General features: G+C 68.3%; 198 protein-coding genes, 6 tRNA genes and 2 pseudogenes (1 of these 206 only partly in view). 64 read left to right on the top strand and 142 right to left on the bottom strand.

What is annotated here, in order from left to right:
• Positions 1-201: 201 nt before the first annotated feature.
• Complete coding sequence (locus ASD38_RS17755; RefSeq protein WP_056437145.1) at positions 202-726, top strand: GNAT family N-acetyltransferase; 525 nt, start codon at positions 202-204, stop codon at positions 724-726.
• Between the two features lie 655 nt (positions 727-1,381).
• Here ASD38_RS17755 and ASD38_RS17760 read toward each other — a convergent pair.
• The gene (locus ASD38_RS17760; RefSeq protein WP_200946019.1) at positions 1,382-3,007 is read right to left on the bottom strand and encodes an alpha-glucosidase; all 1,626 of its coding nucleotides are present in this window, start codon (positions 3,005-3,007) and stop codon (positions 1,382-1,384) included.
• Complete coding sequence (locus tag ASD38_RS17765; protein WP_056462074.1) at positions 3,004-4,842, bottom strand: alpha-amylase family glycosyl hydrolase; 1,839 nt, start codon at positions 4,840-4,842, stop codon at positions 3,004-3,006. The genes ASD38_RS17760 and ASD38_RS17765 overlap by 4 nt, the downstream gene beginning before the upstream one ends.
• A 314-nt stretch (positions 4,843-5,156) precedes the next feature.
• Between ASD38_RS17765 and ASD38_RS17770 the strand changes: the two genes are divergently transcribed.
• From ASD38_RS17770 to ASD38_RS17785, 4 genes are all read left to right on the top strand, one after another.
• On the top strand, positions 5,157-7,916 hold the full coding sequence (locus tag ASD38_RS17770; RefSeq protein ID WP_056462077.1) for a TonB-dependent receptor: 2,760 nt from the start codon (positions 5,157-5,159) through the stop codon (positions 7,914-7,916).
• Between the two features lie 115 nt (positions 7,917-8,031).
• Positions 8,032-9,531 carry a tryptophan halogenase family protein gene (locus ASD38_RS17775; RefSeq protein ID WP_056462079.1) on the top strand — a complete coding sequence of 500 codons (1,500 nt, stop codon included), beginning with the start codon at positions 8,032-8,034 and terminating at the stop codon, positions 9,529-9,531.
• A gap of 37 nt (positions 9,532-9,568) precedes the next feature.
• Positions 9,569-10,774 (top strand): winged helix-turn-helix domain-containing protein, encoded by a 1,206-nt coding sequence (locus ASD38_RS17780; protein WP_056462082.1) that lies wholly within the window; start codon positions 9,569-9,571, stop codon positions 10,772-10,774.
• Positions 10,775-10,882: 108 nt separating this feature from the next.
• Positions 10,883-12,763: a DEAD/DEAH box helicase gene (locus ASD38_RS17785; RefSeq protein ID WP_056462085.1), complete on the top strand. Its 1,881-nt coding sequence runs from the start codon at positions 10,883-10,885 to the stop codon at positions 12,761-12,763.
• A gap of 1,197 nt (positions 12,764-13,960) precedes the next feature.
• Here ASD38_RS17785 and ASD38_RS17790 read toward each other — a convergent pair.
• Positions 13,961-15,418: a coniferyl aldehyde dehydrogenase gene (locus tag ASD38_RS17790; protein ID WP_056462088.1), complete on the bottom strand. Its 1,458-nt coding sequence runs from the start codon at positions 15,416-15,418 to the stop codon at positions 13,961-13,963.
• Positions 15,419-15,593: 175 nt separating this feature from the next.
• Between ASD38_RS17790 and ASD38_RS17795 the strand changes: the two genes are divergently transcribed.
• Both ASD38_RS17795 and ASD38_RS17800 read left to right on the top strand, forming a co-directional pair.
• Complete coding sequence (locus ASD38_RS17795) at positions 15,594-16,655, top strand: GGDEF domain-containing protein (protein WP_056439905.1); 1,062 nt, start codon at positions 15,594-15,596, stop codon at positions 16,653-16,655.
• Between the two features lie 101 nt (positions 16,656-16,756).
• Positions 16,757-17,560, top strand: a complete 804-nt coding sequence (locus tag ASD38_RS17800; RefSeq protein ID WP_056439907.1) for an enoyl-CoA hydratase/isomerase — start codon at positions 16,757-16,759, stop codon at positions 17,558-17,560.
• Positions 17,561-17,571: 11 nt separating this feature from the next.
• On the opposite strand, the gene ASD38_RS17805 is transcribed toward ASD38_RS17800, so the two are convergent.
• Both ASD38_RS17805 and lipA read right to left on the bottom strand, forming a co-directional pair.
• A complete protein-coding gene (locus ASD38_RS17805; RefSeq protein ID WP_056439909.1) occupies positions 17,572-18,024 on the bottom strand; it encodes a type II toxin-antitoxin system RatA family toxin in 453 nt (150 codons plus the stop codon).
• 2 nt (positions 18,025-18,026) lie between these two features.
• On the bottom strand, positions 18,027-19,019 hold the full coding sequence (gene lipA, locus ASD38_RS17810) for a lipoyl synthase (protein WP_056439910.1): 993 nt from the start codon (positions 19,017-19,019) through the stop codon (positions 18,027-18,029).
• Between the two features lie 83 nt (positions 19,020-19,102).
• Between lipA and ASD38_RS17815 the strand changes: the two genes are divergently transcribed.
• The 3 genes from ASD38_RS17815 to ASD38_RS17825 all read left to right on the top strand — a co-directional run bounded on the left by ASD38_RS17815 (position 19,103) and on the right by ASD38_RS17825 (position 22,382).
• Positions 19,103-20,173: a serine aminopeptidase domain-containing protein gene (locus ASD38_RS17815; protein WP_056439912.1), complete on the top strand. Its 1,071-nt coding sequence runs from the start codon at positions 19,103-19,105 to the stop codon at positions 20,171-20,173.
• Between the two features lie 143 nt (positions 20,174-20,316).
• On the top strand, positions 20,317-21,870 hold the full coding sequence (locus tag ASD38_RS17820; protein WP_056462091.1) for an AMP-binding protein: 1,554 nt from the start codon (positions 20,317-20,319) through the stop codon (positions 21,868-21,870).
• A gap of 116 nt (positions 21,871-21,986) precedes the next feature.
• A complete protein-coding gene (locus tag ASD38_RS17825; protein WP_056439916.1) occupies positions 21,987-22,382 on the top strand; it encodes a DoxX family protein in 396 nt (131 codons plus the stop codon).
• A gap of 74 nt (positions 22,383-22,456) precedes the next feature.
• Here ASD38_RS17825 and lpdA read toward each other — a convergent pair whose 3' ends face one another.
• From lpdA to secG, 13 genes and pseudogenes are all read right to left on the bottom strand, one after another.
• Complete coding sequence (gene lpdA, locus ASD38_RS17830) at positions 22,457-23,857, bottom strand: dihydrolipoyl dehydrogenase (protein WP_056439918.1); 1,401 nt, start codon at positions 23,855-23,857, stop codon at positions 22,457-22,459.
• Between the two features lie 82 nt (positions 23,858-23,939).
• A complete protein-coding gene (locus ASD38_RS17835) occupies positions 23,940-24,416 on the bottom strand; it encodes a glutathione peroxidase (protein WP_056439920.1) in 477 nt (158 codons plus the stop codon).
• 18 nt (positions 24,417-24,434) lie between these two features.
• Complete coding sequence (locus ASD38_RS17840; protein WP_056462094.1) at positions 24,435-25,754, bottom strand: pyruvate dehydrogenase complex dihydrolipoamide acetyltransferase; 1,320 nt, start codon at positions 25,752-25,754, stop codon at positions 24,435-24,437.
• 12 nt (positions 25,755-25,766) lie between these two features.
• Positions 25,767-25,850 (bottom strand): annotated as a pseudogene (locus tag ASD38_RS24205) (aldehyde-activating protein); the annotation flags it as partial.
• A gap of 69 nt (positions 25,851-25,919) precedes the next feature.
• Positions 25,920-26,339 (bottom strand): annotated as a pseudogene (locus ASD38_RS25160) (GFA family protein); the annotation flags it as partial.
• Positions 26,260-27,642: a pyruvate dehydrogenase complex E1 component subunit beta gene (locus ASD38_RS17850; protein ID WP_056462097.1), complete on the bottom strand. Its 1,383-nt coding sequence runs from the start codon at positions 27,640-27,642 to the stop codon at positions 26,260-26,262. The pseudogene ASD38_RS25160 and the gene ASD38_RS17850, both read right to left, overlap by 80 nt.
• Positions 27,639-28,670: a pyruvate dehydrogenase (acetyl-transferring) E1 component subunit alpha gene (pdhA, locus tag ASD38_RS17855; RefSeq protein ID WP_056462099.1), complete on the bottom strand. Its 1,032-nt coding sequence runs from the start codon at positions 28,668-28,670 to the stop codon at positions 27,639-27,641. Before pdhA ends, ASD38_RS17850 begins: the two co-directional genes overlap by 4 nt.
• A gap of 162 nt (positions 28,671-28,832) precedes the next feature.
• Entirely contained in the window at positions 28,833-29,129 is a 297-nt protein-coding gene (locus tag ASD38_RS17860) for an FtsB family cell division protein (protein ID WP_028041682.1), read from the bottom strand.
• Positions 29,130-29,483: 354 nt separating this feature from the next.
• Entirely contained in the window at positions 29,484-30,764 is a 1,281-nt protein-coding gene (gene eno, locus ASD38_RS17865; RefSeq protein ID WP_056462102.1) for a phosphopyruvate hydratase, read from the bottom strand.
• Between the two features lie 105 nt (positions 30,765-30,869).
• Positions 30,870-31,898 (bottom strand): retroviral-like aspartic protease family protein, encoded by a 1,029-nt coding sequence (locus tag ASD38_RS17870; RefSeq protein ID WP_056439932.1) that lies wholly within the window; start codon positions 31,896-31,898, stop codon positions 30,870-30,872.
• A 184-nt stretch (positions 31,899-32,082) separates the two neighbouring features.
• Positions 32,083-32,265 (bottom strand): 50S ribosomal protein L32, encoded by a 183-nt coding sequence (gene rpmF / locus ASD38_RS17875; RefSeq protein ID WP_007671126.1) that lies wholly within the window; start codon positions 32,263-32,265, stop codon positions 32,083-32,085.
• 116 nt (positions 32,266-32,381) lie between these two features.
• Positions 32,382-34,034, bottom strand: a complete 1,653-nt coding sequence (locus tag ASD38_RS17880) for a CTP synthase (RefSeq protein ID WP_056462105.1) — start codon at positions 34,032-34,034, stop codon at positions 32,382-32,384.
• A 77-nt stretch (positions 34,035-34,111) separates the two neighbouring features.
• Entirely contained in the window at positions 34,112-34,648 is a 537-nt protein-coding gene (gene secG, locus ASD38_RS17885; RefSeq protein WP_056462108.1) for a preprotein translocase subunit SecG, read from the bottom strand.
• A gap of 153 nt (positions 34,649-34,801) precedes the next feature.
• Between secG and ASD38_RS17890 the strand changes: the two genes are divergently transcribed.
• Positions 34,802-35,320, top strand: a complete 519-nt coding sequence (locus tag ASD38_RS17890; RefSeq protein ID WP_056439939.1) for a GNAT family N-acetyltransferase — start codon at positions 34,802-34,804, stop codon at positions 35,318-35,320.
• Positions 35,321-36,069: 749 nt separating this feature from the next.
• Here ASD38_RS17890 and tpiA read toward each other — a convergent pair.
• Positions 36,070-36,831 carry a triose-phosphate isomerase gene (tpiA, locus tag ASD38_RS17895; protein ID WP_056446793.1) on the bottom strand — a complete coding sequence of 254 codons (762 nt, stop codon included), beginning with the start codon at positions 36,829-36,831 and terminating at the stop codon, positions 36,070-36,072.
• Between the two features lie 159 nt (positions 36,832-36,990).
• Between tpiA and ASD38_RS17900 the strand changes: the two genes are divergently transcribed.
• Positions 36,991-38,952, top strand: coding sequence for a peptidylprolyl isomerase (locus ASD38_RS17900; RefSeq protein WP_056446789.1), 1,962 nt, complete (start codon positions 36,991-36,993; stop codon positions 38,950-38,952).
• Complete coding sequence (gene trpE / locus ASD38_RS17905; RefSeq protein WP_056446786.1) at positions 38,949-40,484, top strand: anthranilate synthase component I; 1,536 nt, start codon at positions 38,949-38,951, stop codon at positions 40,482-40,484. The genes ASD38_RS17900 and trpE overlap by 4 nt, the downstream gene beginning before the upstream one ends.
• Before the next feature lie 15 nt (positions 40,485-40,499).
• Here trpE and ASD38_RS24210 read toward each other — a convergent pair whose 3' ends face one another.
• Positions 40,500-40,715 (bottom strand): hypothetical protein, encoded by a 216-nt coding sequence (locus tag ASD38_RS24210; RefSeq protein ID WP_056446782.1) that lies wholly within the window; start codon positions 40,713-40,715, stop codon positions 40,500-40,502.
• 149 nt (positions 40,716-40,864) lie between these two features.
• Here ASD38_RS24210 and ASD38_RS17915 point away from each other — a divergent pair, with 149 nt between their 5' ends.
• The 3 genes from ASD38_RS17915 to trpC are packed head-to-tail and all read left to right on the top strand — an operon-like array spanning position 40,865 to position 43,278.
• Entirely contained in the window at positions 40,865-41,461 is a 597-nt protein-coding gene (locus ASD38_RS17915) for an anthranilate synthase component II (RefSeq protein WP_056446779.1), read from the top strand.
• Between the two features lie 3 nt (positions 41,462-41,464).
• Entirely contained in the window at positions 41,465-42,493 is a 1,029-nt protein-coding gene (trpD, locus tag ASD38_RS17920; RefSeq protein ID WP_056462111.1) for an anthranilate phosphoribosyltransferase, read from the top strand.
• Positions 42,490-43,278: an indole-3-glycerol phosphate synthase TrpC gene (gene trpC, locus ASD38_RS17925; protein ID WP_056462113.1), complete on the top strand. Its 789-nt coding sequence runs from the start codon at positions 42,490-42,492 to the stop codon at positions 43,276-43,278. The genes trpD and trpC overlap by 4 nt, the downstream gene beginning before the upstream one ends.
• 60 nt (positions 43,279-43,338) lie before the next feature.
• Here trpC and ASD38_RS17930 read toward each other — a convergent pair whose 3' ends face one another.
• On the bottom strand, positions 43,339-45,831 hold the full coding sequence (locus tag ASD38_RS17930) for a glycoside hydrolase family 3 protein (protein ID WP_056462116.1): 2,493 nt from the start codon (positions 45,829-45,831) through the stop codon (positions 43,339-43,341).
• A 278-nt stretch (positions 45,832-46,109) separates the two neighbouring features.
• Between ASD38_RS17930 and lexA the strand changes: the two genes are divergently transcribed.
• Positions 46,110-46,814: a transcriptional repressor LexA gene (lexA, locus tag ASD38_RS17935; protein ID WP_056446767.1), complete on the top strand. Its 705-nt coding sequence runs from the start codon at positions 46,110-46,112 to the stop codon at positions 46,812-46,814.
• Positions 46,815-46,985: 171 nt separating this feature from the next.
• Here the strand turns inward: lexA and ASD38_RS17940 are convergent, their stop codons facing one another.
• The 3 genes from ASD38_RS17940 to ASD38_RS17950 are packed head-to-tail and all read right to left on the bottom strand — an operon-like array spanning position 46,986 to position 50,149.
• The gene (locus tag ASD38_RS17940) at positions 46,986-47,393 is read right to left on the bottom strand and encodes a GFA family protein (RefSeq protein WP_056462119.1); all 408 of its coding nucleotides are present in this window, start codon (positions 47,391-47,393) and stop codon (positions 46,986-46,988) included.
• A 51-nt stretch (positions 47,394-47,444) separates the two neighbouring features.
• A complete protein-coding gene (locus ASD38_RS17945) occupies positions 47,445-48,092 on the bottom strand; it encodes a glutathione S-transferase family protein (protein ID WP_056462120.1) in 648 nt (215 codons plus the stop codon).
• Between the two features lie 2 nt (positions 48,093-48,094).
• Positions 48,095-50,149 carry a ComEC/Rec2 family competence protein gene (locus ASD38_RS17950; RefSeq protein WP_200946020.1) on the bottom strand — a complete coding sequence of 685 codons (2,055 nt, stop codon included), beginning with the start codon at positions 50,147-50,149 and terminating at the stop codon, positions 48,095-48,097.
• 172 nt (positions 50,150-50,321) lie between these two features.
• On the opposite strand from ASD38_RS17950, the gene gltX reads away from it, so the two are divergent.
• The 3 genes from gltX (at position 50,322) to ASD38_RS24005 (ending at position 53,945) form a co-directional block, all read left to right on the top strand.
• A complete protein-coding gene (gene gltX, locus ASD38_RS17955; RefSeq protein WP_056462123.1) occupies positions 50,322-51,770 on the top strand; it encodes a glutamate--tRNA ligase in 1,449 nt (482 codons plus the stop codon).
• Between the two features lie 57 nt (positions 51,771-51,827).
• Complete coding sequence (gene gltA / locus ASD38_RS17960; RefSeq protein ID WP_056446756.1) at positions 51,828-53,108, top strand: citrate synthase; 1,281 nt, start codon at positions 51,828-51,830, stop codon at positions 53,106-53,108.
• Positions 53,109-53,402: 294 nt separating this feature from the next.
• Complete coding sequence (locus tag ASD38_RS24005) at positions 53,403-53,945, top strand: hypothetical protein (RefSeq protein WP_156390765.1); 543 nt, start codon at positions 53,403-53,405, stop codon at positions 53,943-53,945.
• 5 nt (positions 53,946-53,950) lie between these two features.
• On the opposite strand, the gene ASD38_RS17965 is transcribed toward ASD38_RS24005, so the two are convergent.
• Complete coding sequence (locus tag ASD38_RS17965) at positions 53,951-54,220, bottom strand: EscU/YscU/HrcU family type III secretion system export apparatus switch protein (RefSeq protein WP_056462126.1); 270 nt, start codon at positions 54,218-54,220, stop codon at positions 53,951-53,953.
• A gap of 10 nt (positions 54,221-54,230) precedes the next feature.
• Entirely contained in the window at positions 54,231-55,928 is a 1,698-nt protein-coding gene (fliK, locus tag ASD38_RS17970; protein ID WP_056462129.1) for a flagellar hook-length control protein FliK, read from the bottom strand.
• Positions 55,929-56,135: 207 nt separating this feature from the next.
• Between fliK and ASD38_RS17975 the strand changes: the two genes are divergently transcribed.
• The gene (locus tag ASD38_RS17975) at positions 56,136-57,806 is read left to right on the top strand and encodes an ATP-binding protein (RefSeq protein WP_235523877.1); all 1,671 of its coding nucleotides are present in this window, start codon (positions 56,136-56,138) and stop codon (positions 57,804-57,806) included.
• Here the strand turns inward: ASD38_RS17975 and lpxB are convergent.
• From lpxB to rpsB, 15 genes are all read right to left on the bottom strand, one after another.
• The gene (lpxB, locus tag ASD38_RS17980; RefSeq protein ID WP_056462132.1) at positions 57,803-59,002 is read right to left on the bottom strand and encodes a lipid-A-disaccharide synthase; all 1,200 of its coding nucleotides are present in this window, start codon (positions 59,000-59,002) and stop codon (positions 57,803-57,805) included. The genes ASD38_RS17975 and lpxB overlap by 4 nt on opposite strands.
• Complete coding sequence (lpxI, locus tag ASD38_RS17985; protein WP_056462135.1) at positions 58,999-59,841, bottom strand: UDP-2,3-diacylglucosamine diphosphatase; 843 nt, start codon at positions 59,839-59,841, stop codon at positions 58,999-59,001. Before lpxI ends, lpxB begins: the two co-directional genes overlap by 4 nt.
• 9 nt (positions 59,842-59,850) lie before the next feature.
• Complete coding sequence (gene lpxA / locus ASD38_RS17990; protein ID WP_056446738.1) at positions 59,851-60,645, bottom strand: acyl-ACP--UDP-N-acetylglucosamine O-acyltransferase; 795 nt, start codon at positions 60,643-60,645, stop codon at positions 59,851-59,853.
• Complete coding sequence (fabZ, locus tag ASD38_RS17995) at positions 60,642-61,118, bottom strand: 3-hydroxyacyl-ACP dehydratase FabZ (RefSeq protein ID WP_056446736.1); 477 nt, start codon at positions 61,116-61,118, stop codon at positions 60,642-60,644. Before fabZ ends, lpxA begins: the two co-directional genes overlap by 4 nt.
• Positions 61,115-62,140: a UDP-3-O-(3-hydroxymyristoyl)glucosamine N-acyltransferase gene (lpxD, locus tag ASD38_RS18000; RefSeq protein WP_056462138.1), complete on the bottom strand. Its 1,026-nt coding sequence runs from the start codon at positions 62,138-62,140 to the stop codon at positions 61,115-61,117. Before lpxD ends, fabZ begins: the two co-directional genes overlap by 4 nt.
• A 46-nt stretch (positions 62,141-62,186) precedes the next feature.
• The gene (locus tag ASD38_RS18005) at positions 62,187-62,828 is read right to left on the bottom strand and encodes an OmpH family outer membrane protein (protein ID WP_056446727.1); all 642 of its coding nucleotides are present in this window, start codon (positions 62,826-62,828) and stop codon (positions 62,187-62,189) included.
• A 5-nt stretch (positions 62,829-62,833) separates the two neighbouring features.
• Positions 62,834-65,191: an outer membrane protein assembly factor BamA gene (gene bamA / locus ASD38_RS18010; RefSeq protein ID WP_056446721.1), complete on the bottom strand. Its 2,358-nt coding sequence runs from the start codon at positions 65,189-65,191 to the stop codon at positions 62,834-62,836.
• Positions 65,192-65,207: 16 nt separating this feature from the next.
• Positions 65,208-66,392 (bottom strand): M50 family metallopeptidase, encoded by a 1,185-nt coding sequence (locus ASD38_RS18015; RefSeq protein WP_235523878.1) that lies wholly within the window; start codon positions 66,390-66,392, stop codon positions 65,208-65,210.
• Positions 66,393-66,433: 41 nt separating this feature from the next.
• On the bottom strand, positions 66,434-67,642 hold the full coding sequence (locus ASD38_RS18020; RefSeq protein ID WP_056446717.1) for a 1-deoxy-D-xylulose-5-phosphate reductoisomerase: 1,209 nt from the start codon (positions 67,640-67,642) through the stop codon (positions 66,434-66,436).
• 17 nt (positions 67,643-67,659) lie between these two features.
• Positions 67,660-68,508: a phosphatidate cytidylyltransferase gene (locus tag ASD38_RS18025; protein WP_056446713.1), complete on the bottom strand. Its 849-nt coding sequence runs from the start codon at positions 68,506-68,508 to the stop codon at positions 67,660-67,662.
• The gene (gene uppS, locus ASD38_RS18030) at positions 68,486-69,265 is read right to left on the bottom strand and encodes a polyprenyl diphosphate synthase (RefSeq protein ID WP_056462144.1); all 780 of its coding nucleotides are present in this window, start codon (positions 69,263-69,265) and stop codon (positions 68,486-68,488) included. The genes ASD38_RS18025 and uppS overlap by 23 nt, the downstream gene beginning before the upstream one ends.
• Positions 69,266-69,309: 44 nt before the next feature.
• Positions 69,310-69,876 (bottom strand): ribosome recycling factor, encoded by a 567-nt coding sequence (gene frr, locus ASD38_RS18035; protein WP_056446706.1) that lies wholly within the window; start codon positions 69,874-69,876, stop codon positions 69,310-69,312.
• A gap of 25 nt (positions 69,877-69,901) precedes the next feature.
• A complete protein-coding gene (gene pyrH / locus ASD38_RS18040; protein ID WP_056446703.1) occupies positions 69,902-70,639 on the bottom strand; it encodes a UMP kinase in 738 nt (245 codons plus the stop codon).
• A 210-nt stretch (positions 70,640-70,849) separates the two neighbouring features.
• The gene (gene tsf / locus ASD38_RS18045; RefSeq protein WP_056446700.1) at positions 70,850-71,788 is read right to left on the bottom strand and encodes a translation elongation factor Ts; all 939 of its coding nucleotides are present in this window, start codon (positions 71,786-71,788) and stop codon (positions 70,850-70,852) included.
• A 157-nt stretch (positions 71,789-71,945) separates the two neighbouring features.
• A complete protein-coding gene (gene rpsB / locus ASD38_RS18050) occupies positions 71,946-72,833 on the bottom strand; it encodes a 30S ribosomal protein S2 (protein ID WP_056446697.1) in 888 nt (295 codons plus the stop codon).
• 333 nt (positions 72,834-73,166) lie between these two features.
• Here rpsB and ASD38_RS18055 point away from each other — a divergent pair, with 333 nt between their 5' ends.
• On the top strand, positions 73,167-73,817 hold the full coding sequence (locus tag ASD38_RS18055) for a haloacid dehalogenase-like hydrolase (RefSeq protein ID WP_056462148.1): 651 nt from the start codon (positions 73,167-73,169) through the stop codon (positions 73,815-73,817).
• 229 nt (positions 73,818-74,046) lie between these two features.
• Positions 74,047-75,837, top strand: coding sequence for a methyl-accepting chemotaxis protein (locus ASD38_RS18060; RefSeq protein WP_056462151.1), 1,791 nt, complete (start codon positions 74,047-74,049; stop codon positions 75,835-75,837).
• Positions 75,838-76,120: 283 nt separating this feature from the next.
• Here ASD38_RS18060 and ASD38_RS18065 read toward each other — a convergent pair whose 3' ends face one another.
• Positions 76,121-76,471: a GFA family protein gene (locus tag ASD38_RS18065; protein WP_056462154.1), complete on the bottom strand. Its 351-nt coding sequence runs from the start codon at positions 76,469-76,471 to the stop codon at positions 76,121-76,123.
• Positions 76,472-76,769: 298 nt separating this feature from the next.
• On the opposite strand from ASD38_RS18065, the gene ASD38_RS18070 reads away from it, so the two are divergent.
• Positions 76,770-77,264 carry an AAA family ATPase gene (locus tag ASD38_RS18070; RefSeq protein WP_056446685.1) on the top strand — a complete coding sequence of 165 codons (495 nt, stop codon included), beginning with the start codon at positions 76,770-76,772 and terminating at the stop codon, positions 77,262-77,264.
• 98 nt (positions 77,265-77,362) lie between these two features.
• Here the strand turns inward: ASD38_RS18070 and dnaE are convergent, their stop codons facing one another.
• Together dnaE and sidA are read right to left on the bottom strand one after the other, a co-directional pair.
• A complete protein-coding gene (gene dnaE / locus ASD38_RS18075) occupies positions 77,363-80,797 on the bottom strand; it encodes a DNA polymerase III subunit alpha (RefSeq protein ID WP_056446682.1) in 3,435 nt (1,144 codons plus the stop codon).
• A 24-nt stretch (positions 80,798-80,821) separates the two neighbouring features.
• Positions 80,822-80,911, bottom strand: coding sequence for a cell division inhibitor SidA (sidA, locus tag ASD38_RS24945; RefSeq protein WP_035018457.1), 90 nt, complete (start codon positions 80,909-80,911; stop codon positions 80,822-80,824).
• Positions 80,912-81,076: 165 nt separating this feature from the next.
• Here sidA and ASD38_RS18085 point away from each other — a divergent pair, with 165 nt between their 5' ends.
• Together ASD38_RS18085 and ASD38_RS18090 are read left to right on the top strand one after the other, a co-directional pair.
• Positions 81,077-82,036 (top strand): nucleoside hydrolase, encoded by a 960-nt coding sequence (locus ASD38_RS18085; RefSeq protein WP_056446679.1) that lies wholly within the window; start codon positions 81,077-81,079, stop codon positions 82,034-82,036.
• 67 nt (positions 82,037-82,103) lie between these two features.
• Positions 82,104-83,336 (top strand): hypothetical protein, encoded by a 1,233-nt coding sequence (locus ASD38_RS18090; protein ID WP_156390766.1) that lies wholly within the window; start codon positions 82,104-82,106, stop codon positions 83,334-83,336.
• A 3-nt stretch (positions 83,337-83,339) separates the two neighbouring features.
• Here the strand turns inward: ASD38_RS18090 and ASD38_RS18095 are convergent, their stop codons facing one another.
• From ASD38_RS18095 to nuoE, 23 genes are all read right to left on the bottom strand, one after another.
• A complete protein-coding gene (locus tag ASD38_RS18095; RefSeq protein ID WP_056446839.1) occupies positions 83,340-84,026 on the bottom strand; it encodes an ABC transporter ATP-binding protein in 687 nt (228 codons plus the stop codon).
• Between the two features lie 13 nt (positions 84,027-84,039).
• Positions 84,040-85,314 (bottom strand): lipoprotein-releasing ABC transporter permease subunit, encoded by a 1,275-nt coding sequence (locus ASD38_RS18100; protein WP_056446673.1) that lies wholly within the window; start codon positions 85,312-85,314, stop codon positions 84,040-84,042.
• Positions 85,314-86,651, bottom strand: coding sequence for a proline--tRNA ligase (gene proS, locus ASD38_RS18105; protein WP_056462159.1), 1,338 nt, complete (start codon positions 86,649-86,651; stop codon positions 85,314-85,316). The genes ASD38_RS18100 and proS overlap by 1 nt, the downstream gene beginning before the upstream one ends.
• A 388-nt stretch (positions 86,652-87,039) precedes the next feature.
• Entirely contained in the window at positions 87,040-87,300 is a 261-nt protein-coding gene (locus tag ASD38_RS18110) for a DUF1467 family protein (RefSeq protein WP_056446667.1), read from the bottom strand.
• The gene (mce, locus tag ASD38_RS18115; RefSeq protein WP_029913333.1) at positions 87,300-87,716 is read right to left on the bottom strand and encodes a methylmalonyl-CoA epimerase; all 417 of its coding nucleotides are present in this window, start codon (positions 87,714-87,716) and stop codon (positions 87,300-87,302) included. Before mce ends, ASD38_RS18110 begins: the two co-directional genes overlap by 1 nt.
• A gap of 72 nt (positions 87,717-87,788) precedes the next feature.
• Positions 87,789-88,463 (bottom strand): rhomboid family intramembrane serine protease, encoded by a 675-nt coding sequence (locus ASD38_RS18120; protein ID WP_235523879.1) that lies wholly within the window; start codon positions 88,461-88,463, stop codon positions 87,789-87,791.
• A gap of 76 nt (positions 88,464-88,539) precedes the next feature.
• Positions 88,540-90,234: a ribonuclease J gene (locus ASD38_RS18125; protein WP_056446662.1), complete on the bottom strand. Its 1,695-nt coding sequence runs from the start codon at positions 90,232-90,234 to the stop codon at positions 88,540-88,542.
• A complete protein-coding gene (locus ASD38_RS18130) occupies positions 90,234-91,019 on the bottom strand; it encodes a type III pantothenate kinase (protein ID WP_056446836.1) in 786 nt (261 codons plus the stop codon). The genes ASD38_RS18125 and ASD38_RS18130 overlap by 1 nt, the downstream gene beginning before the upstream one ends.
• The gene (locus tag ASD38_RS18135) at positions 91,016-91,768 is read right to left on the bottom strand and encodes a biotin--[acetyl-CoA-carboxylase] ligase (RefSeq protein WP_056446833.1); all 753 of its coding nucleotides are present in this window, start codon (positions 91,766-91,768) and stop codon (positions 91,016-91,018) included. The genes ASD38_RS18130 and ASD38_RS18135 overlap by 4 nt, the downstream gene beginning before the upstream one ends.
• A gap of 1 nt (position 91,769) precedes the next feature.
• Positions 91,770-93,221 (bottom strand): NADH-quinone oxidoreductase subunit NuoN, encoded by a 1,452-nt coding sequence (gene nuoN / locus ASD38_RS18140; protein ID WP_056462171.1) that lies wholly within the window; start codon positions 93,219-93,221, stop codon positions 91,770-91,772.
• Positions 93,222-93,229: 8 nt separating this feature from the next.
• Positions 93,230-94,714: an NADH-quinone oxidoreductase subunit M gene (locus ASD38_RS18145; RefSeq protein ID WP_056446658.1), complete on the bottom strand. Its 1,485-nt coding sequence runs from the start codon at positions 94,712-94,714 to the stop codon at positions 93,230-93,232.
• 9 nt (positions 94,715-94,723) lie between these two features.
• Positions 94,724-96,796 carry an NADH-quinone oxidoreductase subunit L gene (gene nuoL / locus ASD38_RS18150; RefSeq protein ID WP_056462174.1) on the bottom strand — a complete coding sequence of 691 codons (2,073 nt, stop codon included), beginning with the start codon at positions 96,794-96,796 and terminating at the stop codon, positions 94,724-94,726.
• A 5-nt stretch (positions 96,797-96,801) separates the two neighbouring features.
• Positions 96,802-97,107 (bottom strand): NADH-quinone oxidoreductase subunit NuoK, encoded by a 306-nt coding sequence (gene nuoK / locus ASD38_RS18155; RefSeq protein ID WP_056446651.1) that lies wholly within the window; start codon positions 97,105-97,107, stop codon positions 96,802-96,804.
• Positions 97,104-97,739 (bottom strand): NADH-quinone oxidoreductase subunit J, encoded by a 636-nt coding sequence (locus tag ASD38_RS18160; RefSeq protein ID WP_056446648.1) that lies wholly within the window; start codon positions 97,737-97,739, stop codon positions 97,104-97,106. The genes nuoK and ASD38_RS18160 overlap by 4 nt, the downstream gene beginning before the upstream one ends.
• 55 nt (positions 97,740-97,794) lie before the next feature.
• Positions 97,795-98,286: an NADH-quinone oxidoreductase subunit NuoI gene (nuoI, locus tag ASD38_RS18165; RefSeq protein ID WP_035074824.1), complete on the bottom strand. Its 492-nt coding sequence runs from the start codon at positions 98,284-98,286 to the stop codon at positions 97,795-97,797.
• A 10-nt stretch (positions 98,287-98,296) separates the two neighbouring features.
• Positions 98,297-98,536, bottom strand: coding sequence for a hypothetical protein (locus ASD38_RS18170; protein WP_235523880.1), 240 nt, complete (start codon positions 98,534-98,536; stop codon positions 98,297-98,299).
• Entirely contained in the window at positions 98,533-98,781 is a 249-nt protein-coding gene (locus tag ASD38_RS18175; RefSeq protein WP_156390767.1) for a hypothetical protein, read from the bottom strand. Before ASD38_RS18175 ends, ASD38_RS18170 begins: the two co-directional genes overlap by 4 nt.
• Positions 98,778-99,851, bottom strand: coding sequence for an NADH-quinone oxidoreductase subunit NuoH (nuoH, locus tag ASD38_RS18180; RefSeq protein ID WP_056462177.1), 1,074 nt, complete (start codon positions 99,849-99,851; stop codon positions 98,778-98,780). The genes ASD38_RS18175 and nuoH overlap by 4 nt, the downstream gene beginning before the upstream one ends.
• Positions 99,852-99,855: 4 nt before the next feature.
• Positions 99,856-101,916: an NADH-quinone oxidoreductase subunit NuoG gene (gene nuoG, locus ASD38_RS18185; RefSeq protein ID WP_056462180.1), complete on the bottom strand. Its 2,061-nt coding sequence runs from the start codon at positions 101,914-101,916 to the stop codon at positions 99,856-99,858.
• A gap of 6 nt (positions 101,917-101,922) precedes the next feature.
• Positions 101,923-103,242: an NADH-quinone oxidoreductase subunit NuoF gene (nuoF, locus tag ASD38_RS18190; RefSeq protein WP_056446639.1), complete on the bottom strand. Its 1,320-nt coding sequence runs from the start codon at positions 103,240-103,242 to the stop codon at positions 101,923-101,925.
• A gap of 3 nt (positions 103,243-103,245) precedes the next feature.
• Positions 103,246-103,512 (bottom strand): hypothetical protein, encoded by a 267-nt coding sequence (locus ASD38_RS18195; RefSeq protein ID WP_056446636.1) that lies wholly within the window; start codon positions 103,510-103,512, stop codon positions 103,246-103,248.
• Positions 103,509-103,646, bottom strand: coding sequence for a hypothetical protein (locus tag ASD38_RS24010; protein ID WP_156390768.1), 138 nt, complete (start codon positions 103,644-103,646; stop codon positions 103,509-103,511). Before ASD38_RS24010 ends, ASD38_RS18195 begins: the two co-directional genes overlap by 4 nt.
• Positions 103,646-104,332 (bottom strand): NADH-quinone oxidoreductase subunit NuoE, encoded by a 687-nt coding sequence (gene nuoE, locus ASD38_RS18200; protein ID WP_056446633.1) that lies wholly within the window; start codon positions 104,330-104,332, stop codon positions 103,646-103,648. The genes ASD38_RS24010 and nuoE overlap by 1 nt, the downstream gene beginning before the upstream one ends.
• Positions 104,333-104,609: 277 nt before the next feature.
• Here nuoE and ASD38_RS18205 point away from each other — a divergent pair, with 277 nt between their 5' ends.
• Positions 104,610-105,035, top strand: coding sequence for a hypothetical protein (locus ASD38_RS18205; protein WP_056462182.1), 426 nt, complete (start codon positions 104,610-104,612; stop codon positions 105,033-105,035).
• Positions 105,036-105,090: 55 nt separating this feature from the next.
• On the opposite strand, the gene ASD38_RS18210 is transcribed toward ASD38_RS18205, so the two are convergent.
• The 5 genes from ASD38_RS18210 to ASD38_RS18230 are packed head-to-tail and all read right to left on the bottom strand — an operon-like array spanning position 105,091 to position 108,269.
• On the bottom strand, positions 105,091-105,426 hold the full coding sequence (locus ASD38_RS18210) for a nuclear transport factor 2 family protein (RefSeq protein WP_056446627.1): 336 nt from the start codon (positions 105,424-105,426) through the stop codon (positions 105,091-105,093).
• A complete protein-coding gene (locus ASD38_RS18215; protein ID WP_056462185.1) occupies positions 105,423-106,673 on the bottom strand; it encodes an NADH-quinone oxidoreductase subunit D in 1,251 nt (416 codons plus the stop codon). The genes ASD38_RS18210 and ASD38_RS18215 overlap by 4 nt, the downstream gene beginning before the upstream one ends.
• A gap of 5 nt (positions 106,674-106,678) precedes the next feature.
• Entirely contained in the window at positions 106,679-107,320 is a 642-nt protein-coding gene (locus ASD38_RS18220; RefSeq protein ID WP_056462188.1) for an NADH-quinone oxidoreductase subunit C, read from the bottom strand.
• Positions 107,317-107,922 carry a NuoB/complex I 20 kDa subunit family protein gene (locus ASD38_RS18225; RefSeq protein ID WP_156390769.1) on the bottom strand — a complete coding sequence of 202 codons (606 nt, stop codon included), beginning with the start codon at positions 107,920-107,922 and terminating at the stop codon, positions 107,317-107,319. The genes ASD38_RS18220 and ASD38_RS18225 overlap by 4 nt, the downstream gene beginning before the upstream one ends.
• Positions 107,892-108,269, bottom strand: a complete 378-nt coding sequence (locus ASD38_RS18230; RefSeq protein ID WP_035074791.1) for an NADH-quinone oxidoreductase subunit A — start codon at positions 108,267-108,269, stop codon at positions 107,892-107,894. The genes ASD38_RS18225 and ASD38_RS18230 overlap by 31 nt, the downstream gene beginning before the upstream one ends.
• A 198-nt stretch (positions 108,270-108,467) precedes the next feature.
• Here ASD38_RS18230 and ASD38_RS18235 point away from each other — a divergent pair.
• Both ASD38_RS18235 and ASD38_RS18240 read left to right on the top strand, forming a co-directional pair.
• A tRNA-Asp gene (locus tag ASD38_RS18235) sits at positions 108,468-108,544 on the top strand.
• 78 nt (positions 108,545-108,622) lie between these two features.
• Positions 108,623-108,699 (top strand) — tRNA-Asp (locus tag ASD38_RS18240).
• Positions 108,700-108,761: 62 nt separating this feature from the next.
• Here the strand turns inward: ASD38_RS18240 and ASD38_RS18245 are convergent.
• Entirely contained in the window at positions 108,762-109,067 is a 306-nt protein-coding gene (locus ASD38_RS18245; RefSeq protein ID WP_200941468.1) for a UBP-type zinc finger domain-containing protein, read from the bottom strand.
• Positions 109,068-109,193: 126 nt separating this feature from the next.
• On the opposite strand from ASD38_RS18245, the gene ASD38_RS18250 reads away from it, so the two are divergent.
• Positions 109,194-110,210 (top strand): LLM class flavin-dependent oxidoreductase, encoded by a 1,017-nt coding sequence (locus ASD38_RS18250; protein ID WP_056462191.1) that lies wholly within the window; start codon positions 109,194-109,196, stop codon positions 110,208-110,210.
• Between the two features lie 100 nt (positions 110,211-110,310).
• Here ASD38_RS18250 and ASD38_RS18255 read toward each other — a convergent pair whose 3' ends face one another.
• From ASD38_RS18255 to ASD38_RS18260, 3 genes are read right to left on the bottom strand one after another with little or no spacing between them, the layout of a single operon-like run.
• Positions 110,311-111,543 (bottom strand): glycosyltransferase family 4 protein, encoded by a 1,233-nt coding sequence (locus ASD38_RS18255; RefSeq protein WP_056446614.1) that lies wholly within the window; start codon positions 111,541-111,543, stop codon positions 110,311-110,313.
• Positions 111,544-111,603: 60 nt separating this feature from the next.
• Positions 111,604-111,771: a hypothetical protein gene (locus ASD38_RS24330; protein WP_235523881.1), complete on the bottom strand. Its 168-nt coding sequence runs from the start codon at positions 111,769-111,771 to the stop codon at positions 111,604-111,606.
• A 55-nt stretch (positions 111,772-111,826) separates the two neighbouring features.
• Positions 111,827-112,708, bottom strand: coding sequence for an SPFH domain-containing protein (locus ASD38_RS18260; RefSeq protein WP_056446611.1), 882 nt, complete (start codon positions 112,706-112,708; stop codon positions 111,827-111,829).
• Between the two features lie 103 nt (positions 112,709-112,811).
• Here ASD38_RS18260 and ASD38_RS18265 point away from each other — a divergent pair, with 103 nt between their 5' ends.
• Positions 112,812-114,065 (top strand): glycosyltransferase, encoded by a 1,254-nt coding sequence (locus tag ASD38_RS18265; protein WP_056462194.1) that lies wholly within the window; start codon positions 112,812-112,814, stop codon positions 114,063-114,065.
• Here the strand turns inward: ASD38_RS18265 and ASD38_RS18270 are convergent.
• Together ASD38_RS18270 and ASD38_RS18275 are read right to left on the bottom strand one after the other, a co-directional pair.
• Entirely contained in the window at positions 114,062-115,168 is a 1,107-nt protein-coding gene (locus ASD38_RS18270) for a winged helix DNA-binding domain-containing protein (protein WP_056462197.1), read from the bottom strand. The two genes, ASD38_RS18265 and ASD38_RS18270, sit on opposite strands and share 4 nt — an antisense overlap.
• A gap of 20 nt (positions 115,169-115,188) precedes the next feature.
• Complete coding sequence (locus tag ASD38_RS18275; RefSeq protein ID WP_056462200.1) at positions 115,189-116,385, bottom strand: esterase-like activity of phytase family protein; 1,197 nt, start codon at positions 116,383-116,385, stop codon at positions 115,189-115,191.
• 124 nt (positions 116,386-116,509) lie between these two features.
• Between ASD38_RS18275 and ASD38_RS18280 the strand changes: the two genes are divergently transcribed.
• Entirely contained in the window at positions 116,510-116,878 is a 369-nt protein-coding gene (locus ASD38_RS18280; RefSeq protein ID WP_156390770.1) for a hypothetical protein, read from the top strand.
• A 30-nt stretch (positions 116,879-116,908) separates the two neighbouring features.
• Here ASD38_RS18280 and ASD38_RS18285 read toward each other — a convergent pair.
• The 4 genes from ASD38_RS18285 to clpX all read right to left on the bottom strand — a co-directional run bounded on the left by ASD38_RS18285 (position 116,909) and on the right by clpX (position 121,632).
• Positions 116,909-116,983 (bottom strand) — tRNA-Val (locus ASD38_RS18285).
• Positions 116,984-117,142: 159 nt separating this feature from the next.
• Positions 117,143-117,421 (bottom strand): HU family DNA-binding protein, encoded by a 279-nt coding sequence (locus tag ASD38_RS18290; RefSeq protein ID WP_056446599.1) that lies wholly within the window; start codon positions 117,419-117,421, stop codon positions 117,143-117,145.
• Between the two features lie 147 nt (positions 117,422-117,568).
• On the bottom strand, positions 117,569-119,968 hold the full coding sequence (gene lon / locus ASD38_RS18295) for an endopeptidase La (RefSeq protein ID WP_056446596.1): 2,400 nt from the start codon (positions 119,966-119,968) through the stop codon (positions 117,569-117,571).
• A 401-nt stretch (positions 119,969-120,369) separates the two neighbouring features.
• A complete protein-coding gene (clpX, locus tag ASD38_RS18300) occupies positions 120,370-121,632 on the bottom strand; it encodes an ATP-dependent Clp protease ATP-binding subunit ClpX (RefSeq protein ID WP_007676468.1) in 1,263 nt (420 codons plus the stop codon).
• Positions 121,633-121,995: 363 nt separating this feature from the next.
• Between clpX and ASD38_RS18305 the strand changes: the two genes are divergently transcribed.
• Together ASD38_RS18305 and ASD38_RS24015 are read left to right on the top strand one after the other, a co-directional pair.
• Positions 121,996-122,667, top strand: a complete 672-nt coding sequence (locus ASD38_RS18305; protein ID WP_056446593.1) for an HAD-IB family hydrolase — start codon at positions 121,996-121,998, stop codon at positions 122,665-122,667.
• 131 nt (positions 122,668-122,798) lie between these two features.
• Positions 122,799-123,434, top strand: coding sequence for a hypothetical protein (locus ASD38_RS24015; protein WP_162252146.1), 636 nt, complete (start codon positions 122,799-122,801; stop codon positions 123,432-123,434).
• A 93-nt stretch (positions 123,435-123,527) separates the two neighbouring features.
• Here the strand turns inward: ASD38_RS24015 and ASD38_RS18310 are convergent, their stop codons facing one another.
• From ASD38_RS18310 to ASD38_RS18320, 3 genes are all read right to left on the bottom strand, one after another.
• Positions 123,528-124,154: an ATP-dependent Clp protease proteolytic subunit gene (locus ASD38_RS18310; RefSeq protein ID WP_056446590.1), complete on the bottom strand. Its 627-nt coding sequence runs from the start codon at positions 124,152-124,154 to the stop codon at positions 123,528-123,530.
• Between the two features lie 180 nt (positions 124,155-124,334).
• Positions 124,335-125,693: a trigger factor gene (gene tig, locus ASD38_RS18315; protein WP_268761029.1), complete on the bottom strand. Its 1,359-nt coding sequence runs from the start codon at positions 125,691-125,693 to the stop codon at positions 124,335-124,337.
• A gap of 204 nt (positions 125,694-125,897) precedes the next feature.
• Positions 125,898-125,982 (bottom strand) — tRNA-Leu (locus tag ASD38_RS18320).
• 309 nt (positions 125,983-126,291) lie between these two features.
• On the opposite strand from ASD38_RS18320, the gene ASD38_RS18325 reads away from it, so the two are divergent.
• Positions 126,292-126,474, top strand: a complete 183-nt coding sequence (locus ASD38_RS18325; RefSeq protein ID WP_056446584.1) for a hypothetical protein — start codon at positions 126,292-126,294, stop codon at positions 126,472-126,474.
• A gap of 9 nt (positions 126,475-126,483) precedes the next feature.
• Here the strand turns inward: ASD38_RS18325 and ASD38_RS18330 are convergent, their stop codons facing one another.
• A complete protein-coding gene (locus ASD38_RS18330) occupies positions 126,484-127,935 on the bottom strand; it encodes a bifunctional ADP-dependent NAD(P)H-hydrate dehydratase/NAD(P)H-hydrate epimerase (protein WP_056462207.1) in 1,452 nt (483 codons plus the stop codon).
• A 27-nt stretch (positions 127,936-127,962) separates the two neighbouring features.
• Positions 127,963-128,532 carry a histidine phosphatase family protein gene (locus ASD38_RS18335; RefSeq protein WP_056462210.1) on the bottom strand — a complete coding sequence of 190 codons (570 nt, stop codon included), beginning with the start codon at positions 128,530-128,532 and terminating at the stop codon, positions 127,963-127,965.
• Positions 128,533-129,051: 519 nt separating this feature from the next.
• Here ASD38_RS18335 and ASD38_RS18340 point away from each other — a divergent pair.
• Together ASD38_RS18340 and glnA are read left to right on the top strand one after the other, a co-directional pair.
• On the top strand, positions 129,052-129,390 hold the full coding sequence (locus ASD38_RS18340) for a P-II family nitrogen regulator (protein WP_012286880.1): 339 nt from the start codon (positions 129,052-129,054) through the stop codon (positions 129,388-129,390).
• Positions 129,391-129,429: 39 nt separating this feature from the next.
• Positions 129,430-130,839: a type I glutamate--ammonia ligase gene (gene glnA, locus ASD38_RS18345; protein WP_056446578.1), complete on the top strand. Its 1,410-nt coding sequence runs from the start codon at positions 129,430-129,432 to the stop codon at positions 130,837-130,839.
• 73 nt (positions 130,840-130,912) lie between these two features.
• Here glnA and ASD38_RS18350 read toward each other — a convergent pair whose 3' ends face one another.
• Positions 130,913-131,317, bottom strand: a complete 405-nt coding sequence (locus ASD38_RS18350) for a putative quinol monooxygenase (RefSeq protein ID WP_056462213.1) — start codon at positions 131,315-131,317, stop codon at positions 130,913-130,915.
• Complete coding sequence (locus tag ASD38_RS18355) at positions 131,314-132,204, bottom strand: LysR family transcriptional regulator (protein WP_056462215.1); 891 nt, start codon at positions 132,202-132,204, stop codon at positions 131,314-131,316. Before ASD38_RS18355 ends, ASD38_RS18350 begins: the two co-directional genes overlap by 4 nt.
• Positions 132,205-132,296: 92 nt before the next feature.
• Between ASD38_RS18355 and ASD38_RS18360 the strand changes: the two genes are divergently transcribed.
• Positions 132,297-133,055, top strand: a complete 759-nt coding sequence (locus ASD38_RS18360) for a hypothetical protein (RefSeq protein WP_156390772.1) — start codon at positions 132,297-132,299, stop codon at positions 133,053-133,055.
• Here ASD38_RS18360 and ASD38_RS18365 read toward each other — a convergent pair.
• Complete coding sequence (locus ASD38_RS18365) at positions 133,052-133,408, bottom strand: Kazal-type serine protease inhibitor family protein (protein WP_056446564.1); 357 nt, start codon at positions 133,406-133,408, stop codon at positions 133,052-133,054. The genes ASD38_RS18360 and ASD38_RS18365 overlap by 4 nt on opposite strands.
• Before the next feature lie 172 nt (positions 133,409-133,580).
• Here ASD38_RS18365 and parE point away from each other — a divergent pair, with 172 nt between their 5' ends.
• Entirely contained in the window at positions 133,581-135,692 is a 2,112-nt protein-coding gene (gene parE / locus ASD38_RS18370) for a DNA topoisomerase IV subunit B (RefSeq protein WP_056462221.1), read from the top strand.
• A gap of 850 nt (positions 135,693-136,542) precedes the next feature.
• Here the strand turns inward: parE and ASD38_RS24020 are convergent.
• A complete protein-coding gene (locus ASD38_RS24020; RefSeq protein WP_156390773.1) occupies positions 136,543-137,412 on the bottom strand; it encodes a hypothetical protein in 870 nt (289 codons plus the stop codon).
• A gap of 303 nt (positions 137,413-137,715) precedes the next feature.
• Between ASD38_RS24020 and ASD38_RS18380 the strand changes: the two genes are divergently transcribed.
• Entirely contained in the window at positions 137,716-140,058 is a 2,343-nt protein-coding gene (locus ASD38_RS18380) for a DEAD/DEAH box helicase (RefSeq protein WP_056462226.1), read from the top strand.
• A gap of 157 nt (positions 140,059-140,215) precedes the next feature.
• Here the strand turns inward: ASD38_RS18380 and ASD38_RS18385 are convergent, their stop codons facing one another.
• Complete coding sequence (locus tag ASD38_RS18385; protein ID WP_056446554.1) at positions 140,216-141,394, bottom strand: NAD(P)/FAD-dependent oxidoreductase; 1,179 nt, start codon at positions 141,392-141,394, stop codon at positions 140,216-140,218.
• Between the two features lie 101 nt (positions 141,395-141,495).
• Here ASD38_RS18385 and ASD38_RS18390 point away from each other — a divergent pair, with 101 nt between their 5' ends.
• Both ASD38_RS18390 and ASD38_RS25165 read left to right on the top strand, forming a co-directional pair.
• Complete coding sequence (locus ASD38_RS18390; RefSeq protein ID WP_056462229.1) at positions 141,496-141,744, top strand: hypothetical protein; 249 nt, start codon at positions 141,496-141,498, stop codon at positions 141,742-141,744.
• A gap of 62 nt (positions 141,745-141,806) precedes the next feature.
• Positions 141,807-142,025 (top strand): type II toxin-antitoxin system RelE/ParE family toxin, encoded by a 219-nt coding sequence (locus ASD38_RS25165; protein WP_442857059.1) that lies wholly within the window; start codon positions 141,807-141,809, stop codon positions 142,023-142,025.
• Here ASD38_RS25165 and ASD38_RS18395 read toward each other — a convergent pair.
• Entirely contained in the window at positions 142,022-143,845 is a 1,824-nt protein-coding gene (locus ASD38_RS18395) for a methyl-accepting chemotaxis protein (RefSeq protein WP_056462232.1), read from the bottom strand. The genes ASD38_RS25165 and ASD38_RS18395 overlap by 4 nt on opposite strands.
• Before the next feature lie 88 nt (positions 143,846-143,933).
• Positions 143,934-144,740, bottom strand: a complete 807-nt coding sequence (locus ASD38_RS18400; protein ID WP_056462235.1) for an alpha/beta hydrolase — start codon at positions 144,738-144,740, stop codon at positions 143,934-143,936.
• A 121-nt stretch (positions 144,741-144,861) separates the two neighbouring features.
• On the opposite strand from ASD38_RS18400, the gene ASD38_RS18405 reads away from it, so the two are divergent.
• Entirely contained in the window at positions 144,862-146,196 is a 1,335-nt protein-coding gene (locus ASD38_RS18405; RefSeq protein ID WP_056462239.1) for an Hsp70 family protein, read from the top strand.
• Positions 146,197-146,201: 5 nt separating this feature from the next.
• Here the strand turns inward: ASD38_RS18405 and ASD38_RS18410 are convergent, their stop codons facing one another.
• Entirely contained in the window at positions 146,202-146,678 is a 477-nt protein-coding gene (locus ASD38_RS18410) for a GlcG/HbpS family heme-binding protein (RefSeq protein WP_056462242.1), read from the bottom strand.
• Between the two features lie 154 nt (positions 146,679-146,832).
• On the bottom strand, positions 146,833-149,520 hold the full coding sequence (gene ppdK / locus ASD38_RS18415; protein WP_056462245.1) for a pyruvate, phosphate dikinase: 2,688 nt from the start codon (positions 149,518-149,520) through the stop codon (positions 146,833-146,835).
• Between the two features lie 424 nt (positions 149,521-149,944).
• On the opposite strand from ppdK, the gene ASD38_RS18420 reads away from it, so the two are divergent.
• Positions 149,945-151,588 (top strand): flavin-containing monooxygenase, encoded by a 1,644-nt coding sequence (locus tag ASD38_RS18420; protein ID WP_082560810.1) that lies wholly within the window; start codon positions 149,945-149,947, stop codon positions 151,586-151,588.
• Positions 151,589-151,678: 90 nt separating this feature from the next.
• A complete protein-coding gene (locus tag ASD38_RS18425; RefSeq protein ID WP_056462248.1) occupies positions 151,679-153,655 on the top strand; it encodes an ATP-binding protein in 1,977 nt (658 codons plus the stop codon).
• A gap of 52 nt (positions 153,656-153,707) precedes the next feature.
• Here ASD38_RS18425 and glyS read toward each other — a convergent pair whose 3' ends face one another.
• The 4 genes from glyS to ASD38_RS18445 form a co-directional block, all read right to left on the bottom strand.
• Positions 153,708-156,002, bottom strand: coding sequence for a glycine--tRNA ligase subunit beta (gene glyS, locus ASD38_RS18430; RefSeq protein ID WP_056446533.1), 2,295 nt, complete (start codon positions 156,000-156,002; stop codon positions 153,708-153,710).
• 5 nt (positions 156,003-156,007) lie between these two features.
• Positions 156,008-156,907, bottom strand: a complete 900-nt coding sequence (locus tag ASD38_RS18435; protein WP_056446530.1) for a glycine--tRNA ligase subunit alpha — start codon at positions 156,905-156,907, stop codon at positions 156,008-156,010.
• Between the two features lie 97 nt (positions 156,908-157,004).
• Positions 157,005-157,391 (bottom strand): hypothetical protein, encoded by a 387-nt coding sequence (locus ASD38_RS18440; protein ID WP_056462250.1) that lies wholly within the window; start codon positions 157,389-157,391, stop codon positions 157,005-157,007.
• An 85-nt stretch (positions 157,392-157,476) separates the two neighbouring features.
• Positions 157,477-157,827 carry a DMT family protein gene (locus tag ASD38_RS18445; protein WP_056462253.1) on the bottom strand — a complete coding sequence of 117 codons (351 nt, stop codon included), beginning with the start codon at positions 157,825-157,827 and terminating at the stop codon, positions 157,477-157,479.
• A 323-nt stretch (positions 157,828-158,150) separates the two neighbouring features.
• Between ASD38_RS18445 and ASD38_RS18450 the strand changes: the two genes are divergently transcribed.
• Both ASD38_RS18450 and ASD38_RS18455 read left to right on the top strand, forming a co-directional pair.
• Positions 158,151-158,489: a P-II family nitrogen regulator gene (locus ASD38_RS18450; RefSeq protein WP_007665036.1), complete on the top strand. Its 339-nt coding sequence runs from the start codon at positions 158,151-158,153 to the stop codon at positions 158,487-158,489.
• Positions 158,490-158,517: 28 nt separating this feature from the next.
• Complete coding sequence (locus tag ASD38_RS18455) at positions 158,518-160,053, top strand: ammonium transporter (RefSeq protein WP_056462256.1); 1,536 nt, start codon at positions 158,518-158,520, stop codon at positions 160,051-160,053.
• Between the two features lie 75 nt (positions 160,054-160,128).
• Here ASD38_RS18455 and ASD38_RS18460 read toward each other — a convergent pair whose 3' ends face one another.
• From ASD38_RS18460 to ASD38_RS18470, 3 genes are all read right to left on the bottom strand, one after another.
• Positions 160,129-161,016: a 4-(cytidine 5'-diphospho)-2-C-methyl-D-erythritol kinase gene (locus ASD38_RS18460; RefSeq protein ID WP_056446520.1), complete on the bottom strand. Its 888-nt coding sequence runs from the start codon at positions 161,014-161,016 to the stop codon at positions 160,129-160,131.
• Between the two features lie 42 nt (positions 161,017-161,058).
• A complete protein-coding gene (locus ASD38_RS18465) occupies positions 161,059-162,780 on the bottom strand; it encodes a tetratricopeptide repeat protein (protein ID WP_056446517.1) in 1,722 nt (573 codons plus the stop codon).
• Between the two features lie 105 nt (positions 162,781-162,885).
• Positions 162,886-164,559, bottom strand: coding sequence for an electron transfer flavoprotein-ubiquinone oxidoreductase (locus tag ASD38_RS18470; RefSeq protein ID WP_056462257.1), 1,674 nt, complete (start codon positions 164,557-164,559; stop codon positions 162,886-162,888).
• Positions 164,560-164,722: 163 nt separating this feature from the next.
• On the opposite strand from ASD38_RS18470, the gene ASD38_RS18475 reads away from it, so the two are divergent.
• Both ASD38_RS18475 and ASD38_RS18480 read left to right on the top strand, forming a co-directional pair.
• Positions 164,723-165,556, top strand: a complete 834-nt coding sequence (locus ASD38_RS18475) for a uracil-DNA glycosylase (RefSeq protein ID WP_442857054.1) — start codon at positions 164,723-164,725, stop codon at positions 165,554-165,556.
• 110 nt (positions 165,557-165,666) lie between these two features.
• Entirely contained in the window at positions 165,667-167,190 is a 1,524-nt protein-coding gene (locus ASD38_RS18480) for a lytic transglycosylase domain-containing protein (protein ID WP_235523882.1), read from the top strand.
• Positions 167,191-167,277: 87 nt separating this feature from the next.
• Here the strand turns inward: ASD38_RS18480 and ASD38_RS18485 are convergent, their stop codons facing one another.
• Together ASD38_RS18485 and ASD38_RS18490 are read right to left on the bottom strand one after the other, a co-directional pair.
• Positions 167,278-167,754, bottom strand: coding sequence for a glycosyltransferase (locus ASD38_RS18485; protein ID WP_056462264.1), 477 nt, complete (start codon positions 167,752-167,754; stop codon positions 167,278-167,280).
• Between the two features lie 38 nt (positions 167,755-167,792).
• A complete protein-coding gene (locus ASD38_RS18490) occupies positions 167,793-168,896 on the bottom strand; it encodes a PA0069 family radical SAM protein (RefSeq protein WP_056462266.1) in 1,104 nt (367 codons plus the stop codon).
• A gap of 199 nt (positions 168,897-169,095) precedes the next feature.
• On the opposite strand from ASD38_RS18490, the gene ASD38_RS24335 reads away from it, so the two are divergent.
• On the top strand, positions 169,096-169,248 hold the full coding sequence (locus ASD38_RS24335) for a hypothetical protein (RefSeq protein WP_200941466.1): 153 nt from the start codon (positions 169,096-169,098) through the stop codon (positions 169,246-169,248).
• Between the two features lie 134 nt (positions 169,249-169,382).
• The gene (locus tag ASD38_RS18495; RefSeq protein ID WP_056462268.1) at positions 169,383-170,360 is read left to right on the top strand and encodes a S1C family serine protease; all 978 of its coding nucleotides are present in this window, start codon (positions 169,383-169,385) and stop codon (positions 170,358-170,360) included.
• A gap of 43 nt (positions 170,361-170,403) precedes the next feature.
• Here the strand turns inward: ASD38_RS18495 and rsgA are convergent, their stop codons facing one another.
• Complete coding sequence (rsgA, locus tag ASD38_RS18500) at positions 170,404-171,471, bottom strand: ribosome small subunit-dependent GTPase A (protein ID WP_156390774.1); 1,068 nt, start codon at positions 171,469-171,471, stop codon at positions 170,404-170,406.
• Between the two features lie 438 nt (positions 171,472-171,909).
• On the opposite strand from rsgA, the gene ASD38_RS18505 reads away from it, so the two are divergent.
• The 4 genes from ASD38_RS18505 to ASD38_RS18520 are packed head-to-tail and all read left to right on the top strand — an operon-like array spanning position 171,910 to position 176,335.
• The gene (locus tag ASD38_RS18505; protein ID WP_156390775.1) at positions 171,910-173,307 is read left to right on the top strand and encodes an alginate export family protein; all 1,398 of its coding nucleotides are present in this window, start codon (positions 171,910-171,912) and stop codon (positions 173,305-173,307) included.
• A 21-nt stretch (positions 173,308-173,328) separates the two neighbouring features.
• Complete coding sequence (locus ASD38_RS18510; RefSeq protein WP_056462273.1) at positions 173,329-174,630, top strand: CmpA/NrtA family ABC transporter substrate-binding protein; 1,302 nt, start codon at positions 173,329-173,331, stop codon at positions 174,628-174,630.
• Positions 174,631-174,642: 12 nt separating this feature from the next.
• On the top strand, positions 174,643-175,536 hold the full coding sequence (ntrB, locus tag ASD38_RS18515; RefSeq protein ID WP_056462275.1) for a nitrate ABC transporter permease: 894 nt from the start codon (positions 174,643-174,645) through the stop codon (positions 175,534-175,536).
• Between the two features lie 13 nt (positions 175,537-175,549).
• Positions 175,550-176,335 carry an ABC transporter ATP-binding protein gene (locus ASD38_RS18520; protein WP_056462278.1) on the top strand — a complete coding sequence of 262 codons (786 nt, stop codon included), beginning with the start codon at positions 175,550-175,552 and terminating at the stop codon, positions 176,333-176,335.
• Between the two features lie 76 nt (positions 176,336-176,411).
• Here ASD38_RS18520 and ASD38_RS18525 read toward each other — a convergent pair.
• The 3 genes from ASD38_RS18525 to ASD38_RS18535 all read right to left on the bottom strand — a co-directional run bounded on the left by ASD38_RS18525 (position 176,412) and on the right by ASD38_RS18535 (position 178,947).
• Positions 176,412-176,485, bottom strand: a tRNA-Cys gene (locus ASD38_RS18525).
• Between the two features lie 100 nt (positions 176,486-176,585).
• Entirely contained in the window at positions 176,586-177,677 is a 1,092-nt protein-coding gene (locus ASD38_RS18530) for a class I SAM-dependent methyltransferase (RefSeq protein ID WP_056462281.1), read from the bottom strand.
• Positions 177,678-177,720: 43 nt separating this feature from the next.
• Positions 177,721-178,947 carry a class I SAM-dependent RNA methyltransferase gene (locus tag ASD38_RS18535; protein ID WP_056462285.1) on the bottom strand — a complete coding sequence of 409 codons (1,227 nt, stop codon included), beginning with the start codon at positions 178,945-178,947 and terminating at the stop codon, positions 177,721-177,723.
• 268 nt (positions 178,948-179,215) lie between these two features.
• Here ASD38_RS18535 and ASD38_RS18540 point away from each other — a divergent pair, with 268 nt between their 5' ends.
• The gene (locus ASD38_RS18540; protein WP_056462288.1) at positions 179,216-179,902 is read left to right on the top strand and encodes a hypothetical protein; all 687 of its coding nucleotides are present in this window, start codon (positions 179,216-179,218) and stop codon (positions 179,900-179,902) included.
• Positions 179,903-180,109: 207 nt separating this feature from the next.
• Here the strand turns inward: ASD38_RS18540 and ASD38_RS18545 are convergent, their stop codons facing one another.
• Entirely contained in the window at positions 180,110-180,841 is a 732-nt protein-coding gene (locus ASD38_RS18545) for a TlyA family RNA methyltransferase (protein ID WP_056462291.1), read from the bottom strand.
• Between the two features lie 100 nt (positions 180,842-180,941).
• On the opposite strand from ASD38_RS18545, the gene ASD38_RS18550 reads away from it, so the two are divergent.
• On the top strand, positions 180,942-182,447 hold the full coding sequence (locus tag ASD38_RS18550) for an amidase (protein WP_056462293.1): 1,506 nt from the start codon (positions 180,942-180,944) through the stop codon (positions 182,445-182,447).
• 135 nt (positions 182,448-182,582) lie between these two features.
• Here ASD38_RS18550 and ASD38_RS18555 read toward each other — a convergent pair whose 3' ends face one another.
• A complete protein-coding gene (locus ASD38_RS18555; protein WP_056462295.1) occupies positions 182,583-184,370 on the bottom strand; it encodes a class I adenylate-forming enzyme family protein in 1,788 nt (595 codons plus the stop codon).
• Between the two features lie 351 nt (positions 184,371-184,721).
• Here ASD38_RS18555 and ASD38_RS18560 point away from each other — a divergent pair, with 351 nt between their 5' ends.
• The 3 genes from ASD38_RS18560 to ASD38_RS18570 all read left to right on the top strand — a co-directional run bounded on the left by ASD38_RS18560 (position 184,722) and on the right by ASD38_RS18570 (position 187,231).
• Positions 184,722-185,951, top strand: coding sequence for a serine hydrolase domain-containing protein (locus ASD38_RS18560; protein WP_056462298.1), 1,230 nt, complete (start codon positions 184,722-184,724; stop codon positions 185,949-185,951).
• A gap of 156 nt (positions 185,952-186,107) precedes the next feature.
• Positions 186,108-186,752, top strand: coding sequence for a hypothetical protein (locus tag ASD38_RS24950; protein WP_056462301.1), 645 nt, complete (start codon positions 186,108-186,110; stop codon positions 186,750-186,752).
• Between the two features lie 113 nt (positions 186,753-186,865).
• Positions 186,866-187,231: a hypothetical protein gene (locus ASD38_RS18570; protein ID WP_056462304.1), complete on the top strand. Its 366-nt coding sequence runs from the start codon at positions 186,866-186,868 to the stop codon at positions 187,229-187,231.
• 137 nt (positions 187,232-187,368) lie between these two features.
• Here the strand turns inward: ASD38_RS18570 and ASD38_RS18575 are convergent, their stop codons facing one another.
• From ASD38_RS18575 to ASD38_RS18595, 5 genes are all read right to left on the bottom strand, one after another.
• Positions 187,369-190,092, bottom strand: a complete 2,724-nt coding sequence (locus ASD38_RS18575; protein WP_056462307.1) for a valine--tRNA ligase — start codon at positions 190,090-190,092, stop codon at positions 187,369-187,371.
• Positions 190,093-190,239: 147 nt separating this feature from the next.
• A complete protein-coding gene (gene popZ, locus ASD38_RS18580) occupies positions 190,240-190,767 on the bottom strand; it encodes a pole-organizing protein PopZ (RefSeq protein WP_056446456.1) in 528 nt (175 codons plus the stop codon).
• Positions 190,768-190,884: 117 nt separating this feature from the next.
• The gene (locus ASD38_RS18585; RefSeq protein WP_056462508.1) at positions 190,885-192,375 is read right to left on the bottom strand and encodes a TolC family outer membrane protein; all 1,491 of its coding nucleotides are present in this window, start codon (positions 192,373-192,375) and stop codon (positions 190,885-190,887) included.
• A 159-nt stretch (positions 192,376-192,534) separates the two neighbouring features.
• On the bottom strand, positions 192,535-193,107 hold the full coding sequence (locus ASD38_RS18590) for a protein-L-isoaspartate O-methyltransferase family protein (RefSeq protein ID WP_056446452.1): 573 nt from the start codon (positions 193,105-193,107) through the stop codon (positions 192,535-192,537).
• Positions 193,108-193,197: 90 nt separating this feature from the next.
• Positions 193,198-194,577 (bottom strand): DUF6880 family protein, encoded by a 1,380-nt coding sequence (locus ASD38_RS18595; protein ID WP_056462310.1) that lies wholly within the window; start codon positions 194,575-194,577, stop codon positions 193,198-193,200.
• Positions 194,578-194,789: 212 nt separating this feature from the next.
• Between ASD38_RS18595 and ASD38_RS18600 the strand changes: the two genes are divergently transcribed.
• A complete protein-coding gene (locus tag ASD38_RS18600; protein WP_156390776.1) occupies positions 194,790-195,200 on the top strand; it encodes a hypothetical protein in 411 nt (136 codons plus the stop codon).
• 18 nt (positions 195,201-195,218) lie between these two features.
• Here ASD38_RS18600 and ASD38_RS18605 read toward each other — a convergent pair whose 3' ends face one another.
• From ASD38_RS18605 to ASD38_RS18615, 3 genes are all read right to left on the bottom strand, one after another.
• On the bottom strand, positions 195,219-196,733 hold the full coding sequence (locus tag ASD38_RS18605) for a tryptophan halogenase family protein (protein ID WP_056446445.1): 1,515 nt from the start codon (positions 196,731-196,733) through the stop codon (positions 195,219-195,221).
• Between the two features lie 10 nt (positions 196,734-196,743).
• Positions 196,744-198,282 carry a tryptophan halogenase family protein gene (locus ASD38_RS18610; protein WP_056462312.1) on the bottom strand — a complete coding sequence of 513 codons (1,539 nt, stop codon included), beginning with the start codon at positions 198,280-198,282 and terminating at the stop codon, positions 196,744-196,746.
• Between the two features lie 151 nt (positions 198,283-198,433).
• Positions 198,434-201,499: a TonB-dependent receptor gene (locus tag ASD38_RS18615; RefSeq protein WP_056446439.1), complete on the bottom strand. Its 3,066-nt coding sequence runs from the start codon at positions 201,497-201,499 to the stop codon at positions 198,434-198,436.
• A 680-nt stretch (positions 201,500-202,179) separates the two neighbouring features.
• On the opposite strand from ASD38_RS18615, the gene ASD38_RS18620 reads away from it, so the two are divergent.
• The 3 genes from ASD38_RS18620 to ASD38_RS18630 all read left to right on the top strand — a co-directional run bounded on the left by ASD38_RS18620 (position 202,180) and on the right by ASD38_RS18630 (position 205,810).
• Positions 202,180-203,202, top strand: coding sequence for a LacI family DNA-binding transcriptional regulator (locus tag ASD38_RS18620; RefSeq protein ID WP_056446436.1), 1,023 nt, complete (start codon positions 202,180-202,182; stop codon positions 203,200-203,202).
• Positions 203,203-203,264: 62 nt separating this feature from the next.
• Positions 203,265-205,517 (top strand): beta-glucosidase, encoded by a 2,253-nt coding sequence (locus ASD38_RS18625; RefSeq protein ID WP_056462315.1) that lies wholly within the window; start codon positions 203,265-203,267, stop codon positions 205,515-205,517.
• Positions 205,518-205,735: 218 nt separating this feature from the next.
• Positions 205,736-205,810 (top strand) — tRNA-Asn (locus ASD38_RS18630).
• Here the strand turns inward: ASD38_RS18630 and ASD38_RS23465 are convergent.
• The 23 genes from ASD38_RS23465 to ASD38_RS18745 form a co-directional block, all read right to left on the bottom strand.
• Entirely contained in the window at positions 205,796-207,358 is a 1,563-nt protein-coding gene (locus ASD38_RS23465; RefSeq protein ID WP_235523883.1) for a recombinase family protein, read from the bottom strand. The two genes, ASD38_RS18630 and ASD38_RS23465, sit on opposite strands and share 15 nt — an antisense overlap.
• 450 nt (positions 207,359-207,808) lie before the next feature.
• Entirely contained in the window at positions 207,809-208,219 is a 411-nt protein-coding gene (locus tag ASD38_RS18645) for a DUF736 domain-containing protein (protein WP_082560790.1), read from the bottom strand.
• Positions 208,216-208,494 carry a DUF2274 domain-containing protein gene (locus tag ASD38_RS18650; RefSeq protein WP_056446424.1) on the bottom strand — a complete coding sequence of 93 codons (279 nt, stop codon included), beginning with the start codon at positions 208,492-208,494 and terminating at the stop codon, positions 208,216-208,218. The genes ASD38_RS18645 and ASD38_RS18650 overlap by 4 nt, the downstream gene beginning before the upstream one ends.
• Positions 208,495-208,498: 4 nt before the next feature.
• Complete coding sequence (locus ASD38_RS18655; protein ID WP_082560791.1) at positions 208,499-209,761, bottom strand: TrbI/VirB10 family protein; 1,263 nt, start codon at positions 209,759-209,761, stop codon at positions 208,499-208,501.
• On the bottom strand, positions 209,758-210,741 hold the full coding sequence (trbG, locus tag ASD38_RS18660; protein WP_056462321.1) for a P-type conjugative transfer protein TrbG: 984 nt from the start codon (positions 210,739-210,741) through the stop codon (positions 209,758-209,760). The genes ASD38_RS18655 and trbG overlap by 4 nt, the downstream gene beginning before the upstream one ends.
• Positions 210,738-211,547: a conjugal transfer protein TrbF gene (trbF, locus tag ASD38_RS18665; protein ID WP_056462323.1), complete on the bottom strand. Its 810-nt coding sequence runs from the start codon at positions 211,545-211,547 to the stop codon at positions 210,738-210,740. Before trbF ends, trbG begins: the two co-directional genes overlap by 4 nt.
• Before the next feature lie 3 nt (positions 211,548-211,550).
• A complete protein-coding gene (gene trbL, locus ASD38_RS18670) occupies positions 211,551-212,894 on the bottom strand; it encodes a P-type conjugative transfer protein TrbL (protein WP_082560792.1) in 1,344 nt (447 codons plus the stop codon).
• A 34-nt stretch (positions 212,895-212,928) separates the two neighbouring features.
• On the bottom strand, positions 212,929-213,657 hold the full coding sequence (gene trbJ / locus ASD38_RS18675; RefSeq protein WP_056462324.1) for a P-type conjugative transfer protein TrbJ: 729 nt from the start codon (positions 213,655-213,657) through the stop codon (positions 212,929-212,931).
• Positions 213,654-216,095: a conjugal transfer protein TrbE gene (gene trbE, locus ASD38_RS18680; RefSeq protein WP_056462326.1), complete on the bottom strand. Its 2,442-nt coding sequence runs from the start codon at positions 216,093-216,095 to the stop codon at positions 213,654-213,656. Before trbE ends, trbJ begins: the two co-directional genes overlap by 4 nt.
• A complete protein-coding gene (locus ASD38_RS18685) occupies positions 216,089-216,388 on the bottom strand; it encodes a VirB3 family type IV secretion system protein (protein WP_056462329.1) in 300 nt (99 codons plus the stop codon). Before ASD38_RS18685 ends, trbE begins: the two co-directional genes overlap by 7 nt.
• Positions 216,385-216,723, bottom strand: a complete 339-nt coding sequence (locus ASD38_RS18690) for a TrbC/VirB2 family protein (RefSeq protein WP_082554896.1) — start codon at positions 216,721-216,723, stop codon at positions 216,385-216,387. The genes ASD38_RS18685 and ASD38_RS18690 overlap by 4 nt, the downstream gene beginning before the upstream one ends.
• Positions 216,720-217,727, bottom strand: a complete 1,008-nt coding sequence (trbB, locus tag ASD38_RS18695; RefSeq protein WP_056462332.1) for a P-type conjugative transfer ATPase TrbB — start codon at positions 217,725-217,727, stop codon at positions 216,720-216,722. Before trbB ends, ASD38_RS18690 begins: the two co-directional genes overlap by 4 nt.
• Positions 217,724-218,128 (bottom strand): CopG family transcriptional regulator, encoded by a 405-nt coding sequence (locus ASD38_RS18700; RefSeq protein WP_056446404.1) that lies wholly within the window; start codon positions 218,126-218,128, stop codon positions 217,724-217,726. Before ASD38_RS18700 ends, trbB begins: the two co-directional genes overlap by 4 nt.
• Positions 218,129-218,140: 12 nt before the next feature.
• A complete protein-coding gene (locus ASD38_RS18705; protein ID WP_056462335.1) occupies positions 218,141-220,174 on the bottom strand; it encodes a conjugal transfer protein TraG in 2,034 nt (677 codons plus the stop codon).
• A gap of 171 nt (positions 220,175-220,345) precedes the next feature.
• A complete protein-coding gene (locus ASD38_RS18710) occupies positions 220,346-220,630 on the bottom strand; it encodes a type II toxin-antitoxin system RelE/ParE family toxin (RefSeq protein WP_056462338.1) in 285 nt (94 codons plus the stop codon).
• Positions 220,627-220,920 carry a hypothetical protein gene (locus tag ASD38_RS18715; protein WP_056462341.1) on the bottom strand — a complete coding sequence of 98 codons (294 nt, stop codon included), beginning with the start codon at positions 220,918-220,920 and terminating at the stop codon, positions 220,627-220,629. Before ASD38_RS18715 ends, ASD38_RS18710 begins: the two co-directional genes overlap by 4 nt.
• Before the next feature lie 267 nt (positions 220,921-221,187).
• Entirely contained in the window at positions 221,188-223,176 is a 1,989-nt protein-coding gene (gene rlxS, locus ASD38_RS18720; RefSeq protein ID WP_056462344.1) for a relaxase/mobilization nuclease RlxS, read from the bottom strand.
• A gap of 238 nt (positions 223,177-223,414) precedes the next feature.
• A complete protein-coding gene (locus ASD38_RS18725; protein ID WP_056462346.1) occupies positions 223,415-224,038 on the bottom strand; it encodes a lytic transglycosylase domain-containing protein in 624 nt (207 codons plus the stop codon).
• A complete protein-coding gene (locus ASD38_RS18730) occupies positions 224,026-224,547 on the bottom strand; it encodes a S26 family signal peptidase (RefSeq protein WP_056446387.1) in 522 nt (173 codons plus the stop codon). Before ASD38_RS18730 ends, ASD38_RS18725 begins: the two co-directional genes overlap by 13 nt.
• Complete coding sequence (locus tag ASD38_RS18735) at positions 224,540-224,773, bottom strand: helix-turn-helix domain-containing protein (RefSeq protein WP_200941465.1); 234 nt, start codon at positions 224,771-224,773, stop codon at positions 224,540-224,542. Before ASD38_RS18735 ends, ASD38_RS18730 begins: the two co-directional genes overlap by 8 nt.
• A 196-nt stretch (positions 224,774-224,969) precedes the next feature.
• Positions 224,970-225,296 (bottom strand): DUF736 domain-containing protein, encoded by a 327-nt coding sequence (locus ASD38_RS18740; protein WP_056462349.1) that lies wholly within the window; start codon positions 225,294-225,296, stop codon positions 224,970-224,972.
• 313 nt (positions 225,297-225,609) lie between these two features.
• Positions 225,610-225,783, bottom strand: a complete 174-nt coding sequence (locus ASD38_RS24025) for a hypothetical protein (RefSeq protein WP_156390777.1) — start codon at positions 225,781-225,783, stop codon at positions 225,610-225,612.
• Positions 225,784-226,068: 285 nt separating this feature from the next.
• Positions 226,069-226,810, bottom strand: the final stretch of a protein-coding gene (locus ASD38_RS18745; RefSeq protein ID WP_056462353.1) for a ParB N-terminal domain-containing protein. It continues 1,097 nt past the right edge of the window; 742 of the gene's 1,839 nt are visible here — the last part of the coding sequence; the start codon falls outside the window, past its right edge; its stop codon occupies positions 226,069-226,071.

Below are 226,810 nucleotides of genomic sequence, written 5' to 3' on the forward strand. Positions count from 1 at the left end.
ATGTCGATGTGGCCTGGAAAGCTGGCGATGCGGGGATGATCACAAGCATCGGTGGGCGATATTTCCCAACCTGCCCATAGGTCCGCTAGCCACCCATAGGCGACGCCTAAGAGGTCCGCTACTAAGCAGCTCGGGTTGCCGCCAACGGTTTGCGCGCTGCGCGTCGGACCCGCTTTGATCTCGCTAGGTGAGTGAACTGGAATGGATTGGCAGCCAAAACTGAGCGGCAGGCTCCTCAACTTGCGTCCGGTGGTGGCAAGCGACTGGGAAGGCCTGTTTTCAGTGGGCTCCGATCCGCAGGTGTGGGCGGGCCATCCGGATCGCGACCGGTACTTGCTCGACAAGTTTCGGGCCTATTTCGAAGATGGCCTGAGCTCCGGCGGCGCCTTGGTCGCGGTCGAGGCGGCGTCGGGAAGGATCATGGGCTGGTCGCGCTATTCCCCCCAATTCGTCGAGCCGAACGAAGTCGAGATCGGCTGGACCTTCCTGGGGCGGGAATGGTGGGGCGGGGTGTTCAACGCGGAGATGAAGCAGCTGATGCTCCAACACGCATTCGGCGTCGTGGACCGGGTGCTGTTTCGCATCGCGGAATCAAACCTGAGGTCTCGCCGCGCCGCGGAAAAAATCGGCGCGACGCTGCTGGCGGAACGCCCCGCTCCCGTGGAGCCCGGATCCGAGAAACATCTCTTCTATGGGATTGAGCGGCGCGGCTTCACGCCGGCCTGAGATGAGACGCGCACGCTCCCTGTCCGAAGAAAAGTTAGCGTGTTGCGTTCACCGGTTGAGCCCACCACCCTTCTCGGACCTTCGAAGAGGCGGCTTGGAGTGATCGGCCGCGTCCGCCGCCTGGCCGCGGGCTTGAAGAAACTTATCCCCATCGCTCCCGGCGTGTTTCTCCAACGAATTCAACGCCTAAAATCCACTTATCCTCCCTCTCTCCCGCCGCCGCATAATCAGCTCATCTCAAGGCGATGGGGAGGGCGCTAAGGCCTGCGACCTTCGCGGCCTTGGGGTGCGGTCGAGCGGGCGCGCTCGTCGGCGGCGGTCGGCGTCTCTTCGGGGGCGGCGGTCGCCAACTTCATCCATCTGGGGCCGGCCGGGCATGGAACACTAAAACGGCGTTGGATTGAGGGCTGGCGGCGCGACAGGCCTGCGGTGACGCAGGCGTTCCGGGACCGGGCGACGCGAGCCCGGCCCGCCCGTCGGGGGCCACGATCGCGCGGAGCGTCGGTCCTGGTCGAAACGGTATTTCTTCACAAAGCTTCCGGGCCTGGCCCGGCGCTCCGCGTCCCTCCCCGAACTTCAGCGGCTTTCCGCGTGAGGCGGCCAAGTCGTGTCCAGAGGCCGGGGACAGGCCCATGGGCCTGTCCCCGTCCGCGCTTCAGGCCTTCCGCGCCACCAGCCCGGCCATCGGCGGCAGAGCGCCCTCGCCGGCCAGGTTGACGCTGTCGACGATCCGCCAGCCGGCCGGCAGGTCCCAGGCGGTCGTTTCGAAACCCAGGTTGAAGGCGCACAGCACCTGATCCGCGCCCTCGCCGCGCAGGAAGACCAGCAGCGGCTCGGGGGCGTCGACCAGGGTCATGCCGCCCGTCCGCAGGCCCGGCAGCTGGCGGCGCAGGGCGACGACGCGGCGGGTCACGTTCAGGGTCGAATCGCCGTCGCGCTCCTGGCGGTCGACGGCCAGGTCGATGTGCGAAGGGTCGATCGGCAGCCAGGGCTCGACCTTGGAGAAGCCGGTGTGGGCGGCCACGGCCACCCAGGGCATCGGCGTGCGGGCGCCGTCGCGGCCCAGGGTCTCGGGCCAGTTGGCGATCGCCTCGGGATCACGCAGCCGGTCGTAGGGCACCTCGGCCTGGGGCAGGCCCAGCTCCTCGCCCTGGTAGATGAAGACGTTGCCGCGCAAGGACACCAGCAGCAGCAGCGACATTTCGGCGAAGGCCTTCGGATCGCGTCCCCGGGCCCAGCGTGACACCGCCCTCGGCGCGTCGTGGTTCGAGAACGTCCAGGACGGCCAGCCCTGCCCTTCCTCGCCCGGCCACATGGCCGCGCCCTGTCGGATCAGGTCCGCCGCCAGGGTGTCGGCATAGAGGTAGAGGAAGCCGTAGGCGCTGTGCAGGCGGTCGGGGCCCTGGGTGTACAGCTTCATCTCGCTGTCGGCCCGCTCGCCCCCGACCTCGGCGACCATGAAGCGACCGCCGTACGACTCGCCCAGCTGGCGCAGCCGGGTCAGGAAGGCCGGGATGTCGTCGTGCGACTGGTTGTACAGGTGGTGCTGGAAATCGAACGGCCGGGTGCGCTTGCCCTCGCCGGTCAGGATCGGCGGATTGTCGGTCAGGGCCTTGTCGTGCATCGCGAAATTGATCGCGTCGAAGCGGAAGCCGTCGACCCCGCGGTCCAGCCAGAACCGCGCCGTGGCGACCAGGGCGTCCTGCACCCGCGGGTTGTGGACGTTGAGGTCGGGCTGGGCCGACAGGAAGTTGTGCAGATAGTACTGGCGACGGCGCGCGTCCCAGGTCCAGGACGGGCCGCCGAACACCGACTGCCAGTTGCTGGGCGGCGAACCGTCCGGCTTGGCGTCGGCCCAGACGTACCAGTCGGCCTTGGGGTTGGCGCGGTCCTGGCGGCTGGCCTTGAACCAGGGGTGCTCGTCGGAGGTGTGCGAGAACACCTGGTCGATGATCACCTTCAGGCCCAGGGCGTGGGCCTTCTCGATCAGCCGGTCGAAGTCGGCCAGGGTCCCGAAGATGGGATCCACGTCCTCGTAATTCGAAACGTCGTAGCCGAAGTCCTTCATTGGAGAGGTGAAGAACGGCGACAGCCAGATGGCGTCCACGCCCAGCGAGGCGACGTGCTCCAGGTGCGCGGTGACGCCCGGCAGGTCGCCCACGCCGTCGCCGTTGGTGTCGGCGAAGCTGCGCGGATAGACTTGGTAGATCACCGCGCCGCGCCACCAGTCGCGGTCGTGGGCCAGATCGGTAGACGGCTTTGAAAGGGTCTCGACCGTCACTGGCCAACCTCCGAAACGCAAATCATGTAATCGAGCGGGCCGATCTCGACCGGATAGCTGCCCGGCGCCGTCGCGGCGGCCGCGCAGGAACCGTGGGCCGAACGCCAGGTCCGCGAGGTCGCGTCGACCTCGACCTGGACGGTGATCGGCGTCAGCCCGGTATTGAACGCCACCAGGGTCTCGCCGGCCGGCGTCATCCGCGACACCGCGAACAGGCCCGGCTTGTCGCCGGCGGCCCGCACGACCTGGCGGCCGCCACGCAGGGCCGGCTCGGCGGCGCGCAGCCGCGCCATGGCCGAGATCGTCTTGTAGAGCGCCCCGTCGGTCTTGAAGTGATCGCCCGCCGCCGAAGCGCCGTCGACCAGCCGGGCGGAGGCGTATTCGTCGACCCGGGTCGCGAACATGTCCTGGCGGGCGTCCTTGTCGCCGCCCGTCCCGACCAGCCCCTGCTCGTCGCCATAATAGAGGACCGGCGCGCCGCGGGTGAACATCAGGAAGGCGTGGGCCAGGACCACCCGCCGGGCGATCTCCGCGTCCGAGGCCTCGGGATGGGCGGCGCGCACGAAGTGGCCGATCCGGCCCATGTCGTGATTGCCCAGGAAGGTCGGCAGCTGCAGCGCCGCCTGGGCGCCGCCCTCGTAGAGCGCGTCCTGCGCGAACAGGTGCGCCAGGACGTCGGTCCCGGTCTTGCCGTTGACGACGTCGGCCACCGCGCCCTGGAAGGCGAAGTCGAGCACGGCGGGATAGCCGTCCACCCGCGTGAACCTGGCCAGCATTCCCGGCTCGGTTTCAGCGACCTCGCCGAAGATGTGGAAGTTCGGGATGCCTCGCGCCCTGGCCCGAGCCAGCATGGCCGGCACGAAGGCCTGCCAGAATTCCGGGTTCACGTGGCGGGCGGTGTCGATCCGGTAGCCGTCGATCCCGAAGTCGTCGATCCACTGGCCGTAGATGTCGATGAAGCCCTGCACGACGCGCGGGTTCTCGGTGGCCAGGTCGTCCAGGCCCGAGAAGTCGCCATAGGTCGAGCTCTCGCCCACGAACCGGCTGTTGCCGCGGTTGTGGTACCAGATCGGGTCGTTCAGCCAGGCCGGCGCCTTGACCGTCGCCTCGCCCTTCGGAACGTAGGGCTCGTAGGCGAAATCGGGCCGGGTCAGCCGCGCGAAGTTCTCGGCCGTCCGCCGCCCATCGCCCAAGAAGGCGTCGCCCAGGAAGCCGTCGTTGATCGCGGGGCCTCGCGGCCCGCCCTTCCGCACGAACGGATAGTCGGCCTTGGACCGGTAGTCGCAACCGGTGGCCGGGCAGTCGCGGTACTGGATCACGTCGGCGGTGTGGTTGGCGACGATGTCCAGATAGACCTTGAGGCCGCGCGCATGGGCGGCGTCGACGAAGGTCTTCAGCTCGGCCCGCGTGCCGAGGTGAGGATCCACGTCCGTGAAGTCGGTGATCCAGTAGCCATGATAGCCGGCGGACTCCTGGCCGGGCGGCCCCTGCACCACCTTGTTCCTGAAGATCGGCCCCAGCCAGATCGTCGTCGCGCCAAGGCCCTGGATATAGTCGAGCCTGGCGGTCAGGCCGGCGATGTCGCCGCCGTGATAGAAGCCCTTGTCGGCGGGATCGAAGCCCGTCTTCAGCCGATCGCCGACCAGATCTCCAGCGGGGCCGCCGCGATCATTGGTCGCGTCGCCGTTGGCGAAGCGGTCGGGCAAGACGAAATAGATCACCTCGTCCTGCGGCGCGCGATCCAGATAGGCCTGGCGAACGGGCGTCGCGGCCTGCGCGAAACCGACGGTCGTGATCGCGGCGGCGGCGAACGCGAAGAGCGCCGATCGACTCACCCATGCCCCCGGGATTCCCACGCCTCTAGCCCCCTTCCCTCTTCACGCGGATCGGTCGGTAAAGCGCCGATCCATTGTTTGCAATCTTTTGCAGAAACCACGCAACCCTGTCAATCGACCTCTCATCACCCCAAAAGCGAGAATTTCTCCCGTATTTCGGCAAATGCGGCGCGACGACCTCGACCAAAAAGCCACACATGACATTTTGTCCATTTTTCCAGTTGCAATCGAATGTGTTTATTTGCAGTAATTTTCACAACGAAGCTTGGATCATCGCGGCGGAACCGCGAGAACCGATTGGGAGGGAGCATCAGATGACGACCAATTCCATGCCGCGCCGAACGCGGCTGATGAGCGGAGCCGCCACCGGCCTCGCGCTGCTTTTGACGGCCACCGGCGCCGCGCACGCTCAACAAGCATCCACGCCGAGCACCGACACCGTCGAGGAGATCACCGTCACCGGGATCCGCGCCGGCATCGAAAACGCCATCGCGCTGAAAAAGTCCTCCAGCTCGATCGTCGAGGCCGTGTCGGCCGAAGACATCGGCAAGCTGCCCGACATCTCGATCGCCGAATCCCTGGCCCGCCTGCCCGGCCTGACCGCCCAACGCCTGGACGGACGCGCCCAGTCGATCTCGATCCGCGGCCTGGGCCCCGACTACAACACCGTGCTGCTGAACGGCCGCGAGCAGGTCTCGACCGGCGACAACCGCGGCGTGGAGTTCGACCAGTATCCGTCGGAAATCCTCAGCGGCGTGCTGGTCTACAAGACCCCTGACGCGGCCCTGATCGGCCAAGGCCTGGCCGGCACCGCCGACCTGCAGACCATCCGCCCGCTGAAGTACGGCAAGCGCGTCCTGTCGGCCAACGCCCGCTACGAGTTCAACAGCGAAGACAAGCTGAACCCGGACGCCAAGGACAGCGGCCACCGCCTCAGCGCCACCTTCGTCGACCAGTTCCTGAACGACACGCTGGGCGTCGCCGTCGCGGTCTCGGACATCTCGACCCCGACCCAGAGCCGCCGCTTCAACGCCTGGGGCTATCCGACCACCGCCTCCGGCGATCTGGTTATCGGCGGCGCCAAGCCGTACGTGCAATCCAACAATCTCAAGCGCACCGGCGTGATCGGCGTGCTGGAATACGCTCCGACCGACAAGTTCCGCACCTCGCTCGACCTCTACTATTCGGAGTTCCGCGAGAAGCAGGTCCTGCGCGGCATCGAGCTGCCGCTGTTCTGGAGCTCCGCCATGCTCCAGCCCGGCTACACCGCCGAGGGCGGCCTGATCACCCAAGGGACCTACACCGGCGTGAAGGGGGTCATGCGCAACGACCTCAACACCCGCGACACCACCCTGAAGTCGGTCGGCTGGAACACCGCCTACGACACCGACAACGGCTGGACGCTGATGGCGGACCTCAGCCACTCGGAAGCCAAGCGCACCGACGTGATCTTCGAGTCCTATTCGGGCACAGGTCCCGCCGGCGTCGGCGCCACCGACACCATGACCTTCAACACCACGCCGGGCGCGGGCACCACCTTCGGCTCGACGCTGGACTACACCGACTCGACCCTGTTCGTGCTGACCGACCCCCAAGGCTGGGGCGGCGGGGCGGCCGGCGGGGCCTTGACCCAGGCGGGCTTCTACAACACCCCCTCGATCAACGACGAGCTCAACGCCATCCGCCTGAGCGCCAAGCGCGACCTGACCTGGGGCCCGATCAACAAGGTCGAGTTCGGCTACAACGCCAGCCGCCGCGAGAAGTCCAAGGAAGTGCACGAAAGCTTCCTGACCTTCGGCGGCCGCATCGCCGACGGCGCGCCGCTCAGCCGTCCGATCCCCAAGGAAGCGCTGCTGGGCACGGTCAGCCTGGAGCTGATCGGCATCAAGGCCATGCTGGCCTATGATCCGACCTATCTGCTCGACCACGGCTACTACACGCTGATCGCCGACCAGAACCCGGCCGTCCAGACCCGCAACTGGGCGGTGAAGGAAGACGTCCAGGTCGCCTACGCCAAGTTCAACATCGACAGCACGGTCGGTTCGATCCCGGTCACCGGCAACACCGGCCTGCAGGTGGTCTATACCGACCAGTTCTCGACCGGCACGAAGGTCAATCCGGCCGACACCGCCCACCCGACCAGCAACGATGGCGGCGACAAGTACACCTATGTGCTACCCAGCCTGAACCTGACGTTCGACCTGAGCAACGAGACCTTCCTGCGGTTCGGCGCGGCCCGCACCCTGGCCCGAGCCCGCATGGACGAGATGCGCGCCAGCCAGTCGTTCAACATGAACAACGGCAACCTCACGTCGACCGACCCGAACAACTCGTTCTTCAGCACCGACGGCGGCAATCCCGAGCTGCGGCCCTACATCGCCGACGGCGTCGACATCGCGCTCGAGAAGTACTTCGGCCGCTCGGCCTACATCTCGGCCGCCGGCTTCTATAAGCACCTGTCGAATTTCGTGAATTCCAGCTCGTCGCACATCGAGGACTTCTCGGCCTTCGTGCCGCTGCTCAGCCCGGCGCAACAAGCGGCTTTGGGCACGACCCAGGGCCTGGCCAAGGGTCCCGAGAACGGCAAGGGCGGCTTCATCCGCGGGATCGAACTGTCGGCCTCGATCCAGGGCGACATCTTTTATGAACCCCTGCGCAACTTCGGCCTGATCGTCAGCGGCTCGTACACCGACAGCGAGGTCAAGCTGGACGAGAACTCGGCCCCGATCTCGATGCCCGGCCTCTCGGAAAAGGTGGTCAACACCACCTTCTATTACGAGAACAACGGCTTCAACGCCCGGATCAGCAACCGCTATCGCAGCAAGTTCCTGGGCGAAGTGGCCGGCCTCAGCGCCGCGCGGATCTACCGGACCGTCGACAGCGAGTCCGTGCTCGACGCCCAGATCGGCTACGAGTTCCGCCAAGGCCCGCTGGATGGTCTGTCGCTGCTGCTGCAGGCCAACAACATCACCGACGAGCCGTTCAAGACCTACGAGAACGGCGATCCTCGCCGGACCATCGACTACCAGAAGTACGGCACCACCTACATGGTCGGCGTTTCGTACCGGTTCTAATCAGACATCTCCCCTGCGACCTCCCCGCCGGCTCCGTCCGGCGGGGATTTTCTTTTAGGGGTGGGTGCGTCAGGACTCTTCCAAAGAGAAGAGCTCAAAGGGAAGAGGCGCGGGAATGACCGACAACAGGATCGGGTCGGTGGTCGTGGTCGGCGGCGGTACGGCGGGCTGGATGAGCGCGGCGTTGTTGGCCCGGGCCCTGGGCGACACGGTCCGCATCCGCCTGGTGGAGTCCGAGGAGATCGGAGCCGTCGGGGTCGGCGAGGCCACGATCCCGCAGATCCGCCACTTCAACGCCTTCCTGGGCCTGGACGAGAACACCTTCCTGGCGGCCACCCAGGGCACGATCAAGCTGGGCATCGAATTCGTCGACTGGCGCTCGCCCGGCCAAAGCTACCTCCACGCCTTCGGCGACATCGGACGTCCGCTGGGCGCCGTGCCGTTCCACCACTACTGGCTGGCGGGCCGACCGAAGGGCGACGACCATTCGCTCTGGGACTATTCGCTCAATGCGCGGGCCGCCTTCGCCGGGCGCTTCGACCGGACGGTCCGCAAGGCCGGCGGCGCGGCCGAACCGCTGACCCACGCCTTCCAATTCGACGCCGCCCTCTATGCCCGCTTCCTGCGCGCCCACGCCGAGCGCCTGGGCGTGGTCCGCACCGAGGGCAAGATCCTGAGCACGGCGCTGCGCGAGCCCGACGGCTTCGTGCGCTCGGTGACGCTGGAGAGCGGCGAGGTCGTCGAGGGCGACTTCTTCATCGACTGCTCGGGCTTTCGCGGCGTGCTGATCGAGCAGGCTCTGAAGACCGGCTACGAAGACTGGTCCGACCTGCTGCCCTGCGACCGCGCCATCGCCGTCCCCACGGCCAATGTCGAGCCGCCGCGCCCCTACACCCAGGCCATCGCCCGCCCCGCCGGCTGGCAGTGGCGCATTCCGCTGCAGCACCGCACGGGCAACGGCCACGTGTTCTGCAGCCGGTTCATCAGCGAGGACGAAGCCGTCGCCCAACTGACGGCCAATCTCGAAGGCGAAATGCTGGCCGAGCCTCGGACGCTGAAATTCGTCACCGGCCGCCGCAACAAGTTCTGGAACAAGAACGTCCTGGCCCTGGGCCTGGCCAGCGGTTTCATGGAGCCGCTGGAGTCGACCAGCATCCACCTGATCCAGTCGGGCCTGTCACGCCTGCTCAACCTGTTCCCGGACAAGGGTTTCGCCCAGCGCGACATCGACGAGTACAACCGCCAGACCGGACTGGAGTACGAGCGCATCCGCGACTTCCTGGTGCTGCACTACTGGGCCAACCAGCGCCAGGAGCCGTTCTGGAAAGCCTGTCGCGAGACGGCGGTCCCCGCGGATCTGATCCGCAAGGTCGAGCTCTTCCGCGCCCATGGCCGGCTGTTCAAGGAGCCCGACGACCTTTTCCTCGAGGCCAGCTGGCTGCAGGTGCTGGTGGGCCAAGGCATAATGCCGGACGGCTGTCACCCGATGACCGGCCAGCTCACCGACGACCAACTGCTGGGCTTCCTGGCCGACCTGCGCAAGATCACCGCCGACGGCGCGGCCGCCCTGCCCGCCCATGGTGACTTCATCCGTCAGCAGTGCGCGGCCCGCTAGCTTGTCATCGGGCGTCCGGCCATGCTCACTCGGAGCCATGGTCGAGACCCTGTCGCACAAGCAAGCCCGCCGCATCGCCCTGGCCGCCCAGGGGTTCGCCGACGGCCGCCCCGCCCAGCCGACCCGCCGCCACCTGACCGCCGTCATCGAGCGGCTGGCCCTGTTGCAGATCGACAGCGTCAACGTCGTTTCGCGTTCACACTACCTGCCGCTGTTCTCGCGTCTGGGCGCCTATCCACGCGCCCTGCTGGAAGACCTGGCCTGGGGCAAGAAGCCGACGCTGTTCGAGTATTGGGGTCACGAGGCCTCGCTGATGCCGTTGGACCTGCAGCCTCTGCTGCGCTGGCGGATGGAGGACGCCCGCAACGGGGTCGGGGTCTGGAAGGGCGTCGCCGGGTTCCTGGCCGGACACCGGCCGTTCATCGACAAGGCCCTGGCGGCGATCCACGAGCGCGGCCCCCTGTCGGCCGGCGAACTGGGCCTGGGCGAGCGCGGTCAAAGCGGCTGGTGGGGCTGGAGCGAGGCCAAGCGCGCGACCGAATGCCTGTTCTGGGCCGGGGAGCTGACCACCGCCACCCGGCGCGGGACGTTCGAGCGCGTCTACGATCTTCCTGAAAACGTGCTGCCCAAGGCGATCTGGTCGGCGCCGACGCCCTCTCGCGAGGAGGCGCACCGGGTCCTGCTGCGGCGCGCGGCCCGCGCCCTCGGCGTCGCCACCGAGCGCGACCTGCGCGACTATTTCCGCATGGGGGTCGCCGACGCCCGGCGCGGCGTCGCGCAACTGGTCCAGAGCGGTGATCTCGTCCCGGTCGAGGTGGAGGGCTGGAGCCAGCCGGCCTATCTGGCGCCCGACGCCCGCAGGCCGCGCAAGATCACCGCCAACGCCCTGCTCTCCCCGTTCGACAATCTGATCTGGTTCCGCGACCGGGCCGAGCAATTGTTCGATGTCCGCATACGGTTGGAAATCTACACCCCCGCCCACAAGCGCACCCACGGCTATTACGTGCTGCCCTTTCTGCAAGGCGAGGCGATCACCGCGCGCGTCGATCTCAAGGCGGACCGCAAGGCGGGCCTGCTGCGGGTCCTCTCGGCCCATCGCGAGCCGACGGCCGACGCCGCCACGCCTTCGGCGCTGGCCGCCGAGCTGCGGCTCATGGCCGGGTGGCTGGGCCTCGCCGGCGTCGCGATCGCGGCCAGCGGCGACTTGAGCTCCGCTCTGGCGGCGGAAATCGGCGGACATTGACTTTGGCCCGCCAAAGCCTATTTATCGCCACCTTCGGAGCAGGCTTGGCGAATCCGCGCCGCCCGTTCGCCCAAACACGGGCGGCTCCGGACTTCAGACCAGCGTGATATGACAGAATTTTCCGAACTCGGGCTTTCGCCCACGACCCTCCAAGCGGTCGCCGACACCGGCTATACGACAGCCACCCCCATCCAGGCCGCCGCCATTCCCGTGGCCCTGGCCGGCCAGGACGTGCTGGGCATCGCCCAGACCGGCACCGGCAAGACCGCCGCCTTCACCCTGCCCCTGATCGACAAGCTGATGAACGGCCGCGCCAAGGCGCGCATGCCGCGCGCCCTGGTCATCGCCCCGACCCGCGAGTTGGCCGACCAGGTCGCCTCCAGCTTCGAGAAGTACGCCAAGGGCACCAAGCTGTCCTGGGCGCTGCTGATCGGCGGCGTGTCGTTCGGCGACCAGGAGAAGAAGCTGGATCGCGGCGTCGACGTGCTGATCGCCACCCCGGGCCGCCTGCTCGACCACTTCGAGCGCGGCAAGCTGCTGATGACCGGCGTGCAGTTCCTGGTCGTCGACGAAGCCGACCGCATGCTGGATATGGGCTTCATTCCGGACATCGAGCGCATCTTCAAGATGACGCCGCCCAAGAAGCAGACCCTGTTCTTCTCGGCGACCATGCCGCCGGAAATCACCCGCCTGACCAAACAGTTCCTCAAGGATCCGGTGCGGATCGAGGCGGCGCGTCCGGCCACCACCAACGAGAACATCACCCAGCTGATGGTCAAGGTGCCGTCGTCCGATCCGAAGGCCAAGCGTCTGGCGCTGCGGGCCCTGATCGAGAAGGCCCAGATCGAGACCGGCATCGTGTTCTGCAATCGCAAGACCGAAGTCGATGTCGTCGCCAAGTCGCTGAAGAGCCATGGCTTCGACGCCGCCGCCATCCACGGCGACCTGGACCAGAGCCAGCGCATGAAGACCCTGGCGGCCTTCCGCGACGGTTCGCTGAAGATCCTGGTGGCCTCCGACGTCGCCGCGCGCGGCCTGGACATCCCGGCCGTCAGCCACGTGTTCAACTACGACGTCCCGCACCACGCCGACGACTACGTCCACCGCATCGGCCGCACCGGCCGGGCCGGACGTTCGGGCATCACCTACATGCTGGTGACCCCGGGCGACGACAAGGGCTTCGACAAGGTCGTCAAGCTGATCGGCTCGACCCCGACCGAAGAGAAGCTGGACCTCGACTATTCCAACGCCGTGACCGTGCGCCGCGAAGGCGACAGCAAGCGCGGCGGCGGGCGTGATCGCGACCGCTCGCGCGGCGGCGAACGGGGCCGTGACCGCGACCGCAACCGCGCGCCGACCGAGCCTTCGGCCGTCGCCGCCGCCAATCTCGAAGCCGCCATCGCCGGCGAGCCGATCCCCTCGATCCCTGGGGCGGCTCCGGGCGAAGCGCCTTCCAAGCGCCCTGCCCGTGTCCGCAAGCCGCGCGGCGAGCAGGCCGTGACCGCCACGGTCGAAGCCGAAGCGCCGGTCGTCGCCGAAGCGGCCCCGGCCGCCGCCGAGCGCGGTCGTCGCGACCGTGGCGGCTCGTCGCGTGATCGCGGCCGTCAGCCGCGCGTCGAGCAGGACGCCGTCGCCGAGCAACCGGCCGTCGAAGCCGCCCCGATCGCCGAGCGCGCCCCGCGTCCGGAACGCGCCGAAGGCGACCGCCCAGCCCGCCGCGAGCGTGGCCGCGATCGCGATCGTCGTCCCGAGCGCGGCGAACAGCCCCGCGTCGAGGCCGAGCGCGCCCCCGCGTCTCGCGCCGAGCCTGCCCGCGCTGAACAAGAACGTCCCGTCCGGGGCGCGCCGCTGCCCGTGCGCGGCGTCCAGCCAGTCCGCGGCCGCGAGGACGACGACGACCGCCGCGTCGTGGGCTTCGGCAACGAAACCCCGGCCTTCCTGATGCGCGCCCCGCCGCGCCTGGCCCCGGCCAGCGACAGCGAAGACTAGGCGTCAAGCCACCGCTCAAGATTGCGCCCGCCCTTCCGGATCGGAGGAGCGGGCGTTTTCGTGCCTGGCTGGCGGATCAATCGCAGGGCCCCGACGGGGACATGCTCTCACACCGCTGCGTCGACCGGGTTGCAAAGGGCTTGCCGTGAGTGCGTGTCCCCAACGGATCCGCTGAGCTCACCGCTCTCGAAACGGGGACGGCCTGGAAGCGTCCTGGATGACGTTGGGGACACGCACTCACGGCAAGGCCTGTGCGAGCTTGGCGAAGGTCGTGGTGTGAGTGCGCGTCCCCGTCGGCGGGCGTCTACGCCCGGCGGATAGCGGACGAAGTTAAGCGATTTCAACGTCCTGAACTTTCTCGACCCGATTTGGTCCTCACCCCTTTCGGCCACCCGCATAATGCTCCCACCTGAAGGCATGGGGAGGGCGCACGTACGGCGACCGCTGCGGCTTTCGGGGGTGGTCGAGCGGGAAGCGCTCGTCGGTGGTCTTCAGTGACAGCCTTCGCGACGGTCCTGGGCAGGTTCCTTGCAACACAGGACGAAACCCAGGCGGCGGGGGATCGACGGACGCGGCAGGGCCGGGNGTCGGTGGTCTTCAGTGACAGCCTTCGCGACGGTCCTGGGCAGGTTCCTTGCAACACAGGACGAAACCCAGGCGGCGGGGGATCGACGGACGCGGCAGGCCTGGGCTGAAATCGCCCAGGCGGTCCGGAGAGCGCCAACTCTCCGCCCGTCGGGGGCCTCCATCGGAGCGGGTTAAAAATCCGCGATCCGAAGGCTTCCGGATAACGGTTCCACGCGAAGCGCCTGACTTCGTCGAAACGGTATTCAAAACTGCAAATNTCCGCCCGTCGGGGGCCTCCATCGGAGCGGGTTAAAAATCCGCGATCCGAAGGCTTCCGGATAACGGTTCCACGCGAAGCGCCTGACTTCGTCGAAACGGTATTCAAAACTGCAAATCATCCGGGCGAGGCCCGGGCGCTTCGCACCCTTCCCATCAGCTCAGCGGTGATCCGCGTGAGGCGGCGAAGCCGTGCATCCAAGGTCCTCCCCCCGTGGGGGAGGTGTCGGCGAAGCCGACGGAGGGGGGAGTGATCGGCCGATGGCCAAATCTACGATCAGCCGCCCTAATCCTCCCCCCACCGATCGCTGCGCGATCGCCTCCCCCACTGGGGGAGGGCCTGTGCCTCCCACCCTACTTCTTGATCTGCCCCGCCAGATACTTGCGGATCGCCGCGCCATAGGGCGGACGCAGGGCCAGCATCGGGGCGATGTCCTTCTTCAGCTGATGGAACACCGCCTTCCTGTGGCTGAACTCCATGAAGCCGTCGCGGCCGTGGTAGCTGCCCATCCCCGCCGGGCCGACGCCGCCGAACGGCAGGTCCTCCTGGGCGACATGGAAGATCACGTCATTGACCGTCACCCCGCCGCTGGTCGTGCGGTCCAGCACCATGTCGCGCTCGACGGCGTCGGTCCCGAACCAGTAGAGCCCCAGCGGCCGGTCGTGGGCGTTGATGTAGTCCACCGCCTCCTCGACCTTGCCGTAGGTCTTCACCGGCAGAACCGGACCGAAGATCTCATCCTGCATCACCGTCATGTCGTCGGTCGGATTGAGGATCAGGGTCGGGGCGATCTTGCGATGCTCCTGCTGGCTGAGATCCTCGCCGGCCGGATTGATCTCGACGATCGTCGCGCCCTTGGCCCGGGCGTCGTCCACATGCCCCTTGATCCGGTCATAGTGCCGCTGGGCGACCACGGCGGTGTAGTCGGGATTGTCCTTGAGGGTCGGGAAGGTCCGGGCCACGGCCGCCTTGGCCTCGGCCACGAAATTGTCGATCTGGTCGGCCGGCGCCAGCACATAGTCGGGGGCCAGGCAGATCTGGCCGGCGTTCAACGTCTTGCCGTTCATGATCCGCGCCGCGGCCGTGGCCATGTCGGCGCCGCGCGACAGGATCACCGGGCTCTTGCCGCCCAGCTCCAGGGTCACCGGAACCAGGTTCTCGGCCGCAGCCCGCATCACATGGCGCGCCACCGACGTCGCCCCGGTGAAGACCAGGTGGTCGAACGGCAGGCTGGTGAAGGCCTGCCCGACCTCGGGCCCGCCGGTGATCACCGCGATTTCCTCCTCGGAGAAGACCTTGGCGAACATCGTCTTCATCAGTTCGGAGGTGATCGGCGTGAATTCGGACGGCTTGATCATCGCCCGATTGCCGGCTGCCAGCACGCCGGCCAGCGGCGCGAAGGTCAGGTTGACCGGGAAGTTCCACGGGCTGATCACCCCGACCACGCCCTTGGGTTGGTACTGAACCTCGGCCCTGGCGCCGAACAGGCCCAGGATCGCCGGCGTGGTCTTGCGTTTTTCGGGACGCATCCACTTGGCGAGGTTTTCCTTGGCGTATTTCAGCGGACCGATCGAGCCGGCGATGTCGGTCAGGCCGGTGGCGTCCTTCGAACGCGCCCCGAAATCGGCGTTCAGCGCCTCGGCGATCTCGACCTGGTGATCGACCAGCAGGCCGATGCAGCGATCGAGCCAGTCGATGCGGCGTTCAGCGGTCGGGGCCCCCTGTCGCAGGTGCGCGGCCTTCTGCGCTTCGAGGATTTTCAGAAGCGAGGCCTTGGACGATTCCAGGTTGAGGTTGGCGGGCGCGTTCACGGTCAGGTTCCTCCCAGCGGCCTACGGGCTCATCTTATCGCTGTTCACAATGCTGCTGGCGGGAGAAACACGCAAGTGAACGTCGTTCGTTCTTAACGGCTCGTTTGAACTCTTCAGCCTAGATTACCTCTCCAAGCGCGCGTCCGAGTGATGCGGCGCTGTTGGGGGACTAGAGATGTCGGACGTCGAGACCACGCTGCGCGGCCCTGAAGCCTACAAGATCGCCGGCCGCGCGCTGAGCCTGATGGAGCGCCACCAGGTCTGGCCGACCGCGCTGAACTTCGAGCTGTGGACCCACTTCGTCGCCGATCCCGACGGCGCGCTGGCCCGCGAACTCACCCGCCTGATCTCGCTGGGCGAACCGCTCACCGAGCTGCTCAGCGAAGAACTGGCCGCGACCTATCTGCCCAAGGCCAAGCTGAACGAACAGATCCGCGACGCCGGCGACTTGCTGAGCAAGGAACTGGAATCGGTCTCCAAGGCCATTCAGGACGCCCAGAAGAGCAACTCCGCCTACGGCAAGACGTTGACTGGCGCGGCCAAGGAATTGGACGCTTCGCAGGACGTCGGCAAGCTCAAGGCCGTCGTCAGCGGCCTGGCCGACGCCACCCGCCGCGTCCAGAAAGAAAACAAGTCGTTGGAGACCCGCCTGGCGGAATCCACCGCCGAGGTCGACCGTCTGCGCGAACACCTGGAACAGGTGCGCCGCGACGCCACCACCGACGGCCTGACCAACCTGGCCAACCGAAAGGCCTTCGACGAAGAGCTCGACCGCGCCTGTTCCGAGGCCGACGAAGCCGGCACCACCATCTGCCTGGCCGTGCTCGACATCGACCACTTCAAGGGCTTCAACGACACCTGGGGCCACCAGACGGGCGACCAGGTCATCCGTTACGTCGCCAGCGTCATCGGCCGCGTGGCCGCCCCGCCCCGCTTCGCCGCCCGCTACGGCGGCGAGGAGTTCGCGATGATCTTCCCGCGGGAGTCGGCCGCCATCGTCGCCGGCACGCTCGAGGAAATCCGGGTCGAAGTGTCCTCGCGCATGCTCAAGCGCCGCTCGACCAACGAGGACCTGGGCGCGATCACCATCTCGTCGGGCTTCGCCGAGCGTCGCCCGGGCGAGACCGGCCACTCGGTCATGGAACGCGCCGATGCGGCGCTCTACACCTCCAAGCGCGGCGGCCGCAATCGCGTCACCGCCGCCGAGAGCAAGCCGAACTCGGCCAACGCGGCCTGATTTGAGCGCCCTCAACGAGGGCGTCTCAGATTTTTCTGGTCTTCCCCAAGGTTAGTCGCGCCTAGACTCCGGCAAGAGCGACAAAGCCTTGGGAGGACGTCATGACCTACGAGAAGATCCGGCTCGAGGCCGCCGACGGCCTGGCCGTCATCACCCTCGCCGATCCCGCCACCCTCAACGCCGCCAGCCTGGAGATGGCCCGCGAGCTGGCCCACGCCTTCAGCTCGGTGGCGGCCGGCAAGGTCGCGGCGCGCGCCGTGATCCTGACCGGCGAAGGCCGCGGCTTCTGCTCGGGCGCGAATCTGTCGGGGGGCGGCGCGGCCGGCCGCGAGGCCGATGTCGACGGCAAGCCGGACGCCGGCTCGGCCCTGGAAAGCACCTACAACCCGCTGGTCAGCCTGCTGCGCGACTTCCCCCTGCCGATCGTCACGGCGATCAACGGGCCGGCCGCCGGGGTCGGCTGCTCGATCGCCCTGCTGGGCGACATCGTCGTGGCGGCCGAGAGCGCCTATTTCCTGCAGGCCTTCCGACGCATCGGCCTGGTGCCGGACGGCGGCTCGACCTACCTGCTGCCCCGCCTGATCGGCAAGGCGCGGGCCATGGAGATGATGCTGCTGGGCGACAAGATCCCGGCCGCCACCGCTCTGTCCTGGGGCCTGATCAATCGCTGCGTGCCCGACGCCGAACTGATGGCGACCGCCACGACCATCGCCAAGGAGCTGGCCGCCGGTCCTGCCGCCCTGTCGGCGATCCGCAAGCTGGTCTGGAACAGCCTCGACGCCGACTGGGTGGGTCAACTGCATGCCGAGCGCCATGCCCAGAAGGCGGCCGGCAAGACCGACGACTTCATCGAGGGCGTCAGCGCCTTCCTGCAGAAACGCCCCGCGGCCTTCAAGGGGCGCTAGACTAGGAGCCGCTAGGCTTTCACGCCGTAGATCGTCCGGGCGCGGTCCTCGAAACAGCCGATCAGCGTGTTGGCCGCCCGATCAAGATTGGCGGCCAGCATGGCGTCGAGGATCTTCGACTTGAACGCGAAGTCGATGACGAATTCCACGGTCGTTCCAGCCTCGTGCGGCGAGAAGCGCCACTGGTTCGAGAGCCGCTTGAACGGGCCGTAGAGCAGGCTGACGTCCACCGTCAGGGCGGCCGCGTCGCGCCGCACCCGGGTGGCGAACTTCTCGCGCAGGAACGAGAACCCCACCTGGGCCTCGGCGTCCACGGTCGAGACCTGGGCGTCGGCGCGGCCGTTCCAGGTGCGCATGGCCGTGATCCACGGCACGAACTGCGGATAGGCCTCCACATCCCCGACCAGCGTGAACAGCTGCTCGGGCGCATAGGGCAGCACCCGGGTGACGACGTGACGGTGCAAGACTAGGCGCTCTTGGCGTCCAGCGCCCGGCGCGCGGCCTGCAGCTTGGCGAAGTCCTCGCCGGCGTGGTGCGACGAGCGGGTCAGCGGGCTGGCCGAGACCATCAGGAAGCCCTTGGCCCGGGCGATGGCCTCATAGGCCTTGAACTCGTCGGGGGGCACGAAGCGATCGATGGCGGCGTGCTTGCGGGTCGGCTGCAGGTACTGGCCGATGGTGATGAAGTCGACGCCGGCCGAACGCATGTCGTCCATCACCTGCATGACCTCCTCCTTGGTTTCGCCCAGGCCGACCATCAGGCCGGACTTGGTGAACTGGGAGGGATCGCGCTCCTTGACCCGCTCCAGCAGGCGCAGGGAGTGATAGTAGCGGGCGCCGGGGCGGATCTTCAGATAGAGCCGCGGCACGGTCTCGAGATTATGGTTGAAGACGTCCGGACGGGCGTCGATGACCACGTTCTCGGCCCGGTCCTTGCGCAGGAAGTCCGGGGTCAGGATCTCGATCGTCGTGCCCGGCGCGGCGGCGCGGATGGCCAGGACCACCTGGGCGAAGTGCTGGGCGCCGCCGTCGGCCAGGTCGTCGCGATCGACCGAGGTGATGACCACGTGCTTGAGGCCCATCTTGGCGACGGCCTCGGCCACGCGGCGGGGTTCATCGGCGTCCAGGGCGTTGGGCAGACCGGTCGTGACGTTGCAGAAGGCGCAGGCCCGCGTGCAGATTTCGCCCATGATCATCATGGTCGCGTGCTTCTGGCTCCAGCACTCGCCGATGTTCGGACAAGCGGCCTCTTCGCAGACCGTGGTCAGCTTGTGATCGCGGACGATGCTCCGGGTCTCGTTATAGCCGGGCGAGCCGGGCGCGCGGACACGCAGCCATTCGGGCTTGCGCAGGACCGGCGTATCGGGGCGGTTCTGCTTTTCGGGGTGACGGACGGCGCGCTCTTCAGAAGGGGGGGCCTCGGAAGCGCGGGCGTTCAGCGTGTCGATCAAGGTGACCATAACGGCCTAGATCGGCCTTCTTGGCCTCCGGATCAAGCTTGTGTTCTTGCATGTGACGCAAAGGCGCGAAAAGAGTGCCTGGAATGCGTCGCCGTCTCCCTGTTGCAGCCTGGGCTTGCCTGCTGGCCTTGCCGCTCGTCTCCTGTGGCGACGAGGGCGCCCGCGCGCCGTTCGCGGAGAGCCGGACGCCCCCGTCCCTGGACGTTCGGTTCCAGCCGCCGGCGGGCTGGGCCTGGGGCTATGTGAAGGTCGGAGACGACCTCGTGCAGCGCTACGGCGTCTCCGCGCCCCATGGCGCGCCGAGGGGGCAGATCCTGATCCTGCCGGCCTATGGCGAGTCGGCCGAGGGCTGGTTCGAGACAGCCCGCGATCTCAACGACAGAGGCTACGTCGTCTGGATCCTGGAGCGGCAGGGCCAGGGCGGGTCCGAACGCGCCGCCCCATGGCGCGACCTGGGCCACGCCATCAGCTTCGCGCCCGACGTCACGGCGACCAAGGCGATGGTCAAGGCGGTGATCCGGCCGCCTCAAGGGGGCGTGGGGGGCCGCGACCCGTTCGTGATCCTGGGCGCCGGCGACGGTGGGCTGGTCGCGTTGCGAGCTCTTGAGGAAGGTCTGCAGGCCGATGTCGCGATCCTCTCCGCGCCGACCTTCGATCTGGCTGATCCGCCGCGCGCCAAGAACGACCTGATCCACCTCGCCCGCTGGGCGCGGGGCCTGAAGCTGGGCTTCGTGCGCTACCCTGGGCAAGCCGGCTGGAAGCGCGACGGCCAGGACAGCTTCGGCGCCAAGCTCACCCACGATCGGGCGCGCGGCGCGGTGCAGCAGGCCTGGCAACTGGCCAATCCCGACCTGCGGATGGGCGCGCCGAGCCTGGCCTGGTACGCGGCCTTCTACGACGCGGTGGACGCCACGGGACGCGACCTGAAGCGGGTTGACACCCCCGTCGTGATGCTGGACGCGGGAAAGGACGTCAAAGCCCTGCCGCGCCCCCAGAGCACGACCTGCGCCGCCCTGCCCCGCTGCGTCGAGATTCGCTATCCCGCGGCGCGCCACGCCCTGCATCTGGAGACAGATTCGGTGCGCGATCCATGGCTGAAGGCGATCGACCAGACCCTGCGCCCTCGCAAGGCTTCTCCGTCCGCCAGGCCTTGAACGACAAGGGGTCGAGCGCATTTTAGAAGGACCGGTGCGCTTCCGCGCACGGAACGGGTGTTTGCAAAGCGACACGCCGTCGCTAGGGTCCCGCTTCAATTAGACGAGCGCGCGACGTCGCGCTTCCGGGAGGTTTCGCCGGCATGCCGGTAGTTTTCAATACGCAGGACGGCCAGAAGGCCCTCTTCGACGCCCTGCTCGACGCTCGCGACAAGTACGGCGCCAAAAAGCTGATCCTGGAGGACCAGGACCGCAATCCACTCAGCTACACCGACCTGGTGCGCGCGAGCTTCGCGCTTGGCCGCAAGATCGCGGCCATGACCAAGCCGGGCGAGCATGTCGGCGTGCTGCTGCCGTCGGGTTCGGGGGCGGTGGTGACCTTCTTCGCCCTGCACGCCTTCGGCCGGGTGCCGACCATGCTCAACTTCACCGCCGGCCTGCGCAACCTGCGCGCCGCCTGCGAGCTGGCTGGGGTCAAGCGCGTGCTGACGGCCCACAAGTTCATCGAACTGGGCAAGCTGCACGACATCGTCGACGCCCTCGAGGCGAAGGCGACGATCACCTATCTGGAAGACGTGCGCGGCACGATCGGCATTGGCGACAAGCTGTTCGCCGCCGTGGCCGGGGCCTTCCCACGCAGACTCCGCGCCCACGCCAAGCCGTCGGACCCGGGCGTGGTGCTGTTCACCTCGGGCAGCTTCGGCGCGCCGCGCGGCGTGGTGCTGAGCCAGGCTAACCTGGTCTCCAACGCGATGCAGATCGCCGCCCATATCGAACTGGATCCGGACTGGGTGTTCTTCAACCCGCTGCCGGTGTTCCACTGTTTCGGGCTGACCGGTGGAGTGATCCTGCCGCTGCTGACCGGCATGAAGGCCTTCCAGTATCCCTCGCCGCTGCACACCAAGCAGATCCCCTCGTTGCTGAAGGACGCCAAGGCCTCGGTGCTGCTGGCCACCGACACCTTCGTCAACCAGTACGCCCGGGCTTCGGAAAGCGATGAACTTTCTGGCCTGAAGTTCATCGTCTGCGGCGCTGAAAAGGTTCGGGAAGAGACCCACAACCTCATCAACGAGAAATTCGGCCCGGTGCCGGTTCTCGAAGGCTACGGCGCCACCGAGGCTTCGCCGGTGATCGCGGTCAACAAGCCCGACGACAATCGCCGGGGGACCGTCGGCGGCCTGCTGCCCGGCCAGGAATGGAAGATCGAACCGGTCGAAGGCATCGCCGGGGGCGGCCGCCTGCTGGTGCGCGGTCCCAACATCATGTCGGGCTATCTGCGCGAGGACGGCGGGGTCGACGCCCCCGAGGGCGGCTGGCACGACACCGGCGACGTGGTCACCGTCACCGACGATCTGTGGATCACCATCAAGGGCCGGGTGAAGCGCTTCGCCAAGATCGGCGGCGAGATGGTCTCGCTGACCGCCGCCGAGGATCTGGCCAGCGCCGTGTGGCCCGACGGCCGCCATGCCGTCATCTCGATGCCCGACAAGAAGAAGGGCGAGAAGCTGGTCCTGGTCACCGATCGGCAGGACGCCGCGGTCACCTCGCTGGTGGCCCACGCCCAGAGCATTGGCGCGCCCGAGCTGGCGGTGCCCCGCAAGATCCTCAAGGTCACCCAGGTGCCGGTGCTGGGCAGCGGCAAGACCGACTATGTCGCCATCCAGCGGATGGCCGATCAGGACGCCAAGGCCGCTTGATCGTGATTGGGGACGCGCGTCCCCGGCCGTTCCGATGGCCCGACCTCAGTACAGTGCGCGTCCCGGGACGACAGCTTTCCTTGTCGCCGCGTCGATAACACCAGAGGGGAAATCACATGGAACGACTGATCGTATGGACGCCGCGCGTCCTCAGCCTGTTGCGGATCATCGCCGCCCTGCTCTTCATGGAACACGGCCTGATGAAGGTGTTCCATTTCCCGGCCGCCCAGCCCGGCGCGCCGGACCCGCTGCCGCCCATGCTGCTGGCCGCCGCCTGGCTGGAGATCGTCGGCGGCGCCTTGCTTGTGCTGGGCTTGTTCGCCCGCCCCGTGGCCTTCGTGCTGTCCGGACAGATGGCGGTCGCCTATTTCCTGGCCCACTTCTCGCAAGGCTTCTGGCCGGGGCTGAACGGCGGCGAGCCGGCGATCCTGTTCTGCTTCGTCTTCCTGTACCTGGCCTTCGCCGGCCCAGGCGAATGGAGCGTCGACGCCCAGGTGCGCAAGCGGCCGTAGACGCCCGCGTCGATCAGCAAAAAGGGCGGCGCTCGGATCGAGCGCCGCCCTTTCCTTTTGCCCCTAGGTCAAGCCTAGATGTGCAGGACGCGGCCGTAGGCGTCGAGCGCGGCTTCGTGCATGGCTTCCGACATGGTCGGGTGGGCGTAGACGATGCCGTGCAGGTCTTCCTCGGTGGCTTCCAGCGTGATGGCCGTGACGAAGCCCTGGATCATCTCGGTGACCTCGTGGCCGATCATGTGGGCGCCGATCAGGGCGCCGGTCTTGCCGTCGAACACCGTCTTGACGAAGCCCTCGATCTCGCCCGCCGCCACGGCCTTGCCGTTGACGCGGAACGGGAAGCGGCCGGCCTTGACGTCGATGCCGGCGGCCTTGGCCGCGGCTTCGGTCATGCCCACCGAGGCGACCTGCGGATTGGCGTAGGTGCAGCCCGGGATCGGCGAGTTGACGGCGGGCGTCTTGTAGCCGGCGATGTGCTCGGCTGCGTGAATGCCCTCGTGGCTGGCCTTGTGCGCCAGCCACGGCGGGCCGGCGGCGTCGCCGATGGCGTAGAGGCCAGGCACGTTGGTCTCGCCATGCTTGCCGGTGACGACGTGGCCGCGATCCATGTTCAGGCCGATGGCGTCCAGGCCCTCGGTGTTCGGCGCGATGCCGACCGCGACGATGCAGACGGCGGCGGTCAGGGTCTCGGCCTTGCCGCCGACCTCGATGGCCACCGAGACGCCGTCCTTGGTCTTCTCGACCTTGGTCACCTTGGCGCCGATGCGGAAGGTGATGCCGCGCTTCTCGAAGGCCTTCTGGGCGGCCTTGGAGACTTCGGCGTCCTCGACCGGCATGATGCGGTCCACGGCCTCGACCACGGTCACCTCCGCGCCCAGGGCGCGGTAGAAGCTGGCGAACTCGATGCCGATGGCGCCTGAGCCGATGACGACCAGAGACTTGGGCATGGTCTTGGGGGCCAGGGCGTCGCGATAGGTCCAGATCTTGTCGCCGTCCGAGACCGCGCCGATGGCGGCGATCTCGCGGGCCCGGGCGCCGCTGGCCAGGATCACGCTCTTGGCCTGGATCGTGCGGCTGCCGCCGGCCTTCAGGGCCACGACGACCTTGGGCGACGGGCTGCCCTTCTCGAGCTTGGCCTCGCCCTCGACGACCTCGATCTTGTGCTTCTTCATCAGGAAGGCGATGCCCGAGGACATGGTCTTGGCCACGCCGCGCGAGCGGTCGATGATCTTGGCGAAGTCGAACGAGGCCTTCTCGACCGACAGGCCGTAGCCGCCCAGGTGCGACAGCTGCTCGTAGATCTCGCCGGACTTCAGCAGCGCCTTGGTCGGGATGCAGCCCCAGTTGAGGCAGATGCCGCCCAGGGCCTCGCGCTCGATGATCGCCGTCTTCAGACCCAGCTGGCTGGCGCGGATCGCGGCCACATAACCGCCGGGGCCGGCCCCGATGACGACGACGTCGAATTCCGTGGACATGTCTTTCGTATCCTAGCTTTTGACGCCGTCGGGGGGAGCCGTCAGCGTCGGTCGATCGGCCTAGGGCCGGTCCAGGAGAATCTTAAAGCAGCGCCTCGACGGCGAGCTTGAGGTCTTCAGGCTTGGTGGTGGGGGCGAAACGCTCGACGACCTCGCCGTCGCGGCCGACTAGGAACTTGGTGAAGTTCCACTTGATCGCCTCGGTGCCCAGCAGGCCCTTCTGCTCATGCTTGAGATAGGCATAGAGCGGATGGGCCGAAGGGCCGTTGACGTCGATCTTGGCCAGGACCGGGAACGTCACGTCGTAGGTCAGCGAACAGAAGTTCGCGATCTCCTCGGCGTTCCCGGGCTCCTGCGCCCCGAACTGGTTGCAGGGGAAGGCCAGGACCGCGAAGCCCTTGTCCTTGTACTCCCGGTACAGCGTCTCCAGCCCCTCGTACTGCGGGGTGAAGCCGCACTTGCTGGCCGTGTTGACGATCAGCAGCACCCGGCCGCGATAGTCGGCCAGGCTCGCGTCCTGGCCGTCCAGCGTCTTGGCGGAGTAGTCGTAGACGGACATCCCTGCCCTCCCCTTCGATTAGACGATCAGGGTCAGCGGCTCTTCGATCAGCGGCTTGAAGGCGGCCAGGAACTTGGCCCCGATGGCGCCGTCGACCACGCGGTGGTCGCAGGTCAGGGTGACGGTCATCACCGTGGCCACGGCCAGCTGGCCGTCCTTGACCACCGCACGCTGCTCGCCGGCCCCGACGCTCATGATCGCGCCCTGCGGCTCGTTGATGATCGAGGCGAAGGCCTTGATGCCGAACATGCCGAGGTTGGAGACTGAGAAGGTGCCGCCCTGGAATTCCTCGGGCTTCAGCTTCTTGGACTTGGCGCGGGCCGCCAGGTCCTTCACCTCGGCCGAGATCTGGGCCAGGCCCTTGGTCTCGGCGGCGCGGACGATCGGGGTGATCAGGCCGCCGTCGATGGCCACGGCCACCGCGATGTCGGCGTGATGGTGCATGGCGATGCCCTCGGGCGTGTAGGAGGCGTTGGCCTCCGGCACGCGCTTGAGGGCCACGGCCACGGCCTTGATGATGATGTCGTTGACCGACACCTTCACGCCCTGGTCGGCCAGCAGGCTGTTGATCTTGCCGCGCGCGGCCAGCAGGGCGTCGATCTCCAGATCGATCGTCAGCGGGAAGTGCGGCACGTCGCGGAAGCTGTCGGTCAGGCGGCGCGCGATGGTCTTGCGCATGCCGTCCAGCGGGACGAGGTCGTAGGAGCCGGCGGGGATGCCCTGCTGCTCGAGCGACAGGTGGGCGCGGGGCGCGGCGGCGGCGGTCGAGCCGGCCGCGGGCGCCGAGGCCGGAGCGGCCTTGGCGGTCGCGCCGCCCTTCTGGGCGGCCTCGACGTCGGCCTTGACCACGCGGCCGTGCGGGCCCGTGCCGGCGATCGCCTTCAGGTCCAGGTTCGCGGCCGAGGCCAGGCGGCGGGCCAGCGGCGAGGCGAACACGCGGTCGCCGGCCTGAGCCGTGCTTTGGGCGGCGGCGGGAGCCGGCTTGGCGGGCGCGGCGGTCTCGCCGGCGACCTGGACCGGCGCGGCGGGAGCCGGAGCGGCCTTCGGGGCCTCGGCGGCCGGGGCGGCCTTGGCGGGCGGCGGCGCGGGGCTCTCGCCCTCGCCGGCCAGCTTGGCGATCAGGGCGTTGACCTTGACGTTCTCGGTCCCGGCGTCGACCAGGATGGCCTCGATCACGCCTTCGTCGACGGCTTCGACTTCCATCGTCGCCTTGTCGGTCTCGATCTCGGCGATCACGTCGCCGGCCTTGACGGTGTCGCCGACCTTGACGTGCCACTTGGCGAGGGTCCCCTCCTCCATGGTGGGCGACAGGGCGGGCATCAGGATGTCGATCGACATTGAGCTTCTTCCTCAAGCGTTCGGGACGGCTTCGACCAAAGTGGTCGGCGTCCATTTGGCCTTGCGACGGGCAAGGCGTTGTTCGTCCGTTTCGTCGTGATAGTCCAGCCGTTCAGGCTCGCGATCGGCGAAACCCGGCAGGTCGGTCCCCACGACGTTGAGGGTGGCGTAGGCCTGGCCCTCGTCCTCGATCATCGCCGCCACGTAGACGGCGCATTCCCGGCAGATCAGGAAATCCACCGCCCGCCGCCCGAACCGGTAGCGCATCAGCGATCCCGGAGCGGCGGTGATGTGCAGGCGGCTGCCCGGATCGCTTGTCGTCCGCGAGCCCTGCCGACGGCAGAACGAGCACTGGCAAGCCCGAAAGGCCAGCTCGGCCACCGGCTTGCCGGGGTCGAGCTGCACGTGCACCGCGCCGCAGTGGCAGGAGCCGTTGAGGGTCTGACTCATGAGGGCCTCCCTGCCCGCTCGCACAGGCCTGGGCCTAGAGGAGCGGACCGGACGATCACCGGTAGCAGACCGCCTTGGCCGCCTTGACGATCTTGGGGACCGACGGCAGCGACAGGGCTTCCAGGTTCGCCGCATAGGGCAGCGGCACGTCTTCCTGGTGAACCCGCAGCGGCGGGGCGTCCAGGTAGTCGAAGCCGAACTCGGTGATGCGGGCGACGATCTCGGCGCCGACGCCCATCGGGCCCCAGCCTTCCTCGACCGTCACGAGACGGTTGGTTCGCTTGACGCTTTCCAGGATCGTGGCGTGGTCCATCGGACGGATCGTGCGCAGGTCGACGACCTCGGCCTCGATGCCTTCCTTGGCCAGCTCTTCGGCGGCTTGGAGGGCGAAGCCGACCATCCGCGAATAGGTGGCGATGGTGACGCTCGGACCGGTGTGGCCCTCGGCGACGAAGCGGCGGATCTTGGCCTTGCCGATCGGCACGACCCAGTCCTCGACGTCCGGGATGTCGAACTCGTGGCCGTACATCATCTCGTGTTCGAGGAAGACGATCGGGTTCGGATCGCGGATGGCCGCCTTCATCAGGCCCTTGGCGTCGGCCGCGTCGTAGGGCGCGACGACCTTCAGGCCGGGAACGTTGCCGTACCAGGCCGCGTAGTCCTGGCTGTGCTGGGCGCCGACCCGCGAGGCCGCGCCGTTGGGGCCGCGGAACACGATCGACGACTTGATCTGACCGCCCGACATGTACAGCGTCTTGGCGGCCGAGTTGACGATCTGGTCGATCGCCTGCATGGCGAAGTTCCAGGTCATGAACTCGACGATCGGCTTCAGCCCGGCCATGGCCGCGCCGACGCCCAGGCCGGCGAAGCCATGCTCGGTGATCGGGGTGTCGATGACGCGCTTGTCGCCGAACTCCTGCAGCAGGTCGCGGCTGACCTTGTAGGCGCCCTGGTACTGGGCGACTTCCTCGCCCATCAGGAAGACCTTGTCGTCGCGGCGCATCTCTTCGGCCATGGCGTCGCGCAGGGCGTCGCGGACCGTGATCTTCTTCAGTGGCGTGCCTTCCGGGATTTCCGGATCGGCGAAGGTCGAGGCGGCCGAGATCGGCGCCGCGGCGGGCGCGACGACCGGAGTCGGAGCGGCTTCGGCGACGGGCGCGGCGGCCTGAGCGGCGGCCGGGGCCGGCGAAGCGGCTTCACCCTCGCCCTTCAGCTTGGCGATCAGGGTGTTGACCTTCACGTTCTCGGACCCGGCGGGCACGATAATGGCTTCGATCACGCCTTCATCTACGGCTTCGACTTCCATCGTCGCCTTGTCGGTCTCGATCTCGGCGATCACGTCGCCGGCCTTGACGGTGTCGCCTTCCTTGACCAGCCACTTGGCCAGGGTCCCCTCTTCCATCGTCGGGGACAGGGCGGGCATCAGGATGTCCGTCACTGGGCGGCCTCCAGGTATACGTCGGTGTAGAGTTCGGAAGGATCGGGCTCGGGGCTGGTGCGGGCGAACTCGGCCGCCTCGGCCACAATGCGCTTCACCTCGGCGTCGACGACCTTCAGATCGTCCTCGGTGACGCCGGCCTTGGCCAGGCGCTCCTTCAGGTGGTCGATCGGGTCGCGCGTCTGCTTGACGTTGTCGACCTCGTCCTTGGTCCGGTACTTGGCCGGGTCGGACATCGAGTGGCCGCGATAGCGATAGGTCTTCATCTCGAGGATGAACGGGCCCTGGCCGCTGCGGGCGTGCTCGGCGGCGCGGGCGCCGGCCTCGGCCACGGCGATCACGTCCATGCCGTCGACTTCCTCGCCCGGGATCCGGAACGAGGTGCCGCGCTTGTGGAAGGCGGTCTCCGACGCCGAGCGCTCGACGCTGGTGCCCATGGCGTACTGGTTGTTCTCGATCACGTACACGACCGGCAGCTTCCACAGCTGGGCCATGTTGAAGCTCTCGTAGACCTGGCCCTGGTTGGCCGCACCGTCGCCGAAATAGGCGAAGGCGACGTTGCCGTTGCCGCGATAGTGGTTGTTCAGCGCCAGGCCGGTGCCAAGCGAAACCTGGGCGCCGACGATGCCGTGACCGCCGTAGAAGCCGGTTTCGATGTCGAACATGTGCATCGAGCCGCCCTTGCCGCGCGACGAACCGCCCGCGCGGCCGGTCAGCTCGGCCATGACTTCGTTCGGGTCCATGCCCGCGGCCAGCATGTGGCCGTGGTCACGGTAGCCGGTGATGATCTGATCGCCCTTGACCTTGATCGACTGCATGCCGACCGCGATGGCTTCTTGGCCGATGTAGAGGTGGCAGAACCCGCCGATCAGGCCCATGCCGTACAGCTGGCCGGCTCGCTCCTCGAAGCGGCGGATCAGCAGCATGTCCTGGTAGAATTTCAGAAGCTCGTCCTTGCCGACGAAGGCGTTGACACCGGTGGCATCAGCCTTCCCCGCGGGGGCTTCACCCTTGCGCGTACGCGCCATTCAACTCTCCCTGGCCAATCTTCATCGCGGCCTACTCCTGGACGCCCACCGGCCGAATGAACCTTCGGTTCCGCGTAGGTGGAGGTCCTTTGTCAAACCCGAAACGGGCCAGGCTCGCCTGATCCGCCGGCAGAGCCGAGGACCGGGTCTCCCACCAAACGCTCAGCGCGGGGTGCGGATCACATAGTCCTTGGGGTCGGCATATCCCAGGAGCGAACGCGCGCGTTCTTCCAGGAGGTCCGCCGACAAACTGCCGCTGCGTAATAGACGAGCACGGGCCTCCAGGTCCATCCTTTCGGCGCGGATCTTCTTCAACTCCAGCGTCTTGGCGGCGAGATCTGCGTTGCGCTGCGACGTCGACAACAGTCCGCGTTCGCCCGTCAGGGCGTGAAACACGAAGTAGGTGATCAGCAGAAGGAGCGCCGCGGTCGGCAGAAGAGGTTGCAGTCGGGCGAACATCAGCGATTCCCAGGAGGGTAGGTTTACCCTGCCCGATCAGGCTTAACGCCTTACTAAACGGGGGGTTTGAGCGAGTGGAGGCAAGACCTCGAAAGCAGCTCTCCAACACTTTCATTTGAGATGGTTTCAAGGGCATCTAGATACCGCGTCGCAGCATCTGAACAGCGGTTCGGCGGCGTTTTCTGCGGCGGTGCGGTGCGCGACGGCTTTTGCTTTTAGAAAAATTGTTGGTGAATTTTGGCGCCCGGCGCCTCGAAAGCGGGCGATCGAGGTCTCCAGCCTGAGAATCGTAGCGTTTGAAACGAAAAAGGCGGCGCTGGAAGCGCCGCCTTTCATCGTCGTGGACGCTGGATCTTAGCGGCCCTTGAGCACCGCGCGACCGGCATAGACAGCCTGATCGTCGAGAGCTTCCTCGATACGCAGCAGTTGATTGTACTTGGCCAGCCGGTCCGAGCGGGCCAGCGAACCCGTTTTGATCTGACCGCAGTTCAGGGCGACCGCCAGGTCGGCGATGGTGCTGTCCTCGGTCTCGCCCGAGCGGTGGCTCATCACGCTGGTGTAGGCGTTGCGGTGGGCCAGATCGACGGCGTCGATGGTTTCTGACAGGGTGCCGATCTGGTTGACCTTGATCAGGATCGAGTTGGCCAGGCCCTTGTCCAGGCCCAGCTGCAGGCGCTTGGGGTTGGTGACGAACAGGTCGTCGCCGACCAGCTGAACCTTCTTGCCCAGCTTGTCGGTCAGCAGCTTCCAGCCTTCGAAGTCGTCCTCCGACATGCCGTCCTCGATCGACAGGATCGGGAACTTGTCGGCCAGGTTGGCCAGGTAGTCGACCATCTGGGCCGGATCCAGGCTCTTGCCTTCGCCTTCCAGCTCGTATTTGCCGTTCTTGAAGAACTCGGTGGCGGCGACGTCCAGGCCCAGGACGAAGTCCTCGCCAGACTTGTAGCCGGCCGCTTCGCCCGCCTTGACGATGAAGGCCAGCGCGTCCTCGGCCGAGCCGAGGTTGGGGGCGAAGCCGCCTTCGTCGCCGACGTTGGTGTTATGGCCGGCGTCCTTCAGGGCCTTCTTCAGGCCGTGGAAGATCTCCGCGCCCATCCGCAGGGCCTCGGCGAAGGTCGGGGCGCCGGTCGGCAGGATCATGAATTCCTGGATGTCGATCGGGTTGTCGGCATGGGCGCCGCCGTTGATGATGTTCATCATCGGCACCGGCAGGACGCGAGCCGAGACGCCGCCGACGTATTTGTAGAGCGGCAGGCCGGCCGACTCGGCCGCGGCCTTGGCGGTGGCCAGCGAGACGCCGAGGATGGCGTTGGCGCCCAGGCGGCTCTTGTTGGGCGTGCCGTCCAGTTCGATCATCAGGTTGTCGATGCGGCGCTGGTCTTCGGCGTCGACGCCCGACAGCGCGTCGAACAGCTCGCCGTTGACCGCGTCCACAGCCGCCTTGACGCCCTTGCCGCCGTAGCGGCCCTTGTCGCCGTCGCGCTTTTCGACCGCTTCGTGGGCGCCGGTCGAGGCGCCCGACGGCACGGCGGCGCGGCCAAAGGCCCCGTCTTCCAGGACGACGTCGACCTCGACCGTCGGATTGCCGCGGCTGTCCAGGATTTCGCGGGCGATGATGTCGACGATCTCGGTCATGGGAGCTCCCCTTTCAAAAGGCGCTTCCCCTTAGCGGCGCGGACCCCGAACCGCAACCGGCGCTCGCTGGATCGTCGGAACGAACGTTCGGCCCGCGCCCTCTTCTCAAGCCTCCAGGATGGGCGGGGTCCAGCCCTTGCCGAGACGGAACTTCACTCGGTCCGATCCGAAGTCGAGCTCGACCCGGGCGAACATCTTCAGCACGTCGACGCCGAGCAGCACGGCGGGCCGGCTGTTGAGGTTCCAGACGTCGAAGATGTGCAGATCGGCCAGCACCAGCGGCAGGTTGGTCATTCGCAAGGCGCCCAGTTCTATCGAGCGGACGACGCGCATCTCGCCCATCGTCTCCTCCCCCGCCGCGCCGATCAGCCGAATGGCCATGGAGGGCTCGGGATGGCGGCGCACACGCAGCTTGATCGCCTCGGCCAGGGCCATGTTGCCCATGCTGGCGCCGGAACCGGAGTCGATGAAAGCCACGCAGCGCACGCCGCTGACCCGGGCGTTGGCGACCGCCAGCCGGCCGAAACGAGCGTCCGCGAGCACCGAGACCTCGCGCACGCCGGGGAAGGCGCCGGACAGGGCGGTGCTGCGACGGACCTCCAGCCGCTTGCGGCGAAAATCCATGATGACATTGCGGTTCTCGAGCATGTCGACGCCCAGCAGGCCGTCCACGCCCAGGCGCTCGGGCGGGAGCACCGGCAATTCGGAGTCCTTCATGCGCGAATCGCCGGCCACCATCAGCCCCACCTTGGCCGTGGGGGTCAGGGCGGAGCCGCCGACCCCGTGCAGCATCACGGTGCGGCCTGGTTCCAGGCCCAGCCGGGCCACCAGCGTCGTCGACAACGCGCTGCGGTCGGCGCCGGTGTCGACCACGAAGTTGAACGGCCCCTGCTCGTTGATGAACACCTCGACCGTCATGCGGTCGGTCGCGTCCAGCGCCGTGTCGAGCAGGAAGGGCGGAGCCTCGGCCTCGGCCGGTGGAAGCACGCCGGCCGGCGCCGGCGGGGCCGGCGTGGGCGAGGTTTGCAGCGACGTCTTCTGCAGCAGCGGCGCGGGCGTCGAGGATCGAGCCCAGGCCTGCTCGGCCATCAGCGACAATCCCAGTCCCGCCGCGAGGTTTCGGCGTGTGAGCATGGGTGAATCTCCCTGCCGCCAAGATAACACGGTTTTTCGACAGCGTTGTCGAAATAGCCGCCGTTTGACGCGCGGGAAAAGCAGTTCATCGAAGGCGGGAAAAAGCGAAAAGGCGGCGGTCCGGAGACCGCCGCCTTTCAAGCTTTCGTCTTGTCGTTCCGCCGGGGCGGAAACGGACCGAAGGCTAGTCTTCCTTCGGCGTCAGGATCTGCTTGCCGTTGTACAGACCGGTCTTCAGGTCGACGTGGTGCGGACGGCGCAGTTCGCCCGAGTCCTTGTCTTCCACGAAGGAATTGGCGCCCAGGGCGTGGTGCGACCGGCGCATGTTCCGGCGAGAAGGCGAAGTTTTTCTTTTGGGAACGGCCATCGAAGTGACTCTGCTCGCTGAGCTTGAAAATTAGAGACGGCGACTCGGGGAAGACCCAGGCCGCCGTGTGAGGGCGCGCTTATGCCTGAAACTCTCCGGAGATGCAACCGGGCTTGTTAGACGAGTCGTCCCTGCTCTTTCGCCGCCGCGATAAAGCTGGCGAACAGGGGGTGCGGGGCGAACGGACGGCTCTTCAGTTCGGGGTGATATTGCACCCCGATGAACCACGGATGGTCCTCGCGTTCGACGATCTCGGGCAGCACGCCGTTGGGCGAGCGGCCGGTCAGCTTCAGACCGGCGTCCTCCATCAGGTGGGCGTAGCCGATGTTGACCTCGTAGCGGTGGCGGTGGCGCTCGCTGATGTCGGTGGTCCCGTAGATCTCGGCGACCTTCGAACCGGCCGTCAGGACGGCCTCGTAGGCCCCCAGGCGCATGGTGCCGCCCAGATCGTCGTTGCTGCGCCGCTGGACGGTCTCGTTGCCCTTGATCCACTCGGTCATGATCCCGACCACGGGACGCTCGGTGGGGCCGAACTCGCTGGACGAGGCGTCCTTGATCCCGGCCACGTTGCGCAGGGTCTCGATGACCGCCATCTGCATGCCGAAGCAGATGCCGAAGTACGGCACCTTGCGTTCGCGGGCGAACTGGGCGGCGCGGATCTTGCCTTCCGCGCCCCGCTCGCCGAAGCCGCCGGGCACCATGATGGCGTGGGCGTTCTCCAGGCGGGCCGCGGCCGCGCCCTCGTCGCCCTCGAAGGTCTCGCTCTCGACCCAGTCCAGGTTGACCTTGACCTTGTTGGCCAGGCCCCCGTGGTGCAGGGCCTCGATCAGCGACTTGTAGGCGTCCTTCAGGACCGTGTACTTGCCGACCACCGCGATGGTCACTTCGCCGTCCGGGTGGTTGACCGTCTGGTCGATCGCCTCCCAGCGCGAGAGGTCCGGCTTGGGCGCGTCGCCCATGCCGAACACGTCCAGCACCTCGGCGTCCAGGCCTTCCTTGTGGTAGTCGATCGGCACCGCGTAGATCGACGATGAGTCCATCGCCTGGATCACGGCGCTGGGACGCACGTTGCAGAACTGGGCGATCTTGCGCTTTTCCTCGACTGGGATCTCCTGCTCGCAGCGGCACAGCAGGATGTCGGGCTGGATGCCGATCGAGCGCAGTTCCTTGACCGAGTGCTGGGTCGGCTTGGTCTTCATCTCGCCGGCCGTCTTGATGAACGGCAGCAAGGTCAGGTGCACGTAGCAGCTCTGGTTGCGCGGCAGATCCTGGCGCAGCTGGCGGATGGCCTCGAAGAACGGCAGGCCCTCGATGTCGCCCACCGTGCCGCCGATCTCGACCAGCACGAAGTCGACCGGCTTCTCGCCCGTCTCGTCGAGCGCCGGCGACAGGACGAAGTCCTTGATCTCGTTGGTGACGTGCGGAATCACCTGGACGGTCGCGCCCAGATAGTCGCCGCGACGCTCCTTCTCGATGATCGTCTTGTAGATCTGGCCGGTGGTGATGTTGTCGGCCTTGGTCGCCGAGACGCCGGTGAAACGCTCGTAGTGGCCGAGGTCCAGGTCGGTCTCGGCGCCGTCGTCGGTGACGAACACCTCGCCGTGCTGATACGGGCTCATCGTGCCCGGATCGACGTTGAGATAAGGGTCGAGCTTACGAAGGCGAACCTTGTAGCCGCGAGCCTGCAGGAGCGCTCCGAGCGCTGCGGAGGCGAGGCCTTTTCCCAATGAGGAAACCACGCCGCCGGTGATGAAGATGTACCGGGTCATGGGCGATCAGATTAGCCGCGATTCGGGGCAAGCGGCGAAAAGACCGCCGTTCATCAACAGTAAAATGCCGCCGACCCTTACTGGGCCGGCTTTTGGTCGGTCGGAGCCGGAGCGTTGATCACCGGAACCGGCGCGGCGACGGGAGCCTTGGCCGGGGCCTTGGCGGCCGGCGCGGCGGGCTTGGGCGCCGAGACGGTCGGGGTCGGTGCGCTGATCTGCGGAGTCGGGGCTTCGATCGCGGCCGGACCGGCGGCCGCCGGCGCGGACGGGACCGGAACGGTCGTCGTCGGGGCCGGAGCGGTCGGACCCGCCGGCAGCGGGGCGGCGTTCAGGGTCTTGCTGTCCAGGCCGTCGAGCTTCAGGCGATCGACCACCGAATTGCTGGAGCCCATGCGGCCCGTCAGGATGGTCAGGGCCAGGCTGATGATCAGGAAGATCGAGAACAGGATCCAGGTCGTGCGCGTCAAAAGGTCGCCCGCGCCCCGCGCGGTCATGAAACCGCCGCCGCCGCCGCCCATGCCTAGAGCGCCCCCTTCGGAGCGCTGCATCAGCACCACGCCGATCAGGGCGATGCAAACGATGATGTTGATGGTCAGCAGAACGCCGATGAGCATGTCTAAATCGATCTCGATCCGGGCGACGGACGTTTCCGCCGTGAAAAACGAAGCGGCCCCTCTATCACTTGCAAAGGGCACGCGCCATAGCTGGGGACGAACCGGCTTCACTCAAGACCATTCCTCCAGTCCGCATCGGGTCCATTCTCGCGCATGATCCTCGAGACCGAACGCCTTAGCCTGACGCCGCTGACCCTTGAGGACGCCCCCCTCGTCTACCCGTTCATGAGTGATCCGGAGGTGATGGCCCACTGGGACCGGGCCGCCATCGAGGATCCCGACGAGGTCGCGGCCGCGGTCGCCTCCCAGGTGGCCGAGATGGAGGAGCGCCGGGCGATGTACTGGGGGATCCGCCTGACCAAGACCGGCCGCTTCCTGGGCTATTGCGAGCTGCTCGACCTGGATTGGCGGCATCATCGCTGCGAACTGGGCTTCATCGTCGCCCGCGAGGGCTGGGGCCGGGGCTACGCCACCGAGGCCGCCGCCGCCCTGCTGGCCTATTGCGCCTCGACCCTGGGCCTCAAGCGGATGATCGCCCGCACCCACGTCGGCGACGGCCGGGCCGAGAAGGTGCTGCAGAAGCTGGGCTTCGAGCAGGAGGGCTATCTGAAGGGCCACGTCGACCGCGACGGCGAACGCCGCGACTGCCGAATCTTCGGGTTGTTGTTCTAGGGACAGGGGTCTCTCCGAAGGGCTCCGTGTGGCGACCGCTTGCCCCCACCTGACCGCTTCGCGGTCGTCTTCCCCCACAGGGGGAAGAGGGACTGTGCGCGCGTCCTCCGCCCCCTGTGGGGGCGGACAGACCGCGAAGCGGTCAGGTGGGGGCAAGTGTTCGCGGGCACGGCGTCACAGACACGGCGTCTCGCCCTCGAGCTTTCGCGACGAGTGGGTGGGGAGGCGCGGAGCGGTCCGGGCCCAGCCCGGATGACCGTGAGTTTGAGTGTGCGTTTCGGCTAGACCTGACCGCTCCGCCGAACCGTTTTGACCGAGGGACGTCGATTGAGGGCCTGTTTCATCCCGATCGACGTTTCCCCTCGGACGGGCAGGATCAGGTCGCCCGGAAGGGGCCGTCAGCGACTCCGACTGATCCTGGAACAGGCCGGTTTGAACGTTCCGGCCCCGTCGACCCCGGCTGTCCGGCGTTCGTCCGTCCCGGGCCTTGGATCCTTCTGAGACCCGCTTCCCGACACGCCCGCCCGCCAGGCCAGCCCGGCCCCGCTCGGTTCGATCCCCATCGCCTGCTTGGGCCGGTACCAAGAGCCCTCCCCCGCGATGGGGACCTGTTCAGTATGGCGAGGTTCTCGATACGCCAGGGTTGGTGACGCTGATTTTTCGCAGGGCGTTGGGATCGTTGGGGTTCTTCGCGGCGCTGACGGGGATGGACGGCGCTGGATCCCCGCGCCGTGTCTGTTCCGCCCCCTCTAAGCCGCCGCGATGATCGCCAGGAAGTCCGCTGCCTTCAGCGAGGCGCCGCCGACCAGGGCGCCGCCGACCTCGGGGGTCGCCAGGATCTCGCGGGCGTTGTCGGGCTTCACCGAGCCGCCGTAGAGGATGGGCACGGTCGCGCCGTGATCGCCGAAGCGCTCGACCAGCACCGCGCGCAGCGCCTGGTGGACGTGCTCGATGTCGGCCGGGGTCGGCGTGCGGCCGGTTCCGATGGCCCAGACCGGCTCGTAGGCCACCGAGAAGGCCTGACCGGCCAGGCTGGAGGGCAGCGAACCGCGGGCCATGCCGGTGACCACCGCCTCGGCCTGGCCCGCGTCGCGCTGGGCCAGGGTCTCGCCAAAGCAGATGATCGGCTCCAGGCCGGCGGCCAGGGCGGCCTCGACCTTGGCCGACACCAGGGCGTCGCTCTCGCCATGGGCGGCGCGCCGCTCGGAGTGGCCGAGAATCACCAGCTGGGCGCCGGCGTCGACCAGCATCGCGGCCGAGATGTCGCCGGTGTGCGGCCCCGAGGCGGCCGGGTGGCAGTCCTGGCCGCCGACGATCACCGCTTCGCCGGCCATGGCCTGGGCCATCCGGTGCAGCAGGGTTGCCCCCGGACAGATGGCGACGCGGGCGGCGGGCGGCTTCTCCGACAGCGCCGCCGCCACCGCGCGGGCCTCGTCGAGCGAGGCTTCAAGGCCGAACATCTTCCAATTTCCGGCGATCAGCGGCCGGGGCGTGGTCAGCGAAAGGGTCATGCGCCCGGTTTGGGAACCCAGGCGGGTTGGAAGTCAAGACCGCTTCAGCCCCCTCCGCCGCTTGCCCGGCCCCCCGTGGCTCTACTATACCCGCAGCTCGCGTCCGTTCCGCGTCCTGCGTGGAATCCGCGCGAATTTCGAGGAAGGTTTCTCCCAGTCATGCTCGCCGGCTTCCGCTCCTTCGCCAAATCGCCGTTCGCGGTGGTCCTGTTTGGTCTGCTCATCGTCAGCTTCGCGGTGTTCGGCATCAGCGACGTGTTCCGCCATCCCCCCGGCAAGTGGGTGATCGCGGCCGGTTCGCGGAACATGACGCCGGAGGACTTCAAGGCGCAGTTCGAGAACTACCGCAAGCGCGAGCAGGCCCAGGGCCAGACGATCACGCCGGACCTCGCCGTCCAGCAGGGCATCGACCGCAAGATGCTGACCCAGCTGGCGCTGCAGGAATCCCTGGCCGAGCTGGTCCGCAAGCTCGGCGTGCGCCCGTCCGACAAGCTGGTGGGCGACACCCTGCGCGAGCAGCTGGCCGGCCTGCCTCCGGGCCAGCGCCCGTTCGATCCGATCACCGGCAAGTTCGACGCGACGATGTACCAGCGTCTGCTGGCCCAAAACGACCTGACCCCGGCCCGCTACGAGGCCTCGCTGCGCGACGACATCGCCCAGACCCATCTGTTCAGCGCCGTCGCCGCCGGTCTGCGCGCCCCGCGCATCTATTCGGCCCTGCAGGCCGCCTACGGCCTGGAAGGCCGCGACCTGGCCGCCTTCGCGATCAATCCCGCGACCGTCGAAAAGCCGGGCCTCCCGACCGACGCCCAGCTCCAGGCCTACATGAAGGAGCACGCCGCCCAGCTGACCCTGCCCGAGACCCGGATCCTGTCGGTGGCCCGCTTCAGCGCCAAGGCCTTGGAAAACACGGTGACCGTGCCCGAGGCCGACATCGTCAAGACCTACAATTTCCGCAAGGACACCCTGGGCACGGCCGAGACCCGCTCGTTCGTCCAGATCGTCGCCCCCGACGCCAAGACCGCCGCGGTGATCGCCCAGCGCCTGGCCAAGGGCGACCAGCCGGCCATCGTCGCCAGCGCCTATGGCAAGCAGCCGGTGATGATCAACGCCAAGCCGAAGTCCGCCCTGCCCGACCGCAAGGTGGCCGACGCGGTGTTCGCCCTGGCGGCGGGCCAGGTCAGCGCGCCGATCAACGGCGACCTCGGCGTCTCGGTGGTCAAGCTCCTCGGGATCAACCCGGCCGCCATGCCCAGCCTGGAATCCCAGCGCCCGGCCATCGAGGCCGAGCTGAAGGCCCAGGCCGCCCAGGCCAAGGCCTACGAACAGACCCAGACCTACCAGGACGCCCATGACGGCGGCGCCAGCCTGATCGACGCGGCGACCAAGGCCGGCGCTCCGGTGTGGACCAGCTCGCCGATCGCCGCCTCGGGCGTCGACCGCAACGGCCAGCCGATCCCCGGCCTGACCCCCGACGCCCTGAAGACCGCCTTCGAACTGCCCGCGGGCGGCGAGAGCGAACTGATCGAGGCCGGCAAGGGCGAATATTTCGCCGTCCGCGTCGAGAAGGTCATTCCGTCGGCCATGCCGCCGCTGGCCGAGATCCGCGAGCCCCTGGCCCAGCGCTGGATGCTGGAGACTCTGCTCGAGCGCATGAAGACCAAGGCCGACGCGCTGGCCGCGCGGGTCAAGAAGGGCGAGTCGCTGGAGGCGGTCGCCGCCTCGGCCCAGACCCAGGTGCAGCGCGTTCCCAACATCAGCCGTCAGAACGCCCGCCAGTTCCAGGGCCTGGGCCGCGACCTGCTGACGGGCACGTTCGGCGCCAAGCCGGGCGCGCCGTTCGTGTCGCGCGGTCCGCAGGGCGGCTACCTAGTGGCCGTGGTCGAGAAGGTCCACCCCGGTTCGCCCGACCAGATGGCCCAGATCACCGAGGCGATGCGTCCGCAGACCTCGCAGGGCCTGTTCCGCGACGTCGGTCAGGCCGCCCAGGACGCCGCCAAGATCCAGCTGAAAACCAAGGTCAACCTGACCCTGGCCCGCCAGGCGATCGGCGTCGACACCAGCACGCTGCCCGCCGAGGACGGCAAGGCGCCGGCCAAGGGCAAGGGCAAGGCTCAATGAGCCTGGAGCCCGGTCTCGACGCCTTCGCCGCCGTCTACGAGTCCGGCCGCCCGCAGGTGGTCTGGACCCGGCTGATCGACGATCTGGAGACCCCGGTCTCGGCCTATCTGAAGATCGGCCATGGCCGGCCCTACGCCTTCCTGTTCGAAAGCGTCGAGGGCGGCGCCTGGCGCGGGCGCTATTCGATCGTGGCGATGAAGCCCGATCTGGTCTGGCGCTGTCGCGGCGACCAGGCCGAGATCGCCGAGGGCGACGACATCGCCGCCGGCCGCTTCACGCCCCAGGCGGGCGGCGCGCTGGACAGCCTGCGCGACCTGATCGCCCGCTCGCGGATCGAGATGCCCGCCGGCCTGCCGCCGCCCTCGGCCGGCGTGTTCGGGGCCCTGGGCTACGACATGGTCCGCCTGGCCGAGCGCCTGCCGGACATCAACACCGACACGCTGGGCCTGCCGGACGGGATCATGACCCGGCCGTCGATCGTGGCGGTCTTCGACGCCATCGCCCAGGAGATCATCCTGGTCACCACCGCCCGCCCGCAAGCGGGGGTGTCGGCCGCCGACGCCTACGCCGCCGCCCAGGGCCGGATCGAGACGGTGATGGCCGACCTGCGCGCCCCGCTGACCCAGTCGGCTCCGCGCCAGAGCCATGGCCAGGCCGAGTTCACCACCCCGGTCAGCCGCGAGGACTACGCGGTCGTGGTCGAGAAGGCCAAGGAGTACATCCGGGCCGGCGACATCTTCCAGGTGGTGCCCAGCCACCGCTTCCGCGCGCCGTTCCCGCTGGAGCCGTTCGCCCTCTACCGCTCGCTGCGGCGGACCAACCCGTCGCCGTTCCTGTATTTCCTGGACCTGGACGGCTTCAACCTGGTCGGCTCCAGCCCCGAGATCCTGGTTCGCCTGCGCGACGGCAAGATCACCATCCGCCCGATCGCCGGCACCCGGCCGCGCGGCGCCACGCCCGAGCAGGACCTGGCGTTGGAGAAGGAGCTGCTGGCCGATCCCAAGGAGCGGTCCGAGCACCTGATGCTGCTGGATCTGGGCCGCAACGACGTGGGCCGCGTGGCGATGCTCAAGCACGCCGGCAGCAACGATCCGGCCACCAAGGGCAAGCACGCCAACGTCCGCGTCACCGACAGCTTCAAGATCGAGCGCTACAGCCACGTGATGCACATCGTCTCCAACGTCGAGGGCGACGCGCCCGAGGGCGTGGACCCGGTCGACGTGCTGATGGCCGCCCTGCCCGCCGGCACGCTGTCCGGCGCGCCCAAGGTGCGGGCCATGGAGATCATCGACGAGCTGGAGATCGAGAAGCGCGGCGTCGGCTACGCCGGGGCGGTCGGCTATATCGGCGCCGACGGCTCGGTCGACACCTGCATCGTGCTGCGCACGGCCCTGGTCAAGGACGGCATGATGTACGTCCAGGCCGGCGGCGGGATCGTCGCCGACAGCGATCCCGACGCGGAATACGACGAGACCCTGCACAAGTCCCGCGCCCTGAAGCGCGCGGCCGAAGAGGCTTGGCGGTTCGCCTAAGGGGGGGCGGTTCGCCTAGGGCTGGGCCCCGTCCAGGCGGTCGGACGGCAGGTGCTGCACGACCGCCGGCGGGGCGATGACCATCACGACGGCGAAGGTCACCGCGCTGACCGCGGCGAAGGCGGCGGCCGCCAGGACCGGCCCCATCCTCTGCCGGCGCATCGGCTTGCGCAGCAGGGCCCGGGCATAGGCGATCGCGGCGGAATCGAGGGCGGAATCAGCGGGGTTCATGGCGCGAGCATGCCCCAGCCCCGGGCTTAAGCAATGCGACGCTTTCGCGCTGCCCGGCCCGCTAAGCCCCTCGCCAGAAAAACTTGGCGCGAAAGCGCTCACCTTTTTGATGAAACCGGCTAGAAGGCTGAACCTGGAAAGGCGGCGTCATGATCCTGGTCATCGATAACTACGACAGCTTCACCTACAACCTCGTCCACTATCTGAACGAGCTGGGGGCCGACACCGTCGTGCATCGCAACGACGACCTGTCGGTGCAGGAAGCCCTGGGCCTTCGCCCGCAGGCGGTGCTGCTGTCGCCGGGCCCCAAGGCTCCCGACCAGGCCGGCATCTGCCTGCCGCTGCTGCGCGGCGCGCCCGACGACCTGGCGATCCTGGGCGTGTGCCTGGGCCACCAGGCCATCGGCCAGGCCTATGGCGGCGACGTGATCCGCGCCAAGGAAGTGATGCACGGCAAGACCAGCAAGATCTTCCACAACGACCAGGGCGTGTTCAAAGGCCTGCCCAACCCGTTCATCGCCACGCGCTATCACAGCCTGGCGGTCGACAAGGCCACCCTGCCCGACGACCTGGAGATCACCGCCTGGACCGAGGACGGCGAGATCATGGGCGTGCAGCACAAGACCCGTCCGGTCTACGGCGTGCAGTTCCACCCCGAGTCCATCGCCACCGAGGGCGGCCACCAGCTGCTGGCCAATTTCCTGGACCTGGCCAAGGTCCAGCGCGACGCGGCGATCTGGGTCTAGGCGATGTCGGACGCCTTCAAACCCCTGCTGGCCAAGCTGGCCGACGGCCAGACCCTCGACGAGGACGACGCCGAGATCTTCTTCGCCGCCTGCCTGCGCGGCGAGCCCACCCCGGCCCAGGTGGCCGCGGCGGTCACCGCCATGCGCCTGCGCGGCGAGACGGTGGGCGAGATCACCGCCTGCGCCCGGGCCATGCGGCGCGCCGCCATCCACCTGGACCATCCCTATGACGTCATCGACGTCTGCGGCACCGGCGGCGACGGCCTGCACACCCTGAACATCTCCACCGCCGTGGGCTTCGTCGCGGCTGGGGGCGGCCTCAAGGTGGCCAAGCACGGCAACCGGGCGATCACCAGCAAGTCGGGCACCGCCGACGTCCTGGCCGCCCTGGGCGTCAATATCGACGCCAGCCTGGCCCAGCAGCGTCACGCGCTGGACACCGCCGGCATCTGCTTCCTGTTCGCCCAGGCGCACCACGGGGCGATGAAGCACGTCTCGCCGATCCGCCAGCAGCTGGGCTTCCGCACCATCTTCAACCTGCTGGGCCCGCTGACCAATCCGGCCGGCGCCAAGCGCCAGGTCGTGGGCGTCTCGGCCCACCGCTTCGTCGAGCCCGTTGCCAAGGCCCTGGGCGCTCTGGGCGCCGAGCGCGCCTGGTCGGTGCACGGGGCCGGCATGGACGAGCTGACCACCACCGGCGAGACCGAGGTCGCGGAGTGGCGCGACGGGGCCCTGCGCCTGTTCACGATCACCCCGGAGGCCGTGGGCCTGCCGCGCGCCGCCCTGGCCGACATCACCGGCGGCGACCCCGCCTTCAACGCCGCCGCCCTGACCGCCCTGCTGGACGGCCGGAAGAGCGCCTATCGCGACATCGTCATGCTCAACGCCGCCGCCGCCTTCCTGGTGGCCGACAAGGTCGAGACCCTGCGCGAAGGCGTCGAGCTGGCCGGCGCGGTGCTGGACGACGGCCGCGCCCGGGCCGCCCTCGCCGGGCTGGTGGCCGCCACCAATTCGGAAGCCGTGCCCGCATGACCGACATCCTCGCCAAGATCGCCGCCTACAAGCGCGAGGACGTGGCCGATCGCAAGCGCCGGCGGTCCTTCGCCCAGGTCGACGCCGCGGCCAAGTCGGCCAACGGCCCGCGCGGCTTCAAGGCCGCCCTGGAGGCCGCCCATGGCCCCGGCAGGCTGGCCCTGATCGCCGAGATCAAGAAGGCCTCGCCGTCCAAGGGTCTGATCCGCGCCGACTTCGACCCGCCGGCCCTGGCCCGCGCCTATGCCGCCGGCGGCGCGGCCTGCCTGTCGGTGCTCACCGACGGCCCCAGCTTCCAGGGCGCCGACGGCTACCTGATCGACGCCCGCGCGGCGGTCGCCCTGCCCTGCATCCGCAAGGATTTCCTGGTCGATCCCTGGCAGGTGGCCGAGAGCCGCGCCCTGGGCGCCGACGCCATCCTGGTGATCCTGGCGATGATCGACGACGCCCTGGCCGCCGACCTGATGGCCGAGGCCGCCCGCCTGGGCATGGACGCCCTGGTCGAGGTGCACGACGAGGCCGAGATGGCCCGGGCCGGCGCGCTGGGCGCGACCCTGGTCGGCATCAACAACCGCGACCTCAAGAGCTTCGTGGTCGACCTGGCCGTCACCGAACGCCTGGCCGCCCAGGCCCCCAAGGACGCCCTGCTGGTCACCGAAAGCGGCCTGTTCGTCGCCGTCGACGCGGTGCGGATGGAGGCGGCCGGCGCCAAGGCCATGCTGGTCGGCGAAAGCCTGATGCGCCAGGTCGACGTGGCGGCGGCGACGCGGGCGCTGCTGGGCTAGGGCGCTCGAAACGCCCGAGGCGCGGCGGTCGAAACGCGCGGATCGAAACGGGCGCGGCGCCTACCCTGCTGGACAGGCGTCGTCGGCCCGCGCTTCGGTCAGCGCCACGTCCGACACCGTGATCGCCAGGGCCGAGGCGGTCTCCAGCCTCACGACCTTGACCGCCTCCGCCGCCGCGCCGAAGCAGCGCAACGGCACGCGCAGGGTTCGCCAGCCCCCGACCGGGCCGCTCAGGGCCGCCCCGACCGGCAGCGTCACCGGCTTGTCGCCGCCCACGCCCAGCCAGACCGGACCGGCCGGCGGCGTATCGATCCGCAGCTCGAAGGTCAGGGCCATGGCGCCGTTGGCTTCGCGCGACAGGTCCAGGGGGGTCGGCCGGGTCAAGGACAGCCAGGCCTTCTCGCCGCCCGACCAGCGCGCCGACCAGGCGTCCTCCTGCCGGCGGCGGTCGACCTTGCGCAGGACGAGGCCCTCGCCGCCGTAGGTCGCCACCCGCGCCGCCACGGCCGCGATCGTCGGAGCCTGGGCGTCGCCGATGCTGACCGCGAAGCCGTTGGCTCCGGCGCCGTCGCGGAAGAACACCCCGCGCGGGCCGGTCTCTATCGCGACGGCGGCCTCGGGCAACGGGCCGACCGCGTGGGGCGCGGCGTAGGTCAGGCCGTAGCCGAAGGCAAACTGCGGATCATAGGCCTTCTGGCCGACGTTCAAGGGCGTCTGGTCCGGCCGCTTGGGCCACGAGAACGACAACTTGCCGGTGAAGTCGTGGCGCGGCTTGCCGTCCGGGCCGGCGATCAGCACGTCGGCCACGCCCTGCCCCTCCGAGCCCGGCAGCCAGGCGGCGACGAAGGCGTCGGCGGCGTTGATCTGAGGGTTCAGATAGAGCGGCCGGCCGGAAATCAACACCGCCACGGTCGGCACCCCCGCCGCCTTCAGCCGCTTGAGCAAGGCCAGGCTTTCGGCCGATCCGGCGTGCAGGGCGACGTCGGCCTGGTCGCCCTGGAACTCGGCATAGGGGTTCTCGCCGAACACCACGATCGCCGCGTCGGGCTTGGCGTCATAGGCGCCGTCGGGACTGAGCAAGGCCGTCCCGCCGCCCGCCTTCACCGCCGCTTCGATCCCGCCCCAGATCGAGGTCGCGCCCGGGAAGTCCGCGTTGACGTTGTCGTTGCCCTGCCACGACAGCGTCCAGCCGCCGGTCTGCTTCATGATGCTGTCGGCCCCGTCGCCGGCCACCAGGATGCGCTTGCGCGGATCGAGCGGCAGCACGCCGCCGTCGTTCTTCAGCAGCACCAGCGACTTACGCACCGCCTCGCGGGCCACGGCCCGATGTTCGGGCGCGCCCAGCAGGGCCTCGTCGCCGGCATGGGGCCGGGCCGACGGCTTGGGCTGGTCGAACACCCCGGCCCGCAGCTTGACCCGCAGCACCCGCCGCACGGCGTCATCCAGCCGCGCCATCGGGATGGTCCCGTCGTTCACCTCGCGGACCATCGCGGCGTAGAGCGCCTTCCAGTCCTCGGGCACGTTGAAGACGTCGATCCCCGCGTTGAAGGCCGTCGGGCAATCGCCCTTGGTGCAGCCGGGGATCTGGCCGTGGGCGTTCCAGTCGCCGATGATCAGGCCGTCGAAGCCGATGCGGTCCTTCAGAACCCCGGTCATCAGGTCCTTGTTGGCGTGCATCTTGACGCCATGCCAGCTGGAGAACGAGGCCATCACCGCCTGGACGCCGCCGTCCACCGCCGCCGGATAGCCTGCCCCGTGCACGTCGCGCAGCGTCGCCTCGTCGGCCAGGTTGTCGCCCTGGTCGCGCCCGCCGTCAGTGCCGCCGTCGCCCAGGAAATGCTTGGCGGTCGAGATCACGTGGTCCTTGTCGAGAAAGCTTGCCCCCTCCCCCTGCAGTCCGCGGACCATGGCGGCGGCGTAGGCGGCGACGATCTTCGGGTCTTCCGAGTAGCTCTCATAGGTGCGGCCCCAGCGGTCGTCCTGCACCACGGCCAGGGTCGGGGCGAACGACCAGTCCATGCCCAGCGCCCGCACCTCCTGCGCCGTGGCCGCGCCGATCCGGCGGACGAGGTCGGGATCGCGCGCCGCGCCCAGGCCGATATTGTGCGGGAAGAGCGTGGCCCGATAGACGTTGTTGTGGCCGTGCACGGCGTCGGACGCCCACATCATCGGGATGCGCACGCCGCCGTTGGCCGGATCGACCGACGCGTCGTAGTAGCCGTCGATCATCTTCAGCCAGTCGCCGACCGAGGCGTGCTTGTTCCCGCCAGGCACCGAGCCGCCGCCGTTCTCGATGCTGCCGATATGGTAGCGGCGCACGTCGTCGGGGACGATCGACTTCATCTCCGGCTGCAGGGTCTGGCCGACCTTCTCCTCGACGCTCATCTTCGCGAGCATCGCGTCGATCCGCGCCTCCATGGCCGGATCCCGGCGGACCGGACTGTGAGCCTGGGGCCAGAGGTCGGGATGGACGACCGGCGCCGGGGCGGCGGCGAACGCCGGCGCGGCCAGAGATCCGGCCAGGGCCAGGCTTAGAATGGCGGTCTTCAGCATCGCGTTTCGTCCCCGCCCGACCTCTGCGGGTCCCGGCGAGACGAGCCTAGCGCAATGACGACAACGCTGTCATTTCAAATTCGGCAAAGTCGAGGATCACCACCTCGATTCGAAAGGGTCGCCGGAATCCGATCGCGGCCGTCTGGGACGAGCCTGTATTTCCTGAGGAATTAAGCCGCCCGTCCGACGAACACCGTTAACTTGACATCAACGAAGAACACCTAGAGAACATTCACAGAGGTTTGCGGTTTGTTCCGCGACGACTGGCGAGGCCGGACATGCTTACGCGCAAGCAGCACGAGCTGCTGATGTTCATCCACGAGCGGATTAAGGAGAGCGGCGTCTCTCCCTCCTTCGACGAGATGAAGGAGGCGCTGGACCTGGCGTCCAAGTCGGGCATCCACCGGCTGATCACGGCGCTGGAAGAGCGCGGCTTCATCCGCCGCCTGGCCCACCGGGCCCGGGCGCTGGAGGTGGTCAAGCTGCCGCAGCAGGCCACGGCGGCCGCGCCGCCCAAGGGTCGAGGAACCTTCAAGCCCCAGGTGCTGGAAGGCGGCGGCCAGCCGCCGTCGTCGCCTCAGCCCCAGATCGCCGCCGACAACACCCGCGAGCTGCCGATCCTGGGCCGCATCGCCGCCGGCACCCCGATCGACGCCATCCAGCACGAACGCGAGCGCCTGCCGGTGCCCGAGACCATGCTGGGGGCCGGCGAGCATTATGTGCTGGAGGTGCAGGGCGACTCGATGATCGAGGCCGGCATTCTCGACGGCGACTATGTGATCATCAAGAAGGGCGACACGGCCAACAGCGGCGAGATCGTCGTGGCCCTGGTCGGCGAGGAAGCCACCCTCAAGCGCCTGCGCAAGAAGGGCGGCTCGATCGCCCTGGAGGCCGCCAACCCCAAGTACGAGACCCGCATCTTCGGTCCCGACCAGGTCGAGGTGCAGGGCAAGCTGGTGGGGCTGATCCGGCGGTATCACTAACCGCCCTCCTTCTGTCATCCCGGAAACGGCGCAGCCGTTATCCGGGACCGACCTGGAACGCGGCGTTCGGGCGTCGGTCCCGGATCTTCGCGCTCCGCGCTCGTCCGGGATGACAAGCGTTTCGTGCGTCAAGGCTGGGGACAGGCACATGTGCCTGTCCCCATCTTGTATCTAGGTCGGCATCCCCGCCGGCCGGTTCTCGGCATATTGCGGCACGTTCAGAGGCGGCAGCCAGGGCTCGCGCCGCCTCACCCAGACCTCGTACTGCGGCGTGAACTGGCCGACCTCGTCCAGCCCGCCCAGGTGGATCTCGATCTCGCCGTCGCCCTCGCCTTCCGCCGTCCAGAACAGCGGCGAGCCGCAGACCGCGCAGCCGTGGATCAGGCCGTGCTCGGCGCCGGTCCAGACCGTCGGCTGGCCCTCGATCCGCACCTTGTCGCTCCGGAACGCCGCGAAGGCGTTGAACGGCGCGCCGTGGCGCTTGCGGCAGGTCAGGCAGTGGCACAGCCCCACCCGCAGCGGCCCGCCCTCCGCCACGTATCGCACCGCCCCGCAGGCGCAGCCGCCTTGCCGTTCCATGGTCGTCTCCATCCGTCGCCTGGCCCTTAACGTCCGACCGCGCTTTGGGCCTCAGAAAGCCAGCCGGCCCTTCAGTTCGCCGAACGGGACCATCACGTGCTGGCGATAGGCCGGACGGTCCCGCAGTCGATCGTACCAGGCCTCCAGGCGCGGCAAGGCCGGACGGTCAATCTCGAGCTCGAAGTAGCGATAGAGATGGGTCCCGATGGCGATGTCGGCCAGGGACAGGGTTTCGCCGACGACGAACGGGCGATCGGCCAGCCGGGCGTCGACCCGGGTCAGGCAGCGGGCGGTCTGGTCCAGGGCCCTGGCCACGGCGGCCTCGTCGCGCTGGGCCGCCGGCGTGCGGTAACCGCCCCAGAACACGCCGCCCAGAAAGGCCGGCTGCAGCGCCGTCTGCGCCCAGTCCATCCAGCCGTCGACCGGCGCGCGGGCGGCCGGGTCGGCGGGCCAGAACCGGTCCGCCCCACGGGTCGCCGCCAGATAGCGCAGGATGGCGTGCGACTCCCAGACCACGGTCCCGCCGTCCGCGATCACCGGAACCTTGCCGTGCGGGTTCATCGCCCGGAACGCCGGATCGTCCAGCCCGCCGAAATCGCCGCCGGCCGGGACATGCTCGTGCGGAAGGCCCAGCTCGCCGACCAGCCACAACACCTTCTGGACATTGGCCGAACTACGCCGGCCCCAGATCTTCAGCATGCCTATCGCCCCGGAACGCCGGTCCAGGGCCGGACGCCCCGCAGCGGTTGGGCCCAGACGATCCACCACTCGCCGCCCCGGCGATAGAGCTCGGCCGCCCCGCCCACGGCGAAATCGTCGGCGTCGAGCACGACGCGGTCGCGGCAGGCCGGCGGGACGGGCGGCGCGGCGCCGCGCAGCACGACGATCTCGGCCTGGGCGCACATGGCCGCCAGGTCGGCCGCGTCCGGCGCGGTCTTGCTCCACGACAGGGCCAGGGCGACGGGCGCCTCGGCGGTCGGGGCGCAGGACCGCCGGCCGCAAGCGTAGAGCGGGCTGGGCGCGGCGCTCTCGGGCACGGCCAGACCCCGGCGGCGGCCCCAAAGCTCGGCCCCGAAGCGGCGGGCGTCCGGACGCAGCAGCACCGCCGCGCGGCCCTGGCGCACCGCCGCCGTGGCGCCGTCGGGGGCGATCCAGACGTCGGGCGGGGCCGGGCGCGGCCACAAGGCCACCGCCAGGGCCAGGGGCGCGCCCAGCCAGCGCAGGCGGCCGCGCCACAGGCACAGCAGCATCAGGCCGACGAAGGCCAGGGCCAGGGTGAACGGCGGGCCGCTGGCCACCACCCGCTGGGCGCCGCCGGCCCCGGCGAAGCCGTCGGCGATCCACATCATCGCCCCGATGCCCCAGCCGGCCACGGTCAGGAAGGGGCCGCCCAGGCCGAAAGGCTCCAGGGCCGCGCCGATCGCCAGGAACGGCATGATCACGAACGACGACAGCGGCGCGACCGCCAGGTTGGCCGGCAAGCCCCAGACGGCCACGCGGTTGAAGTGCTGCATGGCGAACGGCCCGGTGGCCATGCCCGCCACGAAACTGGCCCCGATGCTGACCGCCAGCCAGCCGCTGACCGCCTGGAAGGTCCGGATCGGCCAGGGCACGGAGATCTCGCGCACCGGACGCGGCCAGGCCTCGGCCAGGGCCACCAGGGCGGCGGTGGCGGCGAACGACATCTGGAAGCCTGGCGCGCCCGCCGATTCCGGCTGGACCGCGAGGATGATCAGCGCCGCCACGGCCAGGCCGTGCAGGGTGATGGCCTGGCGGTCGAACAGGATGGCGGCGAAGGCCACGGTGGCGGTGATCGCCGCCCGCAGGGCCGGCGGCGGCGCGCCCGAGATCACCAGATAGGTCCCGATCGCGGCCAGGCCCGCCAGGGCCGCGACCTTCTTGCCCGGGACCCGCAGCGCCGCCCACGGCCAGGCGGCGATCAGCAGGCGCACCAGGCCGAACGCGAACCCGCCGACGATGGCCATGTGCAGGCCCGAGATCGACAGGATGTGCGCCAGTCCCGAGGCGCGCATGGCGTCGGTCTGTTCCTGGGTGATCCAGGCCTCGTGGCCGGTGACCATGGCCGCGGCGATCCCGCCGCGTTCGACGCCCATGTCGTCGACGATGCGGCTGGCCAGCCGCCAGCGGAAGGCGTTGACGGCCATGGCCGCGCGCAGCCGCCAGGGCGGCGGGTCCAGCGTCGCGGGCGCCGACTCGCCGATCGCGAAACCCACCGCGCCCACGCCGTGGAACCAGGCGTCGCGGGCGAAGTCGTAGGCGCCCGGGGCGGCCGGCGGCGGCGGCGGCCCCAGCATCGCCCGCAGGCGGACCGCCTGGCCGGGCGCGGGAATGTCGTCCGCCTCGACGGTCACCCGCACCCGCTTGGGCGTGTCCTCCGGCGCCAGCCGGCTGATCTGGACCGGCGCGATCAGCAGGCGCGGCCCGCCCGCGCCGGGGCTGACCACGTCGACCACGAAGCCGTCGATCGTCATCACCGTTCGCTCGCCCGCCAGGATCGGCGCGGCGACCGCGTGTGAGCGGACCTTTCCCGCCAGGGCGCCCGCCGCCAGGAACGCCGCCAGCACCAGGAAAACCGACAGACCCGCGCCCGAGCCTTGGGTCGATCGCCGCCCGGCCAGGCTCGCCAGGATCGCCAGTCCGGCCGCCAGCCCGACCAGCAGCGCCCAGGACGGTTCGGCCTTCAGTTCCAGATAACCGGCCGCGCCCAGGCCGAACGCCACGGGCGACCACAGCATCCAGCGCTCGCGATTGGCGTCGATCTCGCCGATCAGCGAAGCTGTTACCGCTCCCAGGCTAGGAACCGCGCGAAGACGCGTGCTAAGACGCCCCGCCCAGCCGCCAACGGAATTATCCGGTGTCGCGGTCCTAGCCGCTCCAGCGGCCTCCAGTCCGTCAGCCTTGATCTCGATGACCCAATCCCCCGCCTCGACGACGCCCCAAAACCCGAAGGGCGGCGTCGTCACCCGCTTCGCCCCGTCGCCGACCGGCTTCCTGCACATCGGCGGCGCGCGCACGGCGCTGTTCAATTGGTTATATGCACGCCATACGGGTGGGAAGTTCCTTGTTCGCGTCGAGGACACCGATCGCGAGCGCTCGACCGAGGCGGCCGTCGCCGCGATCTTCGAGGGCCTGGACTGGCTGGGCATGAAGTCCGACGCCGAGGTGGTCTTCCAGTACAGCCGCGCCGACCGCCACCGCGCCGCCGTCCAGGATCTGCTGGAGGCCGGCCGCGCCTATCGCTGCTGGATGACCGTCGAGGAACTGGACGCCGCCCGCGAGAAGGCCCGCGCCGAGGGCAAGGCCATCCGCTCGCCCTGGCGCGACGCCCCGCCGCCGAGCGATCCCGCCCTGCCCCACGTGATCCGCTTCAAGGGTCCGCTGGAAGGCGAGACCGTGGTCGACGACATGGTCAAGGGCCCGGTGACCTTCCGCAACATCGAACTGGACGATCTGGTCCTGCTGCGCAACGACGGCGCGCCGACCTACAACCTGGCCGTGGTGGTCGACGACCACGACATGGGCGTGACCAACATCATCCGCGGCGACGACCACCTGAACAACGCCGCCCGCCAGACCCTGATCTATCAGGCGTTCGGCTGGGAAGTGCCGGCCATGGCCCACATCCCGCTGATCCACGGCCCCGACGGCGCCAAGCTGTCCAAGCGCCACGGCGCCCAGGCCGTCGGCGAGTTCGCCGACATGGGCTACCTGCCCGAGGGCCTGCGCAACTACCTGGCCCGCCTGGGCTGGGGCCACGGCGACGACGAGGTGTTCAGCGACGCCCAGGCGATCGAATGGTTCGACGTCCGCGACGTCGTCAAGGCCCCCGCGCGCCTGGACTGGGCCAAGCTGAACTTCATCAACAGCCAGCACCTGCACGTGGCCGAGGACGGCCGCCTGGCCGACCTGACCCTCAAGGCGCTGCAGGCCCAGGGCGCGTCCCTGCCGGACGACGCCGCCGCGCGCCTGCTGGCCACCGTCCCGCAGGTCAAGGTCGGCGCCAAGACTATCCTGGAGCTGGCCGAACACTGTGCTTTCGCCCTAAAGGCGCGGCCGCTGACCCTGGAGGAGAAGACCCTTAAGCAACTGACCGGCGAGACCGTGGAACGGTTGACCCGCCTGCGCGCTCAGCTGGGCGCGGCCCCGGCCTGGGGCGTGTCGGAGCTGGAGATCCTGTTGAAATCCTTCGCGGAATCCGAAGGCGTGGGCTTCGGCAAGTTCGGTCCGTCGCTGCGCGGAATCCTGACCGGCGGCTCCCAGGCGCCGGACCTGAACAAGATCATGGCCGCGCTCGGCCGCGAGGAGTCTCTGGGGCGACTTGACGACGCCCTGGCGTCCGCGCATGAGGCGCTATAACGCAACCGCGAAATCGAAAACTGGACCGACCGTTCCACTATTGAAGGGGTCTCTCGCATGACCGACAAAGCCACGCTGACGATCGGCGACAAGAACTACGACCTGCCTATCCTCAAGGGCAGCACCGGTCCGGACGTGCTCGACGTGCGGAAGCTCTATGCCGACTCCGACCACTTCACCTTCGATCCGGGCTTCACCTCGACGGCGTCGTGCGAAAGCAAGATCACCTATATCGACGGCGACGCCGGCATTTTGCTGCACCGCGGCTATCCGATCGACCAGCTGGCCGAGAAGTCCTCGTTCCTGGAAGTCTGCCACCTGCTGCTGAACGGCGAACTGCCGACGGCCGACGAATTCGCCAAGTTCGAACGCAACATCACCTATCACACGATGCTGCACGCCCAGTTCGACAGCTTCTTCCAGGGCTTCCGCCGCGACGCCCACCCGATGGCCGTGATGACGGGCGCGGTCGGCGCCCTGTCGGCCTTCTACGCCGACAGCCTGAACGTCGATGATCCCAAGCAACGCGAGATCAGCGCCCATCGCCTGATCGCCAAGATGCCGACCATCGCCGCGCGCGCCTTCCAGTACTCGCAAGGCCGTCCGTTCGTGACGCCTCGCAACGAGCTCAGCTATTCGGAAAACTTCCTGCGCATGTGCTTCTCGGTGCCGGCCGAGGACTGGACTCCCAACCCCGTCCTGACCCGCGCCATGGACCGCATCTTCATCCTGCACGCCGACCACGAGCAGAACGCCTCGACCTCGACCGTCCGTCTGGCCGGTTCGTCGGGCGCCCACCCGTTCGCCTGCATCGCCGCTGGCATCGCCTGCCTCTGGGGTCCGTCGCACGGCGGCGCCAACCAGGAAGCCCTGGAGATGCTGGAAGAGATCGGCACGGTCGAGAACATCCCCGCCTTCGTGCAGGGCGTGAAGGACAAGAAGTACAAGCTAATGGGCTTCGGCCACCGCGTGTACAAGAACTTCGACCCGCGCGCCAAGGTCATGCAGAAGACCTGCTACGAGGTGCTGGAGCAGCTGGGCATCAACGACCCGCTGCTGCACGTGGCCATGGAGCTGGAGAAGGTCGCCCTCAGCGATCCCTACTTCATCGATCGCAAGCTCTATCCGAACATCGACTTCTATTCGGGCATCACCCTGCGGGCGATGGGCTTCCCGACCAACATGTTCACCGTGCTGTTCGCCCTGGCCCGCACCGTCGGCTGGATCAGCCAGTGGAAGGAAATGTTCGAGGACCCCTCGCGCAAGATCGGCCGCCCGCGCCAGCTCTATACGGGCGCCACGCAGCGCGACTACACGCCGGTCGACAAGCGCGGCTAAGCGCCGCGAGATCGCAGGAACTGGAAAAGGCCTCGCGAAAGCGGGGCCTTTTTCTTTACGAGTATTCCCTTGGGGCGTCCTGATGTGGAACAATTCAATTTCATGCCCACAACCGCCGTTTTATCAACGCGGTAAATTTGCAGGCATACATGAGCGCACCCTTTTCAGAAATCGCTACGAAAAATCATCACCGCATCATTGCCTTCTACAAAGCTCTTATGCAGGAAGTTCGTGAAAGGATTCATTGGTTACAGCACGCTCTCAATGGAAAAATGGGTATCCCAAAAACTCTAGTTGAAGAGTATATTTTTTCTTCAGATTCGACTTATATGCGAAATAATAACAATTGGATGCGTAATAGCACATGGTGAAATAGAAAAAGCGAACTCGAAGCGACTTCAAAAACGCTGGTCAGCCGCAGATATTATTGTAGAGCTGGAAAAAATAACGCCAGATTTTTATCCATCACCGTTTATTCAACTTCGAACGACCCACATACTCGACGGAAAACCCGTCGAAGGGTGGCATTTCGAAGAAAGAAAGCCCGATTTTCTAACGAAGGAGGAATTACTGGCGCTCTATGGAAGATGCGGAGACCGCCTACATCGCGGGTCTGTCAAAAGTATCGTAGCCAACAAACCGTACAAGACCAGTGAGTTATCAGACCTTGTTGACATAATACAGAAGTTGGTCAATCTTGTATGTATTCATAGAATACAAATTCTGAATGGTGATGCTCAATTATTATGCATTATGTATCCAGATAATTCTGATGAGGTATCAGTGATGGTAGGATACGCTGAGGATGGAAAAATATCGGAACAAGATCTAAAATAGCGCCCTTACGATTGAGCTGATCTAAGGATGAAGCCCAGGATCTCGGCGACGGCGACGTACAGCGCCTCGGGGATCTCCTCGTCGAGCTCGATGGTCGACAGGGCCTGGGCCAGGGCCGGATTCTCCTCGATCGGCACGCCGTGCTCGCGGGCGGTCTCGATGATCTTGTCGCCCACCCAGCCGCGCCCGGTGGCGACCACGCGCGGCGCGTTGGGCTCGTCGTAGCGCAGGGCCACGGCGATGCGGGGGCCGGCGGAGCGGACCGGGCCGGTCATGTCGCCCCTCTCATGTGGCTTGATCCAGGAACTGGCCGGGCGCGGCGGCCGGGGCGCGCGGCTGGCCGGTGTGGAAGGCGATCTCGGGCTCCAGCGCCGCCTCGCGCAGGGCGCTGCCCAGCCGGTCCTCTCCCGTCCGCAGGCGGGCCATGGCGGCCGGGCGCTCGGCCCACAACGAGACGCGGGCCCGGTCGCCGGTCAGGGCCACCTGGGCGTGAACGGGCCCCATGGGCTCGACGTCCAGCGAGAAGCGGGCGCGCCAGGTGCGGCCCATCGCGCGGCCGCCCTCCCCGCCCGAACCGCCGCCGTCGCGGCTGATCTCGAACTGGGCGGCGGCGGGACCCTGAGGCGTCATGAACGGCATGTCGAACACCCAACGCTGACCGTGATCCTCCACGGGGCGGCCAGCGGCCGACGGCTCTGGGAGCGAAGCGATCTGCAGCAGCTCGGTGCGGGCCAGGGCCGCGCCGGTCTCGGCCAGCAGGCGCTGGGCGACGGCGTGAGGCCCCGCCCCGGTCGGCAGGCCCGGCTGGGCGGCGGCCTGGGCGTGGGTCGGCGCGCCGGCATAGGGCGGCGGGGTCTGGGACGCCGGCGCGGGCGGGGCCTCGGATCCGCCATAGGCCATGACGGCCGCCGAGGCCGCGCGCGGCATGGCCAGAAGCGTCGGTGGAAAGTCCTCGGCCACGATCGCGCCGAAGGCCGGCAGAGGCGGCGGCTGCGGCGGGGCCGGGGCGGGACGGACGGCCTGCCAAGGCGCGTTGACGTTCGGCCAGCCGGTCGCCGGCTTGGCGAACGGGGGCGCGGGCGCGCCCTCGTCGCTCGGCGGCGGGGCCTGGGCTGGCGTCTCCGGATCGGAGGCCTGGCCGACGGAGGGGGGCGACGCGGTCGCGCCGGTCGGGGCCCGAGGCGCGCCGCGATCGGCCGGCTGGGCCGAAAAGGCCGCCGCCGTGGCGGCCGCGCTTGGCGCGGCGCCCGGCACGATATCAGGCGCGGTTTTGAACGCGGTGTTGGGCGCCGCGTTGGGCGTCCCGCCGGGCGTGGGGCCGACCTGGGCCGAGGTCAGCGGCATGGTGTCGACCCAGGTCTTGACCACCTCGCGGAACACCAGCAGGGCCGCCTTCATGTCGCTGTTGGGCGTCGGGGTCGGGACCGCCCGGGGCGGCGCGGTCAGGGTGCCCGTCTGCTGACGCTGGGTCTGGACGCCGGACGCCAGGCGGGCCTCCAGGAACAGGCCGGAGCGCTGCAGGGCCTGGCGGATCTCCGAACCCTTGATCTGGCCGTCCATGCGCGTGCTCAGCGCCATCACCTGGGCGATGGCCGCCTTGACCTGGGTCGGGGTGTCGGGCTCGGCGGCCGCCTGGGCCATGTCCGCCATCAGCGGCGCCAGGCCGGCCTGGCGACCGGCGGCACGACCGGCCGCCGCCGCGACGGCGCGGGCGGAGGTCTCGGCCGGGGTTTCGGGACCGGCCGCGAGGGCCTTGGCCTCGGCGGCCTTGGCCCGGCTGACCTCGCCCTCGCCCACGGCGTCCTTGGCCAGATTGGCCAGGTCTCCCTGGGACTGGGAATGGGACTGGTCGATCATCGCGCCCAGGGTCTCGACCGTCTGGATGACGGCGATCCGGGCAAGCGCGTCGGCCGCCTGGTCGGCCCGGTTCACGGGAGCGGACGGCGTCAGGGACGACAAAGGGGCGATCGAGAAGATCGGCACGCCAGGTCTCCAGCCGGCGACGAGAGGATCGCCGAGGACTCCAACCTAGCGGAGAGCCGTGAAGCGGGTCTTAAAGGCTTGCTTAACGCCCCGGGCCTGACAGTGCGGAGGTTGATTTGGAGTTCAGGCTTGACGCGCGCCGCCCCTTCCTTGGCCTGGACGGACATCACGGCGCATCGGCGCCGTGACCTGAAGACCATTTTTCCGATGTCGCTCCTGGCCGCCGCCGGCTCGGTCCTCTGGCTGGATCCGCGCCTGGTCCTGGGCTGGTTGGCGATCGTCGGGCTGTTCATGCTGCTGAACCAGGCCCTGGGCCTGTGGATCGACCGCACGGCCGCTCCGAGCGCGGGCCAGGAATGGATCTATGCCGGGGTCACCTTCGTCTACACCTGCGTCTACGGCCTGCTGCCGCTGGCCATGGCCGTCGAGGGCGGCCGAGCCGCCGCCGTGGCCGGCGCGGCCATGCTGGGCGCGATCGCGCTGAGCAGCACCGCGGAGTTTCCGATCTCGCGCCGCATCGGCGCGGCCTCGTTGATGGCCGTTCTTCTGACCGCCTGCCTGGCCCTGGCGCGCCCGGCCGGCGCCGAGAGCGGCGGCCAGTCCGTGGTCGCCTTCATCGCCGCGGCCGCCTTCCTGGCCTATGTCCTGCTGGCCGCCTTGCATCGCGCCGCCACAGAGCGGGACCTGGTCCAGGCCCTGGCCGCCGCTCGCGAGAAGGAAGCCGAGGCCGCCGCCGCCAACGCCGCCAAGAGCACCTTCCTGGCCACCATGAGTCACGAGATCCGCACGCCCCTGAACGGCGTCCTGGGCATGCTCCAGGTGATGCAGGCCGAAGAGATGAGCGACGCCCAACGCGAGCGGCTCGCGCTCGTCCGCAAGTCCGGTGAGGGCCTGACGGCGATCCTCAACGACGTGCTGGACCTGTCGAAGATCGAGGCGGGCCGCCTTGAGATCGACACCGTGGCTTTCGACCTGCCGGAGCTGTTGATCGGCTGCCACCACGCCTTTTCGGTGCTGGCCGTGCAGAAGGGCCTTCGCTACACCCTGACCCTCGCGCCCGAGGTGCGGGGGCTCTATCACGGCGATCCCCTCCGGCTGCGGCAAGTGGTCGGCAACCTGCTGTCCAACGCCGCCAAGTTCACCAACACCGGCGCGATCGATCTTTCGGCCCGCATCGACGGCGAGACACTGGAGATCGCGGTCGCCGACACCGGCGTCGGCGTGGCGCCGGGCGACCTGGACCGGCTGTTCGGCAAGTTCAGCCAACTGGACGCCTCCAGCACCCGCCGCCATGGCGGAACGGGCCTTGGCCTGGCGATCTGCCGGGACCTCTGCGCGCTGATGGGCGGCGAGATCACCGTGTCCAGCGCCGTCGACCATGGTTCGACCTTCGCCATCCGCCTGCCCGCCGACCGACTGAGCCCCGCGCCCGAGGTCGAGGCGAAGGCCCAGGCCGCGCCCGCCGCGCTGATCCGCGCAACGCTGAGGGTGCTGGCCGCCGAGGACAACCAGGTCAACCAGTTGGTGCTCAAGGCGATCCTCGGCCAGGCGGGGATCAGCCCGCGTCTGGTCGCCAACGGGGCCGAGGCCGTGGAGGCCTGGCGCGAAGGCGGCTGGGACTTGGTGCTGATGGACGTGCACATGCCGGTGATGGACGGCGTGGCCGCCATGCAGGAGATCCGCCGCCAGGAAGCCGGAGCACGGACCCGAACCCCGATCATCGCCCTGACCGCCAACGCCATGAGCCATCAGGTCGAGGCGCTGCTGGCCGAGGGCTTCGACGACCATGTCGCCAAGCCGATCGACGTGGCGATGTTGTTCCTGGCCATCGAGCGGGCCGCGGCCCCGGCGGCCGACCCGACCCTGGCGGACGCCTAGCTCCCCCCGCCGCGCGCCCTCAGGAAGTCCAGCAGGGCCGAAGCCGCCGCTTCCGAAGGGTCGGGCATGCCCCGCCCCATCCGGTCCAGGGCGGCGCTCTGGGCGGCGATCTGGGCCCCGCGCAGGGACGGGTCGTCCAGCCGCTTGGCGACCTCGGCGGCCAGGGCCTGGCCGGTGCAGGCGTCCTGCAGCAGCTCGGGCGCGACCGTGTCATGGGCGGCGATGTTGAACAGGGTCACCCAGCGCGGTTTGAACATCATCTTCAGCAGGGCGTAGGTGGACGCGCCGGTCACATAGCCGACCACCACCGGGCAACCGGCCAGGGCCAGTTCGGTGGTCACCGTGCCGCTGCAGGCCAGGGCGACCGTTCCGGCCACCATGGCGTCGTCCTTCAGCGCCTCGTCCTCGACGACATGGGCCCGGAACGGCCAGGCCGCGACCCGCGCCTTGACGGCCTGGGCCACCGTCGAGGCGGCGGGCACGACCACGTGCAGGCCCGGCCGTTCGGCCTTCAGGCGGCGCACGGCGTCCTCGAACCTCGGCATGACCCGCTCGATCTCGGACGGGCGGCTGCCGGGCAGCACAAGCAGGATCGGCTCGTCCGGCCCCGCGCCGATCGCGGCGCGCAGCCTGGCCGGGTCGGCGTGGCTGAAATCGTGGGCCAGGGCGGAATTGCCGACGAAGACGCTGGGCAGGCCGACGGCGTCGAAGAACGGCTTGTCCATCGGCTGGATCGACAGCAGCAGGTCCACCGCCCCGGCCAGGTCCTTGGCGCGGCTGGCGTGGTAGGCCCAGACCTGAGGGGCGACGTACTTGACCAGCGGCAGGCGCGGGTCCTGCTTGCGCAGCGCCTTGGCCAGCCGGATGTTGAAGCCCCAGCTGTCGATCAGCACGGCCACGTCGGGCTTTTCGCGGGCCGCCAGGGCCAGGGTGTCCTTCAGCCGGGCCATGGCGCGCGGATAGGCCTTCAGGCTCTCCACGATGCCCAGGATGGACAGCTGGGCGATGTCGAACGGGCTCTGGACGCCCTCGGCCGCCATCTTGGCGCCGCCGACGCCGACGAAGCGCACCTTGTCGCCGCCCAGTCGATCGCGCAGCACGTGGGCCAGCTTCGCGCCCAGGGCGTCGCCCGAGGCCTCGGCCGCCACCAGCATCACGGTCAGCGGCCCGGGCTTCGAGAGACTTTCGGGACTCATGCGTCGGCCCGTGGTTCGACTCCGTACACGAACAGGCCCAGGTCGTCGGCGCAGGCGATGACCTGCTCGCGGTCGACGATCAGCAGGCGTCCGGCCTCGCCGACCACGCCGGCCAGACCAGCGCGGGCCGCGCGCTGCACGGTGGCCACGCCGATCGTGGGCAGATCGACCTTGGTCTCCTGGATCGGCTTGGGCGCCTTGGCCAGCACGCCGCGCGGGGCCTCGGCGTTGCCGCGAATAGCCTGCGGCAGGTCGGCCACCCGCCGCAGCATGGCGTCCGTGCCCTCCTGGGCCTCGACGGCCAGCACCAGGCCGTCGCAGACCACGGCGCCCTGCCCCACGTCCAGCGCGCCGATGGCCCGCGCCACGTACAGGGCGCGGTCCATGTCGGCGATGTGGCTGTCCTTCGGCGCATGCTTGCCCAGGGCGCCGCGTGGCAGGGTCATCTCGCCCCGCACTTCATGGGCGCCCTCGATCGCGAAGCCTTCCTTCTCGAACTCGGCCAGCAGGCGGCGCAGCAGGGCGTCGTCGCCCTTGCGGGCGGCGTTGACCAGGCCCGGGATGACCGTCAGGCCGCGCAGGTCCGGCTTGATGGCCGCGAAGTCGGGCCGATCGACGACGCCGGCGAAGCACACCGCCTCGCAGCCCTCGGCCCGCAGCGCCTTGAACACCTTGCCGAACTCGCCCAGTCCGACCTCGATCCCCGGATAGCGGGCCAGGACCGGCTGGGCGAACGAGCGCAGGCGCATCACCGCGAACGGCCGACCGGCCGCCTCGCAGTGTTGCGCCAGCTCCACCGGCAGGGATCCGCCTCCGGCGATCAGACCAAGCTTGCGCATGGCCCTCCCCTAGACCTCGCGCTCGGGCAGGCACAGCGGCCTGTTGCCCTCGGCGCGAATGAAGTCGACGATCTCCATCACCTCGGGCGTGTCGGCATGGGCCTCGGTCACGTCGTCCAGGCGCTCCTGGAAGGTGCCTTCGTCGGCGAACAGCAGACGGTAGGCGGCGCGCAGGGCGTTGATCGCCTCGCGGCTGAAGCCGCGGCGCTTGAGGCCCACCAGGTTCAGCCCCTCCAGGTGGGCGTGGTTGCCCCACACCGAGCCGTAGGGAATGATGTCCTTGGTCACCACTCCGCCGCCGCCGACGAACGCATAGCGGCCGATGCGGGTGAACTGGTGGACGGCGCACAGCCCGCCCATGAACACGAAATCGCCGACCTGCACGTGTCCGCCCAGGGTGGCGCTGTTGGCGAAGGTCACGCGGTCGCCGATCACGCAGTCATGGGCGACGTGGGCCCCGACCATGTAGAGGCTGTCGGAGCCGACCGTGGTGACCCCGCCGCCACCCGTCGTGCCGGTGTGCATGGTGACGTGCTCGCGAATGATGTTGCGCTCGCCGATCACCAGCCGGGTGTCCTCGCCCTTGTGAGCCAGGTGCTGCGGCGCGCCGCCCAGCACCGCGAACGGATGGACGATGGTGCCGGCCCCGATCTGGGTCGCGCCCTCGATCACCACGTGCGAGACCAGCCGCACGCCGTCGCCCAGCCGAACCTTGGGGCCCACGGTGCAGAACGCGCCGATCTCGACGTCCTGGCCCAATTGCGCGCCGGGCGAAACGATGGCGGTCGGATGGATCTGGGTCATGCCTTGGGCGTCTCCACCACCATGGCCGCGAACTCGGCCTCGGCCGCGACCTTGTCGCCGACCTTGGCCACGCCCTTGAACTTGAAGATGCTCGATCGGGCGCGGACCACCTCGACTTCCATGCGGATCACGTCGCCCGGCCGCACGGGATTGCGGAAGCGGACGTTGTCGACCGACATGAAGAAGATGGTCTTGCCGTCGGTGTCGACCTCGAGCGACTTGCTCATCAGCACCGCGCCGGTCTGGGCCAGGGCCTCGATGATCAGCACGCCGGGCATCACCGGATTGCCCGGGAAGTGGCCCTGGAAGAACGGCTCGTTGATCGTCACGCACTTGATGCCGACGATCGACTGGTGGGCGCGATAGGCCTCGGCCCGGTCGACCAGCAGGAACGGATAGCGGTGCGGGATGCGGTTCAGAATCTCGGCGATGTCGATATTGGCCAGAGGCTCTTCGGTCTTGGATTGGCTCATTCTGGCCCCTTGGTTCCCCGGCCGCCCGCCTTGCGCGACAGCCATGCGGTCTCGCGGAGCCACCGCTTGAGCGGTCGCGCCGGAAACCCAGTCCATGTTTCGCCGGCCGGCACGTCCTTGAACACCGACGCCGAGGCGCCGATCTGGGCGCCCGCGCCGACCGTCAGGTGGTCGGCCACGCCGGCCTTGCCGCCGAACGCGACCCCGTCGCCCACCACCGTGCTGCCGGAAACGCCCGTGAAGGCGGCGGCGACGCAGTTGCGGCCGAGCCGGACGTTGTGGGCGACATGGACGAGATTGTCGATCTTGGTGTTCTCGCCGATCATCGTATCGCCAAAGGCGCCTCGATCCACGCAGCTGTTGGCGCCGATCGTCACCCCGTCCTGCAGGATCACCCGCCCCAGCTGCGGCAGGTCGACGACGCCCCTGGGCCCGCCGGCCGCGCCGAAGCCCGGTTCGCCGATCACCGCCCCGGCGTGGATCGACACGCGGTCGCCGATCAGGGCGAAGCCGATTACCGCGTTGGCGCCGATCCGGCAGTCGCGGCCGACGGCCACGCCGGGTCCGATCACCACGCCGGGCGCCAGATAGGTCCCGCGGCCGATTCGGGCTCCCGGCCCGATGACCACGCTGGGAGACAGCCTGACGCCCTCCTCCAGCGTGCTGTCGGGATGGACGGGCTGCACCGAGCCGTCATGCCGGCGCGGCGCGTGCAGGCGCTCGGCGGCCGCGGCCCATGAGACCTGCGGATGGCTCGTCAGCAGCAGGATGCAGCCGGCCGGAGCCTGGGCCGCGTGTTCGGGCCGCAGAAAGCAGGCCGCGCCCTTCAGGCCGGCCAGATCGGCCAGGCGCTTGGGATCGGAAAGGAAGGTGACGGCGCCCGCCCCGGCGCTCTCGAGGGGAGCGACGTGCGAGATCAGGTGATGGCCCTCGGCCGGATCGGCCAGCCGAGCATCGCTCAGACTGGCCAATTCCGTGAGGGTCGCCGGACCCAGGTCTTCGAAAAAGCGCGGGTCCGGCATCGGTCCTCTCGGGAGCAGCCCGGGCGTCATGCCCGAGCCGGCTCGATTACGGCTTCTTGGGAGTCGGTTGGAGAGCTTGAGCCCCCGGAGCCGCTTGGTCCAGACGTTCGCGATCGAAGGTCAGGGTCTTGATGCGGGCGTCCACGGCGGTCACGACGGCGTCGGTGATGTCCATGGCCGGATTGCCCAGCAGAACCGACTCGCGCTCGATCAGGATCGAGCAGGTCTTGGCCTGATAGGCCTGACGGATCGCCGGGTCCAGCTCTTGGTAGACGCGGGCCAGTTGCTTCTGCTCGGTGGCCTCGACTTCGCGCTGGCGCTGCTGGCCCTTACGCTGCCAGGCGTTGGCGCGCACTTGCAGGGCGGCGGCCTGTTGTTCCAGGGCGCTTTGGTCGAGGGTGGCCTTCTTGGCGTCCAGGGCCTTGGCGTCGTTGTCCAGGCTGGTGCGCTCGGCGGTCAGCTCGGCGTTGACCTGGGCGATGATGGCCTTCAGGCGGGCGTCGACGGCCTTGCCGACCTGCGAGGTCGCCACGGCGCGCTGGCTCGAGAAGATGCAGACGCCGGCGATCGGGGCGCCGTGAGAGATCGGCGGCGCGGCGGCGGGCGGCGCGGCCTGGGCGAAGGCGCCCGACGCCGTGGCGAGGGCGGCCAGACCCGAAACGGTCGCGGCGAGGAACTTGGAAGTCATGTTCGTTAAAACCTTGTGGAGGTGGAGAACCGGAAGGTTTCGGTCCTGTCGTAGTCTTCTTTAGCGAGAATGTGGCTGAAATCGAACCGGATGGGACCCATGGGGGACTTCCAGTCGATGCTCAGACCGGCCGTGGCCCGCAGGCCCAGGCCGTCCTTGATGTTCGGGTTGATAGTGCCGTCCGAGTTCAGACGATCGACGTCGTCCAGCTGGCCGGCCGTACCAAAGTCGGTGAACACCGCGGCCTTGATGCCGTACTGTTCGGGCAGGAAGGTCGGAACCGTCAGCTCGAACGTGCCGATCGCGTAAAGCTTGGCGCCCAGGGCGCTGCTCTGCGTCGTCGTGTCGCGCGGACCGATGCCTGCGATCTCGAAGCCGCGGAACGTCGAACCGCCCTTGTAGAAGCGGTCGTTGATGCGGATGTTGTCGCCGCCCCAACCTTCGATATAGCCCGCCGAACCGGTGGCGCTGAAGATGAAGTCCTTGTTGAAGCCCCAGTACCAACCGCCGTCGGTCTCGGTCCTCAGATACTTCACGTCGCCGCCGAAGCCGGCCAGGTCCTGGTTCAGGTCGGCGAACCAGCCGCGGGTCGGCTGCAGCGGGTCGTTGCGCTTGTCGATCCGCATGCCGTAGCCGAACAGCGAGGTGACGTAGGACCCGCGCTGCAGGCAGAGAATGTCGGACACCGAACCGCTGGCGCAGAGGCTGTCCTCGACGCTCACCTTGTCCTGGCGGAGCTGGTAGCGAAGGCTCATCGAAGCGTTCTGGGTCAGCGGGAAGCCCAGGCGCAGCGTGCCGCCGGTCGACTGGGTGTCATAGGCGGCGTAGTCGCTCAGGTCGTAGCGGTAGGAGTACAGATCCAGGCCCGCGCGCAGGTCGCGGCCCAGGAAGCGCGGCTCGGTGAAGCCGAAGTCGATCTGCTGGCGCAGCGAACCGACCGAGACGCGGGCCCGCAGGTTCTGGCCGCGGCCGCGGAAGTTGCGTTCGGTGATGCCGACATCCAGAACCAGCTTGTCGACCGAGCTGTAGCCGGCGCTGAACGACAGTTCGCCGGTCGGCTGTTCCTCGGTCTTGACCCGCAGGGTCGTGCGGTCGGGCCGGTCGCTCGGCACTTCCTCGATGTCGACGTCCTTGAAGAAGCCGAGCGAACGGACGCGGTTCTTGGAGCGGTCAACCAGAACGCGGTTGTAGGCGTCGCCTTCGGCCACTTCGAGTTCGCGACGCACGACGTAGTCGAGCGTGCGGGTGTTGCCGACGATGTCGATCCGATCGACATAGACCCGCGGCCCTTCACGCACCGAGAACACGACGTCGACGGTGTTGTTCTCGTGGTTGGGCACGTAGCGCGGACGCACGTCCACGAAGGCGAAGCCGGCCGCGCCCGCCGCGAAGGTCAGGGCGTCGGTGGCCTGCTCGATCTTCTCGTCTTCGTACAGCTGGCCGGCGCGGATCGGCAGGATCTGGGCCAGCAGGTCGCCGTTCAGCTTCTTCAGCTCGGTTTCGACGGTGATCTTGCCGAACTTGTACTTGGGGCCTTCGTCGATCGTGTAGGTGACCGCGAAGCCGTTCTTGTCGGTGGCCAGCTCGGCGACCGAGGCCACGACGCGGAAGTCGAAATAGCCGCGGTTGCGATAGAACTTGCGCAGCTGCTCGCGGTCGTACTCGATCCGGTCAGGGTCGTAGTTGTCGTTGCTGGTCAGGAATTTGTACCAGTGCGACTCCTTGGTGACGATGACGTCCTTCAGGTCGTTGTCCGAGAATTCCTTGTTGCCCAGGAAGGTGACGCCCAGCACGCCGCTCTTGGGGCCTTCGCTGATCTCGAACACCAGGTCGACGCGCTTTTGCGGCAGTTCGACCACCTTCGGCGTCACGGTCGCCGAGATGCGGCCCGAACGGCGATAGAGCTCGATGATGCGCTGGACGTCGGCCTGGACCTTGGAGCGGGTGAAGATGCCGCGCGGACGGATCTGCACCTCGTCCTTCAGCTTGTCTTCCTTCAGCGCCGAGTTCCCCTCGAAGACCACCTGGTTGATGATCGGGTTCTCGACGACCTTGATGATCAGGTCGCCGCCTTGCAGCTCGATCTTCACGTCGGCGAACAGCTCGGTGCGCGCCAGGGTCTTCAGCGCCAGGTCGAGGCGCTGGGGATCGACCGTCTCGCCCGGCTGGATCGGCAGGTAGGACAGCACGGTCCCCTGCTCGATCCGCTCGTTGCCCTGCACCACGATGCGCTGGACCACGCCCGTCTGGGCCTGGGCGAAGGCGATCTGCGGCGCGGTCAGCGCCGTGGAACCGAGGAGGAGCGCAACGCCGGTGGCGAACGCGGCGCTATGGGCGCGAATTTTGTTCATGGGACCAATCATGGACGGACGGCGCGGTTCACGAGAACAGGCCGCCAATGAATTTGAACACGTCGTAGCGGTGAAGGTCGTTCCAGGCCGCGAACAGCATGAAACCAAGGATCAAGGCAAGCCCCGCTCTGAAGCCAGCCGCCTGAAACTCGGCCTTCAGCGGCCGCTTGGCGATCGCCTCGTAGGCGTACATCACCAGGTGACCGCCATCGAGAACCGGGATGGGCAGAAGATTCATGAAGCCGATGCTGACCGACAAGGTCGCCACCATGATCATCTGGCCGACGAAGAAACGCAGCAGCAGGGTCTCGAAATTGGGCGCGTCGACCGTCGTGGCGTTGGCCATGGCGCCGACCGCGTGGCCGATGCCGATCACGCCGCTGATCTGGTCGGCCGAGATCTGCCCGGTGACCAGACGTCCCAGATAGAAGCCGATGGTGCCGATCTGGTCCCAGACCTCGACCGTGGCGTCGGGAATGGCGCGCCAGACGCTCGAGCGATAGTGATAGGACGGACTGCGGTTCTCGATGCTCAGCCGGCCGACCTTCATCCGGCCGTTGATCTTGTCGACGATCTCGACCTGAACCGGGGTCGCGACAAGATGCAGGGTCTGATCGCCGCGCTTGACCGTGAAATCGATCGGCAAGCCCGACCGCAGGATGACGTAGCGGCCCACGTCCTCGAAATTCTTGATTCTACGGCCGTCGGCCTTGGTGATCAGATCACCGGGCTTGAAGCCCGCGGCGGCGGCGGCGCCGTCGGCGGGCACCCGATCGACCGTCGCGGGATGGCGGTATTCGCCCAGCGTCATCATCAGCGCGGCGAACAGGACGATCGCCAGCACGAAATTGGCCATCGGCCCGGCCACGGCGATGAACGCGCGCTGCCAGACAGGCTTGAAATGGTAGTAGCGGGAAACGGCCGCCTCGCCCTCGCGCGCGGCGATCTCGCTCTTGAGGATCGCCAGGTCGCCGCCGTCCGGCACGCTGGCGGCGTTGTCGTCGCCGGAGAACCGGACGTAGCCGCCCAGGGGAATCGAGGCGATCCGCCATTCGACGCCGGTCTTGTCCCGCCACGACACGATCTTGGGGCCAAAGCCGATCGAGAAGCAGTCGATGGCCACGCCGCAGGCTCGCGCGGCCAGGAAATGGCCGAGTTCATGCACTGTCACCACGATGGACAGCACGAACACGAACGCGATGAGGCCCGTCAAAAACCCGATCATAAGGTGGCGCCTAACTCCCCGGTCAGTCTCTAGATACGCTTCTGGCCGACAACCTCGGCCGCAATACGGCGGGCCGAAGCGTCAGTCATCATCGCGCTGTCGAGGGCGTCGCCGGCGCTGTCGGCGAGCTCGCCTAGGCCGTTCATGCGCTCAAGAGTCCCCGCCACCGCGCCGGCAATATCCAGAAAGCCGATCTGGCGGTCAAGGAAGGCCGCGACAGCCACCTCGTTGGCGGCGTTCATCGCCGCCGGCGCGCCCCCGCCCAGGCGCAGCGCTTCACGGGCGATGGCGATCGACGGGAAGCGTTCCAGGTCCGGCGCTTCGAAGGTCAATTGGGCGTAGGCGGCCAGATCCAGGGGCTTGGCGGGCCACGAAAGCCGCTGGGGCCAGGAGAAGGCGCAGGAGATCGGGCTGCGCATGTCCGGCGGGCCCAGCTGGGCCAGGGTCGAGCCGTCGGCGTATTCGACCAGGCTGTGGATCACGGACTGCGGGTGGATCACCACCTCGATGCGGTCCTGCGGGGTCTCGAACAGGTAGGACGCCTCGATCATCTCGAGGCCCTTGTTCATCATCGTCGCGGAATCGACCGAAATCTTGGCGCCCATCGACCAATTCGGGTGGGCCACCGCCTGTTCCGGCGTGGCCTTGGCCATGGCGGCCTTGTCCCAGGTGCGGAAAGGTCCGCCCGACGCCGTCAGGATCAGGCGCGATACCTGGTCGAGACAATCGCGCTGCAACACCTGAAAGATCGCCGAGTGCTCGGAATCGACGGGAATCACCGAACCGCCGGCCGCGCGGGCGATGGCCAGCAGGGCCGGACCGGCGCAGACCAGGCTTTCCTTGTTGGCCAGGGCGATGACCGCGCCCGAGCGGGCCGCGGCCAGCGTCGGGGCCAGGCCCGCCGCGCCGACGATGGCCGACATCACCCAGTCCGCGCCCATGGCGGCGGCTTCGGAAACCGCGGCGGGACCGGCGGCGGCCCGCACGCCCGAGCCGGCCAGGCGTTCGCGCAGCTCCGGCAGGCAGGTCTCGTCGTCGATCACCGCGACCTGGGGCTTCCACCGCAGGGCCTGCTCGGCCAGTTTCTCGACATTGCGGCCGGCCGTCAGGGCCAGGATTTCGACCGCGACGCCGGCCTGTTCGAACAGGTCCAGCGTCGAAACGCCGATGGACCCCGTCGACCCCAGCACCACGACCTTGCGGGCCCCGGCCTTGGGGGCCCCGACCTTGGGACGCATGGCCTCGCGAACAGGGGTCAAGGCAACAGTCCCCGTTGGTCGAGGAGCCGCGCGGCGGCGACCACGATCGCCGCGAACATCAGGCCGTCGACACGGTCCAGCATGCCGCCGTGGCCTGGGATCAGGTCGCCCGAATCCTTCACGCCGAACCGGCGCTTGAGCATCGATTCCCAGAGGTCGCCGGTCATGGTGGCCAGGCCGCCCAGCAGGCCGATCGCCGCGGCGACGGGCCAGGCCAGGTGCAGGTCGGGCAAGGCGGGCAGCGCCCGTGACAGGGCCACGATGCCGATCGCGCCCAGCGAGGCGGCGACCAGGCCGCCGAAAAAGCCCGACCAGGTCTTGTTGGGCGAATAGCGCGGCCACAGCTTCGGGCCCTTCAGGAGACTGCCGACCGCGAAGGCGAAGATGTCGGCGAACCAGGTCGCCGTGAACAGCAGCAGGGTCCAGCTGAGGCCCGCGTCCATGCGGCGCAGCCAGATCATCGCGATGACGGCCGGGGCGATGTAGATCACGCCATAGGCGGCGTCGGCCCGGCGCTCCACCGCGCCGCGCGCCATCAGGGCCGCGGTCAGGGCGCCGGCGATCACCACGGGCCAGGTAATGTAGTAGTGGCCGAGATAGGCGACGATCACCGAGATCGCCACGGCCGCGCCGATCGCCACCGCCACGCCGAGCGCCGAACGGCGGGCGCTCATCTCGGCCCACTCGCGGGCGAGGAGCGCGACGCCGACCAGGATCAATCCCAGGTACCAGACGTCGCCGAACCAGACGGCGGCCACGACCGTGGGCACCAGCACCGTGGCCGAGGCGACACGGATCCGCAGGTTGCTCCAGTTGAAACGTTTAGCCGGCGACGGCGACGTCATCGACGGCGATACCTCCATAGCGACGGTCGCGGCTGCGATATTCCGTCAACGCGGCGGCCAGGTGTTCGGGCCCGTAGTCCGGCCACAGAACGTCCTGATACACGAGTTCGGCGTAGGCGCATTCCCAAAGCAGAAAATTCGAGATCCGATGCTCGCCGCTGGTGCGCACGATAAGGTCCGGGGCAGGCGCGCCGGCGGTGGACAGATGCTGTTCGAACAACGCCTCGTCCAGATCGGCGGCCCGGGCCTCGCCGCGCTCCACCGCCAGGGCGAAGGCGCGCGCGGCGTCGGCGATGTCGGCGCGGCCGCCGTAGTTGAAGGCCACCTGCAGCAGGAAGGCGCTGTTCTTGCTGGTCCGACGCTCGGCCCGGTCGATGACGTCCAGCACGTCGGGCGCCAGACCCGTACGGCGGCCGATGATCCGCACCTTCACGCGTTCGCGGGCCAGGCGCTCGAGGTCGGATTCCAGATAGGCCTTCAGCAGGCCCATCAGTTCCGACACCTCCTGCGGCGGCCGGCTCCAGTTCTCGGTGGAAAAGCCGAACACCGTCATCACGCCCACGCCCAGCGCGGCGGCGCCTTCGACGGTCCGCTTCAGGGCGTTGACCCCGGCGCGATGGCCCAGGACGCGCGGCAGGTTTCGCCGCTTCGCCCAACGGCCGTTGCCGTCCATGATGATGGCCACATGCAGGGACTGGCCCGACTTGGCGCCCCCGGCGCGAGTCGAGACATCCTGCAGGCCGGTCGTCGGCGCCATGCGCTTCAGCCTTCCCTCATCGCCCCCCACAACGCAGGTCGATGCTAAACCTGCATGATCTCTTGTTCTTTGGTTTTCAAGGCCTCGTCGACGCGCTTGATGGCTTCGTCGGTCATCTTCTGGACCTCGGTCTCCATCTTCTTCAGCTCGTCTTCGCTGATGACGGAAGCCTTTTCGGCCTTCTTGAGGTCGTCGTTGGCGTCGCGACGGATGTTGCGGACCGCGACCTTTTGCTGCTCGGCGTACTTGCCGGCCACCTTGACCAGATCCTTGCGGCGCTCTTCGGTCAGCGGCGGGATCGGGATCCGCAGGTTCTGGCCCTCGACCACCGGGTTCAGGCCCAGGCCCGCGTTGCGGATCGCCTTCTCGACCGCGACGACGACGCCCTTGTCCCAGACGTTGACGTTGATCTGGCGCGGTTCCGGCACGCTGATCGAGGCCACCGCGTTCAGCGGGGTCGACGAACCGTAGGCCTCGACCATCACCTGATCGAGCAGGCTGGCGGAGGCGCGGCCCGTGCGGAGGGAGGCGAACTCCTCCTTCAGGGCGACGACGGACTTGTCCATGCGCTCCTTGTAGCGGGACAGGACGGGTTTTTCGGCGGTGGCCATGGCTTGGGCTCTCTTCGCTGGGAATTTAAGCGGCGCGGTCGCCGGAAACGACGGTGTGCGTTCCCCGGCCCTTCAGGACGTTGAGCAGATTGCCGCGCCCCTTGATGGAGAAGACCACGATGGGAATGTTGTTGTCGCGCATCAGGGCCACGGCCGAGGCGTCCATGACCCGCAGGTCCTTGGCCAGCACGTCCATGTAGCTGAGCTTGTCGTAGCGCTTGGCGGCCGGGTCCTTCTTGGGATCGGCGCTGTAGATGCCGTCGACGCTGGTGCCCTTGAACAGGGCGTCGCACTGCATCTCGGCGGCGCGCAGGGCCGCGGCGGTGTCGGTGGTGAAGAACGGGTTGCCGGTGCCGGCCGCGAAGATCACCACCCGGCCCTTTTCCAGGTGACGCTGGGCGCGGCGGCGGATGTAGGGCTCGCAGACCGTGGCCATCGGAATGGCCGACTGCACGCGGGTGGAGACGCCGATGCGCTCCAGGGCGTCCTGCATGGCCAGGGCGTTCATCACCGTGGCCAGCATGCCCATGTAGTCGGCGCTGGAGCGCTCCATGCCCTTGGCCGCGCCGGCCATGCCGCGGAAGATGTTGCCGCCGCCGATCACCAGGCACAGCTCGACGCCCGACTGGACGATCTCCCGGATGTCCTCGGCCACCGATTCGACGGTCTTGGTGTCGATGCCATAGGGCGTGTCGCCCATCAGCACTTCGCCCGAAACCTTCAGAAGCACGCGGCGATAGGGTCTGTGCTGAGGTTCGGACATGCGGAGGCTCTTCCTGAGTCGTCGGGACGCAACATAGAGCGCGTTCCGAAAAAGTGGGATCGGTTTTCCGGGCTGAAACCGGCCAGATCGCGTGCAGACGCGCGACCCGGGCGCAAAAAAGGCGCGGCGCGCGCTCGATGCGCGCCGCGCCTTCGATAGGCGGTCCTGTCCGCCGCCCCGCCCAGTGAGGGATGGGACGGCGAAAAAGACTTAGGCTTGGCCGGCCATGGCGGCGACTTCGGCGGCGAAATCGCCTTCCGGAGCCTTCTCCACGCCTTCACCCAGGGCCAGGCGAACGAAGCCCTTCACGGTGAGCGGCGAGCCCAGTTCCTTGCCGGCCTCGGCGACCAGTTGTTCGACGGTCTGGTCCGGGTTCATGACGAAGGCCTGCTTCAGCAGCACGACTTCTTCCAGGAACTTGCGGATGCGGCCTTCGACCATCTTCTCGACGACGGCCGGGGGCTTGCCCGACTCGAGCGCCTGCGCGGTGAAGATCTGGCGCTCTTTCTCGATGGCGGCCTGGTCCAGGTCGTCCGGCGACAGCGACAGCGGGGCGGTCGCGGCCACGTGCATGGCGATCTTGCGGCCCAGTTCAACGATCTTGGCCTGGTCGCCAGCGCCTTCAATGGCGACGAGCACGGCGATGCGGCCCAGATCCGGGGCCGTCGCGTTGTGGATGTAGGTCGCCACGGCGCCATGAGCCACGGCGAACCTGGCCGAGCGGCGCAGCACCATGTTTTCGCCGATGGTGGCGATCAGATGGGTCAGCAAATCCGACACGACTTCACCGTCGGGCGTGGTGGCCGCGCCGATGGCGTCCACGCCTTCGTTGTCCAGACCGGCCCTGGCGATCTTCCGCACGGCGTTCTGGAACAGTTCGTTGCGCGACAAGAAGTCGGTTTCGGCGTTCACCTCGACGGCGGCGGCGGTCATCCCCGCCCCCTCGGCGCGGACCACGATGCCCACGAGGCCTTCGGCGGCGACGCGGTCGGCCTTCTTGGCGGCCTTGGACAGACCCTTCTCGCGCAGCCAGTCGATGGACGCGTCGATGTCGCCGTTGTTTTCGACCAGCGCCTTCTTGCAGTCCATCATGCCGACGCCCGACTTTTCGCGCAGTTCTTTCACCAGCGCAGCGGTCACTTCAGCCATGAGTTCCTCCATTGAATATCGGAGCGTTGCCCTCCGCGACCGGGTCGCCTTCAGGAAACGCGTGAAACAAAATTACGACCGGGCTTGATAGCCCGGTCGCATGTCAGGTTCACGAAGACCGGATCGGGACCGAAATCCCGATCCGATGATCGGAAAATCAGCTCGCGGCCGGCTCTTCGGCGACGGCTTCGATCGCTTCGGCGGTCGCTTCCTGAGCGGCTTCCGGAGCGGCTTCGACGGCCGGGGCGGCTTCCGGAGCGGCGGCTTCTTCAGCCACCGGTTCCGGGGTCAGTTCGCGAGCCAGGGTCGGCTCGATCGGAGCGACCGAGGCGCCCAGGTCGACGCCCGAGGCGGCTTGGCCGGCGGCCAGGCCGTCCAGGACGGCGTCGGCGATCAGGTCGCAGTACAGCTGCAGGGCGCGAGCGGCGTCGTCGTTGCCCGGGATCGGATAGGTGATGCCGTCCGGATCGCAGTTGGTGTCGAGGATGGCCACGACCGGGATGTTCAGCTTGCGGGCTTCCAGGATCGCGATCGCTTCCTTGTTGGTGTCGATCACGAACATGATGTCGGGGATGCCGCCCATGTCCTTGATGCCGCCCAGCGACAGCTCCAGCTTGTCGCGCTCGCGGGTCAGCTGCAGCAGTTCCTTCTTGGAACGGCCCGAGCCGTCGCCGCCCAGCACGCCTTCGAGTTCGCGCAGACGCGCGATCGAACCCGAGACGGTGCGCCAGTTGGTCAGGGTGCCGCCGAGCCAGCGGTGGTTGACATAGTACTGGGCGCAGCGCTTGGCCGCGGTGGCGACCGGGTCGCTGGCCTGGCGCTTGGTGCCGACGAACAGCACGCGGCCGCCGGCGGCGGCGACTTCACGCACCTTCACCAGGGCCTGGTGCAGGAGCGGAATCGACTGCGACAGGTCGATGATGTGGATGTTCGAACGCGAACCAAAGATGTAGCGGTCCATCTTCGGGTTCCAGCGGTGCGTCTGGTGGCCGAAGTGGGCGCCAGCTTCCAAGAGCTGACGCATGGAGAATTCGGGAAGCGCCATGATAGGTCTCCTTCTTCCGGTTGAACCTCCGTGGACACCCCCGCTCCGACGATTCGGACCGGGACCGGAACGGTAACGACGGGATGTCTCCCCGGCGTCGCCGCACGTCCACGTGTGGAATGGCCGCGCAAATAGGCGGGAACGGACCAAAAAGCAAGCCCTCAGACGCGGGATGGCGCGGGATCGCGCCCTTGACCGGACGCTCTGGAGGCGATTTCGCGCCCTCCCCGCCCTAGAGCCAAAATCGATCTCCGCCGCGTTCTATCCACAGACTGACACATCCTGCCCACAGGCCTGACACAGGACTGACAGGTTCGGACGCTAGGAGAGGCCATGCTCGCGGTCTTCGATCTGGACGGCACTCTGTTGGATGGCGATTCCACGGCGCTCTGGCTGTGGGGCCGGGTTCGCCGCTCCGTTCCCCGACTTCTGGCCGCCCTCCTGGTCGCCCCGGTCGCCATCCCGATGGTGATCGCGCCTCCCACCCGCCGGGCCGGGGCCTCGATCCTGCTGTGGATCGCCACGGCGGGCCTCTCCGAACCCAAGCTGCGCGAGTCCTGCGCCGAGTTCGCCGCGGGCTTCCAGGCCAAGGCCCTGCCCCTGCGCTGGCGCGGACCGGGCATGGCGACGCTCGACGAGCATCTGGCTCATGGCGACGAGGTGGTGGTGGTCACCGCCGCCCCGACCGTCCTGGCCCAGGCCCTGATCGCCCCGCTGGACCGGCCCATCGTCGTGCTGGGCACCTCGCTCAAGCGCCGGGCCGCCGGCTGGGTCGCCGACGTCCACTGCCGCAATCAGCGCAAGTGCCAAGCCCTGGCCGAGGCGGGCCACGGCAAGCGCTGGGCCTATGCCTATACCGACAGCCTCGACGACCTGCCGCTGCTGCGCGCAGCCGACGCGCCGATGATCGTCGGCTGCGGCAAGGCCGCCTCTCGCCGCCTCAGCCGCGCCCGCCTGCCCAACGGACGGGCCATGGCCTGGTAGGGGGCGCTTCGCCGTCATTTCCGTCGTGAGGCGACCGTGATTCACCGTTCGCGACAGGACGGCGCCGAAAGCGGACCAAGCCATGATCAGCGTCGCCACGAAGCAGACATAGGGATTGGCCCGGATACGGACCTTCCAGATACGCGGCTAACTGACGCGGACAACCCAAGCCGAGGTCTCCGTTAAGGCCGTCCATGAGCATCATCGCCGGCAATCAGCGAGGCTCGACATGTTTGGCTCCCTAAAGATAGCCCACAAGCTCCTGGCGGCCTTCGCCGTGCTGGTGACCTTGGTAGCCTTAGTGTGCATCCTGGTCCTGACCGGCGAGCAAACCATCAAGGCCAGGGCGGCCGAGGATCACCGCGACCTGACGCGTGACAGCCTGATGGCCAAAGCCAACGACGCCCTTGTCGAACAACAGAACGCCGTCCGTGGTTATCTGGCGACCAACGATCCGTCATTCCTCAAGCGCTACAACGGCTTCAAGGCCGACTATGCGGCGGCTCTCGATGTCCTTCTCGCCGAGCCTACCGACGGCGGCGACAAGGACCGTTTGACGCGCTTCGCCTCGGCCGTTCGAGCCTTTTCGGACCAGACCGATCTCCAGATCGCCGAGGGCGGCGATCCGACCAAGCTAGAGGCCGCCCGCGCGTCGCTGTTGACCGTAGGACGTCTCACCGCTGTCCGCGAGGTTGGCAAGGAGATCGCCGAACAGTCCAAGGCCGCGCGGCACGAGCGCGAGGCCTCGCTGGCGGCGCTTTATCATTGGGCTGAAATCGGCCTGGGCATTGTCGGCGTGCTGACGATCAGTCTTGCCTGCGCCATGGGCTGGCTTCTGACCCGGGCGATCGCTAACCCTGTCCGCGATATGACCGCCACGATGCGGAGCTTGGCGGCGGGCGACAACTCCGTCGAGGTGCCTGCGGTGGGACGGAGCGATGAGATCGGGCAAATGGCCGATGCAGTGCTGGCCTTCAAGCAATCGGCGATCGACAAGCTGAAGGTGGAGCACAGGGCGGAGGATCAGCGCCAGGCGGCCGAACGCGATCGCGTGATCCATGACGCCGAGCGCGCCGCTCACGCCCGCGAACAGGCCATCGTGGTGGAACATTTGGGTGTGGCGCTAGATCGTCTGGCGGCCGGCGACCTCACCTATCAGATCCAGACCGGATTTCCCGCCACCGCGGCCAAATTGAAGGAAGATTTCAACGCCGCCATCCAGCACCTCAACATCGCGATGGCGGCGATCGACGGCGGCGCGCGCAGCATCCTGGGCGGCTCGTCGGAGATCAGCAAGGCCGCGGATCAGCTTGCCCAACGCACCGAGCGCCAGGCCGCAAGTATCGAACAGACCGCCGCCGCGCTTGAAGAACTCCTGGCGACGGTCCGCCGCTCGGCCGACGGCGCCGCCTCGGCCAAGACCCAGGTTCAGGCCGCGCGCGACGACGCCGAGCGCGGCGGCGCGATCGTCAGCGAGGCGGTGGTCGCCATGAGCGCCATAGAAAAGTCGTCGCACGAAATCGAGCAAATCCTCAGCGCCATCGACGAGATCGCGTTCCAGACCAATCTCCTAGCCCTGAACGCTGGGGTGGAGGCGGCCCGGGCCGGCGACGCTGGACGGGGCTTCGCCGTGGTCGCGCAGGAAGTGCGGGCCCTGGCCCAGCGCTCCGCAGAAGCGGCTAGAGCGATCAAGGGTCTGATGCTGGCTAGTTCCGGCCATGTGGAGAACGGCGTCCTGCTCGTCAACCAGACGGGTGAGGCGCTGCAGCGGATCGTCGGGGGCGTCCGGCAGTCGGCCCAGGTAATGGAGCAGATCGCCGCTTCGGCTCAGGAGCAGTCGCAGGGTCTGGGCGAGGTCAATATCGCCGTCAACCAGATGGATCAGGTCACGCAACAGAACGCTGCGATGGTTGAGGAATCAACTGCCGCCAGTCGCTCGCTAGCCGACGAGGCGCATGAGCTGGCACGCCGCGTGGGGCACTTCACAATCGACGCCGCCGCCGCGCGCTTAGCGGCCTAGAACACCACCTCGGTGCGGTAGTCTAGCCCTAGGATGAAAGGCGGCGGTGAACGCCGCCTAGACGTGGCGCCAGCGGACGGATTTTCGCAAGGTCGCCTTTGGGCCAAGAAGCGACCCGATCATTAGCGACGCCAAGATCCGACATGGGTCGGGAACGGCTATCGGCGCCCCTCCCAAAACCTGAACCGCGGATCATGGCGCGAACCGTCTGTCGGTCGCGGCCGACAGACGTGCTCGTGGCGGGACGGCGGACTTGGGGAACAGGTTTGAAGGTCGATCGGCCCTAGAGCGACTTGCCGTCGAACTGGTGCGGCTCCAGCGCGAAGACGTCGAGGCCGTCCAGGCAGCGGACATTGATCGCCGCCATCTCCGCCCCGTCCGGCCCGACGCCGCGGCCGAAGGATTCGATGCCGCAGATCTGGCAGAACAGGTGCGCGATCTTGTGGGTGTTGAAGCGGTATTCGGTCAGGGCGTCCTGGCCCCGCTTGAGCTCGAAGGCCGACGCCGGCGCGAAGGCCAGCACCGAGCCCAGCTTGCCGCATCGCGAGCAGTTGCAGGTGATCAGCTTGTCCAGCTCGACCTCGACCGTGTAACGCACCGCGCCGCACTGACAGCCGCCTTCGTGTCTGGCCATGGCGTTTGTTCCCTTTCTCGTTTCAACGCGCCCGACGGCGCGTCGCCCTTCAAGTTCAAGACGTCCGCCCCGCGCCGAATCCGACAAGCCCCGTAGCGGCGTCTTCGGCCCGGCGATTGGAGCCCCGCGATCTCGGTGCTAGACACGTCGCCATGACCTTCGCGATCTCCATCGTGGCGCGCCCTTCCCGGCGAATTAAGCGCCCGGCCTGACCCGTCAGGCCGGGTCCAAACCCGATCGCGATCCCCCCTCGAATTCCACGCCAACGACGTCCGCCAGACGTCCGGAAGGTCACATCATGTCCCCGCGGGACGCCACGCTTCACATGCTTTGCGGCAAGATCGCCGCCGGGAAGTCCACCCTGACGGCGCGCCTCGCCGCCGCGCCGCGCACCGTCGCGCTCAGCGAGGATCACTGGCTGGCGCGTCTCTATCCGGGCCAGATCAACAGCGTCGCCGACTATGTCCGCCACGCCGCCCTGCTGCGCGAGGCGATCGCCCCCCACGTCGAGGCCCTGCTGCGCGCGGGCCTGTCGGTGGTTCTGGATTTTCCCGCCAACACCCCGGCCAGCCGGGCCTGGATGCGCGGGATCATCGAACGGTCGGGCGCGCGGCACGTGCTCCATGTCCTCGATGTTCCCGACGACGTCTGCCGGGCCAGGCTGCGGGCGCGCAACGCGGCGGGCCAACACGACTTCGCGGCCAGCGACGCCGAGTTCGACGCCATCACCGCCTATTTCACGCCCCCGGCACAGGACGAGGGTTTCAACATCGTGGTGCTGAAGCCGGAATGACCCCACGCACCGACGGCGCGCGGTCCGCGCCGGGTCGCCTCGCCGAGGACGACCGTCGCCATGCCTCCGGGGCGGACGCGGCGCACGCCCGGCGCGCCCTAGACGTCTTCCAGCAGCGCCACCCCCGGCGCGGTCTTCAGGGCGCCGCGCAGGGCGGCGTCGAGGGTGTAGCGGCCAGGCAGCTTCATCTCGATCTCGCGGCCGCCGCCCAGGGCGGCGATCAGGCTGATCTCGCCGCCGCGCGGCGAGGCGGCCGGCTCCAGCCGCTTCTTCAGGGCCGCGATCTCGGTGGCCGAGGGCGACAGGTGCAGGCGCAGGCCGGCCACCATGTTCTCGATGGCCTTCTCGATCGGCTCGGCGTCGTCGCCGAAGAACCGCACTTCGCCGTCGCGGGCCTTGGCGCGGACCTTGATCGACACCGCCTTGCCCGGCTCCAGCACCTCGCGGCACTTGCGCAGCGCCTCGGGCGGGAACAGCACCTCGTACTCGCCGCTGGGGTCCGACAGCGAGACGAAGGCGAAGCGCTCGCCGCTCTGCGAGGCGCGCTCCTGGCGGCGGCGGACCACGCCGCACATCCGGAAGGCCTCCATGCCGGCCTCGGCGCGCGGGATCACCTCGGTCAGCATGTGGGTGCGCCGGCGGCGCAGCACCCCGACCATGTCGTCCAGCGGGTGGCCGGTCAGGTAGAAGCCGACGGCGGCCAGCTCCTCGTCCAGCAGGTCGACCTGGCTCCAGGGCTCGGTCTTCTTCAGGCGCGGGCGGCCGGCGGCCGGGTCGCCGCCGAACAGGGCGTGCTGGCCGCCCTGGCGATCGGCCGCGATGCTCTGGCCGTGGGCGATCAGCACGTCGGCCGAGGCGAAGATCTGGGCGCGGTTCTTGGACAGGGAGTCAAAGGCCCCGGCCCGGGCCAGGTTCTCGATCGCCCGCTTGTTGACCAGCTTGGGATCGACGCGCTCGACGAAGTCGAAGATGTCGCGGAACGGCCCACCCTCCTCGCGGATGGCGACCAGGTGCTTCATGGCCTCCAGCCCGACGTTGCGCACCGCGCCGAGCGCATAGAGCACCTCGCCGTTCTCGACCTCGAAGTCGGCGCCCGAGCGATTGACGTCCGGCGGCCGCACGACGATGTCGAAGCGCCGGGCGTCCTGGTGGAAGACCGCCAGCTTGTCGGTGTTCGACAGGTCCAGGCTCATCGACGCGGCCAGGAACTCGACCGGCGTATTGGCCTTCAGCCAGGCCGTCTGGTAGGCGATCAGGGCGTAGGCGGCGGCGTGCGACTTGTTGAAGCCGTAGCCGGCGAACTTGGCCACCAGTTCGAAGATCGAGCCGGACTGCTCCTCGGGGACGTTCTTGTCCTTGGCCCCGGCGACGAAACGGATCTTCTGGAGATCCATTTCCTCCTTCTTCTTCTTGCCCATGGCGCGGCGCAGAAGGTCGGCTTCGCCCAGGCTGTAGCCGGCCAGGATCTGGGCGATCTGCATCACCTGTTCCTGGTAGACGATGACGCCGTAGGTCTCCTTCAGCACCACCTCCAGCGAGGGGTGCAGGTTGTCGACGGGCTTTCGTCCGAACTTGCAGTCCACGAAGGTGTCGATGTTGTCCATCGGCCCCGGGCGGTACAGCGAGATCAGCGCGGTGATCTCCTCGATCGAGCCGCAGCGCATCTTGCGCAGGGTGTCGCGCATGCCCTGGCTTTCCAGCTGGAACACGCCGACCGTCTGGCCGGAGGCGAGCAGTTCGTAGGTCTTGGCGTCGTCGAACGGCAGACGGCTGAGGTCGATGATCTCGCCGCGCTTCTTCAGATGCTTCACCGCCCGGTCCAGCACGGTCAGGGTCTTCAGACCCAAGAAGTCGAACTTCACCAGACCGGCGCTCTCGACCCATTTCATGTTGAACTGGGTGGCCGGCAGGTCCGAGCGCGGATCCTTGTAGAGCGGGGTCAGCTGGGTCAGGGGCCGGTCGCCGATCACCACGCCGGCGGCGTGGGTCGAGGCGTTGCGGAACAGGCCTTCCAGCTGCAGGGCAACGTCCAGGCAGGCCTTGACGTTGCCGTCCTCGTCGCGGGCCTGCTTGAGGCGTGGCTCGATGTCGATGGCCTGGGCCAGGGTCACCGGCGCGGCCGGGTTGTTGGGCACCATTTTACAGAGCCGGTCGACCAGGCCCAGCGGCAGCTGCATCACCCGGCCGACGTCGCGCAGCACGGCGCGGGCCTGCAGGGAGCCGAAGGTGATGATCTGGGCCACGCGGTCGCGGCCGTACTTCTCCTGCACGTAGGAGATCACCTCTTCGCGGCGCTCCTGGCAGAAGTCGATGTCGAAGTCGGGCATCGAGACCCGCTCCGGATTGAGGAAGCGCTCGAACAGCAGGCCGAAGCGCAGCGGGTCCAGGTCGGTGATGGTCAGCACCCAGGCGACCAGCGATCCGGCGCCCGACCCCCGCCCGGGGCCCACGGGGATGCCGTGCTCCTTGGCCCACTTGATGAAGTCCGACACGATCAGGAAGTAGCCGGGGAAGCCCATCTTGATGATGATCGACAGCTCGAAGTCGAGGCGGTCCCAATAGACCTGCTCGTCGACCGCCAGCTTATCCAGGGCCGCCAGACGCACCTTCAGGCCTTCCTTGGCCTGGTGGGTCAGCTCCTCGGGCTCGCTGCGGCCGTCGCCGGTGGGAAAGCTGGGCAGGATCGGGTCGCGCTTGTGCACCATGAAGGCGCAGCGGCGGGCGATGTCGAGGGTGTTGTCGCAGGCCTCCGGCAGGTCGGCGAACAGCTTGCGCATGTCCTCGGCCGGCTTGAACCAGTGCTCGGGCGTCACCCGCCGGCGCTCGTCCTGGCCCACGAAGGCGCCGTCGGAGATGCACAGCAGGGCGTCGTGGGCGTCGTACATCGCCGGCTTGGCGTAGTAGACGTCGTTGGTGGCGACCAGCGGCGCGTCGTTCTCATAGGCCCAGTGGACCAGGCCCGGCTCGGCGGCGGCCTGGCGCGGCAGGCCATGGCGTTGCAGCTCGACATAGAACCGGTCGCCGAACACCCGCTGCATCTCGGCCAGGGCCGCCTCGCCTTCGGCGGTCTTGCCGGCGGCCAGCAGGGCGTCGACCGGGCCGTCGGTGCCGCCCGACAGCAGGATCAGCCCCTCGGCGTGCTCGACCACCTTGGCCCAGGGCACGACCGGCTCGGCCATCTCGCCGCTTTCCAGATAGGCCAGCGACGACAGTTCCGAGAGGTTCAGATAGCCCCGCTCGTTCTGGACCAGCAGGGTGATGGTCGGCGTGCGGGCCCAGCGTTCGGTCGGCCCTGCCCCTACGCCCGACACCGCCAGGGCGCAGCCGATGATCGGCTGGACCCCGTAGTCCTTGGAATAGACGGAATATTCCAGGGCCCCGAACAGGTTGTTGCGATCGACCAGCCCCGCGGCCGGCATGCCCGCCGCCACGGCCAGGCCCGGGATCTTGTCGGCCTTGATGGCGCCTTCGAGCAGCGAATAGGCCGAGCGCACGCGAAGGTGGACGAACCCCTGCCCTTCATTGCCCGACATCACCGCACCTCATGGCTACACGACTCAGGCCACCAACTGGGCGACCTGACACATCATCCAGACGAAGCTGGCGACAGATACAAGCGCCAAAGACTCACGCGCGATACGGACCATGGGAACCCTCCTGCGATCGTTGCTCGTTTGTTCTATATTCCACTTTTGTTCTCCTCCGCAAGAGACCCGTGTTCGATTGCGAGCTTTTTTGTCGCGGTCCCGCCGGACCCGGCCAAGGCGGCGATTTCCGGTGGATTTGGCGGGCGGATCGGCGCAGATCGCCCCATGCGCCTGATCATCGACACCGACACCGCTGGAGACGACGTGTTCTCCCTGATGCTCGCCCTGCGCCGCCCCGGCGTGAGCGTCGAGGCCATCACCATCGCCCACGGCAATGTCGGTTTCGAGCAGCACGCCGAGAACGCCCTGGCCACCCTGGAGGCCTGTGAGCGCGGCGGCGAGGTTCCGGTCTATCTGGGCGCCCAGCGGCCGCTGACCCGCGCGCCGCTGGACGCGGCCTACGTGTTCGGGGCCGACGGCATGAGCGACAGCGGCTTTCCCAAGGCCGCCCAGCGCCCCTCCCCCGGCCACGCCGCCGACGAGATCGTGCGTCGGGTGATGGCGGCGCCCGGCGAGATCACCCTGATCGCCCAGGCGGCGCTGACCAACATCGCCCTGGCCTATCAGCGCGAGCCGCGCATCGCCCAGGCCGTCAAGCATCTGTGGATCATGGGCGGGACCGACAACGGAGTCGGCAACGTCACCCCGGCGGCCGAGTACAACCTCTATGTCGATCCGGAAGCCGCCAAGATCGTCGTCAACGCCGGCTTCCCGATGAGCATCGTCACCTGGACGGAGACCCTGCGGGACGGGCTTCTGTCCCTGGAGCAGTTGGCGGCTCTGGACGCGATCGGCACGCCGCGCGCGGCGTTCTTCACCCAGGTCAACCGAGCCTCCTTGGCCTTCGCCCAGCAGACGCAAGCCCTGGACGGCAGCCTGCACCCCGACGCCCTGACCTGCGCCGCGGCCCTGGACGAAAGCCTGATCCTGGAGTCGGCGATGGCCGTGGTCGACGTCGAGACGATGGGCGAGCTGACGCGCGGCTATCTGAGCGTCTCGCACCCCATCCTGCCGGACATCGAGGTGGCCGACCCGGCCCTGAGACGCCGACCGCCGAACGCGCGGGTGATCAAGAAGATCGACCAGGCGGGGTTCCATGCGGCATTGCGCCGCGCGCTCCTCTGAAGGCCCGGACTTAACTCAATCTCAGCACGCGCTGGACTAGCCTCTCCCGTCGTCGGGGGAGAAATCATTGCACAAAGCCGTCGCGCTCATGGCCGCGGTCGCGGGCCTGTCGGTCGCGGCTCAGGCCCACGCCGAGGTCGACCTGTTCTCCCGCCAGACCGTTTCCGGTCTGATCGACCTGCGCCTGGGCGCCGCCGACGGCGAGACGGCCTGGATCGACGGCGGCCTGGGCAAGGGGCGGTTCGGGGACGGCGGCAAGGCCGCGCTCGGCGAAGCCTCCATCGTCTGGGCCCCGCGCTTCTCCTCCCGGCTCGGCGCGGTGATCATCGCCCAGAGCCAACAGGCCCAGGACCGCGTGGTCGACGCCGGCGAGGCCTATCTGACCTATCGCGGCGACCTGACCGGCGGCGTGCGGCTGAGCGCCCGCGCCGGCCTGATGTACCCGCCGATCTCGCTGGAGCACGACGGCCTGGAATGGTCCGTGCCCGACACCATCACCCCCTCGGCGATCAACAGCTGGGTGGCGGAGGAGACCAAGGTCGTCGGACTGGAGGCCACGGCGCGCGGCGCGCTCGCCGGCCAGAAACTGAGCGCGACGGTCGGCGTCTTCACCCATGGCGACACCGCGGGCACGTTGCTGACCTTTCGCGGCTGGGCGCTGCACGACCTGAAGTCCAGCGCCACCGGCGACTTCCCGCTGCCGCGCCTCAGCCCGTTCATGATCAAGCGCCAGGCGCCGTTCACGACCTCGCTGCGCGAGCTGGACGGCCGCGCCGGCGTCTACGCGCGCCTCGAGTGGCGGCCCCGCGCGAACCTGATTCTGGACCTGTTCGCCTATGACAACGACGGCAACCGCACGGCCGTCGACAATCACGAATGGTCCTGGGAGACCCGGTTCTTCAACCTGGGCGCCCGCTGGGACATCGACGACGCCACTCACCTGCGCGCCCAGGCGATGCAGGGCGAGACCCTGATGGGCAAGTCCAACGCCAACGGAATTTGGACCGATGTCGGCTTCCAGGCGACCTATGTCTCGGTGACGCGCGACCTGGGGCCCGGCTCGCTGACCGGCCGGTTCGACCAGTTCTCGACCACCGACCGCACCAACAAGGCGGTCGACAACAACGCCGAGCACGGCTGGGCCGCGCTGGTCGCCTATCGCTGGGACCTGCGGCCGGACATGCACCTGGTGTTCGAGGGCCTGCGGATCGACAGCGACCGGCCCGAACGGGTCCGCCTGGGCGAGACGCCGCGGCAGACCCAGACGGTCGTGCAGACCGCGCTGCGGTATCTGTTCTAGGGCCTAGAAGCTCTGAGGAACCAGGTGGCCGTCCTTCAAGGCGAACACCCGGTCCATGTAGCGAGCCAGCTCCATGTTGTGGGTGGCGATCAGCGCCGCGACGCCGCGCTGGCGGGCCTGCTCGTACAGCGCCTCGAACACCGCCGCCGAATTGGCCGGATCCAGATTGCCGGTCGGCTCGTCGGCCAGCAGCAGCTTGGGGTGGTTGGCCAGGGCCCGGGCGATGGCCACGCGCTGCTGCTCGCCGCCGGACAGCTGGCCCGGCTGGTGATTGAGCCGTTCGGCCAGGCCCAACTGGTTCAGCATCTCGGTGGCGGCGGCGCGCGCCTCGCCCCGGCTTCTGCCGGCGATCATGGCCGGCATGGCCACGTTCTCGACGGCGCTGAACTCGGGCAGCAGGTGATGGAACTGGTAGACGAAGCCGACGGTCGAGAGCCGCACCTTGGTGCGCTGGCGTTCCGACAGCTTGGAGCAGTCGCGGCCGTCCAGGGCGATCAGGCCGGCGTTGGGTTTTTCCAACAGGCCCGCCGCGTGCAGCAGCGACGACTTGCCCGAACCGGACGGACCGATCAGCCCGACCACCTCGCCGGGATAGACGTCCAGGTCGACGCCGCGCAGCACGTTCAGCGCCCCGGCCTCGGTGACGTAGGTGCGCTCAACGCCGCGCAGGGCCAGGACGGGGCTGGCCACGGGCTGGGTGGGATCACTCATAGCGAAGGGCCTCGACCGGATCGAGCCGCGAGGCGCGGATGGCGGGCGGCAGGGTGGCCAGGATGCTCATGGCCGTCGAGATGCCGACGATGCTGGCCACCTCGGCCCAATCGATCTTGGCCGGGATGTGGGCCAGGAAATAGATGTCGGCGCTGAACACCGCCGTGCCGGTCACCCACTCCACGAAATTCTGGATGGTGCTGATGTTGGCGCAGAACAGGGTGCCGAGCAGCAGGCCCGCCAGGGTGCCCGACAGGCCGATCGAGGCGCCGGCCATGATGAAGATCCGCAGGATCGAGGCCTGGCTGGCCCCCATGGTCCGCAGGATGGCGATGTCGCGGCCCTTGTTCTTCACCAGCATGACCAGGGCCGAGATGATGTTCAGGGTGGCGATGGCGACGATGAAGAACAGGATCAGCCGCATCACCTTGCGTTCGACCTGCAGGGCGTTGAAGTAGCTGGAGTTCTTGTCCATCCAGTCCTGGACGAAGGCGCCCGGGCCGCTGGCCTGTTCGATGATCGGCTTGATCTCCTTGGCCCGGTCGGGGTCGGCGATCTTGATCTCGACATAGTCGATCGAGGTGTCGCGGCCGAAGAACAGCTGGGCCTGGGGCAGCGCCATGTAGACGAAGCTCTCGTCGAACTGGCTCATGCCGACGCTGAAGATGCCGCCGACCGTGTAGTCCTTTTCGCGCGTCGAGGTCCCGAACGCCGTGGCCGGGCCGGAGGGCGAGATCAGGGTGATGGCGTCGCCGGCCGACAGGCCCAGATTGCGGGCCATGCGGTCGCCGATCAGCACGATGTCGCCGCCGTACTCACCCTCGCCGAACCCGGCCAGCGAGCCGCGCTTGATGTTGGACGAGATCATCTTCATGCCGCGCAGATCGGCCGGGGTGACCCCGCGCACGATGGCGCCGGACACCTGGCTGGGACCGATGACCATGGCCTGGGCCTCGACCATCGGCGCGGCCTGGGTCACGCCGCGCACGGCCTTGATGCGGTTGATGACGCCGTCGCGGTCCGGTCCGTTCAGCAGCGGACCCTGAGCGTAGACGTGGCCGTTGAAACCCAGCAGCCGGCCCAGCAGCTCGGCGCGGAAGCCGTTCATCACGCTCATCACGGTGATCAGGGCGAAGACCGCCAGCATCACCGCCGCGAACGAGATGATGGCGATCAGCGCCACGCCGCCGTTCTTGCGCTTGTTGCGCAGGTACCGCCAGGCGACGGTGCGCTCCCAGGTTCCGAACGGACCGGCGCCGAGGGCCATCAGGCGGCCTTGCCCGATTGGGGGCCGGTGAGTTGGGCGATCACGTCGGCCAGCGGGGCGCTGTGGCGCTCGCCGGTCTTGCGGTTCTTGATCTCGACCACGCCCTCGGCGACGCCCTTGGGGCCGACGATCAGCTGCCAGGGCACGCCGATCAGGTCCATGGTGGCGAACTTGGTGCCGCCTCGGGTGTCGGTGTCGTCATAGAGCGGGTCGCGGCCGGCGGCCTTGAGCGCCTGGTAGGCGGTCTCGCAGGCTTCGTCGCAGGCGGCGTCGCCCTGGCGCATGTTGATGATCCCGACGCCGAACGGGGCGACGGACTCGGGCCAGATGATGCCGCCCTCGTCGTGGCTGGCCTCGATGATCGCGCCCAGCAGGCGTGAGACGCCGACGCCGTAGCTGCCCATCTGCACCGGCACGTCCTTGCCGTCCGGCCCGGTGACCAGGGCCTTCATCGGCTCGGAATATTTGGTCCCGAACGAGAAGATGTGGCCCACCTCGATGCCGCGCGCCGACAGGCGGTCGCCCTCGGGGATGGCGTCGAAGGCCGCCGCGTCGTGCATTTCCTCGGTGGCGGCGTAGAGCGCGGTGCGCTGGTTCACCAGCGGCTGCAGGTCGCCGAACCAGTCGACGTCCGGACCGGGCGCGGCCATCTCGACCAGGTCCTTGTGGCAGAAGACGGCGCTTTCGCCGGTGTCGGCCAGGACGATGAACTCGTGGCTGAGGTCGCCGCCGATCGGGCCGGTGTCGGCGCGCATCGGCACGGCCTTCAGGCCCATGCGCGAGAACAGGTTCAGATAGGCCACGAACATGCGGTTATAGGCCTTGCGCGCGCCCTCGGCGTCGAGGTCGAAGCTGTAGGCGTCCTTCATCAGGAACTCGCGGCCGCGCATCACGCCGAAGCGCGGACGCGTCTCGTCGCGGAACTTCCACTGGATGTTGTAGAGGTTCTTCGGCAGCTCCTTGTAGCTCCGCACATGGGCCCGGAAGATGTCGGTGACGACTTCCTCGGCGGTGGGGCCGTAGAGCAGATCGCGCTTGTTGCGGTCGGTGATGCGCAGCATCTCGTCGCCATAGGCCTCGTAGCGGCCGCTCTCGCGCCACAGGTCGGCCAACTGGATCGTCGGCATCAGCAGTTCGATCGCGCCGGCCCGATCCATTTCTTCACGGACGATCTGCTCGACCTTCTTGAGCACCTTCAGGCCCAGCGGCAGCCAGGCGTAGATGCCCGCCGCCTCCTGGCGGATCATGCCCGCGCGCAGCATCAGCTGGTGCGAGACGATCTGGGCGTCGGAGGGAGCTTCTTTCAGAACGGGCAGGAAATAGCGCGACAGGCGCATGGACGAGACGTCTCCGGGGAATTCGAGGCGTTGAGATAGCCGCTTGGGCGTCAGCTTGGCAACGCGCGCGGCGAAAAGATGACGTTCCGAGGTGTTGGATCAACCGGTCACCGGTCGGCGTAAGAAAGCGTGACCGTGAAAAAGGGTCCATCGCCGGCGAAAAGAAGGCCGCGCGGTCCTCGCGCGGCCTTTCAAGTCATCGTCGGGGAAGACGCCACAGAGCAAGGTCGGAAAAGCCGGCCTCGTGACTCCGAGATTAGGCTCCGAACGGTTGTTCGAGGCGCCCGATTGCGTCTGGTCTGGCCAGTTGGCGAAGTTCGCCCACGGATTGGGCGAATGCCGGCAAATATGACGTCGCGCGCCCAAGGCTTGGGCGCCATTCCTGTGATCAATAGCTGGCGGGCAGGGCCGGCAGGGTGATCAGGTGGAAGCGGATGACCAGCAGCAGCGCCGCCATCACCAGCGCCGACACCCAGGTCGTCGTGAAGAACTTGCGCTTCAGGTTCGGATTGACCGGCGCGCCGGGGTCGGCGCCCGGCGGCGGCTCGATCCCCAGCTCCTTGAAGGTGCGGTTGCCCAGCGGCAGCACGGCGAACAGCGTGGTCCACCAGATGGTCAGATAGACGGCGATGCAGGTGACGGGACCCATCAGTGAGCCTCTTTCGGCGTTTCCATGAGCTCGACCAGCATGCCGCCCATGTCCTTGGGGTGAACGAAGATGATCAAGGTGCCGTGGGCGCCGATGCGCGGCTCGCCCAGCACGGTGGCGCCCTTGGCGACCAGGCTGTCGCGAGCCTCGTAGATGTTTTCCACCTCGAAGCAGATGTGATGCTGGCCGCCCTTGGGGTTCTTGGCCAGGAAGCCGTGGATCGGCGAGGCCTCGCCATAGGGCTCGATCAGCTCGATCTGGCTGTTGGGCAGGTTGACGAAGCAGACCCACACGCCCTGCTCGGGCATGGCCCACTTTTCGGTGTGCGAGGTCGCGCCCAGCAGGTCGCGGTACATCTTCACCGACTCGTCGATGGAGGGCGTGGCGACGCCGACGTGGTTGAGCTTGCCGATCATGGTCCGTTCCCGCGTATTCTTGTGATTGCGGTTGGCCTAGCACCGATGCCGCACTGCGAAAAGAGCGACCAGTCAGCGCGCCGGCGCGGGCTCGCGCAGCCAGTGGAAGCGGACCGGCATGACCTGGATCAGCAGGATCCCGGCGAGGAACCCGCCCAGGTGGGCCTGCCAGGCGATGCCCATCACGCCCGAACCGGACGCGGCGCCGTAGGCCGCGCCCATGCCGACCACCAGCAGGTTGGAGAACAGCGCCGAGCCGACCTGCTGGGCGACGCCGCGCGAGAACAGCGGCGCCAGCCTGGCCTGTCCGGGCGCGGCCAGTCGGGCGACGGCGCCCCACAGGCCGAAGATCGCGCCCGACGCGCCGACCGCCCCGCTTTGCTCCGGCGCCAGCAGGATGAACGCCCCGGCTCCGGCCAGTCCGCAGACGACGAAGAAGAACAGGAACAGCAGTCCGCCGATCCAGTCGCGGCCCAGACGCTGGGCGATCGCCGGCCCCAGGGCGATCAGGGCGCCGCTGTTCATCGTGATGTGCAGCCAACCCAGGGTCTGCCCCCAACTGGCGTGCAGGAACATGTGGGTCAGCGGCGTCCACCACAGGCCCTGGAACACGCCCGGCTTCCACAGCGCGCCGTAGAAGAAGATCGCGTCGCCGTAGCCGAGGCTCTCGCCGACCGCCTGGAGGGCGCAAATCAGCCAGAGCACGCCGGTGATCACCAGGACCGGCCAGGCCTCGAACCAGAGCATGGACGGCCCCCTGCCCCACAACGCTTCGCGTTGGGGGGTCTCGGCGACGGGCGTCCGCTCGTCGGTCATCGCGCGGCTAGACCCGCAGGACCGTGGTCTCGACCACGGGCTTGCGTTCCCAGATGCGGAAGGCGGCCTTCTTCACGGCCTTGGACAGGGCGCTCTCGATGGCCTCGTCGATCTCGCACTGCTCGCCGCTCAGGCGCTTGAAGGCGGTCTCGGCCTCCTCGGCCAGGTCGTCCAGCGCGTCGTCCAGCGGATATTCGGCGTCGCCGGCCAGGCCCAGGCCGCGGACCTGCGGGCCCGAGACGATGCGGTTGCGGCCGTCCAGCACGACCGACACGGCCAGCATGCCGTTGAACGCCGCGTGACGCCGCTCGCGCAGGGCCTCGCCGTTCTCGGGCGTCACCACCCCGCCGTCGACATAGAGGCGGCCCGACGGGACCTCGTCGATGATCTGCGGATGGCCGGGGGCCAGCAGCACCATGTCGCCGTTGCGCGGGCTGACCGCGTGCGGCACCTGCAGGTCCTTGGCGAAGGCGGCGTGCTCGATCAGGTGGCGGCGCTCGCCGTGGGTCGGCACTGCGATATGCGGCCGGGCCCACTGGTACATCTGCTTGAGCTCGTCGCGGCACGGGTGGCCGCTGACGTGGATGCCGGGGGTGTCGCGTTCGGTGTGCAGGCGCACGCCGCGGTCGGCCAGCTTGTTCTGCAGATTGCGGATCGGGATCTCGTTGCCCGGGATCACCCGCGAACTGAAGATCACGTGGTCGCCCTGCGAGAGCTTGACGTGCGGGTGGGTGCCTTCGGCGATCCGGGCCAGGGCCGCGCGGGCCTCGCCCTGGCTGCCGGTGCACAGGAACAACACCTCGTTCTCGGGCAGGTACTTGGCCTGGTCGTCGGTGATGAAGGGCTCCAGCCCCTCCAGCAGGCCGACGTGGCGGGCCGCCGCGCTCATCCGGTGCATCGAGCGGCCGGCCAGGCAGACCTTGCGGCCGGCCGCCTGGGCGGCGCGGATCACGGTGTCCATCCGGGCCACGTTCGAGGCGAAGCAGGCCACGGCGATCTTGCCGGTCAGGCCCTTGATCAGCCGGTTCATCGCCACGCGGACGTCGGCTTCCGAGCCGGCCACGCCGTCGACGAAGACGTTGGTGCTGTCGCAGACCATGGCCAGCACGCCCTCGTCGCCGAGACGCTGGATGGCCGCGATGTCGGTGGGGCCGCCCAACTGCGGGTCCGGATCGATCTTCCAGTCGCCGGTGTGCAGGATCGTGCCCAGCGGGGTCTTGATCGCCAGGCCGTTCGGCTCGGGGATCGAGTGGGTCAGGGTGATCATTTCCAGATGGAACGGACCCAGGTCGAAGCTGCCGCTCAGCGGGATCTCGGTGATCGGCACCTCGTCCAGCAGGCGGGCGTCGCGCAGCTTCTCGCGCAGCAGGAAGGCGGTGAACGGCGTGGCGTAGACGGGCGCCTTCAGGCGCGGCCACAGCCAGTGCACGGCGCCCAGGTGGTCTTCGTGGGCGTGGGTCAGGACGATCCCGATGATGTCGTCCTTGTAGGCCTCGATGAATTCGGGGTCGGGCAGGATGATTTCGACGCCGGGCGTCGTCTGGTCGCCGAAGGTCACGCCCAGGTCGACGACGATCCACTTGCGGTCGTCGGCCGGGCCATAGCCGTACAGATTGAAGTTCATGCCGATCTCGTTCGACCCGCCTAGCGGCAGGAAGACGAGTTCGTCCTTGGGGGAAGGCTTGTCGGTATATTTGGTCATTAGGTCTCTAGATGGGTGTTGCGACGATGAATTTCGAGGAGACCACGAATGGTCAGATCTGAATCGAAGTGGTCGATGCTGTCGGTGGCGCCCTCGAACAGCGAGGCGACGCCGCCGGTGGCGACCACGGTCATGGGTTCGGCCCGTTCGGCCTTGATGCGGGCCACCAGGCCCTCGATCAGCGATATATAGCCCCAGAACACGCCCGATTGCATGGCGCTGACGGTGTCCGTGCCGACGATGCGGCCGCTCGACGGGCGCTGGATGGCGATGCGCGGCAGCTTGGCGGCGGCCTCGTGCAGGGCCTGCATGGAAAGATTGATGCCGGGGGCGATGATGCCGCCCTCGAACGCGCCGTCGGCCGCGACGATGTCGAAGGTGGTGGCGGTTCCGCTGTCGATGACGATCAGCGGGCCCGGATAGATCATGTGCGCGCCCACGGCGTTGACCAGGCGGTCGGCCCCGGCCTCGGACGGCTTGTCGATGCGCACGTCGACGCCCAGCTTGGCGTTCTCGCCGATCACCAGCGGTTCGACGTTGAAATAGCGGCGGCTGAGATTGCGCAGGTTGAAGATCGACTGCGGCACGACGCTGGAGATGATGCAGGCGTCGATGGCCCGGAAGCCCAGGCCCTGCATCGACAGCAGCTGCGACAGCCAGACCACGTATTCGTCGGCCGTGCGCGTGCTCTCGGTGGCGGCGCGCCACTGCGCGATCCACTCATTGCCATCATGGATGGCGAACATGGTGTTGGTGTTGCCCTGTTCGATGGCCAGCAGCATCAGGAGGCCCCTCCGAAAAAGACGTCGCCGGCGGTGATCCGCCGCAATTGGCCGTTCGCCAGACGAAGACGCAGCGCGCCGTCGCCGTCCAGCCCTTCGGCGATCCCCTCCAGGGTTTCGGTCCCCAGGCGGGCCACGCAGGGCTCGCCCAGGCCGTGGGCGCGGGCGGTCCAGGCGTCGGCGATGGCGGGGAAGCCCAGGCGCAGCCAGACGTCCTGCCAGCGCGCGAAGGCGGCGGCCAGGACCTCGATCGCCTCGATCGGCGACGGCGGCGGGGCGTCCCTGTAGGTGGTCAGGGCCGTGGCGGGGCGTTCGCTGTCGATCGGCTTGCGGGCCAGGTTCACGCCCACCCCGACGGCGATCCACAGGCCGCCGGTCGGCCGGGCCCCGGACTCCACCAGGACGCCGCTGACCTTCAGCCCGCCCAGCAGCGGGTCATTGGGCCATTTGAGGCTGACCAGGCCGGCGGGCGCATAGGCCGCCAGCAGGTCGGCGACCGCCAGGGCGGCGACGAACGACACCTGGGCGGCCTCGGCCGGCGGCTTGTCGGTGCGGAACAGCAGGGTGGCGGCCAGATTGCCTTCGCCCGTCTCCCAGGCGCGGCCGCGCCGGCCGCGGCCGGCCGTCTGGCGCAGGCCAACGATCCAGACCGGGCCCGCCTCCCCCGCTTCCGCGCGGCGACGGGCCTCGGCGTTGGTCGAGTCGATCTCGTCCAGAATGACGACGGGCGCGGGCGGAAGAGCGCCCGTCACGTCACGCGTGGCCAAAGGCCGCCGCGGCGGCCCTGGCGGCGGGGTCGAGCCAGATCAGCGCGACCAGCACGATCGGGAACGAGAAGGCGGCGGCGACGAAACCGACCGCGCGGGCGATCGGCTGCGGCTTGTCCACCGCGCCGGCCGGCGCGTCGAACCACATCGCCTTGATCAGGCGCAGATAGTAGAACGCCGCCACCACGCTGCCGACCAGCCCCAGCACCGCCGCCCATTGCAGCAGCACGTCGCCCGAACCCATGGCCGCGCCGAAGACGTAGAACTTGGCCCAGAAGCCCGAGAACGGCGGCATGCCCAGGGCCGACAGCGAGAACGCGGTCATGGCCACGGCGATGCCCGGACGGTGCTTCACCAGCCCGGCCATGTCCTCGATCGTCTCCATGGGCTTGCCGTCGCGCGACAGGGCCTGGAGGCAGGCGAAGAAGCCGGTGACGTCGACCATGTACAGGGTCATGAACAGCAGCATCGAATGCAGGCCGGTCTCGCCGCCGGTCGCCACGCCCAGCAGGGCGTAGCCGACATTGGCGATGGAGCTGTAGGCCCACAGGCGCTTGAGGTTGCTCTGGGCCAGGCCCGCGAAGGCGCCGACGAACACCGAGGCCAGCGCCGTGATGACCAGGATCTGACGCCACTGGGCCACCGAATCCGGGAAGGCGTCGCCCAGCACGCGGGCGAACATCATCATGGCGGCCAGCTTGGGCGCGGCGGCGAAGAAGCCGACGACCGGGGTCGGGGCGCCTTCGTAGACGTCCGGCGTCCACATGTGGAACGGCGCGGCCGAGACCTTGAACGCCAGGCCGCAGAGCAGGAACACCAGGCCGAACAGCAGGCCCGTGCCGTGCGCGCCATGGGCCATGGTGGCCCCGACGGCGGCGATGTCGGCGAAGCGGGTGGAACCCGCAAAACCGTAAATGAGCGAAGCGCCGTACAGCAGCAGGCCCGACGACAGGGCGCCCAGCACGAAGTACTTCAGGCCCGCTTCCGACGACTTGGCGTCGTCGCGGCGGAAGGCGGCCAGGACGTACAGCGCCAGCGACTGCAGCTCGACGCCGATATAGAGGCTGATCAGGTCGCCGGCCGAGGCGGTGACGCCCATGCCCAGCGCCGACAGGATCACCAGCACGGCGAACTCGAACTTCTGGTCGCCGCGGACGGCCAGCCAGCGGTCGCCCAGCACGACGGCCACGGCGCTGAAGCCGTAGATCGCGACCTTGGCGTAGGTGGCGGCCGCGTCGGCGGAATAGACGCCGTTGAAGGCGTGTCCATGCGGCCCGACCACGGCGGCCACGGCCGCGCCCAGCAGGGCCAGGACGGCCGCGCCGGTGAACAGCGGGGTGACCTTGCCGTGGAACGCGCCCCAGACCAGCAACAACAGGGCCGAGGCCCCGAGGATCACTTCGGGAAGAACGAGGGAGAAGTTGGCGGCGAACGTCATGGGGTCCCTCACCCGCCCACGGCGGCGCGCCAGGCGCCGACGAGCCCGTCGACGGACGACGCGGTCAGGTTGAAGATGAGATTGGGATAAACACCGAGCACCAGGGTGCCGATGATCAGCGGAGCGAAGATCAGGATCTCGCGCTTGTCGAGGTCGGTGATGGTCTTGAGCTCGGGATTGACGATCTCGCCGAACATCACGCGACGGTACAGGTTCAGCGCGTAGACCGCCGAGAGGATCACGCCGCTGGTGGCCACCAGCGCCGTCCAGGTCGAGGCCTTGTAGACGCCGACCATGGTCAGGATCTCGCCGACGAAGCCCGAAGTGCCCGGCAGGCCGACATTGCCCATGGTGAACAGCATGAACGTCGCCGCGTACCAGGGCATGCGGTTGGTCAGGCCGCCGTAGAAGGCGATCTCGCGGGTGTGCATGCGGTCATAGACCACGCCGACGCAGAGGAAGAGCGCGCCCGAGATCAGGCCGTGGCTCAGCATCTGGAACAGCGCGCCCTGCTCGCCCTGAACATTGCCCGAGAAGATGCCCATGGTCACGAAGCCCATGTGGGCCACCGACGAGTAGGCGATCAGCTTCTTGATGTCGGTCTGACGGAAGGCGACCAGCGAGGTGTAGACGATGGCGATGGCCGACATCGCGAACACCAGCGGCTGGAACAGTTCCGAGGCGTTGGGAAACATCGGCAGGCTGAAGCGCATGAAGCCGTAGCCCCCCAGCTTCAGCAGAATGCCCGCCAGGATCACCGAACCGGCCGTCGGGGCCTCGACGTGGGCGTCGGGCAGCCAGGTATGGACCGGCCACATCGGCATCTTGACCGCGAAGCTGGCGAAGAAGGCCAGCCACAGCCAGGTCTGCAGCCACGGGGCGAACTTGAAGCTCATCAACACCGGGATCGACGAGGTGTGGGCGACGGCGATCATCGACAGGATGGCCGCCAGCATCAGCACCGAGCCGAGCAGCGTGTAGAGGAAGAACTTGTAGGCCGCGTAGACCCGGCGCTTGCCGCCCCAGATGCCGATGATCAGGAACATCGGAACCAGGCCGCCCTCGAAGAAGAGGTAGAACAGGATCAGGTCCAGGGCGCAGAACACGCCGATCACCAGGGTTTCGAGCACCAGGAAGCAGATCAGGTACTCGACGACGCGCTTATCGACCGATTTCCAGCCGGCGATGATGCAGATCGGCAGCAGGAAGGTGGTCAGCAGCACGAATAGGATCGAGATCCCGTCGACGCCCATGCGGTAATGCAGGCCCGCGAACCAGTTGAGGTCCTCCACGAACTGGAAGCCCGGGTTCTTGGCGTCGAACTGGGCGACCAGCACGACCGACAGGGCGAAGGTGACCAGGGTGGTCGCCAGGGCGATCCACTTGGCCAGGTTGTCCGTCTTGGCGTTGTCGCCGTGCAGGGCGCGCGCGCCCAGCAACAGGACCACGCCGATCAGCGGAGCGAAGGTGGTGAGGCTGAGAAGGCCGGTCATCGATCTTCCCTAGTGGAAGCGGAACAGGGCGAAGGCCAGCAGACCGGCGACACCGAGCAGCATGACGAACGCGTAGTGATAGAGGTAGCCGGACTGCAGCTTGCCGGTCCGACGGCCGACGTCGTAGCTGACGGCGCTGACGCCGTCGGGCCCGAAACCGTCGATCAGCTTCTGGTCGCCGCCCTTCCAGAACAGGTCGCCGAGGAACTTGGCCGCGCGCACGAAGGTGGCTTGGTACAGCTCGTCGAAGAACCACTTGTTGTAGAAGAACACGTACAGCGGGCCGTTGCGGGCCGCGAGCTTGGCGCCCAGGCCTTCGCGCAGGATGTAGACGTAGAAGGCGATGGCCAGGCCGACGATCGAGGCGATCAGCGGGCTGTACTTCACCCACTCGGCCACTTCGTGGGCCTCGTGCAGCACGTGGTTGGTCGGGGCGTTGTAGATCGCGCCGCGCCAGAACTCCTGCTGGTCGTGACCGACGAAGTAGTCGGTGAACAGGAAGCCGGCGAAGACCGCGCCGATCGACAGCACGATCAGTGGAACCAGCATCACCCACGGGCTTTCGTGCGGCTTGTGGTCATGGCCATGGCCATGGTCGTCATGCGCGTCCGGCAGCGGCTCGTCGTGAGTCTCGGCATGGGCGTGATCATCATGGCCATGGGCGGCGTGCGCGTCATGAACATGGTGATCGTCGTGACCCCAGCGGGCGTGGCCGTTGAAGGTGAAGAACGCCACGCGCCAGGAGTAGAACGAGGTCAGGCCGGCCACCAGCACGCCGATCACCCAGGCGAACAGGGCGATGCCGTTCTCGCCGCCCGCGGCGAAGGCCGCCTCGATGATGGTGTCCTTCGAGTAGAAGCCGGCGAAGCCCAGGTGCAGCGGCGGGAAGCCGAGGCCCGTGATGGCGATCGTGCCGATGGTCATGGCGCCGAACGTCCAGGGCAGCAGCTTCCAGAGCGCGCCGTACTTCCGCATGTCCTGCTCGTGGTGCATGCCGTGGATCACCGAACCGGCGCCCAGGAACAGCAGCGCCTTGAAGAAGGCGTGGGTGAACAGGTGGAACATCGCCGCCTGGTAGGCGCCGACGCCGGCCGCGAAGAACATGTAGCCCAGCTGCGAACAGGTCGAATAGGCGATGACCCGCTTGATGTCGTTCTGGGTCAGGCCGACCGTGGCCGCGAACAGGGCCGTGATCGCGCCGATCACCGTGACGATGTTCTTGGCGACGGGCGCGTATTCGAACATCGGCGACAGCAGGCACAGCATGTAGACGCCGGCGGTGACCATGGTCGCCGCGTGGATCAGGGCCGAGACCGGGGTCGGGCCTTCCATGGCGTCCGGCAGCCAAGTGTGCAGGAAGAACTGCGCCGACTTGCCCATCGCGCCGATGAACAGCAGGAAGCAGGCGATGTCGACCAGCGGGAAGGTGTGGCCGGCGAACACCCAGGTGCGCGCCACGCCCGAGGCGATCTGCGGGAAGATCTCGGCGAACTGGATCGACCCGAACGCCCAGTAGGTGGTCATGATGCCCAGGGCGAAACCGAAGTCGCCCACGCGGTTGACGACGAAGGCCTTGATGGCCGCGGCGCTGGCGGTCGGCTTCTTGTACCAGAAGCCGATCAGCAGGTACGAGGCCAGGCCCACCCCTTCCCAGCCGAAGAACAGCTGCATGAAGTCGGCGGCGGTGACCAGGGCCAGCATGGCGAAGGTGAACAGCGACAGGTACGCGAAGAACCGCGGCTTGCTGTCGTCCTCGGCCATGTAGCCCCAGGAGTAGACGTGCACGAGGGCCGAGACCGTCGTCACCACGATCAGCATCACGCACGACAGGGCGTCGATGCGGACCGACCAGTTGGAGACGAAGTTCCCCACGTGGATGAAGGGCAGCAGGTTGACCGTGAAGGCCTCCATGTGCCCCCAGGTCCACTGGCTGAACGTGTACCAGCCCAGGGCGCAGCTGAGAATGAGCGCGCCCGTGGTGACCGCCTGCGAGGCGACGTCGCCGATGCGGCGGCCGAACAGGCCGGCGATGATCGCGGCGACCAGCGGCGCGAGAACGAGGATGGTGACGAGAGTCTGCACTGCGATCAGCCCTTCATCACGCTGGCGTCGTCGACGGCGATGTCACCGCGGTTGCGGAAGAACGTCACCAGGATGGCCAGGCCGACGGCCGCTTCGGCCGCGGCCACGGTCAGCACGAACATGGCGAAGACCTGCCCCACCACGTCATGCAGATAGACCGAGAAGGCCACCAGGTTGATGTTCACCGCCAGCAGGATCAGCTCGATCGACATCAGGATGACGATGATGTTCTTGCGGTTCACGAAGATGCCGAAGACGCCGATCGTGAACAGGATCGCGGCGACGACGAGATAGTGCGACAGGCCGATCATTCGCTGATCCCCTCGCCCGGCTTGATCTGCACGAGTTCCATTCCGGTCTTTGGCGTACGGGCGTTCTGCTTGCCGATGTTCTGGCGCTTGACGCCCGGCTTGTGGCGCAGGGTCAGGACGATGGCGCCGATCATGGCCACCAGCAGCACCAGACCCGCCAGTTGGAAGAAGAAGACGTAGTCGGTGTAGAGCACCCGGCCGATCGCCTCGGTGTTCGGCACGCCGACCGGCGAGGCCAGGGGCTCGGCGTTCTTGCCGGCCGCGCCGCCGCTGACCACCGAGGCGGCGACCATGATCATCTCGATCGTCAGAACCCCGCCGACCAGCCCGCCGACCGGCAGGTACTGGGCGAAGCCCTGGCGCAGCTCGGCGAAGTCCACGTCGAGCATCATCACGACGAACAGGAACAGCACCGCGACCGCGCCCACGTAGACGACGATCAGCAGCATCGCCAGGAACTCCGCGCCCATCAGGACGAAGAGGCCGGCGGCCGAGAAGAAGGCGGTGATCAGGAAGAGCACCGAGTGCACGGGGTTCTTGGCCGAGACGACGAGAAGACCCGCCGCCACGGTCGCTACCGCGAGCAAATAGAAAGCTATCGCCTGCAAGGCAGGTGCTCCCCTTAAAACCATAAAACAACGACGGGCCGGATGGCTCGCCGTCTACCTCGGAATCGCGCCCCGTCCTTTAGCGGTAGGGCGCGTCCAACTCCAGATTCTTCGCGATCAGCCGTTCCCAACGGTCGCCGTTGTCGAGCAACTTTTCCTTGTCGTAGTAAAGTTCCTCGCGCGTCTCGACGGCGAACTCGATGTTCGGCCCCTCGACGATGGCGTCCACCGGGCAGGCCTCCTGGCACAGGCCGCAGTAGATGCACTTGACCATGTCGATGTCGTAGCGGGTCGTGCGGCGGCTGCCGTCGTCGCGCGGCTCGGCCTCGATGGTGATGGCCTGGGCCGGGCAGATGGCTTCGCACAGCTTGCAGGCGATGCAGCGCTCTTCACCCGACGGATAGCGACGCAGGGCGTGCTCGCCGCGGAAACGGGGCGACTGCGGGCCGCGCTCGTTCGGATAGATCACGGTCTTCTTCGGCGCGAGCATGTACTTCATGCCCAGGCCGAAGGCGCCCGCGAAGTCGAGCAGGGCCACGCCCTTGATCGCCTGTGTGATGCGCTGGAACACCAGAGCTCTCCTAACACTTCTCTTTGGGGAAGGGTTTTGCGTCCCTCCCCGCTTCGATCTGTCCCCGGCGGGTAGCCTGCCGGATGACGCATTCCCTGGCCTTGGCGTCCGCCTGACGGCGCGCTTCGACCTGTTCGTCCATCGACCTGGTCTCCTCCGGCGGCCGAACGCCGCGCGGATGCTCCCAGGCGGCGCAGCCGGACAGAGCGATCATCGCGATCATTCCGGTCCAGCGCGCCTTGTGCGTCATTTTCCGCCCTTCGGAATGACGCAGGTGTAGTTCGAAAGCTGGGTGGGGTCGCCCCCATCCTGCTTGGCTTCGATCTTGCCGCCGTCGGCGGTGCATTGCTCGCTGTCCCGGCGCAGCTGGTCGTAGCTGGCCGTGCCGCGCCCCAGCGAATAGGACGTCTTGGCCGGCGCGGCGCCGTCGGTCGCGCAACCGGCCAGGATCAGGCCGAGGGCGGCGACCGCCAGGTATGTCGTCTTGCCGATCACCCCTGGATCCCGAACACGCGCCAGGCCGACACCAGCATCACCAGCACCAGCGACATCGGCAGGAACACCTTCCAGCCCAGGCGCATCAGTTGGTCGTAGCGGTAGCGGGGCACGATGGCCTTGGCCATGGCGATCATGAAGAACGCCACGACGATCTTGAAGTAGAACACCAGGGCCAGCAGGAAGTTGACCAGGAACGGCGGCCAGCCGGCCGTGAAGCCGATCGGGAAACCAGGGTTCCAGCCGCCGAAGAACAGCACGCTGATCATCGCGCACATCAGGACGATGTTCGAATATTCGGCGACCATGAACAGCAGGTACGGGGTCGAGCTGTATTCAACCTGATAGCCGGCCACGAGTTCGGATTCGGCTTCGGGCAGGTCGAACGGCGGGCGGTTGGTCTCGGCCAGGGCCGAGATGAAGAACATGCCCATGGCGATGACCATCACCGGCAGCAGGATGATGTTCTTCAGGCCGTGGCCGCCGAACACGTTCCAGTTCCAGATCCAGCCCGCTTGCTGCTCGACGATCGAGCTGAGGTTCATGGTGCCGGCCAGCAGGATCACCGTGATGATGATCAGGCCGATCGACACTTCGTACGAAACCATCTGCGCCGCCGAGCGCAGGGCGCCCAGGAACGGGTACTTCGAGTTCGAAGCCCAGCCGCCCATGATGATGCCGTAGACGCCCAGCGAGCTCATCGCCAGCAGGTACAGGATGCCGACATTGAGGTTGGAGACCACCCAGCCCGGCGCGAACGGCACCACGGCCCAGCCGACGAAGGCCAGGACCAGGCTGAGCAGCGGGGCCAGCAGGAAGATCACCTTGTCGGCGCCGGCCGGGATGATGATCTCCTTCAGCACGAACTTGAAGAAGTCGGCGAAGGACTGCAGCAGGCCGAACGGACCCACCACGTTGGGGCCCTTGCGCATCTGCACGCCGGCCCAGATCTTGCGGTCGGCCAGCAGCAGGAAGGCCAGGCTCAGCAGGACCCAGATCACGACCAGCAGGATTCCGCCGGTGGTCAGCAGGGTCCAGGTCACGGCGGGGTTGGAGAAGAATTCGCTCACCGGCCTACTCCGCCGCGATCTTGGCGGCGCCGGAAACCGTGGCCGCGCATTCGGCCATGGTCACGCTGGCGCGCGCGATGGGATTGGTCAGGTGGAAGGCCTTGATCGGGCTTTCGAACGGGGCGTCCGACAGCTCGCCGGCCCCGCCCAAGCCCGACAGGTCGAACGCGGTCGGGATCGAGCCCGGCGCGAAGTCGATCTGGCCGAAGGTCGGATGCTCGGCGAACAGCTTGGCCCGCAGCTGGTCCAGGCTGTTGTACGGCAGCGTGGCGCCCAGGTGCTCGGAGAGAGCCCGCAGGATCGACCAGTCTTCCTTGGCGTCGCCCTTGGGGAACACCGCCCGCTCGCCCATCTGGACGCGGCCTTCGGTGTTCACATAGAGGCCGTTCTTCTCGGTGTAGGCCGCGCCCGGCAGGATGACGTCGGCCTTGTGGGCGCCGGCGTCGCCGTGGGTGCCCAGATAGATCTTGAAGGCGTCCGAGGCGGCGGTCTCGCACTCGTCGGCGCCCAGCAGGAACAGCACGTCCAGCGCGCCCGGCTTCAGCATCTCCGACGTCGACAGACCGCCCTCGCCCGGGACGAAGCCCAGGTCCAGGCCGGCCACGCGGGCGGCGGCGGTGTGCAGCACGTTCCAGCCGTTCCAGCCGTCACGCACGACGCCGAAGGTCTTGGCGACAGCGGCGGCGGCCTTCAGCACGGCGGCCCCGTCGGCGCGGCTGAGCGCGCCCTGGCCGATGATGATCGCCGGACGCTCGGCGTTCTTCAGGGCCGTGACGAAGTCGTTCTTGGCCTTGGCCAGGCCCGACAGGGTCTTGGTCCCGGCGCCGAGATAGTCGTAGTCGAACGTCAGGTCGGCCTGCTCGCCGATCACGCCGAAGCGGGTCTTGCCGGCGATCCACTGCTTGCGGAAGCGGGTGTTCAGGACCGGGGCCTCGAGGCGCGGATTGGCGCCGACGAACAGCACCACGTCGGCGTTCTCGATGCCGGCGATCGTGGAGTTGAACAGCCAGCTCGCGCGCGGACCTTGGCCCAGGGCCGAGCCGTCCTGGCGGGCGTCGAGGTTCTTCACGCCCAGGGCGGTGAACAGGTCCTTGGTCGCCTTCAGGCTCTCGGCGTCCTGCAGGTCGCCGGCGATCACGCCGATGCGCTCCGGCTTGGCGGCCTTGATCTTGGCGGCGACGGCGGCGAACGCCTGAGCCCAGCTGGCCGGCTGCAGCTTGCCGCCGACGCGGACGTACGGGCGGTCAAGGCGCTGACGCTGCAAGCCGTCGACGGCGTAGCGCGTCTTGTCGCTGATCCACTCCTCGTTGACGTCCTCGTTGACGCGCGGCAGCACGCGCAGCACCGCTGAGCCGCGGGCGTCGACCCGGATGGCCGAGCCCAGGGCGTCCATGACGTCGACGCTCTCGGTCTTCTTCAGCTCCCAGGGCCGCGCCTCGAAGGCGTAGGGCTTGGAGGTCAGGGCGCCGACCGGGCACAGGTCGATCACGTTGGCGCTGAGCTCCGACGTCACCGCCGCGCCGAGATAGGTCGTGATTTCAACGTCTTCGCCGCGCGAGATCAGGCCGATCTCCGGCGAGCCGGCGACTTCGGTGACGAAGCGGACGCAGCGCGTGCACTGGATGCAGCGGGTCATCACGGTCTTGATGAGCGGGCCCATGGCCTTTTCTTCGACCGCGCGCTTGTTCTCTTCATAGCGGCTGTCGTCGCGGCCATAGCCCATGGCCTGGTCCTGCAGGTCGCACTCGCCGCCCTGGTCGCAGATCGGGCAATCCAGCGGGTGGTTGATGAGCAGGAACTCCATCACCCCTTCGCGGGCCTTCTTGACCATCGGGGTCTTGGTGAAGATCTCCTGGCCCTCGGCGGCCGGCAGGGCGCACGACGCCTGCGGCTTCGGCGGGCCGGGCTTCACCTCGACCAGGCACATGCGGCAGTTGCCGGCGATGCTCAGGCGCTCGTGATAGCAGAAGCGCGGGATCTCTTCCCCGGCCAGTTCCGCGACCTGCAGAACCGTCATGCCGGGCTCGAACTCGACCTCGACGCCGTTGACCTTGGCGATTGCCATAATCGTTTACTCCGCCGCGATCAGCTTGGCGCCCTGCACGTGCAGGCGACCGCTACGATAGGATGCGATCCGCTCCTCCACCTCGTGGCGGAAGTGACGGAACAGGCCCTGGATCGGCCAGGCGGCCGCGTCGCCCAGGGCGCAGATGGTGTGACCCTCGACCTGGGTCGTGACGTCCAGCAGGGTGTCGATCTCTTTCGGATCGGCCTCGCCGGTGGCCATGCGCTCCATGACCCGCCACATCCAGCCGGTGCCTTCGCGGCACGGCGTGCACTGGCCGCAGCTCTCGTGCTTGTAGAAGTACGACAGGCGGGCGATGGCGCGGACCAGGTCGGTGTCCTTGTCCATGACGATGACGGCGGCGGTGCCCAGGCCCGATTTCAGGTTGCGCAGGGCGTCGAAGTCCATTGGCAGGTCTTCGCACTGCTCGGCGGGGATCATCGGCACGGACGAGCCGCCCGGGATCACGGCCTTCAGATTGCCCCAGCCGCCGCGGATGCCGCCGCAGTGGTCTTCCATCAGCTGACGGAAGGGGATGCTCATGGCCTCTTCGACGTTGCACGGCAGGTTCACGTGGCCGCTGACGCAGAACAGCTTGGTGCCGCTGTTGTTCGGACGGCCGAAGCCGGCGAACCAGGCCGCGCCGCGACGCAGGATCGTGCCGGCGACGGCGATGCTCTCGACGTTGTTGACCGTGGTCGGCATGCCGTAGAGGCCCGCGCCGGCCGGGAACGGCGGCTTCAGGCGCGGCTGGCCCTTCTTGCCTTCCAGGCTTTCCAGCAGGGCCGTCTCTTCGCCGCAGATATAGGCGCCGGCGCCGTGGTGGACGTAGAGGTCGAAGTCCCAGCCGTGGACGTTGTTCTTGCCGATCAGCTTGGCCTCGTAGGCCTGCTTGATGGCGGCTTCCAGCACTTCGCGCTCGCGGACGTACTCGCCGCGAATATAGATGTAGCAGGCGTGGGCCAGCATGGCGCGCGAGGCGATCAGGCAGCCTTCGATCAGGAGGTGCGGGTCATGCCGCATGATCTCCCGGTCCTTGCAGGTGCCCGGCTCGGACTCGTCGGCGTTGACCACCAGATAGTGCGGACGGCCGTCCCTCACTTCCTTGGGCATGAACGACCACTTCAGGCCGGTGCCGAAGCCCGCCCCGCCCCGGCCGCGCAGGCCGGAGTTCTTCATGTTCTCGATGATCCAGTCGCGCCCGGCGTCCAGGATGTCCTTGGTGCCATTCCAGCAGCCGCGCTTCTTCGCGCCCTCGAGCCCCCAATCGTGGAGACCGTAGAGGTTCGTGAAAATGCGGTCCTTGTCTTCGAGGATACCGACCATGACTCAGCTTTGCGGATCGAATGGATGGGCGCGCACATAGCGCGTCCGACGAATGATGACATAGGCGAAAAGCGACCAGGCGGCGCCTATCACCAGGAAACCGACGGGAACGGCCCAGGCGGGGGCTCCCGCGACCTGCCGCCCCCAGATCAGGAGCATCGCCCCGATCAGGCAGCCGACCAGGCCGGCGATGCGCTCGTTGCGGTAAAGAGCGCGGATGGTCTTCACGTAAGCCACGCGCCTGGAGAGGAGTTCGGAATCATCGGTCACGACGCCCCGCCCCCCTCGTCGCGCCTGGCGGCGGCGTAGCCGATGACGGCCGCGCCGGCCAGCACGAAGCAGACCGAATCGATGGCGAACATCGTGGTCGGGCGCTTCTTCTGGATGGCGTCGGCGTGTCCCATCAGGCCGCCGGCTCCGTCTTCGGAGCCTTCTTCGGCTTTTCGGGCAGGTTGGGGATCTTGATCTTCTTGGCCAGCGAGCCGTCGAACAGCTTCGGGTCCGTCAGGGTCTGGATCTTGCCCTTGGGCTCCGACGCGCCGCGGCCTTCATAGCTGCCCGGCTTGGGCGACTTGCCGGCGGCGAAGTCGTCGAGGATCGCGGCCAGGCTCTCCGGCGTCAGGTCCTCGTAGTAGTAGTCGTTGATGGCGGCCATCGGCGCGTTGCAGCAGGCGCCCAGGCACTCGACCTCTTCCCAGCTGAACTTGCCGTCGGCCGACACCGAATGGGCCTCGCCGATCTTGGCCTTCAGCACGGCCTTCAGGTCCAGCGCGCCGCGCAGCTGGCACGGCGTCGTGCCGCACAGTTGGACGAAGGCGACCTTGCCGACCGGCTGCAGCTGGAACATCACGTAGAAGGTGGCGACCTCCAGCACGCGGATGACCGGCATCGCCAGTTGCTTGGCGATCTCCTGGATGGCGGGTTCGGAAATCCAGCCTTCCTGCTTCTGGGCCAGCCACAGCATCGGGATCACCGCCGACTGCTTGCGCTCGGCGGGATATTTGGCTTTCCACCAGTCGGCCTTGGCCTGGCTCTCGAGCGAGAACGCGAAGCTGGCGGGCTGGTCCTTGGCAAGGCGACGAACGGACATGTTGGAAAGAGGACTCGCATGAAAACGGGCGCCATCGAAGCGCGCCTCTCTCTAGCCCCTCCACAAGGGCCGCCGCAAGATGTCCACGCCTGTCTTTAGGGCACCGAATGGCCTGCGCCGCATGCGTTCGCGCGACCGCCCGGACGCCAGGCCGAATATCAAGCTTCACCGATTGGCGGTTGACGCTACTCCTTAGAGTGTGTTGACAATCAACACCCGCCATGGCTGCGCAAAGCCTTCCGTCACCGACGGAACTCCGGCGGAGGGGGAATTCGCCATGACCAGAATTCTGTCCGTCTTGATCGCCTCCACCGCCCTGATCGGCGCGGCCGCGCCGGCCTGGGCCGGTCCGTGCGAGCGGCTCGCCGGGGGCCGCTACGTGATGTACCTGGAAGGGGGACGTCCGTCGCAACTCGGGACAGGCATCGTCGATTTCCGCGGCAGGGCGGTCGACGGGCCGGTGTTCAGCACCATCGGTCCGACGCCGCTTCCCAGCGGAGCGGCCCCGGGGGTCGTCTACGGCACGTCCTACGTGCAGACGGCCACTTGCACGCTGCTGCAGGGCGAGGTCGCCCGCGTGCAATACAGCTCGCAATCCTCGGTGGATTGGACCGTGGCCGCCGACGGCAAGTCAGCCACCCTGATCGGCGCCCAAAACACCGTGGGCATGAAGGGCTGGGCGGCGCGCGTCCCGGCGCCCTGAGCCTGCCGGCCAAAGCTCCAAGACCCGATCGATTTCAGCCTGAAGCGATCGGGTCCTAGGCTTTCGCGAAATCCACGCGGGCGATCTTGTCGCCCCGGAAGGTGTAGATGGCGGCGACCTCGAAGGCCGGATCGCCGTTGCCGCGGTCGACGCGCTCATGATCGATCACGTTCGCGCCCACCACGATGCGGTTGAGAAGCTGGGCCTTGTTGTTCGGGAACTGCGCGAACGCGGCCTCGTACCACGCGCGATAGGCCTCGATGCCGGTGCGCGCCACATCGCCGTTCAGGCCGCCGACGATAACGTCATCGGCGAAGTGGGCGCAGTGAGCGTCCAGGTCCTGGGCGTTGTAGGCGTCGAGCTGAGCCTGGGCGATGGCCTCCAGGCTCACCGGTCGACCTCGCCGAACACGATGTCCAGCGAGCCCAGGATGGCGGAGACGTCCGCCAGCTGGTGGCCGCGGTTCATCCAGTCCATCGCCGCCAGGTGCGAGAAGCCCGGCGCCTTGATCTTGCAGCGGTACGGCTTGTTGGTGCCGTTCGACACCAGGAACACGCCGAACTCGCCCTTGGGCGCTTCCACCGCCGAATAGACCTCGCCTTCCGGCGTGCGGAAGCCTTCGGTGTAGAGCTTGAAGTGGTGGATCAGGGCTTCCATCGAGCGCTTCATCTCGGCGCGGCGCGGCGGGCTGACCTTGTTGTCCTGCGTCATCACCGGGCCGGGCGTGACGCGCAGCTTGGCGATGGCCTGCAGGATGATCTTGGTCGACTCGCGCATCTCCTGCATGCGGCACAGATAGCGATCGTAGCAGTCGCCGTTCTTGCCCAGCGGGATGTCGAACTCGAAGTCGTTGTAGCACTCGTAGGGCTGGTTGCGGCGCAGGTCCCAGGCGATGCCCGAACCGCGCACCATCACGCCCGAGAAGCCCCAGGCCAGCGCGTCTTCCTTGGTCACCACGCCGATGTCGACGTTGCGCTGCTTGAAGATGCGGTTGTCGGTGATCAGGCCCTCGATGTCGTCGCAGATCTTCGGGAAGGCCTTGGCCCACCGTTCGATGTCGTCGATCAGCGCCGGGGTCAGGTCCTGGTGGACGCCGCCCGGACGGAAGTAGTTGGCGTGCAGGCGAGCGCCGCAGGCGCGCTCGTAGAACACCATCAGCTTCTCGCGCTCCTCGAAGCCCCAGAGCGGCGGCGTCAGGGCGCCGACGTCCATGGCCTGGGTCGTCACGTTCAGCAGGTGGTTCAGCACCCGGCCGATCTCGCAGAACAGCACGCGGATCAGGCTGCCGCGCATCGGCACGTCCACGCCCAGCAGCTTCTCGATGGCCAGGCAGAACGCATGTTCCTGGTTCATCGGCGCCACGTAGTCGAGGCGGTCGAAGTACGGGATGTTCTGGAGGTAGGTGCGCGCCTCCATCAGCTTCTCGGTGCCGCGGTGCAGCAGGCCGATGTGCGGATCGACGCGCTCGACGATCTCGCCGTCCAGCTCCAGCACCAGGCGCAGCACGCCGTGCGCGGCCGGGTGTTGCGGGCCGAAGTTGATGTTGAACTTGCGCACCGGCGTTTCCGGCACGGCCGGCAGCGACGGCGCGTCGTGGAAGAAGTCGGTCGCGGCGGCGGGGGAATTGGAACCAGTCATGACTCTTACGCGTCCCCCGCCCGCTTCTCGGCCTTCTCGTCGCCCGGCAGAGCGTACTTGGCGCCCTCCCACGGAGACATGAAGTCGAAGGCGCGGAACTCGGTGATCTTCACGGGCTCGTAGACCACGCGCTTCAGCTCGTCGTCGTAGCGGACCTCGACATAGCCCGTCATCGGGAAATCCTTCCGCAGCGGATGGCCGTGGAAGCCGTAGTCGGTGAGGATCCGGCGCAGGTCGGGGTGACCGTCGAAGAAGATCCCGTACATGTCGAAGGCTTCGCGCTCGAACCAGTCTGCGACCGGGAACACCGGCGTGGCGCTGGGGACGGCGGTGTCCTCGTCGGTCTGGACCTTGAAGCGCACGCGATGGTTCTTCACCAGCGACAGCAGGTGATAGACCACGTCGAACCGGCGCTCGCGCTCCGGATAGTCGACGCCCGTCAGGTCCACCAGCTGGTGGAAGCGATAGTCGGGATGGTCGCGCAGATAGGTCAGCGCCTGGACGACCCGGTTGGACGGGCCCAGCAGGTTCAGCTCGCCGAACGCCACGTGATAGGCGGTGATCGCGCCGGCCGAGTTGGCGACGATCGCCTGGCCCAGGGCTTCCAGCGGCGACAGGGCCGCTTCGGTGGTCACAACGTCGGTCATCGCTCGATCGTCCCCGTGCGACGGATCTTCTTCTGCAGCTGCAGCACGCCGTAGACCAGGGCCTCGGCGGTGGGCGGGCAGCCGGGCACATAGATGTCGATCGGCACGATCCGGTCGCAGCCGCGCACGACGCTGTAGCTGTAATAATAGTAGCCGCCGCCGTTGGCGCAGCTGCCCATCGAGATCACGTAGCGCGGCTCGGGCATCTGGTCGTAGACCTTGCGCAGAGCCGGAGCCATCTTGTTGGTCAGGGTGCCGGCGACGATCATCACGTCCGACTGGCGCGGGCTGGCGCGCGGCGCGAAGCCGTAGCGCTCCAGGTCGTAGCGCGGCATGGCCGAGTGCATCATCTCGACGGCGCAGCAGGCCAGGCCGAACGTCATCCACATCAGGCTGCCGGTGCGCGCCCAGGTGATCAGGTCGTCGGCGGCCGCCATGACGAAGCCCTTGTCGGCCAGCTGGCCCGACAGACCGTCGAAATAGGGGTCGTGCAGCTTGGGGTCATAGCCCTGCACCGTCGACCGCGCGGCCGAACCGGCGGGAACCAGGGGCGAGCTAGCGGGGGGAACGATCACTCCCATTCGAGGGCGCCCTTCTTCCATTCGTAGATGAAGCCGACGGTCAGAACGCCCAGGAAGACCATCATCGACCAGAAGGCGAAGGCGGCCACGTCATGGGGCAGCTTCATCAGCGAAACGGCCCACGGAAACAGGAAGGCCACTTCCAGGTCGAAGATGATGAACAGGATCGAGACCAGGTAGAACCGGACGTCGAACTTCATGCGCGCGTCGTCGAAAGCGTTGAAGCCGCATTCGTAGGCGGACAGCTTTTCCGGGTCCGGCGCCTTGGGGGCGAGCACCGCGGCGGCAAGGATGAAGGCGATGCCGATGACCGCCGCGATCCCGAGAAAGATCACGATCGGCAGATACTGGAGAAGGAAGGCGTTCATGACAGCCCTTGGCTTGAATCGAGCGGGTTGTAGCCCAGCGTCGCCGGCGGTTCAAACGCCTGTGACACATTGAGAAACGGTCGCAACTGGCATTCCCTTACAGCTTCCGTGACATGGCCGTTGACACGCCCATCGGCCCGACATATCAGACGCCCCTCGCCGCACGGCGGGTCGCACTTCGCTTCGGCGGAGCCTGATGCGGATGTAGCTCAGTTGGTTAGAGCGCCGGCCTGTCACGCCGGAGGTCGCGGGTTCAAGTCCCGTCATTCGCGCCACTTCCCTGAAGTTGGCTGCTTCCCACCGCCAGGCTAGTCTATGGAACGACCGCGCCGGACTTTTTGTTCGCGCCCGACGCGGATGTAGCTCAGTTGGTTAGAGCGCCGGCCTGTCACGCCGGAGGTCGCGGGTTCAAGTCCCGTCATTCGCGCCACTTCCGCCTTTTCTTCCACCCCCAAAATCCAGATCCCGTCCAGGGCGCGGATTTGTCGCGCCTCAATAGAATCGCGGAATCGGTCCGGGATGCGGGGTCGGCGCGTCGAATTCGAAGAACTCCTCGTCGACATAGCACCAGCCCCACCCCTCCGGCGGGTCGTAGCCCTCGATGATCGGGTGGCCGGTGGCGTTGAAATGCCGGGTGGCGTGCTTGTTTTTCGACTGGTCGCAGCAGCCGACATGTCCGCAGGTCCGACAAAGCCGCAGGTGCAGCCAGGAATCACCTGTCTTCAGACATTCCTCGCAGCCGGCTGTTCCGGGCGTCACGTCCTGGATCTGCTCCAGATGGGTGCATCTCAACGCCATGACCGCCTCCGTTCGCCGCTCCAGCAGAGCTGGTTATCCACAGCAATTCCTGCGCCGATCGCGGCGATACCGCTAGTCCGAACCTGTCGTCTTGAGGTTCGCGGCCTTCGTTCCGATCTAGCGTGCATGTCGCACGCCCATCCCCTGCCCTTTTCCGTCCTCGACCTGGCCCCCGTTCCGCAAGGAACCAGCATCGGCCAGGCCCTTCACAACAGCCTGGACCTGGCCCGCCACGTCGAACGGCTGGGCTATCACCGCTACTGGCTGGCCGAGCACCACAACATGCCGGGGATCGCCAGCGCCGCGACCGCCGTGGTCATCGGCCACGTCGCGGCCGGCACCTCGACGATCCGGGTCGGTTCGGGCGGCGTCATGCTGCCCAACCACGCGCCGCTGATGGTGGCCGAGGCGTTCGGCACGCTGGCCGCCCTCTATCCCGGCCGGATCGACCTGGGCCTGGGCCGCGCGCCGGGCACGGATCAGGCCACCATGCGGGCCCTGCGCCGCTACATGGGCGCGGTCGACAATTTCGCCCAGGACGTGGTGGAACTGCAGGCCTGGTTCCAACCGGCCCAGCCGGGCCAGGCCGTGCGGGCCGTGCCGGGCGAAGGCCAGGACGTGCCGCTCTGGCTGCTGGGCTCCAGCACCTACAGCGCCCAGCTGGCCGCCGCCCTGGGTCTGCCGTTCGCCTTCGCCGCCCACTTCGCGCCGGACCAGCTGATGGAGGCGATCGCGATCTACCGGCGGACCTTCAAGCCGTCGCAGGCCCTGGCCCAGCCCTATGTCCTGGTCTGCATCGGGGTCTGCGCGGCCGACACCGACCAGGAGGCGCGCCGCCTGTCCACCTCCAGCCAGCAGCAGTTCGTGGCCCTGCGGCGCGGCAGTCCGGGCCTGTTGCCGCCGCCGGTCGACGATATCCGGGAGGTGGCCTCGGACGCCGAGATCGCGGGGCTGGAGCACACGTTCCGCTATTCGGCGATCGGCTCGCCCAACACGGTGCGCGCGAAGATCCAGACGATCCTGGACGCCACCGGCGCCGATGAGCTGATGGCCGCCTCGCAGATCCACGACCACGCCGCTCGGAAACGGTCCTACGAAATCCTGGCGCAGGTGCGCGGCCAGCTGACCGAGACGGCCGCCTAGAGCCCGCCCGTTTCCGTTGGAATCGGACAAGCAGGCTCTAGTTCGAACATCTAGAGCGTGACAGGCGCCGAAACCGGCATCCACTTTCGGCGGTCGCGCTCTAGTTCCAGCCGACCGGTTCGGGGACCGGCGCGGCCACGTCGTCGAACGCGGCGCAGCCGGTGAGCCGGCCGTAGATCGCCGACAGCTTGCGGAACACCGGGTCCCAACCGTGCCGCAGCTCGGCCCGCTGGCGAGCGGCTTGGCCCAAGGCCGGCACGTCGCGCGCGAACACCGACTCCACCGCCTCGGCGAAGGCGCGAGCCTCGGAGGCCGTGGCCAGGGCCCCGACGGCTTCGTCCACCGACTCGGCCACGCCGCCGGCCGCCACGCCGATCACCGGCAGGCCGCAGGCCATGGCCTCCAGCACGATCAGACCGAACGGCTCGTTGTCGTTGGCGTGGACGAAGGCGTCGCAGCTGGCCAGAACCGCCGCCAGACTCTGCGGGTCGCGCTGGTAGTCCATGCAGATCACCCGGTCGCTGGACGGCGCTCCCGCGCCCGCCCCGACGAACAGCAGCACATAGGGATCGCCCAGGCGCTCGACCGCCTCGACCAGCACGTCCAGCTTCTTCTCCCTGGCCGGACGCCCGGCGAACACCAGAATCCGATGCCGGCTGGTCAGGCCCAGCCGGCGGCGCAGGGCCTCGCGGTCGCCCCGGCCGGGATTGAAGATCTCGGTGTCGACGCCCAGCGGCAGGCCGATGGCGCTCTTGACCCCGGCCTCGATCAGCCGTCCGGCGATGAACTGGCTGGGGGCCACGGCCTGGTCGAACTGGCTGTAGATGGCCGCCCAGCGCTTTTGCACCGGCTTCTCCGCCCATTCGCCGATATGCAGCGCCGCCAGGGCGCCTAGGTCGGTGTGGCAGAAACCGACGACGGGCACGCCCAGGGCGTCGCCGGCCTTCAGGGCCGCCAGACCTGGCGTGTACGGATCACCGGCCTCGATGATGTCGGGTCGCTGGCGGATGAGCCGCTCCATCCAGGCGTTCTTGACCACGGGCCAGCGATAGCCGTCGCCAAACGGCAGGGGGGCCGCATAGATCGAAACTCGACCGTGGCCGTCGTGCGCGTCGCGCGGACCGGGCACCACCAGGGTGTGCCGGACATGCGGCCGATTCGCCGCGATCCACGTCCGCTTGGAGTTCAGATAGCGCCGCACTCCACCGCTGCGAGGCGCGTAGAGCATGGTGGTGTCAACCAGCCTGACCGGCTTTCCGCCCGGCCTGACCGCCCTGAACAGGGGTTCTTCTGCCTCGTTGAACGCCGAGAGCGGATCAAACCTCAAATCCATCACGCCGGAACCTCGCTTGTCAGCCGCGCCCGCCGAGACGGCCGCAGAGCCTTAAGACACTCACGGGGACGGAGGTTCCTCCGAAGCTGAACCGCTGTCCAGCGCTCGCAGCACGCCGCGGCGCAAGAGCGCCTCGCGCAGCAGCATTTCGACCTGGGCGTTGACGCTGCGCAGTTCGGCCGCCGCCAGGTGTTCGACGGCGGCCAGCACCTCGGGACGCACGCGCATCAGGAACGCGCGGCGCCCGCCTTTCGCCGACTCTGGAGGGGTCGCGGCCAACGGATCAGCCGTACAACGTGCCGGCGTTGACCACCGGCTGGGCCTCGCGATCGGCGCACAGCACCACCAGCAGGTTCGACACCATCGCCGCCCTGCGCTCGTCGTCCAGGACGACGACCTCCCGTTCGCTGAGCTGCTGCAGGGCGTTCTCGACCATGCCGACCGCGCCGGCGACGATCGTCCGGCGGGCGGCCAGCACCGCCTCGGCCTGCTGGCGCCTGAGCATGGCGCCGGCGATTTCCGGGGCATAGGCCAGGTGCATCAGATGAGTTTCATCGATCGCCACCCCGGCCACGGCCGTGCGCCCTCGCAGATCGGTCCGCAGGCGCTCGCCGACATGATCGGCGTCGGCCCGCAGGGTCGGCTCGCCGCTTTCGTCGTGGTCGTAGGCGTAGTGCGAAGCGGTTTCGCGCAGCGCGGTCTCGATCTGGATGTTCATGAAGACGACGTAGTCATCGACGTCGAACAGGGCCTGGGCGGTGTCCGACACGCGCCAGACGATGTTGGCGGCGATCTCGATCGGGTTGCCGCGCTTGTCGTTGACCTTCAGCCTCTCGCTGGTGACGTTGCGCACCCGCAGGCTGATCTTCTTGCGGCCGTACCAAGGCAGCACCCAGCGCAGACCGGTCCGGCGATCGGTGCCCATATAGGTCCCGAACAGGGTGACGACATAGGCCTCGTTCGGTTGCAGCGAATAGAAGCCGCAGGCGGTCAGCAGGAACAGGACGACCAGCACGGCGCCGATCACCGCCATCATCGCCTGCTGGGTCGAGAAGGCCCAGACGGCGGCGGCCAGCATGACGGGAAGCGACAGCAGCGGCAGCCCGCCGCCCATCCCGCCAAAGGCGCGTTCGGTCGATCGGTTGATATTCGGCGCGTCGGACATGGAGCCCTCCAAGGTTGATGTCAAAGTGATATCACTTCGATCGCTTCTGGCAAGGCGCGTTCGGACCGCGTAGGCAGGCGGGCGGATGCGGTCGAGGGCTCTGATGGCGCGGTATCTCTTCACCACCTGGGAAGGCGGCGGCCATGTGCAGCCCATGCTGCTGGTCGCCCGCGACCTGGCGGCGCGCGGCCACGCCGTGCTGGCCGTGAGCGATCCTTGCAACGCGCCCGACGCCGCGGCCTTGAACGTGCCGTTCCGCGCCTGGACGACCGCCCCCTTCCAGACGGGCAAGACCCGCGACGACGATCGGCTGAAGGATCACGAGGCCGATAATCCGCTGGAAGTGATCCAGCGCCTGCTCGATCGGGTGATGGCCGGTCCCGCCCTCGCCTACGCCGAGGACACCCTGGCGGCGATCGACGCCTTCGCGCCGGACGTCGTGGTCTCGCAGGAACTCTTGCTGGGCTCGATGGCGGCGGCGCAGGCGCGAGGCCTGCCGCTGGCGCTGCTGGCCGCCAATGTCTGGTCGCTGCCGACCCTGGCCGGCGCGCCGCCGCTCGGGGCCGGCATGCTTCCGGCGACCACCGACGAGGAACGGGCCATGCACGCCATGGTCGGCCAGATGAGCCGGACCTTCTTCCAGGCCGGTCTGCCCGACCTGAACGCCGCGCGCGCCGCCCTCGGCCTGCCCCCGCTGGTCGACCTGTTCGAGCAGTTGGACGCCGCCAAGGCCATCCTGCTGGCCACCAGCCGGGCCTTTGACTTCGCGCCCGATCCCCTGCCCGTCCCCTTCGCCCATGTCGGTCCCTATCTGGCCGATCCCGCCTGGGTCGAGCCGTTCGCGCCGCCGCCCGGCGACACGCCGCTGGTCGTGGTGTCGTTCTCCAGCCTCTACCAGGCCCAGGAACCGGCCCTGCGCGCGATCATCGCCGCCCTGGGCCAACTGCCTGTGCGCGGCGTGGTGACCACCGGCCCGACCCTCGATCCGGCGCGATTCGAAGCGCCGGCCAACGTCGCGGTCGTCCGCGGCGCGTCGCACGGCGACCTGCTGAAGGACGCGGCCCTGTTCGTCACCCACGCCGGCCACGGCTCTACCCTGCGGCCGCTGATGGCCGGCGTCCCGCTGCTGTGCCTGCCGATGGGCCGCGACCAGAACGACAACGCCGCCCGCGTCGTTCATCGCGGCGCCGGCCTGACCCTGCCGGCCGACGCGGACGCCGAGACCGTCGCCGCCGCCGTACGACGCCTGCTGGACGAGCCGACGTTCAGGGCCGCCGCCGACGTCCTGGGCGCGGCGATCCGCGCCGATGAGGCCGCGCGCGACGCGGCGGCCGCGCTCGAGGCCTTGGCGACCTAGTCCTCGACGACCTCGATGCGGATATCGTGGACAGCGCGCTTGCCGGCGAAGGCCAGCAAGCGCTCGCCCTCCTCCGTCAAAGCCCTGGCGACGGCCTTGGCGACCTTGCCAAACAGCTCGATCCGCAGGACCGACTCCGCCTTGCTGTCCTCGATGCGCCAGCGTCCCGCCGTGAAGCCGTCGACCAACACGGCTGCGCGCAGGACGCCGTTGGCGGTGTAGAGCCGGCTTTTGTGCTCGGCCGACATGATCCGCGTCCGATCCTCGTGGGCCAGCAGCACGTTGTCGAATTCGCCAAGGAAGCGGACGGGCGCTTCGACTTCGCCCGACGGCCTTTCCGCATCCGACAGATCGAAAAGCTCCTGGCCGTCTTCGTCGTGAAAAGCCATCAGGGACGACCGAAGCGCCTCGAACGTGGTCGCCAGACGCGTGAGGCCCAGCCAGGTCTGGGCGTCGGCGACGCTGGCGGGCCCGAACGCCGTCAGATAGCGCAGCACCAGATCGGCGAGCGTCAGGCCCGGTTCTGGCGTTTCGAGCCGATCAGCCATCGCCGCCAGGGTCGGCTGGCCGCCGCGTCTCCACAGGCCGCGCGGCGGCAATTGCAGCATCGGCAGTTGGATGCGCGCCGCCATCGCCAAGGCCTGCGGATCACGATCGGGCCAGCGCGCCGCCAAGGCCTCGCGCAGTTGCGTCGCGGTGAGCGGTCCCCCGCGCAATAGTTCCCGCGCGACCGCCGTCACCTCGGCCTGGTCCAGCCCCGCCAAGGCCCGGCCATAAACGCTGCCCTCGGTCAGGAACCGGTCCAGGCCCCGCTGGATCAGCGGGCGGATCGCCGCGAAATCGGCCGCCATCGCCACATGCAGCGTGCCGCGCATCAGGGTCCCGCGCGCGACGCCGAGATCCTCGAGCTGCGCCGACAGATCCTCTGGCGCGAAGGTCTTCAAGCGGCTCCACAGCGCGAAATAGGGCGCGGGCGCCGCCTGGGCCTGCAGGGCGATCAGCCGATCCAGCGCCTCGGGAACGGAGATGTCGGCGCGCGCCAACAGATTCTGCCGCGCCAGCAAAGCCCGGTTCAGCGCTCGCCGGTCCAAGATGTTCGCCATGGAGTTCATGCCCGCCCCGCCTAGATCGGGCCGGTCGCCAGCCCGCTGTCGGCAAGCGGCGTCGCGAACGTCACCCTGTAGAACGCCGTCTCCCGCCCCTCGACTCCGAAGTCGTTGTCGGTGCTGAGCAGCAGGTCGCGGTCGGTCAGCAGGGCCATGCCCTCCAGGTCGGCGTCGATCTGGGGCCAGTCGTCGGTCGACAGGACCAGGGTCTTGGTCAGGACCGGCGCGTCCAGGGTCACGCGATAGAGCTTCGAGGTCGCCGAGATCCGCTCCAGCACCAGCAGTTGGTCGTCGCCCAGCGACACGGTCTCGGAGATCTTCAAATCGTCCGTCCCGACGGGCCCGGCCTCGGCGTCGCGGCGGAACGTCTCCGGCGCGTCGAAGGGATAGAAATGTTCGGCGAGCGGCGCGCCGGTCCGGGCGTCCAGTGTCCAGAGCCGGGCGCAATCCCGCCCCTCGGGGGCGATCTCGTCCTGGGACGCGAGCGGACTCTGCAGGATCACGTGCAGCCGCGTCTCGTCCGGCGACAGGGCCAGGGCTTCGAAGCCGCGGTTCAGGCGCCGGCGCGCGGACAGGGCCGGCAGCACGTCCTCGACGCGATAGGCCGCCCCCGCCAGGGCCGCGCCCTCGCCTTCCGGGACCCAGCGCGCCTGGACCACGCCGTCGGGCCCGACGACCAGGATCGAAGGACCGTACTCGTCGGCGACCCGGAACGTTCCATCGGCCAGGGCCGCCACCCCTTCGGTGTCGCCTCCGGCCAGGCTGCCGCCCAGCGCCGCGCCCGACAGGTCGAAGGCGGGCTCCATGGCCGCCATGTCGCCGCCTGGCCCGGGAAGACCGTCGAAGGTCGCGCCGTTGGCGTCGCGCAGAGTCAGAACCTGGAGACAGGCGACCGTGTCGCCCTCCACGCGCAGCTGGGCCAGCGTCGGACCGATCGCCGGGCGCGGCATGATCTTGGCCCCCTCGAGCCCGGCCAGGCTGGACAGGCCGGTCAGGCCGTGATCCTCGACCGCCGGCCCGATCTTGATGTTGGGACCGCGATCGCCGATCGCCCAGACCACGCCGCGCGGATCGCCCGCGCGCCGCGCCAGGCCCGAGCCCAGGCCCAGGGTGATGCGCAGGCGCCCGCGCGGCGTCTCGACCTCGTCGAGAACGTGGTCGACCCAAGCCAGGCGGGTGACGGTGACAGCGGAGACTTCGGGTTCGGCGGCCATGCCCGATCAGTGCGGGCGGCGAAGCCGAATGTCCATCGCCTCGCGAACGCGACCACGGCCCCGCCGTCGGCGGGCGCATGGCGGCAATCTAGGCATCCCTGATGGACGCTCCGCGCCAGGTTGCATGATTGACGACACCCCGGTGAAATTGCTGTCACGGTTCGAGTTGGCCGTGGACGCGTTAACCGTTTTGCAGCATGAAACACTGGCTGAGAGCCCTGAGGGTCCCGGAGCCGTGCTTTCGATTTTACATGCCCTGAAGCGCAAGGAGCGGTTCAAGCAACGCGTCTTGGACGAGGTGCAATTCTATCGCTCCGCGCACGGCGACGCCGCGCTCAAGCGTCTGCGGGACGACCTCGCCAAACCCAACCTTCGGACGCAGTACCGCCGCGTGCTCGAGGCCGCGGCCGAGAAGCTGGACAGCGAGATCAACAGCGATCCCGCCGCCAAGGCGGCCGCGACGGGTCGATCCTGGGCGAAATCCAAGGCGTGATCGCGCGCGAGGCCGCGAGCCTCGCGGACGTGGTGGGCGGTGAGGGGATCGAACCCCCGACCCTCTCGGTGTAAACGAGACGCTCTACCGCTGAGCTAACCGCCCCCAGGACATTCGCGCCGCCCCGCTCGGGTCCGGCAATTCGAGGCGGACGAGGCCGAGACGGACGAGGGTGTGGGAGATACCCCGTCCGCCCGGAAAAGTCCTGCATAGAAAAAGGCGGGACGCCTCCTGGCGGCCCGCCCCCGAAATCCGTTTACTGGATCAGCCGTTCAGCGTGGTCTTCAGACCCTCGCCGACCTGGAACCGGGCGGTCTTCGACGCCGGGCGGTTCACCGTCTCGCCGGTGCGCGGGTTGCGCGCGGTGCCCGCGGCGCGCGCCACGGCCTTGAAGGTGCCAAAGCCGACCAGGCGCACATCCTGACCCGATCTCAGCGAACTGGTGACGGCTTCGATGAAAGCCTCGAGAGCGTCCTTAGCCTGGTTCTTGTTGATGCCCGCCTTTTCGGCGATCGCCGTGACGAGTTCGGCCTTTGTGGTCATGTTCTTCTCCCAGCATGAAAGCGGCGGCTTCGGCTAAAGCTCACGCCGCTTCGCTCGACCGGGAGTATGCGGGGTTCAGACGGCCCGTCAAACGAAGGCGGCGCGGAAAATCTCCGCGCCGCCTAAGTTATCAACAATAAGTTACTGTTAGTGGGTCAGAACAGCGTCACTGTCGCTGTCATCAACCTTCGCAGTTGCAGCAATCGGCTCATCCTCTTCACTCCACTCGACTGGCGTCAGCGGGCCCGTGAGGGCGTGCTTCAGCACTTCGTCGACCGTCGAGACGGGGATGATTTCCAGACCGTCCTTCACGCTTTGCGGAACGTCGGCCAGGTCCTTCTCGTTTTCCTGAGGGATCAGGACCGTCTTCACGCCGGAGCGCAAGGCGGCCAGCAGCTTCTCCTTCAGGCCCCCGATCGCCGTGACCCGGCCGCGCAGGGTGATCTCGCCGGTCATGGCGATCTCCTTGCGGATCGGGATGCCGGTCAGCACCGAGACCATCGCCACGGCCATGGCGGCGCCGGCCGACGGACCGTCCTTGGGCGTCGCGCCGTCCGGCACGTGGATGTGGACGTCGGTCTTCTCGAACACCGGCGGCTTGACCCCGAAGTGCAGGGCCCGCGAGCGGACGTAGGACTGAGCCGCCGAGATCGACTCCTTCATCACTTCCTTGAGGTTGCCGGTGACCGTCATGCGGCCCTTGCCCGGCATCTTCACGGCTTCGATGGTCAGGATGTCGCCGCCGAACTCGGTCCAGGCCAGACCGGTGACGATGCCGACCTGGTCGATCTCGTCGGTCTCGCCGTAGCGGTACTTCTTGACGCCCGCGTACTTGGCCAGACGCTCGTCGTCGATCGTGATCGAGGCGACCTTCTCACGGGCCAGATCGCGGACCGTCTTGCGCGCCAGGGCGCCCAGCTCCCGCTCCAGCGACCGCACGCCGGCTTCCCGGGTGTAGTAGCGGATCAGGTCGCGGATGGCCTTTTCGGGCACCACGAACTCGGTCGACTTCAGGCCGTGGTCCTTCATCAGCTTCGGCAGCACGTGGCGCTTGGCGATCTCCAGCTTCTCATCCTCGGTGTAGCCGGGGATGCGGATGATCTCCATGCGGTCCAGCAGCGGCTGGGGCATGTTGAGGCTGTTGGCCGTGGTGACGAACATCACCTGGGAGAGGTCGTAGTCGACTTCCAGATAGTGGTCGCCGAAGGTCGAGTTCTGGGCCGGGTCCAGAACCTCGAGCAGGGCCGAGGACGGGTCGCCGCGATAGTCGCTGCCCATCTTGTCGATCTCGTCCAGCAGGACGAAGGCGTTGGTGGTCTTGGCCTTCTTCATGGTCTGGATGATCTTGCCGGGCATCGAGCCGATATAGGTCCGGCGGTGACCGCGGATCTCGGCCTCGTCGCGCACGCCGCCCAGCGAGATGCGGGCGAATTCGCGACCGGTCGCCTTGGCCAGCGAGCGGCCCAGCGAGGTCTTGCCGACGCCGGGAGGGCCGACCAGGCACAGGATCGGGCCCTTCAGCGAGCCGGTGCGAGCCTGGACGGCCAGGTACTCAAGGATGCGCTCCTTGACCTTCTCCAGGCCGTAGTGATCCTCCTCGAGGATGCCTTCGGCCTCCACCAGGTCGATCTTCTTGGTCTTGGCCTTGCCCCACGGGATCGACAGCATCCAGTCCAGATAGTTGCGGACCACGGTGCTCTCGGCCGACATCGGGCTCATGTTGCGCAGCTTCTTCAGTTCGCCCTCGGCCTTGGCCCGGGCTTCCTTGGAAAGCTTGGTCTTCTTGATGCGCTTTTCGAGTTCGATCAGTTCGTCGCGCTGATCGTCGGGGTCGCCCAGCTCGCGCTGGATCGCCTTCATCTGCTCGTTCAGATAATATTCGCGCTGGGTCTTCTCCATCTGGCGCTTCACGCGCGAGCGGATCTTCTTTTCGACCTGCAGCACCGAGATCTCGCCCTCCATCAGGGCGAAGACCTTCTCCAGGCGCTTCACGACGTCGAAGATCTCCAGCAGATGCTGCTTGTCGCCGATCTTGACCGACAGGTGGGCCGAGATGCTGTCGGCCAGCTTGCCCGGCTCGGCGATCTGCGGGATCGAGGCCAGGGCCTCCGGCGGCACCTTCTTGTTCAGTTTGACGTAGTTCTCGAACTGCTCGACGACCGCGCGCGACAGGGCCTCGGCCTCGGGGCCGACGCCTTGATCTTCATTCACCTCGCCGACCTGGGCCTCGTAATAGGCCTCCTGGTCGGTGAAGCGCACGACGGCCGCGCGGCCCTTGCCCTCGACCAGCACCTTCACGGTGCCGTCGGGCAGCTTCAGCAGTTGCAGGACGGTGGCCAGCACGCCGACATCGTAGATGTCGGCCGGCGCCGGATCGTCGTCGGCCGAGTTCTTCTGGGTGACCAGAAGGATCTCCTTGCCGCCGCGCATCACCTCTTCGAGGGCGCGAACGGACTTGTCACGCCCGACGAACAACGGGACCACCATGTGCGGGAACACAACGATATCCCGCAGGGGCAGCACAGGAAGCGTACGAATCTCAGACATGATGCTTTCTACTCCTGGCCGGCGCGTTGTACTCGTGCTCGGCCACGCGGGCCGCCGTCACCCAGACGATGCGCCTGAGTCGTTCGACCCGTCCGCTCGGGACTGAGCGAATGGTCGTTATTTATGTGGACCTTTTGCAACACGGTTCAAGCACACTCGCCTGGTAGCGGCGACGGGTCGCGGCGGATTGGCCAAGGTGCAACGCTCATGCCCCCTGCCCGGCTCCACAATGCATGATCCGTGCTCGTGCGTGGTCCAGGACGCCTAAGTCCTGCCGCGACCGAGGTCCCGCCTGGCCGCGTTCGCGCTCAGCGTCACAACGCCGGACGGTGCGGTGTGATGAAAAGAGCGCGCCCGGCCAAGCCGGACGCGCCCGATTTCGCAAGCCTTGCCGAAGGCGTTTAGGCCGAAGCGGCCCCGCCCTTCTTCTCGGCGTAGATCAGCAGCGGCTGGGCCCGGCCTTCGACGACCTCGGCGTTGACCACCACTTCCTCGACGCCCTCGTAGTTGGGCAGCTCGAACATGGTCTCCAGCAGGATGCCTTCCATGATCGAGCGCAGGCCGCGCGCGCCGGTCTTGCGCAGGATGGCCTTCTTGGCGACGCCGTGCAGGGCGTCCTCGGTGAAGGTCAGGCCGATGTTCTCCATCTCGAACAGGCGCTGGTACTGCTTGACGAAGGCGTTCTTCGGCTCGGTCAGGATCTTCACCAGAGCGGCCTCGTCGAGGTCCTCCAGGGTGGCGATCACCGGCAGACGGCCGATGAATTCCGGGATCAGGCCGAAGCGCTGCAGGTCGTCGGGCTCGACGCCGCGCAGGATCTCGCCCGTGCGGCGCTCTTCCGGGTCCGCCACCTTGGCGCCGAAGCCGATCGACTTGCCCTGGCCGCGCGCCGAGATGATGCGCTCCAGGCCCGCGAAGGCCCCGCCGCAGATGAACAGGATGTTGGTGGTGTCGACCTGCAGGAACTCCTGCTGCGGATGCTTGCGCCCGCCCTGCGGCGGCACGGAGGCGACGGTGCCTTCCATGATCTTCAGCAGGGCCTGCTGCACGCCTTCGCCCGAGACGTCGCGGGTGATCGACGGATTGTCGGACTTGCGCGAGATCTTGTCGATTTCGTCGATGTAGACGATGCCGCGCTGGGCGCGCTCGACATTGTAGTCGGCGGCTTGCAGCAGCTTGAGCACGATGTTCTCGACGTCCTCGCCCACATAACCGGCTTCGGTCAGGGTGGTGGCGTCGGCCATCGTGAACGGCACGTCGATGATTCGGGCCAGGGTCTGGGCCAGCAGCGTCTTGCCCGTGCCGGTCGGACCGACCAGCAGGATGTTCGACTTGGCCAGTTCGACGTCGTTGTTCTTCGACGCGTGGTTCAGGCGCTTGTAGTGATTGTGCACCGCGACCGCGAGCACCTTCTTGGCGTGATTTTGTCCGATCACGTAATCGTCCAGGACTTCGCAGATCTCGCGCGGCGTGGGCACGCCGTCCTTGGACTTCACGAAGGCGATCTTGTGCTCTTCACGGATGATATCCATGCAGAGTTCGACGCATTCATCACAGATGAACACCGTCGGGCCGGCGATGAGCTTACGCACCTCATGCTGGCTCTTTCCGCAGAAAGAACAGTAGAGGGTGCTCTTGGTGTCGCCGCTCGCGGCTTTCGTCATGGTCGCTTCTCACGCTAGGGCGGTTCAGGCCGAAGCCGAAACCACCGACTCCTTAGCGCCAATCCCGCCACCGAGGCAGCAGGATATCCGCCGGGAGTTGTCTAATCCTTGACATTCCCCGATCCGGACGCACGGCACAAGCCTTGGAGCCGATTTACAGCCCCCAAGTTCGTGGATGACGCATACGGTTTCATGGAATTCTTCTCTAAGATGGCGTTCCAGACCCTCAACGCAAGCCGGAGGCGGTTCGCTCCGCCGGACGGCCCTGCGCGCGCACTTCGAAATCCGCGAAGAGCTTAGCGGTGAAAGCGGAATCGTGGTGCAAGACGGGCTCGGTTGCGGGGCGCGCGTGCGCGGAGACGAATGGCGAAACGTTCACTGATGGCTAAGGGCCTGTCGGCCTCGACCCCGATGACCGGGGACATGCACGAGGGGCCGCCCCTGGTCGCCTTCGATTTCGACGGCACGCTGACGGTTCGCGACAGCTTCACGGCCTTCCTGAAGTGGCGGGTCAGCCCCGCGCGGCATTTCATGGGCATGGTGCGCCTGTTCCCCGCCGCCGTCGGCTATGTGTTCGATCGCAACCGCGGCAAGATCAAGGCCGCCGCCGTCCGCGAGTTCCTGCGCGGCGTGCCTCTGGAGCAGTTGGAGCGCGAGGCGCGCGCCTTCGCCCAATCCGAGGCCCCCAAGCTGTTCCGCCCCGACGCCCTGGCCGTCTGGCGGCGCTGGCGGGCCAAGGGCGCCAAGCTGGTGATCGTCACCGCCTCGCCCGACGTCGTGGTCGCGCCGTTCGCCCGCGGCCTGGGCGCCGACGTCCTGATCGGCTCGAAGCTGATGATCGGCGCCGACGACAAGGTGCTGGGGCCCCTGCTGGGCGCCAACTGCCGGGGCGCGGAGAAGGTGATCCGCCTGAAGGAGATCTTCGGCGACGATTTGTCGCTGGCCGCCGCCTACGGCGACACCTCCGGCGACCGCGAGATGCTGGCGATCGCCCACGAGAAGGGCTACCGGATCTTCCGGGGCAAGCCGGGCTGATCTCCGCTGGAGGACATCCGTCCATGGTGCGGCTTTGACGCCCCGCCGACAGATAAACGGATAGAACTGGTTCTTGGTCAGCGTGCGCACGACGTGCTCCAGTCGGCTTGGATAATTTGGGGGAAGAACGGATGGCATTGGGAAAAGTCATCGCGGCGGCGCTGCTGGCCTTCCCGGCGACGGCGACCGCGCGAGCGGCCCTGTGTGGTTCGGCGACGGCGACGAGCGCCAACACCGAGGTTTTCGTCACGGCCCAACAGCGATCCTCTGGCCCGGCTGTTGTCACCGACATAGCAACCGAAGCATTCAGCGCCGACAGAACCGTTTCGATGGGCGTCTACTACGACCCCGCCGAGACCGGCCTGGGGCCTCCGAACATCCCAAAGATCACGTGGCACATGGCGTTGCCCGATCCAACAGCGGCCGAGCCCGAACGCCTCACCTGGCGCATCGGCGAAGGGCCGTGGACAGGCCCACGATTTACATCCAAGCCGGAACGGCGCTGGGGCGATCCGGCTCGCAACGAGGGTTATCTATCGGGAATTGTTCCGCCTGCCGGGATTGCCCCGCTGCAAGCCGCCATCGCCGAAAGCACGCCGGTGACCGTGCGCCGCCTGAGCGCGGGCGGACGAGTCCTGGCCGAGGGCAACGTGCAGTACCCGCCCGCATCCAAGGTCCAAGCGCTCTACGCCAAGGCGCGGGCTTCCGCCTTGGCCAACCTCAAGCCTTGCCGCCCGGGACTTTCGATCCCGCCCGCCAAACGCTGACGCCCTTCGAGCTCTGGCCATCGCGCAAGCCGCGATCACGAAAAAGCCGCCGACCTCTCGGCCGACGGCTTGAACTCAGCGAAGACGCAGCCCTTAGGCCTTGTCGTCCGAAGCGTCGCGGCTTTCGTTGATGTGGTCGATCAGGCCCCAGGCCTTGGCTTCCTCGGCGCTCATGAAGTGGTCGCGGTCGAGGGTTTTTTCGACTTCCTCATACGTGCGGCCGGTGTGCTTGACGTAGATCTCGTTCAAGCGGCGCTTGGTCTTGATGATGTCCTCGGCGTGGCGCTCGATGTCCGAGGCCTGGCCGCGGAAGCCGCCCGACGGCTGGTGGACCATGATGCGGGCGTTCGGCAGGGCGATACGCTGGCCCGGAGCGCCGGCTTGCAGCAGCAGCGAACCCATCGAGGCCGCCATGCCCATGCACACCGTCGAAACCGGGCTCTTGATGTATTGCATGGTGTCGTAGATCGCCAGGCCGGCCGTCACCACGCCGCCGGGCGAGTTGATGTACATGGCGATTTCCTTCTTGGGGTTCTCGGACTCCAGGAAGAGCAGCTGGGCGCAGATCAGGCTGGCCATCCCGTCTTCGACGGGGCCGGTCAGGAAGATGATCCGCTCTTTCAACAGACGGGAGAAGATGTCGAACGCCCGCTCGCCGCGGCTGGTCTGTTCGACCACCATCGGCACGAGGTTCATCGCCGTCGCCATCGGATCATACATAGGGATCGCCCTTTTCTTTCATGTCTGGGCGGCGCGAACGCGAATCAGCCCCCGCGCGCCGTCGCCAACGCATATCGCGTGGCGCTTAACAGGTTGCAAGGAGCCGGGCCGAAGCTCGGGCCATGAAAAAGGGCGCGGCCCTCGCGGACCACGCCCTGTTCATGTCGGACGACGGAAGCCTTAGCCGCCGTAGCCTTCCGGAAGATCGTCTTCTTCCATCAGCTCTTCCTTGGACACTTCCTTCTCGTCGATCTTGGCCTTGCCGAAGATCAGGTCGACGACCTTGTCCTCGTAGATCGGGGCGCGCAGGGCGGCCTGAAGGTCGGCGCGCTGGCGGTACATGTCGAACACCTGCTGGGCTTGCGCGCCGTATTGGCGAGCTTCGCGCATCATGGCGTCGGCCAGTTCCTGCTCGGTGACGGCCACGTCGTTCTTGCGGCCGATCTCGGCGAGCACCAGGCCCAGACGCACGCGGCGCTCGGCGATCTTGCGGTACTCGTCCTTCAGCTGGTCTTCGGTCTTGCCTTCGTCCTCGGGCGGCAGGCCGCCTTGGGTCTTGTCGGCCTGGACCTGCTGCCAGATGCCGGCGAACTCGGCGTCGACCATGCGCGGCGGCAGGGCGAAGTCGTGCTTGGTGTCGAGGATGTCCAGCAGGGCGCGCTTGAGCTTGAAGCGCGACGAATTGCTGTAGCGGCCTTCCAGGTTCGACTTCAGCAGGTCCTTCAGGGCCTGCAGGTCCGACAGACCCAGGCGCTTGGCCAGCTCGTCGTCGGGCTCGGCGTCGACCGGGGCGCGCACTTCCTTGACGGTGGTGGCGAACTCGGCGGCCTTGCCGGCCAGGTTGGCGGCTTGATAGTCGTCGGGGAAGTTGACCTTCACGGTGACGACGTCGTCCGGCTTGGCGCCGACCAGCTGGGCTTCGAAGCCCGGGATGAACTGGCCCGAACCCAGGGTCAGCTCGGCGTCGGTGGCGGTGCCGCCGTCGAAGGCCACGCCGTCGATGGTGCCGACGAAGTCGATCAGCAGTTGGTCGCCGTCCTTGGCCTTCAGGGACTTGCCCTTGCGCGGCTCATAGGTGCGGGCCTGCTTGGCCAGATCGGCCAGGGCCTCGCCGACTTCGGCGTCCGAGACCTTGTAGACCGGCTTGGTCAGCTCGATCGACGCGGGGTCGATCGGCTCGAATTCCGGCATCACTTCCACGGCCAGTTCGAAGGCCAGGTCTTCACCGCCGGCGATGACCTTTTCCATGTCCGACGAGGGCTTCAGGTCGGGCTGGCCGGCCGGGCGCAGCTTGTTGTCGTCCAGCACCTTCTGGGCGCCTTCGTTCAGCGTCGCCTCGATGACTTCACCCATCAGGGCCTTGCCATACAGGCGGCGAACGTGGGCCTTCGGCACCTTGCCAGGGCGAAAGCCCTTGACGTTCATCTGGGGCGCGACCTCGGCGATCCGGGCTTCGAGACGCGTGGCGAGTTCACTCGCGGGCACCGTCACGCCATAAACGCGGCTGAGGCCTTCGCCCGACTTTTCAACGATCTGCATCGACATTCTTAGCTTCTCGGCTCTTCGGGCGTTCGCGCCCGTCGTCCGCCCCAGGGGTCAAAACATCAAAGCCGCCCACGTCACCGGGGCGGCGAAAGAGCGCCCTTATGTCACGCGTTTGGCGACCATCCAAGGGCATTGGTGCACTCATCGGACGGAAGTCCCGATAAGCGGCGCGCTTCGCCAGGCAAAAGCCCGGCGAAGTGGTGCGGATGAGAGGACTCGAACCTCCACGCCTCTCGGCGCCAGAACCTAAATCTGGTGCGTCTACCAGTTTCGCCACATCCGCACGATGCGCCGGAGCGGGTTAGACATGCCTGGCCGGCTTGGCAAGTCGCCAGGCGAACCGGCCTTGTCCCGACCCGCCGGGGGCCCGTTCGCGAGCGGGGCGAATATTTCTTCCCGTCCGCCGGAACAAATTTTCCCTCGACCGGTTATGCTGATGTCCGCGGCTGTTGAACAACGCCCCGGATTTACGCCGGCCCGGGCCATGCCCCCCCGACTGACGCCCGGGCCGGTGTTTCTCCCTACAAATTGGTGCGGAACGATCTGACCTCGGACGGGGTTTGCCTCTGAGTCCGTTCAGTGAGCGCGCGCCATGGAAACCATTGAAGTCGTCGAAGACGAGAAGGGCTGGACCGTCAGACACGGCGCCCAGGTCCTTTTCACCGACACCGTCGAGGAACGAACGTTCCAGACAGCCCTAGCCATCAGCCACACCTTGTTCGACAAAGGCGTTCCCACCCAGGTCGTCCTGGTCCGAAAACACCGCCACCACTAGGCGCGGCGGCTAAGGGCGAGCCTTCCACAGCGCGCCCAACACCGAGGGCGCCAGGTCCGGCAGATCCTCGGCGATCAGACCGGGCCCGTGGGCCGCGCCCGCTTCGGCGTGGATCCAGACCCCGGCGCAGGCCGCTTCGAAACTTTCCATGCCCTGGGCGATCAGGCCGCCGATGAATCCGGCCAGCACGTCGCCCGATCCGGCCGTCGCCAGCCAGGGCGCGCCGTTCAGGCTGACCGCGGCCCGCCCGTCGGGCGCGGCGACCACCGTGTCCGAACCCTTCAACAGCACCACCGCCCCTGCCCGTCGCGCCGCCTCCCGCGTCGCCGCGATGCGTTCGGGCGAGGCGGCCAGCAGCCCGGGGAAGATCCGTTCGAACTCGCCGGGATGCGGGGTCAGCACGTCGTCGCGGTCGAGCGCCGAGAACAGGGCGGCGGGATCCTCGGCGAAGCTGGTCAGGGCGTCGGCGTCGACGACCAGGGCCGCGCCGTTGCGGGCCAGGGCGAAGACGTGCCGCATCGTCGCCTCCCCCACGCCCGCCGCCGGTCCGATCACCACCGCGTCCGCCTTGGCGGCGCGGGTCTGCAGGTCGTACTCGCTCTCGAACGGCGCCAGCATCACCGCCTCCAGATGGGCGGCGTTGACGGCCAGGGCGTGGGGCGGCGACAGCACGGTCACCACCCCGGCCCCGATGCGCAAGCCCCCCCGCGCCGCCAGCCGGGCCGCTCCGGTGTTCCAGGCCTCGCCGCTGACCGTCATCAGCCGCCCCCGGGCGTGCTTGTGGGCGTCGACCGCCGGCCAAGGGAAGCGCTCGGCCCAAAGGCCGGGCTCGTTCTCGAACAGTCGCCCCTGCCCCGTCTCCTCCAGGCCGATATCGACCACCACCACCTCGCCGCAGGCGGCGCGGCCGCGCGCCAGCACATGGGCCGGCTTGCGGCGATGGAAGGTGACCGTCAGCTGCGCCTGCAAGGCCCGCTCGCCGAGCGGGCGTCCCGTGTCGCCGACAATCCCGCTGGGCACGTCGACGGCGACGATCCGCGCCGCGCCGGGCATGACCCGCGCCAGGCGGTCGGCCTCGCCTTCGAGCGGCCGAGACAGGCCAGCCCCGAACAGGCAATCCACATACAGCGACGCCGAGCCGGGTTGCGAGACCAGCGGACCGGTCTCGCCCTTCCAGCGGGCGGCCGCCCATTGCGCCGCCGGGCTGGCGGGCGGGCCCAGCGCCTCGACCCGCACGGGCCAACCGCGACGCCGCAGGTGCCGGGCGATCACATAGCCGTCGCCGCCGTTGTCGCCCGGACCGCACCAGACCACGGTGGGGCAACGCCCATACCGCTCGCGGATGACCTCGGCCACGGCGCGGCCGGCCCGCTCCATCAGCACGGTCGTCGGAGCGCCCGCCTCGGCGGCCGCGCGGTCCGCCGCGGTCATCTCGGCGACGGTCATGATCTCGCGCGGCACGGCCGCTCCTCTTCTAAAGAAACCTGGCTAGAGAACCTGGGTGGAAGCCTCTTGGCCTTTGTTGATCAGGATCAAGTCGCCGTCGACCAGGTCGAAGACCGTCACCGAAACATGGTCGGGCCGGAACGCCGCCACCGTTTCGCCGCCGGTCGCCACCGACACCGCCGCGTTCAGAGCCACGAAATGGCTGAACACCGCCGCGCCGGGATGCGAGGCCACGCCCTGCGCGACCCGCCGGGTCCAGGCCGCGTAGTCGAGATCGCCCGGGATATCGCTCCACCGGCCCTGGAAGGCCTGGCGAAGCCAGCCCGGGCGCGCTTCGGCGTCGAGGGCGGCCGGAGTCGGGATCTCGCCGACCCGCGGATCGATCTCGACCGTCACGCCCAGGGCGTCGGCCAGCGGCTGGGCGGTTTCCCGGCAGCGCCGCAGGGGCGAACTGACCACCCGGTCCGGCCGCTCGCTCTCGGGCAAGGCCAACAAGACGCGCGCCACGGTCCGCGCCTGTTCGAGGCCGACGGGGTCAAGGCCCGGATCATGATCCGCATCGCCCCAGGTCGAGGCGGGACGGCCATGGCGGATCATATGAATGCGGCTCATCGCTTCCCCCTCCTCGCGGGTGTCGTCTTCGCAATATCTTCCCGGCGGCGCCCGTGACGCCGGGTCTTGTTCTAACGCTTCCGGCGCCAGCCCGGGCGCGCTTCGCCATAGGAACGTGCGAACGCGCAAAAACCGACCCCGCCTCAATCGCCTCGTCCGCTTTGGATTTCGCCGCAATCTTCAGCAGTTTTCGAATCGACGACGCATTTTTGGCCATCTTGCCGAAGCGATCGCAACGCCATCCCATCACGGACCACCCGCGTTCGGTCCGGTTCTCCGCCGCTGAAACCGTCGTTTCGGCGATCCTTGGGCGACAATCGATGTCCCCGGGACGGTTTGGCCGCCCAAACGCGCGATGACCAACTTTCAGGCTTTACGTGCACAAATAATCATCAATGAGCCAAACTCGACAGAACTCGCCCCATAAAGCGTATCAGCATGCTTGTGAGCCGACGGGCCGGCGTGCTCCGTGCCGCTCAGTCAGCGGCGCCCGCGCCGTATGGGCGTGAAAGAAGTCTGATGAAAAAGATCGAAGCCATCATCAAGCCGTTCAAGCTCGATGAGGTCAAAGAGGCGCTTCAGGACATGGGCGTGCAGGGCATGACCGTGCTGGAGGCCAAGGGCTATGGCCGCCAGAAGGGCCATACCGAGCTCTATCGCGGCGCCGAGTACGTCGTCGACTTTCTCCCCAAGATCAAAGTCGAAGTCGTGGTCGAAGACAGCCAGTTGGAACCCGCGCTCGAAGCCATCACCAACGCCGCCCGCACGGGCCGCATCGGCGACGGCAAGATTTTCGTGTCCGAAATCACGGAAGTCGTCCGCATCCGCACCGGAGAAACCGGCCCGGCCGCCGTCTAGGCCCGGACCGAAACCGCTTAACGCTCAAAGGGGATAACGATGAGCACCGCCAAGCAAATCCTGGATCTGATCAAGGAAAAGGACGTCAAGTACGTCGACGTTCGTTTCACCGACGTGCGCGGCAAGCTGCAGCACGTCACGTTCGACATCGACCTGGTCGATGACGACTTCCTCAACGACGGCACCATGTTCGACGGCTCGTCGATCGCCGGCTGGAAGGCCATCAACGAGTCGGACATGAAGCTGCGTCCGGACCTGGACAGCGCGATCATCGATCCGTTCTACCAGCAGACCACCCTGGCGCTGTTCTGCGACGTGGTGAACCCCGACACGGGCACCCCCTATAACCGCGACCCGCGCTCGATCGCCAAGAACGCCCTGGCCTACGTCAAGTCGTCGGGCATCGGCGACACCGTGTTCTTCGGCCCGGAAGCCGAGTTCTTCATCTTCGACGACGTGCGCTGGAGCACGGCCTCGAACAACACCGGCTACTCCTTCGACTCCGTCGAACTGCCGGGCAACTCGGCCAAGGAATATCCGGAAGGCAACATGGGCCACCGCCCGGGTCCGAAGGGCGGCTACTTCCCCGTCAACCCGATCGACTCGGCTCAGGACCTGCGCGGCGAAATGCTGGCCGTGATGGGCGAGCTGGGCATGAAACCGGAAAAGCACCACCACGAAGTGGCGCCCGCCCAGCACGAGCTCGGCCTGAAGTTCGACACCATGGTCGTGATGGCCGACCGGATGCAGCTCTACAAGTACGTGATCCACAACGTGGCCCACGCCTACGGAAAGACGGCCACCTTCATGGCCAAGCCGATGTTCGGCGACAACGGCTCGGGCATGCACGTGCACCAGTCGATCTGGCAGGACGGCAAGCCGCTGTTCGCCGGCGACAAGTACGCCGGCCTGTCGGACATGTGCCTGTGGTACATCGGCGGCATCATCAAGCACGCCAAGGCGATCAACGCGTTCTCGAACTCCACGACGAACTCGTACAAGCGCCTGGTGCCCGGCTACGAAGCCCCGGTGAAGCTGGCCTACTCGTCGCGCAACCGCTCGGCCTCGATCCGCATCCCGCACGTCGACTCGCCGAAGGCCAAGCGCATCGAGGCGCGCTTCCCCGATCCGATGGGCAACCCGTACCTGACCTTCGTCGCCCTGCTGATGGCGGGCCTCGACGGCATCAACAACAAGATCGATCCGGGCGCGGCCGCCGACAAGAACCTGTACGACCTGCCGCCCCGCGAGCAGAAGAAGATCCCGGAAGTCTGCGGTTCGCTCCGCGAGGCTCTCGAGAACCTCGACAAGGACCGCGCCTTCCTGAAGGCCGGCGGCGTGATGGATGACGACTTCATCGACAGCTACATCGAGCTGAAGATGGAAGAGGTTATGCGTCTGACCCTGCACCCGCACCCGGTCGAATTCGACATGTACTACAAGTGCTAAGCGAAAGACCTGAACCCCTTGGGGCTTAGGATGAAGGACGAGGCCCGCGGAGCGATCCGCGGGCCTTTTTCTTTCAGGCCTCGGCCAGGCCGACGCCGCCGATCGGCGTGGTCTCGAACCGGTGGCCGAAGCCGGTGATGATCGGCCGCGCCTTGGCGATGGCGGCCTGGACGGCGGGCAGTTTCAGCGAGGCGGCGTGGCTGTCCTTGTCGGTCCAGACCTCGGTGATCCACAGGGCGTCGGCGTCGGTCGCGTCCTTGGCGACGATGTAGCTGAGGCAGCCGGGCATGCCCTCGGTGCTCTCGGCCAGGATGGCCGCCAGTTCGTCCCGCTTGCCGGGCGCGGCCTTCATCTGGCCGATCAGTCCGTACATCGTCTTGTCCTCCTTGGCCTGGGTCAGGGACGGCGCGGCGACGGCCGCCAGGGCCAGACCGCCGGCCAGCAGCGCGCGCCGTTCGATAGCGTTGGAAAGCGTCATGGTTCCTCCCCCTCGCCAGTCTCGGCGAGCATGGACCGGATCGTGTCAGCATCAGGCGAAGCCAGCGCCGCGCCAAGCCCCAGCAGGTGCAGGGGGTTGAAGCAAGGCGGCCGCCCCACCGGCCGGACGATCCGCACGCGGTCGCGCCAACACGCCGACCGGACCAGGTCGAGCGGCGCGATGATCGCGCCGCGGCCGGCGGCGCAGCTCTCCATCGCCTCCTCGATCTCGCCGGCGTGGTCCAGGCGCCGCAAGGCGTCCGGCTGGGCGCCGAACACCGTCTCGAACCAATGGCCGAACACGAACTCGTACTCGTCATAGGTGGCGAAGGCGGTGCGCGAGAGGGCGGCGAGATCCTGCGGGAGGTCCATTCCCATTGGCGCGGCCAGCACCAGCTCCTCCAGCGCGACCGGCGTCGACTGCACCGGCGCGGCGGTGACCGGCCGATAGGTGACGCCCAGGTCGACGGCGCCGGTCGACACGGCCGACAGCACCGTCTCGTGCGAGCCGAACACCAGCTCGATCGGGCGATCGGCCGGCAGGCGGGCATAGAGCCGGGGCGCCAGGCGGTAGCGCCCGAAGGCCGAGACCACGGCCAGGCGCAGCGGACGTAGGGCCGGATCGGCCCGGCTCAGCCGCTCGCGGGTTCGTTCAACGTCGTCCAGGGCCCGGCCGACGGTTTCGAACAACGCCTGGCCGGCGGCGGTCAGCCGCAGGCCTCGTCCCACCTTCTCGAACAGCGGCCGGCCCATCTCGCGTTCGAAGGCCTTGAGGTCATGGTGGATGGCCGGCGGCGACTTGCCCAGGCGCGGACTGGCCGCGGCGATGCCGCCGGCCGCCGCCACCGCATGGAACACCGCCGCCCGTCGCAGATCGACATGTCGCATCGTTTCGAAATCCAGAACGAAGGGCCGTTCCGTTTGAAATATTGCCGAACCGCGTTCGGCGCTAGGTCTGCAACTTCATGACGGAGGCGCCGATGATCTGGAAACACGTGATGCTGGCGGCCGCCCTGGCGGCGGGTCTGGCAAGCGGCCAGGCCCACGCTCAATCTTCCGCGAAGGCGGCTGAACAGGCGGCCTTCCTGTTCACCTACGACGTCGATCGCGGCAAGCAGGACGCCTTCGAGGCCGGCTACGCCGCGCACCTGCAATGGCACGCCGCCCACGCCGACGCCCTGCCCTGGTTCGGCTGGTACGTGACCAGCGGTCCGCGCACCGGCCTGTTCGTCGACGGGACCTTCGGCGTCCCGTTCGCGGCCATGGACCGCAGGCCCGATCCCGCCGGCGACGGCGCCGACATGGAGGCCCGCGTCCTGCCCTACGCCAAGGCGCGCGCCTATTCGGCCCATGTGCTGTGGCCCGAGCCCAGCACGGTCCGCAGCCTGGAGGAGCGCCAGCCCAGCCCGGTGCTCGACGTCTACAGCCCGCGCGTCGCCCCCGGTGACGTCACGGCCTTCGAGGCCGCCCTGCTCGCCGCGGCCCAGGCCGGCCGGACCGGCAAGGGCGCCCTCGGCTGGACCTGGTACCGCCTGGCGGGCGGCGGCGATCTCGGCAGCTACCTGGTGCTGGTCCCGCGCCGCGCCTGGGCCGACCTTGCCGCCCGCCCCGCCGACCTGGCGGGACTGATGGCGGCGGCCTATGGCGCGAGCCCGGACCAGGCCCGCGCGGCAGTCTTGGTCAAGGGCGTCGAGGTCGAGACCTGGTCCTACAAGCCCAAGCTCAGCCGCCTGCCCTAGGCCTTGCATTCCCCCTGAGCCGCGACGCTGACGCCCTTGGCGGCGGCGGTGCAGGCGCTGGAGTAGGTCTTGCCGTCGCAGCCGCAGACCGGGGCGTAAATCATCGTGCACATCTGCGGCGGCTTGCGGCAGACGCCAGAGGCGTCGGCCACCGTTCGGCACTGGCCCGGCTGCATCTGGCAGCTCAGCCCTTCGGCGCATTGGAAGCCGGCGAACCCGCCGCACATGCCGCCCTCGGCCACCGGGGCGCGGGCGTTGGTCGGCGGCGTCGACTGCGCCGGGGCTGAACCGGGGCTGGAACAGGCCAGCAGGCTCAGCGAAGCCAGCAGGATGGTCAGGGGTCGCCAGGTCATCGCGAAGCTCCGTCGGGCTGAAACCGTCTAGGGAACGCGCCATCCTGCCATGCGTCCATCCAGACCGGCAAATCGGTGTCCGCCGCCCGTGGCGCGACCTATCCCCCTCTTTTCTTCGTGCGCCGCACGGCCCATACGGGGCGCTCCCGCCGAATCGACGCATGTTCCCGTAATGTCCTCCAAAGACGCTCCCGCTTCCTTCTCGTTGTTCGACGACGACGCCCTGGCTCCGGTCCCGGCCTCGCCGTTCCCTGCCCGCGAGCCGCATCCTCAGCCCGCGCCGCGCCCCGCCGCGCCGCCGCCGCCCTCGGCCGCGCCCTCGTCCGCGCCCTCGTCCGGAGCGCCGTCGTCCGGCGGGTACGACGCCAGCTCGATCGAAGTGCTGGAAGGCCTGGAGCCCGTGCGCATGCGTCCGGGCATGTACATCGGCGGCACCGACGAGCGGGCCCTGCACCACCTGTTCGCCGAAGTGCTGGACAACTCGATGGACGAGGCCGTGGCCGGCTTCGCCAAGACCATCGAGGTCAAGCTCGACGCCGACGGCTATCTGTCGGTCCGCGACGACGGGCGCGGCATGCCGGTCGACGAGCACCCCAAGCATCCGGGCAAGTCGGCCCTGGAAGTGATCATGACCGTCCTGCACGCGGGCGGTAAGTTCAGCGGCAAGGCCTACGAGACCTCGGGCGGCCTGCACGGGGTCGGCGCCAGCGTGGTCAACGCCCTGTCCGAACTGGTCGAGGTCACCGTCTGGCGCGACGGCTTCGAGCACCGCCAGAGCTTCGCGCGCGGCAAGCCGCTGGGGCCGGTCGAGAAGATCCAGCCCAGCAAGAAGCGCGGCACCCAGGTGCGCTTCAAGCCCGACGACCAGATCTTCGGCGAGGGCTGCGGCTTCAAGCCGGCCCGCCTGTACCGCATGGCCCGCTCCAAGGCCTATCTGTTCCGCGGCGTGCAGATCAAATGGTCCTGCGATCCCTCGCGAATCCAGGACCAGACCCCGCCCGAGGCCACCTTCCACTTCCCCAACGGCCTGGCCGACTTCCTGGCCGAGCGCACCAAGGGGCTGGAGCTGGTCACCCCCGACAGCTTCTCGGGCCGCATCGAGCGCCAGGGCGAGGCCGGCGCGGTCGAGTGGGCCATCGCCTGGACCCCGCGCGGCTTCGGCGAGCACGACGGCTTCATGCAGTCGTACTGCAACACCGTGCCGACCCCCGAGGGCGGCACCCACGAAAGCGGCCTGCGCGCCGCCCTGACCCGGGGCCTGAAGGCCTACGCCGAACTGAAGAACGAGAAGCGCGCGGCGATCATCACCGCCGACGACGTGATCGCCCAGGCCGGCGCCCTGATCTCGGTGTTCATCAAGAACCCGGAATTCCAGGGCCAGACCAAGGAAAAGCTGTCCTCGAGCGAGGCGCAGCGCTTCGTCGAGAACGCCCTGCGCGACCCGTTCGACCACTGGCTGACCGGTTCGCCCAAGGCCGCCCAGGCCCTGCTGGAGTTCGTCATCGAGCGCGCCGAGGAACGCCTCAAGCGCCGCAAGGACAAGGAAGTCCAGCGCGCCTCGGCGACCCGCAAACTGCGCCTGCCGGGCAAGCTGGCCGACTGCGCGGCTGGGGCCGTGGACGGCGCCGAACTGTTCATCGTCGAAGGCGACTCGGCCGGCGGCTCGGCCAAGCAGGCCCGCAACCGCAAGAACCAGGCGATCCTGCCCCTGCGCGGCAAGATCCTCAACGTGGCCTCGGCCAGCGGCGAGAAGTTCACGGCCAACAAGGAGCTCAGCGACCTGATGCTGGCCCTCGGGGCCCAGGGCGGCAATCGGTACAAGGAAGAGGATCTGCGCTACGAGCGGATCATCATCATGACCGACGCCGACGTCGACGGCGCCCACATCGCGTCCCTGCTGATCACCTTCTTCTACCGGACCATGCCGGACCTGATCCGCCAGGGTCACCTGTTCCTGGCCCTGCCGCCGCTGTACCGCATCAGCCACGGCGGCAAGAGCGCCTACGCCCGCGACGACGAGCACAAGGACGAGCTGCTGGCCACGATGTTCAAGGGCAAGAAGCCCGAGATCGGCCGCTTCAAGGGCCTGGGCGAGATGATGGCCTCCCAGCTGAAGGAGACCACCATGGACCCCTCGGTGCGCACCCTGGCCAAGATCACCCTCCCCCGGTCCGAGGAAGCGGTCGAGGCCCTGGTCGAGACCCTGATGGGCCGCAAGCCCGAGCTGCGCTTCCGGTTCATCCAGGAGAACGCCGAGTTCGCGGCGGACGACCTGGATCTGTAGGTCGCCGCGGCAAGACTCCCTCCGACCCGCGGCGGACACAGCTTCTCGACCTCGAGCTTTCGCGACGAGTGGTTGAGGAGGACGCGGAGCGGCCGGGCCGAGCCCGGATGACCGTGATTGTGTAAGTGCGTTTCGGCTAGACCAGTCCGCTCCGCGAAACCGTTCTTCTCAAGGGACGGCGATTGAGGGCTTGTTTCATCCCGATCGACGTTTCCCCTCGGGCGGGCAGGATCAAAGTCGCCCGGAAGGGGCCGTCGGCGACTCCGACTGATCCTGGAACAGGCCGGTTTGAACTCCCAGCCCCGTCATCCCGCCCGTCCCGCCACCGTCCCCGCCGAGCCTTGGAGCCTTCTGAGCCCCGCCGCCAAACGCGATCCGGTCGCCAAGGCCAGGCGGCCCCGCTCGGTTCCATCTCCATCGCCTGCTCGGGCCGGTACCAAGAGCCCTCCCCGTGATGGAGACGGGATTATTGTGCAACTGGTTTGAGGTCCGAGGACTTGTGACGCTGATTATTTTTCAGAGCGTTGAAAGGGTTGGGGTTCTTCGCGGCATTGGCGGGGATTGGCGCGGCTCGATCCCCTGAAATAGCCCTCTCCCATGGGGAGAGGGAGGGGCCCAAGCGAAGCTTGGGAGGGTGAGGGGGTAAGACGTCGGACGGTGCGCCGGCAGAGCGCCCGCGCGAAACCGGACAGGGTGTAACCTCTCACCCTCCCACCGCCTACGGCGGCGGGTCCCTCCCTCTCTCTAAGAGAGAGGGTTCAAGGAAAGCGAGGCCGCATCCGGGACGGATGCAGGCTTGCGCCAAGCGGACCTTCCGAAGTTCCGAGATGGGTGGGAAGCTGCCGTCCGCCTAGTAAGTCCCTAGCGCGGTATTCAGCTGTTCAGCGCTTGAGATACCGTGATCAACGGCGATGAAGGCAATTAGCGAAACAGGCTTACCTGCGCGAGCAGCAGCCGCGATCTTGTGATGTCCATCCAAGATATAGTGCGCCATGCACCAGTGATCTGCGCCGCCATCCGCAGGCCCCTTAACGTCTAGAACAGAGATCGCCACAGCCGTCGGCTGTCGATCGCTCTCCAAGACTGAAAGGTAGTGTTCAACGCGACCATCATTCAACCAGGTCTCGGGGAACATCGGGATCAAGAAGTCGAATATCTTTGCGCCATCGCCACTTGGAATTTCGCCTTCGAGTCGCTCTACCGGGCGGTAATACGGCACCTTGGGATGGTGTGGCAGCCCCCAGAAGCCATCTACACCGCCTTGGTTCTCCACCTGCTCAACGGCGAAATAGTCCCCACTGCTGCCAGGGGTGACGAGCTGAGGAGTGAAGCTAAATAAACAAACCTCATATCGCGACACTGGCATTAGCTCAGCCAGAGTTTTGATTAAGGCGTCGTCTAGATCATTCACTCCTTTCGACAAGTTTTCGACAAGGCTTTCAACGGACACCGCCCGATTTGCCCCGTCCATTCTTTCGAACAAGAAGGCGCAGGTTCCACAGATATTTCCGAGGTTGTAAGCGCTCTTTCCGTCAATGGTGAGGTAGCGATCCCACTCCGCCCATGCGCCGCCACCGACGCGTTGAAAGGCGACGATTGAGTTGGAAGACGAGACTTCTAACGGAACGCGCTTGAGGGCTTGCGACATAAGGGAAGTTAGATCGGTGAGATGACCACGCCAAGGTCCGCTCAGGGTCGAAAACAGAAATTGGCTTGCCACTCATAACCGGACCTCCCGCGAGCTCTCACGCTTGCCACACCGACATGGTCGTCCGCCTCATCCACGCGGCCTTTTCGCCGCATCGCAGCAATCTTTCCCCAGCCCCCTTGCTTTCCGAAGCGTTTTGCCTTCCTTAGGCCGCCCATCAGACCCCTTTCGCCCCGCCCTTATCGGCATCCGGACGAAAACGGTCTATTCTCTGAAGATATTGACCAAGAACACGGTCCGTTTGGGGGTCGTATTTGGTCGTGGTGCGGGCCGCACGTGTGTGTGTGCCGTCCGCTTGAACCGAATTGGACCTATATGCCCTTCCCCGCCTCCCACCCCGCTCTTGAGCGGGCTCTTGCCGCTCAAGGTTATTCCGAGCCCACCCCCGTCCAGGCCGCCGTGCTGGAAGCCGACGCCGAGGGCCGCGACCTCTTGGTCAGCGCCCAGACCGGCTCGGGCAAGACCGTGGCCTTCGGCCTGGCCGCCGCCACCACCCTGCTCGGCGACGCCGAGAAGTTCTCCAAGGCCGGCGCCCCGATGTGCCTGGTCATCGCCCCGACCCGCGAACTGGCCATCCAGGTCAATCGCGAGCTGACGTGGCTGTACGCCGACGCCGGCGCCGTGGTCGTCAACTGCGTGGGCGGCATGGACGCTCGCCGCGAGCAGCGCGCGCTGAACTACGGCGCCCACATCGTGGTCGGCACCCCCGGCCGTCTGCGCGACCACATCGAGCGCGGCCACCTGGACCTGTCGGAGCTGAAGGTCGCCGTCCTCGACGAGGCCGACGAGATGCTCGACATGGGTTTCCGCGAGGACCTCGAATTCATTCTCGACGCCGCGCCCAAGGAACGCCGCACCCTGCTGTTCTCGGCCACCCTGGCGCGCGAGATCGTGCAGCTGGCCAAGAGCTACCAGAACGACGCCCTGCGCATCGACACCCTGGGCCGCAACGAGCCGCACCGCGACATCGAGTATCGCGCCGTTCGCGTGGCGCCCAACGAGACCGAGCACGCGATCGTCAACCTGCTGCGCTATTTCGAAAGCCCCGGCGCCCTGGTGTTCTGCAACACCCGCGAAAGCGTCCGCGCCCTGCACAGCAAGCTGCGCGAGCGCGGCTTCGCCGTGGTCGGCCTTTCGGGCGAACTGAGCCAACGTGAACGCGCCGACGCCCTGCAGGCCCTGCGCGACGGCCATGCCCGCGTCTGCGTCGCCACCGACGTCGCCGCCCGCGGTCTTGACCTGCCCGACCTGGGCCTGGTCATCCACGCCGAGCTGCCGGTCAACAAGGCCACCCTGCTGCACCGTTCGGGCCGCACCGGCCGGGCCGGCAAGAAGGGCGTCAGCGCCCTGGTCGTCCCCTACACCCGCCGCCGCAAGGCCGAGCAGCTGCTGATGGCCGCCGGCGTCGAAGGCCAGTGGGGCGGCGCCCCGACCGCCGACGAAATCCGCGTCAAGGACACCGAGCGCCTGCTCGACGACCCGATCTTCAACGAAGCCGTGGTCGAGGAAGACACCGCCCTGGCCGAAGCCATGCTGGCCAAGCGCACGCCGCTGGAGATCGCCGCCGCCCTGATCCGCACCCGCCGCGCCAAGCTGCCGGCCCCGGAAGAGATCTACGACGACCCGCGCCACGGCGCTGACCCGGGCCCGCGCGTGCGCGGGGAGCGTTCCAATGACGCCGGCGACCGCTTCGCTGATCGCGGGGCCCGCGACTTTGGGGACCGTCCGGAACGCGAGCCGCGCGCCGACATGAGCAACTCGGCCTGGTTCCGTCTCAACACCGGCCGTCGCAACAACGCCGACCCCAAGTGGCTGATCCCCCTGATCTGCCGCCTGGGCCACATCACCAAGAAGGACATCGGCTCGATCCGGATCTTCGACTACGACACCAAGTTCGAGATCTCGGCCGAGGCGGAAGTGAAGTTCGGGGCGGCGGTGCAGGCCACCGTGCGCGACGACGTGACCATCACCCCGACCACGGCCCCGGCCGCCCGGGACGCTTCGGGTCCGCGCAAGGAATACGCCCCGCGCCCGCCCCGTGACGACAACGACGCACCGCGCCGCGAATACACGCCCCGTCCGCCCCGCGACGACGCCGGTCCCCGCGGCCCGCGCGCCAACGCCCCGGGGTCGCGCGACAGCAGCCCGCGTCCGTCCAGCTACGGCGCCGACGGCGTCAGCAACGCCAAGCCCTACGCCCGTGGCGAGGAACCCAAGCGCGACTACAAGCCGCGAGACCGCGACGAGGGTCCCAAGCGCGATTTCAAGCCGCGTCCGCCCCGTGACGACGCCCCGCGCGACTTCAAGCCCCGCGCCCCGCGCGACGAGGCCCCCAAGGCCTATTCGCCGCTGAACGAAGGCCCGGCCCCGCGCCGCGCCCCTCGCGAAGCCCGCGAGAGCGTGCCCTACGACCCGGACCACAAGCCGGCCAAGGCTCCGTACGTCGCCCGTCCCCGCGACGGCGCGCCGAGCAGCAAGCCCTACGCCGGCAAGCCGCGCGCCGACGGTCCCGCCACGCCGTTCAAGGGCCCCAAGCCGTTCAAGGCCCCCAAGGCCTTCAAGAGCGGGGGTTCGTTCGGCGACAAGCCGGCGTTCGGCGGTCCCAAGCCCGCCTTCGGCAAGAAGCCGGGCGGCAAGACGCCGTACAAGAAGAAGTAGTTTGAGCCAGGCCCTCCCCCTGTGGGGGAGGTGTCGTCCCGGTTTCGGGACGACGGAGGGGGGAGTATCACGGCCTCGACCGCATGCCGGATCGACCAGCCTATAGCTCCCCCCACCGATCGCTTCGCGATCGCCTCCCCCACGGGGGGAGGAATTTCTAAACCGCCTGCCCGGCGCACCAGCCCGACGCCCAGGCCCACTGGAAGTTATACCCGCCCAGCCAGCCGGTGACGTCCACGACCTCGCCGATGAAATACAGGCCCGGCGCCGCCTTGGCCTCCATGGTCCGCGAGTCCAGGCCGTCGGTGTCGACCCCGCCCAGGGTCACCTCGGCCGTTCGATAGCCCTCCGAACCCACCGGCTTGAACGTCCAGGCGTTGACCGTCGCGGCCACGCCGCGCAGCAGCACGTCGGAGCAGTCGGCCATGTTGCCGTAGGCCCCCGCGTCCTCGGCGATCAACTGGGCCAGGCGCTTGGGCAGCATCTCGCCCAGCACGGTGGACAACGCTCGCTTGGGCGTGGCCGTCCGCGCGGTGCGCAGGACCTGGAAGACGTCGACGCCCGGGGCCATGTCGACGCTGATCTCACCGCCCTCGCGCCAGTAGGACGAGATCTGCAGGATCGACGGGCCCGACAGGCCGCGGTGGGTGAACAACATGGCCTCGGCGAACTTGGTCTTGCCGCTGGCGACCACCGCGTCCAGGGCCACGCCCGACAACGGCGCCAGACGCTCCAGGGTCTTCACCTCGAAGGTCAGGGGCACCAGGGCCGGGCGGGTCTCGACGATGCTCAGCCCGAACTGCTGGGCGATCTCGTAGCCCAGGCCCGTCGCGCCCATCTTCGGAATGGACTTGCCGCCGGTAGCGACCACGACCGAGCGGCAGGTCACCGGGCCGTTCGAGAAGCTGACCCGCCAGCCCTCCCCATCCCTGGCCACGTCCTTGACCTCGGTCTCTAAGCGCAGCTTCACGCCCGCCCGGTCCATCTCGGTCAGCAGCATCTCGATGACCTGCTTGGCCGAGCCGTCGCAGAACAGTTGGCCCAGCGTCTTCTCGTGGAAGGCGATGCCGTAGCGTTGGACCAGGGCGATGAAGTCGCTCGGCCGATAGCGGCGCAGGGCCGAGACGCAGAACTTCGGATTGGCCGACAGGAAGTTGGCCGGCGCGGTGTTGACGTTGGTGAAGTTGCAGCGCCCGCCGCCGCTGATGCGGATCTTCTCGCCGGGGGCCTTGGCGTGGTCGACGATCAGCACCGAGCGGCCGCGCTTGCCCGCCTCGATGGCGCACATCATGCCGGCCGCGCCGGCGCCCAGCACCACGACGTCGAAGTCTTCCAAGGCTCAAGCCCTCTCTATTGAGGGGCGTATCGACAGGAGGCGGGCCGGGAAGTCAATGCGGCGGCGTTGACGGCTAAGGGCCATCGAGTGATCCTGCCGCCATGGCCGACGGCGCAGACATCCATCTCGATCCCGAACGAGCTGCTCGGCTCAGGGCGGCGGCGGAGGCTGCGGGCGTATCTCTGGAGGCCTACGCGCTGCAGGCGCTTGATCAGGCGCTGGATGACGATTGGTCCGAGGCCATCGCGGCGTTGGAAGACCATGACCGCACCGGCGTATCCTACGCCGCCGAGGACGCCGTCGCTGAATTCCGCGCGAACGTCGAAGCCGGACTGGCCAAGCGCAAATGAGCCGCGAGGTCCGGCTGACGGCCCGGGCCAAGCATGACCTTTCGCGTCTTTAAGCCTTCCTGATCGAGAAAAGTCCTGACGCGGCGCGGCGAGCCGTCAATGCGATCGTCGCCGGTATCCTGTCGCTTGGTGATCACGCAGACCGTGGCCACGTAGGACCGCGACCCGACCTACGTCAGATTCCCGTGGCCTTCGGGAATTCCGGCTACGTGATCCAATATCGTGTTTTGAACGAGACGGTCGTTATCGCTCGGATCAAGCACGCCTTGGAACGCCGCTAGCCCGCCCGCCGCATCGGCGCGGCGCCGGCCTGGCCGCCGCTGACCTGAAAGCGGCGCATCATCTGCACCAGGCCGCCGATCTCGGTCTTGAGGGCATGGCTGACGGCGGTGGCCTGTTCGATCATGGCGGCGTTCTGCTGGACGCCCTGGTCCATCTGGTTGACGGCGGCGTTGACCTCGTTGAGGCCGGTGGCCTGCTCGCCGGCCGAGGCGGCCAGCTCCTTCACCAGGGCGTCGATCTCGCCCACCTTGAACACGATGCCTTCGAGGGCCTCGCCGGTCTGGCCGACCAGCTTGACGCCCTGCCCGACTTGGCTGGCCGAGGTCGAGATCAGGGTCTTGATCTCCTTGGCCGCTTCGGCCGAGCGCTGGGCCAGGGCCCGGACCTCCTGGGCGACCACCGCGAAGCCGCGGCCCGCGTCGCCCGCCCTGGCGGCTTCGACCCCGGCGTTCAGGGCCAGCAAGTTGGTCTGGAAGGCGATCTCGTCGATCACCCCGATGATCTGGCCGATCTGCTGGGAGGACTGCTCGATGCCGGTCATCGCCGCGACGGCGTCGCGGACGACCTCGCCCGAGCGTTCGGCGTCCTCGCGGGTCGAGCCGACCACGCGGGCGGCGTCGTTGGCCCCCTGCGAGGCGCGACGGACGGTGGCGGTGATCTCGTCCAGCGCCGCGGCGGTCTCTTCCAGGCCGGCGGCCTGCTGCTCGCTGCGGCGGGCGGTGTTGTCGGCGGCGGCGGTGATCTCGTCGGAACTGCGGCCGATGCCGCCGACCGCGGCCAGGACCTGGCCCATCGCCTGGTCCAGGTGCTCCATGGCGCCGTTGAAATCGGTGCGCAGCTGGCCGTAGCCCTCGGGGAACGGGTCAACGACGCGCACGGTCAGGTCGCCGCGCGACAACCGGGCCAGGCCGGCCGCGATGCGCTCCATGACGAAGGCCTGGTCCTGGGCCGCGCCCTGGCTGGCCGCTTCGTTACGGCGCCGCTCGGCCTCGCTGGCGGCGCTGATCCGCTGCTGTTCGGCTTCCGACGTCCGCAGGGCCGCGGCGTTGTCCTTGAACACCTGGACGGCGCGGGCCATCAGGCCCACCTCGTCCTTCCGGCCGGTGGCGGCGACGGTCACGTCCAGCTCGCCCTGAGCCAGGGTGGTCATGGTGTTGGACAGCGAAGCGATCGGACGGGAGATCTTGGTCGCGCCGATCCACAGCGCGAAGCCCATGCCGGTGATCGCGGCGACCAGGCCCAGCAGCATGGTCAGCAACGCGCCCTGATTGGCCTTCTTGTTGGCGCCGGCCACCAGGGCGTCGGTTTCAGCGTGGTAGCCGTCGCCCCAGGCCTTGGCGTCCTTGGACAGGCTCTCGATGGCCGGATCCAGGGCCGAAAGGCGCGTGATGGCACCGGTGTCATCATTGGCCAGCCCGAGGTCGGCGGCGGCGCGTCCATCGGCGTAGAGGGCGTCGATGCGCTGGCGGAAACCGTCGGCGGTCGGGGCGATGGACGGATCGGCCTTGACCATCTTGTCCAGGCTGTCCTTGCCCTCGGCATAGACCTTGTCGAGCTCCTTGGAGGCCGACTGGGCCGCTTCGGACGCGCCCTCGTAGGTCACCGCACGGTGGGCAGCGTGGCCCATCATGCTCAGGCGACGGCTGAAGCGGGCCGACTGCACCTCGGCCGGCGAGCGCTGCTCGACGAGGATCCGGGTGGCGTCCTGCAGGCTCTTCTGCTGCCAGACCCCCATGCCCGTGCACCCCAGGACGGCGACGGCCAGGATCGCGGCGGGGAGCAAAACTTTGGTCGAAATCTTGAGGTCGTCGAGACCCATGGCTTCCCCCGTGGGGCCTTGAACGCTGAACAAGCGCGGCCGGTATCGTGTTTCGGAGGATGTTTTGCCCGCCCCGGTGAAAGAGCGGTTAACGTTGAGGAAACAGCCAAGCTAGCCCGGCCCGGGCGGACGGATCGTAAATCGTCGCGTGATGCTCCTGGGGCATCGGATCGTAGCGCCAGACCAGCCCCCTGGACGGTTTGGTTCGCAGCGCCGTGACGACGCGGTCCACGCCCTCCTGCATCGTGGTTCCCTCGTCCCCGATCGACAGGTAGAGCCGACGCCCGACGAACTTCCCCTTGGCCAACAATGAGGACGCCTCGCGCGACAGGCTCTGATCGTCCCACCACAGGCTGGGGCTGGCGGCGAGATAGGCGTCGAAGGCCCGGGGTTCGCGCAGGAAGGTCTCGACCACGAACAGGCCGGCCAGGGACTCGCCGATCAGCCCGCCGCGGCCGCTCGTGCGGTAGCGCGCCCCCACCCAGGGCCGGAGTTCGTCGACGAGGAAGCGGCGATACGTCGCGGAGCCGCCGGAGGTCGGCAGCAGCTCCCGATCCTTGGCGAAGGTCGCCGGGTGGGTCAGGTCGTGCTTGCGGTCGACGCCCTCGATCCCGACGACGATCATCGGCGCCGCCAGGCCGGCCGAGACCGCCTCGGCGACGATGTCGGTGATCTTGGGGAAGTCCTCCTGAACCGCGCCGCCATCCAGCAGATAGAGCACCGGATAGCGCCGCTTCGACCCCGCATAGCCCGGCGGCAGGGCGATATTGATCCGGCGCTGCCCGCCCAGCACCCGGCTGTCGACCATGAAGGTCCCGTCCGGGGTCACGGCGCGCGCCGCCACGGGAACGAGGGTCGCGGCGCCGGTGGCGGCGAGGAATCGTCTGCGATGCATGCCCAAGGCTCAACCATGAGACGCCGATCGCCAAGAGTCGTTCGCGGAAAGCGCCGCCCCGCGCTTGACGCCAGCGCCTGGGGGGTTAGGAACCCTGCCCTCCTCCCGCCCAGGCGCTCCCATGACGTCCGTTCCCCAAGCGACGATCGGCATCGATTTCGGCACGACCAACACCGTCGTCTCGATGACCCATGGCGACGGCCCCGCCACGCTGGTGAGGTTCCCCACCGCCGACGGCGACATCTTCGCCTTCCGCTCGGCCCTGAGCTTCCACGCGATCATGGGCGTGGGCGGCCGCGCCAACGAACTGGTGACCGAGGCCGGCCCCTGGGCGATCGAGGCCTATGTCGAGGATCCGCTGGAGACCCGCTTCATCCAGTCGTTCAAGACCTTCGCCGCCAGCGCGGCCTTCACCGAGACCAAGATCCTCAACAAGCGCTACCTGTTCGAGGACCTGCTGTCGGACTTCCTGCTGAAGCTGAAGGGTCACGGCGGCGCGGCCATGGAGACCCTGCCGGCCCGGGTCATCGTCGGGCGGCCCGTGACCTTCGCCGGCGGCAATCCCGACGAGGCCCTGGCCCTGGCGCGCTACGAGGCCGGCTTCAGGCGCCTGGGCTTCACCGACATCCGCTACGCCTACGAACCGGTCGGGGCGGCGTTCTTCTTCGCCCGCCAGCTGAAGCAGGACGCCACCGTGCTGGTCGCTGACTTCGGCGGTGGCACCAGCGACTTCTCGATCGTGCGGTTCGAGCGCGCCCCTTCCGAGAATGGGGACGGCAAGCTGCGGTCCACCGCCCTGGCCCGTTCCGGCGTCGGCCTGGCCGGCGACGCCTTCGACTATCGGATCATCGACCAGTTGGTCTCGCCCGAACTGGGCAAGGGCAGCCTGTACCGCGCCTTCGACAACCGGCTGCCGATCCCCCAGCGCTATTACACCGCCTTCGCCCGCTGGGATCAGCTGGCCCTGCTGCGGGCCTCCAAGGACATGCGCGACATCCGCGCCCTGGAGCGCACGGCCATGGAGCCGGAGAAGATCCGCCGGCTGATCGAGGTGCTGGACGATAATCACGGCTACGCCCTCTACCGCGCGGTCTCGGCGCTGAAGGAGGCGCTGTCGAGCCAGGACGAGGCGACGTTCCGCTTCGAGGCCGGTTCGGTGCTGATCGAGAAGACCGTCCGTCGCGCCGACTTCGAGGGCTGGATCGCCCCGGAGCTGAAGGCCATCGAGACCGCCGTCGACCAGGCGCTGGAGCGCTCCGGCCTGGGCCCCGACGGCGTCGACCGGGTCTTCCTGACCGGCGGCAGCTCGTTCGTCCCGGCCGTGCGCGAGATCTTCCTGCGCCGCTTCGGGACCGACAAGATCGAGAGCGGCGGCGAGTTCGAATCCATCGCTTCCGGCCTGGCCCTGATCGGCCGCGAAGACGACCTGGACCTGTGGAGCGAGAAGGCGGGTTAAGCGTCCTACTTCACCCGATCGTCGAACTTGGCCAGGGCGGCGCGGGCGCAGGCGTCGGCGGTCTCGTGGCTGGTGTCGGCCACGGCCAGGCCGCCCACCAGCTTGCCGTCCATGTGCAGCGGCAGCGAGCCGCCGTGGGGGTTCAGGCGATCGGGCTCGGCCTTGATCAGGGCGGCGAAGGCCGGGTCGGTCTTCTCGCGCGGCTCCATCTGGCTGCCCGGCGCGTCGAACTGGACGGCGGTGGCGGCCTTGCGCGGGGCCGCGATGGGCGGCTTCGGACTGGCGGACGCGCGCAGCACGACCAGCGGATTGCCCTTGTCGTCGACCACGGCGACGCTGACCGGCGCGCCCCTGGCGGCGCAGGCGTCGACGGCGGCGCGGGCCAGGTCGATGGAGAGCGGCAGGTCCAGGGCGGGCGGGGTCTGGGCCAGGGCGGCCATCGGAACGACCGCCAAGGAAGCCGTCAGGATCAAGGTCCGCATCGTCTCTGTTCTCCGCTCATCCCGACGGAAGCCGGGACCCAAGCCGAGCCTGGAGTAACGCGGCGCGGTCGATCGGCCAAGACCGCTCGGCTCCCGGCCTTCGCCGAGATGAGCCGAAATGAAAAGGGGCTCGCGAACGAGCCCCTTTGAAGGATCAACCCCTGTTGGCCAGCGCCGCCTGCGCGGCGGCCAGGCGGGCGATCGGCACGCGGTAGGGCGAGCAGGACACGTAGTCCAGGCCGACCGTCTCGCAGAACGCGATCGAGGCGGGGTCGCCGCCATGCTCGCCGCAGATGCCCAGCTTGACGTCCGGACGAGCCGCGCGGCCCCGCTCGGCGGCGATGCGGATCAGGTCGCCGACGCCCTCCTGGTCGAGGCTGACGAAGGGGTCCTTGTCGAAGATGCCCTTGTCGATATAGGCGCCCAGGAACTTGCCGGCGTCGTCGCGGCTGATGCCGAAGGTGGTCTGGGTCAGGTCGTTGGTGCCGAAGCTGAAGAACTCGGCGTTGGCCGCCAGGTCGCCGGCCCGAAGGGCGGCGCGCGGCAGCTCGATCATGGTTCCGACCGTGTACTGAAGATCCACGCCCTGCTCCGCCAGCACCGCCTTGGCGGTGCGGTCGGTCAGGTCGCGCAGGTACTTCATCTCCTCGCCCTTGGCGACCAGCGGGTGCATGATTTCCGGGATCGGCGCGGCCTTGCCCGACTTGGCGATGTCGCAGGCGGCTTCGATGATCGCCCGGACCTGCATCTCGTAGATCTCGGGATACGACACACCCAGGCGGCAGCCGCGGTGGCCGAGCATGGGGTTGGTCTCGTGCAGCTCCTTGGCCCGGCGCATCAGCTTCTGGGCGTCCAGGCCGGTGGCCTTGGCCACCGCCGCGACGTCTTCCTCCGTATGCGGCAGGAATTCGTGCAACGGCGGGTCCAGCAGGCGGATCGTGACCGGCAGGCCTTCCATGATCGTGAACAGCTCGACGAAGTCGGCCTTCTGGAACGGCGCGATCTTGGCCAGGGCGGCGCGGCGGCCGGCCTCGTCGTCAGCCAGGATCATCTCGCGCACGGCGGCGATCCGGGTGTCGTCGAAGAACATGTGCTCGGTGCGGCACAGGCCGATGCCCTCGGCGCCGAAGCCGCGGGCGGTCTTGGCGTCCAGCGGGGTCTCGGCGTTGGCGCGGACCTTCATGCGGCGCGCCGCGTCGGCCCACTCCATCAGGGTGGCGAAGTCGCCGGTCAGCTCGGGCTCGATCATCTTGGGCGAGCCGACCAGGATCTCGCCAGTCGAGCCGTCGATGGTGATCGTTTCGCCGGCCTTGTAGTCGCGGCCGCGCACCCGGAACAGGCCTTCCTTGGGGAAGATGGCCACGTCGCCGGCGCCCGAGACGCAGGCCCGGCCCATGCCGCGCGCCACCACGGCGGCGTGGCTGGTCATGCCGCCCCGGGCGGTGATGATGCCCCGCGCGGCGTGCATGCCGTGGATGTCCTCGGGGCTGGTCTCCTCGCGCACCAGGATCACGGCCTCGCCGGCGGCGGCGGCCCTTTCGGCGGCGTCGCTGTCGAAGACGATCTTGCCGGTGGCCGCGCCGGGCGAGGCCGGCAGGCCCTTGGCGATCAGCTCGCGATGGGCGGTCGGGTCGATGGTCGGGTGCAGCAACTGGTCCAGCGAGGCCGGCTCGACGCGGCCGATGGCCTCGTCGCGGCTGATCACGCCCTCGGCGGCCATGTCGACGGCGATCTTCAGAGCGGCCTTGGCCGTGCGCTTACCGCTGCGGGTCTGCAGCATGTAGAGCTTGCCCTGCTCGACCGTGAACTCGATGTCCTGCATGTCGCGGTAGTGGCGCTCCAGCGTCTCGACCACGGTCTTGAACTGGCCGAACACCTCCGGCATCGCCTCCTCCATCGAGGGGGCCGTGTCGCCCATCTCCTCGCGGGCGGCCTTGGTCAGGGACTGCGGCGTGCGGATGCCGGCCACCACGTCCTCGCCCTGGGCGTTGATCAGGAACTCGCCGTACAGGCGGCCGTCGCCGTTCGAGGGGTTGCGGGTGAAGGCCACGCCGGTCGCCGAGGTCTCGCCCATGTTGCCGAACACCATCGACTGGATGTTGACGGCGGTGCCCCAGGCCTCGGGGATGTCGTGCATGCGGCGATAGAACTTGGCCCGGTCGTTCATCCAGCTGGCGAACACCGCGCCGATGGCGCCCCACAGCTGCTCCTGGGCGTCCTGCGGGAAGGGCTTGCCCAGGGCGTCGCGGACGGCGGCCTTGTAGTCCTTGATCACCGCGGCCCAGTCGTCGGCGGTCAGGGCCGTGTCGACGGTGACGTCCAGCCGGTCCTTATGGTCGTCGAGGATCTCCTCGAACATGTGGTGCTCCAGGTCGAGCACGACGTTCGAGTACATCTGGATGAAGCGGCGATAGCTGTCATAGGCGAAGCGGCGGTCGCCCGAGAGCACGGCCAGGCCTTCGACGGTCTCGTCGTTCAGGCCCAGGTTCAGCACGGTGTCCATCATGCCCGGCATCGAGGCCCGGGCGCCCGAGCGCACCGAGACCAGCAGCGGGTTGGCGACGTCGCCGAAGCTCTTGCCGGTCAGCTGCTCGACCGTGGCCAGGCCCGCATTGACCTGTTCGGCCAGCTCGGCCGGGTACTGCTTGCCGTTGGCGTAGTAGTGGACGCAGGCCTCGGTGGTGACCGTGAAGCCCGGCGGCACGGGCAGGCCCAGGGACGACATCTCGGCGAGATTGGCGCCCTTGCCGCCCAGCAGGTTCTTCATCTTGGCGTCGCCGTCGGCGCCGCCGCCCCCGAACGAATAGACCCACTGCGTCTTGGTCAGCGTATCAACCGGCATTTTCTTGTTCACCCTGCGATAGTGAAAAAGCCGGCGGTTCTCTGTCGGAACCGTCCTGGCCTGGGACATGGAGCGTAAACGCCCATCCCGCACTGCAATATCCGGGCGTTCAGTAGCACCTTGTCAAAGAAGCCGTCCACCGACGGTTTGCGGTTCGCAGTCTACAGCGAAATTTCGGCAAATTCTTCCAATGACAACGTTGTCCTGATTGAGATTTGCGCGAGCAGCGAGGGGACGAACACCCATCTGAGTCTCGGAATGGCGTTGGCGAGGGCTGACTCCAGCCCTCGCCCGCCGGCCGCTTCAAGACCGGCGCGGCGCTAATGACGCGCGAACCGTCCCCATTTACTGCCCCTAGGTCAGCCCTCATATCTTGAACGCGCCGGCCGCCCGCAGGGGCGAAAACAAGACCGGGGAGGACATCATGGCGCCAGCAGCGACCCATCCGGGGACGAGCGCGGCCGTTCGCGAGCCCCTTCACACGACGCCCGCCGCGCCGCTGGACGCGGTGGTGGTCGGGGCCGGCTTCGGCGGGCTCTACATGGTCCATCGGCTGCGCGAGGCCGGACTGACCGTCCAGGGGATCGAGGCCGCCGGCGACGTCGGCGGCACCTGGTGGTGGAACCGCTATCCCGGCGCCCGCTGCGACATCCCCAGCCTGCTCTATTCCTACACCTTCTCCGACGAGCTGCAGGCCGAGTGGCGGTGGAGCGAGAAGTACGCCACCCAGCCCGAGATCCTGGCCTACGCCCAGCACGTGGCCGATCGCTTCGATCTTCGGCCCCACTTCCTGTTCGAGACCCGCGTGACCTCGGCGGTCTTCGACGAGACCGCCAAGCTCTGGCGGGTGAAGACCGACCGGGGCGACGAGATCGCCGCGCGGTTCTGCGTGATGGCCACCGGCTGCCTGTCGGCGCCGCGCGACTTCGATCTGCCGGGCGCGGACACGTTCGAGGGCGAGACCTACGTCACCGGCCTGTGGCCGCACGATCCGATCGACTTCACGGGCAAGCGGGTGGCGGTGATCGGCACCGGCTCGTCGGCGGTCCAGTCGACGCCGCTGATCGCCGAGCAGGCCGACCAGGTCTACGTGTTCCAGCGCACGCCCAACTACAGCCTGCCGGCCCTGAACGCCCCGTTGAGCGACGAGGAGGTGGCCGGGTTCCGCGCCAACTTCCCGGCCTATGTCGAGCTGCTGCGCAGCGGCCAGCCGCCCCTGCCCATCCCGCCCGCCGACTATGTGCCGTCCGACGAGGAGCTGAACGCCCTGGTCGAGCAGCTGTGGAACGGCTGGGGCCTGATCTCGGCCGTGCAGATCCCCAACATCGTGCGCGACGAACGCTGCAACCAGGCGGCCGGCGACTTCGTCCGCGCCAAGATCGCGCGGATCGTCAAGGACCCGGCCCTGGCCGAGAAGCTGACCCCGCGCAGCTTCCCGATCATGACCAAGCGGGCCTGCGTCGACACCGGCTGGTACGAGACCTTCAACCGCGACAACGTCGAGCTGGTCGACCTGCGCGAGACCCCGATCACGGCGATCACGCCGACCGGCGTGCGCACCACCGAGCGGGACTATCCGGTCGACGTGATCGTCAGCGCCCTGGGCTTCGACGCCATGACCGGCGCCCTGCTGCGCATGGACATCCGCGGCCGGGGCGGCCTGAGCCTGAAGGACGCCTGGGCCGAGGGTCCCAAGACCTATCTGGGCCTGGCGGTGGCGGGCTTCCCCAACCTGTTCACCGTCACCGGCCCGGGCAGCCCGTCGGTGCTGACCAACGTGCTGACCGCGGCCGAGCAGCATGTCGACTGGATCATGGACGCCATCGCCCACGTGCGGACCACCAACGCCGCGACGCTGGAAGCGACCACCGACGCCCAGGAAGACTGGGTCGCCCACGTCAACGAAGAGGCCGACAAGACCCTCTTCCCCCGCGCGGCCTCCTGGTACATGGGCGCCAACATCCCGGGAAAGCCCCGGGTGTTCATGCCGTATGTCGGCGAGGGTTATAAGCTGCACTGCGACGCGGTGGCGGCGGAGGGGTATGCGGGGTTCGCGCTGGGGTCCTGATCGGCGCCGAGCCGGACATATCGTCGCATAACGCCCATGTTGTCTGTCCGGAAAGGCAGTCGGGCCGTAGCTGCTTGTCCATATTCGTGCATGAGCCGTTCCACGATGATCGATGATCCGGCCCCGCCCATGGCCCTCCACACCTTGATGCGCGAAGCCTTCGACACCGCGTCCGAAGGCTTGGCCGTGTTCGACCCGGCGGATCGATGCGTGGCCTGGAACCAGCGCTATGCCGAGCTCTGGGCGCGGTGGGGCGTCGAGGTTGTCGAGGACATGACGTTCGAGGCCCTGCTGCGGGCCGGGCTGGCGGCCGGGCGCTATCCGAACGCGGGCGCGCGTCCGGAGGCCTGGCTGGCCGAACAGATCCATCGCCGCGCGACCTTGGAGCATGTACGCGAAGAGCGGGTGGAGCATGGTGAGCGCCTGCGCTTCGCCACGCGCCGCACGGTGTCGGGCGGCCGGGTCACCAGCTGCGTCAGCCTCGAGCCGGCCAGCGCGTCGGAACGCTCGGCGCCGCCCCAGACCTTCCTGGACACCGTGATCGAGAACGTCCCGGCCATGCTGTTCGTCAAGGACGGCGAGACCGGCAAGTTCCTGCTGGTCAATCGGACCGCCGAGGAGGTTCTGGGCGCGCCGCGCGAGGCGCTTCTGGGCCGCTCGGACTACGATTTCTTTCCCGCCGACCAGGCCGACTTCTTCGTCGCCCATGACCGCGAGGTGCTGGCGAGCGGCGAACTGCGGACGATCCCCGAAGAGCCGCTCGACACCCCGCACAACGGCCGGCGCTGGCTGCAGACCCGCAAAATCGCAATTTCCGGCGAGGATGGCCGCCGCCATCTGCTGGCGATCTGCGAAGACATCACCGAGCGCAAGCTGAGCGCGGCCGCCCTGGACGCGGCCCTGCAGCGGGCCGAAGCGGCCAGTGTCGCCAAGAGCGAGTTCCTGGCCAATATGAGCCACGAGATCCGCACGCCGCTGAACGGGGTGATCGGCATGGCCGAGGTGCTCAGCCGCAGCAGCCTCACCCCGCGGCAGCGCGAGATGATGTCGGTCATCCTCAGTTCGGGCCGGACCCTGAACCTTCTGCTCAGCGACATCCTCGACCTGTCGAAGATCGAGTCCGGCGCGCTGGAGCTGGTCGTGGAGCCGATGAACCTGCGCGAGGCGGTGACGGCCGCGGCGGCGGTTTTCGAGGCGGTCGCCCGCGACAAGGACCTCGGCTTCCAGCTGGGCTTCGCCGACGGCTTCCACGACCAGGTGGTGGGCGACGCCCTGCGCATCCGCCAGATCGTCGCCAACCTGACCAGCAACGCCGTCAAGTTCACCAACGCCGGCGGCGTGCATATCCACGCCACGACGACCGCCGCGCCCGGCGGCGGCGTGGCGCTGAGCGTCTCGGTCCAGGACAGCGGCGAGGGTTTCGATCCGGCCAGCAGCGATCAGTTGTTCGAACGCTTCCAGCAGGCCGACGGCTCGGTGACCCGCCAGGCCGGCGGCTCGGGCCTGGGCCTGTCGATCGCCCGGCGCCTGGCGCGGCTGATGAACGGCGACATCGCCTGCGCGGCCCAACCCGGGCACGGAGCCACCTTCACCTTCCAGGCGATCCTGGGCGCCTGCGAAGGCGACGAGGCCTGCGCCTGCAAGCCGAATCCGGAACCGACCGCGGCCCAGCCGCAGATCGAGCGCCGCCTGCGGGTCCTGCTGGCCGAGGACCATCCGACCAATCAGAAGGTCGTCGATCTGATGCTGGGCGACGCCGCGGACCTGACCATCGCCGCCGACGGCCAGGCGGCCCTGACCGCCTTCGCCGAGCAGCCGTTCGACCTGATCCTGATGGACACGCAGATGCCGGTGATGGACGGCTTGGCCGCCACCGCCGCGATCCGCGCCCGCGAACGCGACCAGGGACTGGCGCGCACGCCGATCATCTCCCTGACCGCCAACGCCATGCCCCATCAGGTCCAGGCCTGCCTAGCGTCCGGCGCCGACCTGCATCTGGCCAAGCCGATCAGCATCCACAGCCTGTTCGCGGCGATCAACCAGGCGCTGGAACTGGTCGAGGCTTAGGAGACAGCACGAAAACACCCTCTCCCAGAGGGAGAGGGTGAAGGAAGCGCCCCTACCCGCCGACCAGCGAGAAGTCGGCCACTTGACCCATCGCGTCCCGGACGGCGGCCAGGGTTTTCAGGCGGTTGTCGCGCTCAGCGGCGACCTCGGAGTTGACGAACACGCCGTCCAGGAAGGCGTCGACCGGGCCGCGCAGGCCGGCCAGTTCCTGCATGGCGGCGGTGAAGTCCTCGGCTTCCAGGGCGGACGCCAGCGGCTTTTCGATCATCCGCAGGGCGTCGTGCAGCTGCACTTCCGGGGCCGAGGCGTCGGGCAGGATCTCGCGACCGCCCTCGGCTTTCCAGCCCTTCTTCTCCTCGGCCTTGAGGATGTTGGAGGCGCGCTTGTAGCCGGCCAGCAGGTTCTTGCCGTCGTCGGTCTTCAGGAACCCGTCCAGCGCCTCGACCCGGGCGACGATGCGCACCAGGTCGTCGTCGCCGAGCGCGAACACGGCGTCGACGAGGTCCGAACGTTTGCCCTGATCTTTGAGTGTCACTTTCAAGCGATCAACGAAGAAGTCGAGAACACTTTTAGAGAGCCAAACGCTCGCTTGCCAAAGCACACCTGATTGGCGGCTGAGGAAGGATTCAATTGCTTCAGACACCGACGCGGGGGCCGCGACTGCAACCTTTTCAGGCTCAACATCCCCGAGCAATTTGAAGACGGAAGAGAAATCGCGACGATTGGCGCGAGCCATCGCCTTGATGTCTTCATGAAGCGAGGCTGCGGCCTCAAGGTCATCAAACTTCGCGAACATCTCGGCACGAAGTTTTTCGATTTCAGTCGTGATTTGCCATTCGTGCCACGGGAATAAGAGGTCGGATGTCACACCGCCACGGACGTTATTTTCCAGCAGTATCCGGATAACCCCCAACGCCGCCCGACGCAGCGCGAACGGGTCCTTCGAGCCCGTCGGCTTCTCATCAATCGCGAAGAAGCCCACCAGCGTGTCCAGCTTGTCCGCCAGAGCCACCGCCACGCTCAGCGGCGCGGTCGGAACGCTGTCGCCGGGGCCTTGCGGCTTGTAGTGGTCGCGGATGGCGTCGGCGATCTCGGGGTCCATCCCGGCGGCGCGGGCGTAATAGCCGCCCATCAGGCCCTGCAGTTCGGGGAACTCGCCGACCATCTGCGAGGCCAGGTCCGCCTTGGCCAGACGCGCGGCTTCGGCCGCCTTGTCCGGATCGGCGCCGACCAGCGGCGCGATTTCGCGAGCCAGGGCGACGATGCGCTCGACACGTTCGGCCATGGTCCCGAGCTTGGCGTGGAAGGTCACGCCGTTCAGCTTCTCCAGCCACGGCTCGAAGCCGACCTTGACGTCCTCGTCCCAGAAGAACCGGGCGTCGGACAGGCGCGAGCTCAGCACCTTGGCGTTGCCCTGCGCGATCACCTTGCCGCCGTCGGCCGACTGGACGTTGGCGATCGTGATGAAGTGCGGGGCCAGGCCCTCCCCGTCCGGCTTGCGCACGGCGAAGTACTTCTGGTGGGTGCGCATCGAGGTGCGGATCACCTCGCCCGGCAGGTCCAGGAACGCCGGGTCCATGTCGCCCAGCACCGGGGTCGGCCATTCGGCCAGGCCGGCGACCTCCTCGAGCAGGCCGAGGTCCTCGACCAGCTCCAGATTGCGGGCGAAGCACAGGGTCTTGCAGCCCTCCAGGATACGCGCCTTGCGCTCCTCGACGTCCAGCACGACGAAGTGGTCCAGCAGGCCCTTGCTGTACTCGTCGAAGTCGCGAACCTTGAACGGCTGGCCGCCCCAGCCGTGGCCGAGGCGCATGAAGCGGTGGCCCTCGGTGACGTCGCCGCTCTCGATGCCCTCGATGGCGAACGGCACGACCTCGCGGTCGAACACGCAGAGAATGCGCTTCAGCGGCCGCACCCAGCGCAGCTTGCTCGTGCCCCAGGTCATCGACTTGGGCCAGGCGAAGCCGCGCACGATCGCCTCGACCATCTCGGCGACGATCTCGGTGGTCGGGCGGCCGGTCTTCTCGATGAAGGCCATCCAGACGCCGTCGCGCTCGACCAGCTGGTCCTGGGTCAGGCCCGCCTTGCGCAGGAAGCCTTCCATGGCCTGGGGCGGGGCGCCGACGCGCGGGCCCTTCAGCTCTTCCTTGCGGTCGGCCTGGGCGATCGGCAGGCCCTCGACCACCAGGGTCAGGCGGCGCGGACCGGCGAAGGTCTTCAAGGCCTCGGGCAGGAAGCCGGCGGCGGCCAGGTGTTCGCGCGCCATGCGCTCCAGGTCGCGCGCGGCGCCGGCCTGCATGCGGGCGGGGATCTCTTCGGAGAACAGTTCGAGAAGGAGTTGAGGCATCGACTCTACGCGGCTTCCTGCTGCTCGACCCAGGCGCTGGCGCACAGCTTGCAGAGGTCGCGGATGCGGCCGATGTAGCTGGCGCGCTCGGCGACGGCGATCGCGCCGCGGGCGTTCATCAGGTTGAAAAGGTGGCTGGCCTTGAGGACCATGTCGTAGGCGGGCAGCACCAGGGACTTGCCCTGGTACGAGCGGGCCAGCATCAGCGGCACCTGGCGCTCCATGTCCTCGAACTGGCCCTTCAGCACGGCTACGTCGTAGCCGTGGAAATTGGCTTCCGAGTGCTGGCGTTCGTTCTCGAGGAACACGTCGCCATAGGTCAGATGGCCCAGCGGCGCGTCCGGATCGTTGAACGGCAGGTCGAACACGTTGTCGACGCCGAACACGTACATGGCCAGGCGCTCCAGGCCGTAGGTCAGCTCGCCGGCCACCGGCGAGACGTCCAGGCCGCCCACCTGCTGGAAGTAGGTGTACTGGCTGACCTCCATGCCGTCGCACCAGACTTCCCAGCCCAGGCCCCAGGCGCCGACGGTGGGGTTTTCCCAGTCGTCCTCGACGAAGCGGATGTCGTGGGTGCGCAGGTCCAGGCCGATGGCCTCCAGCGAACCCAGATACAGGTCCTGCATGTTCGGCGGGTTCGGCTTCAGGATCACCTGGTACTGGTAGTAGTGCTGCAGGCGGTTGGGGTTCTCGCCATAGCGGCCGTCGCCCGGACGGCGCGAGGGCTGCACATAGGCCGCGTTCCAGGGCTTGGGACCCAGGGCGCGCAGCACCGTGGCCGGGTGCAGGGTCCCCGCCCCCACCTCGACGTCGTGCGGCTGCAGGATCACGCAGCCCTGGGCGCTCCAATAGTCATGGAGCGTCAGGATCAGGCTTTGAAACGACTTGGGTTTTGGGGCGGGCATCAGGGTCCGAACAGGGCCAGAAAAAAGTCGGCGGACCATAGGGCCCGCCGACTGACGCTTCAAGCTTAGTTGGGACCTCGCGGACCGCTGGAAAGGCTTAGTTGCCCTTGGCGGCGGTGCGCTTGCCGGCGTTCGACATCGGGGCGCCGTAGAGCTTGCGGTTTTCCGGGGTGTCGGCGATCGGCGGATTGGAGACGACGTTGGGGTCGCCGGCCTTCAAGGTCGACTGCTGCTCGGCGGGCATCGACGAGACGCGGCCGGCGGTGTCGGTCGCCGCGCCGGTCGGGGCCGGCATGGTGGTCGCGGCCGTCGGGTCGGCCGGCGCCGTGGCGGCGGTCGCCGGGTCCGCGGGCATGGTCTGGTCGGCCGGGGCCGCGGCGGTCGGGTCCGGGTTCACGGGAGCGCCGGGAGCCGTCGACTGGGCCATGGCCGCGCCGGACATCAGCGCCAGGACGGCGGCGGCGGTAGCGATACGCACAAACATGGGGCTCATCCTTCTGGGAAGAAACGCAGCCACATCAGCGTTCAGACCTGGAGTCCGTTGCGCGGATCACGGGTTCGTGAACGCCTTACTTGGAGAACATCACGATCGCCACGCCCACGAAGATGACGCCGAACCCGATCAGGGTCGTCCAGCGGATCGTCTCGCCCAGGAAGAAAACCGAAAACAGCGTGAAGACGATCAGGGTGATCGCTTCCTGGCCCGTCTTCAGCTGGGCGGTCGAATAGACGCCGTGTCCCAGGCGGTTGGCGGGCACGGCCAGCAAATATTCCGGCAAGGCGATCAGCCAGCTGGTGAAGATGGCCACCAGCATCGTCGTCGAGCGATTCTTCAGGTGGCCGTACCAGGCGAAGGTCATGAAGACGTTCGAGGCGATCAGCAGGCCCCAGGGCGCGATCTTGATCCAGACGGAAGGCATGGGCGGCGGAGACTCCAGATCGCGGCGCGTGAGCCGATGATTGTATGCGGTTCGCGATAGGCCGGGCCAGCCCGCCTCTTCGAACCGCGAAACGCCGCCTTTCCGAGCGCGCCCGGTCGTTGACGCCCAAAATTTAGGCGCCGCGCCCCTTTCGTTTCCAAATCCCTACCGCGCGACAGCCATGTCCGAAGCGCGACCGATAGCGTGAACAGCGCCGGGGAAACGATGCGGGCCCATGGGTCCGCGTCGCGGTGCGAGTGAGCAACGCGCTCTAAAACCAATTCAAGGGGAGCCCGCGCAGTCAGCGGGTCGGAGCAAGGCGGATGAAACTGATCATAGCGATCGTCAAACCCTTCAAGCTCGACGAGGTCCGCGAGGCGCTCGTCGCCGCGGGGGTCGAAGGCCTGACGGTGTCCGAGGTCAAGGGCTACGGCCGTCAGAAGGGCCAGACCGAAATCTATCGCGGCGCGGAATACCAAGTGAATTTCGTGCCGAAGGTGAAGCTGGAAGCCGTGGTCGACGATGCGTCGGCCGCCAAGGCCGTCGAGGCGGTCAAGGCCGCCGCCGCCACGGGCAAGATCGGCGACGGCAAGATCTTCGTCCTCAATGTCGAGGAAGCCGTTCGCATCCGGACCGGCGAAACCGGCCCGGCCGCTCTGTAATTCGTCGGGGAATAAGGGGATACCAACGATGAAACTGCACTTTAAACCGCTGGCCGGGCTGATGCTCGCGGCGACTCTGGCGGGGGCTCCGCTGGGCGCCGTCGCCTTCGCTCAGGACACGGCCGCGCCGGCCGCCGCCGCGCCCGCCGAGGCCGCGCCGGCTCCCGCCGCTCCGGTCGCCGCCGCCCCGGCTCCCGCCGAGGCCGCTCCCACCGCCATCGTCGACAAGAACGACAAGGGCGACAACGCCTGGATGCTCACCTCGACCGTCCTGGTCCTGCTGATGATCCTGCCGGGCCTGGCCCTGTTCTACGGCGGCCTGGTCCGTTCCAAGAACATGCTGTCGGTGATGATGCAGGTCTCGACCGTGGCCATCATCGGCTTCGTCGCCTGGGTGCTGTGGGGCTACAGCCTCGCCTTCACCGACGGCGGCAGCTGGGACTTGTTCGTCGGCGGACTCAGCCGGCTGTTCCTCAAGGGCGTGACCCCGGCCAGCAACGTCGCGACGTTCTCGACCGGCGTGGTGATCCCGGAACTGACCTTCATCTCGTTCCAGGCGACCTTCGCGGCCATCACCGCCGCCCTGGTCATCGGTTCGCTGGTCGAGCGCATGAAGTTCGCCGCCATTGTCGCCTTCGCCGTCCTGTGGCCCCTGTTGTCCTACTATCCGCTCGCCCACATGGTCTGGTGGTGGCCCGGTCCCGACGCCATCGCTCTGGCCCCGACCGCCGCGATCAAGGCCGGTCAAATCTGGACCTGGGGCGGCCTGGACTTCGCCGGCGGCACCGTGGTGCACATCAACGCCGGCGTCGCCGCCCTGGTCGGCGCCCTGATCCTGGGCAAGCGCCAAGGCTACGGCAAGGAGCCGATGCCGCCGCACTCGCTGACCCTGACCCTGGTGGGCGCCGGTCTGCTGTGGGTGGGCTGGTTCGGCTTCAACGCCGGCTCCAACCTGGAATCCAACGGCTACGCCTCGCTGGCGATGATCAACACCTTCGTCGCCACCGCCGCCGCCGGCCTGTCCTGGGTCCTCGTCGAGTGGGTCACCAAGAAGAAGCCGTCGGCCCTGGGCCTGGCTTCGGGCGTGGTCGCCGGCCTGGTGGCCGTCACCCCCGCCGCCGGTTTCGCCGGCCCGATGGGCGCGGTGATCCTGGGTCTGGTCGTCTCGCCGGTCTGCATCTTCTTCTGCTCGGTCGTGAAGAACGCGCTGAAGTACGATGACAGCCTGGACGCCTTCGGCATCCACGGCATCGGCGGCATCGTCGGCGCCCTGGCCACCGGCCTGCTGGTCAACCCCGCCTGGGGCGGCGCCGGCATCGTCGACTACACCACCTGCGCCAAGGACGGCGACATCTCGACCTGCGACGCGCTGGCCACCTACACGCCGATCGGCCAGTTGATCATCCAGGCCAAGGGCGTCTGCCTGACCATCGCGTGGTCGGCCATCGCCTCGATCATCGTCTTCTTCGTGATCAAGCTGGTCATCGGTCTCCGCGCCACGCCGGACGCCGAGGAAGAAGGTCTGGACATCTCCGAACACGGCGAACGCGCCTACCACAGCTAAGGCTGGGGAAGGCACGGTCCAAGGTTCGGATCGGGAGGGCGCGGAAGCTTCGGCTTCCGCGCTTTTCTTTTGGGGCTACCCCGCGAACGGCCCGCCCAGCCGGCAGCGCCGGACCCACCAGTCGGGCCGCATCTGCTCGAGGCGTTCGGCCAGGCCCTCGGCCTCGATGTCGCCCGCGCACAGGGCAAAGCACGTGGCGCCCGAGCCGGACATCCGGGCCAGCAGGGTCTCGGGCTCGTCGGCCAGCAGCTCCAGCACCTGGCCGATGCGCGGCTCCAGGGCCACGGCCGGGGCCTGCAGATCGTTGCGGGTGAAGCCGGCCAGCCAGGCGCAGACCTCCTCGACGCTTTCCAGGCCGTCCAGCAGCGGCGGCGGCGCCTCGCCCTCCGGCGCGACGGCCGCGTCATAGGCCCGATAGACCGCGCCGGTCGGCGACGGGACCAGCGGATTGACCAGCACGGCGTGCAGCTCCGGCAGGGCCGGCGCCGGCGACAGGCGCTCGCCCCGCCCCTCCGCCATGACCGGCGCGCCCCAAAGACAGGCCGCGCCGTCGGCGCCGAGGCTCCCGGCCACGGCCTCCAGGTCGACGTCTGACAGGTCGGGCGCCAGGGCCTCGCGCAGCAACCGCAGCGCCGCTCCGGCGTCGCTGGAGCCCCCGCCCAGGCCGGCGGCGATCGGCAGGGCCTTGTCGAGGATCAGGCGGAAGGGCGGCAGCGGTCCGCCCAGGCGCGCGCGCAGGGCGTTGGCGGCCCGCACCACCAGATTGTCGTCGCCCAGCGGGATCTCGCCGCCGAACCGGCCCGTCGCCTCGAAGCTCAACGCGTCGGCCGCCTGCAGGCTGACCCGGTCGCCGACGTCGGCGAACAGCATCAGGCTGGAGATCGGATGATAGCCGGCCGCGTCGGGGCCGCCGACGTGCAGGAACAGGTTGACCTTGGCCGGGGCGAAGGCGTCGAGGCGCATGGCGTGCCCTTGAAGCGTCTGGAAACGTCTAAAGTCGTCAGGCTACTGGCTGGAGGCCATCTTGGCCGGCGGACCGCCCAGGCCGTTCTTGAGCTTGGCCTCGGCCTCGGCCTTCTGCTTGGCGTCCGGCTCCAGGCTGAGCACCCGCTGCCACTGGTAGCGCGCCTCGATCTGGCGTCCGATGCGCCAATAGGCGTCGCCCAGGTGGCCGTTGACGTCCGGATCGCCCGGCTCCAGCTCGACGGCCTGCTCCAGCTTGGTCACGGCGGTCTGGTAGTCGCCCTGGCGGTAGTAGCCCCAGCCCAGGGAGTCGAGCATGGCGCCCGACAGCGGCCGGGCGTCGACCGCCTTCTGGACCATGGCGATGGCCTCGGGCAGGTGCACCCCGCGATCGATCCACGAATAGCCGAGATAGTTCAGCAGGTCGGGTTCGTCCGGGCTGAGCTTGATCGCCGTCAGCAGGTCGCGCTCGGCGTCGGTCCAGCGGCCGGCCCGCTCCAGGGCCACGCCGCGCATGTAGAGCAGACGCCAGTCGGGCTTGTCGCCCTCGCCGGCGATCAGCGGATCCAGGGCGGCGGCCGACTCGGCCCAGCGCTCGTTGGCCCGCAGCAGGTCGGCATAGGTGATCTGCGCGTCTCGGTCCTTGGGCGCGGCGACGGCGGCCTGCTGGGCCAGGGCGACGGCCTTTTCCTTGTCGCCGCCGGTCTGGTAGCTCCAGGCCAGCTTGGACTGGGCCGCGACATAGCGGGCCGAGGTCGGCGCCACCTTGGCGTAGGCCTCGCGGGCTCCGGCGGTGTCGTCGTCCTGGGCCAGCAGATCGCCGACCAGCAGCCAGGCGTCGTCGCGCTTGGGATCCAGCCGTAGGGCCAGGCGCAGATAGGCCAGGCCGAACTGGCTCTGGCGCTCGCTGGCGAAGGTGGCGGCGCAGGCGACCAGCATGTGGGCGGCGCCCTGCTTGTCGGTCGGCAGGGCCGGCGCCGGACCGCGCGCCGCGGCCCGGTCCCGGGCCATCCGCAGGCCCTGATCGTCCGGATCGCGGGCCAGGGCCGCGTCATACAGCGCCACGGCGTCGGCCTGACGCTTGCGGCGCTCCAGGAACGCGCCGTAGTCCTCGACGAACAGGCCCCGGGCGTTCTCGATCGCCATCAGCGCCTTGTAGTCGGTCTCGGCCTCGTCATAGCGCTTGGCGCGCTCGTAGAGCCGCGCCTGGCTCAGCTGGCCGAAAAACTGCACGAACCGGTCGCCCTGCAGCTCCGGACGTGTCACCGCGTCGGCGTTGTCGCCCGCCGCGGCGGCCAGCCACGGGGCCAGCAGCACGGCGGCGGGACGGTGGGGGAAGCCCAGGGTCTCGGTCTTCAGCAGCGTCTGGGCGTCGCGGCCCTTGCCGCTGGCCATCAGGTCGACCACCCGGGTCAGGACGCCCAGCCGGCGAACCTGCTCGTTGGCGTCGGCGCCGCGCGGGGCGATGGCGGCGGCGCGCTGCACGTCACCCGCCAGCAGGGCCGCGGTGAAGGCGCGGTCGGCCAGCACCCCCGGATCCTCGTCCAGCTGGCGGGCCTCGTCGAAATAGGTCGCCGCCTGGGCGTTCGAGCCGTTCAGCAACGCCGCCTGCCCGGCCAGGAACTGGCCATAGGCCGATCGGTTCGAGCCCCAGGCGGATCCCACGGCGAACTGGCCCCGCAGGTCCGGCCCGGGCGCGGCGGCGGCGCAGGCGGTCAGGGTCGAGGCCGAGAGAAGGGCGAGGAGAAGCTTGATACGCGTCATGTCCGCACCCTCATCGGTTTCCGGGCGCGCCGCAAGAAAAAGGCGCGGTCCGAACGTTCGGACCGCGCCTCCAGTCTCGCGTTTATGGGGCCTTTCGAAGGCCGCTTACATGTTCGGATAGTTCGGTCCGCCGCCGCCCTCGGGCGTGGTCCACACGATGTTCTGCGACGGGTCCTTGATGTCGCAGGTTTTGCAGTGGACGCAGTTCTGGGCGTTGATCTGGAAGCGCGGGTTCTGGCCCTGCTCGTTGTAGAGCACCTCGTAGACGCCCGCCGGGCAGTAGAGCCGGGCCGGTTCGCCGTACTTGGGCAGGTTCACCGCGATCGGGACGGTCGGGTCCTTCAGCGTCAGGTGGGCCGGCTGGTCTTCCTCGTGGTTGGTGGCCGAGATGAACACCGAGCTCAGCTTGTCGAAGCTGATCACGCCGTCCGGCTTGGGATAGACCAGCGGCTTGTAGTCCTTGGCCAGGCCCGTCGACGCCGCGTCGGTCTTCTCGTGCTTCATCGTGCCGAAGAACGAGAACCCGCCGGTCAGGTGGTTGACCCACATGTCGAACATGCCCAGCGCTCCGCCCAGGGCGGTGCCGAACTTGCCCAGCAGCGGCTTGGCGTTGCGGACGACCTTCAGCTCCTTGGCCACCCAGGACTTCTCGTAGAGCTCCTGATAGGCGACCAGCTCGTCGCCGGCGCGGCCGGCGGCGAGGGCCTCGAAGGCGGCGTCGGCGGCCAGCATGCCGGTCTTCACCGCGTTGTGGCTGCCCTTGATCCGCGGCACGTTGACGAAGCCGGCCGAGCAGCCGATCAGCGCCCCGCCCGGGAAGGTCAGCTTCGGGACGGACTGATAGCCCCCCTCGGTGATGGCCCGCGCGCCGTAGGCGATGCGCTTGCCGCCTTCCAGGTGCGGCTTGACCGCCGGATGGTGCTTGAAGCGCTGGAACTCGTCGAACGGCGACAGCCAGGGGTTCTTGTAGTTCAGGTGCACGACGTAGCCGATGGCCACGTAGTTGTCCCCGAAGTGGTACATGAAGCTGCCGCCGCCGGTCTGGTTGTCCAGCGGCCAGCCGGTGGTGTGCTCGGCCAGGCCCGGCTGGTGCTTCTCGGGCGGCACCTGCCACAATTCCTTGATGCCGATGCCGAACTTCTGCGGCGACTTGCCGGCCGACAGGTCGAACTTGGCGATCAGCTGCTTGGCCAGCGAGCCACGCACGCCCTCGGCGATGAACACGTACTTGCCGTGCAGCTCCATGCCGGGGTTGTAGTCGGGCTTGTGGTGCCCGTCCTTGGCCACGCCCACGACGCCGACCACGACGCCCTTGACCGAGCCGTCGGCGTTCCAGACCAGGTCCGAGGCCGCGAAGCCCGGATAGATCTCGACGCCCAGCTCCTCGGCCTGGGCGGCCAGCCAGCGCGAGACATTGCCCAGGGAGGCGATGTAGCAGCCGTGATTGTGCATGAACGGCGGCATGGCGAACATCGGCAGCGAGAGGTCGCCCGATGGGCCCAGCAGCCGGAAGACGTCCTTGGTGACGGGGGTCTCCAGCGGCGCGCCGCGTTCCTTCCAGTCGGGGAACAGCTCGGCCAGGCCCTTGGGATCGATCACCGCGCCCGACAGGATGTGGGCGCCGACTTCCGAGCCCTTTTCCAGCACGGCCACCGAAACCTCGGTCCCGGCCTTGGCCGCCAGTTGCTTGAGTCGGATGGCGGCCGAAAGGCCCGCCGGTCCGCCGCCGACGATGACGACGTCGTATTCCATCGACTCGCGTTCGAGCTCTTCGCTCATGGGATCTCCCGCCCCGGGCGCACTCTGCCCGCGTTCTTGCTGTTTGAATCGAAGCTTATCGTGAGGTGACGCATCGGTGGTCAAGAATAAACGGATGTTTTTTGCTGCGATGCAGCGCAGCCCCGACGTGGCGAGCGTCGAAACTTCGTACTAAGAGAAACGCATGGACCTCCCCATCGCGTCTCACGTCGATCCGCGCGCCGTGGAAAGCCTGCTCGCCTTCTGGGCCGATGCGGGTGTCGAGGCCTCGTACGCGGACGATCCGATCGACCGCCTGGCCGAGGGCGCGGCCCTGCTGCGGGCCCGCAAGGAGCCCCCCGCCCCGGTCGCCGTCGCGCCCGTCGCGACGCCGGCCTTCGGTCGCGGACCCGATCTGGGCGCCGCCGTCGCCGAGGCCCAGGCCCTGGCCGCCGCCTGCGCCGACCTGCCCGCCCTGGCCGCCGCCATCGCCGCCTTCGACGGCTGCCCGCTCAAGACCCAGGGCGCCCGGCAGGCCGTGGTCTCGCGCGGCCCGGCCGACGCGCCCCTGATGATCATCGGCGAGGCCCCCGGGGCCGACGAGGACCTGCAGGGCGCGCCGTTCGTCGGCCGCGCCGGCCAGCTTCTGGACCGCATGCTGAAAGCCGCCGGCGTGCTGGACCGCGCCTTCGTCACCAACACCGTGTTCTGGCGTCCGCCGGGCAACCGCACGCCCACCCCGCAGGAGCAGGCCGTCTGCGCGCCGTTCCTCGAGCGGGCGATTCAGCTGGTGCGGCCGAAGATCCTGCTTTTGGTCGGCGGCGCCTCGGCGAAGAGCATGCTGAAGCGCGAGGAAGGCATATTGTCGCTCCGCGGACGGTGGTTCGAATGGACCTCCAGCGACGGCCAGACCGAGCTTCCGGCCTTGCCCACCTTGCATCCGGCGTTCCTGCTGCGTCAGCCGGCGGCCAAGAAAAAGGCCTGGGCCGACATGCTTATGCTCAGTGAGAGGCTTGATCGCCCGGAGCGTCCCAACTAGAGATTCGGGCGACCAGTTGGACACGGGACGCGTCGGGGAGCCTTTCGGGGCAAGGGCGCGGAAACGCATTGCAGCTTCTAGCTCGCCCTCTGGCCGTTTTCTCGGCCTTCGTGTTTTGCCTCGCGGTCGCTTTCAGCGCCCCCTCGAGCGCCCGCGCGTCGTCGCTCGAGCCGCTGTCGGACGCCGACGCCCGCTTCTATCGCGCCGCCTTCGCCGCCGCCGACCATGGTGATTTCGACGCCGCCGAGGCCGCCGCGGCCAACGCCCGCGACCGCAGCCTGCGGGGCCGGCTGGAATTTTCCAAGATCATGCATCCGCGCGCCTACGCGGCCAGCTATGACGAGCTGACCGACTGGCTGGACTCCTACGGCGACCAGGCCGGCGCCGACCGGGTCTACGCCCTGGCCGTCAAGCGCAAGCCGGCCCGCGTCGCCGCGCCGAAGATCCCGGCCCTGTTCGTGGCCGGCGCCAAGGGCCCCGCCCCGGCCGACAAGGCCCGCGCCGCCCGCGAGGCCTATTATTCCGGCGACGTGAAGAAGGCCCTGACCCTGGCCGAGCGCGCCGACGAGCCCTGGATCGCCGGCTTGTCGGCCTTCCGCCTGCAGGCCTACGCCCAGGCCCGGACCTATTTCGAACGCGTCGCCGACGACGACAAGCAGGACGAATGGCTGCGGTCGGCCGCCTCGTTCTGGGCCGCGCGCTCGGCGGCGTCCGGCGGCCAAGCCCGCGACGTCGAGGATCTGCTCAGCGCGGCCGCCCGCGCGCCCAACACCTTCTACGGCATGATCGCCGCCCGCCAGTTGGCCCTGGCCGGCCTGGCCCTGGCCCAGGACGACCCGATCGCCGCCCTGCTGACCAAGGTGTCCTACGAAGGGCCCGACACCGCCTCGCTGGCCCGCCTGCTGGCCGCCGACCCGCGCGCGCGTCGCGCCGCCGCCCTGGCCCAGATCGGCCGCTGGGCCGAGGCCGGCCAGGAACTGCGCGCCGGCCTGTCCCTGGCCAGCGACGATCCCAAGGCCCGCGGCGACTGGACCGACCTGGCCCTGGCCCTCAATGAAAAGGCTCCGCTGAACGCCGGGCGCGCGGTCAAGCGCGTGGGCGGCGAGGACTATCCCCTCCCCCTGCTGGAGCCCAAGGGCGGCTTCACGATCGACAAGGCCATGGTCTACGCCCTGGTGCGCCAGGAAAGCCGCTTCGACCCCTACGCCACGTCGGGCTCGGGCGCGGTGGGCCTGATGCAGCTGATGCCGATCGCCGCGGCCCGCGCGGCCGGCGACGACAAGCTGCTGGCCGACACCACCCCGCTGCTGGACCCCAGCTTCAACCTGCGGGTCGGCCAGGACTATTTCACCTGGCTGATGGACCGCGGCCTGCAGAGCCCGGACCTGTTCCGCGCCGTCGCGGCCTATAACGGCGGCCCTGGCACGCTGATCAAGACCCAGGAACAGCTGGGCGGCGCAGACTGCGATCCGCTGATGCTGATCGAGAGCCTGCCGGCCCAGGAAACCCGCAACTATGTCGAGAAGGTCATGGCCTCGTACTGGACCTATCGCAAGCTGATGGGCGCCGAGACCAAGACCCTCGACGCCGCGGCCAGCGGCGCGCGGGTGATCGACTTCCGCCTGGATCAGTAAGGGCAGGCTCCGAGCGCTCTCCAATCAAGCTCTCCGGTTTGGGATCTAGGTCCCGGCATTCGCCGGGATGAGCGGAGGTTTGGGAGCTCAAACCCGCAGCCGCGCGGCCCTAGGCTTCAGCCGCCCCAGCAGCGCCTTCAGCGGGTCGCCGCCGGGCTTGAAGCCGCCCGCCGCCTCGACGGCCTCCCGCGAGGCGAGAACCGCCAGCGGACGCCCGAACAGACCCGGCGCGGCGATCCAGGCCGGTTTGCCGCCGCCGCCCGCCAGGTGGGCCTCGACAGGCGTGCGCCAGGCTTCCGGCAGGACCATGTCCTCGCCCAGCGCCAGGATCCAGGCGCTCCTGGCCGCCGCGCAGCCGGCCGCCAGCCGCGTCCCCGCGTCGCCGGACGCCTGGACCACCCGCGCCCCGCTGTCCTCGGCGATGGCCAGGGTGGCGTCGGTCGAGCCGGCGTCGGCGAACACCACCGCCTTGACCAGGCCGTCGACGGCGGCCGGCACCAGCAGCGGCAGGACATGGACCAGGCGCGCGGCGCTGTTTTGGGTCGGCAGGACGACGGTGATCATGGTCCTGCTTCAGGGCATCGCGGCGATCAGGTCAAGGGCTAGAACAGCGACAACTGATCCCCCGCCTTGGCCGGCACGCCGAACTGGGTCAGATCCAGCGGCGCCAGCTTGCGGTCCAGCCCGAACCGTGTCCGCGCCAGATGGAACCGCTGGCTCATCACCTCGGCCACCGGCCCCTCACCGGTCATCCGTTTGCCCCACTCGGAACTGTAGGCCGCCCCATTGCGCATCTGGCGGATCAGCGACATCACCCGCTTGGCGCGGTCGGGATGCTCGGCGGCCAGCCACTCCTCGAACAGGTCCTTGATCTCCAACGGCAGGCGCACGGCGACATAGCCGGCCGTGGTCGCCCCGGCGGCGGCGGCGGCTTCCAGCACCGCCTCCATCTCGTGGTCGTTCAGCGAGGGGATGGACGGGGCGAACATCACCGTGGTCGGCACGCCCGCCGCCGTCAGCTGGCGCACCGCGTCGATCCGGCGCTTGGGTGTCGCGGCGCGCGGCTCCATGCTGCGCGACAGCCGGTGGTCCAGGCTGGTGATCGACACCGCCGCCCGCGCCAGCCCCGCCTGGCCCATCGGCCCCAGGATGTCGAGATCGCGGGTGATCAGGTTCGACTTGGTGATGATCGTGAACGGGTGGCGGAACCGCTGAAGGGTCTCGAGCACCGCCCGCGTCACCCGCAGCTTGCGCTCGTCGGGCTGGTAGGGATCGGTGTCGCCGCCGATATGGATGACCTTGGGGACGTAGCCCTTCTTGGACAGCTCGCGCTCGAGCAGCTTGCCGGCCTCGGGCTTGAAATAGATCCTGGTCTCGAAATCCAGGCCCGGCGAATGGCCCAGATAGGCGTGGGCCGGTCGCGCGTAGCAGTAGATGCAGCCATGGCTGCAGCCCCGATAGGGATTGATCGAACTCTCGAAGCCGACGTCGGGGCTGTCGTTGCGGGCGATGATGGTCCGCGACTTCATCGGCTGCAGCGTGGTGGCGATCTGGGCCGGCTCGTCCTCCTCGCCCCAGCCGTCGTCGAAGGCTTCGCTGACCTGGGACTCGAAGCGGCCGGTGCGATTGGACTTGGCCCCGCGCCCCCGCGCGGCGCCCTGCACGCTTGGCGGCGGGTGACCGGGAAGATTGGCGGGAGCGACCATGCGTCGATCATGAACCGTCGATGAGAACATTTCAAGAACACAAATGACCAGCGAACGGCGCGACGAACGGTTTCGAGGCGCCTCTCCCTCATTCGCGCCCATCGTGGCGGCCTTCGCTGACAGCCGCAAAGGTTCGTGCCAAGCTGCCCGCGAGGCACGCCGGGCGAAAGGCGCCCGGCTCTCGCATCCGGAGTTCCCCATGACCACCAAGCCGGACGACAAGGCCGACACCCAAGCCGAAACGCCGCACGTCGCCAAGGTCGGCGTGATCGACGCGGGCCACAACGTCACCAGCTTCAACGACGAGCCGATCACCGGCCTGCTCGCCGACATCGCCGACGGCGACGACTGATCGACCACGGCGCCGTCGCCTCGCGTCTGGCGGGGCGACGGTCTGGTCCGGGCTCCGCCTAGCCCTCTTGTTCGATCCCCCTCTTGTTCAAGGCAGGCCGCGCCCCAGATTTGAGTCTCCTAGAGGAGATCGACTTGTCATCACCGTTCCAAGGGCACGAGGTCGAAGCGCGGTTGCGCCCCGCCGCCAGCGCCTATGCTTTCGACCTTGATCACGCGTTGTCCTCGGTCGTCGCGCTGGAATCCCAGGTTCCGGCCGACGCCTTCACCGCGCGCATCCTCGGGACCGAACGGCTGGGAAACGGCGTGGTGATCAGCGAGAGCGGTCTGGTGCTGACCATGGCCTATCTGATCACCGAGGCCAGCCAGGTCGTCCTGACGCTCAACGACGGCAAGCGCGTCCAGGCCCATGTGCTGGGCTTCGACGGCCAGACCGGGCTGGGCCTGGTCCAGGCGCTCGAGCCCCTCGGCTTGCCGCCGCTGCGGCTGGGAACCGCGAAGATCCTGGACTCCGGAAGCCCGGTCGTCATCGCCGGGGCCGGCGGACGGGCCCACGCGGCCGCCGGACGGGTGCTCACGCGCATGCCGTTCGCCGGCTATTGGGAATATCTGCTGGACGAGGCGATCATCACCGAACCGGCCCACCCGCATTGGAGCGGCGCGGCCCTGATCGGCCCCGAGGGCGAACTGGTCGGCGTCGGCTCGCTCAGCCTGTCGGGGCAAGCGAGGGACGGCCGGGCCAAGCCCATGAACATGTTCGTGCCCGCCGAACTGCTGCCGCCGATCCTGGACGATCTGGCGCGGGGCCGGCCCGCCCATCCGCCTCGCCCCTGGCTGGGCGTCTTCGCGCAGGAGACCGAATCCCGGGTCGTCCTGGTCGGGGTGTCGCCCGGCAGCCCCGCCGCCCGCGCCGAACTCCACGCCGGCGACCTGGTGCTGGCCGTGGCGGGCGACGAAGTGTCGGACCTGACCGAGTTCTACACGGCCCTCTGGGACCAGGGACCGGCCGGCGTCACGATCCCGCTGCGCATCCAGCGCGAGCAGGACGTGTTCGAGGTCGAGATCCGCTCGGTCGACCGCAACACGCTGCTGAAGAAGCCCCGGCTGAACTAGCGGAACCGCGCGTCGAGACGGTGGACAAGGGCTTGCCTGAAGATCAGTCGGCGCCCCGGTCGTCCCGCTTCGTGGCGCGGTATTTCTTCTGCAGCCCGGCCAGGCGCCGGCGTTCGACGTCCCTGGCCGCGCGATCGGCCTTGTCCTCCACGGCGGCCAGTTCAAGCCCGAGCTTCTGGAAGTGCGCCCAGCGGTCGGGGTCGAGAGCCCCGCTCTGCAGCGCGGCGCGCACCGCACAGCCCGGTTCGTTGGCGTGACCGCAGTCGTTGAACCGGCAGGTCTCCGCCAGGCGCTCGATATCCTCGAACACCGCGCTCAGGCCCTCGTCGGCGTCGATCAGCCCGACCTCCCGGACGCCGGGCGTGTCGACGATCAACCCGCCGCCGGGCAGTAGGACCAGCTGGCGGTGGCTGGTGGTGTGGCGTCCCTGGTCGTCGGCTTCACGGATCGCCTGGGTCGCCATGCGTTCCTCGCCCAGCAGGGCGTTGACCAGCGTCGACTTTCCAACGCCGGACGAGCCGATCAGCACGCACGTCTCGCCCGGCGCCAGATGCGCCAGCAAGGCCTCCAGACCCAGGCCCTGCCGCGCCGACACCATGACGACGGGGCAGCCGGCCGCCAGGGCCTCCAGCTCGGCCTGGGGCAGCGGCTCGGCGCGGAGGTCCGACTTGGTCAGCACCACCACGGGGCGCGCGCCGCTCTGCCAGGCGGCGGCGAGATAACGCTCGATCCGGCGCGGATTGAGGTCGGCGTTCATCGAGGTGACGATGAAGGCCAGGTCGATGTTGGCGGCGACCACCTGCGGCGTCTGAGCGCTGTCGGCGGCCCGCCGCACGAAGGCGGTGCGGCGCGGCAGGATGGCGTGGATGGTGGCGGTGCGTTCGACGAGGTTCGTCGACAGCGCCACCCAGTCGCCGACCGCCGGGTGGCCGGCCTCTCGAGCCTCGTGGCGCAGGCGTCCGGAAGGCTTGGCGCGCAGTTCGCCCTCGTCGGTGGCCACCAGATAGCCGTCCCGCTGCTGGACGACAACGCGTCCAGGGGTGTGGCCCGCGCGCGCGTGCGGTTCGAAGGCCCGCATCAGCAGGTCGGACCATCCATAGTGCTTGATCAAGTCAGGGGCTTCCACATCGCCAGCGATCTGGCGCCGGCTCGCCGTGACGCACTCTATGGCCGTCAGCCTGCGACGACCAGCTATCCTCGCGGCCGCCTGGCGAACATCGGCCGCGACGCCGCCGCGGCGCTCCCGATGCGTCGCGTCCGGATGATCCAAACGCGGAAATACCGGGCAGAGCGCTGCTTTGGTCTGCATGGCCGCTGTGCAAAACAGCGCCGTTGTGCGGCGCGGCGCCACGGAACAATGTTTTGCGATTGTCGGCGCGCCGCGTCGGCCTCCTCCTGATCACGACACGCGGAACAACGATGTTCCGTGTTGACCCGAGAGGGTCGCCGGCCGCGACGTAGCGGCTTGGTAAGCTTGGACAATGGCGTCCGGAGAGATCGCGGCAGCGATCCCGCCGGGCGTTTTTTTTTGGCCTCAGGGGATGAAGGCATGAAGAGATGGAAAGTCATGCTGCGCTGCGGCGCGGCACTGAGCACGCTTGCCTGGAGCACGGCCGCCATGGCGCAGGCCGCGCCAGATTCCGCGCCGCGATCCGTCGCCGAAGCGACGGTCGAGCCCGCGCCGGAACCGGCCCCCGAACCCGCCGAACCGCCGCCGCCTCCAGCCCCGCCGCCGACCTTCAGCGACCAGATCGCGGCCGGAAGACTGATCCTGGAGGTCCGCGGCCGCTACGAAGGCGTCGACCAGACCAAGACCGCCACGCTCACCGAGGACGCCGCCGCCTACACCGTTCGCACCCGCCTGGGCTGGGAGACCGCCGAGTTCGCCAAGGTCAAGGGCCTGATCGAGGTCGAGGACGTCCGCCAGGTTGGGCCCGAGCACTACGCCGTCAACGTGCCGGGCGCGCTAACGCCGCCGCTGAACGGCGCCGACAAGGCCAAGTATCCGATCGTCAATGATCCGGACGTCACCGAGCTGAACCGCCTCCAACTGACCTGGACGCCCAGCAGCGCCCTGCAGGTGGTCGCCGGCCGCCAGCGCATCCTGCTCGACGACCAGCGTTTCGTCGGCAATGTCGGCTGGCGCCAGGACGAGCAGACCTTCGACGCCGTCCGGACCGATTTCGCCTTCGGCCGGTTCAAGGCGACCTACGCCTATGTCTCCCACGTCAACCGCATCCTCGGCGAACTGAAGGACTGGGACAGCGACAGCCACCTGCTGAACGCCACCTGGTCGCCGGCCGAGGCGCTGCGCCTGCAGGGCTTCGTCTACGCCCTGGACTTCGGCAATTCGGCGATCAATTCGTCGCTGACCACGGGGGCCAAGGCCTCGGGCAAGACCTGGGTCGGTCTCTACCAGCTGGCCTACAACGCCACCTACGTCAAGCAGTCGGACTACCATCACAACACGCCGGACTACGCCCTGACCTATTTCGGCGGCGACCTCGCCGGGACCTTCGACATCTACACGGTCAAGGCCAGCTACGAGTCGCTGGAAGGCGACGGCGTGCGCGGCTTCACCACGCCCCTGGCCACCGTCCACGCCTTCCAGGGCTGGGCCGACGCCTTCGTCTCGCCGGGCGGCAACAAGAGCTTCGTCGACGGGATCGAGGACGCCAACCTCACCTTCAACGCCAAGCCGCGCTTCAAGCGGACCTACTTCTTCAACACCGACATCCTGGTCCGCTACCACGACTTCAACGGCCAGCGGACCGGCGCGGACCTCGGGCACGAGTGGGACATCGCGTTCGCCGCCGCCATCACCCCCAAGCTTTCGATCCAGCTGAAGTACGCCGACTTCCAGCGCGAAAAGACCGTGCCCCTGGGCGCGGCGACGCCGCCGGCCTCGCGGACCAAGGCCTGGTTCACCCTCGAATACAAACTCTGACCTGCAGCGGGATTTGAGATCATGACCAAGACCGACAAGACCGCCGACCTGGCGACCGATGTCAGCCTGACCCGCCGCCACGCTCTGGTGGGCGCGGCCGCCACGCTCGCCGCCGCCAGGGCCCTGTTCCCGGCCGGCGCCCACGCGGCCGGCGCCGGGCCCGAGGTGGCCAAGGCCCGGCTGGGCTTCATCGCCCTGACCGACTCCGCCCCGGTGATCATCGCCAAGGAGCGCGGCCTGTTCGCCAAGTACGGCCTGCCCGACCTGGAGGTGGTCAAGCAGGCCTCGTGGGCCGCCACCCGCGACAATCTGGTGCTGGGCTCGGAGCGCGGCGGCATCGACGGCGCCCACATCCTCTCGCCCATGCCCTATCTGATGACCACCGGATCGATCACCGGCGGCGCGCCGACGCCGATGTACATCCTGGCCCGCCTCAACACGAACGGTCAGGGCATCTCGGTCGGCAACGACCTGAAGGCGGTGAAGGTCGGGCTCAACAGCGCCGGGGCCAAGGCCAAGTTCCAGCAGATGAAGGCGGCCGGCAACATCGCCAAGGTGGCCATGACCTTCCGGGGCGGCACCCACGACCTGTGGGTCCGTTACTGGCTGGCGGCCGGCGGCATCAATCCCGAGACCGACATCGCCACCATCGTCATCCCGCCGCCCCAGATGGTGGCCAACATGAAGGCGGGCACCCAGGACGCCTTCTGCGTGGGCGAGCCTTGGAACGGCCAGCTGGTCAACCAGCGGGTCGGCTACACCGCCTGCCTGACCTCGGAACTGTGGATGAACCACCCCGAGAAGGCCCTGGGCATGCGCGCCGCCTGGGTCGACAAGTATCCTCGCGCCGCCCAGGCCATCACGGCCGCCGTGCAGGAGGCGGCCCTGTGGTGCGACAAGGCCTCGAACCTGCCGGCCATGTGCTCGATCGTTTCGGGGCGGCAGTACATCAACGTGCCGATGGGCGACATCCTGCCCCGCCTGCAGGGCACGGTGGACTATGGCGACGGCCGGACGCTGAAGAACTCGCCGCACCGGATGAAGTTCTGGGCCGACAGCGCCAGCTTCCCGTTCAAGTCGCACGACCTGTGGTTCCTGACCGAGGACATCCGCTGGGGCGTGCTGCCCCAGAAGACCAACACCAAGGCGTTGGTCGACAGGGTCAACCGCTCGGACATCTGGCGCGCGGCGGCCAAGACCATCGGCCAGGCGGGCCCCGCCGGCGACAGCCGCGGCGTCGAGCGCTTCTTCGACGGCAAGGTGTTCGACCCGGCCAATCCGGGCGCTTACCTGGCCAGCCAGCCGATCAAGAAGCTGGTCTAGGGAGGGCGCGGCATGACCTTTCCCAAGCCCTCGTTCTCGCCGGCCGAGCCGATCGCGGTCGAGTCCCTCGCCCCGGCGGCCAGCGGCGAGACCCGCGTCTCGGGCCTGGCCGAGGTCGCGCGGCGGGCCGGCGCCGCGGCGGCCGCGGTCATCCCGCCGCTGCTGACCCTGCTGACCGTCCTGGGCGTCTGGCAGCTGGCGGTCGGGGACTCCTATGGCGGCCTGCCGTCGCCCAGCCAGGTCTGGCTGGGATCCAAGGACCTGATCCTGGATCCGTTCTACGACCACGGCGGCGTCGACAAGGGCCTGTTCTGGCACGTGCTGACCAGCCTCAAGCGGGTCGGGGTCGGCTTTTCGATCTCGGCGGTCTGCGGGGTGATGCTGGGCGTGCTGATAGGCTCCAACCGCTGGGCGCATCGCGGCCTGGACCCGATCTTCCAGGTGCTGCGCACCGTGCCGCCCCTGGCCTGGCTGCCGATCTCGCTAGCCGCCTTCCGCGAGGCCCAGCCCTCGGCCCTGTTCGTGATCTTCATCACCTCGATCTGGCCGATCATCATCAACACGGCCGTCGGCGTGCGCAACATCCCGACCGACTACGTCAATGTCGCCAAGGTGCTGCGGCTGTCGCCCGTCGAGTACTTCTTCAAGATCCTGCTGCCGGCCACCACGCCCTACATCTTCACCGGCCTGCGGATCGGCATCGGCATGAGCTGGCTGGCCATCGTCGCCTCCGAGATGCTGCTGGGCGGCGTCGGCGTCGGGTTCTTCATCTGGGACCAGTACAACGCCTCGCGCATCTCCGACATCATCGTGGCCCTGGCCTGGGTCGGACTGACCGGCTTCTTCCTCGATCGCCTGGTGGCCCTGCTGGGCCACGTCATCTCGCGCGACGACGCGGCGAGCTAGGAGACATCGCATCATGGCCAAGGCCTATCTCTCCATCGAAGGCGTCGGCGTCACGTTCGCCAAGGGCGCCGCCCGTTCCGAGGTGCTGACCGGCATCGACCTGAAGGTCGACAAGGGCGAGTTCGTCTCGATCATCGGCCATTCCGGCTGCGGAAAATCGACCCTGCTGAACGTGGTCGCCGGCCTGGTTCCGGTGACCACCGGAGCGGTGATCCTCGACAAGCAGGAGGTCAACGCCCCCGGCCCGGACCGGGCGGTGGTGTTCCAGAACCATTCGCTGCTGCCGTGGCTGTCCGTGCGCGAGAACGTCGCCCTGGCGGTCGACAAGGTGTTCGGCGCGACCAAGACGGCCGCCGAGCGCCGCGCGTGGACCCTGCACAACCTGGAGCTGGTCAAGATGACCCACGCCCTGGACAAGCGGCCCTCGGAGATCTCGGGCGGCATGAAGCAGCGGGTCGGCATCGCCCGGGCCCTGGCCATGGAGCCCAAGGTGCTGCTGCTGGACGAGCCGTTCGGCGCCCTGGACGCCCTGACCCGCGCCCACCTGCAGGACAGCGTCATGGATATCCACGCCAGCCTGAACAACACGGTGCTGATGGTCACCCACGACGTCGACGAGGCCGCCCTGCTTTCGGACCGCATCGTGATGATGACCAACGGCCCGCGCGCCGCGATCGGCCAGGTGCTCGACGTGCGCCTCGAACGCCCGCGCGACCGCCTGGCCGTCGCCGAGAACCCGACCTACATCCACGCCCGGGCCGCGGTGATCGAGTTCCTCTACGCCCGCCGCGCGGCCTAGGGGCGGGCGCGGCGCGTGTGGGCTGCTCGGCGGAAAGAGCCGCTCGGACCGAAGGGATCTGGGTTCTTGGAAAAGGTGGAGGCCCGGCCCGGAATCGAACCGGGGTGCACGGATTTGCAATCCGCTGCGTCACCACTCCGCCACCGGGCCATCCGGGTCAACGCAAAGGAGCGTCGGCGAAGAGGTCGGTTCGAATACAGGAGCCCGCCGCGCTAGGCAATGGCCATGAGCGGGTTGATCACAGGGTTCGTCACAAGGGCTTTTCGAGCAGCAGCGCCTTGGTCAGGAAGGCCTGGTCCTGTCCGGCCACGCTTAGCCCCGCCGCGCCGAACAAGGCCGGCAGGTCGGTCTGGGCGTAGGTCGAATAGTACGGCTCGTGGAAATAGGCCGGAAAGGCCTCCAGCAACCGTGACAGGTCGGGCTCGTCGGACGGCTGCACGGAATCGGCGAAGGCCAGCACCCCGCCGGGCTTGAGCACCCGGGCGATCTCGGCGGCCACCACCGGACGCACGCGCGGCGGCAGTTCGTGGAACAGGTAGACGCAGGTCACGGCGTCCAGGCTGGCGTCGGCGAACGGCAGGGCCTCGGCGTTGGCCTGCACCCCGCCCCGGCCCGAGCGGCTGCGGGCGGCGGCCAGATAGGCCCGCGACAGGTCCAGGCCCGCGATGGCGGCGCGGGGAAAGGCCGCGTCCAGGTCGCTGAGGAACGCGCCGGAGCCGCAGGCCAGGTCGACCAGCCTCAAGCCCCGCTGGTCCTTGCCGCGCCAGTGATGGGCCAGCAGCGACAGGGCCCGTCGGCGCATGGCCCCGGCCGCGCCGGAGAACAGCGCCTCGACCTGGGCCTCGTAGCGCCGCGCGCTGGCGTCGGTGAACCAGCCGCCCGACTGATAGTGGAAGTTCTGCCGGTAGTAGTTTGGATAGCCTTCACTTTCGGGCTCGTCGCGCACCTCGACGCCGTCGCCCCGGCGGCGGCGCTGGTCGACGGCGCGGGCGTCGGCGATGACGTCCAGGGCTTCACGAAAGGCGTCGGCGGGATTGCGCGGTCCATCCCCGACCGGCGGATAGAGGCCGGCGGCGACGTCGGCGGCGTCCTTGTCGAAGGCGGTCAGATAGGCCTTGCGCAGCCGGGCGGCCGAGACCGGCGGCCCCTGGGGTTCGAACTTGGTCTTGGCCTCGCCGCGCGTCGGCCGGGCCAGGGCGCGGGTCACGCCGCCGGCGGCGGTCCACCAGGCTGCCTTGACGGCCGCCTTGGCCCGCTGGCTGGCGCCGTCCAGGGCGAAGGCGGCGCGTCCCTTGAGACCCGCCTCCCTGGACTCTCCCCGATCGCCGCGTCGCTCGTCCATGGCCGTCTCCAGGGACGCCCCACCTGTCGAAGGATGGGCCGTCCTACCGCGAAAACACTCCGACCAGCTCAATATGCGGCGACCACAGGAACTGGTCCACCGGCAAGACCCGCTCAAGGCGGAAGCCGGCGTCGACCAGCAGCTTGGCGTCGCGGGCGAAGGTGGCCGGATTGCACGAGACGCCGACCACGCGGGCCACCTTCGACTTGGCGATTTCGACGTGCTGCTCGTAGGCGCCGGCGCGCGGCGGGTCGAGCACGGCAACGTCCACCTTGGCCAGCTCGGTCGAAAGCACCGGCCGGCGGGTCAGGTCGCGCGCCTCGGCGGTGATCGCCTTCAGGCCCGTGGCCGTGCCGACCGCGCCCTTCAGGGCGGCGATGGCGGGGGCGGAGCTGTCGGCGGCGTAGACCCCGCCGATCTCGGCCAGACGGAAGGTGAAGGTGCCCACGCCGCTGAACAGGTCGACGATCCGCGACGCGCCCTGGGCGGCCTCGACGGCGAAATCGACCATGGCCTTCTCGGCCTGGGGCACAGCCTGCAGGAAGCTGCCGGCCGGCAGGGAGACGACGGCCGGACCCAGCTTCACCATCGGCTGGCGGGCCATGTAGATCATCTCGCCGGCCATGGTGACGCGGGCGAAGTCGTGCTCGCCGGCGATCATCGCGGCGCGCACCCGGGCGTCGGCCGAGAGGCCGCCGCTCTTGGCCTCGACGCCGGTGATGTCGATGTCCAGCCCGGTGGCGGTCAGGGTCACGTGCAGGGTCGGAGCCGACTTGGGATGCTCCAGGAACGGCGCGGCCAGGCGGGCCAGGGCCGGGAAGGCCGCGACCAGCTTGGGGTTGGTGACCGGGCAGATCTCGATCCGCGCCAGGTTCCACGAGCGGCGCTCCTTGAAGCCTAGCCGCGCCCCGCCCTTGCCGCCCCGGGCGTGCAGAGCGACGCGGCGGCGCGAGGCCGGCGGCGAGGCGAAGGTCGGCAGGACCTCGGTCTCCAGCCCCTCGCGGGCCAGTTGGAACTGGATCTGCTCTCGCTTCCATTCCAGATAGGGCTTGGCGTCCCAGTGCTGGAAGGCGCAGCCGCCGCAGACCCCGAAGTGCGGGCATGGCGGCAGGACGCGGTCGGGGCTGGGCTCCAGCACCTCGACCAGTTCGCCGCGATTGCCGGTCATCTCGGCGGTGATCAGCTCGCCAGGCAGGGTCAGGGGGACGAAAGAGCCCTCGGCGATGCCGTCGCCCTGGGCGCCGACCGCCTGGATCCTCAGTTCACGCATGGATAGTCCAATTCTCGGGTCTGTTCGTCGGGCGGAACCTTCACGGGGTTCCGGCCCTTTCGAGGTCATGATTTTCGGGGGCCCGGGGGCCCGCCATGCCCGCGCCACGATCGGCGCCGACAAGATTTCACGTTCCCCTTAGCGCATTCGGCGCGAATGCGCGTGAACGAAGATGAACGGGTCGCTCAACCGCCGTTCATGAAGAACTCGGCAATCTAAGGCGTAAGGCGGGTCCAGGTCTCTACGGACTCGGTCGGAGGAGTTTTCCATGATGTTCAAGTCCGTTCTCGGCGTCGCGACCGCGGCCGTCCTCGCCGGCGCGCTGGCCCCGACGATGGCCTCGGCCCAGTCCTATGGCGGTTACGGCAGCGCCGGCGCCTACGGCGGCGGCTATCAGAGCAACGGCCCCTACTATGATCCCTGCCAGCGCAGCACGACGCAGCGCGGCACGGGCGGCGGCCTGGTCGGAGCGGGCCTGGGCGCGGCGATCGGCACCAGCGTGGCCGCCCATGGCGCCCGCACCGAAGGGGCCGTGCTCGGCGGCCTGCTGGGCGCGATCGCCGGTTCGGCCATCGGCCGCCACTCGGCCGCCTGCTCTTCGGTTCCGCCCCCGCCTCCGCCGGCCTACGACCGGGGCGCCAGCAACAGCTACGACCACAGCGACTATGACCGCGGCGACAGCTATGACCGCGCCGCCGGCTATGACCGCACCGACTATGACCGCAGCTACGCCGGCCGCTCCGACAACAGCCGCGACGACGACAGCGACGACGGTGATCGTCCCGGCGGTTACGGCCCCGAGGCCCGGGCCGTCTACGGCGTGAGCGACAGCAAGACCGAAGCCGGCGGCTGCACCCTGGCCGAAAGCCCGATCTACCTGCCGGACGGCCGCACCCAGAAGCGCTTTGTCCGCGTCTGCCCGGACGCCTCGGGGCGCTACCAGGTCGTCGAATAGGTCCGGCTATTTCTCATTCGATTGTCTTGAGGCCGCCGGCGTTCGCGCCGGCGGCCTTTTTCTTCGCCAAGAGCCGAGCCTGGCGCGTGGCCCTCTCCTTCGACAAGCTCGGGATGAGGACCAATGTCAGGGCCGCAGCCGTAGAAAACCTCATCCTGAGCCTGTCGAAGGACGGGGTTTTCGCGTCAGAAGCCGTATCGATCGGCCCTAGTCCTTGACGGCCCACAGCAGGTGCTCGACCTGGCCGTCGCCGCCGGTGATCGGGCTGGGCGCCACGGCCTTCACCGTCCAGCCCGACGCCTCGACGAAGGCGCGCACCGAGGCGATGCAGTCGGCGATGATCGCCGGGTCCTTGACCAGGCCGCCCTTCCCCACCCGGTCGCGGCCGGCTTCGAACTGCGGTTTGATCAGGCTGACCAGGTCCGCCCCCGGCTCGGCCAGGTCCAGGGCCACGGGCAGGCACTTCTCCACCGAGATGAAGCTGACGTCGCTGACCACCAGGCCGGGCGCCTCGTCCAGATGGCCCTCGTCCAGCACCCGGGCGTCGACGCCGGAGCGGTCGACCACGCGCGGATCGGCGGCGATGCGCGGATGCAACTGCTCGCGGCCGACGTCGACGGCATAGACCTTGGCCGCGCCCTTCGACAGCAGCACCTCGGTGAAGCCGCCGGTCGAGGCCCCGACGTCGAGGGCGATCTTGCCCTCGACGGCGATCGGCCACAGCTCCAGGGCGTGGGCCAGCTTCAGGGCGCCGCGTCCCACCCAGGGGAAGGCGGCGACGCCTTCGAGCACGGCGGTCTGCTCAAGCTCCTGCGACGGCTTGGTCACGACCTTGCCGTCGGCCTTGACGGCCCCGGCCTCGATGGCGGCGCGGGCCTTGGCCCGGCTGTCGAACAGGCCGGTTTCGACCAGCAGGATGTCGGCGCGTTTGCGTTTCATCCGGGGGCTGTAGCACGACTTGCGGAGGCGACGCCCTTCGGTTCACAGTGAACACTGATCACCGACGCGCTCCAGACGTCGGACCCAGAGGGGGAATCTCATGATGTCCAGACGCCAGGGCCTGGTCGCCGGCGCCGCCGCGATCGCCGCCGCCGCTTCCGAAGCCGGGGCCAAGCCGGCCTCCGCCGCCTCGTCCGCGCCCTGGGCGTCCGACGCCGTCGAGATCGCCGGCCGCATCCGCCGCAAGGAGGTCAGCGCACTGGAGGTGACGGAAAAGGCCGTGCGTGACGCCGAGGCGCTGCAGCCCAAGCTGGGCTTCCTGGTCACGCCCGACTTCGACCGCGCCATCGACAAGGCCAAGCGCCTCGACGCGGGAACGGCCCAGCCGACCGGTCCCTTCGCGGGCGTGCCGTTCCTGGTCAAGGACCTGGACGACTATGTCGGCCTGCCCACCTACAGCGGCTCGCGCGCCATGCTGCGCAACCCGCCGGCCAAGACCCAGGAGGCCTATGTCGACCGTTTCGACGCGGCCGGGCTGATCGTCATCGGCAAATCGTCGACGCCGGAATACGGCTTCCTGCCGACCACCGAGCCGGTCGGTTTCCCGCCGACCCGCAACCCCTGGAACCCCGACCATTCCAGCGGCGGCTCGTCCGGCGGCGCCGCGGTGGCCACCGCGGCCGGTGTCACGGCCTTCGCCCACGCCAGCGACGGCGGCGGCTCGATCCGCATCCCGGCGTCCAATTGCGGCCTGTTCGGCCTGAAGCCGTCGCGGGGCCGGATGGTCCTGGGCCGTCCGCCCCAGCGCGGGGTCGATCTGTCGGTCTATCACTGCGTCAGCCACAGCGTCCGCGACAGCGCCACCCTGTTGGCGGCGACCGAGCGCCACGGGGCCGACGAGATCCTGCCGCCGGTCGGCCTGATCTCGGGTCCCGACAAGCGGCGGCTGCGGGTCGGCCTGGTGGTCGAGACCATGCTCGGCGCCCAACCCCACCCGGAGGTGCGCGCCGCCACCGAGAACGCCGCCAAGCTGATGGAGTCGCTGGGCCACACGGTCGAACCGACCAAGTGGCCGGTGGACGGCGCCGCCTACGCCCAGGACTTTCTGGCGCTGTGGGCCAGCGGGGCCGCCGAGCTGGTCGACGCGGTCGGCAAGGCGATCGGCCGGAAACCGGACGACAGCCTGCTGGAGCCGTTCACCCTGGCCATGGCCGAACTGGTCGGCCAGATGCCGCCCGACGGCCTGCGCAAGGCCGTGGCCAATCTGAACGCGGCGGGCCAGGCCTACGACCGCTGGTTCGACCGCTACGACGTGATCGTCTCGCCCGTGCTGGGCCAGCCCCCGGCGCGACTGGGCTGGGTGGCGGGGACGGTCGACATCCCCACCCTGACCGAACGGCTCAACGCCTATGTGGGCTACACCACCCTGCACAACGTGGCCGGGGCGGCGTCGATGAGCGTGCCGCTGCACTGGACCCCGGACGGCCTGCCGGTGGGGGTGCAGTTCGCAGGGCGGGTCGGGGCGGAGAAGACGCTGCTGGCGCTGGCGTATGAGCTTGAGGCGGCCCAGCCCTGGGCGTGGCGGAAACCGCCGGTGAGCGTGTGATCTGAATCTTCCCTCCCCCTTGTGGGGAGGGGGGACCAGCGAAGCTGGTGAGTGGGGTCCGCTGAGTCATCAAGCCCCACCCGACCCCTTCGGGGCCACCCTCCCCATAAAGGGGAGGGAAAGGCGTTTCGGCCCCTACCCCTCGACGAACACCTTCTTCAGTTCGTTCTTCATGATCTTGCCGTTGGCGTTGCGCGGCAGGGTCTCGGGCCAGAACACCACCTTGACCGGCACCTTGAAGGCGGCCAGGCGGTCGGCGACGAAGGCCCGCAGTTCGGCCTCGTCGGCGTGGGCGCCTGGCTTGAGGGTGACGACGGCGGCCGGCTCCTCGCCCAGGGTCTTGTGCGGGATGCCGACCAAGGCCGCGTCCATCACCGCCGGATGGTCATAGAGGACGTTTTCGACCTCGATGCAGTAGATGTTCTCGCCGCCGCGGATCAGCATGTCCTTGGCCCGGTCGATGATGTAGCAGAAGCCTTCCTCGTCCAGGCGCGCCAGGTCGCCGGTGCGCACCCAGCCGTCGACGAAGGTCTGGGCGGTGGCCTCGGGCTTGTTCCAGTAGCCTTTCACCACCTGCGGGCCCTTGCACCACAGCTCGCCGACCTCGCCGATCGGCAGTTCGCGATACGGCGCCTCGACGGTCATGATCTTCAGGTCGGTGACCGGCACGGCCGGGCCGCAGCTGTCGGGGCGGTTCTCGTAGTCTTCCGCCGAGTTGCTGGTGGCCGTGGCCGAGGTCTCGGTCATGCCCCAGCCGTTGCCCGGCAGCGACTTGGGCCAGATCTCCTTGATCTTGCGCACCAGCTCCGGGGCCGAGGGCGCGCCGCCATAGGCCACGGTCTCCAGCGACGATAGGTCGTAGTTCGGCCGGCTGGGATGCTCGATGATCTGCCAGGCGATGGTCGGCACGCCGCCCATCTGGGTCAGCTTCTCGTCCTGGATCAGCTGCATGGCCTTTTCCGGATCCCACTTGCGGATCATGGCCAGCTTGGCCCCGCCGAACAGCGAGGGGTTCATCACCGCGAAACAGCCGGTGGCGTGGAAGAACGGCACCGAGATCAGCGAGCCCTTCTGCGGCAGGCTGGGATCGGGCTGCGGCGGGGCCTCGCCGCGACGCAGATAGCTGCGGGCGCCGGCGGCGGCCGCGGCGAAGATGTTGCTGTTGATCGCGCGGTGCGTGGCCAGGGCGCCCTTGGGTTTGCCCGTGGTGCCGGAGGTGTAGAAGATCGTCGCGTCGTCCTCGGGACCCAGCTCGACGGTCGACAGCGGCTTCTCGTCCAGCTTGATCCAGTCGTTGGGGCAGCCGATCACCGACTCCATCCGCTTCACGTACGGGTGGGCGATCTCTTCCCGCGAACGGCTGACATAGACCCGCGTGAGGTCGGGGCAGTTGTCGAAGTGCTCGGCCAGGCGCTCGTAGCGCTCGACGTCCATCACCGCCACGGTGGCGCCGCTGTCGAGCAGGCCGTATTCCAGTTCGTGGCCGGTCCACCAAGCGTTCAGCGGCGTCAGGATCGCGCCGATCGACAGGCCGGCATAGAAGGCCACCGGCCATTCGGGCAGGTTGCGCATGATCAGGGCGACCCGGTCGCCCTTCTTGACGCCGGCCGCTTCCAGCTCGGCGGCGAACACGGTCACGGCGCGGTAGAGGGCCTCGAAGCTGACCCGCTCGTCCTCGTGGACCAGATAGATCTTGTCGCCATGGGTGCGGCCCACCAGCAGGGTGTCGCGCAGGGTCGGCGGGCAGTTCTTCCAGACCCGGGTCGGAACGCCCCGGATGTCGATCTCCTCCATCTCGCCGGGCGAGCCGGGGGCGGTGATCATGGCGTAGGCCTGCTTGACCGACATGGCGGGCCACGGGACGGCGCCAGGAGCGGGGGTCTGGGTGGGCGCGGCGGCGGACGCGGGCGCGGCCTGGGTCATCGTTACTCTCCCGGTATGTGTCGCGCCTTGTTCGAGGGGCACGTTTCCCTTGGGAGAAAGCACAGGCTGGAGCGCGATGCAAACGTCTGTTCGAACGTAAGGGAACAATGATTACTTAGAGGCGCGGATTGGGCTCTTCCTCGGGCCCTCCCCCCGTGGGGGAGGCGATCGCGAAGCGATCGGTGGGGGGGAGCTTTAGGATCTTCGATCCAGTTCGCGGCCGTCTTCCGCCCCCTCCCCCCTTCCGTCGGCTTCGCCGACACCTCCCCCACAGGGGGAGGATATCGGACGCCGCTTGTCGCTTCTCGGGTAACGCCCTACCTCAGGTCTCGGAAAACAGGGGATCATCGCATGCGTCCGTGGATCTCGAGCCTCGCCGTCGCCGCCAGCCTGGCCCTGGCGGTTCCCAGCCACGCCGCGCCTGCGCCCCCGGCGGTCGCCGCCGCGCCCGACGCGGCGCTGGCCGCCCGCCTCGACAAGGTGGTCGACACCGCCCTTGCCGAGCATCGCCTGGTCGGGACGGTCGTGCTGGTCGCTCGGGACGGCAAGGTCGTCTACCGCCGCGCGGCCGGCCTAGCCGATCGCGAGGCCAACAGCCCCATGCGCGAGGACGCGGTCTTCCGGTTCTCCTCGGTCACCAAGCCGTTCGTCACCGCCGCCGTGATGAAGCTGGTCGAGGACGGCGTGCTGAGCCTCGACGATCCGGTGACCAAATGGCTTCCGGACTTCCGGCCTAAGCTGGTCGACGGGACCCAGCCGGTCATCACCCTGCGCCAACTTCTGACCCACACCAGCGGCCTGACCTACGGCTTGGCGGAGAAGCCGTCGCACCCCTACCACCAGCTGGGCGTCTCGGACGGCGTCGACAATTCGGGGATCACCCTGGACGAGAACCTGCGGCGCCTGAGCCAGGCGCCCCTGGCCTTCCCGCCCGGCTCGGCCTGGCGCTATTCGCTGGCCATCGACGTGCTGGGCTCGGTCGTCGAGAAGGCGTCCGGCAAGTCCCTGCCCCGGGTCGTGGCCGAGACCGTCACCGGGCCGCTGGGCCTGACCGACGCCGGCTTTGTCGCCCGCGACCCGGCCCGCCTGACCGCGGCCTATTTCAACGCCCAGCCGGCGCCCAAGCGGATGACCGACAATCTGGACGTCTCGCTGGGCGACACCGCCGTGCGTTTCGCGCCCGGTCGAGCCGCGGACGCCACCGCCTTCCCGTCCGGCGGCGCCGGCATGGTCGGCACGGCCGGCGACCTGCTGACCTTGCTGGAGACGCTGCGCAAGGGCGGCGCGCCGATCCTGAAGGCCTCGACCGTCGCGGCGATGATGAAGGACCAGGTCGGCGCCCAGGCGGCGACCCAGGGGCCCGGCTGGGGCTTCGGCTATGGCTGGGCGGTGCTGGACGACCCCGCCGTCGCCAAGACCCCGCAAGCCGCCGGCACGCTGGCCTGGGGCGGCGTCTACGGCCACAACTGGTTCGTGGATCCCAGGAACCGCCTGACCGTGGTGATCATGACCAACACCGCCTTCGAGGGCATGAACGGCCCCTTCACGACGCAGGTCCGCGACGCCGTCTACGGGCGTTGAGCCTCGGTAGGCGACCGCCGGGGCCGGCGGCGCAACACGCTATCGTTTGAGGCTCGCCGGGCGTATCCTGCCAGGGTTGTGAGGCTGTCGCGCCGGCAACATGGCCGCCGGCCATGATGACCCTCGGCCTCGCGGAGAGATCCGATGAAAACCCTTTTGACAGGGCTCGCTGCCGTCAGCCTGCTGGCGGCGCCCCTGCTGGCCGCGCCGACGCCGGCGGACGCCCAATCGCGCGGCGGTCGCGGCGGCGGTGGTGGTCATGGCGGCGGCGGTCACGGCGGCGGCGGCGGCCATGGCGGCGGCGTCTATCACGGCGGAGGCGGCGGTTACCATGGCGGCGGCTATCATGGCGGCGGATACGGCGGTTATGTCCACTACGGCCACGGCGGCCATGGCTACGGCTACGGCGGCTACTGGGGCGGCTACGGCTATCTCGGCGGCGTCGGGCTGGGCCTGGCGCTGGGCGCGGCCTATCCGTACTGGTACGGCGGCTATCCCAGCTACTACGGCTACTATGCCCCTCCCCCGGTGGTCATAGAGCGCTCCGAGACCATCTACCACGATCGCGACGAGGGCCCGCCGCCGGACTATGGCGACGCGTCGCCCATGCAAGGCGACGCCCAGTCGCCGGCCTGCGGCTCGTGGGCATGGGACGGGGAGAACCGCCAGTATCACTGGATGCCCTGCTCGTCCTCCTCCCCGTATCCGTCCCCGTCCACCGCCCCCTATCCGTCTCCGTCTCCCTCGCCGTCTCCGTCCCCGCCCCCGTGGCGACCCACGCCCGCGCCGGAGGGTCGCTGAACGAACCGCGTTCAGCCTCGACCCATTTTGACCGCATCAGCGTCCCGCCGGCGCCCCAAAGTCGCGTCAGCGTAACGGAACTTCGGGGGAAGTTTCGACAGATGGGAAATCGCATGCGTTCATTTCTGACCCTCGGCGCCGCCACGATCGCGCTCGCCTTCGCCGCTCCCGCCCTGGCGCAGACCACCGCCCCGGCGGCTCCCGCTCAAGATCCGGCCGCCGCGGCCACTCCGGCTCCGGCTCCGGCCGCCGCCGCGCCGGTCGCCGCCGGCCAGCCGGTCAAGGACAACACCGGCGCGGTCATCGGCTCGGTCGCCGAGGTCAAGCCCGACGCCACCGGCAAGTCGATGGCCACCATCAAGATGGACGACAAGACCTTCGCCGTCGCCGTCAACAACCTGGCCGTCCGCGACGGCGCCACCCTGATCAACGCCAGCAAGGCCGAGATCGAGGGGATGCTGGGCGGCGCGAAGAAGTAAGTTGAGACCCTTCCCTCCCCTTTATGGGGAGGGGGGACCAGCGAAGCTGGTGGGTGGGGCCCGCTGACTCGGCAATCCCCACCCGACCCTGGCTCCGCCAGGGCCACCCTCCCCACAAGGGGGAGGGAAAGTGCAAATCACCCCACCGCTTCCAGCCGCGCCAAGGCCGCTTCCAGCTTGGCCTTGGCGGCTTCGGCCTCGGCCAGGCGCTCGCGGTTCTCGGTGACCGCCTCCTCCTTGGCCCGGGCCAGGAAGTCGGGGTTGTTCAGCTTCTTGGCTGCCTTTTCGATCTCGACGACGTGGCCGGCGATCTCCTTGGCCAAGCGCGCCTTCTCGGCCGTCAGGTCGATGAACTCGGCGACAGCCAGGGCGCCGGTCGCCTCGCCCAGTACGATCGGGACCGAACCCGTCGGGGCCGTGTCGGCCTCGCGGGCGCTGTCCAAGCGGGCCAGGGTCAGCAGCAGGTCGCGGTGACGCGCCAGGCGGCCCTTGGTCTCGGCGTTGGCGCCGATCACCGACAGCGGCGGCTTGGCGCCCGGCGGGACGTTCATCTCGGCGCGGACCGAGCGGATCTCGCCGACCGTATCGACCAGCCAGCCGATCTCGGCCTCGGCGTCCGCGTCGATCCAGCTTTCCGGCAGCTCGGGCCAGCGCTCGACGATCAGCATGCCTTTGCGGGGCGCGCCGAACTCGGCGGTCTTGTCCCACAGCTCCTCGGTGATGAACGGCATGACCGGGTGCAGCAGCTTGAGGATCACGTCCAGCGCCCAGGCGGTGGTGGCGCGGGTTTCGGCCTTGGCCTCGGCGTCGTCGCCGTTGAAGATCGGCTTGGCCAGCTCGACATACCAGTCGCAGAACACGTTCCAGATGAACTTGTAGAGCGCGTCGGCCGCGTCGCTGAAGGCCGGGGCCTCCAGGGCGCGCGTCACCTCGGCGGCGGTCTTGACCGTCTCGCCCCGGATCCACTTGTTGATCGGCTGCTTGACGGTCGAAGGATCGAAGCCCTCGACGCGGACGCACTCGTTCATCTGGGCGAAGCGCGAGGCGTTCCACAGCTTGGTGCCGAAGTTGCGGTAGCCCTCGATGCGCTGCTTGCTGAGCTTGATGTCGCGGGCCTGGCCCGACATCGCCGTCATGGTGAAGCGCACCGCGTCGCAGCCCAGTTCGTCGATCAGGACCAGGGGGTCCATCACGTTGCCCTTGGACTTGCTCATCTTGGCGCCCTTCTCGTCGCGGACGAGGGCGTTGATGAACACCTGCTTGAACGGGACTTCGCCCATGAAGTGGATGCCCATCATCATCATCCGGGCCACCCAGAAGAAGATGATGTCGAAGCCGGTGACCAGGGTGCTGGTCGGGTAGAAACGGGCCAGGTCCTCGGTCTTCTCGGGCCAGCCCAGGGTCGAGAACGGCCACAGGGCCGAGCTGAACCAGGTGTCCAGCACGTCCTCGTCGCGCTTCAGGATCGGGGCCTCGTCGCCATAGTGCAGCATGGCGGCGGCCAGGGCCTCTTCCTCGGTCTCCTCGACGAAGATGTGGCCGTCCGGGCCGAACCAGGCCGGGATGCGGTGGCCCCACCACAGCTGGCGCGAGACGCACCAGGGCTCGATGTTGCGCAGCCACTCAAAGTAGGTCTTCTCCCAGTGCCTGGGTTCGAAGACCGTCGCGCCCTCCTCCACCGCCTTCAGGGCGGGTTGGGCCAGGGTCTTGGCGTCGACGTACCACTGGTCGGTCAGGTAGGGCTCGATCACCACGCCCGAGCGGTCGCCGTGCGGGACCATATGCTTGGTCTTTTCGATCTCGCGCAGCCAGCCGTCTTCCTCGGCCTTGGCGACGATCGCCTTGCGGGCCACGAAGCGGTCCAGGCCGCGATAGGCCTCGGGGACCTCGTCGTTCAGGCGCGCGTCGGGCGTCAGGATGTTGATCGCCGGCAGGCCGTGGCGCTTGCCCACGCCGAAGTCGTTGAAGTCGTGCGCCGGGGTGATCTTGACCGCGCCCGAGCCCTTGGTCGGGTCGGCGTAGTCGTCGGCGACGATCGGGATGCGGCGGCCGACGATCGGCAGGACCACGTCCTTGCCGACCAGGTCCTTGTAGCGCTCGTCAGACGGATGGACGGCCACGGCGGTGTCGCCCAGCATCGTCTCCGGACGCGTGGTGGCCACGACGATGAAGTCGCGGGTCTCGAACTCCGTGGCCTTGCCGTCCTCGTCGAAGGCGACCGGGTACTGGAAGGTCACGCCGTCGGCCAGCGGATAGGCGAAGTGCCAGTAGTGGCCATCGACCTCCTTCTGCTCGACCTCGAGGTCGGAGATGGCGGTCTGGAACTGCGGGTCCCAGTTGACCAGGCGCTTGTCGCGATACAGCAGCTTCTGCTTGTAGAGCTGGACGAACACCTTGCGGACGGCGGCCGACAGGCCCTCGTCCAGGGTGAAGCGCTCGCGCGACCAGTCGCAGCTGGCGCCCAGGCGGCGCAGCTGGTTGGTGATCGCCCCGCCGCTCTCGGCCTTCCATTCCCAGACCTTGTCGACGAAGGCCTCGCGGCCCATCTCGCGGCGGCCGATGTTGCCGGCGGCCGCCAGCTGGCGCTCGACGACCATCTGGGTCGCGATCCCGGCGTGGTCGGTGCCAGGCAGCCAGAGGGCCGACTTGCCGCGCATGCGGTGGAAGCGCGTCAGCACGTCCTGCAGCGTGTTGTTCAGCGCATGGCCGATGTGCAGCGAGCCCGTGACGTTGGGCGGCGGGATGACGATCGTGAACGTCTCGGCGTTCGGGTCCTCGCTCGGCTTGAAGGCCCCGGAGGCCTCCCAGGCGGCGTACAGACGGGGCTCGACGGATTTGGGATCGAAGGTCTTTTCAAGCATGGCGCGGTGGGTATGCCATCTGCGGCCGCCCGGCGAAACCGTGGGCCTTGGTTCAATGGGGATTTTGAGACGGAAAAAGGCGGTCGCCGGAGCGACCGCCTTTGAATTTTCCACCGTCGCGCCCGCCGAAGCGGGGACGACGGAGTCCTATACGCGACCGCGGGCGATGCGGCTGACTTCTTCCTCGACCTTGGTCTCGACGATGCGCGGCAGGTTCTGGTCCAGCCATTCCTTGAGCAGCGGACGCAGCAGTTCGCGCACGACGTCTTCCAGGGTGCGGCCGTCCTTGGGCATCAGCAGGGCCGAGCTGAGGCTGCCGAACGCGGTGGCGGCCAGGCTGGCGGCATGGTCGCCCACCAGGTTGTCGGCCACTTGGTCGCGCGAGAAGCCCTGGATCGGCTCCGACGCGGGGGCCGGGGTCGGAGCGGGTTCCGGCTCGGGCTCCGGCGAATAGACGTCGATGTCGCCCATGGTCTCGACCGGCGCGGCCGGTTCGATCGGGTCGGTCAGCTCCAGGACATCGTCCTCGGCCGGAGCTTCCTCGGCGACGGGCGCGGGTTCCGCTTCGGGCGCCGCGGCGGCCTCCTCCGCCGGCGCGTCATCTTCCGAGATGATGCGTCGGATGGAGGCGAGGATCTCCTCCATCGTCGGTTCTTGGGGGCTCTGATCGGACATGTGCGGGCCGTCTCGAAGGGGTACGAATCCTGTAAGCGCCCCAGCGGGCGCTCACAGCGATGGTGCAGACTTGCGCGCCTTAAGCAAGCTCAAGGATGGCGGGCGCGCCATTTCGTCCTATTTGCGGGCCGGCTTGGGCTGGCCCTTCACCGCCGTCGAGGGGGCGCCGACCTTGTCGATCCCCTTCACCAGAGGCTCCCAAGGCACCCAGCCGAAGGCGTGGTTGACCTTGTCGTACGACTTGACCGGATCGTAGCGTTCGACCTCGGGGGCCAAGTTGGCGACGTTCAGCACGCCCATGGCCTGCAGGACGCTGGCGCTGGCCACGTATTCGTCGCGACGGGCCACGACCAGGGCGACCTCGGCGTTGGCCAGCTCCAGCTGGGCGTTCAGCACGTCCAGGGTGGTGCGCAGGCCGACCTGCTGCTCCTGGCGCACGCCCTCGAAGGCGATGCGGGTGGCGCGGACCTGCTCCTCGTTCGACACCAGGTTGGCGCGCGAGGCCAGCAGGTTGTTCCAGGCGGTCGAGATCTGCTGCAGGGCCGAGCGCTGGGCGCCCTCGACCTGCGTGCGGGCGGCGTTCTCGCGCTCCTGGGCGGCGCGCACCTGCGAGTTGATCAGGCCGCCGGTGAATAGCGGGATCGAGGCGGTCACCGACGCGGTGTAGCCGCGGTTGTAGTCGCCGAAGTCGCGGCCCGTGCCGTTGGTGCGGGTCGCGTCGGTGTCCAGGCCCGCGCGGGCCCCGACGGTCGGACGATAGGCCGCCTTGGCGACCGCGACCCGAGCCGCGGCGGCCTGTTCGGCGTAGCGGGCGGCCTGGATCTGCGGGTTGTTCTTGTCGACCAGGTCGAAGGCCTGCTCGACGCTGCTGGGCAGCAGGGCGGCCAGGGACGGCTCGGGAGCCAGGTCGGTCGGGTTCTGGCCGACCACGGCGGCGTAGGCCGCGCGGCTGGCGGCCAGGATGGCCTGGGCCGAGGATTGGCTGGCCTGGGCCGAGGCCAGGCGGGCTTCGGACTGGGCCACGTCGGTGCGGGTGATCTCGCCGACCTCGAAGCGCGCCTTGGACTCTTCCAGCTGGCGGTTCAGGACGCTGACGTTCTCCCGGGCGATGCGCAGGCGTTCCTGGTCGCGGCGCACGTCGACATAGCTCTGGATGACATTGCCCAGCACCGACTGCTCGACGCTGCGCAGGTCCTCGCGGCCGGCCAGCACGTCGGCTTGGGCGGCGGTGAGGTTGGCGCTGGCGCGGCCGCCCGTATAGAGCGGTTGCTGCAGGGCCAGGCTGGCGCCGCTGCCGCTGCCGGTGGTGTGGTCGCGGGTGACGACCTGACCGCCCACGACGGCGGTGACCGGGTTGGCCAGGTCCGTGCGCGAGGCCGTGGCGTCGGCGCTGGCGTTGAGCGTCGGGCGGAAGGCGGTCTTGGCCTGGACCACGCCCTCGTCGGTGACGCGCTGGTTGGCGCGCTGGCCTTGCAGGGTGGGGTTGGTCTGATAGGCCAGGGCCAAGGCGTCCGCCAGGGTCTCGGCGTGGGCGACCGAAGCCAGGCCCGCCACGAGACCCATGCTGCAAGCGGCGGCCAGCAAAGCGGCCCGGCGACTATTCGACATCAAGTTCATTCCCCACGAAACCCCTGGCCAGAGAAGTCTTGGTCAGACCCGGCGCGACGCCCGCACCTTATATGATCGGCTGTAAGGCCAGAGACCATAGGCCGCTAGTTAAGCTTTTTTCACGCAGACGTTGCGTCGTTGTTTCTGGACTGGAAGTCGTCAGAACGCAAAGCCCTGTTCGACGGCGAAACCGGCCAGCATCGGCGGGGTGGCGTCGAAAACCGCGCGACGCCCCACGCCGTCCTCGGCCCGGACGTAGATCACCGCGCGGCCGACCGGGCCGTCGCGCTCGATCACCGCCAGGCGGCCGCCCTGGGCCAGGGCCTTGGTCCAGCTGGTCGGAGCCCGCGGCACCGCGCCTTCGCAGATGATCACGTCATAGCCCGCGCCCGGCACGGCGGTCAGGTCGTCGCCGTCCAGGCGGGTGACCTGCAGGCCCATCTTTTCGAGCACGGCGGCGGCGTAGGGCGCGGCGATGGCCAGGGCCTTGTCGCCCTCGCGCGGACGCAGGTGCTGCAGCAGCTTGCCCACCTCGCGCGGGCGCAGCAGCCAGCGGCCGGGGGCGTATTCGACGTCGGCGTCGGCATAGGCCAGATAGCCCTTGCCGGCGGGCACGCAGGTCTCGCGCGGCACGACGCGCAGGGCGTCCTGCAGGGGCAGATCGGTGACGTCGGCCGTGCGGATCTGGCTTTCGACCATGTTCAGGCGCGCGGCCGTGAAATCGGAGCTCATGGATTCCCTCGAAGGGCTGGAATTTTCAGCCCGCTTATAGGTCCGCCGCTCCCGTCTAGGCAATCAGGGCTTTGACCCTCGCGTGCGGTTCTACCAGCGCCGATAACCCGCCACCCGCGCGGTGAACGCGTCGGCGTCCTCGTGGCCCTGCCAGTCGGCGATGGCCGGGGCCAGCGAGGCGGCTTCCAGAAGCTGCTGTTGGGCGTCCTTGTAGCGGGCCGTGCGGGCGTAGCGGGCGGTGTCCAGGATCATCGCCCGCAGCAGCAGCGTGGCCGCCAGCGGGTGGCGGCCTTCGATGGCCCGCGCCGCCGGCTCGAGCAGCTGGGGACGGTCCCCGTCCAGCTCGCCGAAGCGGCGCAGCACCAGTCGCGCGGCGCGGTCCCAGGCCGGCCACCGGATCAGGAAGTCGAGGGCGGCGTGCGCATCGTGGAAGTCCTCGGCGTGGGCCAGGGCCTTGTCCTCGGCCTCGACGTCGTCGAAATCGGGCAACCGCTTGAGAAAGTCGCGCAGCCGCTCGATCGACAGGCCGCGCTCGAAACTGGCCCAGCGCATGTCCTGCGCCAGATCGCCCTGCCCGCGCGCCTCCAGCACTTCGATATAGGCGTCCTCCCAGTCCAGGGCGCCGGGACCGGGCAAGGTCGGACGTCCCAGCACCGTCCCGACCAATTGGGCGAACGATCCCGGCGTCGAGCGGTCCAGCGCCGCCACGGCCTCGTCCAGCCGCCCCGCCGCGGTCAGCCGCCGGGCGATCTGCGCGCCGATCGGCGGCAGCACCGCCTGGGAGTCGGTGAACTGGGCGATGTAGCCGTCGACGTCGCCCTGCGCGTCGGCCAGCACCTGGACGGCGGCCTTCAGCGCGCCGCTGACCCGCTTCTGCGAGGCCATGGTGGTCTCGACGCTCGCTCGCAGATTGGCCACGCCCTGCGCGCCCAACGCCGGCAAGGCGTTCTTGAGCGCGCGGGGACCCAGCCCCGCCTTGCCGTGCAGCAGCAGGTCCAGCAGTTGGTCGCCCAACGCGCGCGGATCGGGCAAGGCTAGGGGCGCGATCGCCGCCACGTCGTCGACGCCTAAGTCGAACACCGCCTCGATCTCGCCCTTGGCGTCGGCGGAGCGATGGGACACGCCTTCGGCCAGGCCCAGGAACCGCAGCATGGTCGGCAGGGCCAGGGTCGGGTCCAGCTCGGCCAGTCGCCCGGCGATCAGGGCCCGCTGCATGTCGAGCTCGCGCACGAACTCCTTGTGCTTGCGCCAGTGGATGCGGGCCCGGCTGTCGGCGACGGTGTCGATGCGCTTGGCCAGTTCGGCGGCCAGGTCCTCGGGACCGATCTCGCCCGCCAGCTCCAAGCGCAGCCGCCGCTTGATCTGGGCGTGGCCCTCGGCGACGTCGATCAGCAGTTCGGCCAGCCGCTCCGCCCCCAGGGCGGCCAGATTGGCCGTCGTCAGGGTCTTTCGCGATCCCGTACGCTTCACCGTCGCCAGTGGAGTTCTCCCGTCCGTGTCCGTTCGCCCGAGGCCTGAGTCGCCGCGTCCCGGAGCCTGCTTTAGCACGACGGCCCGGCTTGGGGTCCGCGTGGCCTGCGTCATCCCGGCAACAGATCACAAACGCCAGTCGTTTCAATGGGCTCCTCCGGGAACGCGAAGTCGCCGCCCGTGTTGAATCCCCGTTCAGAGGACTTATCCACATGGCCAGGGGTTGGGCGAGATCGGGAGCGGCGGCCGTCGCCTTGGCCGCCCTGTGTCTCGGCGCGCCGGCCCTGGCCCAAACCTCCCTAGCCCAGACCTGCCGCGCCCCGGCGCCCGCCGCCGGCCAGACCGTCAGCGGGCCGGTCCTGCACGTCATCGACGGCCGCACCCTCTGCATCGCCCAGGGCCCGACGCCCGACCGGTGGATTCCCCTGCGGATCTCGCCCGCCTGGGCCGCCCTGCCCGTCGACCGCGACCGCCTGATGGCGGCGACCTTCGCCCAGTCGCTGACCTGCAAGATCACCGGCGGCGGGGCCGTCAAGACCGCGACCTGCACGCTGGCCGGACGCTCGCTGGAGGCGCTGCTGACCGAGCCCGCCACGATCACCCAGGCCAAGACCTGGCGCTGAGCTCTCCGCTTGACGACCCTATGCCGAGCGCTTGAAAGGCGTGGCCGGGCAATGGGTTCGCAGGAACTCCTCATGGCTGGGCAGGGTCGCCACGAAGTCGGCCAGCATGGGGGCGGACTTGTCCATCAGGTTCATGATCACGCTCAGCGGGATCCGGTCGACCAGTTGCTGATAGCGGTCGGGCCGCACGCCCATGCCCTCCATCACCGACTGCCAGCTGGGGGCGCGGAACATGTCGTCGACCCCGTCGCGCAGCACCCCGGCCGCCTTGAACAGGGCGATCCGTTCCCTGAGGCTCTCCGGCGGATCGACCTTCTGGTAGTCGCGCCAGAACGGCGTGTCATCGCGCCGGGTGGTCACATAGTGCAGGACGATGAAGTCGCGGATCTCCTCGTAGTCGGCGACCATGCGGCGGTTGTACTCGGCCGCCAGGGTCTGGTCGGCGTCCATGTCGGGCATGAACCGCAGCAGATAGTCCATGCCCTTGTAGATCAGGTGCAGGGCCGTGGATTCCAGCGGCTCGATGAAGCCGCACGACAGGCCGATCGACACCACGTTCTTGACCCACGGCCGCTCGCGCACGCCGGTCTTGAACGGGATCACCGTCGGGCCCAGCACGACCTCGCCCTTGATCTGGCCAAGCAGCGTGGCGGTGGCCTCGTCGTCGCTGAGATACTTGCTGGCGTAGACGTAGCCGTTGCCCGATCGGTGCTGCAGCGGGATGCGCCAGCGCCAGCCGAAGTCCTGGGCCTGGACCAGGGTGTAGGGATGGGGCGCGCCGACGTTCTCGGTCTGGGCGGCGATCGCCCGGTCGCACAGCAGCACGTCGCCCCAGTCGCGGAACGGCTCGCCCAGGGTCTTGCCGATCAGCAGGGCCCGGAAGCCCGAGCAGTCGATGAAGAAGTCCCCGGCCACCTCGCGGCCGTCCTTCATGATCACCTTCGCAACGCCGCCGTCCGGGCGGGTCGCCACGTCGGTGACGATGCCCTCGGTGCGCTTGACTCCGCGCGCCTCGGCGAACTTGCGCAGGTACAGCGCCACCAGCTTCGCATCGACGTGCAGGGCGTAGTTGGCGTTGGCGATCATCGTGCGCTGGGCCTTGGCCGGCAGCATGAACTTTCCGGCCTTGGCCATCACCGTGGCCGGGGCGAAGTCCTGCAGATCGGACGGATGGCCGTTCTGCTTGGCCCGCAGCCAGCACTGATAGAACTCGTTGACCTCCAGCGGACCGCCGATCTGGCCGAACGGGTGATAGTAGACGTCGCCCTTCTCCAGCCAGTCCTCGAACCGGATGCCCAGCTTGAAGGCCGCCTGGGTTTCCTGAATGAATTCCTGCTCGTTGATCCCCAAGGTGCGGATCAGCTGGAGGAACGGCGGGATGGTCGATTCCCCCACCCCGATCGTGCCGATCTCCTCGGACTCGACCAGCTCGACCTGCGTCGGTCCGTTCTGGAAATAGTGGCTGAGCATGGCCGCGCAGATCCAGCCGGCCGAGCCGCCGCCGACGATGACGATCTTGTTCAGGTGGGCCATCTGACTGTTCCTACTCGGCCGCGACCGACTGGGGGCGGGCATATTGTTCAATGAATTCGCCGTGGGCGCGGGTGGCGGCGACGGCGTCGGCCACCGCCTTGCGCATTTCGGCCAGGGCGCCGGAGAGCTGAGCGGCGTCGAAGCCGTCGACGCTGAGGTCGTAGGTCCGCGGCAGCAGGTCGAAGCCGGCATAGATCGCCAGCCAGCTGGGCGGTGCGAACATCTCCCAGCGGTAGCGGACGAAGTGCCCCCGGGCGCGCCACAGGTCCATCTTCTTCTGGAGGGTGTCGGGGACCGACATCTCACGGCAGTGGGTCCAGAAGCCGGTCGGGTCGTCGGTCCTCTGGTTGAGCTTGTAGTGCAGGATGATGAAGTCGCGCACGCGCTCCATCTCCAGGCGCGACATCTCGTTGAATTCGTCGACCACCGCCGGATCGAAGTCGCGGTTGGGGAACAGCGACTTGATCTTCTCGATGCCGGTCTCGATCAGGGCGATGCTGGTGCTCTCCAGCGGCTCCAGGAAGCCCGAGGCCAGGCCGAGCGCGATGCAGTTCTTGTTCCAGGCCTTCAGGCGCCGGCCCGGATGGAAGCCGATCTTGCGCGGCTCGTGCAGCAAACGTTCGTCCAGCGAACCGGTCAGCACCGCCCTCGCCTCCTCGTCGGAGGTGTGGCGGCTGGAATAGACATAGCCGTTGCCCCAGCGGTGCTGCAGCGGGATCCGCCACTGCCAGCCGGCCTCACGGGCGGTGACGTCGGTATAGGGCGGCGGATCGCCCTTGCCTTCACTCTGCACGGCCATGGCGCTGTCGCACAGCAGCCACTGACTCCAGTCCTCGTAGCCGGTGTGCAGGGCCTCCTCGATCAGCAGGCCGCGGAAGCCCGAGCAATCGATGAACAGGTCGCCAGGGACGATGGCCCCGGTGTCGAGCGACACGGACTCGATGAAGCCGTCCCCGGCGCGCAGATTGACCTCGACGATCTTGGCGTCGATGCGCTTGACGCCGTTCTGCTCGGCGACCTGGCGCATCAGCCGGGCGAACAGGCTGGCGTCGAAATGCAGGGCCCAGTCGAACACCGACAGGGTCGAGGGCGGATTGCGCGAGGGGGTGGTGAATTTGCCGCCGGCGGCCAGGCTGGCGCCCAGCGAGTATTCGCCGATCGGGGCGGCCTCGCCCAGGGCCCGCAGGCGCATCCAGTAGTGGTGGAACGACACGCCCTTCAGATCCTGGCCGTACAGGCCGAAGGGGTGGATGAACGAAGAGCCCGGCGTCAGCCAGTCGTTGAAGCGGATGCCCAGCTTGCAGGTGCCGCCTGTCGCCCGCAGCACGTCAACATCCGACAGACCCATTGATTGATAAAAGCGGCGAATGGTCGGGATCGTCGCCTCGCCCACCCCGATCGTGCCGATCTCGGAGGACTCGATCAGGGTGATGTTGACCGGCGCGGCGCCGAAATGACGCCTCAGGCTGGCGGCCGCCATCCAGCCCGCCGTGCCGCCCCCGACGATGACGATGTCGCGGATACGTCCCTCGTGCGCGCTGTCCTGCATGGTCGCTCCTACCCTTGCTCGAAGCGCTTCACGGCTTCTCGTCGCGGGCTTTCAACACGCCCGTCTTGGCCTCGATGCTAGCCGCCCCGCTCAAAAAAAGAAGCCGCCGTGACAGGGGTCACGGCGGCCCGCAGGGAAGGATTAGGCTAGATCACCACTTGGCGCGGACGCCGAGGGTGTAGCGCGGTTCGAACTCGTTCTGGCTGAAGTACTGAGTCTTACCGTCGGCGAACCGCACATAGTAATTCTCGATCTCGCCGCTCACGTTCGAGCCGTTGAAGTAGACCGTGACGTTGTCACGAACGTTGTAGCTGACGTTCACGTCGACGAAGCCGGTGGCGTCCTGGAACACCGCCAGGTTATCGCCGGAGCTTCCGGTGACGCTGCTCAAACGATCGGTCCGATAGTTGTACGCCACACGAGCCTGCCACTTGTCGTCCTGGTACCAACCTACGAGGTTGTACTGGTACTTGGAGTTGTCGGTGAACGGCAGTTTCTTGCCGTCCAGGCCGAGACGCGACTCCGAGCTGGGCGAGTAGGTGGCGTTGGCGTCGACACCGAAGTTCGAGAAGAAGCCGCCGTCGGTCAGCAGATCGCTGAACGCCAGCTTGGTGCCGGCTTCCAGACCCTTGACCGAACCGCCGTCGCCCTGGATGGGCTGGTTGACGTTCACTTCGCGCGGCGTGCCGTCCTGATCCTTGAAGGTGCCGCGGGTCGTGCCGCCGGTGACGAAGCTGTCGATCTTCAGCTTGAACACCGACAGGTTCACCATCGACGCGCCGCCGAAGTAGTACTCGACCGCGCCGTCGAAGTTCGTGGAACGCCACGGATCCAGTTGGGGGTTGCCCGATGCGCTGGCGCCCGTCACGCAGCGGCCCGGCTTGGTGCCGCAGTCGGCGGTGGCGATGCTGAGACCGCCGCCATAGTTCTGCAGATCCAGGGGCTGCATCGTCTTGGCGTAGGCGAAGCGCAGCTTCAGGTGCTCGTTGACGTCGTAGGAGGCGTTCAACGACGGCAGCCAGTCGGTGTACTTGCGGCTGGTGACGGTATCACCGACGTCCAGGTTGGTGTCGCCGTAGTTCTGGGTGTCGCCGGTCAAGTTCTGCTTCACCAGCAGGTGCGTCTGGATGACGCGAAGACCGACGTCGCCCGTCAGATTGCCGATCTCGAAGTTGGCCGAACCGTAGGCGCTCTGCTCCTTCAAGGTCACGTCATAGGTCACGCCGGGGATCTGATAGCGGACCGCCGCGCCGAACACCTTCTCCTGGAACGATTTGACGTCGTCGAAGTCATGCGGATCGACGACCCAGAAACCCGGGATGCCCTGGGTGATGGAGCCCAGATCGTCCATCCAGATGACGTTGTTGTAGGCGTCGATCTTGGTCGGGCGGTTGACGGTGTAGCCCTGGAAGACTGGGGCGCCGCCGGCCGGGTTGGGCACGAATTCGCCAGCCTGGCACTGGTTCTGGTCCATGACGACGTCGATGGCCTTCCACTGGGCGAAACAGCCCGCGGCCGGCACCGGCGTGCCGTTGGCCTGAACGGCCCCCGGCGTGCCGCCGTAGAACGGCGAGAACAGGTGGAAGGCTTCCACGTTGACCGTACGGTCGCTCTGGCGGACGCCGGCGTCGATCTTGGTCACGAAGCCCAGGAGCTTGTCGTCGAACTTGTAGTGTCCAGCCGCGCTGAACACGTTCATGTCCGAGTCGACCTCGTTGTTGCCTTCAGAGGAGAACGCGCCGATCGCGTAGCTGTCCTTGTTGGCCATGTAGTCCTTGAGCGTCTTGTTCGCGCCCAGGCCACCGACCAGCGGGCGGTCGAAGCCGCTCCAGATCGCCTTGTTGCCGCCGATGTTGTAGTGCAGCTGCGGATTGGCGCCGTAGCCCGCCGGGTTCGGGTTCAGGTAGCAGCCGCCGGCGCTGCCGACGACAGCGTTGCTACGCTGCGAAGCCGGATACTGGGAGCAGATGGCGGCCGGGTAGAACGGCCCCCGCGTGCGGTCGGCGGCGTTGCGGAACAGGTTGAAGCGGTCCGGAGCATACTGCCAGTTGCTCAGGTCGCCCTGGGCTTGGCCGTTCATGCTCAGGCGGTTGCCGTTGGCCCGCACGGCCCGCACTTCGCTCGTGAACGGGCCGCCGTTGTCGTACTTCAGTTCGAGGTTGTAGTTCTTGGTCTCCGACTTGGTGGTGCGGTTCACCGAGAAGCTGTTCACCCACCAGGCGTTGATGTCGTACTCGTCGACCGCCAACCACGGACGACCGTTGCCAGTGCTCTTCTGTCCGGTGTTCTCGAACACGGTCGGGGTGGTCCAGACGCCGAAGGCGCCGCCGTCCCAGCGGTTGGAGATGTTGATGCCGGCGGCGCGGTTGTATTCGTCGAGCTTGGCGTAGAAGCCCTCGGCGATCAGGGTGAAGCCTTCGCCCAGATCGGCCTCGAAGGCCACGTTGACGCCCAGGCGCTTGCGCTCGACCTCGCGGTGGAAGCTTTCGAAGCCGTGCGGCGAGATGAAGTTGTTGGCGGCCGAGCCGCCCCAGTCGTTGTTGCCCGACAGGCCGACGACGCCCGACGAGTTGTTGCCGAGGTTCGCCTCGCTTTTCGTGGCGGCGACCATCAGGCCGACGCGGTCATTGCGCCAGCTGACCAGGCCGTTGACCAGGTAGTCGTTGTCCTCGGTGCGCTCGCCGCGCTGAGCTTCCAGGCCGCCGGCGAAGTGCAGCCCTTGCTCCATCTGGAACGGACGGCGGGTGCGCAGGTCGACGGTGCCGCTGATGCCCGACAGGGCGTTGGTCGGATCGGTCGACTTGTAGACCACCACCGAGTTCATCAGTTGGGCGGGCACGTCCAGCAGGTTCGGCTGGGCCGAGCCCATGTTGCCGGCGCTGAGATACTGTTCGCCGTTCAGCAGGGTGATGACCTGGGCCAGGCCGCGAATGTTGATCGTCGCGCCTTCGCCGGCGTCACGCCGGATCTGCACGCCGGGAATGCGTTGCAGCGAGTCGGCGATGGTGGTGTCGGGCAGCTTGCCGATGTCTTCCGCCGAAATCGCGTCGACGATCGAGGCTTCGCGCCGCTTGACGTCGACCGAGCGCATCTGCGAGCCGCGGATGCCGGTGACGACGATTTCATCGACTTGAGAGGGCGCGTCCGGCGTCGCCTGGGCGTGGGCGCCCGTGGCCAGGGCCATGGACGAGGCGCCCGCCAGCAGCGCCAGGGTCATGCCCCGGGCCAACGCGGACTGGTTTCGTGGATTGGACAAGGTCTTCGCTCCCCTAATAATTTTTATGGCCGTTCTCGACCCACGCCGATTTCGACGCGGGCTGTCTTCGCGATCGCCTGACGCTGAGCCCCCGGCCTGCCCGGCGAGCCCGCTTCAAGTGAAAGTCTTTTGGCGGCCCCTGCGCCCCTCGACGCATACGCTGGCTCACGCCGTCCCCAGCCGTGTCCACAAGATCGATAAATGTCCTGTCTGTGTCAACCAGAATGTCAACGTTGTCATTTTCGGACGCGCCTTCGCGAAAAGGCGCGCATCGACCTGCGGCGAATAGCAGCGCACATGTGGCAACATAATTATAATCATCTGATTTCACAGGATATTTTTACCACCCAACGTGGACTCGCCCGGGCCGCGGGGACGGATTCCGGCAAAGTTCTCAAGCAGCTTTTGGGACAGGTCCGAACGTTTCCCGCGAGCTGTCTCCCTCGCGGCACACTGGTTTCGCCCGACTGTTTTGTCTCAAATTGACTTGGTACCGGTCCCATTTTGTCTCAATAGGACAAAATTCTGTCCTGCCCCATGACATCGTTGTCGGGCTGGGCTATGGCTTGCGGAACGGGGCGGCGGCGATCTGCGTGAGCGAGCGAACCGCGCGACTATCAAGTGTTGGGTGCGACAAGGTCATGGCGACGATCCACGATGTGGCGCTGCGAGCGGGCGTGTCGCCGAAGACCGTCTCGCGCGTCCTGAACGACCACGAGAGCGTCACCGCCAAGACCCGCGAACGGGTTCAAGACGCCATGCGGGCCCTCGACTACCACCCCAACACCGTGGCTCGCGTCCTTCGCTCGCAATCCGCTCCGGCGGTCGGCATCCTGATGGGCGACCCCAGCGGCGGGTACCAAACCCGCGTCCACCACGCCCTGATGGTCGCCTGCCTGCAGAACGGACGCCACCTGTCGGCCGAGCTGGTCGACGGCGACATGAGCGGCTGGCAGGATCGCATCCGCGCCTTCGTGACCGAGGGCGGCGTCCGCGAAATGGTGCTGCTGCCGCCTGAATGCGACTTCGCGCCCTTGAAGGCCCTGCTGCGCGAGCACGGCGTGCGCTGCGTGCTGATCTCGCCGACCAGCCCCGACTCCCACTCGCCCAGCATCGTCATGGACGACCGCGCGGCCGCCCGTGAAGTGGTCGAGCACCTGTTCAGCCTGGGGCACGAACGAATCGGTCACATCGCCGGCCACCCCGACCACGCCGCCAGCACCCTGCGCCGCAACGGCTTCAACGAAGCCTACGCCGCCGCCGGCAAGCCGCGCCCGGACCCGGCCCTGATCGTCCCCGGCGACTTCAGCTTCAAGGGCGGCCTGGTCGGCGCCCAGACCCTGCTGGACATGGACAATCCGCCGACCGCCATCTTCGCGGCCAATGACGACATGGCCGCCGCCACCTGCATGGAGGCCCAGCGGCGGGGTCTGAAACTGCCCGACGACCTGTCGGTGGTGGGCTTCGACGACGCGCCGATCGCCGCCGCGATCTGGCCCTCCCTGACCACCATACGCCAGCCTTTCGACCAGATGACCCAGCGGGCCATCACCGCCCTCAACGCCTGGAACGCCAACGCGGCGCTCGGCAAGTCGGCGGCCACGATCCTGACCCAGCACAGCCTGGTGATCCGAGAATCCACCGGCCCGGTCCGCGCCGGCTAGATCCGCAGTCCTATCCGCGTCGGCGAACGCTCGTCCGCGCCAACAATAGAGTGGGAGGTATTATGAACCGACAGACCTGGCGGGGCCTTGCCCTGGCCCTCATGCTCGGCGCGTCCGTAAGCGCCATGGCCTCCTGCGCCCAGGCCCAGGCGCCTGCCGCGACCCCGGCCGCCCGTCCGTGGCTGGACCCCAAGCTCGACGCCGACACGCGCGCCGACCTGGCGGTCAAGGCCATGACCCAGGACGAGAAGCTGACGATCATCTTCGGCTTCTTCGGCGCCGACATGGGAACCAAGTACAAACGCGTCGCCGATGCCCTGCCCGGTTCGGCCGGCTACGTGCCGGGGATCGAGCGCCTGGGCATCCCGGCCCAGTTCCAGACCGACGCCGGCGTCGGCGTGGCCACCCAGGGCGGCGAGCCCAAGAAGCGCGAGCGCACCTCCCTGCCCTCCGGCATGGCCACCACCGCCACCTGGAACCCCGAACTGGCCCAGGCCGGCGGCGCGATGATCGGCTCCGAAGCCCGCGACTCCGGCTTCAACGTCATGCTGGCGGGCGGGATCAACCTGGTCCGCGAGCCGCGCAACGGCCGCAACTTCGAATACGGCGGCGAAGACCCCTGGCTGGCCGGCAAGATGGTCGGGGCCCAGATCAAGGGCATCCAGTCCAACGCCATCGTCTCGACCATCAAGCACTACGCCCTGAACGGCCAGGAGACCGGCCGCTTCGTGCTAGACGCCAAGATCGGCGAGGCCGACGCCCGCACCTCCGACCTGCTGGCCTTCCAGTTCGCGATCGAAGACTCCGACCCGCACTCGGTGATGTGTTCCTACAACCGGGTGAACGGCGATTACGCCTGCGAGAACCAGTTCCTGCTCAACACGGTGCTCAAGCAGGACTGGGGCTACAAGAACTACGTGATGTCCGACTGGGGCGCGGTGCACTCCGGCGCCAAGGCGATCAACGCCGGCCTCGACCAGGAGTCGGCCGGCGAGGCCTTCGACAAGCAGACCTTCTTCCGGGGTCCGCTGAAGGACGCCCTGGCCAAGGGCGAGGTCAGCCAGGCCCGGATCGACGACATGGCCCGCCGCATCCTGCGCGGCCTGTTCGCCAGCGGCGTGGTCGAAAGGCCGGTGAAGATCACGACGATTGACTACGCCGCCCACGCCAAGGTCACGCGCGCCGACGCCGAGGAAGGGGTCGTCCTGTTGAAGAACGACAAGGGGCTGCTGCCCCTGCTGGCCTCGGCCAAGAAGATCGCCGTGATCGGCGGCCACGCCGACGTGGGCGTGCTGTCGGGCGGCGGCTCCTCGCAGGTTTATCCGATCGGCGGCCGCGCGGTGACGGGCGAAGGTCCCGCCAGCTGGCCAGGTCCGATGATCTACTTCCCGTCCTCGCCCCTGAAGGCGCTGAAGGCCCGCCTGCCGGGCGCCGACATCCGCTTCAGCGACGGCAGGGACAAGGCCGCCGCCGCCAAGCTGGCGGCCGACAGCGACGTGGTGCTGGTGTTCGCCACCCAGTGGAACGGCGAGTCGTTCGACAGCCCGCTGACGCTGGAAAACAACCAGGACGCCCTGATCGACGCCGTCGCGACCGCCAACGCCAAGACGGTGGTGGTGCTGGAGACCGGCGGTCCGGTGCTGATGCCGTGGCTCTCCAAGGTCGGCGGCGTGGTCGAGGCCTGGTATCCGGGCTCGGAAGGCGGCGAGGCCATCGCCCGCGTGCTGACCGGCGAGGTCGACGCCTCGGGCCGCCTGCCCGTCACCTTCCCCGCGGCCCTCGGCCAGCTGCCCCGCCCGACGCTGGACGGCGACCCCAAGAAGCCCGACGACCTGTTCGCGGTCGACTACAGCATCGAAGGCGCGGCGGTCGGCTACAAGTGGTTCGACAAGAAGGGCCACCAGCCGCTGTTCGCCTTCGGCCACGGCCTGTCCTACACGACCTTCGCCTACGACAACCTCAAGGCCGAAACCAAGGACGGCGCCCTGACCATCAGCTTCGACGTCAAGAACACGGGCCAACGGACCGGCAAGGCCGTGCCCCAGGTCTATGTCTCGCCGAAGTCCGGCGGCTGGGAAGCGCCCCAGCGTCTGGCGGCCTTCAAGAAGGTCGAGCTGGCGCCCGGCGCGACCACCAAGGTCAGCCTGACCGTCGATCCCCGCCTGCTGGCCACCTGGAACGCGCAGGCCCACGGCTGGTCGGTCGCGGCCGGCGACTACACCGTCATCCTGGGCGCCTCGTCGCGCGACACGGCCGCCAAGACCGATGTCGCCGTGGCCGCCCGAACCTTGCCGGTCGGCCTGATGAAGCCCTGAACAAAGGCCGAGCAAGCCCTCGGGAGCCAATTGGTCGCAGTCGAAATTAAGGCCTGATTAACCATAAAGACCCAATTTCGACTGGTCTTTCTTGAAGACACCCCACCATCACTGACTTTCCACAGCCCGGCCGCAAGCCGGGCTGTTTTTTTGTCCGAATGCGCTTGCACCGAGTCAAATCGGCGGCTATCACCCGGCCTCTTCCTGAGGCGACCTGTTCCGCGGTAGCTCAGTGGTAGAGCAGCCGGCTGTTAACCGGCTGGTCGTAGGTTCGAATCCTACCCGCGGAGCCACCTCCGGTTTTGAGAGAAATCCGGCCCTTCGGCCGGATTTTTCGTATCCGGACTTAGGTCCGTTTCCCTCAACAGATCAAATGGTTGTCGGAAATCCACTGACAGCTCGCCGTTGGCCCACGAGCAGTTCGAGAATACGAAATTTAGAAGAGTTCGTTTTTCATCAGGACCCTTCGCCTCGAATATCCGATGCGCATCCTGGGCCAAACGCAGCAGAGCCACTCCGCTGTCCATGTAGGAATCGTCGGCTCGGTTGTGCCGTTCGATGTCCTTCATGCATCGAGCTTGCTCATCCCGCCACTGGGCGGCCATGCGATCGAAGAAGCCGCTGTCGACCGTTCCGTCCAGCTTGTCGACGTACATGGCCTCGATACGCTTTCGAAGCCTCTCGGCCTCTGCCTGAAGCCGCTGGACCGCCGCGGCGCGCTCACGCACCTCGTCGCCGAAGCTCTCCTTCAGCGCTCGTTGCACGAGCTCGAAGACCTCATCGTCGAAGCGCAGCTCAGCGAGGAGACCCGCGAACCGCTCTTCAAGGACCTCTTCACGGACATAGGGCTCGCCGCATTTTCCCTTAAATCCGGTGCAGTGGTAGTAGATGTACTTCTTCTTTTTCAGCTCGCCGACCATGGCGCAGCCGCAGTGACCGCAGGTCAGCATACCGGTGAAGGCAAAGTCGTGGCGGCTGCCCCTCACCTTGGAGGCGCTGCGATTGTCCAGGACGTCCTGAACGGCGAACCACAAGTCCTCCGAAACCAAGGCGTCATGTGAGCCCTTGTAGGTCTTCCCGAGCCATTCGAAGGCTCCCGTGTAGATCCGATTGCGCAGGATCGTATGCACGGTGCTGATCCCCACGCCCGTTCCGCTCTTGCGATAGGACAGCCCGGCTCGCCGCGCCTTGGCGGCGACTTCCTTCAGGGAAAACTGACCTGTGGCGTACCAGCCGAAGAGCCGCTCCACCAAAGGACCAAGGTGGGGATCAACAGCGATCACCTTCTTGCCGGACGGCCCCTCGACGTTAAGGTAGCCGATAGGGGCGAACGACGGCCAGAGCCCCTGCTCGGCCTTTTCGATCATGCCCTTTCGGGTCTCCTCCGACAGGTTGTCGATATAGTTCTTCGCCATCAGCACCTTGATGCCGTGCATGAACTTCTCGGACGAACGCGAATCGTTCGACAGGACGACGCCCTCCTTCACCAGATGGATTTCGACGCCGAGTTCGTCGACCGTCACCCAGTCCTTGAGGTTGCGGTAGAGGCGATCGGTCTTCTCGACGAGGAGGATCCGGACTGTCGGGTGCTTCCTGAGGAACGCCAGCATCTCGGAGAAATTCGTGCGGCCGCTTTGTTTGGCGGTCTCGACGTCGACGTGCTCTGCGACAACCGTTACGCCGTTGACGTCGGCATAGTCCTTGAGAAGCTTGAGTTGGGCGGGGATAGAGAAGCCTTCTCGCTCCTGCTCCTTGGAGGAGACTCGCGCGTAGATGACGGCGCGCTGACGGGTCGGCTGCGCCGGCTGCGGCGAACGCCAGATCCTGGATGATTTCGCCACGCGAGCGCTCCTGCACTTTTCGTTCGGGACGGACAAGGTCAGAGCGCGCGCACAGCGAGGCGCCCTCGCCTAACCAACCCGGGAATCTTACCAAAGCGCGAGTCTCGATCAATAATCGAACGCTTCCAGACGCGATATTCCGGACCTCACCGCGCATCAAATACAGATTATCGTGCGATGACTACTTCCTTTCTTTGATGAAATTACCGCTCAACGAACCATCGTCATTTTTAAAAATACTATCGGTTTGCGCAGGAGAGAATGCACGCCCTTCTCTACTGAGAATTTGAGCGAACTCAGTCAGAGCCCCCAACATGACTCGCGCTTGATCAGGCGTGACGGGCCGTCCGCATCGGGCCTCAAACAATCGCTGGGCGTCCTTGACCAACTCCTCTGAGAACTGGCGACCTTGTCGTCCAGACGACGCCCGCCCTGGCCCGACGCCCCCCATCAGCCCGGCCCGCCGACATCGCTCTCCTCGCGGTTCCGGAGATCGGATGAGGAGGTGATCATCGGGCCGGAACGGTCGTCCGATCCCCCCTCCTTGGGCCGCGTCCAGACCAGTTGGGCGGCGTCGCCCTCCTCGCGAGGGAATAGCGCCGCTGAAAGCGGTCCAGGGAGAAACGGATCGTCGAGGCTGACCCGATAGAAGACGTGGGAGCGTTGGGCGCCCCAGCGCCCCTCCCAAGCTTCGCCGATGCGAACCTGTCCCGTCATGACATGGAACGCTGGAGCGTTGTCGTTTGACCGATCGTCATTCGGCGCCAGCCGCACCTTGAGGTTCATCAGGAGGCTGCGAATCTCGCCCTCCCATCCACCATCCTTCGCTAGGCGGAAGACACCAATCACCAACCGGTTCATGACGCGCCCTTCCCGGCCATGGCCTTCGACGCCCCACGCGCCTGCGCAGCGTCTGGGGCGCCGGATCCCGGGTGCGACTTGCGAGCCTTGGCGAAATCGCGATCGCTCTCGAGGTAGCCCTCCAGCATGAAGGGGATCAGGTCGGCGACCGCGGCCGGCTCGCCGTAGGCGGCCTGGTAGGCCTGGGCATAGGCGTTCAATGCGGCGTTGAGCTCCGGCATCACGCTGATGGTCAGCCGGACTGGGTTCCTGTCGGGAAGTTTCGCGAGCTTCACGGGGCTACCTCCTTGAGTCGGGCCAGGGGCGCAGGATGAGATCTTTGTGGACGACGAGCCGTAGCGGCCACCCAGGGCGGACCTGCAGGGTCGGCTGCACGTCCAGTTGCTTGGAGACGATCTGCTGGCCGGCCTGGGCCGAGCTTTGCTGGGTGGACTGGCGAATGGCGCGAACAAGATCGCTCTCATCCCCACCGAGGCTAAGCTCGGTCCCGACGCCCAGCAGGGTCGACATCGCCACGCCCTTGAGCAGTCGCCAGGTATGAAAATCGACCTTGTCCGACAGGCCCGCATAGCCGCCCGCGTCGGTGGCCGGCAGGTTGTCCAGGACGATCGATGCGCCATTGGGCAGAATCAGCCGCTGCCAGACGACGAGCGCCCTGCTCTGCCCAAACGCCACCACGCTGTCATAGCTGCCGATCAGCCTCGAACCCTGGGGGATCAAAAGAAACCGCCCACTGACGCTGTCGAACACATTCTCGGTGACCTGGGCGGTCACCAGGCCTGGCAGGTCCGAATTGAGGCCCGTGATCAGGCTGGCGGCGATCACGCTGCCGGCCATTACGGCGTAGGGCGAGGCCGGCGGCGCCAGCCGGTCGGCGCTCGGCCCATCCGACGGCGTCCGCTCCAGGAACGCCGCCTTCTGTTGCTGGCGGTTGGGATCATCGACCGAGGCTGGGGCCTCCGCGGGAAAGCCGATAACGCCCGGCGCCGAAAGCTGGACGGGCGCGGCGGGCGCCGTGCTCGCCAGCGACGACGGCGATGCGGTCTGGATCATCACGCCGGCCTCGCGCGCCTGCTTGGTCTGCGCGGCCAGCCTTTGGCGCTCGGCCTCCGCCGCCTGCTGGGCCGCTGACCGCTCGGCCTGCTCCGCACCGCTCCCCTCACTGAGGCGTCGGCGTTCCTGATCGACGACCGCATGGCCAAGATCGCCCGGCAGAGGCGGCCCAAGCATCGGGACCGTACGCTGGGCTGTGTAGTCGCTGGGCAAGGACGCGACCGCATTGGCCGGCGCTCGGCGATCGTCCGCGGCCGGCTCCTGCGCCGGTCCGGCCAGACGGATCGCCCGAGGACTGAGCGCCAGCCAGGCGAAGGCGGTGAGACCGACCGCGCCGACGGCCGCCGCGCCGATCAGCAATCCACGCCGAAAGCGAACGACCGGCCGACACCTTGCCCTCAAGCGCAAGGTGTCGGCCGCAGCCTTGACGTCGGCGCCCTGTCCCGGATCGCCGCCAGCGCTCGGGGCGTCATGGCCCTCTCCGATCATGGCCGCTGCGCCTTGGCCGGGTCGTCAGATCGGCTGATCCGCACGATTTGCTGGGGGTTCTGGCCCAGACGCAGTTCGGCGACGCCAAAAAGCCGATCGACGATGTAGTGGGAGCCCCTCACCCGGTAGTTGACCAGCTGACTTTCGCCGAGCGGGCCGACGACGAACAGCGGCGGCGCCTCGCCTTGGTCGAGACGGGCGGGAAACTCGATATAGACCTTGGCGCCGTCGTCCCAGGCGCGCACCGGCCGCCAGGGCGGATTGTCGCCGCTGATGGCGTACCGGAACTGGATCGCGTCCACCGCCACGCGATCGGCGACCGGCGCGGCCGCTTCGGCCTGCGCATTCTGGAGCTTGAGCGCGATCAATCGGTCTTGAGGATAGCTCCAGGACACCGCCGCCATGGCGGTGGCGTCGGTGCTGGCCAGCGCCAGATGGTAGGCCCGACGGTCGGTGGTGATGACCATGTTGGTGGAAAGGCCTGCGGCGAAGGGCTTGACCAGGACATGGACCTGACGCGTCTCGCCCGCCCCGCTTGTGGTGTCGCCGATCACCCAGCGCACTGTGTCCCCGGCGGAGACAGCGACCAGTTGTTCCCCGGGTTCGAGCGCGACATCGCTGATCCGCTCGGGCGCCGTGTAGAGCCGATAGAGCGCCCCTTCGCTCCAGGGATAGACCTGGATGGCGTTGATGTAGCCCGCCGTGCTGGGCTCCTGGGTAGCGGCGCGATTGGCGGTATCGACCCGCGCGCGCGGCGTTCCGGCGTCGCCACGGACGCTGGGCGGCGGCAGCAGTTGGCCGGGCAAAGGCAAGGGCTTGGGAATTTCGACGATCTGGACGGGCCTGAGCGGCTCCGCTTCGACCTTCGCCGCCACGAAGCTGGCCGGGTCATACTGGATGGCCGGCGGCGGCGCCTTATCGTGACCGCAGGCGCCCAGGGCCGTCGAACAGACGAGCGGGATGAGAATCTTGGCGATCATGGCTGGATTTCTCCCTGAGCCGAGAGGGGTGATGGGGGCGCAGCCGCGGTGGCTGGCGGCGGCGCGACGACCACGGCGGGCGGCGGGGCGAGCGTGTCCGAGGCCCTGGGCGTGGCCGCGGCGCTGTCGGCCTCCTGGGCCCAGTCGACACCATCGACGTAGAGGCCAAGGGGATTTTGCTCGAGCTGGCCCCTGGTCGTCGGCGTTTGTCGCTTGAGCGTCAGGATGGCGGTCCAGCGCTCGGTCTTGGCCAGGGCTCCGCGCTCGAAGGTCTGCTCGGTCCAGCGGACCTGAAACGAAGTCGAGGTCGCGCGCACCACGCTGGTGGGCTGGACCAGAACGGTCTTCTCGCCAAAGCCGGCCAGCGGTTCATTGGCGCGCGCGTAGCTGTCCAGGAAGGCTTGTCCGGTCTTGGTGGCGTAGTCATAGGCCTGGTTCCAACGCTGACGGACCACCACGCCATCCGAGGACAATGAGCGGACATTGACGATGAACTGGCGCAGCTCGCGGGCGACCTGAGCATCGGAAGGCTGATAGTTCTGCTCGGCGGGACCGACCGCACGAACCTCGCCCAGCCGATCGACCTCGACGACGTAGGGGGTGATCTTGCTCTGCAAGGCCAGCATCATCACGCCGCCGGCCAAACCACAGCTGAGGGTGAGCGCTCCAAAGAACGCCAGGCGCCAGTTGTACGCCTGGACCCGGGCGGAACCGATCCGCTCGTCCCACAGTTGGCCGGCGACCTGATAGGGCGTTTCAGGGGGCGGCGTTCGCCCGTAACGCTGAGGGCTTCGCTTGAAGAGCACAACTTAGTCCTCCTGGCTGAGGTCTGGGTTGGCCGGCGCGCCGGGGCGATCGCCGTCCTTGAGGGTCTGGATGGCCGCGTGGTGACCCAGGCTCGGCGACCGGTTGACGTGAAGATCGCGAGCCCAAGGCGGGGGCATATCGCTCGCGCCAGACGCGCCGCCGGGGCTCGGCCCGCCGGAGACCGGACTTGCGCCGCCCGTCGCCCGCCACGCGGCCGCGCGACCGCTCTGGGCGCTGGACTGAAGGGCGTCGCCGGCGCGTCCGAAGACATCGCGCATCCCCGCCATCGCCGCTCCACCCATGGCGCGACCGACGCCGCCGAGCCCGGCAGCCACGCCTTGCAGGCCTGACGCGCCGGACGTGGCCTGGCGAAGTTGATAGGCCGCGCTGGCTCCCGAGCCCAGCGCGGCGCCGGCGCGAACCGCCGCCAGGCCGCCGGCCCCGGCGATCCCCGCCGCCTTGGCGCCGAGCATCGCCGCGCCGCCACCGAGCATGGCCGCGCCAGCGGCGGCGCCAACCGCCGCGCCCGCGCCAAGCTGCGGCGCACCAGACACCAGGCCCGCGGCGATCCCTGGCCCAAAGATCGAAAGGCCCGCGAGCGTCAGAGCGCTCAGCAGCAGCGTCATGGCCGCTGATAGGTCGGGATCGGGCCCAAGGGTCGACAGGAAGGTGTCGAAAAAGGTGTTGCCGATGCCGACGATCACCGCCAGCACCATGACTTTCACGCCGCTGGAGATGACGTTGCCCAGCACGCGCTCGGCCAGGAAGCTGGACTTGTTCCAGAAGGCGAACGGCACCAGCGCAAACCCGGCCAGGCTCGTCAGCTTGAACTCCAGAACCGTGACCAGCATCTGGATCGACATGACGAAGAAGGCCAGCACCACCAACACCCAGGCCAGCAGCAGGATGAAGATGGTCAGGGCGTTGGCGAAGAACTCCGGAAAGCCCATCAGGTCGCTGGCCTTGTCGATCAGCGGATGGGCGGCGGTGAAGCCGACCCCGGCCAGCTTTCCGGGCCGAAGCAGGTCCGCGGTCGAGATGCCGCCCCCGCCGGCCGTAACGCCAAGATCGGCGAACGAGCGGAAGATGATCCCGCTGAGCGAGGCGAAGTTGTTCAGGATGAAGACGAAGGCGCCGACATAGAGCACCTTCTTGATCAGGCGACCCAGGATGTTGTCGTCGCCTTCCAGGGTCCACCAGAGCGCCGCCAGGGTGACGTCCAGCGCGATCAGGATCGAGGACAGGTTACGGACCTTGGGACCGAGAAGGCCAAAGCCGCTGTCGATCAGGGCGGCATAGGCCGCCATCATGCGGTCGATGATGTTGAGATCGGGCGCGACGTCCACGGGAGCGGCCTTTGGCTAAAGCGTTGCGGCGGGGCTAATGGGGCGTGTAGGCCAAGGCCGAGCCGATGAACTGGCGGGTGGCCAGTCGCCCAGCGTCCAGCACCTGGGCCTGGCGCGCCCGTTCGAGCGCGTCGGCCCGGGCCTGGGCGGCGATCAGGGTCTGCAGTTGCTGGTCCTGCTTGATGGCCAGAGCCTGCAGCTGGTTGGCCGCCTGTTGCGCCTGCAGCTGCCCGCTCGCGCCCTGGCTCCGGCCGATCAAGGCGCTGATCAGGTCGCCGTCGGCCTGGACGTTCAGGACGACCTGAGCCTGGATTTTGAGCGATTTTCGGTAGCCCTCCATCGCCAGTCGCGCCTGGGTGCGGGCCAGGTCGGCCCGCTGGCGGGTGGTGGCGCCCGCGTCCAGCGTCGATGGAAAGGCGGTGTCCAACACCGACTGCGTGGACGTCAGGTCGAACGCCATGCCTTCGGCCCGAGCCATCAGGGCGTCGATCCTCTGCAGATTGGACTTGATGGCGTCGAGCGAGCTGTAGTCGAGAGACTTCAACTGACGGGCCATGTTCTGCAGCATGGCCGCCTGGTTTTGCAGGGCCTGGATCTGGCCATTGACCTGCTGCAGGGCGCGCGCCGCCGCCAACGCGTTCTGGGTGTAGTTGGCCGGATCGAAAACCGTAATCTGGGCGGCGGCCGGCGAGACCGAAGCCGTCAGGGGCGCGACAACAAGAGCGGCGACGCAGACACACGTCGCCAAGGGACGCCGGGTCATGGCGCGGACTCCTTGTGGGTTTGAGGGGGGACGAAATCGGCGATCAGCGACGCGGCCCAAGGCAGGCCGCGAGCGGCGAGGAAGCCCGCCGGGAAGTCGGCCTGGCCATGATCGGCGAGCACCTTGTCGATCAGGGTCTGGACCGCGGGATCCGAAGCGCCGCACAGGGCCAGCGCCACGGGGCCAAGGCCGAGCTCGAACAGGCGGTTGCCTAGGCGGGACTGCAAATAGTAGTGGCGCTTGGGGGTGGCCCGGGCGATCAGCTCGATCTGCCGGTCGTTGAGCCCAAAGCCGGCATAGGCCTTGCGCGACAGCGGCTCGATCGCCCGGTCGTTGGCCAGGAATACACGTTGCGGGCAGCCGTCGATGATGGCCGGCGCGATGGGGCTGTCGGTGATGTCGGCCAGCGACTGGGTGGCGAAGACCACCGCGACATTGCGTTTGCGCAGATCCTTGAGCCATTCGCGGATCCGGGCGGCGAACAACGGGGTGTCGAGGAACTTCCAGGCCTCGTCGAGCACCAGCAGGGTCGGGCGGCCATCGAACCGCGCCTCCAGGCGATGGAAGAGATAGGTCAGGACCGGTGCGACCACCGAAGGCGTCTTGATCAGCGTCTCGGTCTCGAAGCACTGGACGTCGCTGAGATCCAGGCCGTCTTCCGCCGCGTCCAGCAGGCGCCCAAACGGCCCGTCCAGCGTGTAGGGCGCAAGGGCCGCCTTCAGGGCGTTGGACTGCAGGAGCATCGAGAGCCCTGTCAGGGTCCGCTCGGCGGCCGGGGCGCTGGCCAGGCTCCCCAGGGCCGACCACAGCGCCTCCTTGGTCTGGGGCGTGACCACCAGGTTCTCGCCGGCCAGCAGATCGCCCAGCCAGTCGATGGCCCAGGCGCGCTCGCCCGGCTGGTCGATGCGCCGAAGAGGCTGGAAGGCCAGGCCCGCGTCGGCCGCCAGGCCGTGATGGCGACCGCCCATGGCCAGCACCGCCGCGCGCGAGGAAAAGCGCTTGTCGAACACATAGACCTGGGCCTCGTCGTAGCGCCGAAACTGCAGCGCCAGCAGCGCCAGCAGCACCGACTTGCCCGCGCCGGTCGGGCCGGCGAGCAGTTGGTGACCGACGTCGTCGACATGGGTCGCATAGCGAAAGGGCGTGGAGCCGCTGGTGACGGCGTAGAAGGTCGCCGGTCCCTTCAGGTGCGGATTGCCCGCCTGCCCGGCCCACACCGCCGACAACGGCATCAGGTGGGCCAGGTTCAGGGTGTGAACCAGCGGCTGGCGGACATTGGCGTAGACCTGACCGGGGAGCGATCCGAGCCAGGCCTCCACCGCGTTGACCTGCTCGCGAATGCAGGTGAACCCGAGCCCGCCCAGGACGCGTTCGACCTGACGAACCTTCTCCTCGGCCGCGTCGCGATCGGCGTCGACCACGGTGATGGTGGTGGTCAGGTAGCCGAAGGCGACGTGGTCGCCGCCCAGTTCCTGCAGCGCCAGGTCCGCGTCGGCCAACTGGTTGTCGGCGTCGCTGTCGGTCAGCGGCGCGGGCTCGTTGCTGACGACCTCGCGCAGGATCTGCACGACCGACTTGCGCTTGTTGAACCATTGGCGGCGGATCCGCCCCAGGGCCTTGGCGGCCGCGGGCTTGTCCAAGGCGATGAACCGCGTGGACCACCGATAGGCGAACCCTTGATGATTGAGGGCGTCCAGCAGCCCTGGCCGCGTCGTGTTTGGAAAGCCCAGCACCGTCAGCGTGCGCAGGCGCCGCTCGCCCAAACGGGGCTCCATGCCGCCGCTCAGCGGCGTGTCGACCAGAAGACCGTCCAGGTACATCGGCGTTGGCGGCACGGCGACGCGATGGCGCTTGGCCGACACCGCCGCGTGCAGGAAGGTCAGGGTTTCGGCGTCATCGAGCGGCCGGATCTGCGGCATGAAGCCGGCCAGCAGATCGAGGATCCGATCGGTCTGGGCGACGAAGGCCGCAAGCTCCTGGCGCCAGTCTCGGCCCGTCTCGCCGGTTTCACGCTCGATCAGCATCCGCTCGGCCCGGCTGACCTGGTCGGCGGGCGGCAGGTAGAAGAAGGTCAGGTGACAGCGGCTCTCGAAGAGCTCGCCCCGGCGGCCGTCGAAACCGCCACGCCGCTCCTCGTCGACCAGCCAGGACGCAGCATCGGGAAAGGCGCTGTCGGGGTAGCCCAGGGCCGGCGCGCGCTCGGCGTCGAAGAACAGGGCCCATCCGCTGCCCAGTCTGCGCAAGGCGTTGTTGGCCCGCGCGCAGACGGCGACGAGTTCGGCGTCCGTCGCGCTTTCCAGGTCGGGGCCACGAAAGCGGAAGGTCCGCTGGAAGCCGCCGTCCTTGTTGAGCACGACGCCAGGAGCGACCAGGGCGGCCCAGGGGACGTGGTCGGCCAGGCGGTCGGCGCTGTCGCGATATTCGCGCAGGTTCAGCATCGCAGCCACCCCTTCTGGCGAAGGTGACGCATCAGGATCGGGGCGAACTGCGGGTCCCGCCTGGCGGCGAACACCGCCAGGCTATGGCCGATCACCCACACCACCAGCCCGGGGATCCATTGCTGGAGGCCAAGGCCAAGCGCCCCGGCCAGGGTGCCGTTGAGGATGGCGATCGCCCGGGGCGCGCCGCCCAGGAGGATCGGCGCGGTCAGCGCCCGATGCAGCGGGATGTCGAAACCGGCGACACCGGAGCCGGGCGTCCCGACATTCGAAGGGGTGGCTGGACCCGTCACGCGACCAGCGCTCCGCCGCCGAAGCTGAAGAACGACAGGAAGAAGCTGGAGGCCGCGAACGCGATGCTGAGCCCAAAGACGATCTGGATCAGCTTGCGAAAGCCGCCCGAGGTCTCGCCAAACGCCAGGGCGAGGCCGGTGCTGATGATCACAAGCACCGCGACGATCTTGGCGACAGGCCCCTGGACGGACTCCAGCACCTGCTGGAGAGGCTCCTCCCAGGGCATGCCGGATCCGGCCGCCTGGGCCTGGACGCTGACCAGCAAGGTCAGGGTGAGGGTGAGAAGCAGCGGGCGCAGGTCGCGCGGCGCGCATGAAGTCGCGCGGTCATTCATTTTATTTCTCCGTGCCTTAGAGCTTTGAGCTGAGGAGGGTCGAGATCGGCGACGACGTAGTCGCCGGCGGAGTCGAGGCCCGTGACCCGGGCGAGGCTCTCGACACGTCGGCCGGTTCCCCGACCACGTATGAAGACCAGGAGATCGACCGCCTCGGCGATAAGCCGGCGCGGCACGGCCATGACGCTCTCCTGGACGAGTTGCTCCAGCCGATAGAGGGCCGAGCGCGCCGAATTGGCGTGGATCGTCGACAGGCCGCCCGGGTGGCCGGTGTTCCAGGCCTTGAGAAGATCGAGCGCCTCGCCGCCGCGCACCTCGCCCACGACGATTCGGTCAGGCCGCAATCTCAGGGTCGAGCGCACCAGATCGGCCATGCTGACGACGCCGGGCCGTGTGCGCAGCGCCACGCAATCGGGCGCGGCGCATTGCAGCTCGGGCACGTCCTGCAAGATGACGACCCGCTCGTCCTGGCGCGCGATCTCCGCCAACAAGGCATTGGCCAGGGTCGTCTTGCCCGCCGAGGTCGCGCCAACGATCACGATGTTGAGGCGGTCGACGATCGCCTGACGAAGGAGGTCGGCCTGGACCGGGGCCAGGCCCCCGTCGGCCACATAGTCGTCCAGGGTGTGGATCCGGCTCGCCGGCTTCCTGATCGAAAAGCACGGACCGGCCGACACCGGCGGCAGGACGCCTTCGAAGCGCTCGCCCGTCAGCGCGCCGTCGCGGGGCGGCAGGTCGCCGCTGACGATCGGGGCGCCAGCGTGGACTTCGGCGCGGACGTGGCTGGCGACCAGGCGGATGATCCGCTCGACCTCGGCCGGGGCCAGCACCACCCCGGTGTCGACCCGGCCCTCGCCCAGCCGGTCCAGACGCAGGGCGCCGTCGGGATTGACCATCACCTCGACGACGGCCGGATCGACCAGGGCCGCCTGGATGGCCGGCCCCATGGCGGTGCGCAGCATGGTGCGGCGGCGCTCGAAGGTCTCGGGCTGAATGAGGCTCATCGCGCGCCCTCCCCGTCCCCGTCGACGTCCAGGGTCGCGTGACCGCTGGCCAGCTGCCGGCCGACCTGGTCGACGAAGCGCTGGAAGCGCTCGCGTCCCACGGCCTGGGCGGCCTTGTCGGCCTCGGGCAGCGGCGCGGTGACGGTCAGTTGGTAGCGGACGAACAAGGCCAGGCTCTCGAGCAGGACCTTCTGGTCGCGCTCGAGCCGGTTCAGTTGGCGGCTCATCCGGTCCAGCCGCACCTTGAACAGCGTGTCCATCTCGCTGGCCGCGCGACGGTCCAGATAGGCGCGCAGGGCGTCGGCGACGATCGCCGACTTGGAGGTTCCCGGCTTGCCGCCCAGGCGGTCGAGCGCCTCGGTCAGGGCGTCGTCGAGATAAAGGTGATGGCGGGGCTTCATGTCGCCGCCCCCTCAAAAAGCCGGCAGCAGGTCGTCGTCGTCACGACCGGCTCCTTCATTCATGGCGTGGGCGCGGGCGATCGGTTGGCCGGCGCGGGCCATGGCCTGGCGATCGGCGACCGCGTCGCTGTCGTCGTCGGCCAGCCCCAAACCGAGCTCCGTCTCGTCGGCCGCGGGACGGGCGACGACCTCATCGAACAGGCCTGGATGACGCTCCTGCTGCAGGCCGCCCTCGACCGCGGCGTCCAGATCGTCCTCGGCCTCGGTCCCCAGACCCGCGTGGAGTCCGCGCACCTGACCGCCCCAGTCGTCGCCGCGGGCCGGCGGGCGATCACCATAGGGGCCGTCAGTCAAGGCGGGCGGCGGCGCGAGGCGGGCGGTGAAGTTGTGGTCCTCGTAATAGCGCAGCTTCTTGGCGCGGATGGGCGCCAGGCCCGACACCAGCACCAGGGCCTCATTGGGCGGCAGCTGCATCACTTCACCGGGCGTCAGCAGCGGCCGGGCGGTTTCCTGGCGGCTGACCATGACGTGGCTGAGCCAGGGCGACAGGCGATGGCCGGCGTAGTTGCGCTGGGCCCGCAGCTCGGTGGCCGTGCCCAGCGCGTCCGAGATCCGCTTGGCGGTGCGCTCGTCGTTGGAGGAGAACGCGACGCGGACATGGCAATTGTCCAGGATGGCGTTGTTCTCGCCGTAGGCCTTGGAGATCTGGTTGAGCGACTGGGCGATCAGATAGGCGCGGATGCCGTAGCCGGCCATGAAGGCCAGGGCGGTCTCGAAGAAGTCCAGCCGTCCCAGGGCCGGAAACTCGTCCAGCATCATCAGCAGCTGATGCTTGCGGCTCTTCCTGGGATCGCCTTCCAGCCGCTCGGTCAGACGCCGGCCGATCTGGTTGAGCACCAGTCGCACCAGAGGCTTGGTGCGAGAGATGTCGGACGGCGGAATGACCAGGTAGAGGGTGACCGGCGATGGCGCGTCGACCAGGTCGGCGATGCGCCAGTCGCAGGCGCTGGTGGTCAAGGCCACGGTGGGATCGCGATAGAGCCCCAGGAACGACATGGCGGTGGAGAGCACGCCGCTGCGTTCGTTTTCCGACTTGTTGAGGACCTCGCGCGCCGCGCTGGCCACCACGGGATGGACCTGGGGCGCGTCCGGCGTGCCCAGGTGATTGGTGGCCATCATCCGCCGCAGGGTATGGGCGAAAGAGCGCTGGGGATCGGACAGGAAGGTGGCGACCCGGGCGAGGGTCTTTTCCTCCTCGGCGTACAGGACATGGAGGATCGCCCCGACCAGCAGACTGTGGCTGGTTTTCTCCCAGTGCGACCGGCGCTCCAAAGCCCCTTCGGGGTCTACGAGCACGTCGGCGATGTTCTGAACGTCGCGGACCTCGTCTGGCCCTTTGCGCACTTCCAGCAATGGATTGTAGCGGGCCGAGCGGGCGTCGGTCGGGTTGAACAGCAGGCAGTGGGAGAAGCGGGCCCGCCAACCGGCCGTCAGGGTCCAGTTCTCACCCTTGATGTCGTGGACGACGGCGCTGCCGGTCCAGGACAGCAGGCTTGGGACCACCAGGCCCACGCCCTTGCCCGACCGGGTCGGCGCGAAGGCCATGACGTGCTCGGGCCCGGAATGTCGCAGATAGCGCCGTCCCAGCCGGCCAAGAAACACGCCCTGGTCATGGAAGAGGCCCGCGGCGGCGGCCTCGCGGGGCGTGGCCCAGCGTGAAGAGCCGTAGGTGGTGACCTGTCCCGCTTGCCGAGCCCGCCAGAGCGAGCCGGCGATGGCGCACGCGCAGCCGAGGAAGCCGCTGGCGCCGGCCAGGATCCCGGCCTTGTTGAACACGGCCGGCGCGTAGGCCTCGTAGTGATACCACCAGTCGAACAGCTGCCAGGGGCGATAGATCGGCAGCCCCAGCGGCGTCGCCCAGGGCGCGCCCAACGGGGCCTGATAGCCGAGCATGGCCGCGGCCCACTGGGTCGAGGCCCACACGCCCAGGATCATGATCGCGAAGACCGCGAGAATCTGACCGATGAGGAGCTTTGTGGGCGTCATGCGCCTGATCCCGGCGCCTTCGCGGCAGGGGCGCGGCGAGGCCAGGCCAGACTCCGGCCAGATGCCAAAACCGCTTAGGGCGTCTGTGCCCGGTCAAGCCCGCGCAAGGCGCCGTCCTTCCCGCTCGCCCGCGCGGCGGCGGCGTCGCCCAAGGTCAATCAGACCGTGACGCTAGTCGCGCTGGGGCGGCCACCGGCGAGCGGCGTGCAGCAGCGTCAGGATCCACACGGTCTGACCGTCCACCTCGTAGATCAGCCGATAGGACTCATGCGGAAAGAGTTCGCGCGTGCCGGCGACGAGACCGGGCCGCCCGCGTAGCGGAAACGCCGCGAGCGAAGCGGCGGCGTCGGAAAAGAGCTGGTCCATGCGCAAGGCCGCCCGCGGATTTTCGGCGGCGAGGTAGTCCATGATTTCGAGACGATCGAGCCGCGCCGTCGCTGTCCAGCGGACGTTCACGCCTTGGCCTCAGCCGCCTTTCCCAGGAGCGCGGCCCGACGCGCCGCGAACTCGGTCTCGATCTCGTCATTGGTGGATCCCAGACCCGCGGCGCGATCGCGGCGTCCGGCTTCGACCTTGCCTCTGACGAAGGCGTCGTGCTCGCGCTCGTCACGCTGGCGCTGGATGAAATCACGCATCATGTCGCGGACGATCTGGGACGCCGGTCGATGGGCCGCCTGGGCTTCGGCTAGGAAGGCGTCTCGCAGCTGAGGCTCCAGCTTGAGCGTGAATACCGCATCCTTGCTCATCGGCGCTCTCCTTGACCGTACTGATAACGTATATACGATGTCCACACCCGGCAAGCCCGCTGGCGACGCCCGGCTTTGCCAACCGCCTTGCTTCCAGGCACAATGGCCTCATGGCCTTCCAGATTCTTCCGCCCTCGCGATCGATCCGGCTCCAGCGCCGCGCGGCGTTTTGGGCCTGGGCGGGCGCCTTGGGCCTGATGGTCGCCGGCGTCGCCGTCGCGATCCACCAACTGCGCTGATCCGCGCCCGCAGGGCGCCAATTGATGATCACGAGATCGCCGGCCCGTCGCGTCCCCGGCCAATCGTCCAGCTCACCCCCGCCTCGCGCAGGACGCCCGAGACCAACCTGCCCTCTCGCCCTTCCAGCACCGGCTTCCACGGAACCAGCGTGAAATCGCGGCTGCGTTCGACAACCGCGAACCGGCCGCTGGCCAGGTCCGCCGCGCGCCGGTAGACGCCCTCGACCCGCTGGCCTGGACGCGCCTCGAAGAAGGTCCGCCCCGTCTCCCGCGCCAGGCCTTCAGCCGCGACGATCAGCTCGCGGCGCTGCAGGCGGGTCAGCAACCCCGCCCGGTAGATCACCTGGTCCAGCTCCTGGCGGGCCAGGCCTTGGTCGATCAGCCACTGTCGCCGCAAGGCCAGGGCCTGGCGCGCTTGGCGCCCAAAGCCCGCGTCGCGCAGCGGCTCGGGCGCGTCCGCGAGCAATTGGCGGTCAAGCCAGGTCGCGCCGTCGGCCCCGACCTGAGCTTCGAGCGATAGGGCGCTCAGGGTCTTGACCACCACGGGCGCGGTCTGGGCCTGGCGTTTTTCGAAAGCGACGGCCTGATCGAGATGATCGGCGCCGATGGTCCAGGCGCCGTCGTCATGTCGCTCGACGCCGACGCCCCCCCGTCGCAGGGCCTCCAGGCGCCGAACATGGGCCTGGGCGAAGGATACCGAGGCGGTCGGGTCGTGGGCCAAGTGCAGGTCGATGCTGTAGCGCCCGTCATGCGCCGCGGCGATGCGAGCGATGGTTTGATCAACGGCTCGAACCTCGATGGGTCGCGGTTCGACCCTGACCAGGGCGCCCAACGCGATCGGCTCGGTGGCCAGGCTCCTGCCGATCTCGACATAGTGGGCGCGGCCATCGACGCCGTCGACGACCAGGTAATGGTGGTCCTTCAACTCGTCCGAAAGTCCGCGCGCCACCAAGCGCCCGACCACGGGCCGCGCGCCCGGCGCGGCAGGCTGATAGATCACCTGGTCGGCCCGGTCGCGGTCCACGCCGCCCTCGATCAGCGCGCGATAGAGGGTTTTCTGGATGTCGCCGCGCTCGCCCATGCGCCTGAGGGTCACCTCCAGCCCGCCGGCCAGCCGCCAGCGCGTGGGCGCGTCCTCGCGGGCCAGGCCCAGGCGCGACAGGGTCTGAAGCCGGCCGGCGCGCACCGAATGCTGCAAGGGATCGACATGTCGCGGCGAGACCAGGCCGTCTTCGCCGACATCGCGCAGCAGACCCCGGTCCAGGCTCGTCAGCCGCTCCTGGCCGACCTCTTCGCGCAGCCGCATCTCGATCTGGCGGTCGCTGCGCGGCCCCAGGTCCAGCGACACCAGCTCGGCGGCGCGCTCGCGAAGGCCTTGGGTCAGGTAGTCCTTGGCGATCACCAGTTCGCCGCCCTGGTCGTCGCGTCCGCGCACGATGATGTGGGTGTGAGGATGGCCGGTGTTGTGATGGTCGACCGCCACCCAGTCGAGCTTGGTGTCCAGGTCCTTTTCCATCCGCGCCATCAGCCGGCGGGTCAGGGCTTTGAGGTCCTCGTATTCGGCCCCGTCCTCGGGCGAAACGATGAACCGGAACTGCCGGGGGTCCTCGCCGGCCTCGGCGCGGTCGATGAAGGCGCGTCCATTGGCCTGGTCGGTGTCGGCTCCGTAGAGTTGGCCGGGCGCGCCATCGCGGGTGACGCCGTCGCGCTGCACATAGCGCATGTGGGCGCGGGCCGCGGCGAGCCCCTTGCCTGAAAGCTTGGGGATGGAGAACTTCACGATCACGCGGCGGCTTCGATAGGCGGCCAGACGGTCGCGCGAGATCAGGACCTGGCCCACGCCCGCCCCTCGGCCGATCCGCGCTCCGGTGAAGCCGGACCGGCGAGGCGCGCGGCCGAAGGTCCCGCCGCTGGCCAGCATGGCCGAGCGCAGGATGCGCGACAGATAGCTCTGGGGCTTGCCGCCCAGGGCGCGCGGCTTGCCCAGGCGGGGATCGAAATCGTCGTCTTGCGCCATGACACAGGCCTCCAACCGGCAAGGTGGGCGCCCCCGCGCTCCAGCGAAACGGGCGCCATCGCAACGCCTTGCCACGCAAGGCCTTGGCGGCGCCGCGGCGCCAAACCCGCGCGCATGGCGCCATGCCACGAAGAAGAATCCGACGTGCAGACAATGACTTACGGCGACATCCCAAGGGATGGCGACGTTGCTTCATCTTGCCGTAGCCCGCCTCCCTCCTCATCCCGCTCCCATCGCCTCATCGCTCCCCTCCCGGCCGCGATCCCACGGGCGCGAACAACCCGCCCGAAGGCGCTGGCGACGCGCCCGTCCGCATTGGATCGGTGCGGGATGCAACAGGGAAAAACAGGCGCGTCCCCGACAGCACGGCGGGCGGCAGATCGACCGATCCGGGCGCGCGCGACAACACCTGGATATAGGCCTGGGTCTCGCTGGGCAGGGCCAAACCCTCGCGCAGATGGGCCTCGTAACGGGCCGGTCCGGCGTTGTAGGCGGCGAAGAGTCCAGGGTAGCCGAACCGGGCGCGCATGACCGCCAGATAGGCTGTTCCCGCCAGGATATTGTCGCGTGGGTCGTACGGATCAGGACCCAGGGCGTGCGTCCTGGCCAACGCCCGATAGGTTTGCGGCATCACCTGCATCAGGCCCATCGCCCCGGCGCGCGAGGTGATCGGCCGACGGTTCAGATGGGTTCGGCCGCCGCTTTCGGCCGTGATCACCGCCGCGATCCAGGCCTGCGGAACATCAAATCGCAGCGAGGCCTCCACGATCCACGGCCGCCATTGCTCGACACGAGCGACGGCCGCGGAGGGCGCTGGGGCGTGGCTGGCCACGACCGCCGCCAGGACGATCATCGTCGCCATAGCAGCCTCGCCTCGCCGATGATCGCCCGCCCCTCGACCGGCCCGAAATAGCGGCTGTCGAACGAGTCCGGGGCGGGATTGATCAGCAACAGCTGACCGCGAGACAGGCGTTGGCAACCGCGCCACCAGGGCAGCATCCGCCCACGACCATCGGCAAGGCGCCGCACGGCGACGCGCCGGCCGTTGACCGTGATCGTCGCCTGGGCCGCGCAAACCTGGTCGCCCGCGACGGCGGCCACGGTCTTGATCATCGGCACATTGGCCGGGAGGTAATGGCGCTGGGCGGCCAGACGGCGGGCGGCGGGCGACGGCCAGGCGAGCACGCTGTCGCCGACCTGGATCGGCGCGCCGGGGTTGATCGCCCACAGGCCGACGGGCGCGCTGGCGCTGGCGTTCCAGACCAGGCGCGGCGGCGGATCGAACACGGACGGCGCGGCCAGACCGGCCAGGGCCAGAGCGATCAGGGCCGCCAGACCCTGGCCGCGCGGGGTGAACACGCGGCTAAACATGGCGTCGCCCGCCGCCCTGACGGGCAGACCAAGCGTCCAGGTCATCGATGTGATAGCGGATGAAACGGCCGTGGCGGCGAAAGGCCGGTCCCTGGCCCTGGCCGCGCATGGCCTCCAGCGTCCGTTCGGCCAAGCCGACATAGTGGGCGGCCTGGGCCGTGTTGAGGAACGGGCTGCCCTTTCGCGCGCGGGCGGCCCGTTTGATCGCGTCGTCTTCATCCATCATCGCCGTGCTCCTGAGTTCCCGTGGGGGGGGCGCGGCGGTGGGTTGAATGGGCTGGGCCGCGCCAGGGCGAGCAGACCGTTACGAGCGCGCGGGCGGGACGTACGCAAAACGGCCTTGCGAGAAACGTTCCCCTCCAGAGACGGCGCCCGGGGCTGGGCCGTGGCCCCCACGCCTTGCGACGCGGGGGCTGGGCCGATCAGTCCTCGGGGTTCCAGATCAGGGCGAAGACGTCGTCGTCGTCCTGACCGGCCGCGCGGCCCAGTTTGACCTTGTAGGTGCGCGGGCCGATGTCGGGATGGGCCAGGGTCAGGCCGACATAGGGCTGCTGGCTGGTCTGGTTGACATTGGTCCAGCCGGCGCCGATCTCGACCCCGGACGAGACGACCCGATAGTCGGGATAGCTGGACGAGGTCTTGTCGCGGACGGGCACGACGTCGATGTCGGCGCTGATGTTGAGGGTGCGCAGATGGCCCTTGAAAGCGCCGGTTTCCAGGCGGGTGACGAAGCCGAGCGTGGCGGTCATGGCGATGGTCCTTTCAGTGATCCGTCGGGGCCGATCCCCGGCGACAGGCGCCCGCCATGGGGGCTTGGCCCCGTCTTGACCCGGAGGGCCGCAGCGCAGCGGAGGACCGGAGCGACGGGCTTTTTTGCGCGCGAGGAGGCGCGCCCGCCGCTTGGGCGCGACGGGGAAAAAAGGTCGGCGCGATGGTTCAAGGCGGGGCCAAGCCCCCATAGGGTCTACGCCATCGTCGTGGGTTCGTGCCGCGATGGGTTTCCGAGGGGGCCGCCGCCAACCACCCGCTCGGCTTCGTCACCCGCCTGGAAACCCCGCGTCTTCAAGGGGCGTCCGCGCAGGCCAGGGCGCCCGCCGACATCGACGTCGTGCCCGTCCGCGACAAGGCCTCCACCGGCCGATCCGGCGGACGGTCGGCGTGTTCGGGGTCGAGATCGGCGGGGGCTGGCGCGGTGTCGGCCAGACCCGCCAGCAGACGTCCGTCGGCCTGGCCCATCCCGACTTTCGGGCCGCCCGCCCGCCAGGCCGAACTGGGGCGCGCGGCCGGTCAGGACGACGACGACGGCTTCGCCCCGATCTGGAACCGGCGAGGCCTGACCGCCCCGCCTCCGTGTCGCAAGGCGCGGGGACCACGGCCCAGCCCCGGGCCCCGTCTTACGCGATCCAGGTCCGTCTCGCGTCCAGGGGCGGCTCGCCCCGTCGTAGCGTCCGAAGTCTCGGCGGCGCGCAAAAGCCCCCCGGATCCGATGATCCGGGGGCGAGGTTGACGACCGACGCGGCGCTATTGGGCCGCGAGGATCGCCGGGTTGGGATCGACCGCCGGGGCCATGGCCGAGGTCGGCGTGGCGGCGGGGCTCGACAGGCGCACGCCGCGCAGCAGCGGGGCGACCGCCCTGCTCCGCTGGGCGGTGGCGAAGGGCCTGCGGGTATAGGCCTGGGCCGGGAAGGTCAGCCATTTTGGCGTCCAGCGAGCGGCCTTGGGCCGGTCGTTGGTCCCGTCCAGGAAGTCGCGCAGGATGGTCTTCTGGGTCTTGACCTTTTCGGTCAGGTTGCCGTCCGCGACCTTCTTGCCGCCAACCTCCCTGAGCATGGCGTTGACCGCTTCGCGGTCGCGCATCAGCTCGAAGAAAGCCTCATCGGGCGTCCAGACCGCGCCCATGTCGACCTTCAGGAAGGTCCCCGCCGTCTCGACCTCGACGCTCCCGGCGGCCAGGGTCTCGCCCATGACCACGGCGGCGACCGCCAGGACGTCGGCGTCGGGCAAGGCGAGCAGCTTTGCGAAGGCGCCCGCCGCGCCGCCTTCGCGCCGTTGCCCGACCAGAGCGCGCTCGGGGTCGGCGCCCAGCAAGGCGCAGATGGCCTTGTGCTTGACCTGAAACCGGGCCTCGGCGGGGCTGGCCTGCGCGCTCTGGGCCACCGCTTCCGACCCGGCCCGGCGCGCATCGGGCTCGACCCGCCACAGATGGGTTCCGGCCACGGCGTGGGCGACCAGGAGCCGCAAGGCCACACCCGGATGATCGGTC

This window comes from Caulobacter sp. Root487D2Y (assembly GCF_001427165.1).
Classification (GTDB): domain Bacteria; phylum Pseudomonadota; class Alphaproteobacteria; order Caulobacterales; family Caulobacteraceae; genus Caulobacter.

What these genes read in the sequence shown, in the direction of transcription:
- ASD38_RS18550 (WP_056462293.1), top strand. Translation starts at nt 180,942, where the DNA reads ATGATGTCCAGACGCCAGGGCCTGGTCGCCGGCGCCGCCGCGATCGCC.
- trbE (WP_056462326.1), bottom strand. Translation starts at nt 216,095, where the DNA reads ATGCTGAACCTGCGCGAATATCGCGACAGCGCCGACCGCCTGGCCGAC.
- ASD38_RS17915 (WP_056446779.1), top strand. Translation starts at nt 40,865, where the DNA reads ATGATCCTGGTCATCGATAACTACGACAGCTTCACCTACAACCTCGTC.
- ASD38_RS18440 (WP_056462250.1), bottom strand. Translation starts at nt 157,391, where the DNA reads ATGTTTGTGCGTATCGCTACCGCCGCCGCCGTCCTGGCGCTGATGTCC.
- ASD38_RS24025 (WP_156390777.1), bottom strand. Translation starts at nt 225,783, where the DNA reads ATGGGCCAGGCCGACGGACGTCTGCTGGCGGGTCTGGCCGACACCGCG.
- ASD38_RS17775 (WP_056462079.1), top strand. Translation starts at nt 8,032, where the DNA reads ATGACCGACAACAGGATCGGGTCGGTGGTCGTGGTCGGCGGCGGTACG.
- ASD38_RS18520 (WP_056462278.1), top strand. Translation starts at nt 175,550, where the DNA reads ATGGCCAAGGCCTATCTCTCCATCGAAGGCGTCGGCGTCACGTTCGCC.
- ASD38_RS18560 (WP_056462298.1), top strand. Translation starts at nt 184,722, where the DNA reads ATGCGTCCGTGGATCTCGAGCCTCGCCGTCGCCGCCAGCCTGGCCCTG.
- gltA (WP_056446756.1), top strand. Translation starts at nt 51,828, where the DNA reads ATGACCGACAAAGCCACGCTGACGATCGGCGACAAGAACTACGACCTG.
- ASD38_RS17835 (WP_056439920.1), bottom strand. Translation starts at nt 24,416, where the DNA reads ATGTCCGTCTACGACTACTCCGCCAAGACGCTGGACGGCCAGGACGCG.
- ASD38_RS18740 (WP_056462349.1), bottom strand. Translation starts at nt 225,296, where the DNA reads ATGACCGCCACGCTCGGCTTCGTCACCCGCCTGGAAACCGGCGCTTTC.
- ASD38_RS18055 (WP_056462148.1), top strand. Translation starts at nt 73,167, where the DNA reads ATGCTCGCGGTCTTCGATCTGGACGGCACTCTGTTGGATGGCGATTCC.
- ASD38_RS18420 (WP_082560810.1), top strand. Translation starts at nt 149,945, where the DNA reads ATGGCGCCAGCAGCGACCCATCCGGGGACGAGCGCGGCCGTTCGCGAG.
- ASD38_RS17820 (WP_056462091.1), top strand. Translation starts at nt 20,317, where the DNA reads ATGCCGGTAGTTTTCAATACGCAGGACGGCCAGAAGGCCCTCTTCGAC.
- ASD38_RS18020 (WP_056446717.1), bottom strand. Translation starts at nt 67,642, where the DNA reads ATGCGTCCCAAGGTCGGGGCCCCCAAGGCCGGGGCCCGCAAGGTCGTG.
- ASD38_RS18465 (WP_056446517.1), bottom strand. Translation starts at nt 162,780, where the DNA reads ATGACGCGTATCAAGCTTCTCCTCGCCCTTCTCTCGGCCTCGACCCTG.
- ASD38_RS17825 (WP_056439916.1), top strand. Translation starts at nt 21,987, where the DNA reads ATGGAACGACTGATCGTATGGACGCCGCGCGTCCTCAGCCTGTTGCGG.
- ASD38_RS18340 (WP_012286880.1), top strand. Translation starts at nt 129,052, where the DNA reads ATGAAAAAGATCGAAGCCATCATCAAGCCGTTCAAGCTCGATGAGGTC.
- ASD38_RS18255 (WP_056446614.1), bottom strand. Translation starts at nt 111,543, where the DNA reads ATGGATTTGAGGTTTGATCCGCTCTCGGCGTTCAACGAGGCAGAAGAA.
- ASD38_RS18655 (WP_082560791.1), bottom strand. Translation starts at nt 209,761, where the DNA reads ATGATCGGAGAGGGCCATGACGCCCCGAGCGCTGGCGGCGATCCGGGA.
- ASD38_RS18085 (WP_056446679.1), top strand. Translation starts at nt 81,077, where the DNA reads ATGCGCCTGATCATCGACACCGACACCGCTGGAGACGACGTGTTCTCC.
- mce (WP_029913333.1), bottom strand. Translation starts at nt 87,716, where the DNA reads ATGATCGGCAAGCTCAACCACGTCGGCGTCGCCACGCCCTCCATCGAC.
- nuoE (WP_056446633.1), bottom strand. Translation starts at nt 104,332, where the DNA reads ATGTCCGTTCGTCGCCTTGCCAAGGACCAGCCCGCCAGCTTCGCGTTC.
- ASD38_RS18405 (WP_056462239.1), top strand. Translation starts at nt 144,862, where the DNA reads ATGACGTCCGTTCCCCAAGCGACGATCGGCATCGATTTCGGCACGACC.
- ASD38_RS18380 (WP_056462226.1), top strand. Translation starts at nt 137,716, where the DNA reads ATGCCCTTCCCCGCCTCCCACCCCGCTCTTGAGCGGGCTCTTGCCGCT.
- ASD38_RS18730 (WP_056446387.1), bottom strand. Translation starts at nt 224,547, where the DNA reads ATGTTTAGCCGCGTGTTCACCCCGCGCGGCCAGGGTCTGGCGGCCCTG.
- ASD38_RS18110 (WP_056446667.1), bottom strand. Translation starts at nt 87,300, where the DNA reads ATGGGTCCCGTCACCTGCATCGCCGTCTATCTGACCATCTGGTGGACC.
- ASD38_RS18125 (WP_056446662.1), bottom strand. Translation starts at nt 90,234, where the DNA reads ATGACCAAATATACCGACAAGCCTTCCCCCAAGGACGAACTCGTCTTC.
- ASD38_RS18250 (WP_056462191.1), top strand. Translation starts at nt 109,194, where the DNA reads ATGTCGCACGCCCATCCCCTGCCCTTTTCCGTCCTCGACCTGGCCCCC.
- nuoG (WP_056462180.1), bottom strand. Translation starts at nt 101,916, where the DNA reads ATGGCAATCGCCAAGGTCAACGGCGTCGAGGTCGAGTTCGAGCCCGGC.
- ASD38_RS17950 (WP_200946020.1), bottom strand. Translation starts at nt 50,149, where the DNA reads ATGCTGTGGTCGCCCGTGGCGTTCGGCCTGGGCGCGGCCGGTTATCTG.
- ASD38_RS18065 (WP_056462154.1), bottom strand. Translation starts at nt 76,471, where the DNA reads ATGGCCAGACACGAAGGCGGCTGTCAGTGCGGCGCGGTGCGTTACACG.
- ASD38_RS18350 (WP_056462213.1), bottom strand. Translation starts at nt 131,317, where the DNA reads ATGACGCTTTCCAACGCTATCGAACGGCGCGCGCTGCTGGCCGGCGGT.
- ASD38_RS18625 (WP_056462315.1), top strand. Translation starts at nt 203,265, where the DNA reads ATGAACCGACAGACCTGGCGGGGCCTTGCCCTGGCCCTCATGCTCGGC.
- ASD38_RS18510 (WP_056462273.1), top strand. Translation starts at nt 173,329, where the DNA reads ATGACCAAGACCGACAAGACCGCCGACCTGGCGACCGATGTCAGCCTG.
- ASD38_RS17945 (WP_056462120.1), bottom strand. Translation starts at nt 48,092, where the DNA reads ATGCTGAAGATCTGGGGCCGGCGTAGTTCGGCCAATGTCCAGAAGGTG.
- ASD38_RS17930 (WP_056462116.1), bottom strand. Translation starts at nt 45,831, where the DNA reads ATGCTGAAGACCGCCATTCTAAGCCTGGCCCTGGCCGGATCTCTGGCC.
- ASD38_RS18265 (WP_056462194.1), top strand. Translation starts at nt 112,812, where the DNA reads ATGGCGCGGTATCTCTTCACCACCTGGGAAGGCGGCGGCCATGTGCAG.
- ASD38_RS18400 (WP_056462235.1), bottom strand. Translation starts at nt 144,740, where the DNA reads ATGCATCGCAGACGATTCCTCGCCGCCACCGGCGCCGCGACCCTCGTT.
- ASD38_RS18700 (WP_056446404.1), bottom strand. Translation starts at nt 218,128, where the DNA reads ATGAAGCCCCGCCATCACCTTTATCTCGACGACGCCCTGACCGAGGCG.
- secG (WP_056462108.1), bottom strand. Translation starts at nt 34,648, where the DNA reads ATGCTCATCGGCGTTCTGCTGACCATCAACATCATCGTTTGCATCGCC.
- ASD38_RS18435 (WP_056446530.1), bottom strand. Translation starts at nt 156,907, where the DNA reads ATGCCCGCCCCAAAACCCAAGTCGTTTCAAAGCCTGATCCTGACGCTC.
- ASD38_RS17800 (WP_056439907.1), top strand. Translation starts at nt 16,757, where the DNA reads ATGACCTACGAGAAGATCCGGCTCGAGGCCGCCGACGGCCTGGCCGTC.
- ASD38_RS17840 (WP_056462094.1), bottom strand. Translation starts at nt 25,754, where the DNA reads ATGTCGATCGACATCCTGATGCCCGCCCTGTCGCCCACCATGGAGGAG.
- ASD38_RS18445 (WP_056462253.1), bottom strand. Translation starts at nt 157,827, where the DNA reads ATGCCTTCCGTCTGGATCAAGATCGCGCCCTGGGGCCTGCTGATCGCC.
- ASD38_RS18535 (WP_056462285.1), bottom strand. Translation starts at nt 178,947, where the DNA reads ATGCGTGAACTGAGGATCCAGGCGGTCGGCGCCCAGGGCGACGGCATC.
- ASD38_RS17785 (WP_056462085.1), top strand. Translation starts at nt 10,883, where the DNA reads ATGACAGAATTTTCCGAACTCGGGCTTTCGCCCACGACCCTCCAAGCG.
- ASD38_RS18555 (WP_056462295.1), bottom strand. Translation starts at nt 184,370, where the DNA reads ATGACCCAGGCCGCGCCCGCGTCCGCCGCCGCGCCCACCCAGACCCCC.
- ASD38_RS18575 (WP_056462307.1), bottom strand. Translation starts at nt 190,092, where the DNA reads ATGCTTGAAAAGACCTTCGATCCCAAATCCGTCGAGCCCCGTCTGTAC.
- ASD38_RS18615 (WP_056446439.1), bottom strand. Translation starts at nt 201,499, where the DNA reads ATGACCCTGGCGCTGCTGGCGGGCGCCTCGTCCATGGCCCTGGCCACG.
- ASD38_RS24330 (WP_235523881.1), bottom strand. Translation starts at nt 111,771, where the DNA reads ATGCGCGTGCGTCCCGAGGTGCTGGCCGCCGTCGAACACCTGGCGGCG.
- ASD38_RS17975 (WP_235523877.1), top strand. Translation starts at nt 56,136, where the DNA reads ATGTCGCTCCTGGCCGCCGCCGGCTCGGTCCTCTGGCTGGATCCGCGC.
- ASD38_RS18545 (WP_056462291.1), bottom strand. Translation starts at nt 180,841, where the DNA reads ATGAAACGCAAACGCGCCGACATCCTGCTGGTCGAAACCGGCCTGTTC.
- ASD38_RS18620 (WP_056446436.1), top strand. Translation starts at nt 202,180, where the DNA reads ATGGCGACGATCCACGATGTGGCGCTGCGAGCGGGCGTGTCGCCGAAG.
- ASD38_RS17780 (WP_056462082.1), top strand. Translation starts at nt 9,569, where the DNA reads ATGGTCGAGACCCTGTCGCACAAGCAAGCCCGCCGCATCGCCCTGGCC.
- ASD38_RS24210 (WP_056446782.1), bottom strand. Translation starts at nt 40,715, where the DNA reads ATGAACCCCGCTGATTCCGCCCTCGATTCCGCCGCGATCGCCTATGCC.
- lipA (WP_056439910.1), bottom strand. Translation starts at nt 19,019, where the DNA reads ATGGTCACCTTGATCGACACGCTGAACGCCCGCGCTTCCGAGGCCCCC.
- ASD38_RS18705 (WP_056462335.1), bottom strand. Translation starts at nt 220,174, where the DNA reads ATGACGCCCACAAAGCTCCTCATCGGTCAGATTCTCGCGGTCTTCGCG.
- ASD38_RS18100 (WP_056446673.1), bottom strand. Translation starts at nt 85,314, where the DNA reads ATGGCCCTCGGCGCCGGTCCGTTCGGAACCTGGGAGCGCACCGTCGCC.
- ASD38_RS17815 (WP_056439912.1), top strand. Translation starts at nt 19,103, where the DNA reads ATGCGTCGCCGTCTCCCTGTTGCAGCCTGGGCTTGCCTGCTGGCCTTG.
- ASD38_RS18475 (WP_442857054.1), top strand. Translation starts at nt 164,723, where the DNA reads ATGGACCTCCCCATCGCGTCTCACGTCGATCCGCGCGCCGTGGAAAGC.
- ASD38_RS18220 (WP_056462188.1), bottom strand. Translation starts at nt 107,320, where the DNA reads ATGACCGACGTTGTGACCACCGAAGCGGCCCTGTCGCCGCTGGAAGCC.
- ASD38_RS18425 (WP_056462248.1), top strand. Translation starts at nt 151,679, where the DNA reads ATGAGCCGTTCCACGATGATCGATGATCCGGCCCCGCCCATGGCCCTC.
- ASD38_RS18260 (WP_056446611.1), bottom strand. Translation starts at nt 112,708, where the DNA reads ATGTCCGACGCGCCGAATATCAACCGATCGACCGAACGCGCCTTTGGC.
- ASD38_RS17940 (WP_056462119.1), bottom strand. Translation starts at nt 47,393, where the DNA reads ATGGAACGGCAAGGCGGCTGCGCCTGCGGGGCGGTGCGATACGTGGCG.
- ntrB (WP_056462275.1), top strand. Translation starts at nt 174,643, where the DNA reads ATGACCTTTCCCAAGCCCTCGTTCTCGCCGGCCGAGCCGATCGCGGTC.
- ASD38_RS17900 (WP_056446789.1), top strand. Translation starts at nt 36,991, where the DNA reads ATGCTCGCCGGCTTCCGCTCCTTCGCCAAATCGCCGTTCGCGGTGGTC.
- ASD38_RS17795 (WP_056439905.1), top strand. Translation starts at nt 15,594, where the DNA reads ATGTCGGACGTCGAGACCACGCTGCGCGGCCCTGAAGCCTACAAGATC.
- lpdA (WP_056439918.1), bottom strand. Translation starts at nt 23,857, where the DNA reads ATGTCCACGGAATTCGACGTCGTCGTCATCGGGGCCGGCCCCGGCGGT.
- eno (WP_056462102.1), bottom strand. Translation starts at nt 30,764, where the DNA reads ATGACCGAGATCGTCGACATCATCGCCCGCGAAATCCTGGACAGCCGC.
- nuoK (WP_056446651.1), bottom strand. Translation starts at nt 97,107, where the DNA reads ATGATCGGCCTGTCGCACTATCTCGTCGTCGCCGCGATCCTGTTCACG.
- lpxI (WP_056462135.1), bottom strand. Translation starts at nt 59,841, where the DNA reads ATGCGCAAGCTTGGTCTGATCGCCGGAGGCGGATCCCTGCCGGTGGAG.
- proS (WP_056462159.1), bottom strand. Translation starts at nt 86,651, where the DNA reads ATGCGCCTGTCGCGCTATTTCCTGCCCGTTCTGAAAGAAGCTCCCTCC.
- glyS (WP_056446533.1), bottom strand. Translation starts at nt 156,002, where the DNA reads ATGCCTCAACTCCTTCTCGAACTGTTCTCCGAAGAGATCCCCGCCCGC.
- ASD38_RS24015 (WP_162252146.1), top strand. Translation starts at nt 122,799, where the DNA reads ATGGCATTGGGAAAAGTCATCGCGGCGGCGCTGCTGGCCTTCCCGGCG.
- ASD38_RS18505 (WP_156390775.1), top strand. Translation starts at nt 171,910, where the DNA reads ATGAAGAGATGGAAAGTCATGCTGCGCTGCGGCGCGGCACTGAGCACG.
- ASD38_RS18360 (WP_156390772.1), top strand. Translation starts at nt 132,297, where the DNA reads ATGATCTGGAAACACGTGATGCTGGCGGCCGCCCTGGCGGCGGGTCTG.
- ASD38_RS18530 (WP_056462281.1), bottom strand. Translation starts at nt 177,677, where the DNA reads ATGGACGAGCGACGCGGCGATCGGGGAGAGTCCAGGGAGGCGGGTCTC.
- ASD38_RS18410 (WP_056462242.1), bottom strand. Translation starts at nt 146,678, where the DNA reads ATGCGGACCTTGATCCTGACGGCTTCCTTGGCGGTCGTTCCGATGGCC.
- trpC (WP_056462113.1), top strand. Translation starts at nt 42,490, where the DNA reads ATGACCGACATCCTCGCCAAGATCGCCGCCTACAAGCGCGAGGACGTG.
- gltX (WP_056462123.1), top strand. Translation starts at nt 50,322, where the DNA reads ATGACCCAATCCCCCGCCTCGACGACGCCCCAAAACCCGAAGGGCGGC.
- tpiA (WP_056446793.1), bottom strand. Translation starts at nt 36,831, where the DNA reads ATGACCCTTTCGCTGACCACGCCCCGGCCGCTGATCGCCGGAAATTGG.
- ASD38_RS18725 (WP_056462346.1), bottom strand. Translation starts at nt 224,038, where the DNA reads ATGGCGACGATGATCGTCCTGGCGGCGGTCGTGGCCAGCCACGCCCCA.
- ASD38_RS18585 (WP_056462508.1), bottom strand. Translation starts at nt 192,375, where the DNA reads ATGTCGAATAGTCGCCGGGCCGCTTTGCTGGCCGCCGCTTGCAGCATG.
- ASD38_RS18025 (WP_056446713.1), bottom strand. Translation starts at nt 68,508, where the DNA reads ATGACGTCGCCGTCGCCGGCTAAACGTTTCAACTGGAGCAACCTGCGG.
- ASD38_RS18610 (WP_056462312.1), bottom strand. Translation starts at nt 198,282, where the DNA reads ATGCAGGACAGCGCGCACGAGGGACGTATCCGCGACATCGTCATCGTC.
- lexA (WP_056446767.1), top strand. Translation starts at nt 46,110, where the DNA reads ATGCTTACGCGCAAGCAGCACGAGCTGCTGATGTTCATCCACGAGCGG.
- dnaE (WP_056446682.1), bottom strand. Translation starts at nt 80,797, where the DNA reads ATGTCGGGCAATGAAGGGCAGGGGTTCGTCCACCTTCGCGTGCGCTCG.
- bamA (WP_056446721.1), bottom strand. Translation starts at nt 65,191, where the DNA reads ATGATTGGTCCCATGAACAAAATTCGCGCCCATAGCGCCGCGTTCGCC.
- ASD38_RS18470 (WP_056462257.1), bottom strand. Translation starts at nt 164,559, where the DNA reads ATGAGCGAAGAGCTCGAACGCGAGTCGATGGAATACGACGTCGTCATC.
- ASD38_RS18290 (WP_056446599.1), bottom strand. Translation starts at nt 117,421, where the DNA reads ATGACCACAAAGGCCGAACTCGTCACGGCGATCGCCGAAAAGGCGGGC.
- tig (WP_268761029.1), bottom strand. Translation starts at nt 125,693, where the DNA reads ATGCAGATCGTTGAAAAGTCGGGCGAAGGCCTCAGCCGCGTTTATGGC.
- trbG (WP_056462321.1), bottom strand. Translation starts at nt 210,741, where the DNA reads ATGATCGCCAAGATTCTCATCCCGCTCGTCTGTTCGACGGCCCTGGGC.
- ASD38_RS18735 (WP_200941465.1), bottom strand. Translation starts at nt 224,773, where the DNA reads ATGATGGATGAAGACGACGCGATCAAACGGGCCGCCCGCGCGCGAAAG.
- ASD38_RS18460 (WP_056446520.1), bottom strand. Translation starts at nt 161,016, where the DNA reads ATGCGCCTCGACGCCTTCGCCCCGGCCAAGGTCAACCTGTTCCTGCAC.
- ASD38_RS18365 (WP_056446564.1), bottom strand. Translation starts at nt 133,408, where the DNA reads ATGACCTGGCGACCCCTGACCATCCTGCTGGCTTCGCTGAGCCTGCTG.
- ASD38_RS24335 (WP_200941466.1), top strand. Translation starts at nt 169,096, where the DNA reads ATGACCACCAAGCCGGACGACAAGGCCGACACCCAAGCCGAAACGCCG.
- ASD38_RS18215 (WP_056462185.1), bottom strand. Translation starts at nt 106,673, where the DNA reads ATGACTGGTTCCAATTCCCCCGCCGCCGCGACCGACTTCTTCCACGAC.
- ASD38_RS18325 (WP_056446584.1), top strand. Translation starts at nt 126,292, where the DNA reads ATGGAAACCATTGAAGTCGTCGAAGACGAGAAGGGCTGGACCGTCAGA.
- ASD38_RS18645 (WP_082560790.1), bottom strand. Translation starts at nt 208,219, where the DNA reads ATGAACCGGTTGGTGATTGGTGTCTTCCGCCTAGCGAAGGATGGTGGA.
- trpD (WP_056462111.1), top strand. Translation starts at nt 41,465, where the DNA reads ATGTCGGACGCCTTCAAACCCCTGCTGGCCAAGCTGGCCGACGGCCAG.
- lon (WP_056446596.1), bottom strand. Translation starts at nt 119,968, where the DNA reads ATGTCTGAGATTCGTACGCTTCCTGTGCTGCCCCTGCGGGATATCGTT.
- rpsB (WP_056446697.1), bottom strand. Translation starts at nt 72,833, where the DNA reads ATGGCGCTTCCCGAATTCTCCATGCGTCAGCTCTTGGAAGCTGGCGCC.
- parE (WP_056462221.1), top strand. Translation starts at nt 133,581, where the DNA reads ATGTCCTCCAAAGACGCTCCCGCTTCCTTCTCGTTGTTCGACGACGAC.
- ASD38_RS18390 (WP_056462229.1), top strand. Translation starts at nt 141,496, where the DNA reads ATGGCCGACGGCGCAGACATCCATCTCGATCCCGAACGAGCTGCTCGG.
- ppdK (WP_056462245.1), bottom strand. Translation starts at nt 149,520, where the DNA reads ATGCCGGTTGATACGCTGACCAAGACGCAGTGGGTCTATTCGTTCGGG.
- pyrH (WP_056446703.1), bottom strand. Translation starts at nt 70,639, where the DNA reads ATGTCCGAACCTCAGCACAGACCCTATCGCCGCGTGCTTCTGAAGGTT.
- lpxA (WP_056446738.1), bottom strand. Translation starts at nt 60,645, where the DNA reads ATGACCCAGATCCATCCGACCGCCATCGTTTCGCCCGGCGCGCAATTG.
- nuoF (WP_056446639.1), bottom strand. Translation starts at nt 103,242, where the DNA reads ATGGTCGGTATCCTCGAAGACAAGGACCGCATTTTCACGAACCTCTAC.
- ASD38_RS17755 (WP_056437145.1), top strand. Translation starts at nt 202, where the DNA reads ATGGATTGGCAGCCAAAACTGAGCGGCAGGCTCCTCAACTTGCGTCCG.
- ASD38_RS18455 (WP_056462256.1), top strand. Translation starts at nt 158,518, where the DNA reads ATGAAACTGCACTTTAAACCGCTGGCCGGGCTGATGCTCGCGGCGACT.
- ASD38_RS18355 (WP_056462215.1), bottom strand. Translation starts at nt 132,204, where the DNA reads ATGCGACATGTCGATCTGCGACGGGCGGCGGTGTTCCATGCGGTGGCG.
- pdhA (WP_056462099.1), bottom strand. Translation starts at nt 28,670, where the DNA reads ATGGCGCGTACGCGCAAGGGTGAAGCCCCCGCGGGGAAGGCTGATGCC.
- frr (WP_056446706.1), bottom strand. Translation starts at nt 69,876, where the DNA reads ATGGCCACCGCCGAAAAACCCGTCCTGTCCCGCTACAAGGAGCGCATG.
- ASD38_RS17770 (WP_056462077.1), top strand. Translation starts at nt 5,157, where the DNA reads ATGACGACCAATTCCATGCCGCGCCGAACGCGGCTGATGAGCGGAGCC.
- ASD38_RS18245 (WP_200941468.1), bottom strand. Translation starts at nt 109,067, where the DNA reads ATGGCGTTGAGATGCACCCATCTGGAGCAGATCCAGGACGTGACGCCC.
- ASD38_RS24010 (WP_156390768.1), bottom strand. Translation starts at nt 103,646, where the DNA reads ATGGGACACGCCGACGCCATCCAGAAGAAGCGCCCGACCACGATGTTC.
- ASD38_RS18490 (WP_056462266.1), bottom strand. Translation starts at nt 168,896, where the DNA reads ATGGTCGCTCCCGCCAATCTTCCCGGTCACCCGCCGCCAAGCGTGCAG.
- ASD38_RS18690 (WP_082554896.1), bottom strand. Translation starts at nt 216,723, where the DNA reads ATGAATGACCGCGCGACTTCATGCGCGCCGCGCGACCTGCGCCCGCTG.
- clpX (WP_007676468.1), bottom strand. Translation starts at nt 121,632, where the DNA reads ATGACGAAAGCCGCGAGCGGCGACACCAAGAGCACCCTCTACTGTTCT.
- ASD38_RS18305 (WP_056446593.1), top strand. Translation starts at nt 121,996, where the DNA reads ATGGCGAAACGTTCACTGATGGCTAAGGGCCTGTCGGCCTCGACCCCG.
- lpxB (WP_056462132.1), bottom strand. Translation starts at nt 59,002, where the DNA reads ATGAGTCCCGAAAGTCTCTCGAAGCCCGGGCCGCTGACCGTGATGCTG.
- ASD38_RS18275 (WP_056462200.1), bottom strand. Translation starts at nt 116,385, where the DNA reads ATGGCCGCCGAACCCGAAGTCTCCGCTGTCACCGTCACCCGCCTGGCT.
- ASD38_RS18600 (WP_156390776.1), top strand. Translation starts at nt 194,790, where the DNA reads ATGGCCAGGGGTTGGGCGAGATCGGGAGCGGCGGCCGTCGCCTTGGCC.
- ASD38_RS17860 (WP_028041682.1), bottom strand. Translation starts at nt 29,129, where the DNA reads ATGTTCGCCCGACTGCAACCTCTTCTGCCGACCGCGGCGCTCCTTCTG.
- ASD38_RS18145 (WP_056446658.1), bottom strand. Translation starts at nt 94,714, where the DNA reads ATGACCGGCCTTCTCAGCCTCACCACCTTCGCTCCGCTGATCGGCGTG.
- ASD38_RS18230 (WP_035074791.1), bottom strand. Translation starts at nt 108,269, where the DNA reads ATGAACGCCTTCCTTCTCCAGTATCTGCCGATCGTGATCTTTCTCGGG.
- ASD38_RS18335 (WP_056462210.1), bottom strand. Translation starts at nt 128,532, where the DNA reads ATGAGCCGCATTCATATGATCCGCCATGGCCGTCCCGCCTCGACCTGG.
- trpE (WP_056446786.1), top strand. Translation starts at nt 38,949, where the DNA reads ATGAGCCTGGAGCCCGGTCTCGACGCCTTCGCCGCCGTCTACGAGTCC.
- ASD38_RS18120 (WP_235523879.1), bottom strand. Translation starts at nt 88,463, where the DNA reads ATGCTCTGGTTCGAGGCCTGGCCGGTCCTGGTGATCACCGGCGTGCTC.
- trbJ (WP_056462324.1), bottom strand. Translation starts at nt 213,657, where the DNA reads ATGACCCGGCGTCCCTTGGCGACGTGTGTCTGCGTCGCCGCTCTTGTT.
- popZ (WP_056446456.1), bottom strand. Translation starts at nt 190,767, where the DNA reads ATGTCCGATCAGAGCCCCCAAGAACCGACGATGGAGGAGATCCTCGCC.
- ASD38_RS18715 (WP_056462341.1), bottom strand. Translation starts at nt 220,920, where the DNA reads ATGAGCAAGGATGCGGTATTCACGCTCAAGCTGGAGCCTCAGCTGCGA.
- ASD38_RS18280 (WP_156390770.1), top strand. Translation starts at nt 116,510, where the DNA reads ATGATTGACGACACCCCGGTGAAATTGCTGTCACGGTTCGAGTTGGCC.
- ASD38_RS18225 (WP_156390769.1), bottom strand. Translation starts at nt 107,922, where the DNA reads ATGGAAGAAGGGCGCCCTCGAATGGGAGTGATCGTTCCCCCCGCTAGC.
- ASD38_RS18605 (WP_056446445.1), bottom strand. Translation starts at nt 196,733, where the DNA reads ATGGCCCACCTGAACAAGATCGTCATCGTCGGCGGCGGCTCGGCCGGC.
- ASD38_RS17965 (WP_056462126.1), bottom strand. Translation starts at nt 54,220, where the DNA reads ATGACCGGCCCGGTCCGCTCCGCCGGCCCCCGCATCGCCGTGGCCCTG.
- ASD38_RS18590 (WP_056446452.1), bottom strand. Translation starts at nt 193,107, where the DNA reads ATGAGCTCCGATTTCACGGCCGCGCGCCTGAACATGGTCGAAAGCCAG.
- ASD38_RS18170 (WP_235523880.1), bottom strand. Translation starts at nt 98,536, where the DNA reads ATGACGCACAAGGCGCGCTGGACCGGAATGATCGCGATGATCGCTCTG.
- ASD38_RS18395 (WP_056462232.1), bottom strand. Translation starts at nt 143,845, where the DNA reads ATGGGTCTCGACGACCTCAAGATTTCGACCAAAGTTTTGCTCCCCGCC.
- ASD38_RS17890 (WP_056439939.1), top strand. Translation starts at nt 34,802, where the DNA reads ATGATCCTCGAGACCGAACGCCTTAGCCTGACGCCGCTGACCCTTGAG.
- tsf (WP_056446700.1), bottom strand. Translation starts at nt 71,788, where the DNA reads ATGGCTGAAGTGACCGCTGCGCTGGTGAAAGAACTGCGCGAAAAGTCG.
- sidA (WP_035018457.1), bottom strand. Translation starts at nt 80,911, where the DNA reads ATGGTCCGTATCGCGCGTGAGTCTTTGGCGCTTGTATCTGTCGCCAGC.
- ASD38_RS18270 (WP_056462197.1), bottom strand. Translation starts at nt 115,168, where the DNA reads ATGGCGAACATCTTGGACCGGCGAGCGCTGAACCGGGCTTTGCTGGCG.
- fabZ (WP_056446736.1), bottom strand. Translation starts at nt 61,118, where the DNA reads ATGAGCCAATCCAAGACCGAAGAGCCTCTGGCCAATATCGACATCGCC.
- lpxD (WP_056462138.1), bottom strand. Translation starts at nt 62,140, where the DNA reads ATGCCGGACCCGCGCTTTTTCGAAGACCTGGGTCCGGCGACCCTCACG.
- ASD38_RS18160 (WP_056446648.1), bottom strand. Translation starts at nt 97,739, where the DNA reads ATGGTTTTAAGGGGAGCACCTGCCTTGCAGGCGATAGCTTTCTATTTG.
- ASD38_RS18310 (WP_056446590.1), bottom strand. Translation starts at nt 124,154, where the DNA reads ATGTATGATCCGATGGCGACGGCGATGAACCTCGTGCCGATGGTGGTC.
- ASD38_RS17880 (WP_056462105.1), bottom strand. Translation starts at nt 34,034, where the DNA reads ATGACCCGGTACATCTTCATCACCGGCGGCGTGGTTTCCTCATTGGGA.
- ASD38_RS18450 (WP_007665036.1), top strand. Translation starts at nt 158,151, where the DNA reads ATGAAACTGATCATAGCGATCGTCAAACCCTTCAAGCTCGACGAGGTC.
- ASD38_RS18485 (WP_056462264.1), bottom strand. Translation starts at nt 167,754, where the DNA reads ATGATCACCGTCGTCCTGCCGACCCAAAACAGCGCCGCGCGCCTGGTC.
- rpmF (WP_007671126.1), bottom strand. Translation starts at nt 32,265, where the DNA reads ATGGCCGTTCCCAAAAGAAAAACTTCGCCTTCTCGCCGGAACATGCGC.
- nuoN (WP_056462171.1), bottom strand. Translation starts at nt 93,221, where the DNA reads ATGACGTTCGCCGCCAACTTCTCCCTCGTTCTTCCCGAAGTGATCCTC.
- ASD38_RS18070 (WP_056446685.1), top strand. Translation starts at nt 76,770, where the DNA reads ATGTCCCCGCGGGACGCCACGCTTCACATGCTTTGCGGCAAGATCGCC.
- ASD38_RS18060 (WP_056462151.1), top strand. Translation starts at nt 74,047, where the DNA reads ATGTTTGGCTCCCTAAAGATAGCCCACAAGCTCCTGGCGGCCTTCGCC.
- ASD38_RS18570 (WP_056462304.1), top strand. Translation starts at nt 186,866, where the DNA reads ATGCGTTCATTTCTGACCCTCGGCGCCGCCACGATCGCGCTCGCCTTC.
- ASD38_RS18005 (WP_056446727.1), bottom strand. Translation starts at nt 62,828, where the DNA reads ATGACTTCCAAGTTCCTCGCCGCGACCGTTTCGGGTCTGGCCGCCCTC.
- trbB (WP_056462332.1), bottom strand. Translation starts at nt 217,727, where the DNA reads ATGAGCCTCATTCAGCCCGAGACCTTCGAGCGCCGCCGCACCATGCTG.
- ASD38_RS18540 (WP_056462288.1), top strand. Translation starts at nt 179,216, where the DNA reads ATGATGTTCAAGTCCGTTCTCGGCGTCGCGACCGCGGCCGTCCTCGCC.
- ASD38_RS17870 (WP_056439932.1), bottom strand. Translation starts at nt 31,898, where the DNA reads ATGCTCACACGCCGAAACCTCGCGGCGGGACTGGGATTGTCGCTGATG.
- ASD38_RS18205 (WP_056462182.1), top strand. Translation starts at nt 104,610, where the DNA reads ATGACCAGAATTCTGTCCGTCTTGATCGCCTCCACCGCCCTGATCGGC.
- rlxS (WP_056462344.1), bottom strand. Translation starts at nt 223,176, where the DNA reads ATGGCGCAAGACGACGATTTCGATCCCCGCCTGGGCAAGCCGCGCGCC.
- glnA (WP_056446578.1), top strand. Translation starts at nt 129,430, where the DNA reads ATGAGCACCGCCAAGCAAATCCTGGATCTGATCAAGGAAAAGGACGTC.
- uppS (WP_056462144.1), bottom strand. Translation starts at nt 69,265, where the DNA reads ATGGCGCCGACGACCGGCCTGCAGGATGTCTCGACTCGCGCCGGGGGC.